The 164,544-nt window shown below is 42.1% G+C and carries 147 protein-coding genes, 1 tRNA gene and 7 pseudogenes; 69 read left to right on the top strand and 86 right to left on the bottom strand.

What is annotated here, in order from left to right; genetic code table 11:
* The first annotated feature begins 130 nt into the window (after positions 1–130).
* Positions 131–316, top strand: a complete 186-nt coding sequence (locus V7K48_RS00770; protein WP_335068668.1) for a hypothetical protein — start codon at positions 131–133, stop codon at positions 314–316.
* A 493-nt stretch (positions 317–809) separates the two neighbouring features.
* On the opposite strand, the gene V7K48_RS00765 is transcribed toward V7K48_RS00770, so the two are convergent.
* The 3 genes from V7K48_RS00765 to V7K48_RS00755 all read right to left on the bottom strand — a co-directional run bounded on the left by V7K48_RS00765 (position 810) and on the right by V7K48_RS00755 (position 4,005).
* Positions 810–2,306: an HlyD family efflux transporter periplasmic adaptor subunit gene (locus V7K48_RS00765; RefSeq protein ID WP_335068666.1), complete on the bottom strand. Its 1,497-nt coding sequence runs from the start codon at positions 2,304–2,306 to the stop codon at positions 810–812.
* A 212-nt stretch (positions 2,307–2,518) separates the two neighbouring features.
* Positions 2,519–3,394 (bottom strand): SDR family oxidoreductase, encoded by an 876-nt coding sequence (locus tag V7K48_RS00760; protein ID WP_335068664.1) that lies wholly within the window; start codon positions 3,392–3,394, stop codon positions 2,519–2,521.
* 236 nt (positions 3,395–3,630) lie between these two features.
* Positions 3,631–4,005: a hypothetical protein gene (locus V7K48_RS00755; RefSeq protein ID WP_335068662.1), complete on the bottom strand. Its 375-nt coding sequence runs from the start codon at positions 4,003–4,005 to the stop codon at positions 3,631–3,633.
* Positions 4,006–4,132: 127 nt separating this feature from the next.
* Here V7K48_RS00755 and V7K48_RS00750 point away from each other — a divergent pair, with 127 nt between their 5' ends.
* Together V7K48_RS00750 and V7K48_RS00745 are read left to right on the top strand one after the other, a co-directional pair.
* Entirely contained in the window at positions 4,133–4,321 is a 189-nt protein-coding gene (locus V7K48_RS00750) for a hypothetical protein (RefSeq protein WP_298911527.1), read from the top strand.
* Positions 4,322–5,126: 805 nt separating this feature from the next.
* The gene (locus V7K48_RS00745; RefSeq protein WP_335068659.1) at positions 5,127–6,062 is read left to right on the top strand and encodes a GUN4 domain-containing protein; all 936 of its coding nucleotides are present in this window, start codon (positions 5,127–5,129) and stop codon (positions 6,060–6,062) included.
* 563 nt (positions 6,063–6,625) lie between these two features.
* Here the strand turns inward: V7K48_RS00745 and V7K48_RS00740 are convergent.
* Both V7K48_RS00740 and V7K48_RS00735 read right to left on the bottom strand, forming a co-directional pair.
* Positions 6,626–7,528 (bottom strand): S1 RNA-binding domain-containing protein, encoded by a 903-nt coding sequence (locus tag V7K48_RS00740; RefSeq protein WP_335040728.1) that lies wholly within the window; start codon positions 7,526–7,528, stop codon positions 6,626–6,628.
* A 365-nt stretch (positions 7,529–7,893) separates the two neighbouring features.
* Complete coding sequence (locus tag V7K48_RS00735) at positions 7,894–8,634, bottom strand: dienelactone hydrolase family protein (protein ID WP_335068657.1); 741 nt, start codon at positions 8,632–8,634, stop codon at positions 7,894–7,896.
* A gap of 300 nt (positions 8,635–8,934) precedes the next feature.
* On the opposite strand from V7K48_RS00735, the gene V7K48_RS00730 reads away from it, so the two are divergent.
* Entirely contained in the window at positions 8,935–9,918 is a 984-nt protein-coding gene (locus tag V7K48_RS00730; RefSeq protein ID WP_335068655.1) for a GntR family transcriptional regulator, read from the top strand.
* Positions 9,919–9,975: 57 nt separating this feature from the next.
* Positions 9,976–10,883: pseudogene (locus V7K48_RS00720) on the top strand (FAD-dependent monooxygenase); the annotation flags it as partial.
* 302 nt (positions 10,884–11,185) lie between these two features.
* On the opposite strand, the gene V7K48_RS00715 reads toward V7K48_RS00720, so the two are convergent.
* The 4 genes from V7K48_RS00715 to tig all read right to left on the bottom strand — a co-directional run bounded on the left by V7K48_RS00715 (position 11,186) and on the right by tig (position 16,111).
* Entirely contained in the window at positions 11,186–12,106 is a 921-nt protein-coding gene (locus tag V7K48_RS00715; RefSeq protein WP_335068649.1) for an alpha/beta fold hydrolase, read from the bottom strand.
* A gap of 138 nt (positions 12,107–12,244) precedes the next feature.
* Positions 12,245–13,585 carry an ATP-dependent protease ATP-binding subunit ClpX gene (gene clpX, locus V7K48_RS00710; protein WP_334973358.1) on the bottom strand — a complete coding sequence of 447 codons (1,341 nt, stop codon included), beginning with the start codon at positions 13,583–13,585 and terminating at the stop codon, positions 12,245–12,247.
* A gap of 9 nt (positions 13,586–13,594) precedes the next feature.
* Positions 13,595–14,293 (bottom strand): ATP-dependent Clp endopeptidase proteolytic subunit ClpP, encoded by a 699-nt coding sequence (gene clpP, locus V7K48_RS00705; protein WP_335068647.1) that lies wholly within the window; start codon positions 14,291–14,293, stop codon positions 13,595–13,597.
* A gap of 372 nt (positions 14,294–14,665) precedes the next feature.
* Positions 14,666–16,111: a trigger factor gene (tig, locus tag V7K48_RS00700; RefSeq protein WP_335068645.1), complete on the bottom strand. Its 1,446-nt coding sequence runs from the start codon at positions 16,109–16,111 to the stop codon at positions 14,666–14,668.
* A gap of 860 nt (positions 16,112–16,971) precedes the next feature.
* Here tig and V7K48_RS00695 point away from each other — a divergent pair.
* From V7K48_RS00695 to V7K48_RS00680, 4 genes are all read left to right on the top strand, one after another.
* Complete coding sequence (locus tag V7K48_RS00695; protein WP_335068642.1) at positions 16,972–18,015, top strand: aspartate-semialdehyde dehydrogenase; 1,044 nt, start codon at positions 16,972–16,974, stop codon at positions 18,013–18,015.
* 174 nt (positions 18,016–18,189) lie between these two features.
* Positions 18,190–19,074 carry a 4-hydroxy-tetrahydrodipicolinate synthase gene (gene dapA / locus V7K48_RS00690; protein ID WP_334973366.1) on the top strand — a complete coding sequence of 295 codons (885 nt, stop codon included), beginning with the start codon at positions 18,190–18,192 and terminating at the stop codon, positions 19,072–19,074.
* Positions 19,075–19,354: 280 nt separating this feature from the next.
* The gene (locus tag V7K48_RS00685) at positions 19,355–21,127 is read left to right on the top strand and encodes a ribonuclease J (RefSeq protein WP_335068640.1); all 1,773 of its coding nucleotides are present in this window, start codon (positions 19,355–19,357) and stop codon (positions 21,125–21,127) included.
* 153 nt (positions 21,128–21,280) lie between these two features.
* Complete coding sequence (locus tag V7K48_RS00680) at positions 21,281–21,841, top strand: Uma2 family endonuclease (protein WP_335068638.1); 561 nt, start codon at positions 21,281–21,283, stop codon at positions 21,839–21,841.
* A gap of 95 nt (positions 21,842–21,936) precedes the next feature.
* Here the strand turns inward: V7K48_RS00680 and V7K48_RS00675 are convergent, their stop codons facing one another.
* Positions 21,937–22,551, bottom strand: a complete 615-nt coding sequence (locus tag V7K48_RS00675; protein WP_335068637.1) for a hypothetical protein — start codon at positions 22,549–22,551, stop codon at positions 21,937–21,939.
* Between the two features lie 520 nt (positions 22,552–23,071).
* Here V7K48_RS00675 and V7K48_RS00670 point away from each other — a divergent pair.
* Positions 23,072–23,449, top strand: coding sequence for a Mo-dependent nitrogenase C-terminal domain-containing protein (locus V7K48_RS00670; protein WP_334973375.1), 378 nt, complete (start codon positions 23,072–23,074; stop codon positions 23,447–23,449).
* Between the two features lie 133 nt (positions 23,450–23,582).
* On the opposite strand, the gene V7K48_RS00665 is transcribed toward V7K48_RS00670, so the two are convergent.
* Positions 23,583–25,460 (bottom strand): caspase family protein, encoded by a 1,878-nt coding sequence (locus V7K48_RS00665; RefSeq protein WP_335068635.1) that lies wholly within the window; start codon positions 25,458–25,460, stop codon positions 23,583–23,585.
* A 199-nt stretch (positions 25,461–25,659) separates the two neighbouring features.
* Here V7K48_RS00665 and V7K48_RS00660 point away from each other — a divergent pair, with 199 nt between their 5' ends.
* The 3 genes from V7K48_RS00660 (at position 25,660) to V7K48_RS00650 (ending at position 27,504) form a co-directional block, all read left to right on the top strand.
* A complete protein-coding gene (locus V7K48_RS00660) occupies positions 25,660–26,160 on the top strand; it encodes a hypothetical protein (protein ID WP_335068633.1) in 501 nt (166 codons plus the stop codon).
* A 183-nt stretch (positions 26,161–26,343) separates the two neighbouring features.
* Positions 26,344–26,517 carry a 50S ribosomal protein L32 gene (gene rpmF / locus V7K48_RS00655; protein WP_094328804.1) on the top strand — a complete coding sequence of 58 codons (174 nt, stop codon included), beginning with the start codon at positions 26,344–26,346 and terminating at the stop codon, positions 26,515–26,517.
* Between the two features lie 381 nt (positions 26,518–26,898).
* Entirely contained in the window at positions 26,899–27,504 is a 606-nt protein-coding gene (locus V7K48_RS00650; RefSeq protein ID WP_335068631.1) for a sulfite oxidase-like oxidoreductase, read from the top strand.
* A 171-nt stretch (positions 27,505–27,675) separates the two neighbouring features.
* Here the strand turns inward: V7K48_RS00650 and V7K48_RS00645 are convergent, their stop codons facing one another.
* Both V7K48_RS00645 and V7K48_RS00640 read right to left on the bottom strand, forming a co-directional pair.
* Positions 27,676–29,064, bottom strand: coding sequence for an aldehyde dehydrogenase (locus tag V7K48_RS00645; protein ID WP_335068628.1), 1,389 nt, complete (start codon positions 29,062–29,064; stop codon positions 27,676–27,678).
* 195 nt (positions 29,065–29,259) lie between these two features.
* Complete coding sequence (locus V7K48_RS00640; protein WP_335068626.1) at positions 29,260–30,405, bottom strand: hybrid sensor histidine kinase/response regulator; 1,146 nt, start codon at positions 30,403–30,405, stop codon at positions 29,260–29,262.
* Positions 30,406–30,773: 368 nt separating this feature from the next.
* On the opposite strand from V7K48_RS00640, the gene V7K48_RS00635 reads away from it, so the two are divergent.
* Together V7K48_RS00635 and V7K48_RS00630 are read left to right on the top strand one after the other, a co-directional pair.
* A complete protein-coding gene (locus V7K48_RS00635; protein ID WP_335068624.1) occupies positions 30,774–32,354 on the top strand; it encodes an AAA-like domain-containing protein in 1,581 nt (526 codons plus the stop codon).
* Complete coding sequence (locus V7K48_RS00630) at positions 32,354–35,203, top strand: AAA-like domain-containing protein (protein WP_335068622.1); 2,850 nt, start codon at positions 32,354–32,356, stop codon at positions 35,201–35,203. Before V7K48_RS00635 ends, V7K48_RS00630 begins: the two co-directional genes overlap by 1 nt.
* A 196-nt stretch (positions 35,204–35,399) precedes the next feature.
* On the opposite strand, the gene V7K48_RS00625 is transcribed toward V7K48_RS00630, so the two are convergent.
* The 11 genes and pseudogenes from V7K48_RS00625 to V7K48_RS00575 all read right to left on the bottom strand — a co-directional run.
* Positions 35,400–35,741: a type II toxin-antitoxin system VapC family toxin gene (locus V7K48_RS00625; protein WP_335068620.1), complete on the bottom strand. Its 342-nt coding sequence runs from the start codon at positions 35,739–35,741 to the stop codon at positions 35,400–35,402.
* Positions 35,741–35,950 carry a hypothetical protein gene (locus V7K48_RS00620; RefSeq protein ID WP_335068618.1) on the bottom strand — a complete coding sequence of 70 codons (210 nt, stop codon included), beginning with the start codon at positions 35,948–35,950 and terminating at the stop codon, positions 35,741–35,743. The genes V7K48_RS00625 and V7K48_RS00620 overlap by 1 nt, the downstream gene beginning before the upstream one ends.
* 98 nt (positions 35,951–36,048) lie before the next feature.
* A complete protein-coding gene (locus V7K48_RS00615; RefSeq protein ID WP_335068616.1) occupies positions 36,049–36,519 on the bottom strand; it encodes a hypothetical protein in 471 nt (156 codons plus the stop codon).
* 3 nt (positions 36,520–36,522) lie between these two features.
* Positions 36,523–38,238 (bottom strand): urease subunit alpha, encoded by a 1,716-nt coding sequence (gene ureC / locus V7K48_RS00610; protein WP_335068614.1) that lies wholly within the window; start codon positions 38,236–38,238, stop codon positions 36,523–36,525.
* A 333-nt stretch (positions 38,239–38,571) separates the two neighbouring features.
* Complete coding sequence (locus V7K48_RS00605; RefSeq protein ID WP_335068612.1) at positions 38,572–38,877, bottom strand: urease subunit beta; 306 nt, start codon at positions 38,875–38,877, stop codon at positions 38,572–38,574.
* Between the two features lie 21 nt (positions 38,878–38,898).
* Complete coding sequence (gene ureA, locus V7K48_RS00600) at positions 38,899–39,201, bottom strand: urease subunit gamma (protein WP_094348604.1); 303 nt, start codon at positions 39,199–39,201, stop codon at positions 38,899–38,901.
* A gap of 68 nt (positions 39,202–39,269) precedes the next feature.
* A complete protein-coding gene (locus V7K48_RS00595; protein WP_335068609.1) occupies positions 39,270–40,109 on the bottom strand; it encodes an urease accessory protein UreD in 840 nt (279 codons plus the stop codon).
* Between the two features lie 71 nt (positions 40,110–40,180).
* Entirely contained in the window at positions 40,181–40,480 is a 300-nt protein-coding gene (locus V7K48_RS00590) for a hypothetical protein (RefSeq protein WP_335068607.1), read from the bottom strand.
* A 107-nt stretch (positions 40,481–40,587) separates the two neighbouring features.
* Positions 40,588–41,469: a hypothetical protein gene (locus V7K48_RS00585; protein WP_335068605.1), complete on the bottom strand. Its 882-nt coding sequence runs from the start codon at positions 41,467–41,469 to the stop codon at positions 40,588–40,590.
* Positions 41,462–42,400, bottom strand: a complete 939-nt coding sequence (locus V7K48_RS00580; RefSeq protein ID WP_335068603.1) for an SPL family radical SAM protein — start codon at positions 42,398–42,400, stop codon at positions 41,462–41,464. Before V7K48_RS00580 ends, V7K48_RS00585 begins: the two co-directional genes overlap by 8 nt.
* 81 nt (positions 42,401–42,481) lie before the next feature.
* Positions 42,482–42,619 (bottom strand): annotated as a pseudogene (locus tag V7K48_RS00575) (class I SAM-dependent methyltransferase); the annotation flags it as partial.
* A gap of 99 nt (positions 42,620–42,718) precedes the next feature.
* On the opposite strand from V7K48_RS00575, the gene V7K48_RS00570 reads away from it, so the two are divergent.
* The gene (locus V7K48_RS00570; protein WP_335068601.1) at positions 42,719–43,576 is read left to right on the top strand and encodes a ParA family protein; all 858 of its coding nucleotides are present in this window, start codon (positions 42,719–42,721) and stop codon (positions 43,574–43,576) included.
* A 91-nt stretch (positions 43,577–43,667) separates the two neighbouring features.
* On the opposite strand, the gene V7K48_RS00565 is transcribed toward V7K48_RS00570, so the two are convergent.
* From V7K48_RS00565 to groES, 3 genes are all read right to left on the bottom strand, one after another.
* The gene (locus tag V7K48_RS00565) at positions 43,668–44,471 is read right to left on the bottom strand and encodes a DUF4351 domain-containing protein (RefSeq protein WP_335068599.1); all 804 of its coding nucleotides are present in this window, start codon (positions 44,469–44,471) and stop codon (positions 43,668–43,670) included.
* 137 nt (positions 44,472–44,608) lie between these two features.
* A complete protein-coding gene (gene groL / locus V7K48_RS00560; protein ID WP_335068597.1) occupies positions 44,609–46,243 on the bottom strand; it encodes a chaperonin GroEL in 1,635 nt (544 codons plus the stop codon).
* A 98-nt stretch (positions 46,244–46,341) separates the two neighbouring features.
* Positions 46,342–46,653 (bottom strand): co-chaperone GroES, encoded by a 312-nt coding sequence (gene groES, locus V7K48_RS00555; protein ID WP_292766180.1) that lies wholly within the window; start codon positions 46,651–46,653, stop codon positions 46,342–46,344.
* A 355-nt stretch (positions 46,654–47,008) separates the two neighbouring features.
* On the opposite strand from groES, the gene V7K48_RS00550 reads away from it, so the two are divergent.
* Entirely contained in the window at positions 47,009–47,467 is a 459-nt protein-coding gene (locus V7K48_RS00550) for a (2Fe-2S) ferredoxin domain-containing protein (RefSeq protein ID WP_335068595.1), read from the top strand.
* 329 nt (positions 47,468–47,796) lie between these two features.
* Entirely contained in the window at positions 47,797–48,474 is a 678-nt protein-coding gene (locus V7K48_RS00545; protein ID WP_012407592.1) for a response regulator transcription factor, read from the top strand.
* A gap of 64 nt (positions 48,475–48,538) precedes the next feature.
* On the opposite strand, the gene V7K48_RS00540 is transcribed toward V7K48_RS00545, so the two are convergent.
* Positions 48,539–48,778 (bottom strand): NIL domain-containing protein, encoded by a 240-nt coding sequence (locus tag V7K48_RS00540; RefSeq protein WP_335068674.1) that lies wholly within the window; start codon positions 48,776–48,778, stop codon positions 48,539–48,541.
* A 323-nt stretch (positions 48,779–49,101) separates the two neighbouring features.
* On the opposite strand from V7K48_RS00540, the pseudogene V7K48_RS34810 reads away from it, so the two are divergent.
* Positions 49,102–49,218: pseudogene (locus tag V7K48_RS34810) on the top strand (Rpn family recombination-promoting nuclease/putative transposase); the annotation flags it as partial.
* Here V7K48_RS34810 and V7K48_RS00535 read toward each other — a convergent pair.
* The 4 genes from V7K48_RS00535 to V7K48_RS00520 form a co-directional block, all read right to left on the bottom strand.
* Positions 49,202–49,438 (bottom strand): type II toxin-antitoxin system PemK/MazF family toxin, encoded by a 237-nt coding sequence (locus V7K48_RS00535; protein ID WP_442949391.1) that lies wholly within the window; start codon positions 49,436–49,438, stop codon positions 49,202–49,204. The pseudogene V7K48_RS34810 and the gene V7K48_RS00535 overlap by 17 nt on opposite strands.
* Positions 49,439–49,455: 17 nt before the next feature.
* Positions 49,456–49,686 (bottom strand): DUF2281 domain-containing protein, encoded by a 231-nt coding sequence (locus tag V7K48_RS00530; RefSeq protein ID WP_335068590.1) that lies wholly within the window; start codon positions 49,684–49,686, stop codon positions 49,456–49,458.
* Positions 49,687–49,768: 82 nt separating this feature from the next.
* Positions 49,769–51,160 (bottom strand): asparagine--tRNA ligase, encoded by a 1,392-nt coding sequence (gene asnS, locus V7K48_RS00525; protein WP_335068588.1) that lies wholly within the window; start codon positions 51,158–51,160, stop codon positions 49,769–49,771.
* A 102-nt stretch (positions 51,161–51,262) separates the two neighbouring features.
* Positions 51,263–51,625 carry a hypothetical protein gene (locus tag V7K48_RS00520; protein ID WP_335068586.1) on the bottom strand — a complete coding sequence of 121 codons (363 nt, stop codon included), beginning with the start codon at positions 51,623–51,625 and terminating at the stop codon, positions 51,263–51,265.
* Between the two features lie 144 nt (positions 51,626–51,769).
* Between V7K48_RS00520 and V7K48_RS00515 the strand changes: the two genes are divergently transcribed.
* Entirely contained in the window at positions 51,770–52,048 is a 279-nt protein-coding gene (locus tag V7K48_RS00515; protein WP_335068584.1) for a DUF6439 family protein, read from the top strand.
* Positions 52,049–52,151: 103 nt separating this feature from the next.
* Here V7K48_RS00515 and V7K48_RS00510 read toward each other — a convergent pair whose 3' ends face one another.
* Positions 52,152–52,601, bottom strand: coding sequence for an ATP-binding protein (locus V7K48_RS00510; RefSeq protein WP_334863434.1), 450 nt, complete (start codon positions 52,599–52,601; stop codon positions 52,152–52,154).
* A gap of 394 nt (positions 52,602–52,995) precedes the next feature.
* On the bottom strand, positions 52,996–54,402 hold the full coding sequence (rlmD, locus tag V7K48_RS00505; protein ID WP_335068581.1) for a 23S rRNA (uracil(1939)-C(5))-methyltransferase RlmD: 1,407 nt from the start codon (positions 54,400–54,402) through the stop codon (positions 52,996–52,998).
* A 303-nt stretch (positions 54,403–54,705) separates the two neighbouring features.
* Here rlmD and V7K48_RS00500 point away from each other — a divergent pair, with 303 nt between their 5' ends.
* Positions 54,706–55,191, top strand: a complete 486-nt coding sequence (locus tag V7K48_RS00500) for an allophycocyanin subunit alpha-B (protein WP_335068579.1) — start codon at positions 54,706–54,708, stop codon at positions 55,189–55,191.
* A gap of 656 nt (positions 55,192–55,847) precedes the next feature.
* Here the strand turns inward: V7K48_RS00500 and V7K48_RS00495 are convergent.
* Both V7K48_RS00495 and V7K48_RS00490 read right to left on the bottom strand, forming a co-directional pair.
* On the bottom strand, positions 55,848–57,563 hold the full coding sequence (locus tag V7K48_RS00495; protein WP_335068577.1) for a hypothetical protein: 1,716 nt from the start codon (positions 57,561–57,563) through the stop codon (positions 55,848–55,850).
* Positions 57,448–57,798, bottom strand: coding sequence for a hypothetical protein (locus tag V7K48_RS00490; protein ID WP_335068575.1), 351 nt, complete (start codon positions 57,796–57,798; stop codon positions 57,448–57,450). Before V7K48_RS00490 ends, V7K48_RS00495 begins: the two co-directional genes overlap by 116 nt.
* Positions 57,799–58,423: 625 nt before the next feature.
* Here V7K48_RS00490 and purL point away from each other — a divergent pair.
* From purL to V7K48_RS00475, 3 genes are all read left to right on the top strand, one after another.
* Positions 58,424–60,814, top strand: coding sequence for a phosphoribosylformylglycinamidine synthase subunit PurL (purL, locus tag V7K48_RS00485; protein WP_335068573.1), 2,391 nt, complete (start codon positions 58,424–58,426; stop codon positions 60,812–60,814).
* A 349-nt stretch (positions 60,815–61,163) separates the two neighbouring features.
* Entirely contained in the window at positions 61,164–62,663 is a 1,500-nt protein-coding gene (gene purF / locus V7K48_RS00480; protein WP_335068571.1) for an amidophosphoribosyltransferase, read from the top strand.
* Between the two features lie 112 nt (positions 62,664–62,775).
* Entirely contained in the window at positions 62,776–63,342 is a 567-nt protein-coding gene (locus V7K48_RS00475; protein ID WP_335068569.1) for a Uma2 family endonuclease, read from the top strand.
* Between the two features lie 90 nt (positions 63,343–63,432).
* Here V7K48_RS00475 and V7K48_RS00470 read toward each other — a convergent pair whose 3' ends face one another.
* The 3 genes from V7K48_RS00470 to V7K48_RS00460 are packed head-to-tail and all read right to left on the bottom strand — an operon-like array spanning position 63,433 to position 65,342.
* The gene (locus V7K48_RS00470) at positions 63,433–63,714 is read right to left on the bottom strand and encodes a hypothetical protein (RefSeq protein WP_335068567.1); all 282 of its coding nucleotides are present in this window, start codon (positions 63,712–63,714) and stop codon (positions 63,433–63,435) included.
* A gap of 30 nt (positions 63,715–63,744) precedes the next feature.
* Positions 63,745–64,791, bottom strand: a complete 1,047-nt coding sequence (locus V7K48_RS00465; protein WP_335068565.1) for an ABC transporter permease — start codon at positions 64,789–64,791, stop codon at positions 63,745–63,747.
* Positions 64,792–64,823: 32 nt separating this feature from the next.
* Positions 64,824–65,342, bottom strand: coding sequence for an adenine phosphoribosyltransferase (locus V7K48_RS00460; RefSeq protein WP_335068563.1), 519 nt, complete (start codon positions 65,340–65,342; stop codon positions 64,824–64,826).
* A gap of 404 nt (positions 65,343–65,746) precedes the next feature.
* On the opposite strand from V7K48_RS00460, the gene V7K48_RS00455 reads away from it, so the two are divergent.
* Together V7K48_RS00455 and V7K48_RS00450 are read left to right on the top strand one after the other, a co-directional pair.
* Positions 65,747–66,373 (top strand): DUF3038 domain-containing protein, encoded by a 627-nt coding sequence (locus V7K48_RS00455; protein WP_335068561.1) that lies wholly within the window; start codon positions 65,747–65,749, stop codon positions 66,371–66,373.
* On the top strand, positions 66,370–67,803 hold the full coding sequence (locus V7K48_RS00450) for a DUF4335 domain-containing protein (protein WP_335068559.1): 1,434 nt from the start codon (positions 66,370–66,372) through the stop codon (positions 67,801–67,803). The genes V7K48_RS00455 and V7K48_RS00450 overlap by 4 nt, the downstream gene beginning before the upstream one ends.
* Positions 67,804–68,408: 605 nt before the next feature.
* Here the strand turns inward: V7K48_RS00450 and V7K48_RS00445 are convergent.
* Positions 68,409–68,621 carry a DUF2839 domain-containing protein gene (locus tag V7K48_RS00445; RefSeq protein ID WP_335068557.1) on the bottom strand — a complete coding sequence of 71 codons (213 nt, stop codon included), beginning with the start codon at positions 68,619–68,621 and terminating at the stop codon, positions 68,409–68,411.
* A 165-nt stretch (positions 68,622–68,786) separates the two neighbouring features.
* Entirely contained in the window at positions 68,787–70,355 is a 1,569-nt protein-coding gene (locus V7K48_RS00440; RefSeq protein WP_335068555.1) for an ATP-dependent DNA helicase, read from the bottom strand.
* 139 nt (positions 70,356–70,494) lie between these two features.
* Here V7K48_RS00440 and V7K48_RS00435 point away from each other — a divergent pair, with 139 nt between their 5' ends.
* Both V7K48_RS00435 and V7K48_RS00430 read left to right on the top strand, forming a co-directional pair.
* Positions 70,495–71,466: a M48 family metallopeptidase gene (locus tag V7K48_RS00435; RefSeq protein WP_335068553.1), complete on the top strand. Its 972-nt coding sequence runs from the start codon at positions 70,495–70,497 to the stop codon at positions 71,464–71,466.
* 217 nt (positions 71,467–71,683) lie between these two features.
* On the top strand, positions 71,684–72,109 hold the full coding sequence (locus V7K48_RS00430) for a hypothetical protein (protein WP_335068551.1): 426 nt from the start codon (positions 71,684–71,686) through the stop codon (positions 72,107–72,109).
* A gap of 180 nt (positions 72,110–72,289) precedes the next feature.
* Here the strand turns inward: V7K48_RS00430 and V7K48_RS00425 are convergent.
* Positions 72,290–72,772, bottom strand: a pseudogene (locus V7K48_RS00425) (Uma2 family endonuclease); the annotation flags it as partial.
* Positions 72,773–72,963: 191 nt separating this feature from the next.
* On the opposite strand from V7K48_RS00425, the gene lysS reads away from it, so the two are divergent.
* The 4 genes from lysS (at position 72,964) to V7K48_RS00405 (ending at position 78,507) form a co-directional block, all read left to right on the top strand.
* A complete protein-coding gene (gene lysS, locus V7K48_RS00420; protein ID WP_335068549.1) occupies positions 72,964–74,649 on the top strand; it encodes a lysine--tRNA ligase in 1,686 nt (561 codons plus the stop codon).
* A gap of 172 nt (positions 74,650–74,821) precedes the next feature.
* Positions 74,822–75,226, top strand: a complete 405-nt coding sequence (locus V7K48_RS00415; RefSeq protein ID WP_335068547.1) for a type II toxin-antitoxin system RelE/ParE family toxin — start codon at positions 74,822–74,824, stop codon at positions 75,224–75,226.
* Positions 75,226–75,939: a helix-turn-helix domain-containing protein gene (locus V7K48_RS00410; protein ID WP_335068545.1), complete on the top strand. Its 714-nt coding sequence runs from the start codon at positions 75,226–75,228 to the stop codon at positions 75,937–75,939. The genes V7K48_RS00415 and V7K48_RS00410 overlap by 1 nt, the downstream gene beginning before the upstream one ends.
* 156 nt (positions 75,940–76,095) lie before the next feature.
* Positions 76,096–78,507 carry a CHAT domain-containing protein gene (locus tag V7K48_RS00405; protein ID WP_335068543.1) on the top strand — a complete coding sequence of 804 codons (2,412 nt, stop codon included), beginning with the start codon at positions 76,096–76,098 and terminating at the stop codon, positions 78,505–78,507.
* On the opposite strand, the gene V7K48_RS00400 is transcribed toward V7K48_RS00405, so the two are convergent.
* Positions 78,478–78,933: a DUF29 domain-containing protein gene (locus V7K48_RS00400; protein ID WP_335068672.1), complete on the bottom strand. Its 456-nt coding sequence runs from the start codon at positions 78,931–78,933 to the stop codon at positions 78,478–78,480. The genes V7K48_RS00405 and V7K48_RS00400 overlap by 30 nt on opposite strands.
* A 183-nt stretch (positions 78,934–79,116) precedes the next feature.
* Positions 79,117–79,713: a glyoxalase-like domain protein gene (locus V7K48_RS00395; RefSeq protein ID WP_335068541.1), complete on the bottom strand. Its 597-nt coding sequence runs from the start codon at positions 79,711–79,713 to the stop codon at positions 79,117–79,119.
* Positions 79,714–79,909: 196 nt separating this feature from the next.
* Between V7K48_RS00395 and V7K48_RS00390 the strand changes: the two genes are divergently transcribed.
* Together V7K48_RS00390 and V7K48_RS00385 are read left to right on the top strand one after the other, a co-directional pair.
* Positions 79,910–80,539 (top strand): sigma-70 family RNA polymerase sigma factor, encoded by a 630-nt coding sequence (locus tag V7K48_RS00390; protein WP_335068539.1) that lies wholly within the window; start codon positions 79,910–79,912, stop codon positions 80,537–80,539.
* Positions 80,540–80,636: 97 nt separating this feature from the next.
* Positions 80,637–81,764, top strand: a complete 1,128-nt coding sequence (locus V7K48_RS00385) for a tetratricopeptide repeat protein (protein WP_335068537.1) — start codon at positions 80,637–80,639, stop codon at positions 81,762–81,764.
* A gap of 320 nt (positions 81,765–82,084) precedes the next feature.
* Here the strand turns inward: V7K48_RS00385 and V7K48_RS00380 are convergent, their stop codons facing one another.
* Together V7K48_RS00380 and V7K48_RS00375 are read right to left on the bottom strand one after the other, a co-directional pair.
* A complete protein-coding gene (locus V7K48_RS00380) occupies positions 82,085–82,804 on the bottom strand; it encodes a hypothetical protein (RefSeq protein WP_335068534.1) in 720 nt (239 codons plus the stop codon).
* 369 nt (positions 82,805–83,173) lie between these two features.
* Entirely contained in the window at positions 83,174–84,649 is a 1,476-nt protein-coding gene (locus tag V7K48_RS00375) for a sensor histidine kinase (protein ID WP_335068532.1), read from the bottom strand.
* A 207-nt stretch (positions 84,650–84,856) separates the two neighbouring features.
* On the opposite strand from V7K48_RS00375, the gene ppk1 reads away from it, so the two are divergent.
* Complete coding sequence (gene ppk1, locus V7K48_RS00370; RefSeq protein ID WP_335068530.1) at positions 84,857–87,037, top strand: polyphosphate kinase 1; 2,181 nt, start codon at positions 84,857–84,859, stop codon at positions 87,035–87,037.
* Positions 87,038–87,229: 192 nt separating this feature from the next.
* Positions 87,230–87,646 (top strand): response regulator, encoded by a 417-nt coding sequence (locus V7K48_RS00365; protein WP_335068528.1) that lies wholly within the window; start codon positions 87,230–87,232, stop codon positions 87,644–87,646.
* A 129-nt stretch (positions 87,647–87,775) separates the two neighbouring features.
* Here V7K48_RS00365 and V7K48_RS00360 read toward each other — a convergent pair whose 3' ends face one another.
* Positions 87,776–87,949 (bottom strand): hypothetical protein, encoded by a 174-nt coding sequence (locus V7K48_RS00360; protein WP_335068526.1) that lies wholly within the window; start codon positions 87,947–87,949, stop codon positions 87,776–87,778.
* 651 nt (positions 87,950–88,600) lie between these two features.
* Here V7K48_RS00360 and V7K48_RS00355 point away from each other — a divergent pair.
* A complete protein-coding gene (locus tag V7K48_RS00355; protein ID WP_335068524.1) occupies positions 88,601–89,170 on the top strand; it encodes a DUF2854 domain-containing protein in 570 nt (189 codons plus the stop codon).
* Positions 89,171–89,767: 597 nt separating this feature from the next.
* The gene (locus tag V7K48_RS00350) at positions 89,768–90,388 is read left to right on the top strand and encodes a hypothetical protein (protein ID WP_335068522.1); all 621 of its coding nucleotides are present in this window, start codon (positions 89,768–89,770) and stop codon (positions 90,386–90,388) included.
* A gap of 105 nt (positions 90,389–90,493) precedes the next feature.
* Here the strand turns inward: V7K48_RS00350 and V7K48_RS00345 are convergent, their stop codons facing one another.
* Positions 90,494–90,754, bottom strand: a complete 261-nt coding sequence (locus V7K48_RS00345; protein ID WP_335068520.1) for a chlororespiratory reduction protein 7 — start codon at positions 90,752–90,754, stop codon at positions 90,494–90,496.
* Between the two features lie 612 nt (positions 90,755–91,366).
* Here V7K48_RS00345 and V7K48_RS00340 point away from each other — a divergent pair.
* Together V7K48_RS00340 and V7K48_RS00335 are read left to right on the top strand one after the other, a co-directional pair.
* The gene (locus V7K48_RS00340; protein WP_335068518.1) at positions 91,367–91,567 is read left to right on the top strand and encodes a hypothetical protein; all 201 of its coding nucleotides are present in this window, start codon (positions 91,367–91,369) and stop codon (positions 91,565–91,567) included.
* Complete coding sequence (locus V7K48_RS00335; RefSeq protein ID WP_335068516.1) at positions 91,555–92,577, top strand: PleD family two-component system response regulator; 1,023 nt, start codon at positions 91,555–91,557, stop codon at positions 92,575–92,577. Before V7K48_RS00340 ends, V7K48_RS00335 begins: the two co-directional genes overlap by 13 nt.
* A gap of 45 nt (positions 92,578–92,622) precedes the next feature.
* Here the strand turns inward: V7K48_RS00335 and V7K48_RS00330 are convergent, their stop codons facing one another.
* Positions 92,623–93,828: a histidine kinase gene (locus V7K48_RS00330; RefSeq protein ID WP_335068514.1), complete on the bottom strand. Its 1,206-nt coding sequence runs from the start codon at positions 93,826–93,828 to the stop codon at positions 92,623–92,625.
* A gap of 619 nt (positions 93,829–94,447) precedes the next feature.
* Here V7K48_RS00330 and V7K48_RS00325 point away from each other — a divergent pair.
* From V7K48_RS00325 to V7K48_RS00310, 4 genes are all read left to right on the top strand, one after another.
* A complete protein-coding gene (locus tag V7K48_RS00325) occupies positions 94,448–94,624 on the top strand; it encodes a hypothetical protein (protein ID WP_335068512.1) in 177 nt (58 codons plus the stop codon).
* Between the two features lie 791 nt (positions 94,625–95,415).
* Complete coding sequence (locus tag V7K48_RS00320; RefSeq protein ID WP_335068509.1) at positions 95,416–96,810, top strand: S-layer homology domain-containing protein; 1,395 nt, start codon at positions 95,416–95,418, stop codon at positions 96,808–96,810.
* A 320-nt stretch (positions 96,811–97,130) separates the two neighbouring features.
* Positions 97,131–98,174, top strand: a complete 1,044-nt coding sequence (locus V7K48_RS00315; protein ID WP_335068507.1) for an SGNH/GDSL hydrolase family protein — start codon at positions 97,131–97,133, stop codon at positions 98,172–98,174.
* 14 nt (positions 98,175–98,188) lie between these two features.
* Positions 98,189–99,232, top strand: a complete 1,044-nt coding sequence (locus tag V7K48_RS00310; protein WP_335068670.1) for a M42 family metallopeptidase — start codon at positions 98,189–98,191, stop codon at positions 99,230–99,232.
* A 36-nt stretch (positions 99,233–99,268) separates the two neighbouring features.
* On the opposite strand, the gene V7K48_RS00305 is transcribed toward V7K48_RS00310, so the two are convergent.
* The 3 genes from V7K48_RS00305 to V7K48_RS00295 are packed head-to-tail and all read right to left on the bottom strand — an operon-like array spanning position 99,269 to position 100,280.
* Complete coding sequence (locus tag V7K48_RS00305; protein WP_335068506.1) at positions 99,269–99,607, bottom strand: type II toxin-antitoxin system PemK/MazF family toxin; 339 nt, start codon at positions 99,605–99,607, stop codon at positions 99,269–99,271.
* Positions 99,594–99,803 (bottom strand): toxin-antitoxin system, antitoxin component, Xre family protein, encoded by a 210-nt coding sequence (locus V7K48_RS00300; protein ID WP_335068504.1) that lies wholly within the window; start codon positions 99,801–99,803, stop codon positions 99,594–99,596. The genes V7K48_RS00305 and V7K48_RS00300 overlap by 14 nt, the downstream gene beginning before the upstream one ends.
* Before the next feature lie 48 nt (positions 99,804–99,851).
* A complete protein-coding gene (locus V7K48_RS00295) occupies positions 99,852–100,280 on the bottom strand; it encodes a hypothetical protein (protein WP_335068502.1) in 429 nt (142 codons plus the stop codon).
* A 162-nt stretch (positions 100,281–100,442) separates the two neighbouring features.
* On the opposite strand from V7K48_RS00295, the gene V7K48_RS00290 reads away from it, so the two are divergent.
* Positions 100,443–100,880 (top strand): hypothetical protein, encoded by a 438-nt coding sequence (locus V7K48_RS00290; RefSeq protein ID WP_335068500.1) that lies wholly within the window; start codon positions 100,443–100,445, stop codon positions 100,878–100,880.
* A 260-nt stretch (positions 100,881–101,140) separates the two neighbouring features.
* Here the strand turns inward: V7K48_RS00290 and V7K48_RS00285 are convergent.
* A tRNA-Thr gene (locus V7K48_RS00285) sits at positions 101,141–101,212 on the bottom strand.
* A gap of 33 nt (positions 101,213–101,245) precedes the next feature.
* Here V7K48_RS00285 and V7K48_RS00280 point away from each other — a divergent pair.
* Positions 101,246–101,539, top strand: coding sequence for a DUF3493 domain-containing protein (locus tag V7K48_RS00280; protein WP_335068498.1), 294 nt, complete (start codon positions 101,246–101,248; stop codon positions 101,537–101,539).
* 212 nt (positions 101,540–101,751) lie between these two features.
* Here V7K48_RS00280 and V7K48_RS00275 read toward each other — a convergent pair whose 3' ends face one another.
* Positions 101,752–103,446, bottom strand: a complete 1,695-nt coding sequence (locus tag V7K48_RS00275; protein ID WP_335068496.1) for a DUF1565 domain-containing protein — start codon at positions 103,444–103,446, stop codon at positions 101,752–101,754.
* 488 nt (positions 103,447–103,934) lie between these two features.
* On the opposite strand from V7K48_RS00275, the pseudogene V7K48_RS00270 reads away from it, so the two are divergent.
* Positions 103,935–104,096, top strand: a pseudogene (locus tag V7K48_RS00270) (alpha/beta hydrolase); the annotation flags it as partial.
* Positions 104,097–104,122: 26 nt separating this feature from the next.
* On the opposite strand, the gene V7K48_RS00265 reads toward V7K48_RS00270, so the two are convergent.
* The 7 genes from V7K48_RS00265 to V7K48_RS00235 all read right to left on the bottom strand — a co-directional run bounded on the left by V7K48_RS00265 (position 104,123) and on the right by V7K48_RS00235 (position 113,014).
* Positions 104,123–104,320: a hypothetical protein gene (locus tag V7K48_RS00265; protein ID WP_335068494.1), complete on the bottom strand. Its 198-nt coding sequence runs from the start codon at positions 104,318–104,320 to the stop codon at positions 104,123–104,125.
* A 226-nt stretch (positions 104,321–104,546) separates the two neighbouring features.
* Positions 104,547–105,167, bottom strand: coding sequence for a low-complexity tail membrane protein (locus V7K48_RS00260; protein ID WP_335068492.1), 621 nt, complete (start codon positions 105,165–105,167; stop codon positions 104,547–104,549).
* Between the two features lie 103 nt (positions 105,168–105,270).
* Complete coding sequence (infB, locus tag V7K48_RS00255; RefSeq protein WP_335068490.1) at positions 105,271–108,423, bottom strand: translation initiation factor IF-2; 3,153 nt, start codon at positions 108,421–108,423, stop codon at positions 105,271–105,273.
* A gap of 480 nt (positions 108,424–108,903) precedes the next feature.
* Entirely contained in the window at positions 108,904–109,173 is a 270-nt protein-coding gene (locus tag V7K48_RS00250) for a YlxR family protein (protein ID WP_104905836.1), read from the bottom strand.
* A 148-nt stretch (positions 109,174–109,321) separates the two neighbouring features.
* A complete protein-coding gene (gene nusA, locus V7K48_RS00245) occupies positions 109,322–110,599 on the bottom strand; it encodes a transcription termination factor NusA (RefSeq protein ID WP_335068488.1) in 1,278 nt (425 codons plus the stop codon).
* Positions 110,600–110,858: 259 nt separating this feature from the next.
* Complete coding sequence (gene rimP, locus V7K48_RS00240; RefSeq protein ID WP_335068486.1) at positions 110,859–111,320, bottom strand: ribosome maturation factor RimP; 462 nt, start codon at positions 111,318–111,320, stop codon at positions 110,859–110,861.
* Between the two features lie 245 nt (positions 111,321–111,565).
* Complete coding sequence (locus tag V7K48_RS00235) at positions 111,566–113,014, bottom strand: hypothetical protein (RefSeq protein WP_335068484.1); 1,449 nt, start codon at positions 113,012–113,014, stop codon at positions 111,566–111,568.
* 883 nt (positions 113,015–113,897) lie between these two features.
* Between V7K48_RS00235 and V7K48_RS00230 the strand changes: the two genes are divergently transcribed.
* The gene (locus V7K48_RS00230; protein ID WP_335068482.1) at positions 113,898–114,635 is read left to right on the top strand and encodes a peptidoglycan-binding domain-containing protein; all 738 of its coding nucleotides are present in this window, start codon (positions 113,898–113,900) and stop codon (positions 114,633–114,635) included.
* Between the two features lie 31 nt (positions 114,636–114,666).
* On the opposite strand, the gene V7K48_RS00225 is transcribed toward V7K48_RS00230, so the two are convergent.
* The gene (locus tag V7K48_RS00225) at positions 114,667–115,560 is read right to left on the bottom strand and encodes an SDH family Clp fold serine proteinase (protein ID WP_335068480.1); all 894 of its coding nucleotides are present in this window, start codon (positions 115,558–115,560) and stop codon (positions 114,667–114,669) included.
* Positions 115,561–115,711: 151 nt separating this feature from the next.
* A complete protein-coding gene (locus V7K48_RS00220; protein WP_335068478.1) occupies positions 115,712–117,601 on the bottom strand; it encodes a serine/threonine-protein kinase in 1,890 nt (629 codons plus the stop codon).
* 446 nt (positions 117,602–118,047) lie between these two features.
* Here V7K48_RS00220 and V7K48_RS00215 point away from each other — a divergent pair, with 446 nt between their 5' ends.
* Positions 118,048–118,956: a c-type heme family protein gene (locus V7K48_RS00215; RefSeq protein ID WP_335068476.1), complete on the top strand. Its 909-nt coding sequence runs from the start codon at positions 118,048–118,050 to the stop codon at positions 118,954–118,956.
* Positions 118,957–119,461: 505 nt separating this feature from the next.
* Here the strand turns inward: V7K48_RS00215 and V7K48_RS00210 are convergent.
* The 3 genes from V7K48_RS00210 to radA all read right to left on the bottom strand — a co-directional run bounded on the left by V7K48_RS00210 (position 119,462) and on the right by radA (position 123,909).
* Positions 119,462–120,712: a serine/threonine-protein kinase gene (locus V7K48_RS00210; RefSeq protein ID WP_335068474.1), complete on the bottom strand. Its 1,251-nt coding sequence runs from the start codon at positions 120,710–120,712 to the stop codon at positions 119,462–119,464.
* Positions 120,713–121,523: 811 nt separating this feature from the next.
* The gene (locus tag V7K48_RS00205) at positions 121,524–121,850 is read right to left on the bottom strand and encodes a DUF433 domain-containing protein (protein ID WP_335068472.1); all 327 of its coding nucleotides are present in this window, start codon (positions 121,848–121,850) and stop codon (positions 121,524–121,526) included.
* Positions 121,851–122,382: 532 nt separating this feature from the next.
* Positions 122,383–123,909: a DNA repair protein RadA gene (gene radA, locus V7K48_RS00200; RefSeq protein ID WP_335068470.1), complete on the bottom strand. Its 1,527-nt coding sequence runs from the start codon at positions 123,907–123,909 to the stop codon at positions 122,383–122,385.
* Positions 123,910–124,079: 170 nt separating this feature from the next.
* Between radA and rpaB the strand changes: the two genes are divergently transcribed.
* Together rpaB and V7K48_RS00190 are read left to right on the top strand one after the other, a co-directional pair.
* Positions 124,080–124,808, top strand: coding sequence for a response regulator transcription factor RpaB (rpaB, locus tag V7K48_RS00195; RefSeq protein WP_334693474.1), 729 nt, complete (start codon positions 124,080–124,082; stop codon positions 124,806–124,808).
* A gap of 101 nt (positions 124,809–124,909) precedes the next feature.
* Positions 124,910–125,548: a cofactor assembly of complex C subunit B gene (locus tag V7K48_RS00190; RefSeq protein WP_335068468.1), complete on the top strand. Its 639-nt coding sequence runs from the start codon at positions 124,910–124,912 to the stop codon at positions 125,546–125,548.
* A gap of 170 nt (positions 125,549–125,718) precedes the next feature.
* On the opposite strand, the gene V7K48_RS00185 is transcribed toward V7K48_RS00190, so the two are convergent.
* Entirely contained in the window at positions 125,719–126,633 is a 915-nt protein-coding gene (locus V7K48_RS00185; RefSeq protein ID WP_335068466.1) for a M48 family metallopeptidase, read from the bottom strand.
* Positions 126,634–126,638: 5 nt separating this feature from the next.
* Here V7K48_RS00185 and V7K48_RS00180 point away from each other — a divergent pair, with 5 nt between their 5' ends.
* The 3 genes from V7K48_RS00180 to V7K48_RS00170 all read left to right on the top strand — a co-directional run bounded on the left by V7K48_RS00180 (position 126,639) and on the right by V7K48_RS00170 (position 128,943).
* Positions 126,639–126,851, top strand: a complete 213-nt coding sequence (locus tag V7K48_RS00180; protein ID WP_335068464.1) for a hypothetical protein — start codon at positions 126,639–126,641, stop codon at positions 126,849–126,851.
* Positions 126,852–127,219: 368 nt separating this feature from the next.
* Entirely contained in the window at positions 127,220–127,738 is a 519-nt protein-coding gene (locus tag V7K48_RS00175; protein WP_335068462.1) for a DUF456 domain-containing protein, read from the top strand.
* 551 nt (positions 127,739–128,289) lie between these two features.
* Positions 128,290–128,943 carry a PEP-CTERM sorting domain-containing protein gene (locus V7K48_RS00170; protein ID WP_335068460.1) on the top strand — a complete coding sequence of 218 codons (654 nt, stop codon included), beginning with the start codon at positions 128,290–128,292 and terminating at the stop codon, positions 128,941–128,943.
* Positions 128,944–129,104: 161 nt separating this feature from the next.
* Here V7K48_RS00170 and nblB read toward each other — a convergent pair whose 3' ends face one another.
* From nblB to V7K48_RS00135, 7 genes are all read right to left on the bottom strand, one after another.
* Positions 129,105–129,773 (bottom strand): phycobilisome degradation protein NblB, encoded by a 669-nt coding sequence (nblB, locus tag V7K48_RS00165; RefSeq protein WP_335068458.1) that lies wholly within the window; start codon positions 129,771–129,773, stop codon positions 129,105–129,107.
* Positions 129,774–129,867: 94 nt separating this feature from the next.
* The gene (locus tag V7K48_RS00160; protein WP_335068456.1) at positions 129,868–130,332 is read right to left on the bottom strand and encodes a CBS domain-containing protein; all 465 of its coding nucleotides are present in this window, start codon (positions 130,330–130,332) and stop codon (positions 129,868–129,870) included.
* Positions 130,333–130,543: 211 nt separating this feature from the next.
* Positions 130,544–130,960, bottom strand: a complete 417-nt coding sequence (gene mutT, locus V7K48_RS00155) for an 8-oxo-dGTP diphosphatase MutT (RefSeq protein ID WP_335068455.1) — start codon at positions 130,958–130,960, stop codon at positions 130,544–130,546.
* A gap of 403 nt (positions 130,961–131,363) precedes the next feature.
* Positions 131,364–131,708 (bottom strand): DUF760 domain-containing protein, encoded by a 345-nt coding sequence (locus V7K48_RS00150; RefSeq protein ID WP_334978004.1) that lies wholly within the window; start codon positions 131,706–131,708, stop codon positions 131,364–131,366.
* A gap of 259 nt (positions 131,709–131,967) precedes the next feature.
* Positions 131,968–132,924: an RNA polymerase sigma factor, RpoD/SigA family gene (locus V7K48_RS00145; protein ID WP_334978006.1), complete on the bottom strand. Its 957-nt coding sequence runs from the start codon at positions 132,922–132,924 to the stop codon at positions 131,968–131,970.
* Positions 132,925–133,538: 614 nt separating this feature from the next.
* On the bottom strand, positions 133,539–136,805 hold the full coding sequence (carB, locus tag V7K48_RS00140) for a carbamoyl-phosphate synthase large subunit (protein WP_335068453.1): 3,267 nt from the start codon (positions 136,803–136,805) through the stop codon (positions 133,539–133,541).
* A 684-nt stretch (positions 136,806–137,489) separates the two neighbouring features.
* Complete coding sequence (locus tag V7K48_RS00135; RefSeq protein ID WP_335068451.1) at positions 137,490–138,044, bottom strand: Dps family protein; 555 nt, start codon at positions 138,042–138,044, stop codon at positions 137,490–137,492.
* 471 nt (positions 138,045–138,515) lie between these two features.
* On the opposite strand from V7K48_RS00135, the gene V7K48_RS00130 reads away from it, so the two are divergent.
* The 6 genes from V7K48_RS00130 to V7K48_RS00105 all read left to right on the top strand — a co-directional run bounded on the left by V7K48_RS00130 (position 138,516) and on the right by V7K48_RS00105 (position 141,213).
* Positions 138,516–138,773 (top strand): Asr1405/Asl0597 family protein, encoded by a 258-nt coding sequence (locus V7K48_RS00130; RefSeq protein ID WP_335068449.1) that lies wholly within the window; start codon positions 138,516–138,518, stop codon positions 138,771–138,773.
* Positions 138,774–138,837: 64 nt separating this feature from the next.
* Positions 138,838–139,494, top strand: coding sequence for a (2Fe-2S) ferredoxin domain-containing protein (locus V7K48_RS00125; RefSeq protein WP_335068447.1), 657 nt, complete (start codon positions 138,838–138,840; stop codon positions 139,492–139,494).
* A 359-nt stretch (positions 139,495–139,853) separates the two neighbouring features.
* On the top strand, positions 139,854–140,204 hold the full coding sequence (locus tag V7K48_RS00120; RefSeq protein WP_335068445.1) for a hypothetical protein: 351 nt from the start codon (positions 139,854–139,856) through the stop codon (positions 140,202–140,204).
* Positions 140,205–140,306: 102 nt separating this feature from the next.
* The gene (locus V7K48_RS00115) at positions 140,307–140,492 is read left to right on the top strand and encodes a hypothetical protein (protein WP_335068443.1); all 186 of its coding nucleotides are present in this window, start codon (positions 140,307–140,309) and stop codon (positions 140,490–140,492) included.
* 50 nt (positions 140,493–140,542) lie between these two features.
* Complete coding sequence (locus V7K48_RS00110) at positions 140,543–140,971, top strand: putative toxin-antitoxin system toxin component, PIN family (protein WP_335068441.1); 429 nt, start codon at positions 140,543–140,545, stop codon at positions 140,969–140,971.
* Complete coding sequence (locus V7K48_RS00105) at positions 140,968–141,213, top strand: toxin-antitoxin system HicB family antitoxin (RefSeq protein WP_334952454.1); 246 nt, start codon at positions 140,968–140,970, stop codon at positions 141,211–141,213. Before V7K48_RS00110 ends, V7K48_RS00105 begins: the two co-directional genes overlap by 4 nt.
* Before the next feature lie 238 nt (positions 141,214–141,451).
* Here the strand turns inward: V7K48_RS00105 and V7K48_RS00100 are convergent, their stop codons facing one another.
* The 3 genes and pseudogenes from V7K48_RS00100 to V7K48_RS00090 all read right to left on the bottom strand — a co-directional run bounded on the left by V7K48_RS00100 (position 141,452) and on the right by V7K48_RS00090 (position 145,176).
* The gene (locus tag V7K48_RS00100; RefSeq protein ID WP_335068438.1) at positions 141,452–144,283 is read right to left on the bottom strand and encodes a pentapeptide repeat-containing protein; all 2,832 of its coding nucleotides are present in this window, start codon (positions 144,281–144,283) and stop codon (positions 141,452–141,454) included.
* Positions 144,284–144,794: 511 nt separating this feature from the next.
* Positions 144,795–145,001: pseudogene (locus V7K48_RS00095) on the bottom strand (hypothetical protein); the annotation flags it as partial.
* On the bottom strand, positions 144,961–145,176 hold the full coding sequence (locus V7K48_RS00090) for a hypothetical protein (RefSeq protein WP_335068436.1): 216 nt from the start codon (positions 145,174–145,176) through the stop codon (positions 144,961–144,963). The pseudogene V7K48_RS00095 and the gene V7K48_RS00090, both read right to left, overlap by 41 nt.
* Before the next feature lie 171 nt (positions 145,177–145,347).
* Here V7K48_RS00090 and V7K48_RS00085 point away from each other — a divergent pair, with 171 nt between their 5' ends.
* Positions 145,348–146,712 (top strand): lipid-A-disaccharide synthase-related protein, encoded by a 1,365-nt coding sequence (locus tag V7K48_RS00085; protein ID WP_335068434.1) that lies wholly within the window; start codon positions 145,348–145,350, stop codon positions 146,710–146,712.
* Positions 146,713–146,833: 121 nt separating this feature from the next.
* Here the strand turns inward: V7K48_RS00085 and V7K48_RS00080 are convergent, their stop codons facing one another.
* Positions 146,834–147,556 carry a response regulator transcription factor gene (locus V7K48_RS00080; RefSeq protein ID WP_334816627.1) on the bottom strand — a complete coding sequence of 241 codons (723 nt, stop codon included), beginning with the start codon at positions 147,554–147,556 and terminating at the stop codon, positions 146,834–146,836.
* Between the two features lie 607 nt (positions 147,557–148,163).
* Here V7K48_RS00080 and V7K48_RS00075 point away from each other — a divergent pair.
* From V7K48_RS00075 to V7K48_RS00060, 4 genes and pseudogenes are all read left to right on the top strand, one after another.
* Entirely contained in the window at positions 148,164–148,370 is a 207-nt protein-coding gene (locus tag V7K48_RS00075) for a hypothetical protein (protein ID WP_335068431.1), read from the top strand.
* Positions 148,371–148,691: 321 nt separating this feature from the next.
* Positions 148,692–148,787, top strand: a pseudogene (locus V7K48_RS00070) (response regulator); the annotation flags it as partial.
* Between the two features lie 167 nt (positions 148,788–148,954).
* The gene (locus V7K48_RS00065) at positions 148,955–150,244 is read left to right on the top strand and encodes an ATP-binding protein (protein WP_335068427.1); all 1,290 of its coding nucleotides are present in this window, start codon (positions 148,955–148,957) and stop codon (positions 150,242–150,244) included.
* A gap of 69 nt (positions 150,245–150,313) precedes the next feature.
* Positions 150,314–151,438, top strand: coding sequence for a hybrid sensor histidine kinase/response regulator (locus V7K48_RS00060; protein WP_335068425.1), 1,125 nt, complete (start codon positions 150,314–150,316; stop codon positions 151,436–151,438).
* A gap of 751 nt (positions 151,439–152,189) precedes the next feature.
* Here the strand turns inward: V7K48_RS00060 and V7K48_RS00055 are convergent.
* On the bottom strand, positions 152,190–152,984 hold the full coding sequence (locus V7K48_RS00055) for a class I SAM-dependent methyltransferase (RefSeq protein WP_335068423.1): 795 nt from the start codon (positions 152,982–152,984) through the stop codon (positions 152,190–152,192).
* 297 nt (positions 152,985–153,281) lie between these two features.
* Between V7K48_RS00055 and V7K48_RS00050 the strand changes: the two genes are divergently transcribed.
* Genes V7K48_RS00050 through V7K48_RS00040 form a run of 3 tightly spaced genes read left to right on the top strand, consistent with a single transcriptional unit; the run spans position 153,282 to position 156,181 of the window.
* Entirely contained in the window at positions 153,282–153,476 is a 195-nt protein-coding gene (locus V7K48_RS00050; RefSeq protein WP_300412388.1) for a heavy-metal-associated domain-containing protein, read from the top strand.
* A 43-nt stretch (positions 153,477–153,519) separates the two neighbouring features.
* Positions 153,520–155,931, top strand: a complete 2,412-nt coding sequence (locus V7K48_RS00045; RefSeq protein ID WP_335068421.1) for a heavy metal translocating P-type ATPase — start codon at positions 153,520–153,522, stop codon at positions 155,929–155,931.
* Between the two features lie 22 nt (positions 155,932–155,953).
* Positions 155,954–156,181, top strand: coding sequence for a hypothetical protein (locus V7K48_RS00040; RefSeq protein WP_335068419.1), 228 nt, complete (start codon positions 155,954–155,956; stop codon positions 156,179–156,181).
* A gap of 62 nt (positions 156,182–156,243) precedes the next feature.
* Here V7K48_RS00040 and V7K48_RS00035 read toward each other — a convergent pair whose 3' ends face one another.
* Positions 156,244–156,669: a heavy metal-responsive transcriptional regulator gene (locus tag V7K48_RS00035; RefSeq protein ID WP_335068417.1), complete on the bottom strand. Its 426-nt coding sequence runs from the start codon at positions 156,667–156,669 to the stop codon at positions 156,244–156,246.
* 544 nt (positions 156,670–157,213) lie between these two features.
* Between V7K48_RS00035 and V7K48_RS00030 the strand changes: the two genes are divergently transcribed.
* Positions 157,214–158,302, top strand: coding sequence for an aromatic ring-hydroxylating dioxygenase subunit alpha (locus V7K48_RS00030; RefSeq protein ID WP_335068415.1), 1,089 nt, complete (start codon positions 157,214–157,216; stop codon positions 158,300–158,302).
* Positions 158,303–158,665: 363 nt separating this feature from the next.
* On the opposite strand, the gene V7K48_RS00025 is transcribed toward V7K48_RS00030, so the two are convergent.
* From V7K48_RS00025 to V7K48_RS00005, 6 genes are all read right to left on the bottom strand, one after another.
* Entirely contained in the window at positions 158,666–159,049 is a 384-nt protein-coding gene (locus V7K48_RS00025) for a hypothetical protein (protein WP_335068413.1), read from the bottom strand.
* A gap of 99 nt (positions 159,050–159,148) precedes the next feature.
* Positions 159,149–161,047: a transketolase gene (locus tag V7K48_RS00020; RefSeq protein WP_335068411.1), complete on the bottom strand. Its 1,899-nt coding sequence runs from the start codon at positions 161,045–161,047 to the stop codon at positions 159,149–159,151.
* Positions 161,048–161,223: 176 nt separating this feature from the next.
* The gene (locus V7K48_RS00015; protein ID WP_335068409.1) at positions 161,224–162,228 is read right to left on the bottom strand and encodes a zinc-dependent alcohol dehydrogenase family protein; all 1,005 of its coding nucleotides are present in this window, start codon (positions 162,226–162,228) and stop codon (positions 161,224–161,226) included.
* Positions 162,229–162,461: 233 nt separating this feature from the next.
* Positions 162,462–162,659 carry a hypothetical protein gene (locus V7K48_RS00010; protein WP_335068407.1) on the bottom strand — a complete coding sequence of 66 codons (198 nt, stop codon included), beginning with the start codon at positions 162,657–162,659 and terminating at the stop codon, positions 162,462–162,464.
* A gap of 82 nt (positions 162,660–162,741) precedes the next feature.
* A complete protein-coding gene (locus tag V7K48_RS34805; RefSeq protein WP_442949390.1) occupies positions 162,742–162,852 on the bottom strand; it encodes a HEAT repeat domain-containing protein in 111 nt (36 codons plus the stop codon).
* Between the two features lie 144 nt (positions 162,853–162,996).
* Entirely contained in the window at positions 162,997–164,187 is a 1,191-nt protein-coding gene (locus tag V7K48_RS00005) for a sensor histidine kinase (RefSeq protein ID WP_335068405.1), read from the bottom strand.
* Between the last annotated feature and the right edge of the window lie 357 nt (positions 164,188–164,544).

Below are 164,544 nucleotides of genomic sequence, written 5' to 3'. Positions count from 1 at the left end.
GCTCGTGCCAATGCCAAGCTCAAGCTTTGTTTTATCAGACTGATGCTTAAAAGACTAGCTGCCAGCTAAAAAAGATATCAAATGGGTTCTATAGACCAATGACTTCTTTGCCTTAAAGATCCCTCAAACAGTGTTGTTCTGCAAAGATGATCGCTCACTTCCACCGGGAACCTATCTCAAGATGGTACAAAGCCTTGGCACGTATGAGCTAATTGAATGCCCAGGAGGTCATGAAACGCTGTTCATTGATCCCAAAATTATTGCAGATGCACTGACAAAAATTACCACTAACCATACATTTCATGCGATCGCATAGTGTGCTAGCAAAGAGAGCATTCGAGAAATATCGTGAATGAATGTAGGGGTTTAACATTGCTCATTGGTGTCAACTTAAGCTAAAATGCATGTCCCACAGGCGTTTTACCCCCTTAATTCCCCCTTTGCGTCTAGATGAATTGCCCCTACGGTAAATCAAGGCTTTCACCGCCTTTTTGCGTAAGTCCTGTAAGAAAATCAAGTAACCTAAAAACCTTGTAGAGACATTTTTGTCGATTCTCAGGGAATTGAACGACAAGGTTATTGGACTTAGTATGTCAGCAATCTTTTTTGTATAACTGAATTTAGAAGCGATCGCCTTTATGATTACCTACTAGCCGATGGTGGTTTAAACCTCCGTCTCACAGCGCAAGTCTTCTGAAGATGCGATCGCCTTTTTATTACCTGGAATGGTAGAGGGCGATCGCTCTTTTGGATAAGTTGTGGTTGCGATCGCCTTTAAAACGGTATAAAAATAGCAAAGACTTACAAACCTACCTAACCGAAAATGCCTCGTTAAACCGCCGCGTCACAGGCTCAGTAATAAATGTCAAAATTGACTTTTTACGAGTGACAATTTCACCTGTAGCAGCCATCCCTGGTGTAAATTCTACTTCTTGACCCCGCACATTCACTGCGTGTTTATTTAGCTTAATTCTTGTAGGAAAAACTAAGCCTAATTCTTTATCAAGAATTGCATTCGGACTGACTTGCATGACTTCGCCTTCCACAGTGCCAAATTCCTGGAAGGGGAAAGTTGCCATTTTTACTTTTGCCCTCATTCCTTGACGAATAAACCCAATATCACGGTTGAGAACTTTCACCTCTAGGAGCATTTCTTCCCCTTCCGGCAAAATTGACAGCAATTCTTCACCTGATTGCACTGGACCCTTGGTGGCTTTAACTTTGTAAATCGTACCAGCAACGGGAGCCTCAACCGTTTCTAAAGCTTGCTGCTTCCTCGCCTGCTCTAATTGACCTTGAACGGTTGTCAGTTCTTCTTTACGCTTGTTGAACTGGGTCAAAATTTCACTTTGGCGTTCTGATGCTACACGCTGGGCCTGGCTGCGTGCAGTGTTATAAGCTTGTTCTCCTTGGTGAATTTCCTGGACTTGGGCAGCAATATCTTTTTCTAATGATGTGACTTTATCTTGAGCCTCTGTGATTTTATTCTGGGCGTTGGTCACTTCATCTTGCGCTCTGGTGATGTCTGTCTTTGCACGAGTTAATCTTTCTTGGGCATCTAGGTAATCGACACGAGGTACAGCACCATGAGTAATTAGAGTGCGTAGGCTTTTTTCCCTTTGTTGTGCAAGTGCCAAATTACTTTCAATTTTGATCCGAATGCTATCTGCGTTGACAAGGTTGGTTTTGGCATTGGTAGCGCTGCTTTTGGCATTAACTAAGTTGTCTTGCAACCGGCTCAAGCGGACTTTGGCTTGATCAATGATTGCTATTTGGCGATTTGCTTCTGCTTCTGCCCCTGTTTGACGCGCTTGGAAGTCTTGCAGGCGGGAGTTTAAAAGTTCATCTTGCAGTTTCGTCCCAGTGGTTTTGCCTCCGGTACGTTCTGCATCCAAACGTTGTAAATCGTCTTGAATCAATCTACTAGATTTGGCTAGGCGGGAAACATCGGTTATTTGCAAGTCTGGATCTTTTTGAATCAGAACTTCACCTTTAGTAACGTGATCGCCTTCTTGCACTTTAACAGCGACAATTGACCCTCCACCCAAAGATGTCACCGGTCTTACCTGTGTGGAAGCAATTAATTCCCCTGGTGCTGTTGCTACTTCATCTATTTGCGAGAAATACGCCCAGGCGATCGCCCCAAATACGATAACGCTCATCGTTCCGGCTAATAATCTAGTGTAGAGGGGTGGCAATTCCTGTACTGCCTTCCCCAATTCATAGGTGAGTTGTTCCTCTGGTTGGGCGAATCGCTCTTTTGTCTGACGAGCTTGAGCAGCATTTGCAGCTAGGGAAGATTTCATAGAATTTTGGATTTTAGATTTTGGATTTTAGATTATCGCTAATTTGGGGATTGGGTGTTGGATTTTAGGAAAACTCTTCCTAGTACAGCGGGCGCGTAAATAAACCTACCATTCAAAATCAACGAAACGCCTACGCTGTATTCATTTTGACTTTTGACTTTTGACTTTTGACTTCCGCCTTGCGGTACTAGTCCCCAAATCCCAATCTCCATTCAAACTGCTAAATAGCGCCGCAAAAAATTTTCTAATGTCTCCAATTTGAAGTTAAAAATCGCCTCTAAATTGGCAATTTCATCTTTTGTACAGAAAAATTCATTTGCTAGCAATGTGCGAAAAGTTCCCAAAGCTTTTTGGGTTTGGGGATTAAATAAACCCAATGCATTCTGTAACCCATCAATGATAAATAGTGGTGAGTTAATGATTACTGGCTCTTTGGTGAAGATCCGACCAAAAATCCGGGGAATATCTTCTCGTAATAAAATCTCTGGCCCTCCCACTGGTAAAATCTGGTTGCGAGCGCCTTTAACTGTCACAGAATCTACCACTATTCTTGCCAAATCATCGGTACTTACAATTGAGGTACGATTTTTGCGATCGCCAATCAGCAAATACAATCCCGTTTCCCGAAATCGTTCTACTAGTGGCAGCAAGTTAGATGCTAATCCAGCTGGGCGTAAAATTGTGTAATTTAAGCCACTAGCTGCCAAATATCGCTCTACTGCTCTTTTAGCTTTGAACACAGGAGCGTCTTCATATCCGCGATCGGCTCCCAATACAGAAATGAAGACAAAATGCTCTACACCATTGGCTTTTGCTTGGTCAATCAGTTCAATATTGGCGCGGTAATCTAAAGATAGGGCATCGCTATCAGAACCGTGGGCGCTGATAACATACTGGATATCCCGACTAGCTTTCTGGATATCTTTTTCCTCTAGCAAGTCACCGATGAAGATTTCTGCACCCCGGTGTTCTAACTCGCTGTAGCGCGAGTTAAGGCGGACAAATGCCCGCACAGACTGCTCTCGTTGCCGTAGGAGTCGCACAACTCTGCGACCAATTCCTCCCGTTGCTCCAGTTACCAGAAACATATAAATACCTAAATTGAATACTTTCAGCCTTTCTAGTTCTTGAAATGTTCGATATATGCTTAAAATCCATTAAGCAATACTTAAACAGTGTGAGCATATTTTTATACTTTTTACTATGCTCAAGATATCCTCACGCCAACTAAACCAATAGATCACACCTTATTTATCTTAATACTCTAAAAATGATCCCCCACATCCTTGTAGATGCAGGGGATAGGATAATGGGATTAGTTTTACTAGCTCAACAAGTCAATAGCTTGTTCAAGCGACATCTTAGCCTTGTGCAAGTTCAGCAGATTCTCTTGGTCGTATCGGTCAGGATAGCTCATTTTTCTGCCCTCTAAAGTTATCCGAATTAGTGCTGCTTGCTCATCTGTGGATGAATTCATCTCTTCTATAGCAGAACTGATTACCTGGATAGCGTTAAAGTTAGGGAATTTTAACCTTTTACCTTGCTTCATTTGTTGCAGCGCTAAAAGTGGAAATGCCATCAGAGTTACGATGTACGAGGTTTTGTATCCTGCATTAAGAGTTGGTTTGATGCCGTATCTATGACACAAGTCGCGTAATTCTTTAATAGTCTTGATTTCAAGTTCAGAACGCGTGAACATAAAATAGTAGTGTCCATTTTTGAAATTGGATATTGGTGGTTGTACTTCCGGCAAGTTGTAGCAACCACCAAAAACAATTTATTGTTTTGGCACCAAGTAAATCAAGCCTTGTTTATATTTCTAAATAATGCCTAATCCTAAAGGGAATCCACAAAATTTACAACCAATTAAATCAAATAGAGAAGAATCATTAACAGAAAGGATTAATCTACGCATTACCAAGACTATGAAGGAAGAACTATCCAGCAAGGATGATCCTCCAGAATTTTGCCGTCGTGCGATCGAGGAAGCATTAGATAAAGATAAAGAGAAGTAATCTCAAAGGGATAGTTGTCACGAGTGTGTGAATTACTGGAATGAATCAGCAATCAAGCATATTGAGATAGCACTATGCTTGATTGCTTGCGGAATACACCAAAAAAAGAAAGCAAACTGGGGTTTGAGAAAGTAAAAGCTTATTTTGCTTGCGGAATACACCAAAATGAGAAAGCAAACTGGGGTTTGAATAAGTAAAAGCTCATTTTGCTTGCGGAATACACTGAAATGAGAAAGCAAACTGGGGTTTGAATAAGTAAAAGCTCTTTTTGCTTGCGGAAAACACCAAAATGAGAAAGCAAACACAGCTTTTGAGTAAGTCAAATGTTATTTTGCTTATTAAATTCGACTCTAGGGACTCCCAAATAAAAAAACATTCAGTTACTTTTTATGGGGTGGGCGTCTCGCCCGCCCATAGCCAAAAGCTGTTAAGAGGATGTTTGAAAAGTCATAATTGGTGTATCAACGTTTTTTTACCCCACCCTAACCCTCCCCTTGTAAAGGGGAGGGAACTAGATTTTCCAGTTTCCCCCCTTGTAAAGGGGGGATTAAGGGGGGTAACAATACAATTAACATCATAGCCAATCACTTTTCAAACAACCTCTAAGATGACCACTCTACAAGATTGAATAATTTATTTGTTGGAAATTCCTTATTTATTTTTCCGATGTATTAACTAATAACTTAAGTAAGTAGGCAAGAATAAATCAAACTATATTACGTAATATAAAATTAATTAAAGCAGTAAGTATAATGCGTTGGCAATTATTGCTGGTATAGAAAAGTGGATGTGAGGAGACTTATAGATGAGTGACGAAAATCAGTATGATGTCTTCCTTTGCCACAATAGCAAAGACAAGCCTGAAGTTATAGAAATTGCTCATGAATTAATAAGACGAGAAATTAAACCTTGGCTAGATAGATGGGCACTTCGTCCTGGTTTAGCATGGCAGTCTTTACTAGAGGAACAAATAGAAAATATTAAATCAGCAGCAGTTTTTGTAGGTAGTAGTGGACTTGGCCCCTGGCAAAGTACAGAGATGAGAGCTTTTTTAAACGAATTTGTAGAGAGAGGCTGTCCCGTGATTCCCGTTTTGCTTAGAAATACACCACAGCAGCCTAAACTCCCAATTTTTCTTAGGGGTCATACGTGGGTTGACTTTCGGACAGATACTGAGGCTATGGAGAACTTAATTTGGGGTATTACTGGAAAACCGCCAGAGCGAAAACTAAAGCTACAGCCGGTAATTCAAGCCGATGACCTTAGTTCTGAGAAGGCAGTAAACTACACGCAATTGCGAGATTTGCTAGTAGCAGGCAAGTGGAAAGAAGCGGATGAGGAAACTTTAGCTGTTATGCTTAAGGCATCTAGCAGGGAAAAGGAAGGCTGGTTAAATGCCGAATCCATCAATAATTTTCCCTGTACTGACTTACGCACCATTGACCAACTTTGGGTAAAATATAGCAATGGGCGCTTTGGCTTTAGCGTTCAGAAGAAAATTTATCTCGAATGTGGTGGGAAGGCTGGCGGTGAATATTATGAAGAAGCCTGGGAAAAATTTGGCGATCGCGTAAGATGGAAAGTGAAAGGAAACTGGATAGAGAATGTAGCTTTTAACACTTCAGCACCAGAGGCACACCTTCCGTCTTACCTGGAGTCACCCAGAGGTCACTTTTTGGGACGTCACAGTAGTACTAAGTTATTACTACTCTTTTCTCGCGTCGAGACTTGTGAAGTGTAACATATAAGCACTTCAGATTTTTATAAATATTTGTAATAGGGTTGTTTTCTACGAGTTAATCAACATTTTAGAGATCCGGTGATAGCAATTAGCTTGAATAAACTTTTCTGCTACCTCCTGCACTTCAGTACTTTCTGACACCCTCTGCTTGTCCCAAGTAAACTCAACTGTCCTGGTGACTTTTTCGACTTAACTTTAATCTTCATTCCCGCTAACAGGCGACTCCCCCAGTGGTTTCTTTTCTCTGGCTTTGCCTGTGGTCGATATTTCTTGCAAAAGCCTCGGTATCTAGCAGCGGATTCATCCAAAGTTCTTCCCAATTGCAAAAAAGCCGGATGCCACGCCCTAGCGGGAAGTCAAAAATCAAAAGTCAAAAGTCAAAAGTTTATTTTCCTAGTTTTGCTTAAGTTGTTACGATTGGCCAGAGGCTAAAAAGGAGCCTGGTAAAAGTTTTCCCAATTTAAAATCCCCCCACATCTTTGTAGATGCAGAGGGAGTATTAACAATTCAAAATTGTTTCAGACGGGGATTTAAACGCTTTATGCAAACAGCCCACTTCAAAACTATTCAGAAGCTTTGTTATTAGCTCTATTAGCACGCGCCTCAGCCGAAGCCATCACCTCATCCATATTCTCTAGCACTTCGCCAGGAAAGTTTTCCAAAACTCTGGTAGAAAGAGCAACCCGCCCTTTACCCTCATCCAAGTCAATAATTACAGCTTTAATTGGCTGACCAACTTGAAATACCTTTTCTAAAGAATCAATGAATTTTTGGCTTACCTGCTTGATATGAAGCAAAGCCCCCATACCATTTAAATCGACAAACACACCAAAAGGTTTGATGCCAGTAACTTTGCCTTCCACCAATTGACCTAGTTCTAATAAGCTGAAGTTGCTAGAACGAGTTGCTAATCGCTGGGAAAGGATGAGTTTGTTGGTGTTTTTATTAATTTCCAAAAAGCCCACAGTCAGATTTTGACCTTTGAGGGCTTCTAAATTATCACGCTCGGCCAGGTGCGATCGCGGAATAAATCCGCGCAAAGAAAGAATATCGACGGTGACACCACCTTTATTCACACCCATAACCCGTACTTGCACAGTCTGGGCATTTTCCTGCATTTCGGCCAATCGTTCCCAGATGTGCTGAATTTCCAACTGCTTTCGAGAAAGGGTGACTTGACCTTCTGCATCCTGATCTCGGATAATCAAAAACTGCATATCCTCTTGCAATGGCAGCACCTCCGATAAATCGGTAACTGCTCTCAAAGAAGCCTCATCGCGCGGCAGAAAAGCTGACGACTTGCCACCAATATCGACATAGGCTCCATCATGGTCAAGTTGGAACACTTTGCCATGTACAACCTGTCCCTTTTGAAACTGGTAGTCGTGTTTTTCTAGTGCTTTGGCAAAATCGTCCATCGTAAATGACGAATTGGCTGTTTGAGAAAGTTTCGATTCGGAATTCATGACTTTTGAAGATTAATTGTTATTTGAGATGGTGCCACTGAAGTTTAGATTGTCATTTGTCATTTGTCCTTTGTTTGTGATTAGGCGATGTGGAACTTAATATTCTGACTTCTCTCCTAAAAGGAAAGAGGCTTTGAAATTTCCTCATTCCCTGCCTTCTCTTCTCTACGAGAGGCTGCGCCCTAAGCGTAGCTATGCCGCAGGCTTTACGAGACGTTTCACATAGCTTGCTTCTCCGTAGGAGTACAGCACGCTGCGCGAATATAGGGAAGGGAGCTGGGGGTTAGGTTTGAGTAAAAGTTGCACACAGCGTTGCGGTTATTACTAATGACAAATGACAAAAAACGAACTTGGCTGCGTATGCTTCAGTTTAGTTGACTAAACAGTTGTTTCACTTGCTCCCAAGCATCAGCCGCAGCTTTAGGATTATAACTGGCACGATGGTCACAGAAAAATCCGTGATCAGCTCCATCGTAGCGAAACAGATGATGAGGAATTTTATATTTTTCTAACTCTGCTTCAATTTCATCTACTTGTTCGGCTGGGATGCTAGCATCTTCTGCACCAAAGAAGGCATAAACAGTACCTGTTATTTCTCTGGTGCGAGTGACAGTGGGAGCGCCACCTCCTGGTGTGCGGGTGGTAATTCCAGCACCGTAGAAAGAAGCCGTAGCTTTAATATCTGGCAAGCTGGCTGCAAGATATGCAACGTGACCCCCAAAGCAGAAGCCAATACAGCCAAAACCATCTTTTTTCACTTCAGGCAGATTTTTAAGGTAGTCAATTGCTAGTTGAATATCGCTCAATAACTCTGATGCTTGAGTTTGCATGGCGTAGCCTCTGCCTGTTGCAATATCTTCGGGTGTGTATCCGGTTTCAAAGCCAGGGGCAATCCGTTGAAAAAGTGCCGGTGCGATCGCTACATACCCAAGTTTGGCAATCCGTTCTGTAACTTCCCGAATGTGAACGTTGACACCAAAAATTTCCTGTAATACCACGACTCCTGGGTAAGATCCAGATTCTTTTGGCTCTGCCAAATAAGCAGACACTTGAATATTATCTTGCAAAAGATTAACTGTTGTGGTAATTATTGCTTGCTCTGTCATAATAATTTTTACCAGTGCTATGTGATTAACCGTGTGTTTATTTGATATAACTATGCCAGTATGCCCAGGTTTTTTCTAATTAATTAAAGTATCAATTACCAATAATGAGCGCATTAGAAATTTCTCCTAGAAAAACTTCATGTATAAATAAAATATTTGACATGTAGCAAATGCAGATGGACAGCAAAAGCGTGCTGAGTTGGAAAGCAACACTTAATACTCAAAACTCAAAACTTAGATTTAGCACGGGCTAAACCATAGCTATCCGCTAACAGCACTTAGTATTCAGGAGGTTTGGTGATGATTCAATTCCGTATTCAGCCAGACAGCGAAATTCCCGCATCAACCCAGCTGTTTAATCAAATCCGATTTGCGATCGCTTCCCGGCAATATCCCCCTGCTTATAAATTGCCAAGTACACGGGCGCTGGCAATGCAAACGGGGTTACACCGTAATACCATTAGCAAAGTTTACCGTCAACTGGAGGAAGACGGATTTGTTGAAAGTATAGCTGGTTCGGGAATTTATGTTCGTCCCCAAGGTCATGAGGGCGGTAGTAGGCTGCAATCACCAATTCTCAAACAAAATCCTGATGCATATCAAGTTGTCCAGCAAGCACTTGACGAGCTGCTCTCTCAAGGATGTTCACTCAATCAAGCCAGGGAGCTATTTTTAGCGGAAATTGACTGGCGCTTGCGTTGTAGTGCGCGGGTACTAGTTGCAGTTCCATCTTATGACATGGGTGCTGGTGAGTTGATGGTGTATGAATTAGAGCGAGCTTTGAAAATACCAGTACAGTTAGTAGCAATGGAAGAATTAACAGCTGTGCTAGATAAAACTACCTCTGCAACAGTAGTCACAAGTCGGTATTTTATCAGTAATGTGGAAGCGATCGCAGCTCCAAAAGCTGCACGGGTGATTCCTCTAGATATTTACGACTACACCAAAGAACTCAACCTATTGAAAACTCTACCAAAAGAAAACTGTGTAGGCATCGTTAGCCTTAGTTCCGGGATTGCCCGTGCCGCAGAAGTCATCCTCCACGGTCTGCGGGGGGATGAACTACTAGTGATGACTTCACAACCAAAAGATGCCTATAAGCTTCAGGCTATGGTTAAACGGGCTGAGGTAATCATAAGTGATCAAGCCAGTTTTGCGGCAGTGCAAGCAGCCGTGCAAGCATGTGATGAAGATATTATTCGTCCACCGAAGCTGATTAAGGTTGAGAATTATATCGGCACTAACTCGATTAACTTGCTAAAACGAGAACTGGGTTTGGGTTAATTTCAAGATAATTCAACTTATATCTTTGAGAGCAACAGATACAGGAGGGATGGGACGGTGCAGATTGTGATTGTGGGCGCAGGTCCAACAGGTGTAACACTTGCCCTGCTCCTTGTAAAACGTGGTATTGCTGTAACGTTAATTGAAGCAGCAAAAGACTTCATCGGGTTTTTCGCGGCGAAGGATTAATGCCCAGTGGGTTAGATGCATTAGAGCAAATGGGTCTATCAGCGTTGTTGGAGCATATTCCCCATCGACAACTCGATGCGTGGGAATTTATTCTAGGGGAAAAGCAGTTGTTTCGAGTTGATGAACCAATGGGGGCAACCCGACCCTGTACACTAGTTTCACAACCACCGCTACTCAAAGCACTGATTTCGGAAGCTCAAACTAATGATGGGTTTGAATTTATCCAGGGTGTTCTTGTCAAGGATTTACTGTGGAGTAATCAACGTGTCGCAGGTGTAGTACTAAGCGATGGGAGAGAATTTGCTGCTGACCTAGTAATTGGGGCAGATGGTCGAAATTCTCTTGTGCGGCAACGTATAGGATTAGAATTAGTACGCCAGCCCAAAAATATTGATATTCTCTGGTTTAAGCTTGCCGCCAGCCCTGAGTTTGCAGCCGAAAATGTGTTTCGTACTATTTTAAATGGCGATCGCGTATTTAGCATCTTTCACGGAGCAGAGTCAGGAAAACTGCATCTGGCTTGGGTGATGTCCGCAACCGAAAACACTGACTCCAAACAAGCCAACTGGGCAGAGATTTTTGCCTCACTATCACCCTCATGGCTAGCAGAGCATTTTCGTAATCATGCAGATACCATCGAATCCCCCATTCGGCTTTCTGTTATGGTTGGTTATTGTCCGCAATGGCACGCACCAGGGGTATTGCTTCTGGGCGACGCTGCACACCCAATGTCTCCTGTCCGTGCTCAAGGAATTAATCTCGCATTGCGTGATGTGATTGTCGCTGCTAATCATCTTGTGCCACTGTTGCACAAAGAAACGGGACACCAGGATATTGACATGGCATTATCGCATATCCAAGCAGAACGTGAGCCAGAAATTATCCGCGCCCAGCAACTCCAGTTAGAGGAAGCTAAACAAGGCGAACTACTGCGAAAAAATGCACTGCTGCGTTCGCTGTTGATTCAACTTCTTCCCTTACTCCGTAAAACAATTCAAAAGTCTTGGTTAAAGCGACAATATAAAATGCGTCAAGGTATCACACAGGTACACTTAACTGTTTAAACAACCGCTATCAGTTATCCCACTTGTGATTTTGGTGTGTTAATTTGCAAAAACTCTTGTACTCGTTGCAAATAAGTTGGGGCATCTTCCAACATTGGGAAATGCGCTGTGTTGGGAATCATCACAAATTCCACTTTGTCATTCAGTGCCGCTGCTTTACGCCCCATCTCGGCCGGAATAATTTTGTCATACTCTCCTGCCACGAGCAGAGTCGGTACTTTCAGTTTGGCAAACTCAAGCGGCATCACTTCAGATTGAGCCTTACTAACGGAAGTAAAAATTGTCCCTAAAGCTGCATCATAATCTGCTTCGAGAAAATCTTGTAAAAAAGCTTGACGCTCAGAATGTGGTATCGAACTATACAAAAATCTCGCCATAAACATCCGGTCAACAAATGGAATTTTGCTTAACCACTTGGGACGGAATTTTACCACATAGCCACCGAATTTATGAAAGGCACTAAAAGATTTTTCGTCGTACTCAAAAATGCCGCTACAGGTTAAAATTCCTCGTTCCACTCTTTGGGGATAGCGATTAAAAAATAAAGTAGCAACAGAAGCGCCCATTGAATGAGCATTGATATAGACACGCTGAAGATGCAGGCCATCTAACAAAGCTGCCAAATCATCAGCGTATTCCTCTAATTCATAGGTTAATTCTTTAATAGCCTCTAATTCTTCCTGCGGGGACTCAGACTCAGCAACAGCTTCACTTGCTTTAGCTATGGTTGGTTTACCACGAGAACGGCCAAATCCCCGCAAATCATAGAGTAAACAATCAAAATGCTCCGATAAAGCATCAGCGGTATTTTGCCAATACCTAGCCGAACCAGCCCAACCGTGCATAAAAACCATCACTGGTTTTACCAAAGAACCAGATGTTTTTTTTACCCACTCGTAGTAATGCTCAACGCCACGAACATTAATATAAGGCATTTTTGAGAGTTAGAAGTTAAGAATTAGGAATTAGGAGTTAGGAGTTAAAAGTTAGAAGTTAGAAGTTAATTACTCATTCTCCACTCTTGACTCCTAACTTTACGAGCTAAACCATAGCTATCCACTAACAGCACTGATTTACGCTGATTCTGGTTTCGGTAGTGAAGATGGATGTATTATCAGTTCGGCAGTTGATCGCTTCTCGACCATTTCCCGTGTTACTGTACAGCGTGTCACATCCTTACGGGAAGGTAACTCGTACATTACATCCAGCATCAGTTCTTCGACAATGCCCCGCAGCGCTCTAGCACCAGTTTTACGGCGGTAAGCTTCTTGAGCGATCGCTCGCAAAGCATCCGATTTAAAATCTAACTGGACATTATCCATCTTCAGCAGCTTTTGGTACTGCTTCACTAAAGCGCTGCGTGGTTGAGTAAGAATCGCCATCAGCGCTTCTTCATCTAGCGGATCTACTACTGCTACCATTGGCACGCGCCCAATAAATTCTGGAATCATGCCAAATTTTACTAAATCATCCGGTTCTAGATTGCGGAGAGTATCTGCTGCTCGTTTTTCCTTAGATTGGCCTTCTCCCGGTTGCACAAAGCCTATTGCTTTTTTGCCAACTCTCTGATCCACAACCTTTTCTAAGCCCACGAAGGCACCACCACAGACGAACAAAATATTACTTGTATCAATCTGGATACAATCTTGATAGGGATGCTTACGCCCTCCTTGGGGTGGTACATTGGCGATCGTTCCCTCTAACATTTTCAACAAAGCTTGCTGCACGCCTTCGCCAGAAACATCGCGGGTAATTGACGGGTTCTCGCTCTTACGAGCAATTTTGTCAATTTCGTCAATGTAAATAATTCCTCGTTGCGCCTCCTCTATATCCAAATCTGCCACCTGTAACAGTCGCAGCAAGATATTTTCTACATCTTCTCCCACATACCCCGCTTCCGTCAGCGTCGTAGCATCGGCGACAGCAAAGGGTACATCCAGGATTTTTGCTAGGGTTTGCGCTAAGAGAGTTTTGCCGCAACCAGTCGGCCCAATTAACAAAATATTGGACTTTTGCAGTTCTATTGCATCATCCGCCCCAGCTTTGCCACTGGCTTTAGACTGAATAACCGCCAGCCGCTTGTAGTGATTGTAAACAGCTACTGACAGCACTTTCTTCGCTTCGTCTTGACCAATGACGTGTTCGTCTAGATACTTTTTAATCTCTCTTGGCTTGGGTATTTGATTAAACGAAATACTAGAAGAATGGGTACGCCGTTTTTGAGGTGGCTCTGCTCTTGGTGCTGGTTGTGCTGCCGCACCATTGGTATCGAGTAGCTCCTCGTCTAGTATTTCATTACACAAGTCAACGCATTCATCGCAGATGTAGACTCCCGGCCCCGCGATTAATTTACGCACCTGCTCTTGAGACTTGCCACAAAATGAACATTTTAAATGGGAGTCGTACTTAGACATACCAGCCTCTTATTTCAGAATGGTGACGTTTTCCCCTGCTATGGGAAGATTTTGCCTGGAAATGACCTGATCAATCAAACCGTAGTTTTTTGCTTCTTCTGCCGACATAAAAAAGTCGCGCTCAGTATCTGCTTCAATTCTTTCTAAGGGTTGACCAGTATGGTGAGCCATTAGCTGATTCAACTTAGCCTTAACGTAAAGAATTTCTCTGGCTTGAATTTCAATGTCAATGGCTTGACCTTGAGCACCACCAAGTGGTTGGTGAATCATAATTCGGGAGTCGGGCAGAGACATTCGCTTACCGGCAGCTCCTGCTGTCAACAAAAATGCCCCCATGCTCGCGGCTAATCCAAAACAGATGGTAACAACATCAGGGCGAATTTGCTGTATTGTATCATAGATTGCCATCCCTGCGTAGACGGAGCCGCCAGGAGAATTAACATACAGTTGGATGTCTTTTTCTGAGTCTTCGGCGTCTAGGAATAACAACTGAGCCACAATTGAGTTGGCTACGGCATCGTCTATTGGTGTTCCTAAAAAGATAATCCGCTCTCGCAGCAGGCGGGAGTAGATGTCGAAAGCCCTTTCTCCCATACCAGATTGTTCTATCACCATCGGCACGATGTTGCTAGGGCTGCTCAACTGGGAGTTAATGTTTATTCGACTTAAGTTGCTGATGGGGGAATTTCCCGACTGCGATTCAAGCATACAAGAAAATTTGACGATAATTTAGGACAAATGTTTCAGCAGCAGATGCTGCCTTTTCGACGAATGGAATTTTTATAAGCTACGTGTTAACCATTATGCCTCATATAATTTCCTCTCGTGTAACACAGTATCAAGCCCAGGCGAGAACAGGTGTCACTATTTGCCGAAAATTCATTAATTCTTTAATTATTTTGCTTTCATCCCTGATTTGTGAGGAGTTTAGAGTCAAGAGGCATTGGGCATTGGTTATTTCTCCCCCTGCTCCCTGCTCCCTGTGCTCCCTGCTCGCTCGCTTCCTCATCTCCTTTACCTTACCCATTTCACCAGTACTTTAACTCAGAACTGGTGAACTCATGGCTGTGGGGTTTTTAATTATCCTTCTGTGACTTCTGTTGAAGGTTCGCTGCTTTCTTCCTCTGTCTGAGGTGTATCAGCATCTGCATCTGCATCTGATTCTGCGGCTTCCGTTTCTTCTATGGGACTCAAAGAGCCTTCGGGTACAAGTTCAACTGAGGAATGTTCTAAGAGCCAATCGATGGTTTTTTCGGTTAACAGTTCGTTTTCCACGATTGAGCGCAGTTTATCTTCATCAACGTCCTGCTCCTCCGGGTACTGCTCCAAAAGTTCTGTGACTCTGGCTGCGATTTCTTCTGATGTTACCTCGATAGATTCGCGTTTACCGACTTCCCGCAAGGACAAAGAGCGTTTGATGCGTTCAATGGCCTCAGTGCGCGATCGCTCTCGCAATTGAGGAATAATATCTTGAGTAAACAACTTTTTCACATCCAATCCCTGCTGAGACAAGCGCATTGCTGTTTGCGTTAGCATTGCATCCACTTCTTGCTCAATCAAGGTTGCTGGTAAGTCAACTTCTACGTGCTTGAGCAGTTCCGTTAACAAGGCTTCCTGCTTATTTGTTTTTGTTTTGTCGTCCGCCTCTTTTTGATATCGCTCTACCAAAGAAGCGCGTAACTCCTCTAAGGTTTCAAAATCGCTGATTTCTTGGGCGAAATCGTCATTTACTTCTGGTAGCTCCTTTTCCTTCACTTCTTTGAGCGTCACGGTGAAAGTTGCCGCTTTTCCAGCTAAATCTTCATTAGCATACGGATCTGGGAACTGCGCCGCAATTTCTTTGGTTTCTTCCGGATTCATCCCCACTATTCCCGAAATAAAACCTGGAATAAACTTATCTTCCTGCAACTCAACTTGAAAATCAGTTGCTTCGGCTCCGGGAATAGGTTCTGGTTCGGCTGTTTCGTCTTCGCCCTCGACTTTGGAGAATACACCTTTAAAATCGACTACGGCGATATCACCGATTTGGGCCGCACGTCCTTCCACAGGAATCAGTGTCGCTAATTCTTGACGTTCCTTATCCAGCGTGTTTTCCACTTGTTCTGGCTCGTACTTGACTTCTTCAGCTTGGAAAAGCAAATCCGTGTACTGCACTAGATTCACTTCTGGTTCTACATCCACAGTAGCTGAAATCGTCAGAGGTTTTCCAGGTTCATAATTCTTAATCAAATCCTCAAAGGAGGAGCGCAATTGCGGCTGACCTATTGCCGGGATAGCTTCTTGTTTGACTGCTTGCTCAATGCCATCTTGAATTAGTTCTTCCAGCGCTGCTGCTTTGATACGAGTTGTACCCAGCCTTTGTAGTAATATCGGCCGAGGTACCTTGCCTTTACGAAACCCAGGAATATTGGCAGTACTCGCTAAGTTTTTAATGACCTGTTCGTAAGTTTGCTTGGTAATTTCCGGCGTAATCTCTATTTCCAGGCCAATTTGGCTGGCGGGAAGTTTTTCCTGGGTGACTTTCATGCTTCGTCTCTAGTTTTCTGGTATTTTATACTCCGAGTACACACAAGACGCAATAATAATTGTTCGCGTTTATGGCTTGATGTCTCTTAAGAGCAATGGGAGGTTGCCACAAGGCTTTATCACATCCAAGGATAGATGTTTGTCCTGGGGCAAAGATCCAGTTTACTGCCAATGACCAAGGACTTGACATTTTACCTTTATAACAACTAGTTAATGGGGCATTGGGCATTGGGAAGAGATAAGGGAGAGACTTCTTCAATGATTCTTTTTTGTCTCCTTGTCCTACTCCCCACTCCCTTTAAACTTAGAAATTAATTATTCAGCGGGCTAATGCCGTGATATCCTGGTTCTCAGCGAGTGGTTAGTACCCCCAAGTTAAAGTTATAGTATTGAGTCTAGCTATTATTAAGTTGTGGTATGAGAGCGCATCTGTTGCCTAGCCGCATAGCTCATTTTTATACTGTGCTGGTTTTATGCATTTCCAGCTTAGTATATTCATCATCTTGGTAAGCAACTTTGCAGCCAAGACGTTTGTTACCCTTACAGGTGGGATGCCTGTTAAACGTCTAAGTGCAGATATGTCCATTTTTCTGCTAAATGGCGGTTTGTTGTATAATAATATATAGTTTAAATCGATGGAAAAATTGGATAGCCATTGTTGTAAAATGCAACATCACTTAACTTAATTAAACAGCGAAGAAAATAAATGTATTTAGATATATAGAGCAACTAAGTTAGTAAGTGAAAAATTTAAACTTATTCAAAATGTATTTCAAGATTGCGATCGCTATTTAACATAGAAGTAAATTGTCAATTGTTCCAATAAATTGCAGATAAATCTCTTAAAGGAGGAAGCAAGTTTGTCTAAATCCTATCGTTTAGCTATTTTGGGAGCAACTGGTGCAGTTGGCACAGAATTGCTGGAATTATTAGAAAGTCGTAATTTTCCTCTTGCTAACCTGAAGTTATTGGCATCAGAACGCAGTGTCGGGCGATCGCTACGGTTTAAAGGGGAAAATTTACCAGTAGAGCCAGTGAGCGATCGCGCCTTTGAAAATGTCGATATAGTATTGGCTAGTGCAGGTGGTTCCACATCCAAAAATTGGGCAGCAGTTGCTGTCGAAAAAGGCGCAGTGGTAATTGATAACTCCAGTGCCTTTCGGATGAACCCGGAAGTTCCCTTAGTCGTACCAGAGGTGAATCCACTAGCCGCAGCTAATCACCAAGGCATAATTGCCAATCCTAACTGCACAACAATTTTAATGACTTTGGTAGTATGGCCATTGCATAAAATTAAACCAGTGCAACGCATCGTCGCCTCAACCTATCAATCTGCTAGTGGTGCTGGTGCTCGAGCAATGGCAGAAGTCAAAACCCAAACAAGCGCTATACTACAAGGACAAACACCAGTTGCTGAAATATTGCCTTACCCATTGGCATTCAATTTATTCCCGCATAACTCACCATTAAACGATTTGGGTTATTGTGAGGAAGAAATGAAAATGGTCAACGAAACCCGAAAAATATTTGGCACGCAGCAAATCAGAATTACTGCGACTTGTATACGGGTTCCCGTACTCCGCGCTCACTCAGAAGCCATTAATTTAGAATTTGAGACTCCCTTTAGTGCAAAGGAAGCCAGAGAAATTTTAAATTGCTCCCCCGGAGTGAAATTGGTAGAAGATTGGGGAACTAATCATTTTCCGATGCCAATTGAAGCAACGGGTCGAGATGAAGTTTTAGTGGGAAGAATTCGTCAGGATATTTCTCATCCTTGTGGCTTGGAATTATGGTTATGTGGCGACCAAATCCGCAAAGGCGCAGCATTGAATGCAGTACAAATCGCCGAGTTGCTGGTAGAAAAGAATCTACTCAAATTCTCAAAGGCATATGTTTCCAGCTAGTCAAGGGCGGAGCATCTCCGCCTCCAGTCAAGGATAAAAATTAATTATTTTAAACTTTGGACTTTAGAAAAAGAGCAAATGCGCGAATCACTATTGAAAGGAATTTGCAAATAGGTTATTACAAGAGAAAACCACCGAGATAGAAAAACATGGGTAATCAGGAGTGAAAAAAGGGTGGGAGATTTTGGCAATGTTTTAACCGCTATGATTACGCCGTTTAAAGCAGACGGTAGTGTGAACTATGATGTAGCGGCAGAACTGGCAGCGCATCTAGCTAACAACGGTACAGATACATTGGTGATGTGCGGCACAACAGGAGAATCCCCGACGCTAAGTTGGGATGAGGAATACCAGTTGTTTGTCGAGGTGTTGCAGTCCGTGGCCGGAAAAGCCAAGGTGATTGCAGGTTGTGGTTCAAATTCCACCAAAGAAGCGATCGCAGCCACCCAAAAAGCGTCTAAAATAGGAGTACATGGTTCCTTACAAGTTGTTCCTTATTACAACAAACCGCCACAAGCGGGATTGGAAGCACACTTTCAGGCGATAGCACAAGCTTGTCCCGACCTACCATTGTTGTTATACAATGTCCCCAGTCGTACCGGACAAAACCTTCAGCCAGAAACAGTTGCCCGGTTAGCTGAGGTTAGCAATATTGTCGGGATTAAAGAATCCACTGGTAATATAGATCAGGCAAGCGAAATTCGTCGCTTGACACCAAAAGAATTCCATATCTATTCTGGTGATGATTACATGACTTTGCCCTTGTTAGCGATCGGGGCAAAGGGTGTGGTGAGTGTGGCTTCTCATCTGGTAGGAAACCAACTACAGCAGATGATCCAAGCTTTTAGTGCAGGGAAAATTGAAGTAGCCAGCGAGATTCATCTCCAACTGTTCCCGTTGTTTAAAGCTCTATTTCTCACTTCAAATCCCATTCCAGTGAAAAAAGCACTGAAACTTCAAGGTTGGGAGGTTGGTTCAACTCGTCCGCCGCTATGTGAAGCTGATTTAGAAGTCAGTCAAAAGTTAGAAGCGGTTCTGAAAGAACTTAGTTTAATCTAGCCACCACCTGGTTAAGCGCTGGTAATCTGCTCCTTACCAAAGATACATATAAACAATGACCAGAATTGTTCATAAGTTGCAATTTAAAAACCTGTGCTAGGACTGATAGATATACTATAAATCCTTCAGCGTAGTATCCATTTTATTGAATAAAAAATTGAAGATATCAATTAAAACTTGATTGCTTTGAAACTAACTTAAGAGACAAATGATGTTGTCTTAAATACAAGGAAAGTTAACTATCAACTTAATTAACCACAAGTAACAATCTAAGGAGAAAATGGCTAAAAACGAAGCTAATAATTCCGCCTTGAAAATTATTCCTTTGGGCGGTTTGCATGAAATTGGGAAAAATACCTGTCTTTTCGAGTACGACGATGAAATTATCCTGTTAGATGCAGGATTGGCTTTTCCCACAGAGGCGATGCATGGAGTAAATATTGTTTTGCCAGATACGACCTATCTGCGGGAAAATCGCCACAAAATTAAAGGAATGATCGTTACTCATGGTCATGAAGACCATATCGGCGGGATTGCTTTTCATCTCAAACAATTTGATATCCCCGTGATTTATGGGCCTAGACTAGCAATGGCAATGCTAGAGGGAAAATTGGAAGAAGCGGGAGTGCGCGATCACACAGAAATCAGAACTGTTCTACCCCGTGATGTTGTGCGGATTGGCAAAAACTTTTTAGTGGAATATATCCGCAACACCCACTCCATTGCTGATAGTTTTACTGTTGCCATTCATACTCCCCTTGGTGTAGTCATTCACACAGGGGATTTTAAAATTGACCACACCCCAGTGGATGGTGAAAAGTTTGACTTGCAACGCCTAGCAGAACATGGTGAAAAAGGCGTTCTTTGCTTACTGAGTGATTCCACTAACTCCGAAGTACCAGGATTTACACCTTCAGAACGTTCAGTTTATCCCAATCTGGAGAGAGTATTTAGTCAAGCTACTGGGCGATTATTTGTCACTACCTTTGCTTCCAGCGTGCATCGGATCAACATGATTTTGGATATCGCCAAGAAGCAGAACCGTGTAGTGACTGTTGTGGGGCGTTCCATGCTGAATTTGATTGCTCATGCCCGCAATTTAGGTTACATCAAGTGTGAAGATAATCTGCTGCAACCATTGCACGCAGTCCGCAATCTCCCTGACGAAAAAGTTTTAGTCTTAACTACAGGTTCTCAGGGTGAATTGATGGCAGCAATGACCCGCATTGCCAATAAAGAACATCCTCACATTAAAATCCGCGAAGGAGATACGGTAGTATTCTCTGCTAACCCAATTCCCGGAAATACGATCGCTGTAGTCAACACCATCGATAAATTGATGATTCAGGGGGCGAAAGTGGTCTATGGTCGGGATAAAGGAATTCACGTCTCCGGTCATGGCTGTCAGGAAGAGCAAAAGCTGATGATTGCCTTAACTCGACCTAAGTTCTTTGTACCATTTCACGGCGAACATCGGATGCTGGTGAAGCACGCAGAAACAGCTCAGAGTATGGGTATTCCCGCCGAAAACATGATCATTATCCAGAATGGTGATGTTGTCGAACTGACTGAAGATGCCATTCGCGTCGCTGGTAAAGTGCCATCTGGTATCGAATTGGTGGATACTACTAGTTCGGGTATGGTAAGTGCCAAAGTGCTGCAAGAACGGCAACGCATGGCTTCAGAAGGCATTATTACGATCGCAGCTGCCATTGATTGGAATGGTAAACTGTTGGCAAAACCAGAAGTTCACCTCCGGGGTGTAGTGACAAGTGTAGAGCGATCGCTGCTACAAACCTGGGTAAAACAAAGGATTGAAGAAATCCTGACTGTGCGCTGGTCAGAATTTGCTGCTGGGGAAGGTGAAGCAGCAGATATAGACTGGGGTGGATTGCAAGGTACTTTAGAACGAGAATTGCAACGTTCCATCCGTCGGGAATTGCAATGTCAGCCATCTGTGACTTTATTGATGCAAATTCCAGATGAGCCACCTGTGAAAGTTGCTGACGGGAGAAGACGGCGGACTAGGACTGCTGCTCAAGTAGCATCGTAGGGAATTAAGGTAAAAATCTCACGGCAAAGCGCAGAGACGTAGAGTTTTTCTAACGTCTTTGCGCTTTGGCTTGAAATACAGTTTCTGATCATGGGTATAGAAGCCGCAGTGGTTTGTATTTGCTTATAGTTATAGTTATTAGAGGCGATCGCTATGACTAAAACACCAGTAAAAATCAGTACTCTTGAAGAATACATCAATTTTGATGATGGCACAGACAAGCGCTATGAACTTGAGGATGGGGTGCTGCTAGAAATGCCTCCTGGTACTGGCAAGCATGAGGCGATTATCACTTTACTGTTAGTTCGCTTCTTTTTAGAAATTCAAAAAATGGGACTGCCTTTACAACCGCGTCCTAACGGTACAGAAGTGCTGACCAATAGACAACCCAGGCGACCTGATATTTGTGTGATTACTAACCAACAGGCACAAAGTATTGAGAGTACTTCGGCTATCCTTAAAACTGCTCCACCCCTATTAGTTGAGGTGGTAAGTCCTGAATCTGTTGACCGGGACTATAACCAAAAAACCTCTGAGTATGCAGCTATTGGTGTGGTCGAGTATTGGATTGTTGACCCCTTAAAAAATAAGGTGACGGTGTGTTTGCTAGACCACGGTAGTTACAAACAAACTGTGTTTATTGGAAACCAGCGGATTATTTCTCAAACATTCGCAGAACTAACCCTGACAGCCCAGCAAGTGCTTTCAGCTTAAGGATGTTTGTGAAACAAAAAATACTAATTGCATTCGCTTAAATCTTGCAATGTTTAACTCGGTAGAGCGATCTAACTTGTTAGGTTGTTATCGCCTCAAGCAACTCCAACCAATATCTCCTCATTTTTCTCGGCTGCTAAAAGATATAAATCTCTCCACCGCTCGAAGTCGTCAAGATACGATTCATCCCTTGCAAACAGTGTTTCAGGAGCAATCTGTCGAAAAATGCTGGCTCCTTCACTGACTAGCTGACGGGATATAAGTCCCAATGACTCCTCTGTTGACAACAGAGTTGGAGCAAGAGTTTGATCTCCGAACATGAGCTTTTCAACAATCTCATCGGCATTCGCAACCTTTCTTCTCGATAGCTCCTGCGACAAACGTTTCTCGATCTCAGCAGATGATTTTTCTAGTAATGCTGTTCTATCTTCAATCCCTGGATAGGCTTGACGAGTAAGCCTTAACTCAGACCGCAATTCAGCGATTACCCAATCTGCTTCTAGCTCAGATCCAAAAGTCTCTTGGTGTGTTTCGATAACATCTTCAAGGATTTCATTAATCTCTTCAGGCTCAATCTCAAAAAAGCGGAAAATACCGCAACCATAGGGAAAAAGAGAAACTACAAGGATGCTGAGTGCCTTTTCACGTTGAAGGCGTGCGTACAGCGTACTGCCAGGAGGAATTGCGCTGTAGAGTACAGAAACACCCATAAGCAAGCTCATCTGATTTTAACGCTTCAGACTATATCATTCTAAAATCCCCACTGCCAACCTAAGTTTTGTGAAATGCAATCGATTCTACTCGATCAAAAATCACCACTTCTACGGCATTCAACTAGCAATGAACAGGACGCTCTAACCTGGAGAAGCGAGAATACGGAGAGGAAAAACGCCTACTAGGGTATAACTGATATTTATACTTAGCAAAAATACTTCCAGGAAGACCTTGTATTAAGGTTTGTAAATGTTACACTAAAACCTATCTAATGACAGATGTCTTTACTAAAATTTAAAATACATCAAGTTATGAACAAGATCGTAATATTACACTACCGATCCCCAGAAATATGCGATTAACTTGACGTAGTAATAAATTAAGTTCTGACTTAAGTGCCTAATTAGGTATTACATTATATCGCAGTCAGGACGCGATTCTTCCGGGAAAGTTTGTTGCGACGTTGTATATATTCATCAAAAAGATGAATAGCCTCAAGAACACAGAGGATTAACCATGAAGGTATTCGACAATACCACAAAAAAGATTTTTCTGGCAAGCTGGGTATCAATCAATCAAGCAGAGACTAGTGACCATAAAGTAACCCCGCTAAACCGTTCTGTTTCCAAACCTTACTGGAATATTCTCCAACCCCTACGGCAGCGGGTAGATAGCATCCAAGTTCGCGATCGCCAACTAGCTCACCGCTTGTGTAAACTGATTCCATCTCAGTGTCCCTTTGAACGAGATGTCAAATTATTTGGGAAAACGCTGTTTCACATTCCGCCCATGTGCAAGCTCAACCCCTTATATGACGAAGTGGTTGGTTTACGTTTCCGAGCACTGTGCTATCTAGCCGACGATTGTGGCGAAGATGTGTCGCAGTACTGCTAATACAGAGTGCTGAGTGCTGTTAGCGGATAGCTATGGTTTAGCCCGTGCTGAGGAAAAAGTTACGAGTGAGGAGTGAGGAATTAAAAATAAAACTCCTAACTCCTAACTCCTAACTCCTAACTATTTTTTTTAACTATTTTTTTTGCCATTTTTGGATAGCATCCTGAGCATCTTCGTAAGCGCCTGTCTCCTCTGGCACTAAAGCAGCGGTCGCAATTGCGGTATTGCGTTCTCCTTCGGCGGCGCGACGCTTGGCCAAATCTAAAATTTTTTCACTCCATTTATTGATCGATTTTTCGGCAGTATCGAAGCCTGGTTGACCTGCTGGTACTTTCTTGGCAACTTCGATCGCACGATTGTAGGTAGATGCCTGTCCGGACTTAATTAAGGCATTAGCTGCATCTAAAAGAGTTTTGTTACTCACATACTGCTTCCCCTCTAGCCGCCACAGGTTCATTGCTGCTTGTGCTTTGGCATAAAGCGGCTCCTGTTTAGTGATTAATCGGGCGGCAGCAATGGCGCTAGCATACTGTCTTTGTTTAGCACGACCCTCTGCTAAATCTAAAATCATCCGGCTCCAAATCTTAATATTCTCCTGAGCTTGTTCGTACAGTGGTTCACCGGGTTTAATTTTCCAGGCTGTAGTGATCGCCAAGCTCAAATCGCTAGCCTGAGTTTGTCTAAGCGACATTTTCGCCAAGTCTAATACTGCTTGATTCTGGTTTTTCGACTCGGAATTAGAGGCTATTTGAGCGCTAGATTGGTTTTTAAGTCTAACTGGTGGAGTGGGATCGTTTGGTAAATTCTGCACAACCTTGGGGTTGCTAGCTGTAGCATTAGGTGATGTGCTTGATATTTGCTTTATTCTAAAAGTTTCTTGATTACGAAGAAAAACTACGGCGATTAAACCTGCTACCAGCAGGCTGCCTCCGCCCCACAAGATAAATTGTTTCCAAAAAGGGATGCTTGGCTGATTCGATGGCAATCGAGAGACGTAGCCTTGGGAGGAATTGGGGATAAATCTTCCTCTGGTGTTCACTCCCAAGGAAGTTTCTGGCATTGGCTGGGAAACTAAACCAGTAGCCGACTCCTGAACTTTTTGACCCTTAGACTTCTCGACCTTGTGAGTCTTCACCTGTTGGGAGGAGTTTACAGTAGCTTCTCCCCATCTACCCCGATCTGCTGAAGTTCTAGGGAAATCGTCGAGGGGTGGGGCCGCAAGGGCAACAGCAAAGGATTCTTCCGGATAAATCACCGGATTTGCTTGAAAGTCGCTTTCCATTGCCAATTTGGGCAAGATTACTTGCTGCCTTGATGGGATGATAATGGCAGGGTTTTGGACAGGACGCCAGTGGTGTTGACATAATTTTGGCATGAGCAGACTCAGGTAGCTTTCTAAATCTGCTAAGTTGCTGCCATTACCAGAACGCAAAGCTTCTAACAAAGCTGCTGTAAAGAATCCGTGACCTAGTTCGCTACTTTCGTGGGAGAACTGCTCTGGTTGACAAGAAAGAATTGTAGCGAGTTGTAGTTCTTGAGCTAGTTCTATTGTTTCTTCGCCAACGGGAGCATCTGCTTGGGTGCCAAAAGCGCGGTTTATATCGAGTATTAGCAATACATTAACCTCAGCAAATTGCAGACTTTGCATTAGCGATCGCAATTCGATGCCAGTCTCTTGCACGAGTTCGGGGTTGCCCTCTGCTGGCATTAAGTAATCTTTGCCTTTGTAATTAACTCCATAACCGCTAAAGAAGAACCACAAATAGTCTTCCGGTTGCCAACTTGCTGCTAAATCCTCAAGCAGCAGCAGAATATTCTCTTTAATCGGATAGGTGGATCTATTCCCAATCGGTGGCGAAGTATCTGTCATGACTAGACAGTGTTTGGGGACAAAACCTGCCTCTGTCGCCAAAAATTCCTCTAGTGCCTCAGCATCTGCTTGGGCACAACTTAAAGGTTGAAATAACTGATATTGATTGATGCCAATCGCGATCGCCCAGTAATTTGCCATCCCGCTCTTTGTCAGTTATTGTTTGCTGGTCTTAAAATTGCAGTTGGCTTTGCCCAAAAAACAAAGCTAACCTATGTCTTATAGTCTAGGTGATTCTCATCGAATCTTCAGTTAGAATGTAATTTTTATTACGTTAGTTGACCGGAAAATACTTTCACCTAATTTTAATAACAGATCATCACTAAGGAGATAAAAGGTCATGAGCAAGATTTCTGCTCACCTACCATCATCAATCACTCCCTTTTCAGTTATTAGCCAAATTGCCAGAAGAATCCGGATAGTTCCTTTAGTAATTTTGCTCTTATCTACTGTTCCTGCGTGGTTTGTAACGGAAACGATCGCACAACCTGAGGTGCGAGCTTACACCGCTAGAGTTGACCTGGCAATTGATCGTCTGCCAGATGAAAACTACGAAACCGTTCTCACCAGAGCGGAAGCAGCCGCTAGGGCAGCTGCTCAAAGGAGCTTCGACCAAGATATCTTAGTGACAGATGTTTCAATCATTGTGTCCGTACAAAATTATGGAGCGATCGCACCAGTTCTGACATTAGGAGTCAGTCGTCCACAATGGCGAGCACGCCCCGATGCTCAAAATTGGGCTACTTACTTCAAAACTGCGCGATCGCTACTTTTCTTTGAAAAAGAGCCGACAACCTCTAATCCAGTTCCAGCAGCTAGCAGTCTGCCAACCCCAAAATAGCGGGTTTAGTATTGCTCGACATCCAAAGAAGTCCATAGCTTGCTTCCTGCCGGGTGCGCCGGTATCCCCACTTCAGTCTCAACCGATCAATTCAACTTACTTATTCCTAACTCAACTGTTGTCCTTGGGGTCAGTGGATGGCCTAGAATAAGAAGGTTGTCAAGAATCGCGATACCTGCTGACATGGCTGTTCCTAAGAAGAAAACTTCCAAATCAAAACGAGATAAACGTCGAGCTACCTGGAGGCATAAAGCCGTCGTCGAAGCTCAGAAAGCCCTCTCTCTGGGTAAGTCGATTTTGACTGGACGTTCTACATTTGTATATCCAGCTGCTGAAGAAGAGGAAGAAGAATCATAATTTCCCAGTCAGGAAAAGCATGAACAGCACCGATAGATTTGATTGCCAAAGTCACCAATCAAACTTCTTACTAGTGGATAAACGCTTTTTCTTAGCTTTCCTGATTGCATATCAGAAAAATGCTGAAATCCCCTGAGAAACAGCAACGCAGTTGCGCTTTTCGTACTTCAGGTAAGAGAGTGTCAAGAATCATAGATACTCTATATAAGCTGATTAGAGCGAGAAAAATTGGTAGTGAGTAATTGGGAACATCCATTACCCATTACCGATCATTCATGAGTAATGATCAAGTAATTATATAAAGAGTAAAAAATCTGGTGCTGTTGGCAACTCAGCAAAAAAGCTTATAAATATCTTGAGAAAACTTATTTTTCTCCAACTATGCTAGGAAAATTTTTTCAGAAACCAGGGAAGGAAGAGGGAGAACGTGTCCCTCCAGGTCAACACTTAGCTAAAGGTTTCCCCGTATTAACTTATGGTGCAACTCCCCAAGTTAGCACTGAAGAATGGGAGTTTCGAGTTGGGGGTTTGGCAAAACCTGCTACCTTTAGTTGGTCAGACTTTATGGCGTTGCCTCAACACGAATTCACAGCGGACTTCCACTGTGTGACGCGCTGGTCTAAATTGGATGTCAAATGGACTGGCATTAAAGTGACAGATTTCATGGGTCTGATTGAGCTAGATCCGAAAGTAGCCCACATTATGGAACACTGCTACGGCGGCTACACTACCAATATTTCTATAGAAGATTTTATGCGGGAAGAAAATTTCTTTGCCTTTAAAGTCTTTGGTGAAGACCTTCCATCTGAACACGGTGGCCCGATGCGGCTAGTTGTGCCCCATCTTTACGCTTGGAAAAGTGCTAAGTGGATTAATAGTTTAGAATTTTTAGCGAGTGAAGAACTTGGTTTTTGGGAGCGCAATGGCTATCACCGCCGTGGTGAACCCTGGGCTGAGGAGCGTTACAGCAACGCTTTTGGGTTTTAATAGTTAGGAGTACAGACGCGATTAATCGCGTCTGTACAGGAGTTAGGAGTTATTCAATTTTGGATTTTAAATTTTAAATTTTAGGTTTTTCCTTCAATTCAAAATCTAAAATTGGCAGAGTTAGAAGTTATAAGTTTTTATTTCTCACTCATAATTCCTTACTCATAACTTTTACTTTGAACCCAGAAGTTTCTTGATTAGTGGCAATTTGCTCTCATAAGGAGCGTATCGCCATTTTAAATCCAGCCAGAAAGAGTTTTGCAATACACTTTTATCATGGGAAAAAGTGTCAAAACTAGCTTTGCCGTGATAGTTGCCAATACCGCTATCTCCCACCCCACCAAATGGTAAAGACGAGACACCAACCTGCATCACTGTATCGTTGATACAGACTCCACCAGATGAAGTTTCCTGCAAAACTCGCTTTTGTAGATTTTTGTTTTGAGAAAATAAGTATAACGCCAAGGGTTTAGGTCTAGAGTTAATCAAGGCGATCGCTTCTGAAATGTCAGTATATTCAATGATGGGTAAAATAGGGCCAAAAATTTCTTCCTGCATTACAGAATCTTCTAAGGAGACATTATCAATCACTGTGGGGGCAATATAACGTTCTGAAGGTTGATTTCCTCCACCAATGATAACTTCACCATCTTTGAGAAAGTTAACCAACCTATCAAAGTGTTTTTGACTGATAATCCTGGCATAATCAGGACTATTTGCTGGATTATCCCCATAAAATTCTTTTAGGCATTTTTTCAGCCCATCTATTAAATCTTTTTTGATTTTTTTCTCAACTAAAAGATAGTCAGGGGCTATACAAGTTTGTCCAGCATTAATAAATTTTCCCCAAGTAATACGTCTGACAGTGTGTTCAAGATTAATGTCAGTATCTACAATACAAGGACTTTTACCACCCAATTCTAAAGTAACTGGTGTGAGATATTTGGCCGCTGCTGTCATGATTATTTTGCCGACGGCTGTGCCACCAGTAAAAAAGATATGGTCAAACTTTTCTGCCAATAGTTTTTGACTTGCTTCAACGCCTCCTTCAACTACTGCAATATAAGCTGGGTCAAAATGTTTGGCAATAATTTCAGCGATGATACCGGAGGTATGAGAAGCAATTTCTGAAGGTTTGATAATTGCACAATTCCCGGCTGCGATCGCACCTATTAAAGGTGAGATAATTAAGTTAAATGGATAGTTCCAAGGGCCGATAATTAAAACAACCCCTAACGGTTCTGGATAAATTTTGGCTGAATAGGAAAAAAAATCAAAGGAAACGGCTGCTTTTTTGGGCTTAGTCCAGTTTTTTAGATATTTTATAGCATAATCAATTTCCTTAATTACGCCGATTTCTGTAAGGTAACTCTCCAATTCTGGTTTATGTAAATCTGCTTGTAATGCTTCGACTATTGACTGTTCATGTTCAATAATTGCTTGCTTGAGATTTTTGAGTTGTTCAATGCGAAAAGTGACATCTTTAGTTTTGCCAGTTTGAAAAAACTCTCGTTGATCCTGGATCATATGGCCAACGTTAGATAATTCAGTCGTAATCATACTTTTATCCCTTAAAAAACTATTTATTTAATGTTACCGCTGCTATATCAGCATATTTAATTCACCAAATTTTAGGGTTTGACTTTACAATTGGAATATTTGCTTTAGATTATTGATAGATAGTAGTAAAGTTATAAATTATGAATTATTAGGGTAAAAAATTCGACAATTCATAATTTATAATTGCTAATTTTCTCATGTTTTGGTGGGTAGAAGGACAATAAATACACTACCTTGGCCCAACTCAGAATTAAGCAGAATAATGCCTTGATGTGCCTCGACAATTCGGCGAGCAAGGTACAGTCCTAAGCCACTACCAGAACTCTTGTGGCTGCCTTGGCGAAATCGTTCAAATATGGTGGCTTGTTCTTCAGGGGGAATACCTGGGCCTGTATCCGCTATTTCAATTCTAATGTAGTCAACGGAATTGGATTTTCCAGAGAACTGAGATTGACTACTTTTATCAAACTGGGGTTGAGAAGTAAAACGAATAATAACAGACCCAGAGTCGGTAAATTTGATCGCATTCCCTATAAGATTAGTGAATAGACGATGCAATTCTAAGCGATCGCCCATCATTGTGTTTGTGCTTGACTCCTCAATAACCTCCAAATTTAGGGACAGTGTTTTATCTTGAGCTAGAGGTGCTAATTCTCCAGTCACTTCCTCTAGCAATCTGTCCAAATTAACTGGTTGAAATGCCAAAGTTTTGCGACCTGCTTCAAAGCGATAAACTTCCAATAAGGTATTGACCATAGAAAGCAGGTTGATATTGCTACGGGCCATGATGGCGATTACTTCCTGCATTTGTGCTGATAATGTTCCCAACGCTCCTTGCTGAAATAGCATTAACATGCGATCGGCCGCCACTAAGGGAGTGCGTAAGTCGTGAGTAAGGCGAGAGACAAAATCTTCTCGCTGACGGGCAATTTCATCACGTTCATCCATACTATGCTTCAAACGCAGGAGCGATCGCACTCGTGCCAGCAATTCATCTACTGTTACAGGTTTGCGGATAAAATCATCAGCACCCAAGTCTAAACCGTGGGCGACGTTGGGCGCATCGTGGGCAGTGATCAGCAATATGGGGATGTATTGTGGCAATTTCATCTCTCCACGAATGTGCTTAGTAACTTCGTAGCCGTCCATACCTGGCATCATCAGATCCAGCAGAACCAAGTCACAAGGAGAAGCTTTTAATTCTGCCAAGGCCGAAATCCCGTTTTCTGCGGTGCTAATCGTGTAACCTTCTTCCTCCAAAATAGTTTTGATCAAAAATACGTTATCAGGAGAGTCATCAACAACCAGAATTTTGTCAGAGCGAGAAGATTGTGAAGTCATATAGATACAAGGTATGGGGTAAAAGTAAATTTTTAGGTAAACTGGTTTACTGGTATAGTTTTTTAAATAGTATTTTTAGGTAAACTTCCTCCGAAAAAAAACTGTTTACCAATAAATTTATATAAACGTATTTTCAAAACTACTTTACTTACCTTTTTAACAGATAGCCACAAGCTAATTGAATTATGGCTCGTAAACTTCTAGAACTGAATACAGATAATATCAGTACTATTTTGTTATAAAATATATCAGTATATTGTGTATCAGCTACTAGCAAGTTGTTTAGAGAAAAGTAGAAAATAGTTTTGATTTCGTAAATTGCAAGAATATAGTCAAGTTTGTCAAAATTTCTGCATATTTATCCGACTATGCCAACTTTGCCAGCAGCCAGCAAAAGCGCTAGATTTTTCATCAGCTATCGCAGTCAAGATCCAGACTTGAGCCTTGCCCAGAATTTTTATGAAGCTATTAAAGCTGCTGGACACGAAGCATTCATGGCAGGCGAGAGTATTCGCTTGGGGGAAAAATGGCCCCAGCGTATTGATGAAGAATTAAAACTGTGTGATTACTTTTTGTTGCTGTTGTCTGAGCGATCGGCAACTAGCGAGATGGTGACAGAAGAGGTGAGACAGGCCAAGCAGTTACGGGATGGCAGTGATCAATATAAGCCAATGATTTTGCCTATTCGCATCAATCTTCCTTGGAGTACGCCACTAAATTATGATTTGCGGGGTTATTTACAACAGATTCAGCAGCGAGAGTGGAATTCACCTGCCGATACTCCCAAAATTTTAAAGGAAATTTTTAGTTTAGTGGCAGACGGAGATGTAGAAAGATTGGCAGATAGAGAGATGAGTAATGATTTTTTCCCTTCATTACCCCCTCACCCTCTTAACCTCTCACCACCTCTGCCAGTGGCAGAACCAGAATTACCTGATGGACAAGTGGATTTGGCTTCGGCGTTTTATATTGAACGTCCCCCCATCGAATCTCGCTGCTACGAGACAATTTTGAAGCCAGAATCAGCATCTTTGATTCGGATCAAAGCGCCCCGGCAGATGGGTAAAACCTCACTCATGGCGCGGATTCTTCATCAAGCATCACAACAAGATTATCTAACCGTGCCTTTGAGCTTTCAATTGGCAGATGGAAAGGTTTTTGCAGATTTAGATAAGTTCCTTCAGTGGTTTTGTGCCAGTGTTGGACGGAGGTTGAGGCTACCCAACAAGCTAGCAGATTACTGGGACGATGATATTTATGGCAGTAAGGGTAATTGCACCGCTTATTTCGACGAGTATCTTTTGCCAGAAATCAACCAACCCCTAGCATTGGGATTGGATGAAGTTGATCGTATATTTCAATATCCCGAAATTGCTGCAGACTTTTTTGGGCTGTTACGCGCTTGGCATGAAGATGCTAACAACCGGGATATTTGGAAAAAACTGCAGTTAGTAGTAGTGCATTCCACAGAAGTTTACATTCCAATGGATATGAATCAATCGCCGTTTAATCTAGGCTTAGGGATTGAGTTATCAGAATTTAACGCCCAACAGGTTCTTGATTTGGCACGAAGGCATGGACTCAATTGGAGTTTTACCCAAGTTGAACAACTAATGGCAATGGTGGGAGGACATCCCTATCTTGTACGAGTGGCACTTTATCACATTGCCAGACAGGATATTACGCTCAATCTGCTTTTGCAAACAGCCCCCACAGAAGCTGGCCCTTATAGCGACCATTTACGTCGGCATTTGTGGAATTTAGAACAGCATCCAGAATTAGCTGCTGCGATCAAAAAGGTAGTTGCCAATACTAGCCCAGTTCGGTTGGATTCGATACAATGCTTTAAATTACTCAGCATGGGCTTATTACAACAGCAAGGAAATGATGTAACGCCACGTTGTGATTTATATCGTCAATATTTCCGCGATCGCCTAAGAGTTAGCTGATGAACATAGAACAAAACCCAGCTTATAAATATCAAGTTGGTGGCAGTTTACCAGTTGATGCCCCCAGTTATGTAGTGCGACAAGCAGATATAGATTTGTATGAGACATTGAAGGCTAGAGAATTTTGTTATGTTCTAAATTCACGGCAGATGGGTAAGTCTAGTTTGCGAGTGCAAATTATGCAACGCTTGAAAGCAGAGGGCATTGCTTGTGCTGCGATTGACTTGACTGGAATTGGTAGCCAGAATATTACACCAGATAAATGGTATATAAGTGTATTACGTAGTTTAGTGAGTAGTTTTGAGCTTTCAGAAAAGTTTGATTTACGGAGTTGGTGGCGCGATCAGGATAAGCTTTCTTCGTTACAGCGATTAAGTGAATTTATTGAGCAAATTCTGTTACTTGAAATTTCTCAATCTATTGTTATTTTTATTGATGAAATTGATAGTGTTCTCAGCCTGAATTTTTCGACTGACGACTTCTTTGCTTGGCTCAGGTTCTGCTATAACCAGCGTGTTGATAAACCAGCATACAAACGCCTTACATTTTGTCTGTTGGGAGTAGCTACTCCCTCGGATTTGATTAAAGATAAAAAGCGTACACCGTTTAATATAGGTCAAGCAATTGAATTAAAAGGTTTTGAATTGCATGAAGTCCAGCCTTTAGCTAAGGGATTAGTGGGAAAAGTCAATAATCCACAGGCAGTACTGCAAGAGGTCTTAGATTGGACATCTGGACAACCGTTTCTCACTCAAAAGCTTTGTAAATTTATCCAAACAGGTGATAAGAGTTTGAGGGTACAGGATGTGGTTCAATCACAAACGATTAAAAATTGGGAATCACAAGACGAACCGGAGCATTTGAGGACAATACGCGATCGCATTCTCAGGAATGAGCAACGTGCTGGGCAAATGTTAATACTGTATCAGCAGATTTTACAGCAGGGAGAAATTGTTGGAGATAACAGTCCAGAGCAAATGCAATTACGACTATCGGGATTGGTAGTTGAGCGGCATCGGAAATTAATAGTTTATAATAGGATTTATCAGTTAGTTTTTAGTCAGAGTTGGGTTGATAAAGAATTAGGCAACTTACGCCCCTATGCCGAAGGAATAACAGCCTGGTTAGCCTCTGATTGCAAGGATGAGTCGCGTTTATTGCGAGGTAAGGCTTTGCAAGATGCACTGGAATGGTCAATAGGCAAAAACTTGAGTAATGAGGATCATAAGTTCTTCCGTGCAAGCCAAGCCTCAGCTTGGAAATCAAACAGCTTCATGTTTAAAAATGGAGTAGCTTCTGATATTACGGAACTAATGATATTGTGTGATAACTTTCCTGAAGAAGCAGAATCATATCTATTCAATAGGTATTTAGAACAATGGCTAGTAGCACATTTAGGTAGAACAGATTTAGCAAATATATCAAGTGAAATTATCCATTTTTACCAAGAAGAAAAACGTAAAGGCTTGGAAATGTTTGTCCGAGAGCTTTATAAAAGTGTAGGATATGAACCATATCCAGAAATTTTTGTACAACCAGATAGGGTAGATTTGGGTAAAATACCAGTCGGATATCAAACAATAGTTGAATTACAAGTTGGAAATAATAGACGTGGGTTTGCATGGGGCTACGTAGATATTCAACCTCTACTTCCTGGCATAGTTTGTCTTAAAAATTTTAATTCTTTAAATGATAAAACTATTCAAATAAAGATGGATATGCTTGAGGTAAAACCTGGAAATTACCAATGCTGTATAGTTATTGAACTAGAAGGTATTAGAGAAAATTGCCGTATATATCTACAGTATAGAGTTATAAATAATCAAGTTAGTATTGAACCAAAAAACCTAGATTTTGGAGTGATATCAGACAACATAGTTAATGCAGCATTAAAAATTAATTGTAAAACTCCTAATGGAAAAATTAAGGGAACTGCTTTATCTGAGCAAAATCTAGTCAAAATAGCTCCCTCTCGTTTTGAAGGTACATTTTTAGAATTTTCCTTATCCGTAGATACAAGTTTACTGGCGGACGGTTTATATAATGATAATATTTATTTAAGAACTAATAATGGCGAATATCAAGTACCAGTTGAATTTAGAATACCGATCAGATGGGAGAATATTGCTGGCTTGATTGGGATTTATAGCTTCGTTATAGCACTAGTAATGGGGGCTATACGATTAATATTTGAAATATTAGTAGGAATAAACCAACTATGGATTTTTTCTTATCCAGTTTCCCAAGAAAAAGTTAATTTTTTTTCTTTAACTTGCTCTAGTTTATTTACAGATGAACCCATAAATAATAATATTACTAATTATATAAGTAATATTAACATCTATCTGGCTGTATTTAACTGGTTATCTTTATTTATTATTGTACAATTAATTTTCTCCAAAAATCCGTTACAAATTCTCATAAATCTAATCTTAATTGTGGTGGATGCATTTAATAGATTATTGAATTCTTTTATATTATCTTTGGGTTTGATAAGTTTAATTTTGTTTTTCTTATACAATTTTTATACAATAATTTTTAACCTTTTAAACGACTTTATTTTTTTCAAAATTATTAATTCAATCTTTTTTTTCATGATTGAGGTGTCTGCTTATTCATTCACATGGTTCGGAATCAAGCAACCATCAGTAGGCTGGTTATTATTAGGTTTGTTAATAGGTGGAAGTTTAGGTTTTATTCAAGGAGTGAAAACTATCAAACAGTATTCTATATTTAAAGTAATTAGTTTTGTGCGATTTAGCACTATTGCTATAATTTTAATTGTATTTTTAAGTGGATATTTAGCAACTTTTATTAAAATTGAAAAATTATGCTTTTTTAAAACATGAATTCCAGCATATATTATCTGTGGTTGTTCATGTCCAAATATTACAACTGCTTCTAGGGAAACTTAAATCGACTGAGTGCGCCTGAGTGATCGCATTTATTTCCCAGAGATGAGGTTATCTAAAACTTGCTGGAATTAGACTGGAGAAGGAATTGCGCTCGCACTTATTACACAATTTGCACTGACTGAGTGTTAATTTATGTTAAATTAACCAATCTTACATCATTTGTAAACAATGTTGCATTTAGAGATTTTGCAGTTGCTGCAATTATTGCATCAGGAAGCCTGAGTTTGTATTGTTTGCGAAATGCAATTGTTAAATTTTTAATATTACTATCAATACCAATGATTGTAATTTTATTTAAAAAATCAATAATTTGTGTTTCTTCTTCTAAATTGAGACTCGGATAAGAGAGCAATTCAATCTCAGTAATTACTGAAATCAAATATTGTCCTGATGGTAGTGGATTTACCAAGCGACCACCCAAAAAATACAAGACTACATTTATATCTAAAAAAACCAAAGCTTGTGTCAACACTACTCATCTCTAATTTGCTGCTGATATTCCAAAGGGTCTTGAGTTAGTTGAATTACACCCGCATACTGGTTTAAATTAAACTCTTGTTTTTGTTGTAATTGATGAGCTTCTAATATCTTCTCAATTTGCTGCCAATCTTGATAATCGATCAACACTGCTACCAGACGCATGGCTTCATCAGTCACAATTTTTTTCTTAAAAGGTAGCATTACTTTCAGCTTTAGATACAATGTTCAACTATTTGCTCGTAACTTCAAAACAAAAAATTGATGAGGGCGACTTTACCCTCATCTCAAACCAGCATTGCTCATTCTCCAGAGGCGAGACTATCCAAAAGTTGCTGAAATTCTGCTGTGGAAAAAATAGCGATCGCACTTTTGAGAAGTATTTTGAGTACAGATGGTTCTTCTATCCCATTGATCACTTCGACAATAGAGTTTGGCACTTCTCCAAATCGTGTTTCTAAAACTGTAATGATGCTTTCTCTAGCAGTTTCGACAATACCTTCTTCTTTTTCTAGCCTTTCAATACTAGTTACGTACCGCATTCTATCTGCCTCCTCGTAACTTCTTACTTTTGTTTTAAAACTAAGCGCCAACTCTTTTGGCAAAACCATTATCCAGTCGATAAACCGAAATAATTCCCGAATATCTTCCCGGCTATATCCCCGTTCATACAACCGTCTGACTAGGCTTAGTTTCCACTGTAGCCGATTTTCTGGGTATAGCTCAATGACTTCTTTCCAAAGACTATCGTAATCAGTAAGTTGCTCGGTCATGAATTAAAACAAAAAGTACCTCTGCGCCATTGGTAAAACTGTCGCAGGTTCACAAGTCAGCAACTCACCATCTGCCCTGACTTTATAGGTTTCTGGATCAACTTCAATATGGGGTAGTGCATCATTCAGCTTCATATCCCGCTTACTCAATTGGCGTGTCCCAGAAACTGCAACTGCTGCCTTTTGTAAACCTAGCTGGCTGGGAATTTCTTTCTCTAAAGCTGCTTGCGAAACAAAAGTCAATGATGTGGCATGACGCGCACCTGCAAAACTACCAAACATCGGTCGCATATGCACTGGTTGCGGTGTAGGAATACTGGCGTTGGCATCACCCATTTGCGACCATGCAATCATTCCGCCTTTAATCACTATCTCTGGTTTCACGCCAAAAAATGCCGATCGCCACAAACATAAATCTGCTAATTTTCCCTCTTCCACTGAACCCACATATTGAGCAATTCCATGAGCGATCGCTGGGTTAATAGTATACTTAGCAACATACCTTTTTGCCCTAAAGTTGTCTGCTTTTTGCTCTGTCCCCTGTAAGTAAAGAGTTCCCCGTTGTAGCTTCATTTTGTGAGATGTCTGCCAGGTGCGAATTATCACTTCGCCTACCCTTCCCATTGCCTGGGAGTCGGAAGAAATCATGCTAAATGCACCTAAGTCGTGCAAAATGTCTTCGGCGGCAATGGTTTCTCGGCGGATGCGGGACTCGGCAAAGGCAACATCTTCGGCGATCGCTGGATCAAGATGATGACATACCATCAACATATCCAGGTGTTCGTCTAAGGTGTTGAGGGTGTAAGGACGTGTGGGATTGGTGGAAGATGGTAGAACATTGGCTTGGCTGCAAACTTTGATGATATCTGGTGCGTGTCCTCCGCCTGCGCCTTCAGTGTGGTAAGTGTGGATGGTACGATTCTTGAAAGCAGCGATCGTATCTTCGACAAATCCGGCTTCGTTCAGGGTATCAGTATGAATCGCTACTTGCACATCATATTCATCAGCAACGCTAAGGCAAGTATCAATTGCTGCGGGTGTAGTTCCCCAGTCTTCATGAAGTTTTAACCCCATTGCACCTGCGGCTACTTGTTCTACAAGTCCTTGGGGTTGACTAGTATTTCCTTTGCCCAAAAATCCTAAGTTGACGGGAAAAGCATCAGCGGCTTGCAACATCCGATAAATGTTCCAAGGGCCGGGGGTGCAGGTAGTGGCATTTGTACCTGTGGCGGGGCCAGTGCCGCCGCCAATCATGGTGGTAATCCCAGAAGCGATCGCAACTTCAATCTGTTGGGGACAAATAAAATGAATATGGGCATCAATACCGCCAGCAGTGAGAATCATTCCTTCCCCTGCTAAGGCTTCAGTTCCGGGGCCGATAATAATATCTACATTGTTTTGAACATAAGGATTTCCGGCTTTACCAATTTTGAAAATCTTGCCATCTTTAATCCCGATATCTGCTTTGACAATACCCCACCAATCGAGAATTAAGGCATTAGTAATTACTAAATCAACAGCACCATCGGCGTTAGAAATGGGGGATTGTCCCATCCCGTCTCGGATGACTTTACCACCGCCGAATTTTACTTCGTCACCGTAGGTAGTGAAATCTTGTTCAACTTCAATAAATAATTCTGTATCTGCAAGTCGGATGCGATCGCCTACTGTCGGCCCATAAGTTTCGGCGTAGGCGCGGCGATCCATTCTGTAAGACATAATGCTACTCCTGACGATGGTGTTGATTTGAATATTTTTGAGCAACCTTAGGAAACTAAGATGAAAATTTTGTATAACTTGATATTTTTACGAGCATAGTAAATTTAGGGAAATAAATATTAATGAAATAAAACTGAAGTTAGCAGGAATGAAAAATAGCAAATTGTTAAGTTAAAATCACCTGCTCAATTGGCCGCCTACTTGAAACGGAGAGAGGGGCGTGGAATTCTTTAGAATGTAATTCAAATAATTAATCAATTAAGCTAAATATTGGGTTTGTGAAATTATGCAATTTTCAAACGCAGAGGGAAGCGCAGAGGTACGCGGAGGTTTTTAGAGGTTTCCGTTAATTTTGGCGTTGAAGCCGTAGACTTGGCGAGTACCAACGAGGGGAACTAGAGTTATTTCTTTTTCGTCGCCGGGTTCAAAACGAACTGCGGTTCCAGCAGGGATATCCAGCCGCATTCCTCGCGCTTGTTCTCTGTCAAAATTTAAGGCGGTGTTGACTTCATAAAAGTGATAGTGGGAACCGACTTGTATGGGGCGATCGCCTGTATTTGACACTTGCAATTTTACAGTTGGACGACCAACATTTAGTTCAATTTCACCTGTTGGTGTGATAATTTCCCCAGGAATCATAATAAATGTAAAATTCCAAAATTAACGAATTGGATTATGTACTGTTACTAACTTTGTGCCATCAGGAAAAGTAGCTTCAACCTGCACTTCATGCACCATTTCAGGTATCCCTTCCATGACATCATCCCGCGTTAAGAGAGTTGTACCATAACTCATCAATTCAGCTACAGTTTGCCCATCTCTTGCACCTTCTAAAATGGCAGCAGAAATATAAGCGATCGCTTCGGGATAATTCAGTTTTAAACCTCTTTCTTTACGTCTTTCTGCTAATAAAGCAGCAGTAAAAATTAATAGCTTATCTTTTTCCTGCGGCGTAAGTTGCATTAGTACCTCCTCCTCTGAGTTCTCTGCGCCTCTGTGGTAGCCTGCGGCAAGCCGCTACGCGTCTATGTTCAAACCTGCCACACTCTTGGTATACAATTACCACGATTCAAAAAAGAAACTCGCAGCAGCTGCCAAACATTAATAAACCAGTTTCTCACCTCAGATGTAGAAAAACCGCGATATCGACACAATAATCCATATTGTAAGCTGGTAACACCCGCTTCTCCTTCCCCATTCCATAAATTTCGCGTTTTTTGGACAATTTCTGCTGAAACTGCACCACCAACCCAAACTAGACTACCTACTATTGGTTTTCCAGCCAAGCCGTGGGGACTGTGGAAAATGTCTTCGCTACCCAGTAACCATTGCCGATCAATCCATAAAGGAACGCCTTTTTGCCAAATTTCCGTGTGCGATCGCCATTCCCCTTGCAAGAATTTCTCTCCTCTAGCACTGCGACCAAATCGGGTAATTTCCCAGCTTAACCAACTGGCCCCGGTTGCTAATTCTATCCGTAAATCTTGCCGATAAATCGCACCGTTAAATAAAATTGTCTCTTGCGGCAACCATTCTAAACAAGCACCAGCGTCAACTTGCATTTGGATGGTTTGTCTAGCTTGTAAGCCATTGCTGCGATATATCTTGCTTGCAGCAGCTGTAGTGATTAAGGCTTGGGCTTGGGGTTGGAGGTGGATGTTAGAGGATAAGCGATCGCCTCCCACCATTCCCCCAGCTGTGTGTAAAATGACGCTATGGCAAAGTTTTTCCCCTTCTGGGTAAAATGGGCGTTGTACCTTCAGGGGCGCTTGTTGGTGATTGTAAATTAATTGGGTTTTACCCTGGCGATCGGCATAGACTAAATTAAGTTTGCCATGCCAACCTTCTGCTATTTCTGAGTTGCAAGTCATTTATAAATTTAAGATTAAAGTTCAGATAGCTTATATTTATTTAATGTATTATTTGCGGCTTCCCTTGTAATTTATGATGATTTTTTCGCCAATATTACATAATCATCTAATGCATAGCATGACTGATACTTTTGACCAAAATACTGTTGGACTATTGGATTCATATATAGTTGTTTTGGTAATTTTTCTTTAGCTATCTTAGCAAAATCAGCACCAGAAGAAGGTTTTCTTGAACCTGTTGAAGTGAGATATTTATACCAGATTAATTCTAATCCCAATTCTGCCATAAATTTATCTACTACATTTTTTTCCGACGCTTGATTTTCAATTTGTTGAGCATCATAAATTTTGAATAACTTTTTATCTTGCACAATTAGCAGAACATAACCTGATTCTTTTAAGCTACTGACAAATATTTGCTTGTAAGTATTATTAGCTTCAACCCTCTTGGCTGGATCTGCAAAGAAGCAGTGGGAAATTACGATAAAGTCGAAAAAGTCTTTGGTAGATTATTTGATTGAGTTTCCCAAGTAAAAATATCAGTAGTAACAAAGCGGAAGTAAGCATTCACTGTGGTTAGACGCGACTCTATATATCGTCGCCAAAACTGAAGTCCACGAAACTGGAAAGCATCTTGTTTTTCTAAAGAGTAGTAAGATATGTGCATTTGCGGGATATGAAAAAAACCGCTACTACTTTGGAGAAATAAAGCTAAACCATAAGCAACTGTTCCTGGGCCTGCTGCAATATCAAGGATATTAACCTTACTTGGTAGTAAAGCATCCTGGTAAATGAGAAACCAAGCTAAATATATGCAATATACATTTTCTAAAAAATACTTCATAAAGTAGACATGAGGAGTTAGACTAAAACGGTAGTCTGGGTCTTGTCCAATTTTTAAGTTATTAATATCCTCAAGAGCATCTTCTAGTTTAATAAATAATTGTTTATCAGGAATCTTGCTAAATTCTTCTTTAAGATATTCAACTAGCCTTGATTCAAAATCATCAAATATCCGTTCATCAATACCAGTAGATTGCAGTTTATATTCATCGTGTTGTATTAAATTAAAAATTTTATAGATATATTTAACAAATTCCTCATCTGGCATTAATATGTGATTAGCTTTTTGCTGAGATGCTTCTGTTAGTTGTTTACTTAAAGTTTCTGTTTGTCGTTTGTATTCTTGGGAATAACGTTCAAGTTGGAGTTTATCCCTAAATAGTTTTTCTAACCATGAGAATGTTGCACCTGATTTTTGAATCTCCTGCAATAGTTGGACTGCACGTCGGATATCCCCACGTTTTAAAGATAATTTTAACTGCTGACTTCGCCACCAATTTACGATAGGATTATTCATAACCAAATCCCTCTTTGCCTTCCATAATTTCTACACCTGGAAGCCGAGAAACTAACTTTTCCTTAAATTTCATATAGCTTAATTTCTCATCCTCATACCACCAAGCGTATTTTTGCTTAATTTCTTCAGCTTCTTGGCGAGTTGATGCCATAAGAGAACGACTCTGGCTTGGATGAAAAGCTTGAATTACAACTCTATCAGCGATGGCTAGTTTGTCAATAAAAGCAGCTTCATCAGTTGGTAAAGTAGGAAGTAGAGGGGTAATAGTGATAGAAATTTTGGGAAGAAAACCTTTGAAATAATCAATACTTTGTTTAATTTTAGTGAGAGCATTTAGTCTGGCTTTAATACTGGGCGATCGCGGTTCAAAATCTTTTCTCACTAATTCGCTACCAGTGGGAATGCTCATATTAATTCGCAATCGCTTAAATCGTTGTAAATAATCAATATCTCTAGTAATAATTGGGCTACGAGTTTGAATCACCAAAGTTGGAGTTGGATAACTGTCAATACTCACATCAAGCATTACATCCAATAACCGACGAGTCAGTTGATGTTTCGATTCAAGTGGTTGATAAGGATCAGTAACACTACTCATGTATATACTAGGAGGAATCTGGGGATTCTTTTCATACCATTTTTTTAATTCTTTCGCTAAAATCTCAGCAGCATTTTCCTTAAAAATTACCCATTTACCCCAGTCTTCACGCATTTGAGCATTAGGGGTAAATGCAGCAGCATAGCAATAACTACAACCGTATTGACATCCCCTGTAAGGATTTAGAGTAAAATCATAATCACCAATAAAACCAGTAGCTTTTGTTAAGAGTGATTTAGCATTTTGTGTAAAAACATTGACATCTCCAAACTTTTCTCGGACTAATTTGGTAGGAGTGCATTCGCAATAACCTTCATATTTTGGTTGTGCCATGTGAATCCTAATATTTATTGAAAGTGAATTAACGCACCCTAGTTCTTATAATTCCCATTTTTATTTTTAAATTACTTCACCTAATCCTTTTAAGATAATATCAATTCTATCTGTGGGGTAGCTTGGTCGATATTTTACATAATCCTCCGCTTTGTCAGAAAATCGGTTGAGTGGATTTAAGGTATGTAAGGGGGTTGTTTCAGGATTAATTTGGCTCATGGGTTTTGATGTAAAAGTGGAAATGAACCTGTTAGTTGGGCATATTTTCAGGGAAACATAGAACTGTAGCCCATGAAATGCGTCAATCTACCAGAAATTATGACAGCTAAAGTGATAAGCATTTGCAACCTCAAGGGTGGAGTTGGCAAAACTACCATCGTTATGGCATTAGCGGAATATTTAGCAGGCGATACCATGTGTGGTAAGCGAGTGCTAGTTATTGACCTTGATCCTCAAACTAATTTGACTAGTGCTTTAATGTCTGAAGATGTTTGGGAAAGACAATTTGAAAGTAAAAGATTGACATTACCTTATTTATTTAAAGATCCTGAATATTTTTTAGAAAATATTAAAAGCGAAAATTTTATAGTTAAACAAAACATTTCAAATGTTAGAAATAGAAATTCCTTTGCCCAATTACATCTAATACCTAGTAGCCCAAGGTTATTTGAAATTCAAGGGGAATTGCCATCGGGCTATTATTCTTGTAACTTAAAACCTGTTGAGCTTATTCGTACAATACTCAAACCTTTATTAAATAATTATGACTATATTTTAATAGACTGTGCCCCAAATATCAACACAGTAATTAAAAGTGCCTTCTTAGCTAGTGATGGTTTAATAATACCCTGTGTACTAAACAGAATGTCAATTCATGGATTAGATTTGTTACTTGAACAGATTGAAAAGTTTAATAAATATTATATACATAAATTAAAAACAGTAGGAACTTTGATTTCGCGTTACAACGGAACTAAAGCTCAAACTGAACATTTAAACTCTATTAGTGTGAATCCGTTCTATCCACCAGTTTTTGAAAGCAAAATTTTAGAAAGAGCAAAAATTGCAGAAGGTTTAGAATTGAGTAATTATTTGACATATAAACAAAAATATGATGATTCTCATGATTCTATGGTGAAATTAACTAAAGAATTTATTCAACGAGTAGGTAGATAATGGAAGGATCATAAATTGCAAACTTATTAAGAGCGATCGTAGAAGTTATAGAAGATGCAGCTTTAAAAATAAATCATTTTTATTAGTTCCTTTATTGCTGCTCTAACCAAGCTACCAAATCAGCAATTTTAGAAAAATCAAGCAGTTCTTCTCCCAACTCCTCTAACTGTTCAGCAGATAAACTCTGAACCTGCTCAACTAATGATGCATCAATATCACTAAAGCGCCGTCTAAGCTGACGACTAATCAATTTAAACGCTTCCTTTTGAACGATATCTTGATAAATTACAGACTCTTTCATAATATCCTCCCGTAAAAATTGACGAACCAAATCTTTGTCAAACCGTAAACCTGCTAAAATTTCTACACAACCCGCAATATTTTGTCGCTCCTCCCTATCTGGAATTGTAGCGACTTGTTCAGCCACTTGTGCCAGTAAAGTTTGCGGCGAGTCAGTTCGCGTCAAACTTGCTAAAGGTAACAGCGCCGGATTAACTAAAAATATTGTTGAATCTTGCTCCCAAAGACGAACAACCTGATATTGGTGAATCGTCGTATTGTCCCGATATTCTTCAGTAAAAGCCATTTCGTTAGTAGTTTCCTGCAAAAAGATTAGCACTTGCACTACAGGACAACGGTATTGACGCTTCAACCTCACAGAATAATCGAGCATTCGGAGATTAAGCGCCGGATTAGATTTCGCCAAAGTTTGAAATTCAATGTGCAAAATTTGGTTAGCTGCTTGCAAAAATGTCACAGAATCCGCACGAATTGGTTCAAGGGTGAGTTCCGTTTTTAAGACTTCAATTTGTTGCACCTCTACCCCAAGCAACCAACGCACAAAATCAGCAGGGTACTTTTCAGCTAAATATTTACAAGCGTTGTCGTAACTCACCCTCTTTTTCCTCTCTACGCGATGCCAGCTGCTACAGGGGAACCCGCGCAACGCACTGGCTCTTCTGCGTAACATAAAAAAACAGCCGCCTCCAAAAGGGAAGCAGCTGTTTTCACAAATTATGTAACTACAAAGTATTAGTAATCGAAGTCTCCGCCACCAGCGCCAGCGCCAGCCGGAGCGCCATCCTTAGGCTCAGGCTTGTCAACTATGATACATTCGGTTGTCAACACCATACCAGCGATAGAAGCAGCGTTTTGCAGAGCAGAACGAGTCACTTTAGCAGGGTCAACAATACCAGCAGCTAACAAATCGACGAATTCGTTTGTTGCAGCGTTGTAGCCAACACTAAATTCTTTCTCTTTCACGCGTTCAGCGATTACAGCACCATTCTGACCGGCGTTTTCAGCAATCCGCTTCAGAGGTGCGGGTAAGGCACGAACGACAATTAACGCACCAATCAACTCTTCATCCTTAAGATTTTCCTTCGCCCAAGTTTCCAAATCAGGAGCGAGGTGAGCCAGAGTTGTACCACCGCCAGGAACGATACCTTCTTCCACAGCAGCTTTAGTAGCGTTGATAGCGTCTTCTAGGCGCAGTTTCTTGTCTTTCATTTCGGTTTCGGTGGCTGCACCCACTTTCACCACAGCGACACCACCAGAGAGTTTAGCAAGACGCTCTTGCAGTTTCTCTTTGTCGTAGGAAGATTCGGTTTCGTCGATTTGACGACGAATCTGCTCGACACGAGCCTTAACAGCAGCTTCGTTACCTTCGGCAACAATTGTGGTGCTGTCCTTGGTGATGGTGACGCGGCGAGCTTTACCCAGGCTATCCAGCTTGGTGTTGTCTAGTTTCAGACCAGCATCTTCAGTAACTAGTTGACCACCAGTCAAAACAGCGATGTCTTCTAGCAGTGCTTTGCGGCGATCGCCAAAGCCAGGAGCCTTAACAGCAGCAACGTTGAGTACACCGCGTAAACGGTTTACCACTAAGGTTGCCAAAGCTTCTTTTTCGATATCTTCGGCAATAATCACCAAAGGACGACCAGCACGAGCAACTTGCTCTAAGACTGGTACGAGGTCTTGTACTAGGGCGATTTTCTTATCGGTCAGCAGTAGGAAAGGCTCATCAAAAACCGCTTCCATCCGTTCAGCGTCGGTGGCGAAATAGGGAGAGATGTAGCCTTTGTCAAAGCGCATCCCTTCAGTAATTTCCAACTCGGTGAACATAGATTTCCCTTCTTCTAGGGAAATTACACCTTCCTTGCCCACTTTGTCCATTGCTTGAGCAATCATCTGACCGACTTCTTCGTCATTACCAGCCGAGATCGCACCAACTTGGGCAATGGCTTTGGAATCTTCCACTGGACGGGCGTGTTCAGCAATTTTTTCTACGAGGAAGGCAGTAGCTTTGTCTATACCACGCTTGAGCGAAATCGCGTTAGCACCAGCTGCAACGTTCCGCAAGCCTTCTTTGACGATCGCATGAGCTAAAACGGTGGCAGTTGTGGTGCCATCGCCCGCAGCATCGTTGGTTTTAGAAGCAGCTTGACGAATCAAAGCTACGCCAGTGTTTTCAATGTGGTCTTCTAATTCAATTTCTTTGGCGATCGTTACACCGTCATTGACAATTTGCGGTGCGCCAAATTTCTTTTCTAGAACTACGTTACGACCTTTGGGGCCAAGGGTAACAGCTACAGCCTCAGCCAGGATGTCAATGCCTCGTTCTAGGGCGCGACGGGCGTTTTCGTTGTAGATAATGCGCTTTGCCATAGGTGTCTAAATTCCGGGAATAAGTCAATTTTTTCTTGAATTGGGGATCGGGCATCGGGCATTGCTAATGATTTCTATGCCCCATTCCCTATACCCCACTAGATAACGACTGCTAAAATGTCTTTTTCAGAAAGCAGTACATATTCTTCGGTGCCGAGTTTGATGTCAGTGCCAGCGTACTTAGAGTACAGCACCTTATCGCCGACTTTAATTTCCAATTCCTGACGGCTACCGTCATCGTTACGCTTGCCAGGGCCAAGGGCGACTACTTCCCCTACCTGGGGCTTTTCCTTGGCGGTGTCGGGCAAATACAGACCACCTGCGGTCTTTTCCTCAGAGGCGCTCACTTTTACGAAAACGCGATCGCTCAAAGGTTTAACTGTAGAAACGCTTAAAGATAAAGCTGCCATATTATTTTCTCCAGAGTTTAGCACTCTCAACTCCTGAGTGCTAATCTACCGAAAAGTGGCGTCCAATGGCAAGAATTCCTTGAGTACGGGTTCCCGAACTAGAAGATCATCGTGTACTTAGGTATGCTTAAGTATAAATGGTTGAGTATTTCTACTTTTAAAGTTCTGTTCTGTAAGTTACGAATATTTTTTATATGGTCAAAGGGAGTTGGGAGTTAGGAGTTATAAGAATTCTTCCCCATTCCCCAGTCCCCAGTCCCCATTCCCCAGTCCCTTTCTCAGTCAACTTTATTTGCAAAGCTTAGAAATTGTTATAGAACTGTAATCAGGGAGCCACTCGATAAGTAACAATACAGTGATCCAGTCCAGCCATCAAATCCCTAAAACTACTAAATCTCCAGAACATAAAGCCCTGAGTAATTGTGTAGAAACTTTAGGACTTGCAAAAATTCAGCGACACATTTTTATTTGCGCTGACCAGACAATTGCTAACTGCTGCTCAAAACGAGCTAGTCTGGAATCCTGGGAATACTTAAAAAAGCGACTTAAAGAGTTAAAACTTGATCAGCCGCCACAGAGTCATCCCATTTGCGTCTTTAGAACTAAAGCCAACTGCTTGCGCGTTTGTTGTTCTAGACCCATAATGGTGGTTTACCCTGATGGGGTCTGGTATCGCCAAGCAAACCCAAAAGTTATTGAGCGGATCATCCAAGAACACTTAATAGGCAATAAGGTGGTAGAAGAATATGCATTTTTAAGCCATCCTTTGCCAGAAACTTCCCTAGTTTCTTGTGAACACCTCATAGAGGCTTAACAACCGAAGGATATGGTATAGCAGTAAGCTTTAAGAAAGTGCGGGTTGGTTTTGAGGTAGGGTCATCTTTAAGCCAATACTTACTTGGGAGTCAGAAAGATTATTATTTAATCAGTGTTTTTTCGCCCGCCACTTTCAATGCGATATATAATAGCGCATTATAGATACTACTGCTATACGTATCCTTGCTGGACTTTTGCTATCGAGCTACTAGTCTCTTGAAAGTGCTCGGCATTTTTGAGATTTCGAGACAGCAAAGGCAAGTTAAGTAGGAAAAAGGACAACATCTCGAAATAACCCACCATAGAGGATAAATATTCAAGACCTTGATGGACCGAAGCGCGACAAGTGCCACTGCTATGAAAGAGCCCAGCATGAAAGATCACAAACGACTTCTATTGATTGATGATGACCCTAACCTCATCTTGCTGGTGAAGGATTACTTAGAATTCCGGGGATATGAAGTCATCACCGCCGAAAATGGACGTGAAGCTCTGGAAATTTTAGAGCAAGATGTTCCAGACATGATCATCTGCGACGTGATGATGCCGGAAATGGACGGATATACTTTTGTGGAACAAGTCCGGCAAAACGAACGCACCAGCTGGATTCCGGTTCTTTTCCTTTCAGCTAAGGGACAAAGTGCAGACCGAGTTAAGGGTCTGAATAAAGGTGCTGATGTTTATATGGTCAAGCCCTTTGAACCAGAAGAACTTGTAGCCCAAGTTGAATCCTCGCTGAAACAAACTATCCGTTGGAAAGAACACCAAGCAAAAGGAGGCGAAAACGGTTCCCGTATCCAGGTTCCCTTCGATGTGCAATTAACCCCAACCGAACTGAAAGTAGTCCAGTTTGTCGCTAGGGGTTTAGCTAACCGGGAAATTGCTGAAGAACTAAATGTTAGTCAGCGCACGGTTGAAAGCCATGTGTCCAATATGTTGGGCAAAACTAATCTCCACAACCGCACTGAACTAGCGCGGTGGGCGATTGAAAATCAAATGGCATAGCCGATTTTAGATTTTGGATTTTGGATTATTAATCTAAAATCCAAAGTCCGAAATCGAAAATTGATTACCACCCATCTTCTTCAGGGCTGGATTCGTGCAAAACTTGTAAATCCAGTTCATCCAGGTAAGTTAGGGCACTTTCAATCTGAGAAACAGTACCTCGCAGTTCCAGATCGAAGCAGCTATATTGTGGCACGTTTGCGCTTACCTGAGTATCAGCAATAATGACTGTTACCCCATAGTGAGGAAGCAGTCGTGAAATGACTGGTTCCTCATGCAAGTCTTTAGTAATGCGAACTTGGATACGAGTTTGGGTGCGTCTACTATCTAAAATATCAATATTAAATTTTACCTATTTATTTGGAATTACCATTGTAGCTTCCTACTCGACTTCTTGGATAAAGGTTTTGCTTTGCACGATTTCTTTTAACATTAGCGTCACTTATCCCACGCAGGCAAGCAAGAAAGTATTTGCCTTTGCAAACCATTAATTTAGATGTAGTAAATGTAAAGAATTGCTCATAATTCGGCAGTTATGAGGTTGATTGTCATTTTATAGTGGTTTTCGAGCAGATTTAATATAGCCAATCTGTAGGGTTACAACAATTGTTGTAACCTCGCCAGCTACAAAGAAATATAGCTGCTGTCAGTGGAATTTAAGCAGGACTGGTGCTAAATAAAAATGTAATTAGCAAGATATTAAGGAGTGAGATTATGCGCGAATCAGTCATTTATCAACAACTTTAAGTTGCTCATAAAGCACTACAGAATCTTGGTTTAAACCACCGATACCAGCAGGTACAAACACATCAGAGGCTAAAATAGCCCGTCTAATTTTTGAGGTTAATGGTGCAATAATGGTATGAGGACTAACAGCATTTGCCCGATCAATTTGCACCACTACAACAGGTCTAATTCCTGCTTGTTTTGTACCAACAACGGGATTGAGATCACACAAAAGCACATCTCCCCGTGTGATATCTACCACTGAATTTTCCCACGCACCAAGCGTTCTTCATAATCTTCCAAATTAGATAAATAGTCAGAAAAATCTGATTCCACTATTTCCACCGACTCATTAAATTGAAGCCATAATTCCCAGTTATTACTGCGATGCTTAATTAATAGGAAGTCTATAAAATCACTCACTTCCTGAACTAAAGATTCTGGTATTTGCCGGATTTTACCAATGGTTTGGTCTTGTAGACTCATGATAAATATGTTCAGTTGGATTTCTCTTTATCCACAATAGTCAAAGACCTGGCTATTTCCAATTGCCAGGTGTAAATCTAAATTAAAACTCAGCACTTTGCGGTGTACGGGGAAAGGGAATCACATCACGAATATTTCCCATCCCCGTCATAAATTGCACGAGTCGTTCAAAACCTAGTCCAAAACCAGCATGGGGAACAGTACCATAACGACGCAAATCAAGATACCACCACAATTCTTCTGGGTTTAATCCTTGTGCTAACACGCGGCGTTCTAGAACTTCCAAACGTTCTTCACGCTGGGAACCGCCAACAATCTCGCCAATTTTGGGTGCAAGAATATCCATTGCGCGGACAGTTTTTTCATCGTCATTCAAGCGCATATAAAAAGCTTTGATTTGCGCTGGATAATCTGTAACGATCGCAGGCTTTTTAAATAATTGTTCAGCCAAGTAACGTTCGTGTTCTGATTGTAAGTCTAAACCCCAACTCACAGGATATTCAAACTTAACATCAGCTTTTTCTAAAAGTGCGATCGCTTCTGTGTAAGTTAAGCGCTCAAATTGATTATTAATAATATTTTCGGCTGTCGCCAACACAGACTTATCAATGCGTTCATTGAAAAATTCCATGTCTTCTGGGCAAGTTTCCAACACATATTTAAAAATGTGTTTGAGAAACGCCTCAGCTAAATCCATATCGCCTTCTAGGTCACAAAAAGCCATTTCTGGCTCAACCATCCAAAATTCTGCTAGGTGGCGGGAGGTGTTGGAATTTTCTGCACGGAAGGTAGGCCCAAAGGTGTAGACGTTAGAAAACGCCATCGCCATAACTTCTGCTTCCAACTGGCCGCTAACTGTTAAATATGTCGGTTTAGCAAAAAAGTCTTGGCTGTAATCTACTGCTTGGTTTTGTGTACGAGGAATATTCTTTAAATCTAAACTGGTAACACTAAAAAGTTCACCCGCGCCTTCACAGTCGCTAGCAGTGATGATCGGGGTATGTACCCACAGAAAGCCTCTTTCGTGAAAAAATTGGTGAATTGCTGTCGAACAAGCATTTCTGACGCGGAAAACAGCACCAAAAGAATTGGTACGCGATCGCAAATGTCCAATGGTTCGCAGAAACTCAAAGGAATGGCGTTTCTTTTGCAGGGGATATGTATCGGGATCAGCTTCACCGTAGACTTTCACTGTCTCGGCTTTCAACTCAATCCTCTGTCCTTTACCAAGAGAAGCCACTAGTACCCCTGTCACCTCAACAGCAGCACCTGTATTCAATTTTTTCAATATAGCTTCATAATCTGGCAAATCCTGATTAATGACGACTTGCAAATTAGTTAGTGATGAGCCGTCATTGACTTCAATAAAAGCAAACCCTTTGGACTCGCGCTTTGTCCGTACCCAGCCTTGAACTTGGAGGGACTCATCAGGTTGACCACTTCGCAATATTTCTGCAATCCGTCGATTTACCATATTATGTAACTTATATTTCGTCAACGTCAGGAGTACGGCTATTAAAGAATGTTAACGATTTAACCCAATCCAAAATCCAAAATCTAAAATCCAAAATTGGGATTACCCAGCATAAGACTTTAATATCCAGCCTATAATAACGCCCATTCCACCAAAGCGGACGACTTGCCAGAAAGGTTTCTTTAGGCTACGCCAAGAAAATAACTGGCTTTCTAAGTTTAGTTCTAGCATTTCCAACTGCTGTTGAATTTGCCGTAACTCTGCTTTGATTTGTGGTGTCTGAGATTTATTGTGCTTCAGTTGATCGCGGCGCTGTTGCCATTGTGCCTGTTGTTGGTGATCACGTTGCACTTGATCATAACGCTCTTTTAAAGACAGGAACGATCGCTCTACTTCCTCCAATTCTTGTTCAAAATCTGGTTGTGGATTTTCCCCTGACGGCTGTGATTGTTTAGACGGCTTCATGTACAAGTAGTAAACTAAGATTAAATGCAAGTCTGCCAGTAGTCAAAATTAAAACTATGAGTTTTGACTCAGCACGGGCTAAACCATAGCTATCCACTAACAGCACAGGCTAAACGCCCGCTATCGCTAACAGCACTCATAATTATGTCCCAATCTACCCAGCTGTCTCAAACCAGCCAACTGAATGAACTGACTACACTGGAACTAGCTCAAGCCTTGATGGAAAGACTGAGCATTTCCCCTAACGATTGGCATCGCCTCAAGTCTAACCGCAATTCCCGCGCTAATGAACAAGTGGCAGCAGCTATTGTGTATCTTTTAAAGAATCAACCACAAGAAGCTCAAGCTAGATTAGAACAAGCAGTTGGTTGGTTAGATCGCTCTATTTCTGCGCCTCCCTGTCCAACTCATGGAAAAAGTTAGGAGTTAAGAGTGATGAGTTAAAAGTTTTAAACTCCTAACTCCTGTAGAGACGCGATTAATCGCGTCTCTACTCCTAACTCCTAACTCCTAACTTTTAAATAAGCTACCGTCGCAGAGATAGTCCTCGGCGATTTTCCATTTGTTTACAAAGCCTCAATTCTGTGCCTTTGCGGTTCCACTCCACCTGATCAAAAATTTGATGGAGAAGACATAAACCACGGCCACTTTCTGATTCATCTGGTGGGAGATAGTCTGTTGGCTCTTCATCACTAGTAGATGAAGGAGTAAAGCCACTACCCTGGTCTGATATTATCCACCAATATTGATTATCTATTAAGGAAAAACGAACTACAACTGTCTTACTTGGATCAAGATTATTGCCATGTTTAGCGGCGTTTACTAGGGCTTCTTGAAGTCCTAGCCGCAATTCTGCTTGTAACTTTGCTGGGATTTCTGCCAACAGTAAATCTAATATTGGACAAAGATAGAGGGTTGAGGCAAAACTAATAGTGCCCCAATAACGTCCAACTGGACGGAGTGAAATTGTAATCACAAGAGAAACCCCATAGCTTTCAGTTAGCTAGACATCAGTTTGCTATTACAGGCACCCTGATAAAACTTGAGGTGGTCATGCTGCCTTCAAACTTGCGTCTTTAAAACTAAATTTTGAAAATGCTAGGGAGCATTGGCTGTATCTATGAGTTGGGATTGTTTAGATATATAACGGCTGGGATAAGTTTGATAATCAAGCTAGCAACTTAAAAAGCTGCTGGTAATTTAAGAGAGTATTGGCATACTCTAGTTAATTGCCGATTTTTAATTTACACAATCCAATTCATATTTTTAAGAGCCTATGCAGCTTGAATTTATTTAAACCAAAATGATTTTCTATCTATTTTTAGCTTAATTCAATTTTAGCATCTTTGGTATGCAGTAGACTACAAATCTCAAATTTCAGTTTTTTTAAAAGATTTAGTTCCCTTGTCAAAATGTGATAGCACAAGAAAGGCGGCAGCTTCAACATGAGCAGTTTGAGGAAAAAAATCAGCAGGTTGTACTCGTGTGATAGTATATTGCCCATCTTGACAAATCAATTTCAGGTCGCGGGCAAGGGTGGCTACTTTACAGCTGACGTAAACGATCTGAGATGGTTTCAATTGCCGCAAAGTGTCGATCACAGCGCGATCGCACCCCTTACGTGGCGGATCAAGTATTACTACTTCTGGTATTGTGCCCATTTTTGTCAGCAATTTCTCTACTGCTCCGACTTGGAATGTCACATTATCAATTCTGTTACGCTGGGCATTCAAAATAGCTTGGCCTACAGCTGCTGGTTGTACTTCTAATCCTGTAGCTTGGCGTACTTTTTTCGCGAGGGGTAAAGTTAAAGTCCCAATACCACAGTAGGCATCAACTAGCAACTCATGCCCTTGAAGATTGAGTTCTGATTGAATTATCTGCAATAGTGCCTCTGCTGTTTCTGTATACACTTGGAAAAATGTATCTGGGCGCACTTGAAATTCCAGTCCAGCAAAATTTTCACGCAGGTGTGGGACTCCAGCAATGCAACGGGTTTCTAAGCCAAAGATAGCATTTGTGCGATCAGAGTTGCGATTGAGCGACACTCCCACTAACTGGGGATAGCGCTTTAACCATTCCTGGGCTTGGGTTTCAATTCCTGATAAATTCCAGTCCTTCACTACCAAAGTCAGCAACATTTCTCCTGTGTGTCGGCCAATGCGTAAACTCAGATGGCGAATTTTTCCCTGGTGACGCTGTTCGTCATAAATTTGCCAACCCTGCTGTTGGATATCCTGCTTAACTTCGGCAAGTAAGGGATTTAATCGCGCGTCTTGGACTGGACATTGATTTAAATTAATTAATTGGTGGCTACCTTTTTGGTAGTAACCAGCTTGTACCTGTCCTGTTGCCGATGTACCCAGAGGATATGTAGATTTGTTACGGTAGCCGAATGCAGAAAGAGCAGCAAGTACCGGATCTACTGGTGGTTGGACAAAACCGCCAATGCGCTCCAAAGCTTGGATAACTTGATTTTGCTTGGCTGCTAGCTGGTAATCATAATTAATCTGCTGCCACTGGCAACCACCGCACTTGTCAGCCACAATACAACTAGGTCGTATCCGGTGGGGGGATGGTGACAATAGTTGCTGGAGCTTCCCGTGGGCGTATTTGGGTTTAACATGTACTAAGCGGACAATGGCGCGATCGCCTGGTACAGTATCTGGGACAAACACAACACGCTCATCAGCGCGTCCCACACCATCGCCTGTATCACCCAGGTTAGCGATCGTCATTTCAATTAATTCACCCTGTTGCCAAATTATTTTAGTCATTAGTTATTAGTTATTGGACATTGGACATGGGGGAGCCACTGCGTTAGACGGGTTCCCCAGCTTAAAGCAAGTGGCGTCATCAGGCATTGGGAAGAAGCAGAGGGACAGGGTGCTGCTCTTCCAAGCGGGAAAATGAAAAACTACCTCTTTCCTCCCTGCTCCCTGCTCCCTGCTCTCCTGCTTCCTCACCTCCCTGATCTTCCCAAACAGATAAATTCAATACATAAGTAGCTCCTATCCCTTCACTTGTGTACCTCAGACTCGCTAAACTAACAGATAATATTTCAGGTGATTTCAATAATCATGACTGTAATTAGCCAAGTTATTCTCAAAGCCGACGACGAACTGCGTTATCCCAGCAGTGGCGAACTTAAAAATATCAAAGACTTTTTGCAAACCGGCGTACAACGGACGCGGATTGCTGCTACCTTAGCCGAAAACGAAAAAAAGATAGTTCAGGAAGCAACCAAACAACTTTGGCAGAAGCGTCCTGACTTTATCTCCCCCGGAGGTAATGCTTACGGAGAACGCCAACGCTCTCTATGTATCCGTGATTTTGGCTGGTACTTACGTCTAATCACTTATGGTGTACTTGCCGGCGACAAAGAGCCAATTGAAAAGATTGGTTTGATTGGTGTGCGAGAAATGTACAATTCATTGGGCGTTCCCGTGCCTGGAATGGTAGAAGCGATCAATTCCCTCAAAACAGCCGCCCTTAGCTTACTGAGTGCGGAAGACGCAGCCGAAGCAGCACCTTACTTTGATTACATCATTCAAGCGATGTCTTAATACAAAGTGTGTGCTAGTTCTAGGAGTATACTTCCGGTCTACTAGAGTGAGCGCAAGATGTTAGCGCTCAATAGGCATAAAATCCCCAATTTGATCATACCCTCCCCACATTTGGTAGTGGCTGTGGCAAAATCTTTGTCAAGTTACCAACCAGTTGTGGGGAAATTTTATTGGGTATAGTTATGGGGCATAGGGAAGCCACTGCGTTGAGCGGACAATGCCCGACTTGTTCGCCTTGGCGCTAGCTTCTCCCATTTGTGAGAGGCTAGCCAAGGAGAAGCAAATGGCGTCATGAGGCATTTCTCAAAGGATAAAGGATATACGGACATAAAAAACCGACAGTCCTTGATTAAGGCTGTCGGCAATTAAGTGTGTTCCCTATTAATGACTCGGCTAGAGTTCAGTTGTCATTAATTATGCCTAGTTAGCCATCGCAGGGAGACGATCCTAATCATACATAAGTGTGATTGTCGTCACTTGATTGTTACAGCTAAACTGCATATACCCGAATAATCTCTGAGTTACAGTAAATCTATGCAAGTTTGGAGTTAAGAGTATATACGCTGGTAGATGCTTTTTTAGCTTAAGAGCAAACAACACCAAGGAGTAGGTTAGACACTCAGGGGTTAAAACACCAGATAGAGGAATTAACAAACCTATGCCCCATTTGCCAAAGTGCTGTAGCAGAAAGAGCTATCTGCAAAGATAAATTTCTCAAAGCCAGTGGTAGACAAGCTAATGGAGTTTCCATTGTTGTTGAAAGTGATGTTGGCACTTTTAAGGGTATTGCCAGAAATAACACCAGATACGATGAGTTGAGAGCGATTAAAAGCTTTCAAATCGAGAGTATCAAAACCGTCCCCGCCATCAACAGTTGCAGCGCCGAATCCTTTGAAATAGTCATTTCCAGTGCCCAGATTAATCTTGATTCCGCCACCGATAGAGACTTTCTGTTGAACTCCATCTAGGATGCTGGTGGCAATAATTTTGTCATTGCTATCGCCAGTCCTAATGATTCCTTTTCCATAAATGCCATAGGCAGTATCACCAATTGTTGTTGTAGCCTGTCCGATAATGATGTCAGAACCATTGCCGGTATCAATGACTCCGTCGTTGAAGATGCCATAGGTGGTGGCGTTTTTTCCTGAACTGTTGCCATAACCAGTAATTGTGTCGTTGTCCGACCCTGTAGTAATGGTGCCGTCTTTAGTGTTCTGGATGCCAGTCCCAGCACCGCTGTCGCCGATACCGCCATTCCCACCAGTACCGATGCCAAAGATGGTGTCTTCTCCGTTTCCGGTATCTAGTTTGTTACTGTTGCTGATGCCGATTCCAGTACCGCCGTTGCCACCAGGGGAAGCAAAGCTAGAGCTGCTAGCCCCGCCCTTGCCACCAGTACCGGTGCCAGCGATCGCGTCTTTTCCATCCCCTGCATTCAGACTGCCACTGTTAACGATGCCAGTCCCATTCCCGCCGTTGCCGCTTAAGTCGTAGCCCTTGCCACCGATGCCACCAGTACCGGTGCCAGCGATCGCGTCTTTTCCATCCCCTGCATTCAGACTGCCACTGTTAACGATGCCAGTCCCATTCCCAGCGTTGCGGCTGAGGTCACCCTCACCGCTGATGCCACCAATACCGGTGCCAGTGATCGTGTCTTCCCCATCTTTGGTATTCAGTTTGCCACTGTTGCTGATGCCAGTCCTAGTACCACCGCTACCGCTGTAGAGACCTTCGCCAAAACCGCCGATGCCGCCACTACCAGTGCCAGTGATCGTGTCTTTTCCGTCCCCTGCATTCAAACTGCCACTGTTGCTGATGCCAGTCCCATTCCCGCCGTTGCCGCCAGCTTGGCTGTCAGTACCGATGCCGCCAGTACCAATGCCAGTAATCGTGTTTTCTCCGTCTTCTGTATTCAAACTGCCACTGTTAGTGATGCCAGTCCCATTCCCACCATATCCGCTGTTGTTGATAATGCCGCCGTTGCCACCAGTACCAGTGCCGATGATAGTATCTTTTCCGTCCCCTGAATTCAGATTGCCACTGTTAGCGATTCCTATCCCACTACCACCGTCAGTGCCGCCAGTACCGATGCCGATAATAGTATCATTTCCATCCCCTGCATTCAGCTTGTCACTGTTGCTGATGCCTGTTCCAGTACCGCCGTCACCGCTCTTATTTTGGTCTATCTCACCGTCGCCGCCAGTACCGATGCCAGTAATCGTGTCTTCTCCATCCCCTGCATTTAGACTGCCATTATTAACGATGCCTGTCCCAGTACCACCATCGCCGCCGTTGCTGCCGACGATGCCGTAACTTCCCGCCGATGCTGCCAGTACCGATGCCAGTAATCGTGTCTTCTCCGTCCCCTGCATTCAGACTGCCATTATTAATGATGCCTGTCCCAGTACCACCATCGCCGCTGTTGTCACCCAAGACGCCAGAACCTTTACCCTTGCCTATAATAGTGTCATTCCCTGAGCGTGTACGAATAAAACCTCCAGTTAAAATATCAATACCAATTGCCGATAATGTATTTAACTCTTTCCCAACTAAAATGTCAGTACCGGGGGTGCCGATGAAATTGGGTGGAACGGTAAGTCTAGCCATGATCAAAATCCTCGCTATTAGATTAGTACGGTCAGTTTGCTCATTTGGATGAGTAGTCTCTCAAAAAGATTCCCACAATCCTTTCTGCAAGAGCTATTCAATGATTAAGTCCGCTGTTGTAGGAGTTAGTCAATGAAGTTCCAAGGAATTAATTAGATTCCAGGGCATTAAACCCATATTCATCAGGTGCGATCCCATCCTCTGATTTTTTCTGCCTTCCAATGGGTCATTTGACAGACTGATAGCCATTTCCAGATTATGGAAATCACCTATGCACGTTATAAGGAAATAAAATTTTATTACTTTGTAATTGCCAGTATACTTACCAGTATTTAAGGATTTAATACAATCTATCTTTAGACGTATTACAATATTTATCTTTAGGGAGTTCTAATTAAAAAAATACCCAAATTGTCAGGGTAGGGCATGCACAGACTTTTGGTGAAACAGATATTTGATCGGTGCTGTATTCCTACTTGTTCGATAAATTATTCTTTGGAAGTCCCTAAGTAGATTTGTTTATTCAGCCACTCTGTAGCATATAGCGATGAACAATCCTATATCTGCATTTAGAGGGCAAGTAAATCGATAGAATAATGCTCTGTACAATTGGTGCATTATTTCCATGACCACCACATCTCCTGCTCCCTTTTCCCCCCAACAAATCGCTACTGAAGGTCTCAAACCAGAAGAATACGCAGAAATTGTCCGTCGGTTAGGGCGTCATCCCAACAAAGCTGAACTGGGAATGTTTGGAGTAATGTGGTCAGAGCATTGCTGCTACAAAAATTCTCGACCTCTACTCAAACAATTTCCTACTGAGGGACCCCGCATCCTCGTAGGACCTGGTGAAAATGCTGGTGTTGTAGACTTGGGTGACGGACTCCAACTAGCCTTTAAGATTGAATCCCACAACCATCCCTCAGCGGTCGAACCCTTCCAGGGAGCCGCAACAGGAGTAGGAGGTATTCTCAGAGATATTTTTACAATGGGTGCGCGTCCCATTGCCATATTAAACTCACTGCGCTTTGGTTCTTTAGAAGATGCCAAAACCCAACGGCTGTTTAGCGGTGTGGTAGCAGGAATTGCCCATTATGGTAATTGTGTGGGAGTACCCACCGTTGGCGGCGAAGTTTACTTTGACTCTGCTTACTCTGGTAATCCTCTGGTGAACGTTATGGCACTGGGGTTGATGGAAACATCAGAAATCGTTAAATCTGGAGCATCTGGCTTAGGCAACCCCGTGCTTTATGTTGGTTCCACCACTGGCCGCGATGGTATGGGAGGCGCAAGTTTTGCTAGTGCAGAATTGAGTGATCAGTCAATAGATGATCGCCCTGCTGTGCAAGTGGGCGACCCCTTTTTAGAAAAGTCATTAATTGAAGCTTGTCTGGAGGCGTTTAAGACAGGTGCAGTTGTCGCCGCCCAGGATATGGGAGCAGCGGGGATCACCTGTTCTACTTCAGAGATGGCGGCAAAAGGCGGTGTGGGAATTGAACTAGATTTAGATAAGATTCCCGTAAGAGAAACGGGGATGGTTCCCTATGAATATCTGCTTTCAGAATCTCAAGAACGAATGTTGTTCGTTGCCCACAAGGGGCGTGAGCAGGAATTAATCGACATTTTTCACCGTTGGGGACTTCAAGCCGTTGTCGCCGGTACAGTCATCGCTGAACCGCTCGTGCGAATTCTCTTTCAAGGTGAAGTAGCAGCAGAAATTCCCGCTGAGGCTTTGGCGGAAAATACCCCACTATATCACCGCGACTTGTTGACAGAACCACCAGAATATGCACATCAAGCTTGGGAATGGACTACTGATTCCTTACCTGCTTGCACAACTGCTGGAATAGAACTCCAAGGACATCTGCAAAGTTGGAATGATATTCTCTTAATTTTGCTCGATACACCCACGATCGCTTCTAAAAGCTGGGTATATCGTCAGTATGACCATCAAGTACAAAATAATACAGTAATCCTGCCAGGTGGCGCAGATGCCGCTGTTATCCGTTTGCGCCCCTTAGAAAAAATCCCCAATCTAAAATCTCAAATCCCAAATCTAAAATTAGGGGTGGCAGCAACGGTAGATTGCAATCCTCGTTATGTTTATCTTGATCCTTATGAGGGAGCTAAGGCGGTGGTAGCAGAAGCTGCACGCAATCTTAGCTGTGTGGGTGCAGAACCTCTGGCGGTGACAGATAACCTAAATTTTGGCTCTCCAGAAAAACCGATTGGTTACTGGCAATTGGCAGAAGCTTGTCGCGGTTTGGCAGAAGGTTGTCGAGAATTGGCAACACCCGTCACAGGCGGAAATGTCTCTTTGTACAACGAAACTCTTAATTCTCAAGGCATTCCACAACCCATTTATCCCACTCCTGTAGTGGGTATGGTAGGCTTGATTCCCGATATAACCAAAATTTGTGGTCAAGGTTGGCAAGCATCCGGCGATGTGATTTACCTTCTCGGATTGCCTCTGGCATCCAAAATCAGTTTGGGAGCATCCGAGTATTTAGCCACTATCCACAGTACTGTTGCCGGAAAACCGCCACGGGTAGATTTTGACTTGGAACGCCGCGTCCAGAAAGTTTGTCGTGAAGCAATTCGTAATGGTTGGGTACGTTCAGCCCATGATTGTGCTGAGGGGGGGGTGGCGATCGCTCTAGCCGAATGTTGTATTGCTGGCAACCTTGGTGCCGAAATCGATTTAGAAATAGCATCAACTCAGGTACTACTTCGCCTTGATGAGGTGCTGTTTGCCGAAGGCGGTGCCAGGATTTTAGTTTCTGTAGCATCAGAACAACAAGGAATTTGGGAATCCTATTTACAGGAACATCTGGGTCAAGAGTGGCAAAAACTGGGTATAGTTGGCAATTTTGAGACGGGTTTGAGGGTTTTCACTACTAATAACCAAGCCTTAATCAAAGTTAGGATCGAAGATATGAACGATCGCTATTCCCATGCGATCGCCAGACGTCTCGCCATCCACACTACTACCACAGTTAAAGAAGTTAGGAGTTGAAAGTGAGGAGTTAGGAATAAAAAGCATAACTCCTCACTCCTAACTCTTTTATTAACATCCGTGAGCACAATTACGGTACTGTTTTAATGGATGGTTAAAGATTTGTTAAGAACTTCGCTACCATCTATATAATCCCAGTGACTTGACTACCGATTTTAGATTTTGAATTTTAGATTTTGGATTGGGGGTGTTTCTTCTGGTTCATGTCTTGCTCCTAGTGAGCGAAACAAATTTAAAAATAGCCACTCTCAAATCCCAAGCCGCATTTCTACTAGGGTGCGGTCAATCCAAAATTGTAAATCTCAAATCCAAAATTGATTGACCCCCCCCCACCAGGAGTAAAGCTAGCATGATTTCTATTCATTCTGTCACTTCGGATGAATGCCCCGATCAGACCAACAACCCAATCAATAGTAATGAAAATCAGCCTGACAAGCCAGAAGAAGCTTGTGGTGTTTTTGGCATCTACGCACCAGCAGAAGACGTTGCTAAACTAACCTACTTTGGATTGTATGCCCTCCAGCATCGGGGTCAAGAATCAGCCGGTATTGCCACCTTTGAGGGTACACAAGTCCATCTTTACAAAGATATGGGCTTGGTGTCTCAAGTTTTCAATGAATCCATCTTAGATCAATTGCCTGGTAGCCTTGCTATTGGTCATACTCGTTATTCCACCACAGGTTCTAGCCGCAAAGTTAATGCCCAACCCGCAGTCCTGGAAACCCGTTTAGGGTCATTAGCTTTAGCACATAATGGCAATTTAGTCAATACAGTGCAATTACGTCAAGAGTTACTTGAGAATAAATGTAACTTAGTCACCACAACAGACTCAGAAATGATCGCTTTTGCGATCGCAGAAGCGATTAATGCTGGTGCAGATTGGCTAGAAGGTGCAATTCAGGCATTTCACCGTTGCAAAGGAGCCTTTAGTTTAGTCATTGGCACTTCCAGTGGGATTATGGGTGTCCGTGACCCCAATGGCATTCGCCCCCTAGTAATTGGGACTTTGCCTGGTAATCCAGTCCGTTACGTTTTGGCTTCGGAGACTTGTGGTTTAGATATTATTGGAGCCGAATACCTGCGAGACGTAGAACCAGGTGAATTAGTTTGGATTACTGAAGAAGGTTTGGCTTCCTATCATTGGAGTCAACAGCCCCAGCGGAAATTGTGTATTTTTGAGATGATTTACTTTGCCCGCCCTGATAGCGTCATGCATAACGAGAGCTTGTACAGCTATCGAATGCGGTTAGGGCGGCAATTAGCAGCAGAGTCTTTTGTAGATGCCGATATTGTCTTTGGTGTTCCTGATTCTGGTATACCTGCTGCGATTGGATTTTCCCAAGCGTCTGGTGTCTCTTACGCCGAAGGACTAATTAAAAATCGCTACGTTGGGCGAACTTTTATTCAACCAACCCAAACCATGCGTGAGTTGGGTATCCGGATGAAACTTAACCCCCTCAAAGATGTGCTGGCAGGTAAACGAGTGATCATTGTAGACGACTCGATTGTCCGGGGTACTACCAGCCGTAAACTAGTCAAAACCTTGCGTGACGCAGGTGCAGTAGAAGTACATATGCGAATCTCCTCCCCGCCAGTAACTCATCCCTGCTTTTATGGCATCGATACCGATTCTCAGGATCAGCTGATTGCTGCTACTAAGTCAGTAGCAGAAATTGCCAAGCAACTGGAAGTAGACAGCCTCGCCTATCTCAGTTGGAAGGGAATGCTAGAGGCGACACGAGAAGACACCAATAGTTTTTGCTCTGCCTGCTTCACCGGAGATTATCCCGTAGCGATTCCTGAGCAAGTGAAGCGTTCTAAGTTGAGTTTAGAAAAGGTAGTGGTGTAGGGGCTTCACAGACTGAAGTCTGCGGCTACACAAACCAAGCCCGCCTGCGCGGGCTAAATAAATGCTGTCAATCTCAGGTTAAAATTGGTAAATCCTTCAATAGTCATGGTTTATGAACCAGCCGATATCTGAGAAAGTGCGCTGGACTACCGCCGATTTAGAGTTGTTTCCAGATAACGGGAACCGCTATGAAATTATTGACGGAGAATTGTTTGTGACCAGAGCGCCTCACTGGAATCATCAAAAAACTTGTGTCAGAATTATTGCTCCATTAGATACCTGGTCACAAGCTACTTCTTTGGGAGAGGTCGTACCTGCTCCAGGTATAATTTTTGGCGATAATGATAATGTGATTCCTGATGTTGTCTGGGCTAGCAATGAGAGATTGCCCCTACTTTTAGACGAGGCTGGACATTTGACTGGTGCGCCAGAACTGGTAATAGAGGTGCTGTCTTTCGGTATTGAAAATGAAAAGCGAGATAGGGAACTTAAACTTAAGCTCTACTCATTACGAGGTGTCAGAGAATATTGGATTGTGGATTGGCGCAAGCAACAGGTGGAAGTATATCGACGCGAACAAGCGAGTTTAAAGTTAGTTGCTACGTTGTTCAATGGTGATCAATTGAATTCACCCATATTGCCTGATTTTACTTGTGCGATCGCATCCCTCTTTGCTTAACACAATAGCAAGCGATCGCTCCCCTCACTAGTTGAGGAACGAAACCCAACATTCATGACTGATATCTAATTAACAAATAGAAAGTACAGCTTAACTGTGCTGCAAAAACTCAACCTTGGGCAATAACGGATCAGTCACAATACCCACACCACTAAAACCCCAGCGTTTGAGCAAGTTTCCCAACTGTGTACGCGCAATAGATTCCACTGCAAAGCGATTTGCCACTTCTGCCGCATGGGTGTTGAGATAGCTTAAGGCATCAAAGTTTTCCTGAAACAGCAATAAATAACCTGATGTTTCACTGTCAGGACGAGCTATGAGATAATTACCGTCAGTTTTTGAGCGCACCAAGTAATAGACTTCGGACAGCATGGAGATGGGGATGGGGGAAATGGGGGATGACTAATTAAGATTTTCTAGGCGAATGCGTGGATCGGCTGCTTTTAACATTAAATCGGCGATTAAATTACCAGCAATCAGCAACACTGCGCCCATTACCAAACTTGCCATTAACAAATATAAATCTTGAGCTTGTAATGCCTGTAAAGTCAGCCTCCCTAAACCGGGCCAGTTGAAGAAAAATTCGGCAATGAAGGCACCGTTTAATAAACCAGCTAATTCAAAACCCAACAAGGTAATCAAGGGATTTATTGCATTGCGGAGTGCATGAACGTAGATGACGCGGTTTTCTGGTAGTCCTTTAGCGCGAGCCGTTTGGATATAATCTTGACGCAGCACATCCAATAATTCGCCGCGAGTGATCCGTTGTAAACCAGCAAAACTAGTAATTGAGAGGGCGATCGTGGGTAAAATCATGTGCCAGCCGATATCTAAGATTCTGCCAAACCACGTCAGTTCTGAGTGATTAATGCTAGTCATACTACCCACTGGGAATAAGGGCGAGGTGATTTGGGCTAAAACCAGCAGCGCTAAGGCAGTGATAAAACTGGGAAAGCCTTGTCCGGCATAACTAATCACCTGTAAAACCCGGTCTGCTAGCTTATTTTGGTTAACAGCAGCAAAGATCCCTAGAGGGATGGCGATCGCCCATGTGACAATTAAAGATGCGATCGCTAATAGTAAAGTCGCTGGTACCCTTTCCCACAATAGCGATGCCACTGAACGTTGATAAATAAAACTTGTGCCAAAATCCCCTTTTGTCAAGATTCGCCATATCCACAGCCAAAATTGCTCTGGCCAAGACTTATCCAGACCAAACTGCCGCTTGATTTCCTCAATTCTTTCTGGGGATATCTTTGGGTTTTGCCGCAGTGTATCTACATAATCACCAGGAGCGAGTTGAATAATAAAAAACGACAACGCTGACGCCAAAAACAAAGTCAGTAGTGCCTGCAATATCCGCTTTGCCACATAAACAAAAGTTTCGCTCGTGACTAGCCTGATTAGCCAATCCCGACCTGTCTCCAAGGAAATTCTCGTAGATGTCATTTGTCCTTTGTCCTTTGTCTAATGACCAATGACTAATATTCAATTAGAGAAATAATTGGCACGTCCGGCAAATATTTACGCCCTTCTAAATCCCGTAGCTCGATAATAAACCCAAACCCTACTAGTTCGCAGCCAATCTTCTGGACTAACTTTGCTGTTGCACTCGCAGTTCCACCTGTGGCAATCAAATCGTCCACAATCAAAACTCGGCTACTTTGCTGTAAAGCATCTTGATGCACTTCCAGGCAGTCGATACCATACTCTAGGTCATATTCAATTGAGTGAACCGCCGCTGGTAACTTCCCTTTTTTGCGGACGGGAATAAAACCAGCCCCTAATTTATAAGCCAGAGGTGAAGCAAAAATGAACCCCCTGGACTCCATACCAATGACATAATCCGGCTTTATCCCAGCTTCATTGCATTTTTGTGTTAAAAAGTCAATAGTATAGCGTAGTCCCTCTGGATCACGCAGTAGCGTAGTAATATCCCGAAATAAAATTCCGGGTTTGGGGAAATCTGGGATGTCACGAACGAGAGACTTCAAATCCATAAAATGGGGAATAGGAGTAGGGAAAGTTAGGGGTGAAGAGTGAGAAGTTATTAATTTAAATTAAATTCATAGCTATCCGAGTCCCCAATCCCCAATTTTCAGATACCTGAAAAATCGTACACTATAATGTCATACGCTGGGGGTCGAGGCTGAAGCTTCGCCCTTTATTGACGATAATTAGAATCTAAACCAAGCTAGAAAAGGTATTGCATTAAGAAATGAGGTGAATTAACTGATGTTTTAAAACTTTAATTTCAATATAGGGAAACCTTTGAGTAGAAAGAGTTAAGTAATGTATATATCAGGTAGTCATACTCCTGCCACAAGTCTAATGTTCAAGTCTTGGCTACCGATCTTAAATTTGTTTTAACTAGTCTGTTGGAACCGCACAAGGTATTTATAGAATGAATGTCTCAGCAAGTTTAACGCCGTTCAACAGTCCAATCCAAGAGTCACTGCCGATGGTTCTGGACACTTTACCAGATCCTGCGATCGCTTCCAAGACGTGTCCTCGGAGAACGCGGTTGCAAATTGACCTGATTTTATTGGCAATTGAAGCTTTAGAGCTTGGTGGTTCGGAAGCAATCCTGGCTTTTGCTCAAGAGTTGGATCTAAAAGGAATTGTTAAAGATCGGGTGAATTTATGGCGGATGCGTAGCTCTAACCCGCTACGAAGAGCGCACATGCGCCGTCCCTTAACGATTATGGAAGCAAAAGCTCTGGTGGTCATTGCTTGCTACATAGCGCGGCGTTTAACTGTTGTCATCCGCCAGTTACTAATGATATGTCAACAAATGGAAGAAAAGCAGATTCCATTAGAACAGAATTTGCGGCTATCTAATTATTTAGAGCGGTTTAGAGCGCATTTTAAGAGCCGGATGAATGCTCGACGTTCTGGTCTACTGGCATTAACTTCTGATGAAAAATTAGATGAGCTAGCGATAAATTTGTTAGGACAATTACTATTTTGTACCGGTACAGCTGGAATGCAGCGGTTCTGGATTAGTCTTTTTGACGGTGAAGTGGAATGAATATTCAACGTAAATACAGTCTACCTAATTGTACACTGCTTCTAGAAGGGTTAAGTGATGTCACTAGGGCTGCACACTTCCAGGAAATGCGCCCGGAATTATCAATATTGGTAAATGTAGAATGCTATTTATCTGGTTACAATCAACCTCTAACGGGAGGGCGGGAATTTTTTGAAAGTTTGGTAAGGGCTGTTAGTGGCTATGCCCAAGAATTTTTAAGTAGTGTACCCAATCCGCAAGCCCACAACCAGGAATCGGAGCTAGTAGAGTTTCAGAAAGTTGATAGCAACCGACACAGGCTAATTGTACATTCAGAAGGTGCTCCAGAGGGTTTTGAGTCTCACTCTAACAATTCCAAACGTCCGCCGATTGAAATAGATTTGAATACAGTACAGTTGTTTGATTTAGTGGAAGCAGTGGATCAGTTTTTTGCTGATAGCCAAACTTTACCAGAACTTTCCTTAGAACTACAACCAGTTACCAGACGCTATGGTGGTGCTAGTCAGGCTTTTATCAGGCAGGCAGTTCCTGCTGCTGTGGGAGTATCAACTTTAGCAGTAGCAGCGATCGCTTTTAACTTGATTCCACCTCCCCAAATGCATCCACCACAGCCTAAGCCAGATGAGCAAACTAGCTCTACAACAAAAAGCCTCACTCCTCCAGCATCAGCGGCTGCAACTCCTATAGTCGCTGCAACGTCCACACCAACGCCCACAGCTAGCACAAAACCAGCAGTTAAAGATTTAGAAGCACTTTTAAATACAGTTTCGGAAATTACTGATCCATCCCAGCTACGTGCATTGAATCGCCAAGTGTATAATCAAATTCATCCAGCTTGGACTAATCGCTCAGGATTGCAACAGGATTTGATCTATCGTCTGGGTGTAGCTGCGGATGGGGCGATTGTCGGTTATAAAGCGGTAAATAAAGAGGCGAATCTAGGAGTGGGGCAAACTCCTCTGCCTAACCTACTTTATAATCCTGCCAACCGCGCTCCCATTTCTAATGAACCAGTCGCCCAATTTCGAGTAGTATTTAATACAAAAGGTGTACTAGAAGTTAGCCCTTGGCGGGGATATGCTAGTACACCAGAGGTAGTCGGTGCAAAAATTACTGACTCTAATATAGTTAAAGGTTTAAACCAAAAGCTTTATAATGCAGTTCGCCAAACTTGGAGTGGCACTCCCACATTTACGCGAGATTTGAAATATCGGGTAGCGGTCAACAAAGATGGTGTAATTGCTGACTATGAACCACTCAACCAAGTCGCTTTTGACTATTTCCGGGAAACACCCCTTCCGAAGATGTTCAACGCTATCTACGGTTCCAATGTAGCAGCCCCCAATGACAAAGAACCTCTCGCCCACTTCCAAGTGATATTCAAGCCTAGCGGCAAACTTGAAGTCACTCCTTGGCAGGGATATCAGTAATTGGGCATTGGGCACTTGTACTGAGCCAATGTAAGAGCGTCTCTACAAGAAGCCGTAAAGCCTGCGGCATAGCTACGCTTAAAGCGCAGCCTCTCCTTGGCGCAGCCTCTCGTAGAGAAGAGTTGTATTGGGCATAAAGAAGTTTTAGCCTATTCCCGATCCCCAATACTGGCTCTTCTATTTCCGATGGATTTAAGATCAGCATTAATCTTGGGTAAAAGTTCATTAATCGCTCTTTGAAGAAACCGCATTTGCTCTACCGTGTATACACAAGTCTCAAGTAGTTGATAAATCTCAGTTTTACCCCACCCTAACCCTCCCCTTATAAAGGGGAGCCACTGCGTTGGGCGGCTTTGCCGACTTAAAGCAAGTGGCGTGAGGGAACAAGATTTCTTATTTCCCCCCAATATATCGGGGGGATTAAGGGGGGTAATTCGACTTGTGTATAGACGGTAGCCTGAGTAAGGAGAGGGATGTCCTTTCTTGACAGGGTGAGGTTTTGGAGGACTTTTGGGTAATTAGATAACTTGTGTGTACACCCTAGACAAGCGAAGAGAGTAAGATTCAACGTTTCTCTAAGTAGAAAAGACTAACAGCAGGATTTATCAGACTACTTGCCACCAACCGAAGGCTGGGCCGATAAAACGGATAGTTACCCATCCTATAACCATAAGGCCAATGCCTATCCAGGCACCACGAGTAGTCCAAGCGACAAATAGTTCGGCTTGAGTTTTTGTGATGGGAAGCCAAGTCAAGATCCGAGCCTCTTGACCATATGTTTCCCCTAATGTGGTTTTACGACGCTTTGCTTCACCCATAATCAACAACTCAAATTCTATTTAGGTTCTAAATTTATCTTGCCAGGAATGATGGCTACTCCAGAGGCGATGAATCGCATCACCTTCATAAGCTGATAATAGTGCTTGCTTTTAGACGATCGCGCTTTGGTTGACAAAATTTAAATTGGGCATTGACAAATGACCTTAAGCTGAATTTTCTTCACCAGTGTTAGAAAACAGACTGGGATCGAGATAGTTAATGCGTGCCAGAGGACTTAAAGCTGCAAGAATTTGAGCGCCGTAGCTGCGGTTAATTACACGACTATCAAGTAAAGCCACTATCCCTTGACTTTCTCTGACTGGAGCGATCGCCCGTTGTAATTCATTCAAGGCAGCTGGCAACAAATATAAACGAAACCAATCTTGATGCGATCGCTTATAACGAGCTACCCTACCAGCTACCAGGGGATTTTCCAAAGATGGTAAAGGCAAAGTAGCAATAATTAACAGATGAGGTGCAGGCAAAACTCGTTGATGTTCTCGCCAAAATTCCCAACCGCTAATCAAAATACCATTTTCATCCAAACAAGTTTTTTCTACTTGCACCCGCGAACCAAACTCTGAGGCCAAAATTGTCGCAACTTGAGACTTGAGTGGTACATCCCCCACTAAGACAACCGTCAATCCTGGTGCTGTAGCACTTAGACAAACCAGTGTGCGGACTTTATGAATAAATGCCGCTTGAAATTCTGGCGTGTTAGGTAGGGGCAACTTATAGGGTACATACAGTTGAATTGCTTCTGCTTGACTCTCTGAAGAGAAATTCAGGCAAGTTAAATCGTCCAAACCCAAGCGCTGTCGGAAAAGAGGAGCCTCAGTTTCCGGTTCTATAGCGCTGCCAATTAAAACTACTGGTTGTCGCTGCCAAATGGGTGAGAGGATTTCGCTTAATTCCATTGGAGCGTAGTGCAAAGAAAATAAACCTTGTCGATGAGCAATAGTCGCCCAGAAGAGAGGAGGGGGGGCAGGGGGAGCAGGGGGGGAAAGATTTTCATTAAGGGTTTGAAATTGTTGCCAGAATTGTTTCCAAGGTTCTGGCAGTGCTTGTACTGACTCTAAAGCAGAATAGAGACAACTTAAAATTTCTATTTCTGGCTGGGAAATTAGATAGCACTCATAGGGATTAGCAGGATGCTGAAAAAGTTCGTGTGTCAGTTGTATCCGTGCTTCGCGAATTGCCTCAGCTTGGTTTGGGCAAGCCAGCATGAGTTGATCCCAATCATCGGGTTGAATATCTTGGGTAAGTTGATGACGTACCCAATCTTCTAGATCATCTACCCCATCAATAATTGTGGGGATGCCTTGGGGAAATCGATCGCCACCAGCAAATTGCCCTCTTAACCAAGCTTCTGGGGAGGTTAACAGTAGCCCTTGAAACTCAGTACCAGGCCAAGCGTCACCTGTCCTAATCGGTTTGTTGGCTGGTAGCCACTGCTGTAGACGGGGAATTTCTACCCGTAGCAGAAGTTGCTGCACCGCTTCTTGAGCAACAATAATGACAGGGCCATGCCACATCAGGGCTGATGCTACGAAACTGGTACGATACCGCCCTTGATAGCCACAAACCGCCCCTACTTGAATTAGGGCGCTACGTCCCAGGCGCAAGGCGCGTGCTACCAACCGTGCCATCGTCAAATGATGGGGCCAGGAAGGGAACCCCGCTTGCGATCGCAAAAAGTTATGTAGTGACAAATGAACTTCTGCCTCAATCACACGCTTTTAATTCCATACAAAGTGACTTTTACTTCCAATTGCCCCATTTCTATTATGTTGTCCTTTGTCATTTGTCATTTGTCCTTTGTTTTTGACTAATGACCAATGATTAATGACCAATCACCCAATACCCTAAATTATGCCAACTTACACAGGAATTTCCAGCGAAGCCTTCAGGCATCCACTAGATCGCCAAGCCGAGCAAGCTTTACGAAATTTACCGGGATTTGATTTAATCGCTCGTAAATTTGTGGAATTTATTTACGAACGCCCTCAATTAGTCTATCTAATGGGTAACGCCATTCAAGTCGGGCCGCGTCAATATTCCACTATTTACCAGATGTTTCGGGAATGTGTCCGAGATTTGGACATTTACCCAGAACCTACACTGTTTGTCTCACAAAATCCCCAAGCAAATAGCTATGCGCTGGGGCAAGAGAATCCTTATATAGTCATAAATACAGGGATACTAGACTTACTAGACGAAGCCGAGATTCGGGCGGTGCTAGCCCATGAACTGGGGCATATTAAATGTGGTCATACTATTTTAATTCAAATGGCGATGTGGGCGATGAATGCTGCTTCTGCCTTGGGAGAATTGACCTTTGGTATCGGTAATCTTGTAACACAAGGCTTGATTTACGCCTTTTTTGAGTGGCGGCGGAAAGCCGAGTTATCGTCAGATCGCGCTGCACTACTAGTGATGGATGACTTGAATCCCGTGATGTCAACGATGATGAAACTCTCTGGCGGTAGTAACAAATATGCCAATGAATGTAGTTTACAAGAGTTTATCAAACAGTCAGAAAATTATCAGGCACTGGATGAAGATGGACTGAATCAGGTGTATAAATTCTTAATGTACAATGGCGCTCAGGGTACGATGTTAACCCATCCTTTCCCAGTTGAACGCTTGCATTACTTACGGGCGTGGGCAGTATCCGAAGAATACCGGCAAATTCGCCGAGGAAATTATCAGCGATCGCCTGCTTCCGGATCAGTAAATGTTGCAGCCGAATCTTCCGCAAATGAAACAGAAACTTTACGCCGTCAAATTGAAGAATTACAACGAGAAATTGACAGAATGAGAAGACCTGATATTAATTCGTAATTAAGGAGCAATCACGTAGGGCGGGCGCTGGCGCAAGTATCAAAATGGATATTTCAGCATTAGTAAATAGTGCTTACCCTACTTGATATTAATGCAAGATGTGTATAATACCACGTCAATGCACACTTGGGGGTGGGATGAATCAAGATTCAAAATTAAGACTTGAAAATTGCTTAACTATATCTGAGCATTTAATTAGATGTAGGCATTTCTCAATATGGCAATTCACTTGACAAAACGGCTTTCTGTGTTCGCTGCTATTCTAGCTCTTGTCCTTTTCATGCCGGGAATTGCCTTAGCTGCACCCGTTCAACTTCATACTACTTCTGGTGTCATTTTCGCCCCAATTACCAAAACTGCAAGCTACTCCACCTCGTCGGAGATTAACCTGACTCCCCTACAAAGCCAGCAACTCCAGGCTGTGCGTCAGAGAAGAAACAGGGAAATTGAGGCAGTTTTGAACACATCGCAACGTGCCCAACTTACTCACAATCTCCGGGCTGGTAATAATATCAATCAAGCCCTAGTAAAACTGAATTTGCAACCAGAACAGCAAGAATTGGTAAAGGCGATCGTGCAATTTACTAACTTGAAAATGAAAGCTGTTTCATCTAGGCATACGCTAAAAATAGTACACAAATAAAGTTTGACTTACAGAGTAAAATTTTGAGCCTTTGTTATAAAAGATATCAATAATATTTTCTCTGACAGCCTTTTGGATAAAATGCGAGCAAGCGATCGCACTTTTTCTTGTAGGTATCTTACCTACTCAGGACTTACGCAAGAACTCTCTGAAACTCTTATTCCTTTGTGACGGCAGTCGCTACAACGGGAGGAACCCCGCAACGCGCTGCCTCTTTTTTGCGTCCTTCTCTAACGAGACGCTGCGCGAATGCGGTAGCCTGCGGCAAGCCGATTCTCTACGTTCGCGCAGCGTGTCGCAGACAGACGCTCCGCGAATGCGTCTACGTTTTTTCATGGTTTTGCGTAAGTCTACTATTGCCCAATACGCTTGAGTTACAACGTATTTCAGGTAAATGAAGTACACGGGTAGGGGCACAACCTGAACAACAGCGATATCTGGTTCAGGTTCTGAGTATTGGCTCAACTGAATGGGATCTTGCATCCGAACTAAGACAACTTCTGCTAGCGATGCCTGCGGCAGGCTGCGCCAACGCTTGAGATAATCAGATGCACACAGTGTTGTCGCTGCGTGTGGGGGATTTTTGGCACTCATGGGGATAACTTGCCCATCAATCAGTTCTACCCGTTCATCGGCTGTGATAATATCCGTTTCAAACATCCGGTGATATTCGTTTACAGTTCACAGGCGGACTCTAGTTTGTGTCATTGTGTATTTCCTTTCGCGATGCCTGCGGCGGACTACGCCTACGCACATCACTTTTAGGCGATATGATCATCTGCAAAGTGCAAATATCTCTTACTCTCAACTTTTGCAACATCTATAATTAATCTTGCCCTCTTTAGTTCGTTACCATGTCGGAAGAAGATATCCGAGCCGCAAGGCTGGAGAAAGTAGAACAACTCAAGCAGCTAGGGACTAATCCCTATGCCTATCGTTGGGAATCTACCCATCATGCAGCCCAATTGCAAGAACAATTTGCTGATTTAGCCAGCGGTGAAGAAGTTGATTTAGAAGTTGCGATCGCCGGACGCATTATGGCGCGTCGCGTTTTCGGTAAATTGGCTTTCTTCACTTTGCAAGATGAAACCGGCACAATTCAGCTTTATCTGGATAAAAATCGCATCCAAGAAGGGATGGCAGATATTGATGCTGATGCCTTTAATCACTTGAAACAACTTACAGATGCAGGCGACATCCTGGGAGCCAAAGGTACTATTAAACGGACTGAAAAGGGCGAGTTATCTGTCTACGTTAAACAATATACTATCCTGACTAAATCCCTGTTGCCCCTACCTGACAAGTGGCATGGATTAACGGATGTTGCCAAGCGCTACCGTCAGCGCTACGTTGACTTGATTGTTAACCCGGAAGTGCGGCAAACTTTCCGCCGTCGCGCTCAAATTACTGCTGGTATCCGTCGCTATTTAGAAGAACGGGATTTTCTGGAAATTGAAACACCAGTTTTGCAAAGTGAGACTGGGGGTGCAGATGCGCGTCCATTTATCACCTACCACAACACTTTAGAAATGGAATTGTATCTGCGAATTGCCACAGAACTTCATCTCAAGCGGTTGATTGTGGGTGGTTTTGAAAAGGTGTTTGAATTGGGGCGCGTTTTCCGCAATGAGGGAATTTCGACTCGACACAATCCCGAATTTACGACAATTGAACTTTACCAAGCCTACGCCGACTACAACGATATGATGGCGCTGACTGAGGGGATTATTACCACTGTCGCCCAAGAGGTACTCGGCAAGCTGGAAATTACCTACCAAGGGGAACCTATAGATTTAACACCACCTTGGCGGCGGGTGACAATGCACGATTTAGTTAAAGAAGTTACGGGTTTGGATTTTAATTCTTTCCAAACTTTGGAAGAAGCAAAAACAGCAAGTAAAAATGTTGGCATTCCTGGTGTAGATGAAGCCCAATCAATTGGTAAGTTACTAAATTTAGCCTTTGAAGAGAAAGTAGAGGCCAATTTAATTCAACCTACCTTTGTAATTGATTACCCTGTAGAAATTTCGCCGTTAGCAAAACCCCACCGTTCTCAACCTGGTTTGGTGGAAAGATTTGAGTTATTTATAGTAGGGCGAGAAACTGCCAATAGCTTCTCAGAACTTACCGATCCTATCGAGCAAAGAGAACGCTTAGAAGCACAAGCTGAAAGAAAAGCTGCTGGAGATTTGGAAGCGCAAGGTGTAGATGAAGACTTTTTGATAGCCCTTGAATATGGAATGCCGCCTACAGGTGGTTTAGGGATTGGAATTGATCGGTTGGTAATGTTATTAACTGATTGTGCCAGTATTCGGGATGCGATCGCCTTCCCTCTCCTCAAGCCAGAAGGCAGCGTTATTAAGCAATTTAGCTACGAGCCAAAAACTCAAACACTGACTATTGAATTTGATAGTGGAAGTGTTTACGAGTATTTCAAAGTACCTCCTAGTGTCAAAGAAGACTTAGACAATGCACCATCTAAAGGTCAATATTTTAACAAGTTCATTAAAGGGAAATTTAAGTATGAACAATTGAGTTGAGATAGTAACTGCTATTCAACAGTAGGGTGCGTTAGGCAAAGCCATAACGCACCATTTTTATAACTCAATCTTTTATTGCCTAAGTTGCACTCCCGTAATCTATATGATATTCCTTGTAAAGAATAACAGGATTGACATTCCCCATAAGGAATACTAGACTGTGAGGTAGGAAGTGACTTGGACTTGGGAACTTTATCAAGATGCAAATGGGGAAATCCCCAAAGATTTACTTGCTTTTTTCATCAGAATGATTCCTGAAGAGGAGAAACCAGAAAATCCACTAAAGCCGTTACTGAGTGCTTCCGAAACCAAGCGTCTGCAAGTTAATCTTAGTTACCTGTGCGATAAAGGACTCGCATCACTTACCAGTGGCATCTTTGAGAAACTGGAAGATGATTTGTATGAATTACGTATGACTAAGAGCGAACATAATCCACGGTTTATCTTAACGGCTGCTACTCCTCAAAGGTTTGTGGTGCTACACGCCTTTATGAAGAAATACGACAACGCTATCAAAGATAGAGATAAAGAACCTGCAAGAGTGAGATTGCATGAATTGCAGCAGAGGGAACAGTGATGAAAAAGCCTAATTTTCAAGCTTGGTTACAGCAGAAAGTCAGCGACGATTCAGAGGTGATTCTGGCAGGGAAGTTAGAGTATTTGCGTCTTTATCTCACCGATGCCATGCGGGAAATACGTAATAAAGCAGGATTAACTCAGACGCAGCTAGCGAAAAAACTGGGAGTACAGCAAGCGGCGGTGTCCAAATTGGAGTCGGCATTAAAAGAACATGAGTTGGAATCAGTGTTGCACTATTTACACGCATTGGGTGCAGATTTGCTCGTAGCTGTCAAACAAGGGGATGAATTATATCAAGCCAGCGATAACGAAGGTTCATTGCTGGTAGATGTACCAGATGTAGTTGCACAAAAAGCATTGGCGGCAAACATGAGCGTGCGGGAATATGTGCGTGTAGCGATCGAGAAGTTTTCCAGCGAGGATGATGGACTAAGAACAGCTTTGGTAAAACTGCTGGAAAGTGACGATTCGGTAGCGGTGAAAGTAAGAGCGCGTTTGGGTACAAGGACAATCCAAGAAGTTGCTGTAGAGTTGGAAAAATGTTTGAGTCTATTTGAAGAAGAAGATAGGCTTTTTTCTGTCAAAAATGTTTTGGCTGCTAATGTGGCAGTTGGAGAAAGTAATCGCGGAACTAGTGATGAAATTGATGAAATTGAGTTGTTAGATTTAGCTGAAGAATTACTGAGGAAGTTGACAGAAGTTTTAGGGTAATACCATTTCTTTGTGAGGCTGCACCAAATTTTCTTGGCTTCTTATTTCTTTCTTTATTTGTGTCCTTTGCGTCCTTTGCGGTTCGTTCCTCATGTAGTTTGGCGCATCTTCAGACAGAATTGGTATAAGCATCACTAGTAGCTTGACTGAATAAATATGGTAAAAGGATTTGGTACAGGACAAAAAAATCTTAAAAAAAGACGCAAAGACTATATAGATTTTTTGCGAAAGATATTATGGGTAATTAGAGAGAGTAAAACTGATATAAAAGCGGTTGATCGATTGCTTAAAGAGAATTTAGATAAACTGGATAATAATTTACCCTCTTTACTACGAGATTGGGCAACTGTAAGCCTACAAAAACTGGAGATAGATCAAGCTTATGAAAGAGCTTTAGCTATTGGTAATTTCAGCAAAATAATACAAGAACTCCCGGAAATTGAACCAGTCAGGAGAGCTACATATATTGAAATTGCTATTGTTGGTTATGAATTAGCACTTTTAGTTTTTACTCAGGAGTCATTTCCTGAAAGAAGGGCTAGGATACAATATGATCTAGGTAATGCCTACTGTGACCGTGGTCGCGGTGATTTTGAACAGAATCTAAAGCAAGCAATTACAGCATTTCAAGATGCTTTATCAGTCTACACTTACGAGAATTTTCCAGAAGATTGGGCTAGCATCCAAAATAATTTAGCAACTGCTTACTCTGATTGGATGGGTGGTAATAAAGAGGAAAATTTGGAGCTGGCAATTTTATGCTGTAACAATGCTTTACAGGTTTATTTACGAGATAGTTACCTAGAAGACTGGGCAATGGTTCTAACTAATTTAGGTGCTGCCTATCGCAAAAGGATACAAGGAAATCCAACAGAAAATTTAAATAAGGCAATATGTTGCTACAAAGCTGCTTTAGAAAAACATACCTATGAACGCTTTCCAGAAGATTGGGCCGGACTGCAAAATAATCTTGGTAATGCCTACCGTGAGCTTTTTGAAGGGAATCGGACAGAAAATTTAGAGCAATCGCTTTTTTATTTTAAGGCTGCTCTGAAAGTTTATAAACGTGAAACTTTGCCACAAGACTGGGCAATGGTTCAAAATAATTTGGCTCTTACTTACTACGAACTAAGGCAGATTGATCAAGCAATTATCTGTTTCAGATTATCTCTAGAAATTTATACACCTAGTACCTTACCAACAGATAGTCTTGGATATGCACACAACTTCGGAGAAAAATGTCTTGCGGTTGGGTGTTGGACAGAAGCAATTGAGGGATACCACTTTGCTATTGAAGCGGTGGAGCAAATTCGTGCTTGGAGCCTTTCAGAATCGCGTCGCCAAGGAATTATAGAAGAATTCATCGGTGTTTACCACAATATTGTTCAAGCTTGTATCAACGCTGGAGAAATAGAAAAAGCTTTTGAATATTCAGAGCGATCGCGTTCCAAACTCCTGGTAGACTTAATGGCAGGTAACGACCTCTACAAAGGTGACGAAATCCCCCCAAAAATCCAAGAGTTATTGCAGCAGTATGAAGAACTGCAACAACAAATCGACCAAGAACGCCAAAGCCATAAATCCGACAATAACCGTAGTGAAACACGCGCTGCATTCCAAGCTTATAATGAAGCGATCGCATTTTTAGAAACCCAAAAACAACAAATTTGGGAAAATATCAGACGCGAAGATCCTGTATTAGCTGGGGAAATTCAAGTTAATCCCCTTAGCTTGTCAGAAATTCAAAAGCTAATTGACCAGCCCAATACAGCTATTCTTAGTTTCTACACTACCAATAGCGACACTCATATTTTTATTGTGCAGAAAAACCAAATTACACTCCACACCTGCACAGGACAAGGGTTAGATATGTTACAAGGCTGGATTAACCAGATTTGGTTATTACCTTATATGAATGATCCCAAAAAATGGGAAACTCAAATTAACAATATTCTCCGCGAACTAGCTGAACGCTTGCAAATACCTGAACTTATATCCCAACATCTTGAAGTAATAAAAGAATTAATTTTAGTCCCTCACTTGTTACTGCATCAGATTCCCTTCGCTGCTTTGCCTACAGGTGAATATCATGAATATTTAGGAGATAAATTCCTAATTCGTTATACCCCAAGCTGCCAAATTTTAGAATTTTGTCAACAACGCGATCCTGTAGGGACATTTAATGAAATATCTCTACAATATGGAACTGTGCAAGATGCCGAAGATAACCTTCCCTGCGCCAGATTTGAAGGCGAAAAACTCGCTCAAATGTATAACATTCCACCAGAAAACAGATTAATTGGCAGCAGTCAAGCCACCTCTAACAACTATCGACAGTTAGCACAACAAGTTCAAGTACTTCATTCTTGCCACCACGCCCAATCTCGCCTCGATAATCCTTTAGAATCACAGTTAAAATTAGCTGATGGTAGCATCACCTTGGGGCAATTGATGACACCAACCTGGCGTTTACCTCAACTTGTAGAAGTGTTTCTCTCTTGCTGCGAAACTAATTATAGTATTGGGACGATTACTATCTTACTCATCAACCTGATTTGGATTTGGTAAAAATTCAGGATTTAAAGTTTTGCCTAAAGTATAAGGGCATATTTCTGGAAAAACCTGTTCATCTAACTCAGTTTCTCGAATCGCCAAAGCCAAGCCTAGTTCATAAATAATCAAGAAAACTTCATCTAAATAAGGTTTCGAGCTAGGGCTATCTTGCAGAAGCAGCTTAATTTGAACACGTTGCTCTCGAATTGTACCCAACCAGCTATTGCTACGTTTTTCTAGTTGAAATTGCCATTTCAGTAAGTGTCCTAGCAATACTCCCAAACGATTTCTCAATTCTTGGCGTTCTCTTCTGCCCAAAGTTTCAATTTCTTCAATCAGGTTAACGGTATCTAATTGATCCCACTGTTGAGTTTTGAGCAAGCTAACCTGTTCTTGAGTCCAACTATAGAAATCTGTTTCATATAGATGAGATGTGTACATCTTTTCAACAGTCATAAGCTTTTATTTAGCAAAACCCCATAATGACTTTAAATAATCAATGGTAGCGCGATGCCTACGGCAGCAAGCTACGCCTCTCTGCTATATAAAAAAATATTGGGTGGAGCGATGCCTACGGCGGCAAGCTACGCACCACCCAACCTAAAATAATCTAAAATCTAACGACTAATTCGCTACTTCAGCCAGTTCAATAACGCGCCCTTCATAGTCCTTAACCAAAAAATTCAGGGGCTTCTGATTACGAATCTTGAATTTCAACCCACGCGTTTCGACTCGCATTAAAATCATTTCCAGGCAGTCGTGGTCAAAGCAAACGTGGCGTTGCTGATTTTTGCTACCTAAACTCGCGCCAGTAATGACGTGTAGCTGGGTATTTTTCTTCAATTGATACCACAGCCCATCGTTGGCATTATTCATCATTTTGCTAGACAAGCTCGGCCCAGTAGACATATATAGTGGATCAATGCCAGTTGCGCCTATTGTTTGTTCGTAGTTGTAGTAGTAGTGCAAGGGCACCTCAGCTGCTGGCAAATCTAGCAGCCCTTCATACAACTGTCGGGCAATCTCCAAATCTGACACCATTACAGTGTGTACTTTTGGGGCACTGGTGAGAAACATCCACATGGCACCAGCATAAGCTGCTAGCAGCATCACCATAATGCCTTGGGTGGAGAACAGGCTATCTAAGGGCAGGGAAGGCAGAAAGGAGCCTAAGGTAAGGGGACTGAGCAGGAACGATATCACACTAACTGCTATAACCATGAACAAATAAGGATTCTATAAGGGAGTCAATTTTATGATTGTCGATTCAGACTAAAATTAAGTCTTTGTTTCTAGTTTATCAATACTCAAGTAGTCTGAGTCTCATCTACAAACTGAGCAACACCAAGATATTATGCGATTAACTACGGGAGTGCAATTCCCTAAACTATTTTAACAACTATCAACTCAAAGGCTTGTGCAAATTCCTCATTTTCCTGAAGCTAATCACCCCCTGGTGAAGTCGCTGTTTCATCACAGTGACCATGAATTACTGACTTTGTTTAAGCGCTATCCAGATGCCGGAAAGTACTTTACGGTGATTTTTTGCCGCTATAGTCCGATAGTGTATACCTTAATTCGTCATTCGGCGCGATCGCCTGTGCAGGCAGATTATCTGTTTGCCCTCACCTGGCGGCATATCTACTACGAACTCAGTGGACTAAATTTAACTGACTCGGAATCAGATGAGGAAGCCTTAACCATGCAAAATTGGTTAATTAATATGACGGCTTTCTGTATTAATGAAATTAAGTTACCACCTACAGAAGCAATTCATTATTCTCTCCAAGCGACTTCGCCACCGCTATGGTGCTATGTAGAACAGGCGTTAGACCAACTACCAGCAGTTTTGCGATTAATCGTGTTAATGGCTCAAACTTTCCACTGGAGCGAAACCAGAATCGCTGCTTATCTGCAAGCCGAAGGAGAAGCGATCGCTCCAAGTGAAGTAGCCAATTTTATCCAGGAAGGCTATCGTATGCTAGAGGACAAATTACCCCTAGATATCCGTGCCATCTACTTTGGGGAAGATTTACCTAAATCCTGAATCAAGTATAAACGCGTATATTGATTGTCTTCAATTAAAAACTTAAAACTTCTTCTAAGACCTTGTACTTAAACCCGCAACTTTACGGGTAATTTTTATGAAACAACGGCTTGTATTTCCCAGGCAAAAGCTAGACTTAATTTGTGTAAGTAAGCCAGTTCGTTGCTCTGGTCAAGAGAGTTGTAGCAACTGGCGTGCGATTTCTCATTCTCAGGTACTTTTGCCCTGCTTTTTATTGTTTACTTTTTTGCTGAGTCCGATAGCGGCGAGTGCGGCTGATATTACCCAACAACTTCACCGCCCTTTAAATAGTTCCGTTGGGCGACAATTAAGAGATGAAGCAGACAGCTTGCTGAGTATCGGTGAACAACAATACGCCTCAGGATATGCCGATAAAACAATTGCGTCTTGCTTGCGAGCATTGGAATTATATCACTTAATTGGCGACCTGAAAGCACAAGGTCTAACTTACAATTTGCTTGCTAAGGCTTATGTCCAGCTAGGTAGTTTAAAAGAGGTGGAAGATTCTTTACGACGAGGATTAGCGATCGCTCGTGATACTCAAGATTTCCAAGCTCAGATTTTTGTGCTGAATAATATTGGTACATTACTGCTGCAACAAGGAGAATCTGCTGCTGCTGGTAAAACTGTTGTAGATGCACTCACAATTGCTCAGGGTGTGAAAAACATTGAAGGAGAAGGACTATCTTTGAGTAATTTGGGACTAGTAGCAGCTAGGTTGGGAGATTATAACAAGGCGATTAAATTGGATGAAAATGCTTTAATTTTCCGCCGTCAGACTGGTGATGCCATCGGTGAAGCAAATACTTTGAATAATTTAGGAGATGCTTACCTAGCATCTGGAAATTATCAAGATACCATTGGCACTTATGGTGCAGCAATGCAGATAGCTAAAACTAACCGCGATCGCACTAATGAATTACGGGCAATTGACGGTTTAGTGAAAGCTCACAGTGCTATAGGACGCTACGAACGGGCCTTTGACTTGCTAGAGCAACGTTTAACACTCTCTAAAGAATTGCAAAATTTGCCAGAAGAATTAAAATCTTTTGAGTCCTATGCTCAATTATACGAGCAGCAAGGTAATTACCTAACTGCCCGCAATTTTTACGAAAGGGCGATTATACTGGCACGGACATTGGAAGACAGCAAGCAAGAAGGGCAATTGCAGGATCATCTAACTAAAATGCTTCAGCGGAGGTAGGAGTCATTCAATTTTGGATTTTGAATTTTAGATTTTGGATTGGGGACTGACAAATAAAAAAATACTCAACTACTTCTTGTGGGGTGGGCGACACGAGCGCCTATAGCCAAGGGCTGACTTTTTGGTTCACCTCATAAGATTGGATAATTTATTTGTTGTCAGTCCTTTGAAGGAGAAATTTAAAATTGGCAGAATTAGAACTAAAGAGTTGTTTAATTGTTAACGTTTTACTACACAAAACCGTCCCTCTCCGACGGGCGAGAGGGACAGATTTGAACTAAAGTTCAAGTCAGGGAGAGGTTCATCGAACTCACGTTTGATTAATTCAAGAACACTGAACCGTTTCGTTCAATTCTCATAGCACTTCTACCCTGTGTTGCATCAGTGGCTTCCTTAAATGTAACTTCCAAATTTCCTGGTTCTGAAGAAGGTTGTGGAGTCACTATCAACTGTCCGTGATCTTGTCGTTCAAATGTCACCGTTACTGGTGCTTTTAGACCTTGCAGTGTTACATCTGACTTACCTTGTAGCGATCGCGCTGCCGTATCGCCAATCACTTGGAAAGTTACATTAGCCGCAGTGTCATTTACCAACTTGATATTAACTTTACCATCTGCTAGTGCGATCGTCGCACTTGGGGTTTGCGATGGTTGTAGTAGTTGTGGTTGGTCAGTAGAAGCCGCCCCTGGTGACGGCTGTTGAGCTTGATCACCAGGAACTGGGCGTGGTGGTATGACACCTGGTTGTGGAGTTTCACCGCCGACACCCAATTTTGTTTGCTCTTGTGATGTGGTAGCAGGGACGGGAAGAAGCCCTTGAGCAGCTAGTCTTTGTGTTAGCGCATTCGGAGGACATCCCTGCGGTACCACAACCTGATTATTATGTGGTTCTTCGTAGAAAATCCTCGGACAAGGGTTAATCTTGGGAGTAGACTGTTGTGCTACTGCTTGAGAAATTACTGGCAGACTAATCAGTAATCCCCCAAAAATAGCACCAAATAACCCAGTAGATTTGCGGAACTTTTGAGACTTTATATTCATTATTCACTCCTAGAAAAACTTCAATTTTTCTTTCTTTAATGATTTCTCAAGCAGTAAATTAAATTAGTGGTGATCAGCCGTTGAGTACATCTATTTCTAATATTTAACAAACAACTCCATTTTTCGGATCTAGCTAAGGACGCTAAAATCATCTAAAAAAATAAATATACTTCATTCTCAAGACTGAAAACCTTAATCCTTAAATTAGACCACAGACTTGAATCATTGTGATTAAGCAGATTTTTGTAACAGTCAAATTGTCTTATTTTATATACTGCTAGAAAATAAATTTTCTGGCTAATAGTTAAACTTAGCTTGAATGGACAGAAATCTTACATCTATCACAGGAAAGAAATATTTCTTGCCGAATTAAGACTCAAGAGTTATTGGTAAAGTGACAGTAAACGTGGTACCAATGCCTTGGGTACTTTCAACTTGAATATGACCCTGATGATGTTCCACAATAGCTTGAGCGATCGCTAATCCCAATCCTGAACCTGTAGCGCTGGCTGTAGCTGTACTCCCAATCCTATGAGTACGTGCCGGATCTACCCGATAAAAGCGGTCAAACAAGCGTGGTAATGCTTCTGCTGGAATTCCAACTCCGGTATCACTGACTTTAATTTGCAACTGGGCACTGGTGTAACGTAGTCCAGAAACGTGATTTATTCCCTCTATCCGTGTTAACTCCACTTTCACCCGTCCACCTACTGGACTATACTGTAAACCGTTAGCAATTAAATTTGTGAACAGCCGCACCAGTTGATCCCAATTACCCACAAGGGTAAACCAATTTTCCAGTAATTCCGGGCTAGTTTCGCAGGCAGGAGGATCAACTAAATCTAGAGAAAGGGCGATTTCTTTTTCAGAGACTAACAATTGTTGTTCTTCAACAACCTCCATCAGCAAAGCGTCCAGTGGACAAGGTGAAAAAGTCTCTTTGCTAATCCCACTATCTTGCCGTGCTAGGAACAGTAAGTCATTGACTAACTTACCCAAACGCTGCGTTAACCGTTCCACCACCTTTAACTGTTGCCGATACTGCATAGAAGTAGTCGTTTCTACCTCTGCTAAATCCAAGTCAGCAAGGGCGACTTGCACATTGGTTTGAATCAAAGTAATGGGACTTCTAAGTTCATGGGAAGCATCAGCAGTAAATTGTTTGAGGCGTTGGTAAGACTCTCTTACAGGTTCCATCGCTTTGCCCGAAAGAAACCAGCCACTTGCACCAACAGAAAGCACCATTAATCCAATACCTAGCGCCAAATCAAAAATTAACTGGCGACTGGGTTTAGTGACTTCAAACCAGGGATGGCTTACACGCAAATATCCTAAAACCTGGCGTCCCATTTGCACCCGTTGTGTGACTTGTCGCAATAACAGTACTGAGTCAGGAGTAAGGAGGACTGAATCAGGAATTTTGAATTTTGAATTTTCCCTCTCTCCCTTGACTACGCGCACAGTTTCACCAGTACGGTTGGCATGAATAGGAATATTTAGGGGTTCGGATAGCGTTGACCAAAGTAATTCACCATTCGGACTAAACCATTCTAGGTCGATGTGGTCATCTTCTACGGTATCGGTATTGTCACGAAAACTGGCTTCTACATTAATGCGAAATTTATCTACATCAGCATTAATTGGCTCAAATATGAGCGTAGATGCACAGCGGCTAGTTGTAAGACAACGCTCCACTATTTCTACTACATGGTTAAGGGTATCATCAATCCGCTCAATCAGTGTACTGCGAACGTATAAATAAACGCCGCTGGCAAACAGTAGTAGTAATACAGCAGTGACGGCAGTGTACCAAATTGCAAGACGGCGGCGAGTAGCCTGAAACATAGTTATGAGTTATAAATCTTCGTGCTTTTTAACTGAATATGCCAGCTGTGCACACTTACGAAAACTTGTATTCCAGATGATTGAAATTGACTGTAAAACGTAGATATGGCTATTCGTTGCCTTAGTGTTATGCTCAAGCACCATTTAACTTACTATGTTTATTGTCCCCCTGTTAAATGGCCCACATCTGCCTGCCCTTAGGTGATTATGGCAAAATCTAAGAAAAGCGCTACCCCAATCAATCTCAATGATCCACAATATTATCTTAACCGAGAGTTAAGCTGGTTAGAATTTAATGCCAGGGTGTTACATGAAGCCTGTGACGATCGCACGCCCCTTCTCGAACGCCTCAAGTTTTTGGGAATCTTTAACTCTAATTTGGATGAGTTTTTCATGGTGCGCGTTGCTGGTTTAAAGCAACAAGTAGAGGCGAAAGTCACTCTGTTAACTCCTGATGGTCGAACACCACAACAACAGCTAGATGATATTAGGTCTACCCTCACTCCTCATGTAAAGAAACAGCATCAACATTTTGAGCAAGTACTTCGTCCCCTACTAGCAAATCATGGCATCCATATCCTGGATTACATAGATTTGAATCAAAAACAGCGGACTCATCTCAACAGCTATTTTGAGGAACAAGTTTTTCCAGTTTTGACTCCCCTGGCTGTTGATCCCAGTCATCCCTTTCCTTTTATTTCCAATCTCAGTCTGAATCTGGCTGTTGTGGTCAAAAACCCAGACACCGAAGAAGAATTCTTTGCCAGAGTTAAAGTCCCCAGTGTTCTGCCACGATTTTTACCGATACCGCCGGAATTGGGAGATCAGAACAACGAAAAACCTGCCCACTGGACTGGAGTACCTTTAGAACAAGCGATCGCTCATAACTTGGAATCTCTATTTCCTGGGATGAATATTCAAGAATATCATCCGTTTCGTATTACCCGTGACGCTGATTTAGTCTTAGAAGAAGATGAAGCAGATGATTTGTTGTTAGCGATCGAACAGGAATTGCGAAAACGGCGGCTAGGTGGGAGTCCAGTCCGGCTAGAAATTCAGTCCCAGACTCCTGAAATAGTGCGATCGCGATTATTGCATGATTTGGAATTAACAGAAGGTGATCTTTACGAAGTAGACGGTCTTTTAGGACTGCGGGATTTGATGTATTTTATGGCCTTGCCATTGCCGGAACTAAAAGATCCACCACGCCAATCTGTTGTACCAGTACGCCTGCAAAGGCTGAGAGAACCGACTTTAGACCCAGATTCATTGGAGACAGACGAAGGAAAAGACTTTTTTGCTGTGATTCGGGAAAAGGATTTGCTAGTACATCATCCCTATCAATCCTTTTCGGCTACAGTGGTGCGCTTTATTACCCATGCTGCCTACGATCCGAATGTGTTAGCCATCAAGATGACTCTTTACCGGACTTCTGGCGACTCGCCCATAGTCAACGCTTTAATTGCCGCTGCTGAAAATGGCAAGCAGGTATCTGTACTGGTGGAATTAAAGGCGCGATTTGATGAGGAGAATAATATTTACTGGGCAAAACGACTAGAAAGAGTTGGAGTTCATGTTGTCTATGGTTTAGTGGGGCTGAAAACTCATAGCAAAACCGTCATGGTGGTACGGCGCGAAAAAGACCGGATACGTCGCTACGTGCATATTGGCACAGGTAACTATAACCACAAAACGGCACGGTTGTATACAGATTTGGGATTGTTCAGTTGCCGTGAAGAATTGGCTGCTGACATCACAGATTTATTTAATTTCTTGACAGGCTACTCACGACAAAAGTCTTATCGAGAGTTGCTGGTTGCGCCTGTGAATATGCGCGATCGCTTTTTAGCACTAATTCACCGCGAAATCGAAAATGTTCAAAATGGATTTTCTGGACGCATTGTTGCCAAAATGAATGCCCTAGTCGATCCAGAAATTATCGCCACTTTATATGAAGCTTCCCGCGCCGGAGTGCAAATCGACTTAATTATCAGGGGCGTTTGTTGTTTGCGCCCAGGACTCAAAGACATTAGTGAAAACATTCGCATAATCAGCATTGTTGGTCGCTTTTTAGAACACTCTCGGATTTATTATTTTCATAACAATACACAGGAGGAAATCTATATCGGCAGTGCCGACTGGATGCGCCGCAACCTAGATCGCCGAGTGGAAGTAATTACCCCAGTGAAAGACCCTGATATTGCCAAAGATTTGCAAGAAATTATGGGAATTATGCTTGCAGATAATCGCCAAGCTTGGGAATTACAAGCCGATGGCACTTACATTCAACGGCGTCCTTATGATGATTCTCCAGAAGCTAATTCACAAAAAATTCTGATGAATATGGCATTACGCTCAAGTGGTGTAGCCTCAAACCGGATTGATTAAAAAAGAAAATTACTTATACCTTGACAACTAGCTCAACTTAGTTTTTTTTAGAAAACTTGAATTTCTTGAGAAGTTATCTAAGTTGTTTGTCATGGGTTCACACAAGTTATTCAACCATAGGATAGAGTCAGTGCTGGCACTTGTTCTCATAGACTGGAAAGGTTATTCTGAATAATTTTTTCTTTCCCCTCAATGTTAATGTTATCCTGTGAGCTTTCTACCTTGCGTGTTCTAGTAGTTGATGACCATGAACTGACTCGTTTAACCTTACAATTGGTTTTTTCTTGCCAGGAAAATATTCAAGTAGTAGGTTTAGCAAGTAATGGTGAAGAAGCTATAGAAATGGTTAAACGTTGCCATCCTGACGTGATTGTTCTAGATTTACAGATGCCAGTCATGGATGGCTGGAGTGCGTCTAGTCACATTAAAGCTATATCTCCGAACACCCAGATCCTTGCTTACTCCTCAGTGGAAGACGTAAATTTTCCAGGGACAAAGGCAATGTCTAGCTTTGATGACGTTTGCAAAAAAGATGTACCTACAAGCGAACTTATTGCCTTAGTTAGACAGTTAGGTCAGCGTACAGGAGATGGTTCAGTTGCAGGATAAATGATACAGCTATATTTCTTGCATAATTCAGGTTTAGTTCAATTCTGGGGATTTGAGGACATGATACTACTAAGGAGCGTCGGTATAGCCTGAACTTGACAGTTAGACCGACGCAGTTTTTGATAATTTCTACTCTACCGGAATGGTTCGTCTAAATTCATCAATCAACTCATCTAGTTCTTCCAAAGCCTGATTTACGTCAACTCTCAAAGTTCCCAGGTTTGGTTGCTCCAGTAGGCTTAATAGGTACTCGCGTTTACTTTGAACTGCGACAATTCGTTCTTTTATAGTCAGTAGATCCATTATTTTTTTCCTATCTTTAACTACCTTTAAATTTAAAGTTAACTCAAAATCAAACATTCTGGGGCACTATACGCCCTTAGTAGTCCGCTACACTAACTTTCCTCACTGAAAAAAAACTCTCCGTGTCTCCCATACCCCTACTCTTAAAGCAAGTTTACGCGCAGTCTCTCTGAATCAGAGAAATTCTAAACTAAGTAAGTCAGAAGTTTCTGACTTCTCTTTGTGTCAGTGTTAACCCGGCAATCTTGAGTTGGTTGAATACTACTGCTTAGTGACCACTCGCTTCTCTACGAGACGCTGCACGAACGCTCGAAGTCAAAAGTCAAAAAAAAAACGGATACAAGCCCACTTCGGCTACGCTCAGTGCATCGCCTAAATTTATTTATGAAAAAAATAAAAATATTTGAACCGAGATGTGTAGCACTTCTTTTCAACGCGTCCTTATTACAAGCCTACTTCGACTACGCTCAGTGCATCGCCTAAATTTATTTATGGGGTTCAAAATGTTTGACTTTTGAATGAGTGACTTTTGACTTCCCTGTTCGCGTAGCATTTCCTAAAGTTGGGGTTGACGATGTTCTTCTCTAATTTGTTACTCATACCCGACGATAATAAAACTGAGGTATTCAGACTTTATACTAATTTAAGCTCATGTTACGCCAAATCTCTTTGGGAACACTCGGTTTAACTATCGGCAGCATATTAACCATCATTGGCTTCGTCGCCTATGCTGCTAATAATGCCACACTCAATCTTGTCGGATTTTTTTACGGGATTCCTCTATTGTTGGGAGGGCTGGCGCTGAAAGCTAATGAACTTAAGCCAGTACCATTTAGCCAAACTACGTCACCGTCAGCATTAATACTACGGCAGCAGCAAGCAACTGTTACTCAAAATAAAATTCGCAAAGACATCACCCGATATTGCTACGGTCAAGATGCTCATCTAGATACAACGCTTTCTTTTCTGGGTTTGAGTCCCACAGACCAGGAACGGCCAACAGTCACAGGGTTGCGAGAAACAGAAGTTAATGGCAGCTATGCCCTAATTTTAGAATTTGATTCACCGCTAATACCAATTGATGTGTGGCAAAAAAAGCAGGAAAAAATGACCAACTATTTTGGCCCTGGATTGGAGATTCAAATAACGCAGCCATCTGAAAATACAATTGAGCTAGCACTGATCAATACTCAAAAAGAGTCCCTAGTGAGTAGTCAATAGTCAATCAAAAAATTATCGCTACCAAAACTCCATTGCTTTATAACTTGTTGTTACCCACATTAAAGCTTTTTCTGATATCAGTCTAATCCAATAATGCCGTGGGAGTTTCGGTAGCGCATTGCTCAATGATATCCCGGTCTTAACAATTCAAAATTCAAAATTCACACATTAAATATATTTTCAGACGGGGCGAAAAATGTGGTCTTCTCCCAACGCGAAAGAGCGTCTCCTTGGCGCAGCCTCTCGTAGAGAAGCGTTGGGGAGACGATGCCGCGCAGGGCGGCCTCAATTCTTGGAGAGGCTGCGCCAACGAGTCTGCGTCCCTTGGGCGCCTTGTAGAGAGCGTCTGGTGAGCCAGGCGCTAACAGCAGGTTTCCCGATTTGTTCGCGCCGGGTCTCCCTTAGGAAAAGCACCTGGCATAGTTTACCCCATGAACACCTTTTCAAGAGAGAGAAGTGCTTTGCACAGGTTAAGAGCTTGTGTAACTTCGGGGGATTTAAACCCCGACTGAAACTGATGTTACATGTATAGTTGGGGTCTTAAACCCTTTAATTTACGATAATATCTCCAGTGTGGTTCGGAGATGAGAAAAAATTATGAGCAAATATAGAATTTTAAAACCTGAGCAGAGTTACACTTTTAGTCAATACTTTTTGTTACCCAACCCAACAATAGACATACTGGCTGAGTTTGAGTACAGCTATGATCGCACAGGGCTAGAATTAGCAAGATACTTTGCTGAACTGAGCTATTTAGAATTTTTACAAAATTATTTACAGCGCAATATAAAGCTTTTTAACCCAATTGCTAAGATATCAATACGAGAATTTTTAATTGCACCTATCCTTGCTGAAATTTGCACTCAGACAAAGGCTCAACTATATAGTGAGTATCCAATTAATGTCAATGAACAACTCAAAGGTACTTTGAATTATTACTTACATAAATCTAACTCCCTATTAGTGATTGAAGCAAAACAATCAGATATCAGAAGAGGATTTACACAGTTAGCAGTAGAATTAATCGCTCTTGAGCAGTCCCTAGATTATGAAAAAGCTATTTTATATGGAGCAGTTACCAATGGAGATAACTGGAAATTTGGTACTCTTCATAGAGAAGATAAGCGAGTTGCAGAAGATATTAAACTTTATCGTGTTCCTGAAGGTTTAGAAGATTTGGTACGAGTGCTTGTAGGCATCCTTTCATCTGAGAGTTAGAGGCGATGCCTACAGTGGTAAACTACGCATTACTTTGAGTTGTGTAACAGACTTTTAACAAATCACCAAATTAACATATTTTCCTCTTAAGCACTGACTAAAAAGTTACTTTTCTAAACGAACTGCATACCACTGCAAATATTGCCCAGGTCCAATATCTAATTCGCAGCTAGTGTCGAGCAAATATTGTGCTTGAGCTTCTACAGTATCAAACTTTTGCAAGTCAGGCGGTAAATCTTGAATAATCAGTTGTTGGAGAGTTGTTTTGAGCTTTTCTAATAACTCGGATGGGGTCAGAAATTGTTCTGGTTGATTTGTTTCTAAAACAACAAAATTATCCTGTTGATACATTAATGAGTCTGGCATTTTCAAGATTTACTGAGTCTAAATAGGTGTTAATTTTTTTTGTAATAACTTTTGGTTGTTTGTATAGCAAAAAAAATAGCGATTTTATCTGCTGTCTGGAAATTAATTATAGCATTTAGTTGTTCAAAAAAAATATTAATCTTAATTTAGTATATTTATATTCAGTTAACCTTAGCTAAGAAATTGCTTTTTTCAGAAGTAACAACCTGTTTTTTTTAAATATACTGAATTTAATTAAATAATAAGTTTTACTTAATTTTTTAACCCACAGTCACTGGAAAATAAAGCTTTGGATCAACTTTAATCTCAATCTTATGTAATTATACTAAACCTCCGCAATTCCTATCGAATAAACTAAAGAAATTTAAGTCAAATGATATTAGTATTCAGTATTAGCTATCTTCTCAGCGCATTTTGGTAATTACTTTGCACTGTCTCACTAGATTTCTAAACTAACTACAAAACTAAATAATTAAGGTGTGTATTTGCAATTCTCAACAAAATTGCAATTTGACTTTAACAATGGGGAAATATAAAAGTAACATTTCCTCCCATAACCGTAGCCGAACAAAAAGGTAACAATTGCCTTCGTGTTCCAATTATAGATTGTCTATGCAACTTAGTTATCTACCGCTTGCTTGGCTCATTAACATTGAGCAGTCTATTGTCAAAAAACAGTTGATTGTGAAGCCAGACACACCTTTGCCGCAAATCCTGGCATTGATGAAAAGAGCGATCGCCCCCATGCGATTGAGTTGCACAGCCTTTTTCAAGATAGTCCCGCAAGTGGAAGGCAACTTATGTCAGGCATAAGCCCATTTTCTGTTTCTAAGCAACCACCGCTGATTCTAGTGGCTGATGACGAGAAAACCACCCGAGTATTGTTGCGTAAAGCTATGGAACAAGAAGGTTATCAAGTCGTCGAGGTCAATGATGGCAAACAATGTTTAGATGCTTACGAGACTATCAAACCAGATATAGTTTTACTAGATGCTGTAATGCCTGTGATGGATGGCTTTACCTGCTGTAAGCGCTTGCTCCAGATTGCCAGGAATAATAGAAGATCAGCCGTTGCAACCTTTGATACTGACTCGAACCTTAACAATACTGTTATTCCCATGTGGGATCGCACTCCCATATTGATGATCACATGCTTGGACGACGAGGAATCCGTAAACCTTGCTTTTGCAGCCGGAGCGACTGATTACGTCACTAAGCCAATTAACTTCGCTGTATTGCGCCATCGGTTGCGCGGACTGCTAAAGGAAGCGCAACTTTACAAACAATTAGAGGCAACAAACCAAGCTTTGCATCATCTTGCCAATGTAGATGGCTTAACTGAGTTGGCAAATCGTCGCCGCTTTGACGATTATCTGCATACTCAGTGGATTAATCTCATCCAAGACGAATCTCCCTTGTCAATGATTTTGTGTGATATCGACTTTTTTAAATTTTATAACGATAAATATGGCCATCCTGCTGGGGATGTCTGTTTACAAAAGGTGGGTGCTGTCTTAAGCCTTAAGGCACAAAAACATCAGGATTTAGTAGCGCGTTATGGTGGCGAAGAATTTGCTGTGATTATGCCACACACTCCTGCATCTGGTGCAGTTCACGTTGCCGAAGTGATCCAAGCGGGAATCAAAGATTTGCAAATTGTTCATGACGGGTCTGTGGTGAGTCAGTATGTCACCCTCAGTATGGGCGTGGCGACTGTTGTCCCCACTTGGGAATCCTCACCCTCAGATTTGATTGTGCTGGCAGATAAGGCCCTCTACCAAGCAAAGGCCGGGGGGCGCGATCGCCTGATCTCAAGTTCTTAATTGTCATTAGTTATGAGTCATTTGTCATTTGTGAATGCCCAATCCTTAAGAAGGATAAACTGGCAGTGTGAAATGGAACCATGCTCCGTTATTGGGGGCACAGTCCACCCAAATTTGGCCATAATGTGCCAGGATAATGCGTTGGCATAAACAAAGACCAATGCCATAACCTTCTGTACCTTCATCCCGTTGCAGGCGGAAGTGGTTTTCAAAGATGCGATCGCGATTCTCTACAGGAATACCAGGCCCAGTATCGCCAATACTAAACTGAACTTTTTGGGTAGTGCGGTGCAATCCGGCAACGCTAATCTTGCCACCTTCTGGGGTGTATTTGATGGCATTATCCAACAGATTCACTAGCACTTGGCGGATGCGTTCTGGGTCAGCATATACATATGGTAAGTCATTGGGAATATCCGTTTCTACCTCTTGGGATTTGGCGGTGTAGCGATCGCCCAATTCTTCGAGTACATCTAAGCACAGTTTACCTAGCTGCATTTTTTGCGGTATAATTGGAAACTCTGTATCTTTACCACGACCTACCTGCAAAAGGTCGGCAATCATCCGATCAATGATCTTAGTTTGATTGCGGGCTTGTTTTAATAGATGCATCGTCAGCGATGGTTTGAGGCGCTGGAATTGGCCTGTCTCTAAATTGTAATTAGATTGGAGAGTTTCTATGGCGATCGCAGCAGCAGTTAGCGGATTGCGGAGATCGTGCGCCAGCATAGCAATCACTCGGTCTTTAAACTGTAGCTGCTCTTGGAGGTTATCTTTTTCTTGTTTCAAGCGAAAAATTTCGTCTGAGAGTCGGATTAGTTCAGCAGAAACAGCAACTGAACGGATAGTGGATTTAGGTGATGTCACCCTACCATTGTCGTCTATACGTTCTTGTAAGTCTTCCTGTAATTTTGAGTAGGCGTCTACAGCGGCTTGCCAGCGAGGCCACCAGTTTTTCAATTGCGCTATGATATTACTCCCAGCTAAAATCTGTCGTGGTTCCGGATGGATTTTAATTAAAGCTGGCGTTGCGATCAATTTAAAGTGTTCTGCTAAGTAAGGTTGTTGTCCAATGTCAATAGTTTGAACTTCAAAACTATACTCAGCCTGCAATTCTTTTAAGTAAGCACGTATTCGCTGCACTTGTTGTCGAGACTTTGGGCGTCCATCGACAAACAGTAACAGCTGGAGTGGAGCCTCAGAATAAATAGGCTGATCCTGGGAAACTTGCATGTAATCGTATTTCAGCACTGGTAACAACCCGGTGACGTTTTACAGAAAGTAAAATGGACTGACGGTTGTCGATGGCCGTTGTTTTTTCTTCAATTTAATATCTATTTTAGATTTTCATCCTCTTATCCAATCTGCGTTTTTGACATCTGACATATCTTTTTCAGCCTTTTGCCCCTTTTTGGCTAACTTCATCTCCAGAAACACCCAAGCCCCTTGAATATAAGTCTTAAATTTGCCCTGAATCACAATTTTCGCCAGAGCCAGCAGGTGAAAGATTTAATCTATGTCAAATCGGTTAGTGCAGCACCATGTCAATTCGAGTCCTCGCTTTGAATAAGTGATCACCTAAGCAAACGCAGATGCTAATTGGATCTAATCTATCAGGAAGCTGTTAATTGTTCAGACCAAATTTGCAGAGGTTTTTCTCAACTGCCAGTGCATCTGATAAAGTGTCTTTTTTGCCTCTAGCCAATCTATTAGTAAGATTGGGAATAAATAGCCATAGTTAACTATATACTGCCTCTATTACTTGCCAAGCGCACCCTGGGCCCAGCTTTGTCCTTTAAGAACCGCTGCCCTATCCCAGAAGAACAGGGGATGGGTTGCCTGAGAGAAAGCTTTGGATAACATAGAGGCGATGCCTACGGCAGTAAACTACGCACTTTTAGAGTCAGTACTCACTGCTTTCGAGGCTGCCAAGAAACTTTTGACTACAGCACAAGTAGCACTTTTCCCAGAAAATCAATTTAGAGATTTTAGGGAAACTGCTGCGACACTTGATTGCTTTGCCTATGACCTCAGTCGCCAAGAATAACGAACTTACGCTAAGTTCCTGGAATTGCTTAACACTGGCATTTTCCAGCTATTGCCTTAATCAGCTTACCATCCTCAGATGAATAATTTCCAGAATCGATTATAAGCCAGTGTTAGCGAACTTTATCCATTCCCCTCCTTGGGTGAGGCTAAGGGGGGCTTTAGTCCTAGTCTATCACTTCAGTTGCTTCGCGTAGGCATCGCATTACAACTAGTGCATTTGGAAGGGGATTAAAGCTTTTGGTAGCGAAACTGTTCTTTGGCTTTTTGGCGAGTTCTCAATCAGTTATCCGCTTTGCTAATTGAATATTTACAGAACTATCTAAAAAATTGATTCACAATCTAGTAGTCTGCCACATTAATTTTGATTAGTTCGTAGTGGGTGGCTCTAACCCTCATCTAAGAACTAGAGAGGGCAATCAGAAAAATCTGTTTTACCAATCGTTGTCAGCAGAATCAATAATAATCCCTGTGGTAGAGTACTAGCTTAGAGCACCTAAATCTCAAAACTCTTATCTAGCAAGCGTTCCAGATTTATTTGTGTTTTTTTCCAAAAATGTTAGTTTGCCAAAATTTTAGGGAACTCTATAAATAAGCATGGGAATAAAACCTAATGGCTGTAAAACAAAGACAACACGGTAGCAAAAGCTACCGTTTACTAATTTTTTGAGATATATCATCACCGATACCAAGAGGAGCAGGGGAGTGGAAGAGAACAATGCTCAATCCCCAATCCCATTTAATGAACAGTCTGCGCTAGGGTAAGAATTGAAACTCAATTTGTGATTTCCTGTGCTTCCCTGTAAACGTCCAGCTGTATTTCTAATTTGGGCTGTTCTACTCACTTCGTTAACAGCCTGTGCTAACAGTCCAGTCGCCAAAAACCTTGAGCAATCTTTGGCGGCAGATCCTAAGCTGCAAAACAATCCAGCTGTCTTTGGAGAATCTCAGGGTAACCAACCGCAAGCACAGCAAAACGAATCGACAGTTCTGTTACCAGCTGATTTTCCTAAAGAGATCCCACTATATTCAAATGCCAAACTACAGGAAGTTTCACCTGCTAGCAGCTCAAAAAACAGAGTCTCAACTCGTTGGTTGAGTTCTGACCCCAGCAACTTTATTGCTAGCTTTTATAGTAGCCAGTTTAAAACAAATAACTGGCAGATTTTGCAACAGCCAACAGATGATGCCAGAGGTGCTTTTGAGGCACGTCGTAACGATTTGCTGTTGAAGGTCTCCATTCAGCCTAAATCAGTTACTAACGCCACACCTAATCAACCCCAAACAGCGACTGAATTACTGATTGAGTACGTACCAAATAGTATTGCAACAGCACAACCTACCTCAACTACAAGTTCTAACGAAACTACTAACCCCGTTCCTCAACCAGGCAATCCACAGTTCATTGGCCCGGTATCACCTGCAAACTTGGCAGCACAGCCACCAAGCCCGGCTAATAACCAAACAACTCCTACAGCCAAAGCTGAATCTCAGGAATTCAACGATCTCAACAAAGTACCGCAAGAATGGCGGCAGCATATCCAAGACTTAGCTGTATTAGGTGTTTTGTCTCTAGAACCAAAGCCAACTAAGAGTAACTCTACTACCACAACTAACCAGTTTGAACCTAGTAAAATCGTTACACATCGGGAATATGCCCGTTGGCTAATTGCTGCTAACAATGCTATGTATGCCAGCAATCCAGCTAAACAAATTCGCTTGGCATCAGAAAGTACTCAACCAGTTTTTAGTGATGTGTCGGCAAAAGACCCTGATTTTCCAGCAATTCAGGGATTAGCCGAAGCTGGCTTAATTCCCAGTCCTTTATCTGGAGATTCTACAGTAGTTTTGTTTCGTCCTGATGCACCCCTAACGCGGGAGGCGTTGCTGCTGTGGAAATTACCTCTAGATACTCGCCAAGCTTTACCCTCTGCTAACTTAGATGCGGTGAAACAAACCTGGGGTTTCCAAGACGCAGCACGAATTGACCCCAAGGCTTTAAGAGCAGTGTTGGCTGATTACCAGAATGGCGAACAATCAAATATTCGGCGGGTATTTGGTTATACGACTCTGTTTCAACCCAAAAAACCAGTAACTCGTGCTGAAGCTGCTACAGTTTTGTGGTATTTCGGCACTCAGAGTGAGGGTGTATCGGCTGCTGAGGTTTTGAAGTTAAAGCGAAGTTAAACCGATGTCTATGAAGGGTTACGCCATTCTGTTGCAGTTAGTCCATCATTAGCATAAAAGTGGGCAATTCCATCTCTAGTATGGAAACTTTGCAATTTCTTTGTAATATACCTATTTTTTATCAAGAAAATGTAAATCTAAGTATTTACAGAGTTTTTACCTGTGTTTGATGAATTTTTAAGGCATAGTTAAGTAAAATAACGTAGATTAACTTAATAGACGTACTTAATTTTGAAGTTTTAACTCAAAAGACAAGTTGTTAGACTATCGCCCTTTGATTACTTTTAAACAAACTCAAAAATACTACGGATAAAACAAGTATGAAAAAACAAGCTGTAGCGGCAGGATTTGTTCTATTTTCTTTCATGTTGCCGACCAAAGCCTCGGCTGCGAGTTTTGATCAGCTTTATGTATTTGGCGATAGTCTTTCCGATACAGGTAATATCTACAATCTTACTGGGAAAGAATACCCTCAAAGTCCACCTTACTTTCAGGGACGTTTTTCCGATGGGCCGATTTGGATAGATTATTTCGGAGATCAGCTAGGGTTAAAGCCTACTTTATTCACTACTATTCCTTCCACACCAATTGCTACCCAAGGAATAAACTTCGCTATCGGTGGTGCTAGTTCTGGTTCAGGTAATGCTGTTGTTCCCGATCCAAATTTACCGGGAGTGCTCAAACAAGTCCAAAGTTATGCTGGAACTTTAAAAGCAAATAATCAAACTGCTGATCCAGATGCACTTTATACGTTGTGGGGAGGTGCGAATGATTTCTTTTTTCTCAACCCCGAAGACTCGGCCACGCCAATCAATAATATATCCCTAGCGTTGAATACTCTGGTAAAAGTCGGCGCGAAAAATATTTTGGTGTTTAACTTGCCCGATTTGGGAAAGCTACCAGCAGCTAAAATTGATAATCGCAACCCAACAACCCTTAGCAAATCGACTACTGAGTTTAACTTGGGTTTAGCAAAAACTGTGAGCGCTTTGAGCCAAAACCCGAATCTCAACATCATCTCGGTTGATACTTATTCTTTATTTAATCAGGCAAGTGCATTGGGTTTTACGAATGTAACCGAATCTTGTCTATCTAGGTTGGATATATGTGACCCAGGTAACAACAAGTTTCTCATCTGGGACGGTTTCCACCCAACGACCGCTGTTCATAAGGTGATAGCAGATGCTGCACTGGCGGCGATTGAGGCTAAGTCTGTTCCTGAACCTTCAATAAACTTGGGGATTTTAGCCCTTGGTGCTTTTGGTGCGATAGGAGTGCTAAAGCGTCAACAAAAAAGGTCAGCACTTCTGTCAGCAGGTCGGGTTGTTGATCCACAATTATCTTATACAACAGTTGAAAACTAAACTGATTTGATTTGATGTCGGATTACGATCGCTTATTTGAAACTATTGAAGAACTGGTCATGCACCATTCTCCTAGTGGTGCAGAAGCTGAGATTAACCAGTTGTTGACCCAACGATTTGCGGCGCTCGGTGTAGAAGTATGGTGCGATCGCGCCGATAATATTATTGCGAAAATTCCAGGGAAAAATCCAGACCGAGCGATCGCCATCACAGCACACAAAGACGAAATTGGCGCAATTGTCAAGAGTCTTGGTGATCAAGGTCGTGTGGAAGTCCGCAAACTTGGCGGCTCTTTTCCGTGGGTTTATGGCGAAGGTGTTGTAGATTTACTAGGAGATAACGAAACTATCAACGGTATTCTCAGCTTTGGTTCCCGCCATGTTTCCCATGAATCGCCCCAAAAAGTCCAGCAGGAAGATACTACTCTGAAGTGGGAAAATGCCTGGATTGAAACAAAGCTGACATCTGCTGAATTAGAAGTAGCTGGCATTCGACCTGGAACTAGAATGGTAATCGGCAAACATCGCAAGCGTCCAATTCGGTTAAAGGATCATATTGCTGGTTACACTTTGGATAACAAAGCCTCTGTTGCCATTTTGCTAGCTTTGGCTCAAAACTTGAAACAGCCAGTTGTTGATGTTTATCTAGTAGCGTCAGCTAAAGAAGAAGTGGGGGCGATTGGGGCGCTATTTTTCACCCAAAATCAGCGTTTGGATGCCTTGATTGCTTTAGAAATTTGTCCATTATCTGAGGAATATCCTGTTAAAGATGGAGAAAGTCCTGTACTTTTATCTCAAGATGCCTATGGAATATATGATGAGGGGCTAAATGGCCAACTGCGCCATAGTGCCAAGCAGTTGGATATGCCAGTGCAGTTAACAACTCTGAGCGGATTTGGTAGTGATGCCTCAATTGCCATGAAATTTGGGCATGTTGGGCGTGCTGCATGTTTGGCGTTTCCCACACAAAATACACATGGCTATGAAATTGCTCATTTAGGAGCGATCGCTAACTGTATTGATTTGTTAAAAGCTTTCTGCGAAACTGAGTTTGAGTGATAATTCTAGGCTTTCACTGGAATGAGCGATCGCATATCAACCCAAAATAGTGATAAAAAGGTTTTGCAAAGCCTGAAGGTCTGACTCGTCAAGTCGCCCTAACTTTTTAATCACTAGCGCTTTATCTATGGTAGTCAAAACTGGTTTGATAATTGAAGGTTTGAGAAGACCAGCTACTCGCCATCCAGTAATTGTGATTTCACCAAAGGAAGTGGCTGGATTCGCTTGACTGGTAATGGCTATCAATATTAAATCCGAACGTTCACGTTGATAGCTATTAGAACTCACAACTACTGCTGGACGTTTTTTAATAGTAGTCTGGTTAGTAAAGGGAAACGGCACTAAAATAACATCACCAAATTCATAGTTTGTCATATTCTGCATCATCAGGGTTATCCCAGATTTTGAGCAGAAGTGGTTCAGAAAGTTTTGCTGCTGCAAAGGTAAGGCTATGGTCTGTATTTTGCTGATCAAGAGAATCAATAAAATCTTCAACTAGCAAAACTTGTTCGGGAGGTAGCTTTTGAATTTTTTCAAGTAGCCTTTGCTCTGAAATGCTATCAGACTGCATTGTTTAGATTCTCCTAACCTTGCCTTTATTGGTTGCGTTATGCATTAATTATAGTTTTTGGTTGTCTCTACCGACGAAGGCGATCGCCAACTGTATTGATTTGTTAAAAGCTTTCAGCAAAACTGAGTTTGAGTGATAGTTCCAGGCTTTCACTGGAAGAAGCGATCGCCCACTGCCAGTTTCAGGTAGAAAGAGGATGGATGGGATCTCGTTTATAGATTTAGCGATCGCATTTATCGATTTGGCGACTGCAATTGTTATTTTAGCGATCGCATTTATTATTTTTGCGTATGCATTTATAGATTTGGCGATCGCATTTTTTATTTTTGCGTATGCATTTATAGATTTGGCGATCGCATTTTTTATTTTAGCGTTCGCATTTATAGCTTTTGCGTTCGCATTTGTTATTTCGGCGATCGCATTTATTATTTCGGGGTACGCATTTGTTGATTTTGTGATTACTGTTGCTGATTTCACTTATTCTCAAACAACAAATCGATATGAAAAATGAGTAAAAACACAGGCAAAGTCGTAATTATTTCGTTGAACTTTTAATGAAATAAATCCACAAAACTACCCATCTCATGCAAAAGGATACTCCACTATGTTGAAAAAGGAATTCTTAAAAAAGGATGTGTTATGTCTTTAAAAACTCGTGGTTCTGCTGCTATTGACAAAGCCCAACTTCGTCTCGCCTTGCTTAAATCTATTGATGAAAGTCTGGATTTAGGACATGGGTTAACCATTGAAGCTTACAGTCACTTAATTAACATTACCCGTGCTGTGTTAGAAGCTAATAATACGCTGGTTTCCAATCTAGAAGAATCGCGTAAAACAGTAACCCAGATGGATAAAGCTCTCTCCGAAATGTCTGAACGAATGCTAAGTGGAGTTGCAACTGTCTACGGCAGAAGCAGTGTAGAGTATTCCAAGGCTGGCGGCTCTAATCGAAAACGAAGTAAACAATCTAGTTCAAAAGTTACTCCAGTTATAGCGGTTCTTACTACTCAACCTACTCAAGCTGCAATTGCGAATGCGTCAACTAACGGTAATGGCAAAACTCCTTTGCTGCAATAATCCACCTAGCTTGAAAATGGGAGTAGGGTGTTAAATCACAGAATTCAATTCTGTTAGCAGATAGCTAAGGTTTAGCCCATTCTGGCTCCTGACTCCTAAATTCTGTTTTGATAATTTGTCACCAATACATACGGAAGCAAATTACTAGGTTTGATGACAATAATTTGTCAAAACGACATCAATGTGTCACCAACGACAGATAATTAGTCACTGTACAACAATTTATGTCAAACTTGACTATTGAGCAATACTTTGATCAAAGCCGATGATGGGATTTGAACCCACGGCCTGCTGATTACGAATCAGCTGCTCTACCACTGAGCCACATCGGCGTACACAATCTAAGAGTATAACATGATTTAATCATGGTAGATAAAAATCCCAAAAATCGCCTTAACCCTGAACAATATGCCAGCCTGAAAGCAGAAGTAGCTGCTCCTTATCGTGGCTTACGACAATTTATCTACATCGCTTTCGGTGCTTCTGGCTCAATTGGCGCATTTGTCTTCTTTTTCCAAGTGCTTGCCGGACGGGATGTTGAGAGTGCTTTGCCTAGTTTAGCTCTCCAAGTAGGAATAGTTACCCTAATGGTCTTCCTCTGGCGCTGGGAACAGCGTCGGCAACAACGCCCCCAATCGGATAAAAATCCTAATTCTTGAAAGAGGAAATTTTAGCTGTTATTTTTTTGCTGCTTTCCTTTTATATATCTTTATATTCTTTAAGTTTTCAGCCAACATTACTTATAAACCCAATCACATTCCAATGGGGTCAGCTATATTTAAAGATCCCTAAAATTAATAAAACTCACAATATTGGAAGCGCCAGACTGATAATTTGTTAATCTAGCGCTTCCAATTTGCTAACTAGGCATTTACTGAACTGTTACCAAATAGGATGAGGGAATTGGTTGAGCACGTCCAGCATTTACGAGTGCCTGGTAAACAAAGGCAGCAACTTCGGCTCTAGTCGCCTGACGATTAGGATTGAGTTGCTTGGCTGTGGGATAGTTTATCACTAGTTGCCGGGCAGTTGCAGCAGCAACAGGAGCGATCGCATAATTAGGAATCTGGGCAGCATCGCTATAAAAGGAAAGGACACTTTGATTATTCGCAGTTAGGCCCAAACCATTAGCCAAAGCTACTAACGCCTGCACTCTTGGAATTTGCTCCTGTGGTTTAAAGCTACCATCGGGATAACCAGAAACAAATTGACTCTGGTAAGCAGATTGAATTGCAGCGTAAGCCCAGAAATTGCTTGCTACATCCTTAAATTTAATGCTTGGGCGTTTGGCTGGTGGTGTTAAAGCTTTAGTGACAATAGTGGCAAATTGAGCGCGAGTTACAGGTTCATTGGGTTTAAAGCTGCCATCAGGAAAACCAGCAATAATATTTTGGGAGGCTAAAGCTTCGATGTAAGTTTTTGCCCAGAAATTTGCTGGCACATCTTTAAAGGCAACAGGCCCTCCAGGGGGTACGTTAACAGTTGCGGCAACAAAATCTACTGAGCCAAAAATCTTTTTTTGATCAATATCGTTGCCAACAGCGACAATTTTACCGGTTTTGGTGGCGTTGTTCAGGTCATAACGAGTGTTATTGCGGATAAGATTGCCACCAGGATTTTCGTTGGTGCCAAGGTCGGGTAAGGCATTGACAGTTGCTACTACTCCATCCCGCTTATTGTTCTGAATGACATTTTTACGCAATACAGGCTTCGCTAACTCTGAGATAAAAAGACCATCTTGGTTTTGGACGATTTGGTTTTCCACAATTAGGGGTGTGGAAGTGCCACCGATCGCTAGACCAAAACCAGTATCCTGAAATAAGTTATTCCGGATTTCGCCTTGGGCAGCTTTAGCAACTGAAATTCCATTGCCTTTGTTTTGCACAAAGAGGTTACCTTCAATTTTGGGATTGCCTGTACCCGTGACAAAAACACCCTCTCTGACACTGTTAGTAAAAGTACTGTTTTTGATAATGGGATTAGTTGACTCCACCCACACAGCCGTACCCCGGCTATTTGGGTTGGTGACGGTGACACCGGCGATCGTGGTATCTTGCTCGGCAAGGATGGTAATGTCCTGTCTGGCAAAGGTGCGACTAGTGTAAGAACCTCCACCTGTAATTAATATCCCCTGACCTTTATTAGCTTCATCACCCCGTAATGTCACCCCTGGTTTAACCGAGAGTGGGAAGGTTTCGCCACTTTCCTGGTTATAGTTCCCAGATGCTAATTGAATAACTGCACCTGGTTGGGCTTGACTGAGAGCGAAACTGATGCTTTTGTAGGGTGCAGCTGAAGTTGTACCAGCACCAGCACTATCTGCACCAGTTGCGGGATTAACGTAAATCACTGTGGCAGTTGCAGGAGCTTGCGCTGTGAGAGTTGGGGCGATATCTTCTGGGTGAGTAGCACCAGCATTAACCTCACGCGGTAGTAGTATTGACCCACTAGAAACAACTAACAAAGCCGTTAGTCCGGCTCCCACGCGTAAAGTATATCTGAGATAACTGCTAGAAAAAAGGCGAAAATTTTTCGCTAGAGAAATGTGAAAACCCCGATATTTCATTTTTTCCGTCTGTGATGTGCTGAATTACGGTATGTCGAACAAGGTTGAAGTAGCGGCCTTGTAGCTGCTCTAAAACCCATGCAAAACTATACTGGATGATTAGCACTGATTCAGCTAAATTTCCTAGATAGATCACAGAACTTATACATTAGTTATATTATTTTATTCAGAAAATTCTACTAGTATCGGACTTACGCACTGTACAAAACAATCATATTGTGTATCAAGGTAAATACGTCGTTTCAGGTTTTTATTAATCATTCTTTGATGGTAAATAGACCCGCGCTGTAGGGCACAGCATTGCTGATACGTGTCAAATTAACTGAAAGCCTGTCTAGATAAGTCCTTCAGAGATTGCCTTGAGAAGGAGTCTCTGACGGGGCAATCAATTTTAGATTTTAGACTTCGACTGAGCGTAGCCGAAGTCTAAAATCTAAAATTGGCACGGTAAAGTTATCTCTACACCGTCTTGAAGAGCAGACCGGCAGGCTTTGCAAGCCGCTTTGGTACTTTCTGCTCTTCAAGACAGGCAGGTGTCGCTAATCGAAATTATTAAGAATTATCCCACTAATAAAGTGGAAGTTGATGGCGTAGTTTACCGTCGTAGGCATCGCTTGGAGGGTGCATACCGTCAACTCCATCGCTTGTAAACAAGCTGACAAGATTTATTTGGTGTTTAGTAAGCTAAAGTTTCTAAAGTTTCCCTTAAATACCGTTGTACCTGCTGTTCCAAGCGAATTCCCTGTAATTGAGCATCGCGTTCTAGTTGCCAGCGTTGAAAACCGGAACTAGTGGAGATCGCATATTTGAGGCTATACCAAATTTTACTATCAGCAGAAAATTGGCGATCGCTAGAAGCTGGAATTTGAGCCATAGTTCCTCATTCCTTTATTTTAACTTCAACGGTAACTGGGCATTGAGCACTTGTACTGAGCGTTGCTGTTGGTGCAGCCTCTCCTTGGCGCAGCCTCTCGTAGAGAAGAGTTGTATTGGGCATTGGTTATTAATTATTCTCCTCTGCCTCTTCTGCTTCCCCTGCCTCCCCTGCTGCTTATTTGTAGCCCTTTAAAGTGAAATAATATACTTAACTTTAGGGGCTGCTATAAATCTGTATTAATCCTAAACAAGGATTGCAACAATCGGGGCACCATTTGATTAACCCGTACCCCTAAAATTGTGAAATCCTGCTTAATCTTTTCTAAAGATAATGGCTCTATGCCAGCGAATTCTGTGTCATTAGTCACCAAAACTCGCATTACACTCACAGGTATTTGTAAAAATAGATTACTGCCCAAAAAGGCTAATCCGGCAAGCAATAGTGCGAGGCTGCGCCATTGTGGCAGAAATTTCGCTGAATTTGCGACTAATGGGGCAATTTTGAAGAGATGCCACAGCACCCAAACTGACAATACTGCTGCCACTAATGCCAGGATACGATTTAACTTTGTATTAATTAAACAGAGAATTTTTCGCTGCCGCTCAGTCAGATTTTCTGGCTTTAAGGCTATTCCTAAAAGAGCAAATATATAAAAAGGGCGACGTAACTGCATCCATAGCAGCGGGAGAATACCAATGGCGGCAACTAAGAATAGCTCCATCCAGACTGGTAAAAACGGCTCGCCTATAGACAAAAACAATAAGCAGAGTACTAAAAAAACAGGCAATGTCGCCAATCCAGCGACGTGAATCCACAAAATCGGTTCAGAGCGAAATGAATGCATAATAAAAAGTTATGAGTTAAGAGTTAGGAGTTAGGAATTAGCAGCCTTTAACTCCTAACTCCTAATTTATCATTCCTAACTTCTAACCATTTTACCCTTAACACTATCTCGTTAAGGTGAGAGTGCGGCGCTTGGTAACCATTTGATAGGCTTCGATGATGTCACCTTCAACCCAATCATTGAATTTATCCATGCCGACACCGCATTCATAACCGGCGTTGACCTCACGGGTATCTTCTTTCATCCGTTTTAGGGAGTCAAGGACGCCTTCAAAGATCACCTTACCGCCGCGTCGCACCCTGACTTTGCAGTTGCGAACTAACTTGCCAGATTGAACGTAGCAACCGGCAACCGCACCACGACCGACTGGGAAGACGGCACGGACTTCGGTTTGACCCAAGGGTTCTTCCACCAACTCTGGTTCCAAAAGACCTTCCAAGGCATCTTGGATATCTTCTAGGAGTTTGTAAATCACGTTGTATTCCCGAACATCCACACCCGCTTCATCAGCGGCTTGTCTGGCGCCACTGGCGAAGGTGGTGTTGAAGCCAATAATTACAGCGTTACTGGCAGCTGCTAAGTCGATATCTGTCTCAGTAATTTCCCCAGCAGTAGCCAAAAGCATCCGAATTTGGACTTCGTTTTGGGGGATTTGCTTCAGCGCTCCGACAATGGCTTCTACAGAACCTTGTACGTCTCCCTTCAAGATCAAGTTGAGTTCTTTCAACTCACCTTCTTGTGCTTGAGCCGACAGGGTTGTGAGGGTAACACGACCTTGCAACAGGCGGGATAAGCGTTGTCTGTCTGCGCGATCGCTAGCGAGTGCTCTGGCTTCTTTTTCGTTCTGGAAGACCTCGAACTCGTCGCCTGCTGCTGGCACATCACTTAAACCCAACACCTCCACAGCAAAGGAAGGAGAAGCAATGTCTACTCTCTTGCCTCTGTCATCCACCATCGCCCGGACTTTACCGAAAGCCGAGCCAGCTACTAAGATATCTCCCACACGCAGGGTGCCATTCTGAATTAGTAGGGTAGCAACTGCTCCCTTGGCTTTATCCAGATGTGCCTCAATCACAGTTCCTTTGGCAAAACGATCTGGGTTGGCAGACAGTTCTCCAACCTCTGCTACCAGCAGAATCATCTCTAAGAGCGTATCTAGGTTTTCACCCCTGATAGCGCTCACCGGAACCATGATTGTCTCCCCGCCCCAGTCTTCTGCGGTTAGACCATACTGGGTGAGTTCTTGTTTCACCCGCTCTGGCTGTGCCCCTTCTTTGTCAATTTTGTTGATTGCAACAACAATTGGCACTCCCGCTGCTTGGGCGTGGCTAATCGCTTCAATGGTTTGGGGACGGACACCATCATCAGCAGCCACTACTAACACGGCAATGTCTGTTACCCGCGCTCCTCGGGCCCGCATAGCTGTAAAGGCTTCGTGACCGGGGGTATCTAGGAAGACTATCTGCTGCGGTTTGCCCTCATGTTCCACATCCACATGGTATGCACCGATGTGTTGAGTAATACCACCAGCTTCGCCAGCCGCCACTTTTGTTTTGCGGATTGAGTCGAGCAGGGTTGTTTTACCGTGGTCTACATGACCCATAATTGTCACAACTGGCGGACGGCGGTGGAGATATTCTAGGTCTTCTGCGCCGACCATTTCCGTAACTTTCCGAGCTTCTGCTTCTGGCTCGGCAGTTTCGACTTCTATTTCTAGTTCTTTTCCTACCAGGGTAATTGTGGGAATATCCAGATTTTGGGTGATACTCACCGCCATGCCTTTGAGGAACAGGATTTTTACAATCTCTGTATCGGCAACGGCTAAAACGTCAGACAGTTCTTGCACAGTCAACGGCCCTGTTACCACCACTTTTTCCGGACGGTCACGCTTAGTCTCAGCTTCTTGGCGACGGTTTTGGTGATGGTCACGGCTGGAACCAGACTTGGAACCAGACTTTCTCGCTCTTGCAGTTGGGGCGCTAGCAAGGGTTGCGCCTGGCATCTGTACAGGTCGAGTTGCTTTGGGTTTGGGAGGACGGGCGATGGAAAGGCTAACTTGGACGGTGGCTGGTGCGTCGAGATCGTCATCATCTAGCAAATCTTCTTCAAACTCATCATCAAGTATCGGCTTGATCCGCTTGCCTTTGACGCCAGCCTTAGCCTTCTCTTTAACTTCGTCAATGATTTCCTCTTCTACCCACTTTTTGCCGCCTTTGGTCGGGCGAGGCGGACTTGGGCGTTTCAAATCAAGGAGATCAGGTGCGACTGGATCATCACCCAATCCTTCAGATTTGCCCGCTATTCCTGACATCTGTCTGGGTGGAGTAGCGATCGGCATTGCAGCTGCTACAGCTTCACCTGGACGGGCTGGCCTGGGTCGTTGCCCCTCTCCTAGTTGTGATGGTGCAGATGGTCTATTGCCCCTCTGCTCTGGTCTGCTGGGTGAAGGGGTGGGACGACTTGTTCTTTGTGGTGCAGCTTGTGGGGACTGGTCAGTTGGCAGCTTCGCAACTTTTGGCTTAATTTGCTCGCGATCGCCTTCTACGGAACGTAGCCGTTGATCGCGTTTGAGAATCGGTTTGTCTGCCTGAGATACTTGCTCATCTGGCACTTCGGCTTCTTCCGCCGCAGGTCTTGCCGGTGGAGCTACTAGTTGCGGTTTTTGAGGTTTTTCCGATTTCGGTCTAGGTGGAACTATTTTTTCCGGTTTTTGGGATGCTATTTTTTCCGGCGCCTGATTTGGATTAGGCGTTTGTTCCAAGTCTATGATCGTAGGTTGCTCTTGAGTCTCAGATTGATTTCGGGGTACAGGTCGAGTTGGTACCGTCGGCTTCATGGGTGAGACTGGTGTAGCGAAAGGCCGTGGAGGAGAGGGAGGATTAGCTTCAGACAAGGCAGCTTGGGTATTGGTAGCAAGTGACGCCTCTGGGGCGTTGGAAGTAGTATTTCTCAATATTTTGGGTTTGCGTATTTCCAAAATTTGCTGTTTGTGGGGTGCAGCAGGTCGGTTATGTCCGCCGTTCAGTGGTGAATTTGGCTTATGGCTGGTGGTTGTACCTAGTTCCTTTTTGGCCGACACATTCGTAGCTGCTAGCTTTTCTGCTGCCGCCCGGATGTTTTCTGCCTCGGATTCTGAAATTGTGCTGCTATGGCTTTTGACCGAGATGTTGAGCTGCTCGCAAATTGCTAATAGCTCTTTGTTATCCAAATTCAATTCCTTTGATAATTCATAGATTCTAACTTTGCCGTTGTTCATCCACTCTTCCCCTTTAATTTACAGTTTTAGCGGATGGTTGCCTGGTTTGCGACATCTCCACCCTTGGATTACTGTTTTTAGACTGCCGTTCAGTTTTTGCCGGTGCCTCCAATCAGGAAAGAGAGATGTTTCGGTTTAACAATGGCATCCCCACCAGGAATGATGGTTAAGGGGCACCCATAAAAATTTCTTAAATAAAAGATTTTTATAGGAACCCTTGACGCCGAAATGCGCCTGAGCACTACCAGGTTGCCATTTTGTAGTTTCTTGTTTTGTTGATTCTGAGTCTTCCACAACACAATCGATTACATCTTGTTCTGGGAATCTTGCCTCGCTCTTCATTAATTGGAGAGCCGAATGCCTTTTACACCCATTTACTATTTTGGCACTAACCTTAAAAATCAACAGAGGGTGTGACAAAAGCGCGACTTCGGCCTTCGACATAATTCCTCTAGAGATTAAGTCACAAAGTTGTTCCAATTAAATTTGGTTTTGGGTATTACTGCGGGCTAGACGTTGCGACAAGCTTTGGTACAGTGTTTCTGGCACTGATGCATGTAGCGATCGCCCTAGTCTATTTTTTTTTTGAGCCGCTTGTAGGCAACTCGTTTCCGGACAAATATAGGCAGAACGCCCCATGCCCTGATCTAATTGTACCTTTCCCGATGGAAAGACGCGGACAATCCGCCAAAACTCATCTTTTGAGCCTACTTTACGGCAACTAATACAGCGCCGATAATTTGGTTTCATCGGTTCTATGTGATCTCAGTCCAGGATTTTGGGTGTAAAAAGAAGTTTATTACTACTATTTTTTACTTATACCAAGTAGCCTTTGACAAAATAATCTTTGAGACTGAGACTACAATCAACAGTATCAAAACTTTACAAAATTAATCGATTACTCGTCCTCGTTACTGTCAAAACTATCCTCCTCTTCTAATTCGTCCTGATTTTCATCCTCTAATTCTTCCTCAAAGTCAAGATCATCTTCCTCTGATTGATATTTTGTTCTGACAGCTGTAAATTTAGCATCCTCTCCTGCATAGTCATACTTAGCTTTGTCTTTGATGTCAATTTTCCAACCAGTCAGGCGGGCTGCCAAACGGACGTTTTGTCCTTCTTTTCCGATAGCCAAACTCAGTTGATCTTCAGCCACAAGTACGTGAGTTTGCCGGGTTTCTGGGTCCATTAGGCGGACTTCATCCACCCGTGCTGGACTTAAGGCATTAGCGATGTATGTTGCTGGGTCTGGTGACCAGCGAATTACATCTATTTTTTCACCGCGTAATTCGTTGACTACCACTTGAATTCGCGATCCCCTAGCTCCAATACAAGCGCCAACTGGGTCTACATCGCGATCAAGAGTATCTACTGCTATTTTAGTCCGAGGGCCGACATAACGGGAGGGGGGGTTTGCCTCCCTAGCTACGGCAACAATCCGTACCACTTCATCTTCGATTTCTGGGACTTCGTTGGCGAAAAGATAAACCACCAAACCAGCATCAGCACGAGACACAAGCAACTGTGGCCCTCGTTGCTGACCTTGGGAGACTTTTTTGAGATATACCTTGAAGGTGGCATTTGCCCGATAATTATCGTTGGGCAGCTGTTCGCGCTTCGGTAATTCGGCTTCTACTTCTGGCTGACCAAAGCCACTACTAACTGCCAGAACCACTGATTGCCGCTCAAATCGCAGGACTCTTGATTGCAGGACAGTTCCTTCTAAATCTTGGAACTCTTCTTGCACCATCTGGCGCTGTTGATCCCGTAATTTTTGTGCAAGTACCTGCTTGGTTTGCATCGCCGCCATCCGACCAAATTCTCCTTGATCGGGGGTCACATCCAGCACCACAGAGTCCCCTAACTGAGCTTCGGTAGCTACTTGTTGAACTTCGTCTAGGGAAATCTGGTGGTCTGTGTTATTGACTTCTTCGACAATGGTTTTGGTGGAAAGAACGCGAAATCCTTCTCCTTCAATATCGAGTTCTACTTCAAAATTCTCAAAATAATCTTCGTCAAACTGTTTGCGCTCTAAATTTTGGGCACGACGATAACGTTCGTAGCCTTTGAGTAGTGCTTCTCTAATAGCTGATTGAACTGCAAGCCGAGGTAAGTTCCGCTCGCGACTTATACTTTCAATTAATTCTTTTAATCCAGGTAAAGTAACCATTGACATAAGCAATCTCCTTTAAAAATCAGGGAGTGGGGAACTTGGTACCCCCTCTAGGGATAAGGGGTAATGGGGAAGGTGGGGCCCCCTCTGGGGATAAGGGGTAATGGGGAGTAAAAACTATGCATTAGATAGAGCTAGGAATTAGAGAATAGCTTTACACTAGCCCCTAATCTCTAGCCCTTAGTTCATAACCTCTAGCCCTTAACTTCTAGCCTTGAGCCAAGCAGCTCTAGCCTCTAACTCCTAATCCCTAGCCCTTTGTTTATCGGCGCTCGTCTAGCTGCACCTTAGTAATTAGGGAGCGGGGAATTTCAACTACACGACCTTTTTGGTTTAAATAAAGTGCTGTCTCATCCCGGCGAATCAACTGACCAGTCCACTCTTGTTGTCCGTCGTAGGGGGGCGTTGTGGAGATAATGACAGGAAATCCTTTAAAGGAAATAAACTCCCTGTCAGTGACCAGTTGCCGCGAAATACCAGGACTGGACACTTCCAAGACATAGGCATCTGGAACGATTTGGGCAGCATCTAAGGAGGCTTCTAAAGCACGGCTCATCCTCTCACAATCATTTAACCCAGTGTCTTGCTGAGGATTACGAATGTCTACCCGCAACACTGGTGGACTTTGGTTAGTGTGAAAAATTACACCAACCACTTCCAATCCCAATTCATCTGCTACTGGTGTCGCCAAATCAATAATTTGTGGAACTAAAGGATGAGCCATGAGAGAATTCAATAAAAAAAGTGGGCATCGACCCACTTCCTGCGATAGGTATATCTTCCAAGAAGTCTTGTGACGAATCAATGATGATTCGCCTAATCCGAGTTTAGCGCATTTCTTTTATAGTCGTGCGTTGGGCATTGGGCACAAGAGGTAGAGGGGCAGTTCTTGCTGGGGGCAAGGGGGAAAATTAAAATTATACTTGTTTCCCCCTACTCCCTGCTCCCTGCTCCCTGCCTCCCCTCTGTCTACCCTTCCCGTATTTTTGGGAGAGTAGTGCCTTTATCCACTACTGCTGGAACTGATACTTGTGTTCGTAGCTGTCTGGTTTGCTCGATAATTTGGTCTATATCTTCTTGGGACAAACGCTGGACGTAATTAAGTTTGATTTCTTCTAAGAAGTCAAAAAGTAAACTCTGAATTTCTGAGAGTACATGTTTTTCCTTTATTTCCGCTCCCAAGGCGTCGCTGAAGCTTTGTACCAATTGACTGGTAAGTTTTGCGCCAACAGGGTCTTCAACAGCGCTAACTAAAGTTTTGTAAAGATTAGTTGTGATTTGGGTCGCTAATTGTTCACTTAACTGGGTTTGGGCATGTCCTACGCCAGGGAGGTTCTGGAGGTTGCGGTAGACGGGAACTTGATGCAAGACGGTTTCAATATTGTGCCGCAAAATAGCAACGATCGCAGGTTGGATATTGGGTAGCACTTGGTAGACAATTGTTTTTACCAAAAGACCTGCGATCGCTTCCACTTCATTCACATTATTAATATCTATGTAGGGACGTAAATTTTCTTGTTGCGAGAGCCAGCGCGTTAACTCACCCTGCTGAATTGAACCCTGAAGCTGGTTAATTACCCTCACCACTACAATTTCTGTGAGTTCTTCGGCAAAATTGGCGACAATCCCTTGATTAATTTGCTTTCGCACTGGATGCAGATTCAATAACCGAGCTTGATCAAGGCGAATTAATACAGGTATGATTCGCAACTCCCGCCAAAATGGGAGTAGTAAAAATAAATCGTACCAACGCCACAATACTGCTTCCAACCAACTAAAACCAGGATGTTGGCGTCTGAGCAAGAAGGTACGCCCCAGCAATTCTACACCAAATAAAATCACAAAAGGTAAGTCAATAGTCCAGAAATTATCAATAAATTCGCCATTTTCCCCGATTTGGCGGTAGTAGTTAGAGGCAATTAAAGGGCGGATTCTCTGGTTGAAAAAATTAATTTCTTGAACCCAACCTTTTTGGGTTAAGTACGGTTGACTCCAAAAAGTGCCAAAGGACTGTTTTGCAGATTCCTTACCGATGCGATCGCGCATCCGATTTTTGATTTTTTCCAGACTACCACTCTTATTCACTCCCGCAAACGGGTTAGTGTCAATCATCTCGTTGCTCAGACGCCTTATTTCTTCTAGCCTGCTATTTACCTGAGGCGACTGTAACCCGGTTTGGCTGACTTGTTCTTCTAATGCCTTTACTGTTTTTAGATATTTTTCCGTGTCTCGATAGGGTTCAATACCTTTTATTGGATCATAAATTTGAATAATTTGGGGAACTTTTCGCAAGTAGAAATCCCGCCAAGGTACGTAACTTAAATCAAACAAAACTAATCCTAAATTTACGGTGGCAGTAATTGCCATAAATTTTTCAAACCAAAAATTCTGCTGCTTAGAAGATTTTATATTTTTCATGTTTGGTCATATATTATACATTTTAGGTAAATTTGGAATATAAGCTCTTTGATTTATTAATTTTCAGCTCTTTCCAAGCAATTACAGCAATTTGCAGTTCAGTAGACCCCAGTTAGGGATTTCCAAGAAATAAATTATCCAAATAAACGTAGACACGCAGTGGCTTGCCGCAGGCTACCACTCCAGACACAGAGAAGCCAGTGCGTTGGGCGGGTTAAGAGACTTGTTCGCTCTTAGCGTTCCCGCAGGGTAGCAACTGGCGCAACACAGAGAGGAGAAATAGAGGGTTTTTGCGTCAGTTTTGGGATATTTTTTTATCTGGAAGTCCCTTAAAAGGGTGGTTAAAAACCGCGTTTACACAGTCAAAACCCACCTCCGTGGGTTTAAAACCCTCAATTTTTCCTTAGTTCGCGCAGGCGAACTACCCTTCTCACCAGAGGCTACGCCAACAGGAACGCCAAGGGCGAACGTTTATATAGCCAAGCCAGTATGTTGGGGAGCCAGCGCGGTCTTCTCTACGAGAGGCTACGCGTTGGTGTAGCCTCTCGTAGAGAAGGGAGTTTCCCCTATGAGCAACTGGCGTACGAATTCCATTCGCCCTGGCTCTAAGTTGACACAAATGACATCTGTGCGCCCCTACTGTAATTTAGTCTTCAAGGAGTGTATTCGATTCAAATGATAACCGCTATATTTCTGCTAATACAAGATACTTCTTTTGATAGATGACATAAATTAGTTTTTATAATTTTGGTTAATTTGACAAAAAAAATTACAAAATATTCAAAAATCATTAAATAATCGTGAAAAAAGTTATTAAACAAACTTAAAATGCATCTGTTAACATTTATAATCCTGCTGATTTAACCCAAAGGAGTTTTTAAGTATGTGGTGTGGGTTTGGAAAATCAAGCGCAACCTTTGCTGTTACTTGCCTGGTAACTGCTAGTTTAGTAATTGCAGACACAGGTTTCGCAGCTTCTCAAAAAAGTTATACACCCCAGCAATTCCGTGCTGTATTGCGGGGGTTAGGCTATAACGTCAAGGTAACAAATAGTGCTTTGAGGGATGAGGAAACTAAAAAGGCAATTCGTGAATTTCAGACGGGCTATAAGTTAAAACCAGTTGATGGGATAGCAGGGCCAAAAACCCAAGATTTTGCTGCTAATATCGTTCAAATCCTGCACAGAAATTTGAATGCAGTGCTGAAGCCAAATCCTCCCCTCCCGCGCGATCATTTTTATGGTTCCCGCACGGAAGAAGTGGTGAAGGAGTATCAGAAGAAATATCAGTTGCAAGAAACTGGAATTGCTAATTTAGCACTCCGCCAAAAGCTGAATGAAGAAGCAAAGACAGTCTTCAGTCAGCCGGCGGCTACACCGACGACTACACCGACAACTAAACCAACAGCTAAACCGACAACTAAACCAACAGCTAAACCGACATCTACACCAACTACACCGACATCTACACCAACTACACCGACATCTACACCAACTACACCGACATCTACACCAACTACACCGACATCTACACCAAATACACCGACATCTACACCAACTACACCGACATCTACACCAACTACACCGACATCTACACCAACTACACCGACATCTACACCCTAGTCGTCACAAAAAATTCCTACCTTAAAGCCCCTCAAGTCAACTGATTTGGTTCTTCTAAGGGTCTACCCTTGGGTGTAGGTAGAATTGGACGGCGGTCATTGTAAGGCATAGGAATATACTGCACACTAGGTCGCCCTCCTTGTGGCTGTGGGTACAGATCCATGAGATCGTAAATAGAATGGGGCAGTCCGACGGTTACGGGCAGCCCCATTTCTGTTGCTTCTTCAATAGTAATGGGATAGTCATGGGTGACGCGCCCAGTTGTTAAAGCTTCGATAATCGACTCGATATTTTCTGGCAGAACTTTTTGTTTGGGTATACTGTCTTTAAGCAGAGTTCGTACAAACCGCTGTACCTGCTGAATTGCTTTGCGTGAGAGGTCGGCCATAATTAAGGTTTGGTCATCAATCTCACTGATAGGTTTATCTTCAACTACTTTCAGGATACTTGCTGCGGGGTAATTACCCAATTGAGGATCAACTGGCCCTAAGACAGCGTTAGCATCCATAATAATTTCATCAGAGGCGAGGGCAAGCATAGTACCGCCACTCATGGCGTAGTGGGGTACAAAGACTGTAACCTTTGCTTGGTGGCGAATTAACGCTCTGGCGATTTGTTCTGTAGCCAAAACCAAACCACCAGGAGTATGCAAAACTAAGTCAATCGGCACATCTGGGGGTGTGAGGCGAATTGCTCGCAATATTTGTTCTGAGTCTTCAATAGTAATGTAGCGAGATATAGGAATTCCCAGGAAGCTAATGGACTCTTGGCGATGAATCAGCAAAATCACCCGACTTTTGCGTTCCTGTTGGAATTCTTGTAAAGCACGCAAGCGCCGATATTCTATTTGACGTTTTTGCCAAAGGGGTTGCAAAGAAGTCAGAAGGAGGAAAATCCAGAATAAATCACCAATACCAAAGGCCATATAATTTATGGTTAAAAAATCACGGTTGCCGTCATTATTGTCACAAATTTGGGGCGATCGCAGTTCTATCTCTAGGTTTAAAAATATCGAACCACACTCAGCAAAAATATTATGAATTATGAATTATGAATTATGAATTATGAATTATTTATTATCCCCGTCGCCAAATCTTGATAGTATCGTCATCACCACCGCTAACTAGGGTTTGGCCGTTGGGACTGAAGGCAACGCATCTAACATAGTTGGAATGCCCTGTAAGTGTGCTGATTTCTCTGCCATTGTGTACTTGCCACAGTTTGATAGTGTTATCCCAACTGCCACTAGCGAGAAGTTGCCCATCCTGGCTAAAGGCGACTGACCAAACTGAATCAGAATGACCAATGAGAGAACGAATTTCTCTGCCTGTATTTACATGCCACAGTTTAATCGTGTTGTCAGCACTGCCACTGGCGATAATTTCCCCATCTTGACTGAAGACGATACAGTTAACAAAGAAGGAATGACCTTTAAGTGTGCAAATGTTTCTGCCTGTGTCTACTTGCCATAGTTTGATAGCGTAATCATTACTGCCACTAGCCAAAAGTTGTCTATCCTTGCTATTCGTTGTTGGCGTTCTCGGAGAGTAGGTGACTGAGGAAACTGAGTCAGAATGACCTCTGAAAGTTTGGATTTCTATGCCTGTGTGTACCTGCCACAGTTTAATTGTGCAGTCAGCACTGCCACTAGCCAGAAACTTGCCATTTGGACTAAAGGCAACGGAATTCACCCAATTAGCATGACCAATGAGAGTACGAATTTCTTTGCCTGTGTTTACATCCCACAATTTGATTGTGTTATCCCAACTACCGCTAGCCAAAATCCCCCAGTTCTGGTCTGCGATTCCCGCAGATTTGCCTGACTCCCCTTGATAAAAAAGCTTTGAGGAGATTGGGCTAAAGACGACAGAATGAACCATACTGGAATGACCAGAAGACCAACGACCCAGTTGACGCACTAGCTTGCCAGTACCCAGTTGCCAAAGTTTGATAGTCATGTCATTACTGCCACTAGCAATAAATTGCCCGTCTGAGCTAATGGCGATCGCATGAACCATACTAGAATGACCTTTGAGGGTCTGTATGCATTGCCAGTTTTGTTGATTTAATCCAGCAGGTAGAGGTGGTTTAAATCTAGGCGTTATCACTAAGGTAGATGATACTGCCATTACATCCTCCCCAGTATCAGGCCCCAATAAATCCAACCACTCCTGCACAGACTGGGGACGATAGGTTGACTCCAGATCCATGCCACACATAATAGCCTGATTGACCCTATTGCTAATATTAGGATTAAAATATTGTGGTGGTTCTAAATTAATATTGTGACGCCTATCATCTGCACTAGTCGGTATAACGGCGGTAAGCAAATTATACAAGGTAGCAGCTAGGGCATAAATATCAATGTACTCTCCTCGTGGCGCTTCTGATTCATACTGCTCAGGTGGGGCAAAACCAGGAGTGCGATACACAGTATGCTTTTGAATCATATTGGGAATAAATTCTCTAGCAATGCCAAAATCTATCAGCACTGCTTCTGATTTATCAATGCGGATCATAATATTACGTGGTTTGAGATCCCTATGCAGCAGTCCTTTAGAGTGAATTAGCGTCAAAGCTTGGCCAATTTGCCGGATGTACAGCAGCGCTTCTGCTTCTGATAGCACTCCCATCCGTCTCAAGCGCTGTGCTAAGTCTTCGCCTTCGATGTACTCCATCACCATGCAGGGCAAATTTCCCTCATCAAAGATGGTTTCTATCTGTACTATATGAGGATGGTGGCACACAGCCAGCCGAACTGCTTCATCACGGAAGTCTTGCCGTAACTTGTTTCGGTGAAGTATCCAAGCAGGGTGATTCAGGATTTCTTCTTTGAGAGTTTTAATCACTCGCAGTTGATTCTGTTGATTTCTGGCAAGATAAGTAATACCAATTCCACCTTCGCCTAGTTGGTTTTCGATAATGTAGCGTCCACCGAATAAAGACTTTCCTGCATTCCACACCATTAGTAATATTTGACAATTGCTGGTATTTATTTTGGCACGGGATCAGAACAGGCAACATGAATTTTTGGAAATTCAATTTTGTTTTGCTGTTATAGCTTTTTGGAACTTAGTTAGTTAGAGGATGTCTGAAAAGTTTTTTTGTATACACCTAACCCTTGGAGATCCCCCTAAATCCCCCTTTTTAAGGGGGACTTTGAGACTCTTATTCCCCCTTTTTTAAGGGGGGTTAGGGGGGATCAACAAATATTTGATACTTCTCAGACATCCTCTTAGAGAACATTTTCATTAATCTCAATAATTACTAATATAAAGTTGGGTATACCCTAATACTTTTAGCTAAACTATACCTTTATACTAAAATGTTTAATTGATTGCTCATGCTAGAGTAAACGATGACTTTAGCCATATTTTGTCATAATAATTTGACTTGTAGGTAATCTAAAATTATGCTAAAGAATCTGAATCTGAAACAAAAATTTACAATTCTGCTACTGGTAATTCTGACATTCGGTTTGAGCTTGAGTGGATTAGCTCTTTCTTCTCTGCTCAGGGAAAATGCTAAACAAGATATTAGCTCAACTGCTCTCATGCTCATGGAAACAATGAGTTCTGTTCGTAAATACACCAATACTCAAGTGAATCCAGAGCTAGCTGATAAATTGGCAACTGAGTTTTTGCCGCAAAGTGTGCCTGCATATTCAGCACGGGAGGTATTTGAGATTTTACGGAAAACAAGAGACTACCGTGATTTCTTTTATAAAGAAGCAACTCTCAATCCCACAAATCTTCGGGATAAGGCTGACGGTTTTGAGACGGAAATTGTAGAAAGGTTCAGAAATAAATCAGACCTTAAAGAAGTGAGTGGATTTCGCTCAATTCCTGGTGGGGATATCTTTTATATTGCTCGTCCGCTACCAATTTCTGAAGAAAGCTGTCTGAAGTGTCATACTACACCTGAAGTTGCACCTCAAAGTATGATTACTCTTTATGGTACAGCTAATGGATTTGGGTGGAAGCTTAATGATATTGTCGGCGCTCAAATTATAACATTACCTGCAAATAATGTTATCAACAAAGCTAATCAGTCTTCCTTACTAATTATTCTAATTGTATCAACTATATTTATAACGACTATCCTGTTAGTCAACTTTTTCTTGAATCGACAAGTTGTTATGCCTCTCAAGCGCATGACTCGCATAGCCGAAGAAGTTAGTACCGGACATATGGAAGTTGAATTTGAGCGGATGTCTAATGATGAAATTGGTAATTTAGCTAAAGCCTTTAAACGGATGCAGTTAAGTTTAGAAATGGCAATGAAAAGAATCAAACGCACTCAGGGAGGTACAGGGGATTAAAGTAATTCGTAATTTGTAATTCGTAATTAATTTTTTTAATGATTATTTAGACCTTACCAAAAAGCCTTACCTTTTTAATTAGCTCTCTTGACTACAACCCACAGAACTAGTTAAAAATTATCCCGAAATTCTTGGTGTCTAAATATTTAAGACTAGCCCTTTCAAGGTGACTCATAAAATAAGATTATTTTTCTCAGCGCTCTCTGTGCCTGGAGCGGTTTAAAAGCAATTTATTTCACCGCTCCAGGCACAGAGAAGCCAGTGCACCCTTCTCCCTTGGCGTTAGCCTCTCCCTTTGGGAGAAGGGGAGACGCCAAGGGCGATAGCGCAGCGGTAGCGAGCCTGCGAGCGTCTGCGGTTAAGAGACTTGTACCCCTCCGGAGAAGCAAGCTACGCTCTTAGCATTCCCGTAGGGTAGCAACTGGCGCGACACAGAGATCAGAGGTTAAAGAAGAATTATATGGACTAAAATTTCCACCCACCTTGAAAGGGCTAGTCCTAATATCTATGAAAATAAGCTTTTTTTGAATTCAAAAGCTGCTTGAAAGTCAGGAATTTCTCTGGCTATGAGTTCAATAAATTGGTCAGATGAAATGTAAGGATTTTGAGCTAATATTTCTTCCATAACCAGATTTGCCATTGGGCCAATGTGGTAGGCTAACTCTTGCTGACAACGTTTGATAAATGCAGGTTGAAGAGAAGGTTGTTGTTGTTTAATTTGCCTAATTTGCGGACTAGCAGGTGAACTAGGTGGACTAAAAATTGTTTCTCCAGGTTGGTTATAGGACTGGGATATGGCCGACATAGCCTGAAATTCCGGGTTAAATACTGTGGTAGGCAAATTATCAACCATGATTGCAGGAGACATAGCCACTTCTGGTTCTCCAATCTGCTCTAAATCTATAAGAACTTCCCTGGCTGTTTGGTATCGCTTGTTAGGCCTATCTGCCAACATATGATCCAGCAGTTGAGCGAAACTATCAGTAATATAGGTATAATAACGCCAGTTCCATTCTAATGAGTACTGGTCTATTAGTAAGGATGGATCTCTACCTGTTAGTAATACAATAGCTGTTACCCCCAAAGCATAAAGGTCACTAGAGGCGGAACATAAACCCAAGCTAATCTGTTCGCGGGGAGCATATCCCACTTTGCCCACAAGGGACATTTTGCCAACAAAGGTCACTTGGTGGTTGGAACTTCTCCCCTGGTTCATGTCAGCAATTTGCTTGCCTACACCGAAATCAATCAGCACTGGCAGATCCTTGTCATCAGGTAACATGATGTTATCAGGAGAAATATCTCGATGGATGATGTTGTGCTGATGAACATATTCCAAAACAGGCAGGAGATTCTTTAGCCACTGTATAACTTCCTCTTCAGAAAAATTTCTTCCTTGACGTTGAAGTTCTCCCAGCAGCCTAGAATATGTTTTACCGTCAACATACTCTTGTACTAGAAATAACCGACTATCCCCTTCAAAGCAAGCCAAAAACTTTGGAATTTGAGGATGTTGCAATTGATGAAGAATTTTTGCCTCTCTTTTAAATAAGTTGCGATATTGTTCCAGTCCACTATCTCCTGTGCCAATGGGCGCAAACTCCTTGAGAACACAAGCTTCATTAAACCGACGAGTGTCAAAGGCCAAGTAAGTTCGCCCCAATCCTCCCTGTCCTAGAAGTTTTTGGATAATATAGCGGTTATCGATTAGAGTTCCAGCAGCTATTTCTGGACTTGTCATAGGGGACTGTGACATCTCATCGCACTCCTAGCGATTTTATTGTTGATAAATTTTCTCGTTTGTTGAAAGTCAGAAACTCTAGCAGATAAAGGCTTATAACATCCCTAAAATTGAGGTTAGCACCGCTATCAAGACAAGGAAATACACTTTTCTACAATCTTTCGATGGTCTTGTTTGACTAAATAGACAATTTTTACCTGAGTAGTTTCAGATAGTACTTATATTTAAGTATTTTAGCAGCCGCAACATAACTAGTACGCCACAGCCTAAATAGAGCAACCATTTAAAATCCCTAAAAAGCCCATTCCATTATACTTTTGAATGAGTGAATGAGTGACTTCCGCCTTGCGGTACTAGTGTCTGCGGTAATATCTGCGAATACTCTGGGCATCGCCTTTTGGATTCGCTGTTGAACCTTATCTTACCTCTAGTAACCCAATTGGCACTGAGCTTTGGAAGAGTAAGGATATAGTGTGATCTCATAATTTTTCAGAAAAACTGACTTGCTATAGACTTCCTGAAGGAAATATTATATTTATTTCAAGTGCTGAATTTGCGATCGCTCTTAAAAGTTAATCTTTCCGGGAGCAAATATTGTTATTAAATAACTGCCTTGGTATCCGCTATTAAAGCTTTCGGTACAATTATTCCTCAAGAGTAGAAAATTATGCTGTGTACAATAAAAAACTCCTGAAGCTACAATAATTCATCTAGTTGATCAGGATTCACGCCTAACTGACGCAAACGTTCTGCTAATTGTTCCGCGTAGCTTAACTGGCGCAGTTGTCTAACTATATCCATTGGAAAGTTCTCATTAGAGTAGAGCTTAACCATCGTCGTCCTCAGTGAACGTGATGATTGCTTGGTCTAATTCTTCGCGGTGCTGTTCATAATAAGCCCATGCATCTGTGAGATCGTCATCAGTTAGGGTAGGGTAGTTTCGCGGTAACTCTTCTTCATCTGCGCCCTGTTGGCGAAAAGCAACCAGCGTCCACACAGGAATACGCGTGTTGCGAATGCGTGGCTGTCCACCGCATACACCAACTGTCACTTGAATTGGCTTGCTGCTCAGTTGTTCTTGTAAAAAAATGCGCTCTTCTGGGGTGAGGGATTCAATTATCTGCACCAGTGAATCGACCAATCGCGTGTTCATGGGCTATTATTTCCGCTTTCTAAAATTATCCTAAAGCGTGCTGCGATCGCCTTTATCATGTTTTTATGTCAATGTCTAAAATTATACCTTTCAACTATTATCTCAAAAATTTTTATTAATAATTTCCAAGTTGAAACGGAAATAAATTACGCTTTATTTCAGTAATATTAGCAACATTAAGTAACAGAATTGCCTTAATTATTTAATTATTATATCAGTTTAAAAAAACGCAACAAATACTATAGCAACACAAGTTTTTATGTTCCTAAGCATGATTTATATGTTGCAAATATTTTTTGAATTGGTATTATTTAAAATTTCATTCCTCTAAAAATTTGCTATATTTAGCAAATTTTTAGTTAATCTATTGGCAGTTTGTAATCATCGGGTAGTTTTTCCCAAATGATTTGGTAGTCTTGGGTGAGGGCTGTCATGGTGGGTTGTCCTTTGGGGTGGTGTTAAAGTCGCAGATTTTACTCTGGTGTTTGACTGTTTTAGATCCCCCAGCCCCCTTTAAAAAAGGGGCTATTGGTTACTCGTCTTCATCTGGTTCTAAATCGTCGGCTGTCAGTTCCTGATGGGGGATGGCGGCGATAATCGCATCTATTACTTTAGATACTTGTAATATTTCAATATTCAAATCAGGAAATTTTGTCCCTTTTGGCACGATCGCTCGTTTAAATCCCAACTTAGCAGCTTCTTTCAATCGCAGTTCCATCTGGGAAACCGATCGCACTTGTCCGCCTAGCCCAACCTCACCGATCAATACTGTACCTGGGTCAACTATGCGATCGCGGAAACTCGCAACGATCGCGATCGCTATTCCTAAATCTACCGCTGGTTCTTCCACATTCAACCCACCCGCTGAAGCAACGTAGGAATCTAACTTGGACATGGGAATTCCTACCCGTTTTTCTAAGACAGCGAGAATTTGTACCAAGCGGTTGTAATCTACGCCAGTACCTGCACGCCGGGGGGAGGGGTAGCTGGTAGGACTTACTAAAGCTTGTAATTCAACAACAATCGGGCGGGTGCCTTCGCAAGCAACTACAATTGCAGTACCAGGAGCGGGATCGTCACGGTTGCCTAAAAATAGCTCTGAGGGGTTGGAGACTTCTCGCAATCCATCTGCCACCATTTCAAAGATGCCGATTTCGTGAGTTGCGCCGAAGCGGTTTTTCACTGTCCGTAATAACCGATGGGAGGCAAAGCGATCGCCTTCAAAATACAACACCGTATCTACTAAATGTTCCAAAACTTTTGGCCCAGCGATCGCTCCTTCTTTGGTGACGTGTCCCACAATCAGCATGGTGACATCTTCATGCTTCGCCACCTTCATCAGTGCTGCGGTACATTCTCTTACCTGAGCCACCGAACCTGGTGCAGAAGTCAGCGCTGGAAAAAACACCGTTTGGATACTATCAATCACCGCCACGTTTGGCTTTAGAGAGTCTATTTCCCGTAAAATTTCTTCTAAATCCGTTTCTGGCAGTACATATAAATCTGCACCTATACTATCAGGGTCTATGGGGAGCGTATTATCTACTACTACTGTTACCTTCTCATTATTCACCACATTTAGGGTTTTTGATACTCCCAAACGAGAAGCTCGTAATTTTACTTGCTGTCCCGATTCTTCACCAGTTACGTAAAGGATGCGGTATTTCTGTGCTAATTGATTTGATACTTGCAGCAATAAAGTCGATTTACCGATACCCGGATCGCCACCAATCAGCACCATAGAACCTGGGACAACCCCACCTCCAAGCACCCGATCCAATTCTCCATAACCAGACTCCCAACGGGCAATTTGGCGATCAGTAATTTGGTCAAATGTTAAGGAGGCTCGCGCTTTAGCTGGTTTAGCGTGAGATTTGCCATTAGTTTGAGTTGATTGCCAACTACTCACTCCCCCCCGACTGGGTACATCTACTGAAGACTGGATAGAAATTTGTTCTTCTAGAGAGTTGTAAGTACCGCAAGCTGGACACTTCCCAAACCACTGGGGCGATTCTGCTCCACATTCGTTACAAGTGAAAAAGGTTTTTGGCTTTGCCATTCTTAAATCTTATTAATTAATCTTAATATTTACTTAATTCTTGAAAAAAACTAAAAACCAATAATAGTAGTATTTTGAGCTTTTTCCAAATCAATTGAGGGAATGATATCTTAATATTATGGTATTAAAAATTAATCATGTAAATTTTTAGTCAAGGAGTGTTGAGAAACTTGGAAAGCCATAAAGAAAAAATCTTGGTGGTAGACGACGAAGCCAGCATTCGCCGGATTTTGGAAACGCGCCTTTCCATGATTGGCTACGATGTAGTGACGGCTGGCGACGGGGAAGAAGCTTTGGAAACTTTTCGCAAAACTGATCCTGACCTGGTAGTTTTGGATGTAATGATGCCAAAGCTAGACGGCTATGGTGTATGTCAAGAATTACGAAAAGAATCCGATGTCCCCATTATTATGCTAACAGCCTTGGGTGATGTAGCTGATCGGATCACCGGGCTAGAATTGGGTGCTGATGACTATGTAGTTAAACCATTTTCCCCCAAGGAGCTAGAAGCTCGAATTCGCTCGGTGTTGCGGCGGGTAGACAAAAATAGTGGATCTGGTATTCCCAGTTCTGGGGTAATCTATGTCGCTAATATTAAAATCGATACGAATAAGCGACAAGTCTATAAAGGTGATGAGCGGATTCGATTGACAGGTATGGAGTTCAGCTTATTAGAGTTGGTAGTAAGTCGCTCTGGAGAAGCTTTTTCCCGTTCGGAAATTTTGCAGGAAGTTTGGGGTTACACACCAGAACGTCATGTGGATACCCGCGTAGTGGATGTGCATATATCCCGTTTGCGGGCAAAGTTAGAAGATGATCCTAGCAACCCAGAATTGATTCTGACAGCGCGGGGTACTGGTTATCTTTTCCAGCGGATTATTGAACCAGGGGAGGAGTGAAAATAGTTAGGAGTGAGGAGTTAGAAATAGAGACGCGATTAATCGCGTCTGTTAAAAACTTTCTTCAACTCATAACTCATAACTTATAACTTTAGCCAAGGATGACTAAACCTGATCCTAATCGAGTTTTGCGGCGTCTACCCATTGTCGTGGGTGGGCTAGGCGCTGTGCTTTTGCTGATTAACCGTTTATTGACACCGGAACTAACTCAGTCCCAATCACGTGGTGATGTGGTGGGCGTGATTTTGAGTGCGGTGTTAATTTTGACTGGTTTAATTTGGCAGCAAGTTCAGCCGCGATCGCCTGATACTGTAGAACTAATTGGAGAAGAAGGTTTTGTACTCGCAGCAGATTTACCGGAAGCCGTGAAAACAGAGCTAGCTTGGGCATCTCATTTATTGTTGACTAATACAGTAACGCGATCGCTGGTGGTTTTTTATCAAGGTAAAGTTTTATTGCGTCGAGGGATTCTAAGTACTAAATCTGAGGTTTTACCAGGAGTAATCTTAAAACAGGTACTCGAAAAACAAAAGCCGATTTATCTAGTTGCGTTAAAAGTATATCCAGGTAGGCTTGAATTTGATTATTTACCAGAAAATACTCAAGGTGTAATTTGTCAACCTATTGGCAATCAAGGCGCCCTAATTTTGGCAGCGAATGCTCCTCGCAGTTACACCAAACAAGATGAAAACTGGATTGCGGGAATTGCGGATAAACTTGCCGTTACTCTTAAAATTTAGGTTGTTTGCTAGTTTAAAAGTCAGCCAATTTTGCCCAGACAAGGGCTTAAACCCCAAGTTCTGGAGCAAACTTACAGATAATCGGTATTAGCAAGTCATTGAGCGGTCACGAGCTTATTTTGGATTGAAAAATTTAATCTAAAATCTAAAATCCAAAATCTAAAATTAAATCACCAAGAAGTCAAAAAATTCCACCCTTCCTTTTCTTCCGGTGTCTTTCCTTCTTTTTCTTCTGTTTCTTCCAGTGTTTTTAAATTTGTCTGTTGAATTAAATTATCATATTCTCCTGAATCAACCCATTTTAATAACTCACCAGCCCGCATAACTACCCAGGAAAGTCCAGATTCTGTATAGCTTAATATTTTGGTGACCCGATCAACAGTGTCAAAATTATTGGATGCAAACTCACGGGCTTGGATAAGGAAATCTTCGATTACAGCATTAGTCAAGTACTCATCTGGCAAACCTGCGAGTTTCATCAGTGTAGTCGTTGCTACGTCAATATCCTGGCAAGCAAGCATTGCAGCCCGATCAGCAGTGAACCTAGCCATCATCCGCCAATTATACAAACCCAGTTCCATTCCACTAGCTACCAAGCCACCTACCCCCAGTGTGGTACTGCTCAACAAATTTTTCAAAGTTGGCATCACAATTGCCATTTGGTGATAAACCATATGCTGACTCTTGATGCGAGCAACTTCGTGTCCGAAAACGTAAAGCAACTCATCTGCGCCAAGCCACTCCATTGCATCTAAATTGATACCGACAAGGGGTTTTTCCACCCCAACAATGTAGGTTTGAATGTGACCTGTGCCTTGAAACAGATACAGTTCAGGAAGTGGAGCAATATCAAGAATTTGGCAGGTTTCTACAAAAGCTTGATGTAATTGGGGAAAATTACGGGATGAAATTCTGATTTCACTACCAAGGCTTTGCAGTCTGAGTAAGCGATCGATGCCGTATTCATTAATTTTTTTGAGTAGCAAGGAGACACCAGGCATATTTTGCAAAGAAGCCAAGGCTTTGCGATCAAAAGGGTGTTCGTAGGCTGCTGAACTCAGTCCAGTTAAAATTTTTCTCGTCATTAGTTTTGAGTTTTGTCTTGGAGCGTTTGGGAAGTTCAGTTACTCAGTATGAACGGCTTGTGCTTTCACTACGCCTGTGGCTAGGAGTTTGGGTAGTAAACAAATCGCAAGAAAGGCGCTTGCTATTCAGTTTCTTGAACAGTGTAAATTGTATCCGTCCAGCAACTGAATTAGTCCCCATAACCGACAATTACCAAGACGAGCCAAGAGCGATCTAGAGACAGATTTTACCAGATTGAACTAGAAAAACATATTTGGTTGAGGTTAAAGTCTAGGCATTTGTCACCTTCTGGCCCAGATAGAATATACAGTAGGAGCGCACAGCTGTCCATTGGTGTCAACTTAACGTGAAAGTTAGTTTAGAACAAGCTTTTAGAGATTGTCTCGAAAAGAAGTCTCTGACTGCGAATGCCTCCCGTTAAGCTTTGCCTTCCTGACTCGCGGTAGCAGCCCAATCAGAAGCATTTCTAGCCTCTTGCTAGAAACGAGGTTTGAAAAAGGTTTTGGCTTAAGTTGACAGGTATGAACTGTGCGCCCCTCCTAATGGCTAACTGACTCGGAAATTTGGAAATTTACAATTTTATCTATGCAAATTACTTATTGGCTATTAATTGCCATAATGGTTGTGGGTATTATCGGTGCGGTAGTTCCAGCCATTCCTGGTAGCAGCTTAATTTTAATTGCAATTATCGTTTGGGGAATCGTTAGTAGTTCCTTTGCAGCTATCAAGATTCCACTAATTGTGACAGTTATAGTTTTACTGCTCAGTGTCGGAGTGGATTTTTTAGCTAGCTATGTGGGAGCAAGACAAGCTGGAGCTAGCAAGTGGGGGCAAATTGGCGCAATTGTCGGTTTGGTCGTGGGATTTTTGGGATTATTACCAACGTTGCCTTTTGGGGGCCCACTGTTAGGAATTTTACTAGGGCCGCTTTTGGGAGCAATCATTGGTGAGTACCTTTACCGACGTGAATTAGGGTTAGCGGTTAAGGCGGGTATAGGAATTATAGTCGGGTCTTTGGTTGGAAATTTGATTCAAGGTTTGTTAGCGATCGCAGCAGTCGTAGTTTTTGTTGTGACAACTTGGCCACAGGTATTCAGCTCTTAGCATTTGAAAAATCTGACAGATTTGAGAACAGCGGTAATAGCTAGCAGTTAGCTACTTGTTACAAACATTCATTTTGATCACAAAGACTATCCATAGTAAACAAATACAGTGGTTCCTCCCATTTATTCTCTGAGAGGAACCGTTTCAGTAAATATTAGTAGCTGGAGAGATTATAGATACACTGCATACTCCATTTATCTAAAATATGGCTAAGTAATTTAAGTATTAAAAGTTACCAAGTATTTAATTATACGTAAGTTAAATTTATTAAAATTAGAGCTATTGATAATAATTTAAACCCTGTGTGATGAGAGATATACGAAGCGCAGGTATATATGGAATTAAAACTTTATAAAGGATACTAGTGTGTTAAAGATGTAATGAAGACCACTAAGTAAATCTTGCAGACTCCAAATCTATGTGATTTCATGGAGATAAGAAAGACATCAAGCAAGTTTCGCTTTCACTGACAGTAGTTTCCATAAAATAGCGAAATTAAAAGTAAAGCGATCGCTCTGATTTAAAGTTATTACTAGGAGCCTCAAACGACAATGATTAGTTTTAAATCTACATTACTAAATGCAACTTTAGCTATTGCTGCTGCAATCCCCTTAGCTACTGCTGGATTGTCTACATCTGCTGGTTCAGCTCAAGCTCTAACCTTGAACGGGAGTATTGGTCTTAGTGGTAAATCTGTCGTTCCTAATGATGGAGTCAATCCACTTAATACTACTATTAAATTTAACACTGTTCGTGTTGATGATACTGAGGGAGATTTTGAAAACTTCTTACCAAACCTAAACTCAGGTATTAGCATTAAGACTCTAAATTTAACCAAGATACCTGATACAATCAATACATACTCTACAGGCATTTACACTCCATTCATTGATTTCGGATTCCGAACCTTGGGTAGTACTATGGCGCAACTTACCTTTGATCTAGATAATTCTGTAGTTACTAGAACTCGGTTAGCCGATAATTTCATTAGTGACATAACAGCCACGGGGATTACGGGAAAATTTAATTTCAATGGACAAACTATTGCGACAGGCTTTCTGAACGCTTCTCTTTCTGGGACTTCAAGCACTTACCAGTTAACTCTCGCCGCTAAAGCAGTTCCTGAGCCAACCACAATACTAGGCTTAGGTGCAGTAGGTGCAGTAATAGCTATGTCTCGCCGTCGCAAAAGTGTCATTCAATAGACCTATCCTCAAATATAAAAAAGTTACTTTTAGCAACTAAAAGTAACTTTAATTTATCTATTCGATCTGGCTGGAATACAACATTGTACCAACCATGTCGAATTTTTTATACTATCACACAAATCTATATTAAAGGTGAATTTTCCTAACCTTAGATAGACTTAAACTGACTGCAAAGATTGTTTCGCTTCAATTGCGATCGCTTCTACTTCATCATCAGCCAAAGTTTCTAATATAAATTTTACTTCTGCACTATTACCCAAACGAGCCAAGGCTTGTACCAGTCTGTAACGAATTTGCCAATCTGGATTGGTAGCATAGGGAGCCAAAAGGGAAACTGCTTGTAAATCTCCCAAGTCACCCAAAGAACTAATGGCAGCAGTTTGGACTAATTCGTTTTCTGATGAGAGTGCCTCTTTGAGTAGTTCAAAGGCTCGTGGATCGCCCAACTCTCCTAATGTAGCAATGATGCTAAATTGGATTAGCCATTCATCAGTTGTATGGTAAAGCTGTTGCAAGTCTTCAAAAGCTTCATGTAATTTTAGAGCACCCAAACAGTCTGCTGCTGCTGCTTGTACATCTACTTCGGAGTCATGAAGTAAGCGATCGCGTAAGATATCCAAGGATAACTGTAAATCCTGTGTTCCAAGTGTATCCATTTGACTCACAGCTGAGTAACGGACACGGGAATTGGTATCGCCAATGGCACTTTGAATTAATTCAAAGCCGATCCCAGGTTCCAGTTGGCGGATTTGATTTACTGCACGTAAGCGATCGCCTAAATCCTCAGAACTCAGCAATTGCTTAACAGATTCCGGACTAATACTCATTTAGTTATCCTTGATTTTCAAAGGTGTAAAAAAACAGTCATTAGTTAACAGTCAAGGCTGAAAAAACTCTTGACTAATAACTTTTGACGACTGACTAATCTTGACTTGCTGCCATCGCCCGAATGATATCACCACGAGTGAGGATACCAATTACTTCACCCGTGCCCTCAAGTACTGGCAAGCGGTGAACACTGCGATCGTGCATGATTGTAGCGGCTTCCCTTAAAGTTTTATCAGGGGAAATAGTGATCGGGTTTTTACTCATCACCTCCCCAACGGTTTGCCCTAGTGCTTTATGCAAATCACGTTCATATGTAGCAGGATTTTTTAAATAGATAACGCTATCAAGAAACATAATGTACGCAGGTGGAGTAACACCAGTTTCTTGCCACATCAAATCGGTTTCGGAGATAATGCCCACCAATTTACCGACATCATCCACAACAGGTAGTCCGCTAATGTGACGTTCTGCGAGAATTTGGATAGCTTCATTCAGTGGAGTTTCTGTGCGAACGACAATTGGATCACGGCTCATCACATCGGCAACGGTTTTAGGCATTTGTTTGCTGACACCTTTAATCAAAGTCCCTGCGCTTATTGTAGAAAATTGCGGCACTCAACCTGATGCAATTAATAGATTGTTACGGGATTGGGCATTGGGTATGGGGAAGTGACAAGGGAGACAAGGAAGAGAGGGAAGACAAGGGAGAGACTTATTCAATAATTCCCCCTTGTCCCCCTTATCTCCCCCTGCCTCCCCTGCTTCTTTCCTAGTCCCCAGTCCCTTTTAAAGCGGCAATAATTTGAATATTTGCTTTAGGAAAAGTAAACTGCTCCAGTTCTTCCAAGGTTACCCAGCAAATTTCATCAGATTCCAAAGGTTGAGGAACACCTATAACATGGCGGCAGTGATGTACTATGAGGGTTACGCGCAAGTTTGTATAGCTGTGGTCAATAGTAATCAGATGCTCTCCCACTTCAATTACTATTCCCAGTTCTTCGCAAATTTCCCGTTGAATACACTCTTGGATAGTTTCACCAGGCTCAATTTTACCACCAGGAAATTCCCACAAACCACCCATCACTCCTTCTGGACGACGGCGATCAATTAAAATTTGCTTTTGGCCGTTCCAAATTACAGCAACACCAATGATTTTATGGGGTAGAAAAGAACTGGTTTCACTCATAGTTGATTGACAAGAGGGGGAGATCAGGAAGATTAATCACTAATGATTAATAACAAAACTCGGCAGACTAGTTTTAACTCTGCCGAGTTTAGATTTATTGCCAAAGTCGTCTACCGCTATTAGTTTATCCACAAATGTGTATTAATCATTATCCAAAAACTCAACGGTGCTGTGTGCCAACCTCTTTGCTCCTATCCTGAAGGAAGGCGAAGTGTCTATGCATTTAAATTTCAACCTTAATTCTTCACTATTTTTGGATATTTAAAAAAATTTAGCTGATGCATGACTGGGAATTAGCGGCGAAGATTTCGCAGAGGCTTATTTTTAATTCGTATCGCCGTAACTGTGACTAGGCATCAGCCCAACAATATTGAATTGCCTAAATTTATATTTCTAGTCAACTTTAGTCAACTTCGCTGTTGTTGGTTTCAGATCCTTGTAGGGTGATTTCAAAATTCATTCTCTGTTCAGCGTTACGCAAGAAATAACCACTAATCATAGCAGAAGCGAGAAGCCGACCCAGACTTTCCCGACTGGTGGTTACGCTGATGCCAAAATGTTCTGAAGGCAGATTACCCAATAGTCCTGTAATATTCCGTTCCATCACCTGAAACACTTCGGCAGACGTGGGTTTGGATAGTTGAGTAACTGTTTCTGGATTCAAGGATTTAACGTACTGCCATAATAAATCGCTGGTTTCCGATTCACTATTGAAAAATTCTGAGACACGATTGGATGGGTTATTCATTTTTTAGCTCCTTAACTACCACTGCTAGCTGCGGTGCTTGTGATTTAAATACTAAATGCTTGTTTTGGATTTGACTTAGCTAGCTATTTTGTCTTCCTGTCAACTAATGTAACAGCCTAGCGTAAGAGTAGAAGTAGGTGTAACCGTACCAAAGTCAGCGTGTTTTCTCACCTCAATAAATAGAGTTAGGAGTGAGGAGTTTATTAAAAACTTATAACTCCTAACTCTTGTAGAGACGCGATTAATCGCGTCTCTACTCCTAACTTGCCAAATATTCATCCATGTTGGCCTTAGACTTGCGAAGTTTGGTTAAAGCTTCACGCTCAATTTGCCGGACTCGTTCCCGGCTGATGTTCAGTATTTCACCGATTCTAGCCAGCGTCAGGGCTTGCCCATCAGTTAAGCCAAAGCGCAGCGTGATCACTTCCCTCTGTTGTGCAGTCAGGTCACCCATCAGGCGATCTAAGTCATAAGATAGGGAAGCTTGCATGACAAACTCTTCCGGAGATGCTCCTGGATCTTCCAGCATTTCTCCGAGCTCGGTGTCGTAATTATCACCCAGCCGCAAATCCAAGGAAAGGGGCAAACGCGCCTTTTCTAGATACTCTCGCACTTGCTTGGGGGTCAATTCTAATTCTTGAGCTAGTTCACCAGCTGTAGGAGCGCGTCCTAATTTTTGAGACAATTGACGCTGTGCTTTTTTTATCTTATTTAACTTCTCGGTTATATGGATCGGCAGCCGAATGGTGCGGGCTTTTTCGGCTATAGCACGAGTGATCGCTTGCCGAATCCACCAATAGGCATAGGTAGAAAACCTATAGCCTTTGGTGGGGTCAAACTTTTCCACACCTCGTTGCATACCAATACTACCTTCTTGGATCAAGTCCAGTAAATCGACATTGCGCTTTATGTACTTTTTGGCAACGGACACTACCAGCCGCAAATTGGCTTCTACCATCTTGCGCTTGGCAATTTCACCATCAGCGATCGCTTCGTTCAACTGTGCTGGTTCTAGCTTTGTCGCTTTAGACCACTCTTCTAGAGTCGGTTGACGACCTAACTGGGTAGCAAGACATTCTCTTGATTCGTGCAAAGCACAGGAACGTTGCACCTGTTTACCATAGAAAATTTCTTCCTCGTGGGTTAAGAGTGGCACGCGGCCAATCTCACGCAGGTAAGTCCGCACGAGGTCTGTGGCTGTCTGAGCGGTCTTCATGGCGCTACTCTTTGGTAATGATGGGTTTGGCGGTAGGGTCATTAAAAGATAGATGCTTTATTAGGGTGCTACCCAGTCTGACTGGGAACCCATGTTATGGTTTGCAATTTACGCGCCCGATAAACTCGGCTGCTCATAATAATCAAATTTAGGCTTCTTAACTGCTAAAAGTTACAGTTATTTCCTACTTCTCACAAGTATCTACAGTTAGATAAAAGGTAGCTTCTTAAACATTTTTTTATTGGAGTCTTATTAACAATTGTAACATTTATGAGAATGCTTTGGCTATATATTAGGTACATTAAATTTCCTGGCTGTTCCAGTTCATGCAATGTCGCCCTTTATTCTCAAGGCTGACTAGAAGTCAATTTAAGAAATTATCTAGTTCAAATAATTTTCCTCATATTTGTTAAAGTATCTCAATGAGAAGTATAGTCATTCTCTTATAACAATTGCTTAATTTTTCTTGGATATGGGACATAAGGCGTGGGACACAAGAGGCAGAGGGGCAGTCCTTGCTGGGGGCAAGGGCGAGAATTAAAATTACTTCTTTCCCCTCTTTGCCTCACTCCCTGCTCCCTGCTCCCTGCTCCCCACTCCCCACTCCCTACTCCCTACTCCCTCACAATCGCGCAGTAATCTTGGATAGTTTTTACGTCCAAAGTCGTATTTTGTAACGAATAGATGGCGGCAACAGTAGCTTTTGCACCGGCAATGGTAGTGATGATGGGAATTTTGTAAGCTAAGGCTGTGCGACGGATTAACCTAGCATCAGTCTGGGCTTCTTCCCCTGAAGGTGTGTTGATAATAAGTTGGATTTTCTGATTTTTGATTGCATCTAGGACATGCGGACGACCTTCATGGAGTTTTAACACTAATTCAATATTTAATCCCTGTTCGAGAAGAACTTGGCGTGTACCAAGAGTAGCCATCACTCTAAAGCCCAAATCAATAAATTCCTTCACCACAGCACCGGCAGACGCTTTATCGCGATCGCTCATTGATACAAATACAGTTCCCGTCAGTGGTAAACGCTCCCCAGCACCCATTTCTGCTTTGGCAAAGGCCCGGCCAAAGTCGCTGTCAATCCCCATCACCTCACCAGTGGATCTCATTTCTGGGCCTAATATTGTATCAGTTCCTGGGAATTTATTAAAGGGTAATACAGCTTCTTTTACAGCAATATGTGTGGGAATAACTTCCTCAGTAAAATGTAGCTCCTCTAAGGTTTTACCCGACATAATTAAGGATGCTAGTTTCGCTAACTGTACGCCCGTTGCTTTAGAAACAAATGGGACTGTGCGGGAGGCGCGGGGGTTGGCTTCCAAAATGTAAACTTGGGGAGAATAGCTGCTTGCGCCGACAACGGCAAATTGAATATTCATCAACCCCACGACTGACAGCGCTTGTGCTAGCTGCACCGTCCAAGTGCGAATTTGATTGAGAACTGCTGGTGATAACGAAATGGAGGGTAAGGAACAAGCGGAATCTCCTGAGTGAATCCCCGCTTGTTCGATGTGTTCCATGATGCCACCAATCACTACCCGTCCTGTATGATCGGCGATCGCATCGACATCGACTTCAATCGCGTTTTCCAAAAACTTATCAATCAAAATCGGATGTTCTGGTTCCACTAGTACTGCAAAGGTCATGTAGCGTTCCAATTCAGCATCGGAATAAACGATTTCCATCGCCCGTCCCCCCAACACATAGCTGGGACGCACCACAACTGGATAGCCAATACGTTTGGCGACAATCAGCGCATCTTCGTAACTCCGCGCAATCCCATTAGGCGGTTGGGCAATATTCAACTGTTGGAGAATCTTTTCAAACCGCTCCCGGTTTTCTGCCATGTCGATGGAATCTGGTGATGTACCCCAAATTTTAGTGATCAGTCCTGAGGTGTCATTGCTGAGAAACTCTTGTAACGGCAGAGCCAACTTCAGCGGTGTTTGCCCACCAAACTGGATAATTACCCCAACTGGATTTTCAGTTTCGATGATGTTAAGAACATCTTCTTTTGTTAACGGCTCAAAGTAAAGGCGATCGCTGGTATCGTAGTCTGTCGAAACTGTCTCTGGGTTAGAGTTGACCATAATCGTCTCATACCCCGCTTTCTTCAAAGCATAGGCGGCGTGACAACAACAATAATCAAACTCAATTCCCTGCCCAATGCGGTTGGGGCCACCACCCAAAATCAACACTTTTGGCTTGGTTGCTGGCAAGACTTCTGTTTCTTCTTCGTAGGTAGAATAGTAATAGGGGGTAAACGCTTCAAACTCAGCGGCGCAGGTGTCCACAGTTTTGTAAACTGGGATAATTCCTAGTGACTTGCGGTAGGTGCGAACTTCATCTTCGGTGGTTTTGGTAGCATAGGCAATCTGGCGATCACTATATCCGTCCCGTTTCACCTCATAAAGTTGCTCTTTTGTCAATTGCTGCAAGGGTGTCCGCTTCAGGAATTTCTCGACATCTAACAGTTGCTGGAATTTATCCAGAAACCATCGGTCAATACCAGTGAGTTCGTAGATTTCCTCAATGGTCATCCCTTGCTGCAAGGCATGACGCACGGCGAAAATGCGATCAGGGTTAGGTGTCCGCAGTTGGGCGCGGATTTGTTCACCACTAGGTAATTTCTCGGCTTTGTCGCAACCCCAACCAGCGCGTCCTGTTTCTAGCGATCGCAGCGCCTTTTGAAAGGATTCGTTGAAAGTCCGTCCAATTGCCATTGCTTCCCCGACAGACTTCATTTGGGTTGTCAGCACTGGTTCGGAACCTGGGAACTTTTCAAAGGCGAAGCGGGGGATTTTTGTCACCACATAGTCAATTGTCGGCTCAAAGGATGCGGGAGTTTTCTTGGTGATGTCATTTTTAATTTCATCCAGGGTGTAGCCTACAGCCAGTTTTGCTGCCATTTTGGCGATCGGGAAACCCGTGGCTTTGGAAGACAAAGCCGAACTACGGGAAACGCGGGGGTTCATCTCAATTACAACCACATCCCCAGTAACCGGATTGACTGCAAACTGGATATTTGAACCGCCAGTTTCCACACCGATCTCGCGGATAATTTTAATTGCCATATCCCGCAGCCTTTGATATTCTTTATCAGTGAGGGTTTGCGCGGGAGCGACGGTAATCGAGTCCCCGGTGTGGATGCCCATAGGGTCAAGGTTTTCGATGGAGCAGATAATTACCACGTTATCTGCCAAATCACGCATCACTTCGAGTTCATATTCTTTCCAGCCGAGTAAAGACTGGTCAATGAGAATTTGCGAAACGGGGCTGGCATCTATACCTACCTGTGCCATTTCTTCAAATTCTTCTTGGTTGTAGGCAATGCCACCGCCACTTCCACCCATTGTGAAGGCAGGACGAATAATTAGGGGATAAGTACCAATTTGACGGGCAACAGCTTTGGCTTCTTCCAAAGATTCGGCTGTGCCGCTGGGACACACAGCTATCCCAATCCTTGCCATTGCCTCACCAAAAAGTTTTCGATCTTCGGCTTTTTCAATGGCTGGTAGTTTAGCGCCGATTAACTCAACGCTGTACTTTTCCAACACCCCATTTTTGGCTAAAGCAACGGCAAGGTTGAGGGCAGTTTGTCCTCCCATCGTCGGTAGTAAAGCATCAGGGCGTTCTTTCTCAATGACTTTTTCGACCAATTCCGGAGTCAGCGGCTCAATGTAAGTGCGATCGGCTGTTTCCGGGTCGGTCATAATCGTTGCAGGGTTGGAGTTGACCAAAACCACTTCATAGCCTTCTTCTCGCAGCGCTTTGCAGGCTTGAGTGCCAGAGTAGTCAAACTCACAGGCTTGTCCGATCACAATTGGACCAGAGCCTAACAGTAGAATCTTCCGGAGGTCGTCACGGCGGGGCATAGTCGTTGCCTTGGAATACGAGATACAAATCCTGATTATTTTAAGGGTCTTTACCCTCTATCGTCCTTTTTATTATTAAGTTTTCTAAGTTTGATGACACAGAGGGGAGTGGGGACTGGAGGAAATGAGGCAGAAGTTTATACCTCCTTAAGAGTCTCCGACTGGGAATGCCCTCTCATTGAGGCTCCGCCTCTCTTACTCGCGGTAGAGCTGGCAAGGAGGAGCATTTCCAGCCAGAGGCTGGAAACGAGGTTTTTACGAGACAATCTCTAAAAGCTTGTTTTAAACTGGTTTTTACCTTAAGTTGACACCAATAAATAACCAATGCTTTATGCTCAACGATTATTTTGTATTTCTAATTTTATTTAATTGTGATGCTTAAATTTATTAAGCTTTTGGGAATATTTATTATTTAATATGATGAATCTTGCAACAAATGATGATTTATTTTGGTATCTATCTGTCTGCTTATTCAGCACAGATAAATTACTTAGATAAAAATCTATCTTAACGAGCTAATTGCTAAAGATTTTCAACGTTAAATATTATGTGAATATATTTACTTAGATTAAAAATGGCAGAGGGATTAGGATACCATTCTCTGCCATTTTTTATAATATTTTAAGAGTTAGTGCTGCCAACTTTCCTTTCAGTCTAGGTAGACAAATCTAGATTATGAGAGTTTTAGCTTTGAGCGGCTTGGACAAATCCTAAAGTTAAGCTGTCTTTAGCAAGGAAGTGAGACAAATGATAAGCACGTTCTTCAGTTTTCAACAAAATCTTTTCGTACAGATAGCGTGTGCCCCGATCGCCTAAACTTTCTGCCTGAGCAGCTTGGCGGCGAATTACACCCAGAATGGCTTGTTCTGCTGCTAAGTCATTTTCCACCATTTTGCGAGAGGAATATACGCCTTCAGATTCTTGCTCAAAACAGGTTAATTCTGCTAATTTGCTGAAGGTCGCTACTGGCACACCACCTAGTCCATCCAAACGTTCTCCAATCTCATGGATGTGGTCTTGTACTTGGTTGTAGCTTTCATTAAAAAACTCATGCAGAGAGTAAAATTCTGAGCCTTCAACTACAAAATGATGCTTTTGGTACTGCAAGTATAGTGCCTGGAAACTAGCTAATACAACGTTGAATCCTTCTGTAACTGGAGCCGTTACGCTGTGATCCAGCAACACGGGGTTGTCATATACATGACCAAAATTTCGTAACAAAGTTTGCGTTTCAGACATTGTTCTCCTCGCTCTTTAGCAGTTACAGGTTTTAACTGCTTATTGTTTACATATTAACATTTTAACAATAAGAACAAGCCAATTTGCTATCACAAAATTTTGTATTTTTGCTTACTAAAAGTCTCAAGTTTATTGTTTACTGGATGATGCTCCACTCATCAAGTTGCATGTATTTATCATCATTGTTGACATAAAAGCTTAAGTGCGTACATTCACAAAGAGGAACAGAGAGAGAAAATTTTAGCCGTCCTCTTGAGCCTCATTGTCTCCCACCCTGCGGGAAGCTAAAGCTACATCTCCCTCTCAATATGGGATGACTGCAAAAATTTTATTTTTTTTGCAAAATTAATGAGAATTCTTTGCACTTAAGGTATGCTGGTCTGGAGAGGCTAAACTCCTAAGACTTTTAAAAAGCATGGAGTAAAGTCGCGGTAGTTACTGCAAGTTTGTTGCACTTTGAGGGCAATTCCCTTGAAATCGTTTAGTTCAGAAATAGAAATTAACCACCTTGTAGAGGTGAATTGGGCAGATCGCTGGCAAGTCTATCAACGTCTAAAGGAATTAGACATTCCCTGTAGTTGTGCGGCTAACCAGCCATTGAAAGTTGAAATTGGCAATCCGACTGCGGCTGTTCAACTTTGGAGTGTGATATGGCGATTTACAGCCTCCCGTCAAGACCAGATTTGGACTCTTGAGTGTTGCTGGCAAAGTCGCTACCAACAGTTATAATCTGTGACTGGTGCTGAAAATATCTCACTTGATAGCTTGTATTAGTTAAAAGGAGGCTAAAAAAATGGGTGGATCTCACAGTATCGAAGTATCAGAATTTTGCCTTGAAGGCAGGTTTATAGATTTTGTTATTAAAGATGGCTATAAGCTTAAAGGCTTACTGCTGGAGACTCATGAAGGTGAGTCTTACATTAAACTAGCTAAACATTTACGGGTTACTTTTGACTTGCGGTTACCACCAGGAACTTGGCTGCAAATTGTTGGTTATAAAAAACATGATTTGAAGAACGGCACAGTTACACTGAAAGCTGAACGTGTGATGGCAGCGCGTTCTGAGATGGTGAGAGTTGAAACGATTACCCCAATACAAGAACCCCCATCTATTGATGATGTCAAGGTAAAACCAGCTAAAACTAAAGCCACGATTTTGGTGTGTCAAAAGTCTGATTGCATGAAACGCGGTGGTCAAGCGGTTTGTCAGGCGTTGGAGGCGGCTTTAAGCGATCGCGGTTTAGAAGACCAAGTTACAATCAAGGGCACTGGTTGTATGAAGAACTGTAAAGCTGGGCCTAACCTAGTTATGCCAGACAAAACGCGCCATAGCCGAATTCAAGCCTCACAAGTTCCGGCGTTGATGAATCAGCATTTTGGTGACAAAAGTTTGTCAGCACAGCCTGAGAATTTAAAGGAAGTGGCGAAATATAATGGCAAGCTTTACTAAAATAAGTGGTGAAATATTGACATTTTAATGAGAAAGTTTAATAATATCTTTTCAAGTGTGTTCCATTAATACTCGGCTGTAAACTTTGCTAAAGTTTGCAATAAAATCAAAAAACTGGCTTTAATTAAAGCCAGTTTTTTGAGTTAATAGGGTCTTTATTGAGCAATTTTTAACCGGGATGCTCCCATAATTTGGAAAGATTCAAGGGAACGTGGTTGATTGGTGAGTATGTAGATGCAAAGAGACTTGTCGTTAGGCATCGCTTACAGTGGAAGCGTCAATCATCAATGACTTAAAAACAAGTGCCACATACCCCTCATGGGATATACATCGTTTTTTTTGTATTTTCCACGATAGTCATGATTTTTCTATTCCGTCATGACTGGAATCGCCTTGCTAAACTCTACCGCACCAAAGAAGCACCACCGCAAAACTTCTCCCGGATGCAAAGCGGTTCTGTGGGTTTGGTTCATTACAAAGGAACTTTAAATGTTGGTATAACTCGTCAAGGGATTTATTTGAGTCTTTTCCCCTTGTTTAGCTTGGGACTTACGCCGTTGTTGATTCCCTGGAGTGCCATTAAAAAAATTGAACCTGCTAACCAACTATTTATTATTAAGCGTTTTTGTTTGTATCTTAGTTCCCCAAAAGTCACCCTGATTTTAAGCAAAGATATTTTGGTGCCAGCTAAAGAATTTTTAGCCACATAGGGATTTGAGTGGATTTAGATAAATCCCGTTTTAAAAAGACTTATACCATTTTGAATTTTAGATTTTAAATTGTGTACTTCTACGGGTATTTTGTTATGTATTGTGTCTCATTTGGATGCAACACTAGAGACAGTAGAGGTACAGCGATCGCTTATATTGACGCAAGCTGCAAGCTCTATATTTATACATAATTACATTGAGCGATGCCTGCGGCGGGCTACGCCTACGCCTACGATTTGTCATGAAAAAGGTAACATCGTTCGCAATTATTTTTCTAATTGGTATTAAAACTACAAAACAGCATTGATTCCTAAACTGAGAGCCAGTATCATGCCTCTATGGCAGTTCCACAAGTTGTCCTTGATACAAATGTTATTGTTGCTGGTCTGCGTTCCAAACGAGGGAGTGCTTTTCGCCTGCTGACGCTCGTCGGCACAGGGGTTTTTGATATCCATCTTTCGGTTCCACTGGTTTTGGAGTATCAAGAAGTATTATCGTGGGAACTCCCAAATCTGTATGTCACTGCACTAGACGTTGAAGAATTTATCGAGTTTCATTGCTCGGTTGCAACGCAGCATCAGATTTTCTTTCTCTGGCGACCTTACTTGACTGATCCAAAAGACGATATGGTGCTGGAGCTAGCAGTCAAAGCGCGATGTGATAGCGTAATAACATATAATGCTCGTGACTTTAATGGCATTGAGCAGTTTGGGATAAAAATATTGACACCTGCGGAGTTTTTGCAATCAACTGGATCATTGTCATGAGCAACCTCAGCGTCCAGCTTCCTGACTCTTTGTATAAAAGTTTGCAGGAACTTGCCAAACAAGACGGCATTTCTATCGATCAGTTTGTGGCGACAGCAGTTGCAGAAAAAATCGCTGCACTAACAACAGAAATTTATCTAGGGGAATTAGCAAAGCGAGGCAGTCGAGAAAAATACGACGCAGTTTTAGCGAAAGTACCAGATATTGAACCGGAATCTTACGATCAATTACCCACAGCCTAACAACACAGTGTAGGATTTTTACTTTCAGGGATAATTATTTGCCTAGCATTTGCAAAAGTTGGGAATGAAGGGATCGCCTGCACATTGTTATGAGAAGGAGAAAGCGCTTAATGTTTATATGCAATTACTTTGAGCGCTGGTTTGGTAGGATGCGTTACGCTGCTGCTAACGCATCTAAAGTATCTAGAATGATGTATTAAGAATATAATGCATTCTACAAATTCTTAATGTTTGTAAGTCACTCCTCGGAGTCTGAACCTGAACCATCATTCAAGTTTGCTAAATTTTCATCCTCAAGAATCGCCCCTTGAAGATTCACCCCTTGAAGATTCACCCCTTGAAGATTCACCCCTTGAAGATTCACCCCTTGAAGATTCGCTCCTTGAAGATTCGCTTCTACAAGATTTGCCCCTTCAAGATACGCCTCTACAAGCTCCGCCCCTCCAAGATACGCCCGTACAAGAAACGCTCCTTCAAGAAACGCCCCTTCAAGATTTGCCCCTCCAAGATTTGCCCGTTCAAGATTCGCCTCTACAAGAGACGCCCGTACAAGATACGCCCGTACAAGATTCGCCCTTTGAAGATACGCCCGTACAAGATTCGCCCCTCGAAGATTCGCCCCTTGAAGATTCGCCCGTTCAAGATTCGCCCCTCGAAGATTCGCCCCTTGAAAATACGCCCGTTCAAAATTCGCCCCTTGAAAATTTGCCTGAGAAAAGTCTTTAAAAACTAAAACGCAACCTTGCAAATCCAAAAAACTCAGGCAATTCAAGCAAAACACGTCAGCATAAGTATTGATTCTTTGACCTTGCAAGCGGGAAATCCAGATACCAAAAGCTTTAGGAGTATGCCATTGAATCTTTGAAACTGTTTTTGTCACTTTAGCGCAAACATTTAAGACAGCCAACAACGCTTCTTCTGCATTTCGTGCCTGCCTATTTTCTTCTTGAAAATCAGGTCTAGGATTCAAGCGTTCCATCGGCATTCCATGATGTAACATAAAACCAATCAGATAGCATAATGTCTGCTGCCAATTGCCAACATCCGATGCATTCTGTAAACGCATTTCATCTGTAACAAAGTTAAAAAGGTATTCATCCATAGAGGATGCACCGCACAGAATTGCCCATCTTTTTAAAGCCTCACGTTGATCCCATCCTTCATCTGGATCATCTTGGTGATCCTTCAGCTTTTTATGAATGAGTCTAACTTCTCGCACGATGCGTTTTGCTGTCAAATATTCACCAAAACTTTTGTGAGTAAATTCAAAAGTTTTTTCCTGTTCTTTAACTCCACTCTCACGAAAATAAAAGGCAGTCAAAAGACGAGTTACGCCTAATTTCGCACTTTCCTGAAACTTGTCTAAAAGACTCTTTAAGCTGCTGTGTTCACAATGGGCTTCAATCTCTCTGACTGTTGTTGTTCGTCCATCTCCATGCCAGGAAGCTAAAGCAATTTCTTCGAGAATGCGAACAAAGTCTTTTTCCTCAATTCCCCGAATAGCCGGATGTTGATAACCAGCCCAACCGCGCTGATAAACTGCTGTGAGCAAATTTGCATAAATTGCATTCAGGTTGCCGTCTGTAGGAAATTTATTTTGCTGGTCAAAACTCAATGCTACCAGGTAATTCAGCAAGGGTTGGGCAGTAATTTCTGTGAGATTATTTCGGTTTAACTCTTCCGGTAAGCAATCATATCCCCGTCCGCTAGCATTGCCGTATTTCTGCCACCAAATCTGACGTTGATCTTGCTGCAACAAGTTTTGCTCATCAATGTAATTGGTTCTCTCAGATTCAGTAACAAAATAAGGCAAGATATGCAAGATTTGCTGTGGTTGGCGAAAGTCGCTACTATTTGCTTGCACTACCAGTTCTCGACCACTAATTAATACTTGTAAGCAAGTTTTACGGACATTAAATCGCTCTACTTTTCTTTGGACTTCACGCACAAATTGTTGAGCAATCTCAGTGGCAATTTTGCCCTGCATGGCAAGCTCATCTAAAGCATCGAAGATAATCAGTAAGCGGGACTCCGCCTTATCTTTATCTAGCGGATTATGTCTGAGAAAGCCATCGTCTCGCACAAACTTACCAACTGCATCAACTAAGTCATCCGAGGGTTCAAAATGGTGCAAAGGAATAAATAAAACCGGAATTTTTCCTTTTTCTGCTTGGTTAGCTGCAAAGATTTTGGCAAAGGAAGATTTACCACTTCCTAGACCACCACTAATTACTCTAATGGCATCATCGTAATCGCCTTTTTCTAACCAAGCTTCTAATTCAGTTTCTAAGTCAAGAACAACTCGCTGATATTTCTCATCTTCTCTCACCCGGCGTTCAAATTCTTCTGGCTTTTCACCCGCAACTTCCTGCTTATAGTAGGCGTGTAAAGGAACATAAACCTGTTTTAAACCAAAAGCTTCTAAAAGCATCGGTTCTTCAACCTGTTTTTGTAGCCAAGCGAAATAATACTGCCATCTTTGTTCCCGTTCATTGGCTTGAGTAAAGGGGGTATCGAGTTCTTCTTTTAAACAAGCATATTTTTCTGGATGTTTTAGCCACTCTTTATTTAAAGCAAACACAAAATAGGTAGGAAGACCATGACTAATTGTCTGTGCCTGGGCTTGATTGACGCTAAAGTATTTTAACCAGTCGGCAAAAGCAGTTTTAATCGCTTCCAGAATCGGCAAATCTTTGGGACAGCTAAAAAAATCTTGGTCAATACGCAATTCTATACTTTCTAGGGAATCGTTAAGGCGATCGCACAATAGCTCAAGATCACTCTGGTTTGGTTTTGCAAACAGTAACTCTTGATTTCCTTTTACCAAACTCACTATTGCTTCTACCAAAGAACGGTAAATTAGTAACCAAGCAACTTCCTCTGGCGCTGCTGCTAAACCTAGTGCTGCTGTAGCTTCCACAGCATCTTTGGCTACCTCTTCCCACTTACCCAAGACCCCATCTATCACACCTTTGCTTAGGGATTTGAATAGTTCCTTAAAGTCAGCTTTAATGGGTTTATTCCATAATGCAACAGGTTTGCTAACTGAAAATCCAGAGGTATTGCTCATAACTGTTGTATGACGCTGGTAGATGTACTGAGCCAATATATTTCAACAATGTTCTATCAGATTTTTACTGAAAATCAGCAGGAAATTTAATAATTTATCTAGATAAACTTGTAATTTCAGCCTCAAAGGCTCAGTTGTCAGCCTCAAAAGCTCAACATTGAGGTTTAAAGGCTCAATCGTCAGGCTCAAAGGCTCAAAAATGCCCTGGCGACTTAGCGCTTCTTAGTGGAGTCCAAGACAGACCTAACCCCCAGCCCCTTCCCTACTAGCGTTGGGGAGTAAGATTCAAAGCCTCTCTCCTCTTAGGAGAGAGGTTTGGAGAGAGGTCAGAGTGTATTGCATCCAAACGAGAAGCGCTATAGAAGTCACGGCTATACAGACGAAAGCTGCCTGCATGGGTTTGAAAAATCTTCAGATTTAAAATGCAAAAAGGGCATAACATTGTTATGCCCCTACAAAAAACGCTTATTGTACCTAAATTAATAACTGCTGTTCTCGCCTATTTTATGCTTCAGCTAACTGGAACTTCAGGTTTCTTTTTCTTAGAACGGTGGGTAAACCTGCGTCCCATCTCATCAATGACTGCATCTAAACCTGTAACATCACCGCTAGCTTTGGCATAGTTGTAAACTGTTAATGCTGCTGCATAAGCTTCACTACCAGCAGCTATACAAGTATCATCCACGAGTTCTTGCAGTTGGGTTAGAGACAACAGTAGAAGTTAGAGAGGACTGCAACAACTGTCGCATGGATGTAGCTTGCAGATGGTCAGGGAAGACAGTTAAAAAGTCATTTAGGTCTTGGATACCTTCACCAATAAATTCTGAGGAAGCACCTTTAGATAAGGCATAGCGATATAACTGCTCTGCTGGTTGAGTATAATTAGCAGCCAAGTAGTAAAGAGCTAAATCCAGAAATTTTAAACAATACTACCTATGCAAAATTGGTGTTAGTTGTAGGGAAGTAAAGAAATAGGGATAATACTAACTTCCAGCTTCTTCGCCGATTTCCCTATTTATACCTCTTACCCCAACAGACAGTTAATTTTGATGATTTTGTTTCTTATGAGTAATGTATCTCGGTTATCTCTAGCTTCTAACTCCCAAGCTGCAACTTCTCCTTTGCGGTTACTTGTATTAAGTAATGGACATGGGGAAGATGTCATTGCAGTCCAGATTTTGCAAGAACTCCAACGACAATCAAACCCACCAGAAGTATTTGCTTTGCCTCTGGTGGGTGAAGGACGTGCTTACGAACAATTGGATATCCCCTTTATCGGTTCAATCCACACTATGCCTTCTGGTGGCTTTATTTATATGGATGGACGCCAATTAGTGCGAGATGTACGCGGTGGTTTATTGCAACTTACCCTCAGCCAGATTAAAGCTGTGCGCCGTTGGGTGAGTTCTCAAAAAAAATTAGGTAATAAAAGAGCGATTTTAGCTGTGGGAGATATTGTCCCACTGTTGTTTGCAACTTTCAGTGGCGCTAATTATGCTTTTGTAGGTACGGCAAAATCTGAATATTATGTGCGCGATGAAGCTGGATTATTACCCCGGAAATCCAAAGGTGCGCGTTGGGAAAACTTTTCCGGTTCAGTTTACCATCCTTGGGAACGTTGGTTAATGAGTCGTCGCCGTTGTAAGGCGGTGTTCCCTAGAGATGCACTGACGACAGAAACATTAAAACAATGGCCAATTCCAGCTTTTAATTTGGGTAATCCCATGATGGATGGTCTGCAACCGACGTTTTCACGCCAACAATTTTATAGTAAGAATAGTCAACAGCAAGAGATAGTTCGACCTTTTATAGTGACTCTTCTTCCTGGTTCCCGTCCGCCAGAGGTATACACCAACTGGCAGACAATTATGATTGCCGTATCTGCGTTGATGGCAAGTTTTCAGGAGCGGGATTCGGTGTTTTACACTTCTGGCACAGTGGTGTTTTTAGGTGCGATCGCTCCTGGTTTAGACTCTAATATTTTATCCCAAAGTGTGCAATCCCAAGGCTGGCGCACTGAATCAGCATGTCCTATCCAAATTTCTGATCTAAATGTATTGACATTTAAACAAAGAAATGCATATCTCCTGTTGACACAACAAGCCTATAATGATTGCTTGCATTTGGGAGATTTAGCGATCGCAATGGCAGGTACAGCCACAGAACAGTTTATTGGTTTAGGGAAACCTGCGATCGCGATTTCCGGTAATGGTCCCCAATATAACCCTACCTTTGCTGAAGCTCAAAGTCGTCATTTAGGCTCATCTTTGATTTTAGTCGAGCAACCAACAGAAGTTGCCAAGATCGTCCAGTCCCTATTCAAAGATCCTGATATTTTGCAAATTATTTCCGAAAATGGTCTGCGACGCATGGGTAAACCAGGTGCAGCACTACGCATTGCTGAATGTTTACAGGAACGATTGGGATGAAGGGCATTGAGCATAGGGTATTGGGTATTGGGGATTAGGCATTGGGAATTACTTATTATTTAATCTTTCCCCCTGCTCCACCTGCTCCACCTGCTCCCCCTGCTCCCTGCTCCCTAATCCCTCACGCCACCAACCCAGAACGTAAGGCCCTCACAGCAGCTTGGGTACGGTCATCGGCACACAGTTTATTTAGAATATTACGAACATGGGTCTTTACAGTACCAACTGTAATGTAGAGTTTCTCGGCAATTTGCCCATTGCTACACCCAGCTACAATCAACTCTAGGATTTCCAGTTCCCGTTGAGTCAGGGGGTATGTTTCCAAAACTTGCTCGTATTCTGATGCCAGCGCCTCAATTTTTACAGTCTTCGGCTTGTCAGAATTTTGGCTCTCTCCAGGAATACCTTGCCGCATCTTCCGCAATACCACGTTGGCAATTGCCGGATCAATCCAAGAGTTACCGCCATAAGTTGCTTGTATTGCCTCCGTTAATTTACTGATGCTTGTTTCTTTCATATAATAAGAATCAGCGCCCGCCGCGAAGGCTGCAAGTACAGCATCCTCTGTATGATCCATTGTCAGGATAAGAATCTTCGTCGTGGTTTGCCCAGTTTCAGCTTGGTGGCGTTTAAATTTACGAGTGAGTTCAATGCCATCCATGTCAGGCAAACCGATATCTACAACAGCTACATCTGGCTTTGCTGTTTCTAAAAGTTTTAGTCCTTGGGTAGCATTTGACGCTTCGCCAATTACTTTCAATGCGCTGTGAGACTGTAATGCCGCTCGTAGCCCCATTCGCGTTAAGTCGTGATCTTCAATTAAAATAATGCTAATTTCATTCATCGTTACATTCACTCTGACGCTGTTTGTATCTTTGAAAGTATTATCTTTTGTAAGCGCTCTATTTTATTTTCCCAACCCAAAGATAAGCGCTCTATTTTATTTTCCCAACCCAAAGATAGATGATATTTCAACCAGTCTGCATCCACCGATAGAAATAATAAATACCCTTTTTTTTCTATTTAGATAGAGAACAAATCTAGCTGGAGATATATGGATACTTACACAAAAAGTATGAAATATTGAGACGACTGGCAAACTGCTTCCCCTTGCTTAGAATTCAGCTTTGAGTTGTTATGTTCCATGAGTTGATTACTATTATCTTGTATAAAGCTTTGAAAAAAGCTTACAAAAATGGACAAGTTACAAAAGGTCAAAGTTACCTTATGAGAAAGTAAGCTTCATCCTCCATTCTAAAGAAGAGGCTTTAAATTTTCCCCCAACCCTTGTAGGGAAGCATGTTTAGGGTTTAGGCCTTTTGTTGGTTTTTCTACATAACGTGAAAAGTCAGGCTCGATGGTGGACAATCTCAAAAAGAATTCAAGTACAACTACGAAGGGTAATCACACATCCGTCCACTATGTGGATACACGGCTGACAAGTTAAACCCTTGAAAAATCAAAGTGGACAAGTAATCTTTGTAATGCCAAAAAGCTTGGAAATACTTGGTATTCTTCCTAAAATTCATGATTTGGTCTTGGTAATTTTCCAAATAGTGGAAGTCCACGATCGCCAAAAAGATACTAACACAAGTTTGGCGATCATTAAGAAAATTGTCGAAGTTTCAGGAGGTAAATTACTTCAAATTCACAAATAGGTATAGGCAGTACTTTCTTATTTACCTACTTTAACCAATCTGATGAGTAAAACTGCTCAATAATCATATGCAACTCTCACCAAGGGCTGACGACGGTCGCTTGCTCACTCATTTACAATTGTTTTAAGTTAAGTAAAGTATTTTATTTTACTTTATATCATCTCTGTCTGCTGTATTCAGATCAATAGTTTTCTGTTTGTTAATTACTAATTCTTTGAGAGCCATTGGTCATTTGCTAGGAGTTTTATTCCAATACTCTGGTAAATTAACCAGATTGAGGATACAACAGACTAACTTTAACCGAAGGAAAAGCCTGAAAGAGTGATTAACATACTACTAGTGGAGGAAAACGAAGTTGATGTAATGAATGCCAAGCAGGCATTGAGCAAAGTTAATATTATTGACCTGCTTCAGCTTTTGGAGATGATGGCAACGCTCAACAAGTATTAGATATTGGGCGAAACGCCTTAGTGAATCAAGTTACAGATTTTAGATGTCCGAAAATCTTATATTCTGTTAGTTGGATAATCTGAAAAGAGAAATGTTATACATCAACCTATGTTTGGCGGCGAAAATAAAAACCGATGGAAGAGACGCTGAGAATTTTAGTTGTAGACGATGATCAAGTAGACTGGATGGCAGTTCATCGTGCCTTGACTAAAGCAGGTGTTCAGATGGAACTAGGCGATCGCAATGATGCGTTCTCTGCCTTAAGCACTATTCCTTATGATTGTGTTTTCCTCAACTATCGCTTACTAGACCAGGATGGACTAACCTTGATTCAACAGTTACGTTCTTCGGGAATTAAAGTTCCTTTAGTAATCCTAACTGGTCAAGGAGATGAACAAATTGCTGTTCAATTAATCAAAGCTGGTGCTACAGACTATCTCTCTAAATCTAGGATATCCCCAGAAACCTTGACACAGGTTTTACGGAGTGTGATTCGGATTTATCGGGCTGAAATGCAGGTAGCTTTGGTAAACCAGCAACTCCGAGAAAGTCATGAACAGCTGATTCGTAAGAACCAAGAATTGGAGAGACAACAACAACATATTCAAATGCAAAACTTCAAGCTATTGGAGGCATCACAGCTAAAATCACATTTTTTGGCAACTATGTCCCACGAACTCAGAACGCCGATGAATGCGATTATTGGTTTTTCGCAGATACTGTTGCGTCCTAAGTTCGCTCAACTAACGCATCAGCAAGCAGATATGATTGAGCGGATCTTGAATAATGGCAAGCATTTGCTGATGCTGGTGAATGAAGTTCTCGACTTTTCCAAGCTGGAGGCAGGACGATTAGACTTAAAAGCGGAACGATTTGATGTATCAAACGTGATAAATCTCGCTGTAGGTGAAATGCGTTCCCTAGCTGATGCCAAAAATTTACCATTGTTAGTGCAAACTGATTTGCAAAATACTTTGGTATTTAATGATCCAGTTCGGATCAAACAGATTTTAATTAACTTGCTCTCCAATGCGATTAAGTTCACCGAGTCTGGTGAGATTTGGGTTGAGGTTAAAGAACTACCTGCAAATCGAGTGGCAATTATTGTTCGGGATACAGGTATTGGCATAGCACCCAGAGATTTTAAACGTATTTTTGAAGCATTTCGGCAAGTTGATCAAACTATAACTCGCAAATATCCAGGCACAGGTCTGGGTTTGGCAATTATAGATTCGCTGGTACGAATGATGGGCGGTAAAATCTTTCTTGATAGCAGATTGGGGATCGGTTCAATGTTTAAAATTGAATTGCCGCGTCAAATTACATTATCGACTGGAGCAGCCGATACTCCACCTTCACAGTTAGATGGTGACAAGGTTTTTTCTGCTAAAAATCCACATCATTCATCTTATCAAGCTAGGTAAGCTCCAATAGGATATCCTAAATTTAAACTATAAATTACTTCCAAAAAAACTGATAAAAGTTGATAAATCATGTCTGTAGTTGAAAATAATAAAATTTATCGTATCCTCGCAGTTGACGATACTCCAGATAATCTTATTTTGGTTCAAGCAATTTTAGAAAGTGAGGGGTATGAAATTAATTTGGTTTCAGATGGAATAAAGGCTTTGCGGCAAGTTGAACAATCTCCACCCGATCTGATTCTGTTAGATGTAATGATGCCGGGGATAGATGGTTATGAAGTCACACGTCGGATTCGGAATAACCCTGCGATCTCTTATATTCCAATTTTGCTGATTACTGCCTTTCACGAATCCAGTGTTGTCGAAGGTTTAGATGCTGGTGCTGACGATTTTATCCGTAAACCATTTGATACTGATGAACTATTGGCAAGGGTGCGATCGCTGCTGCGTCTCAAACACAGTCTGGACGAACAACAAAAAATGGCCCGCCAACGGGAAGATTTTGTTTCCCGTCTGACTCATGATTTGCGAACTCCCCTAGTAGCCTCTGATCGCATGTTGAATTTGTTTGAGATGGAAACATTCTGCAAAATTTCGCCGGAAATGAAACAGGCGATCGCAGTCATGATTCGCAGTAACAAAAATTTGATGGAAATGGTGAATACCCTCCTAGAAGTCTATCGCTTCGAGGCAGGTAAAAAAACGTTGAATTGGGAAGAATGCGATTTACGTGAGATATCTCAAGAAGTAGTGAGCGAACTAAGTCCTCTAACTAGTGAAAAAGGCTTGACTTTGGAAATAGACATCCGTGAATTAGACCCACAGAATAAAAACGCTGCTATTATTATGGGCGATCGCTTGGAACTACGGCGGGTGCTAAATAACTTGATCGCAAATGCAATCAAATTTACAGATACAGGAGGCATAACAATCCGCATTTTTGAAAAATCATCTAATCCAGTCAATCCAGATTTGGTAACAATTGAGATCCAAGATACAGGATATGGGATTGCGCCAGAAGATCAGGCAACAATTTTCGAGCGATTTCGCCAAGGTAAACATAAACGTTCAGGTAGCGGCTTAGGACTACATCTATCCCACCGGATTGTAGAAGGGCACGCAGGAACTATCCAGGTTACCTCAGAACTAGGTAAAGGTAGTCTGTTCACTGTGCAATTACCTAAAAATACTTAAGTTCTTCTCCTTCACCACAGATATTCTTTAGCTAGACTGCTAATCTTGACAAAGCTCAAAAGCAGAGTGAATACCGAATCTTGTCCCAAGCCCACAACGGATTATAGCCTCTAATTCCTCTTAAATATAAAATACGAACTTTGATTCGTAATCAGTACTTTAGTACTCAGGGTAAGGATTTTCAGCGCTAACTACAAAGTGTTGTTTATTTATGCCTATCTACTTATTAGCGATCGCAAGATTATCTTTAGAATGTTATCCCATAAATTATATTCAATTTTAGTTATGTTTTTATGCCAAAAACGAGAGTTAAATTAGCTTAAATACATGGATTGATACAGCACTATTTGAAGTTTAATACAATTAAAATATTGCAAAATAACTTAGCTAACTTTTTACATTGAGATTACTATAACTAAATCATTCAGACCGAATTAAGGAGCGTAAACTATTGATACAACCTGAGATGTTTAATGTGCCAAGTTAGTAGAGCTGTGTTTATATCGAGCATCTGCATTAAAATTGCTGTTCCTTATTTGAAGAGATAGGGTTGTAAAAGCTGAAATTTCTTTTACTTCCCTAATTACACTTTATCGTTCAATCAGGTGGCAATAAACTAATAACACACAGTTTCATTGGATGACAAGTGTTTTGTAATACATTGTATTTTTAATAGATAACCATTTCCAAGCGATTTTATTAAGACAGAAATAAATTCTCTAGGGCAGTACCTTTTTGGCTGTATTACACTCTAGAATGCATCATTGTGCCAGTCCCAACTGCGGGTATCTTCTTTGGTCTTTTGCAGTGCCACTATTCGCGTTATCCTATCATCAAATATTCTTCGATAGAGGCTTGGTAACAGAGTCTGGAACCAAGTTATTTGATGAATCGGAGACATTAACCTCCTTGCAATCATCTTTTTCCATGATTTCGACACCTCACCATCCAGGGAATCATATTCCTCATAACAGGGATAGTTTTTCAAGAAATTAACTACACGTTTCACAGATGGTAAAGAAATATCGTCAACAACAAGATATCCTCCAACTCGAAGTAGACGGGAAGCATAGAAAGCATCTATGAGTGTATGGTCAAATGTGTGCCAACCATCTATGAAAATGAAGTCGAACTCGCCTTCCTTTTCTTCCAATAAGCGTGGCAGTGCAAATTCTGACTTGACTTGGATGAGATCGAAAAAGTCAATTCCAGCCTCGTCTAAATTTCTTATACCAACGCCATCCCAGTGAATATTCTGGAATGGATCTATGATAGTGTGCGAAGCCCCGACGCGTTCTCGGATGGCTAAACAAATGTTTAGGGATGAAAGCCCATAGGCACAGCCAACTTCGAGAGTTTTTATAATTTTAGGATCATTATGAATGATATTTGATATAAACTCACCCTCTTCACGATCAATTGCAGAGTGTAGTTTGTGAACTTTCCCATTCTGCCCCACAACTGTGCCCGTCCTGTAAATATTTTCAATAACCTGGTTTATGTGCAATGTTCTAGGCATCACACTTTCTTTAGGATTATCTAACAAAATCGCATTACTCCACTGATGTAGTTATGTAGCCTTCATAACACACACTTTTTCCGATGACAAGGGTTTTGTAGTACGTTGTATTTTTGATAGCAACTATTATTCAGCTAAACCAAAGTTATAAACAAATTTGAAGTTTAGCTAAAAACTTTTAAAATTCTCTAGACTCTCCAGCCGGCTAGAGAGTCTAGGATGAATTCAAGGCGACTTTCTTTCCAGTTATTTCTGACTGTTGACGGTTGTCCCTCAGTCATCCAGTTTGATCTGGCTAGGTTGTTCATTTTATCCCGTAAATCTATGACTCTCCAACTCACAGTTCCCAATATGGCTTGTTCTGCTTGTGCAAGCACAATCACCAAAGCACTTCAGGCAGTCGATGCCAACGCTAGCATTCAGGCTGATCCAACAACCAAGCTTGTCAGTGTCCAAACTCAAGCATCAGAAACAGCAATTAAGGAAGCATTGGCTGCTGCTGGCTATCCAGTTGCTTAATCTTTAAAATCCTGCCACACCAATCACGGCGGTTCATCTAATTATGGATACTCTCACACTCAAACTTCGAGGCATGAGTTGCGCCGCTTGCGCCAACAACATCGAAAAGGCAATTCGCTCTGTTTCTGGGGTGATTGACTGCAACATTAACTTTGGAGCAGAACAAGCCGCCATCAAGTACGATCGCTCTTTAGCCAATTTGGAGAAAATCCAAGCTGCTATAGATGCTGCGGGATACTCTTCCTATTCACTCCAGGAAGAAATGCTCTCTGAAGAAGATGATGCAGAGATTGCGAGTAGGCAAGCATTACAACGCGAACTTTCCCTTAAGGTAGTGGTGGGAGGTGTGATCAGCATTTTCCTACTTTTGGGGTCGTTGCCCATGATGACTGGGCTGAACTTGCCCTTAATTCCCGGATTTCTTCAAAATCCTTGGTTACAGTTGGTGCTGACAACACCCGTGGTGTTCTGGTGTGGTGGATCTTTTTACCGAAATGGCTGGAAAAGCCTCAAGCGCCATACAGCAACGATGGACACGCTGATTGCTTTGGGCACAAGTGCAGCGTATCTATATTCTTTGTTTGTGACTATTTTCCCGAAATTTTTTATTGCTCAGGGCTTGATACCTGATCTTTATTACGAAGTTGCTGCAATTGTCATTACCTTAATATTGCTGGGGCGGTTGTTGGAAAATCGCGCTAGGGGACAAACTTCTGAAGCTATTCGCAAACTCATTGGACTGCAAGCTAGAAATGCCAGAGTTATCCGTGATGGTAAAGAAATTGATGTTCCCATCGCCGAAGTCAGAATCAACGATGTAATTTTGGTGCGTCCTGGTGAAAAGATTCCGGTAGATGGGGAAGTGATTGCAGGCACTTCCACAGTAGATGAAGCGATGGTGACGGGTGAAAGTTTGCCAGTCAAAAAGCAGGTAGGAGATGAAGTAATTGGAGCGACGATTAACGGCGCAGGTGCGTTTCAATTTCGGGTGACACGAGTCGGAAATGATACGTTTTTGGCTCAAATCGTCAAACTAGTGCAACAAGCACAAGGTTCTAAAGCCCCAATTCAGCGCTTGGCAGATCAAGTGACAGGATGGTTTGTACCAGCTGTGATTGCGATCGCGATCGCCACTTTTGTCATTTGGTTTAATTTCACAGGCAACCTCACCCTAGCAACAATGACAACGGTGGGTGTACTGATTATCGCTTGTCCTTGTGCTTTGGGTTTAGCTACCCCCACTTCTGTAATGGTGGGGACGGGCAAAGGTGCAGAAAATGGCATCTTGATTAAGGGTGCGGACAGCTTAGAACTAGCACACAAAATTCAAACCATCGTCCTAGATAAAACTGGCACTTTGACACAGGGGAAACCTACAGTTACAGACTTTGTGACTGTCTACGGCACAGCTAATGGTAATGAAATCAAGCTTTTACAATTAGCAGCAACGGTAGAACACAATTCTGAGCATCCTTTAGCGTCAGCGGTGGTGAAATACGCCCAGTCTCAAGAAGTGAGTTTAATAGATACAAAGAACTTTCAGGCGATGCCAACAGCCACCCACTTCGTGGCTAACGCAGGTAGTGGTGTCCAAGCAGTTGTTTCAAATCAGCTTGTACAAATTGGTACACAACGCTGGTTAACAGAACTTGGAATTAACACTATCACTCTCCAGCAGTATAAAGATGCCTGGGAAGCTGCTGGTAAAACAGTCATTTTGATTGCTGTAGATGGCGAACTACAAGGAATAATGGGTATTGCCGATGCCCTCAAACCTTCATCAACAGCAGTGGTGAAAGCTTTACAAAAGTTAGGTTTAGAAGTAGTAATGCTCACCGGAGACAATCGTAAAACTGCCGAAGCGATCGCTCTGCAAGTTGGCATCCAGCGAATCTTTGCCGAAGTGCGTCCAGATCAGAAAGCAGCGATTATCCAATCCCTGCAAGGGGAGATAGAGAGATTTCCAAAATCCAAAATCCAAAATCGTTCGACTGAGCGACTTGTACCGAGCGTACCCCTGCTCTTAAGCAAGCTAGCAAGAGCGTCTCGTAGAGAAGTCGAGGTAAGCCGAAGTCTAAAATCTAAAATTGTCGCAATGGTAGGCGATGGTATAAATGATGCGCCAGCCTTAGCACAAGCTGATGTGGGAATTGCTATTGGTACGGGAACAGATGTGGCGATCGCAGCTAGCGATATCACCCTAATTTCTGGAGATTTACAAGGAATTGTCACAGCAATTCAACTTAGTCGCGCTACCATCAATAATATCAGGCAAAATCTCTTCTTTGCCTTTATTTACAACGTTATTGGTATTCCCATTGCGGCAGGAATTCTGTTCCCCATCTTTGGTTGGTTACTCAATCCAATTATCGCTGGAGCAGCGATGGCTGTTTCTTCGCTTTCTGTTGTTAGCAACGCTCTACGATTGCGTAACTTTCAACCAAAAACTACCTGATAATTGCAGGGTTATTTAGGAAATGTTCAGTCAAAAAATGCTTTGGGGAAGCCTGATAACTTTAGTGCTTCTCACTGGAATATCAGGTGTAACATTAGCAAAAATGCCAGCCCACTCGTCAGAGCAAACCAGCCAATTTCAACGCATTGAGCAACCTTTGGGATTGAAAGTCGGTGTTGCGATTACTGGTTTAGCTTTAATTGGATTAGAATTATGGTGGTTTCTTCTTTATAAAAGTCCTGACTCATAAGTTCTGAGTGAATAATGAAGAAATTACTTGAACTTCATTTCTGGATTTTTATTTCTCAGCATTCAACAGTGAGAAGTATTTTGAATGATCGGACAAATTGTATCCTCATGGTGGTCGCTGATATTCTTCCAGCCTGAAAGTAATCTCTTTATTTCAGAGCGTAAGGTTAACAACTGATCAATTTGGTGATCAATCTGCAAGACCTTCTCTTCAAGCTTTTCTTTGATTTCACCACAGGGAGCTTGTCCTTGGTCATAAACTTGAAGAATATTTCCAATCTCTTCTAGGCTAAGACTAAGATTTTGCGCCCTTTTAATGAACGCTAGACGAGTTAGCACATCCAATGAAAACTGGCGAAAGCCTCCCTCTGTTCGTTTTGATGAATTGATTAAGCCTAAACTCTCGTAATAACGAATTGTCCTGATGGGGATTCCGCTCAAATCTCTTACCTGACCAATTAAAAGCAGCTTTTTATCTTGAGTTAACACGGTAGATTTTTCCAACTATTGTAATTATTATTACATATTTTTCTAAATTAGGACTTACGCACTGTACAAAATAATTATGTTGTGTATCAACGTAAATACGTCGTTTCAGGTTTTTATTAATCATTCTTTGATGGGAAATAGACCCGCGCTGTAGGGGCAATTCATGAATTGCCCCTACGACAGATGTAGCTTTTTAAAGCATGCATATTTTGTTTGTACTGTCAATGCGTAAATTGCAGAATTCTTAAGTTAATTGAGAGTTTAGCAAAATATTCCCATCAGTATTTAGACTTTTTATCTAATTAGAAATTTTACGAAGTTATAATTTTTCAAATCTCTATTCTAAATGGATACTAGCTTAATTAAGCCGATATTTAATTGCCATATTTTTGACATAGCTTAATAATATTTTTCTCAAAATTATCCTTCTGAATTTTATCCATTTTTTGGGTAACTATTCCTCATGGTACTGAAAGTAACTGTTTTTTTTTAGTTTCCATGTTACTTCTAGATCAACTGCTTCACCTCAAGTGAAACTATAAAAATGAATTTCAACTCGCAGACTTTTAGCTCAACCCGTAAACCTAAAACTTTCAATAATCCAGAGCGTTTTATTGAGGGATGGTATTGGGTAATACCCTCTCGAAATCTGCGGGTGGGTGAAGTAAAACCTGTCACGATTTTGGGCAGAGAATTAGTGATTTATCGTGGTAAAGACAAAAGAGTAGTTACCTTTGATGCCTACTGTCCGCATATGGGCGCTCACCTTGCCGAAGGCAAAGTTGAGGGTAATGCACTACGTTGTTTTTTCCACCACTGGAAGTTTGATGCTGAAGGGATGTGTATTGATATCCCATGTTTAGATACACCATTTTCCTTGAAGTTACAAACTTGGCCCACTGCTGAGAAGTACGGGATGATTTGGGTTTGGACTGGAGAAATACCACAGCAACCTCTACCTTTTGTTCCAGAGTTAGAACAAAAAGAATGTGATGTTGCTATTACTTCCCATTTTGTGATCAACTGTCACCCGAATGTGGTAATGATTAATGCAATCGATGCTCAACACCTCAATACAGTTCACAAACTACCAGTAGAAATTATCTTTGAAAGACAGGAATTGAATGAGAATGCGATTATCTTCAGTAATATTACACCGATCAACGAAAATTTCTTTTTTATCAAGCTCATCCGTCCATTTTACAAAAAGGCCATAACTTACAGTGTTTGCTATTGGTACGGCAGTACTGGTATAGTGACAATTGGGCCAGATTTTTTCCATGTCCATAGTATGTTTACCTTGCGCCTCCTCGAAGGAGGAAAAGCTAAAGGTCAGATCCTGTTAATTACTAAGAAACGTAAGGGGATTTTTGGTTGGTTATACAATCAAGTTGGGCTATGGCTGACTAACATTGCAGGAAAGTACTTTCTCATGGGTGACATTAAGATTGTCCAAACAATTCAGTTTGATTTGAAAACTCCCATCAAAGCAGATCAGTCAATCATGCAGTTTATTAACTATGTTGAAAAACAGCAATCCCGAATGTGGGGAACTTGGCAAGAAGCGCGATCGCACGATGTAGAGAGCAAGCCCAAGCGTGAGAGATGGCAAGATACAATGAGTAATGACTAATATCATCTCTATATGACCATAATTCTGTCAAACTGACTGGATGGTACAAAGCTGTAGCTTAACAGGCAAATTATTTTATGGTCAATTAAACGGACATGATATAACAACTAATAAAAGTTAAAAGTTCAACAAATTACTTTTAACTTTTAATTTATTTTTTTACTAGGCTACCAGATTAATAAAAAGAAGTGGCAAAGCCACTTCCTAATTCCCAGGTAGAACCTAAGTCATGAGTATAACCACTACAAAAATTTGAAATAGTATAAACGAACACCAATTAACTGAATATCTCTATTTTCCTTGTTTTCTAAGTGGGGAAATCCTGATTTCCATCTGCCAAATAACTGTATATTTACATAAGTCTCATAATTGCAATGCAGACTCAATTTTATCCAGTTCATTGCCAAGATCGGGCAGTTTTGCCTCTTCATCAAGAAGCTGCTGTTCTAATTGAAACTTAACGGCGATACCAGCCTCAATTGCTACAGCTTTTTTCATCTGCTTAAACTTCTCGCTGCGGATGTCAAATTCTGCTGGAAGTGCGTCTAGTTTTTGTGGCGATCGCCGTCGCCCTCCAGCAGTTAAGCTAGTAGAAATTGGACTAGTTTCAATAGTTGCGGCTTCACCAGGCAAAAATTTACTTCCACCAGCGTAATAACAAAGGGGAAAATTATCGCCCAAATTCAGCGCTTTACAGCAGATTGCAACTTCTCTTCTTAAGCTACGCCAAGGTGAGGTACAGATCATCGTAGGGGCACAATATGTTATGCCCCCTACCCATATACTTCATTTACCTGCAATACGCTGTATCTGCTGGGAGCTGCTATCACTTCAAATTGAAGTTAGTTACTTCGTTGATACCCAAGCAGGTTGTCTAACAAGCGATCGCACAGCCTCGACAATAGAAGAAGCGTCAATTTTTGCTGTATGAAGTAGCTCTTCTGGAGTCCCAGATCCAGGCATATCCCGCACTGCCAGTTTGATTAGGTTTAGTGGTAATCCACCATAGGCAAGAGCAGCATCCATACCTACAAAAGCATCGAGGACAGCAGATCCCAGTCCACCTTCCTCCCAATGGTCTTCGACTACAATAAGTTTGCCCTGAGTATCACGGGCAGCCTGATGCAGGGTTGTAGCATCAATTGGTTTGACTGAGTAAGCATCGATAATGCGTACCGTAATCCCTTCGTGTTTGAGGCTGAGATATGCTTTAAGTGCTTCATGTACCGTAATACCTGCTGCAATCACTGCTGCTTGATCCTGCTCGGAACTATAGATGACTTTGCTGCCACCAATTGAAAAATCTTCCTCAGCTTCATAGAGAACAGGTGTGCTTTCACGGGTTGTGCGTAGGTAGACAATCCCATCACAATCGACCATTTGGGCGACAAGTTTAGCGGTTTGATTGGCATCGCTAGGGTAAAGCACAGTGCTGCCGCACACCGCTCTCAAAGAAGCTAAGTCTTCTAGTGCCATTTGTGAAGGCCCATCCTCACCAATTGAAATTCCCGCATGAGAACCAACAAGTTTAATATTGGCGCGAGAAATGGCAGCCATCCGAACAAAATCGTAAGCGCGACTTAAGAATGCCGCAAAACTGGAAGCAAAGGGCTTATACTGGCGCACTTGTAACCCCACTGCTGCGGCAACCATTTGCTGCTCGGCAATGTACATCTCAAAGTAGCGCTCAGGATAAGCTTTGGCAAATTCCTCAGCGTAGGTGGAGTTGCTCACCTCGCCGTCTAAGGCAACCACATCTGGTCGAGACGCTCCTAGAGCTTTTAAGGTATCCCCATAAGCTTTACGGGTCGCCATTGAATCTCCCTTTTGATAGCTAGGAAGTTGGAGAGTTTGAATTTGTCCAATTGAAGTTCTTTGGATTTGTAAATTAGGTTTTGAAACGGTAATAGTGATCTGACGTTCACCACCTAGTTCTTTGATCGCTGCCTTTGCTTGGTCAGGTTTCAAGGCTTTTCCATGCCAACCGCCAATATCTTCTAAATCTGCAACACCCCTGCCCTTCTTTGTCCGAGCCACAATTATTGTCGGACAGTTGAGGTTATCGATAGCTGCTGCGTATGCTTCATCAATTTCTTCTAAATTGTGACCATCGATTTCAATTGCCTTCCAGCCGAAAGCAAGAGCGCGATCGCAGTATGTTTGAGTGTTCCAGCCTAACATTGTTTCACCTCGCTGTCCCAAACGGTTGACATCGAGGATGGCAATCAGATTTGCCAGTTTGTAATGACTGGCGTGTTCAAAGGCTTCCCAAATAGAACCTTCCGCCATTTCACTATCCCCTAACAAAACCCAGGTGTGGTAAGGTAGCTTGTCTAAATATTCTCCAGCTAAAGCAATACCAACGGCGATCGGCAGTCCCTGTCCTAAAGAACCTGTTGCCACATCTACCCAAGGTAGGACTGGGGTTGGATGCCCTTCTAGACGACTACCAAACTTGCGGAGGGACATCAATTCGTCATCATCAATTACTCCCGCCGCTCGATATATTGAGTACAACAGCGGTGATGCGTGTCCTTTTGAAAAGATCAGGTGATCGTTGTAAGGGGAGTGCGGATTGCTGAAGTCATAACGCAGATGCTTGGCAAGCAACACTGCCATCAGGTCAGCAGCTGACATTGAGGAGGTGGGATGACCAGATCCGGCTGCGGTGGTGGCACGAATACTATCAATCCGCAGTTGTTGTGCCAATTCATGCCATGCTTGCGATTGTTCAAGGGTCGCCATGATCGCTCTCTTCCAGGTATAGGTACTAAGGACAGCATTTACATCCTAGTCAACAAGAACAATTGTTTGCTCTAACAAATGACAGAGTAAACAGGCAGAAATTTTTTAACTTTCAAGCTCTATTTTAGGTATTTGCAAAGAAAAATATCTTTTCCCTACTTGCTGCTGCCAATTTTTCAACTAGAGCCTTTGTGATCAATGACTAATACTATCGAACCTTCAAATAAACCATTGCGAAGTGCATTCAAAGCCTCATTAGCTTCAGCTAAAGGGAAGAGACTTACTTGTGTCTCGATCGGAACTTTGGGTGCTAAAGCGAGAAATTCTTCTCCATCTTTGCGAGTCAGATTAGCAACAGACCGTAATACCCTTTCTTGCCAAAGAATTTCATAAGGAAAAGCAGGAATTTCGCTCATGTGAATCCCTGCACAAACTACAGTGCCGCCTTTGACAACTGCACGCAAAGCCGCTGGAACAAGCTGACCCATCGGAGCGAAAATAATCGCTGCATCCAAGGGTTCTGGCGGTAACACATCTGAATCACCTGCCCAACTCGCACCCAATTGTCGAGCAAAGTTTTGACCTTCAATATCCCCAGAACGTGTAAAAGCAAAAACCTGCCGCCCCTGATAGCGTGCCAGTTGAATTAAAATGTGAGCAGAGGAACCGAAGCCATAAAAACCAAGTTTTTGGGCATCACGAGTCATTCTATAAGCCCGGTAGCCAATTAAACCAGCACACAACAAAGGGGCAACTTGTAAGTCAGAATAGCTAGGGTCTAAGGTCAAGCAAAAGCGATGGTCAGCGACAGTATACTCAGCATAACCGCCATCAAAATTGTAACCAGTAAACCCAGCATAATCACAAAGGTTTTCCTGATCAGAGAGACAGTAACGACAGTGAACGCTGCAAGTGTAGCCTAGCCAAGGAACACCAACACGTTGACCGATAGTAAATCCTTTAACACGTTCGCCAATGCCCTCAATAGTACCGACAATTTGATGTCCAAGTACCAAAGGTAGTTTTGGCTCTGTTAATTCTCCATCAACTATATGCAAATCTGTGCGACAAACAGCGCAAGCATGAACGCGAATTAGTACTTGCTCAGGATTTGGTTTTGGCAGTGGCAAGTCAATTAAACGTAAAGGCTGACGCGGTGCTGATAAAATCATTGCACGCATAATTTATATCAATATTTCAATATTTCAATATTAAGATTAGACTTTTTCTAAAAATCCTCTCTTTGTAATATTCAGAACTTTAGATATATACAATTAGATATAGAATCAAAATTCTCCACGAGGGCAGATATTCTGTGCCGCCTGTTGTTAATCCAGAAAAATGGTCAGATCCGGCGATCGCTGTTCGATATGATCACAGTTGCATCAAGATTTTGATTGACCTGGGTGATGATTTAGTCAAAAGCTGCGAGGATATTTTGCCGAGTTGCAGAGGTTTCGGTTAGCAGTGTGACTTGTTCTGGTGGATAAGCGGCGCGATCGCCATCAATCATTATATCTCGTATAGCTGTTGCATCGAGGACTGTGACTGGTAAATCAGCACCTACGCCAATGAGTAATGCATAACCGTTGGTAAAAGTTTGGTTTATCATGCGGTGGGTGAAGAATGCGATCACCTTTTATACTCCATAACTTGTGGAGAAGTGCGATCGCATCCCCTTTGACCGAGTTGGTCTATTTTGATAAATAAGTGATACGCTTTAAACCAGAGTCAGCATTTTGACGAACATCTGGATCTGAATCTTTCAGTCCTTCAATTAGGAAAGGGACAGCAGCCTCTCGCAAAGAGAAACAAGTTAGTGGTACTTGCTTCTAAAAACCTAATTTATAATTAAATTAAGCGGATATTGTTCAGATTATATATAATTGATTTTTTTGAATGATTTAGATTGCTAAATTTTAATTACGAATTACGAATTAGTATTATACCTAAGCGCTCAGTTCTGATGGTAAAATTACTGTAAATGTAGAACCTTTTCCTAGCTGTGAATTTACTTTAATCTCGCCATGCATTAACTGGACAAATTGAGAGACTATTGCTAAACCTAATCCTGTACCCTCAATACTTTGTACTTGGGGATGAGTTACGGCACGAAAATAGGGATTGAAGATTTGTGTTTGAGCCTCTAGGGAAATACCAATACCACTATCAGTAACAGAGATAGCCCACTGCTGTTGAGATTCCATCCAGCACTTTAAAAGAATTGAACCTGTTTGTGTATAGCGAATTGCATTACTCAGCAAATTGGTAACAATTTGCTGAAGCCGGAGTGGATCTGTAGTAACTTGCTTGGGAGCACGATCACAATCAACTACTAAAGATAATTCTTTGGCCTGCGCTAACGGTTGAATCATCTCTATAACTAAGTTGATTAAATCATGTACATCAGTAAGAGTTGGCTGCAATATCATTTGCCCGGTATCATAACGCGAAATTTCTAGAGTATCGTTGATTAAACGGACAAGAAGCCTACCATTCTTAAGGACTCGCTCGATACTTTCAAGATTTGTATAAGAATCCTTAAGTTCTGGTTGTTGACGCTGCTGACGTAAAAATAAGTCTGCGTAACCAATAATTGAAGTTAGGGGCGTTTTCAGTTCGTGAGCCAAGTGAGATAGACCTTCTTTACCAGCACGAACTAAACGAGTTAGTTCTTGATTAGTCAACCGCAACTGACTTTCCAGTTGTTTAAACTCTTGTATTCGCCCTTGAGTGTAACTGTGAAAACAACGGGCGATCGCTTCATCAATTATCATATCAATCAGGCGAACCGCCCGTAATACCTCTTGCGGAGACGCATTTAATAAATCTTCTTCTAAATAAGAAAAAATCACAAGTCTGAGTAAACGATACTCTCGTGCAATTTCTGCTGGCTCAAATCCTTGTTCAGCGCGAAGTGTGCCGTGTTCTAGGCTTGCATCCACTACCGTCTGTAAATCGCTAGTTGCTGATTCAGAAAGTACTGTTGCTAATGCTTTCAAAATGCGCGGCAAGCTATTTCGTACAGCTTTAAAAGTTAGCTCTTTAGTAGCTTCGATTTGTTCATCCTGGTAAACTGCTTTTACCCATTGTTCAACAATGGCATTACTTTTCTGACTTAGAGTTTGACTAAAATCCATCTTATGCTCAATCCAAGACACTAAGCGGGAAGTCCCTTTGGCTAAAGCTAGCTTAGTCCGTTTAAGGTAATGTTGGCAACTGAGGCAGGACTTACGCAACTGGCACAAAGGTTTCGGCAACTGTGCCGCAAAATAGATAACAGAAAACTGTAAAATCCTTTCGGGATCTAACTTTAAATCATATCTTGAATCACCAAAAACCTGATAAGCGATCCGTTTGCTCCAACACTCTGAAAATCTCCCAAAACATCGGAAATATCTGATACCAATTCAATGTGAAGCTGCATAGAATAGAGCTTCCAGGATAAAGTTATAAGAAGAGACAGAAATTACCTGCTCAAATGTAAGTTGGTCGAA

The sequence above is a fragment of the Nostoc sp. genome (assembly GCF_036919615.1).
Classification (GTDB): domain Bacteria; phylum Cyanobacteriota; class Cyanobacteriia; order Cyanobacteriales; family Nostocaceae; genus Nostoc.
This window is presented reverse-complemented; position numbering and strand designations above follow the sequence as displayed.

What these genes read in the sequence shown, in the direction of transcription:
- clpX (WP_334973358.1), bottom strand. Translation starts at nt 13,585, where the DNA reads ATGTCTAAGTACGACTCCCATTTAAAATGTTCATTTTGTGGCAAGTCT.
- V7K48_RS00760 (WP_335068664.1), bottom strand. Translation starts at nt 3,394, where the DNA reads ATGTTTCTGGTAACTGGAGCAACGGGAGGAATTGGTCGCAGAGTTGTG.
- ureC (WP_335068614.1), bottom strand. Translation starts at nt 38,238, where the DNA reads ATGTCTTACAGAATGGATCGCCGCGCCTACGCCGAAACTTATGGGCCG.
- V7K48_RS00135 (WP_335068451.1), bottom strand. Translation starts at nt 138,044, where the DNA reads ATGTCTGAAACGCAAACTTTGTTACGAAATTTTGGTCATGTATATGAC.
- V7K48_RS00305 (WP_335068506.1), bottom strand. Translation starts at nt 99,607, where the DNA reads ATGACAAACTATGAATTTGGTGATGTTATTTTAGTGCCGTTTCCCTTT.
- rlmD (WP_335068581.1), bottom strand. Translation starts at nt 54,402, where the DNA reads ATGACTAAAATAATTTGGCAACAGGGTGAATTAATTGAAATGACGATC.
- V7K48_RS00250 (WP_104905836.1), bottom strand. Translation starts at nt 109,173, where the DNA reads ATGAAACCAAATTATCGGCGCTGTATTAGTTGCCGTAAAGTAGGCTCA.
- radA (WP_335068470.1), bottom strand. Translation starts at nt 123,909, where the DNA reads ATGGCAAAGCCAAAAACCTTTTTCACTTGTAACGAATGTGGAGCAGAA.
- lysS (WP_335068549.1), top strand. Translation starts at nt 72,964, where the DNA reads ATGTCGGAAGAAGATATCCGAGCCGCAAGGCTGGAGAAAGTAGAACAA.
- V7K48_RS00260 (WP_335068492.1), bottom strand. Translation starts at nt 105,167, where the DNA reads ATGCATTCATTTCGCTCTGAACCGATTTTGTGGATTCACGTCGCTGGA.
- V7K48_RS00755 (WP_335068662.1), bottom strand. Translation starts at nt 4,005, where the DNA reads ATGTTCACGCGTTCTGAACTTGAAATCAAGACTATTAAAGAATTACGC.
- V7K48_RS00345 (WP_335068520.1), bottom strand. Translation starts at nt 90,754, where the DNA reads ATGCCAGACTCATTAATGTATCAACAGGATAATTTTGTTGTTTTAGAA.
- ureA (WP_094348604.1), bottom strand. Translation starts at nt 39,201, where the DNA reads ATGCAACTTACGCCGCAGGAAAAAGATAAGCTATTAATTTTTACTGCT.
- V7K48_RS00050 (WP_300412388.1), top strand. Translation starts at nt 153,282, where the DNA reads ATGACTCTCCAACTCACAGTTCCCAATATGGCTTGTTCTGCTTGTGCA.
- V7K48_RS00120 (WP_335068445.1), top strand. Translation starts at nt 139,854, where the DNA reads ATGATTTTTCTATTCCGTCATGACTGGAATCGCCTTGCTAAACTCTAC.
- V7K48_RS00275 (WP_335068496.1), bottom strand. Translation starts at nt 103,446, where the DNA reads ATGAAATATCGGGGTTTTCACATTTCTCTAGCGAAAAATTTTCGCCTT.
- V7K48_RS00660 (WP_335068633.1), top strand. Translation starts at nt 25,660, where the DNA reads ATGAGCAAGATTTCTGCTCACCTACCATCATCAATCACTCCCTTTTCA.
- V7K48_RS00145 (WP_334978006.1), bottom strand. Translation starts at nt 132,924, where the DNA reads ATGAAGACCGCTCAGACAGCCACAGACCTCGTGCGGACTTACCTGCGT.
- V7K48_RS00010 (WP_335068407.1), bottom strand. Translation starts at nt 162,659, where the DNA reads ATGATAAACCAAACTTTTACCAACGGTTATGCATTACTCATTGGCGTA.
- V7K48_RS00750 (WP_298911527.1), top strand. Translation starts at nt 4,133, where the DNA reads ATGCCTAATCCTAAAGGGAATCCACAAAATTTACAACCAATTAAATCA.
- V7K48_RS00100 (WP_335068438.1), bottom strand. Translation starts at nt 144,283, where the DNA reads ATGAGCAATACCTCTGGATTTTCAGTTAGCAAACCTGTTGCATTATGG.
- V7K48_RS00730 (WP_335068655.1), top strand. Translation starts at nt 8,935, where the DNA reads ATGATTCAATTCCGTATTCAGCCAGACAGCGAAATTCCCGCATCAACC.
- V7K48_RS00185 (WP_335068466.1), bottom strand. Translation starts at nt 126,633, where the DNA reads ATGACGAGAAAAATTTTAACTGGACTGAGTTCAGCAGCCTACGAACAC.
- V7K48_RS00500 (WP_335068579.1), top strand. Translation starts at nt 54,706, where the DNA reads ATGACTGTAATTAGCCAAGTTATTCTCAAAGCCGACGACGAACTGCGT.
- V7K48_RS00675 (WP_335068637.1), bottom strand. Translation starts at nt 22,551, where the DNA reads ATGGGTGTTTCTGTACTCTACAGCGCAATTCCTCCTGGCAGTACGCTG.
- V7K48_RS00380 (WP_335068534.1), bottom strand. Translation starts at nt 82,804, where the DNA reads ATGAATATAAAGTCTCAAAAGTTCCGCAAATCTACTGGGTTATTTGGT.
- V7K48_RS00595 (WP_335068609.1), bottom strand. Translation starts at nt 40,109, where the DNA reads ATGACTTGCAACTCAGAAATAGCAGAAGGTTGGCATGGCAAACTTAAT.
- V7K48_RS00340 (WP_335068518.1), top strand. Translation starts at nt 91,367, where the DNA reads ATGCAACTTAGTTATCTACCGCTTGCTTGGCTCATTAACATTGAGCAG.
- V7K48_RS00530 (WP_335068590.1), bottom strand. Translation starts at nt 49,686, where the DNA reads ATGAGTCTACAAGACCAAACCATTGGTAAAATCCGGCAAATACCAGAA.
- V7K48_RS00105 (WP_334952454.1), top strand. Translation starts at nt 140,968, where the DNA reads ATGAGCAACCTCAGCGTCCAGCTTCCTGACTCTTTGTATAAAAGTTTG.
- V7K48_RS00085 (WP_335068434.1), top strand. Translation starts at nt 145,348, where the DNA reads ATGAGTAATGTATCTCGGTTATCTCTAGCTTCTAACTCCCAAGCTGCA.
- V7K48_RS00220 (WP_335068478.1), bottom strand. Translation starts at nt 117,601, where the DNA reads ATGGTGTGGAATGCAGGAAAGTCTTTATTCGGTGGACGCTACATTATC.
- V7K48_RS00015 (WP_335068409.1), bottom strand. Translation starts at nt 162,228, where the DNA reads ATGCGTGCAATGATTTTATCAGCACCGCGTCAGCCTTTACGTTTAATT.
- V7K48_RS00375 (WP_335068532.1), bottom strand. Translation starts at nt 84,649, where the DNA reads ATGTTTCAGGCTACTCGCCGCCGTCTTGCAATTTGGTACACTGCCGTC.
- V7K48_RS00430 (WP_335068551.1), top strand. Translation starts at nt 71,684, where the DNA reads ATGGCAATTCACTTGACAAAACGGCTTTCTGTGTTCGCTGCTATTCTA.
- rpmF (WP_094328804.1), top strand. Translation starts at nt 26,344, where the DNA reads ATGGCTGTTCCTAAGAAGAAAACTTCCAAATCAAAACGAGATAAACGT.
- V7K48_RS00410 (WP_335068545.1), top strand. Translation starts at nt 75,226, where the DNA reads ATGAAAAAGCCTAATTTTCAAGCTTGGTTACAGCAGAAAGTCAGCGAC.
- asnS (WP_335068588.1), bottom strand. Translation starts at nt 51,160, where the DNA reads ATGGTAAATCGACGGATTGCAGAAATATTGCGAAGTGGTCAACCTGAT.
- V7K48_RS00735 (WP_335068657.1), bottom strand. Translation starts at nt 8,634, where the DNA reads ATGACAGAGCAAGCAATAATTACCACAACAGTTAATCTTTTGCAAGAT.
- V7K48_RS00570 (WP_335068601.1), top strand. Translation starts at nt 42,719, where the DNA reads ATGACAGCTAAAGTGATAAGCATTTGCAACCTCAAGGGTGGAGTTGGC.
- purF (WP_335068571.1), top strand. Translation starts at nt 61,164, where the DNA reads ATGATTTCTATTCATTCTGTCACTTCGGATGAATGCCCCGATCAGACC.
- V7K48_RS00110 (WP_335068441.1), top strand. Translation starts at nt 140,543, where the DNA reads ATGGCAGTTCCACAAGTTGTCCTTGATACAAATGTTATTGTTGCTGGT.
- V7K48_RS00210 (WP_335068474.1), bottom strand. Translation starts at nt 120,712, where the DNA reads ATGTCACAGTCCCCTATGACAAGTCCAGAAATAGCTGCTGGAACTCTA.
- nblB (WP_335068458.1), bottom strand. Translation starts at nt 129,773, where the DNA reads ATGAGTATTAGTCCGGAATCTGTTAAGCAATTGCTGAGTTCTGAGGAT.
- V7K48_RS00040 (WP_335068419.1), top strand. Translation starts at nt 155,954, where the DNA reads ATGTTCAGTCAAAAAATGCTTTGGGGAAGCCTGATAACTTTAGTGCTT.
- V7K48_RS00495 (WP_335068577.1), bottom strand. Translation starts at nt 57,563, where the DNA reads ATGCAGGGGACGGAGAAGACACGATTACTGGCATCGGTACTGGCAGCA.
- V7K48_RS00060 (WP_335068425.1), top strand. Translation starts at nt 150,314, where the DNA reads ATGTCTGTAGTTGAAAATAATAAAATTTATCGTATCCTCGCAGTTGAC.
- V7K48_RS00405 (WP_335068543.1), top strand. Translation starts at nt 76,096, where the DNA reads ATGGTAAAAGGATTTGGTACAGGACAAAAAAATCTTAAAAAAAGACGC.
- V7K48_RS00325 (WP_335068512.1), top strand. Translation starts at nt 94,448, where the DNA reads ATGCCTACGGCAGTAAACTACGCACTTTTAGAGTCAGTACTCACTGCT.
- V7K48_RS00170 (WP_335068460.1), top strand. Translation starts at nt 128,290, where the DNA reads ATGATTAGTTTTAAATCTACATTACTAAATGCAACTTTAGCTATTGCT.
- V7K48_RS00265 (WP_335068494.1), bottom strand. Translation starts at nt 104,320, where the DNA reads ATGGCTCAAATTCCAGCTTCTAGCGATCGCCAATTTTCTGCTGATAGT.
- V7K48_RS00215 (WP_335068476.1), top strand. Translation starts at nt 118,048, where the DNA reads ATGCTAAAGAATCTGAATCTGAAACAAAAATTTACAATTCTGCTACTG.
- V7K48_RS00460 (WP_335068563.1), bottom strand. Translation starts at nt 65,342, where the DNA reads ATGGATTTGAAGTCTCTCGTTCGTGACATCCCAGATTTCCCCAAACCC.
- V7K48_RS00065 (WP_335068427.1), top strand. Translation starts at nt 148,955, where the DNA reads ATGGAAGAGACGCTGAGAATTTTAGTTGTAGACGATGATCAAGTAGAC.
- V7K48_RS00650 (WP_335068631.1), top strand. Translation starts at nt 26,899, where the DNA reads ATGCTAGGAAAATTTTTTCAGAAACCAGGGAAGGAAGAGGGAGAACGT.
- V7K48_RS00045 (WP_335068421.1), top strand. Translation starts at nt 153,520, where the DNA reads ATGGATACTCTCACACTCAAACTTCGAGGCATGAGTTGCGCCGCTTGC.
- V7K48_RS00455 (WP_335068561.1), top strand. Translation starts at nt 65,747, where the DNA reads ATGAATGTCTCAGCAAGTTTAACGCCGTTCAACAGTCCAATCCAAGAG.
- V7K48_RS00150 (WP_334978004.1), bottom strand. Translation starts at nt 131,708, where the DNA reads ATGAATAACCCATCCAATCGTGTCTCAGAATTTTTCAATAGTGAATCG.
- V7K48_RS00385 (WP_335068537.1), top strand. Translation starts at nt 80,637, where the DNA reads ATGAAACAACGGCTTGTATTTCCCAGGCAAAAGCTAGACTTAATTTGT.
- rimP (WP_335068486.1), bottom strand. Translation starts at nt 111,320, where the DNA reads ATGGCTCATCCTTTAGTTCCACAAATTATTGATTTGGCGACACCAGTA.
- V7K48_RS00365 (WP_335068528.1), top strand. Translation starts at nt 87,230, where the DNA reads ATGTTAATGTTATCCTGTGAGCTTTCTACCTTGCGTGTTCTAGTAGTT.
- V7K48_RS00640 (WP_335068626.1), bottom strand. Translation starts at nt 30,405, where the DNA reads ATGACTTCACAATCTTCTCGCTCTGACAAAATTCTGGTTGTTGATGAC.
- nusA (WP_335068488.1), bottom strand. Translation starts at nt 110,599, where the DNA reads ATGTCAATGGTTACTTTACCTGGATTAAAAGAATTAATTGAAAGTATA.
- V7K48_RS00190 (WP_335068468.1), top strand. Translation starts at nt 124,910, where the DNA reads ATGACTAAACCTGATCCTAATCGAGTTTTGCGGCGTCTACCCATTGTC.
- V7K48_RS00280 (WP_335068498.1), top strand. Translation starts at nt 101,246, where the DNA reads ATGGTAGATAAAAATCCCAAAAATCGCCTTAACCCTGAACAATATGCC.
- V7K48_RS00465 (WP_335068565.1), bottom strand. Translation starts at nt 64,791, where the DNA reads ATGACATCTACGAGAATTTCCTTGGAGACAGGTCGGGATTGGCTAATC.
- V7K48_RS00490 (WP_335068575.1), bottom strand. Translation starts at nt 57,798, where the DNA reads ATGGCTAGACTTACCGTTCCACCCAATTTCATCGGCACCCCCGGTACT.
- V7K48_RS00670 (WP_334973375.1), top strand. Translation starts at nt 23,072, where the DNA reads ATGAAGGTATTCGACAATACCACAAAAAAGATTTTTCTGGCAAGCTGG.
- V7K48_RS00620 (WP_335068618.1), bottom strand. Translation starts at nt 35,950, where the DNA reads ATGCTACCTTTTAAGAAAAAAATTGTGACTGATGAAGCCATGCGTCTG.
- purL (WP_335068573.1), top strand. Translation starts at nt 58,424, where the DNA reads ATGACCACCACATCTCCTGCTCCCTTTTCCCCCCAACAAATCGCTACT.
- V7K48_RS00235 (WP_335068484.1), bottom strand. Translation starts at nt 113,014, where the DNA reads ATGAAAAATATAAAATCTTCTAAGCAGCAGAATTTTTGGTTTGAAAAA.
- tig (WP_335068645.1), bottom strand. Translation starts at nt 16,111, where the DNA reads ATGAAAGTCACCCAGGAAAAACTTCCCGCCAGCCAAATTGGCCTGGAA.
- V7K48_RS00400 (WP_335068672.1), bottom strand. Translation starts at nt 78,933, where the DNA reads ATGTACACATCTCATCTATATGAAACAGATTTCTATAGTTGGACTCAA.
- mutT (WP_335068455.1), bottom strand. Translation starts at nt 130,960, where the DNA reads ATGAGTGAAACCAGTTCTTTTCTACCCCATAAAATCATTGGTGTTGCT.
- V7K48_RS00515 (WP_335068584.1), top strand. Translation starts at nt 51,770, where the DNA reads ATGTCCCAATCTACCCAGCTGTCTCAAACCAGCCAACTGAATGAACTG.
- V7K48_RS00665 (WP_335068635.1), bottom strand. Translation starts at nt 25,460, where the DNA reads ATGGCAAATTACTGGGCGATCGCGATTGGCATCAATCAATATCAGTTA.
- V7K48_RS00300 (WP_335068504.1), bottom strand. Translation starts at nt 99,803, where the DNA reads ATGCAGTCTGATAGCATTTCAGAGCAAAGGCTACTTGAAAAAATTCAA.
- V7K48_RS00585 (WP_335068605.1), bottom strand. Translation starts at nt 41,469, where the DNA reads ATGAATAATCCTATCGTAAATTGGTGGCGAAGTCAGCAGTTAAAATTA.
- V7K48_RS00740 (WP_335040728.1), bottom strand. Translation starts at nt 7,528, where the DNA reads ATGAATTCCGAATCGAAACTTTCTCAAACAGCCAATTCGTCATTTACG.
- V7K48_RS00030 (WP_335068415.1), top strand. Translation starts at nt 157,214, where the DNA reads ATGAATTTCAACTCGCAGACTTTTAGCTCAACCCGTAAACCTAAAACT.
- V7K48_RS00175 (WP_335068462.1), top strand. Translation starts at nt 127,220, where the DNA reads ATGCAAATTACTTATTGGCTATTAATTGCCATAATGGTTGTGGGTATT.
- V7K48_RS00080 (WP_334816627.1), bottom strand. Translation starts at nt 147,556, where the DNA reads ATGAATGAAATTAGCATTATTTTAATTGAAGATCACGACTTAACGCGA.
- V7K48_RS00205 (WP_335068472.1), bottom strand. Translation starts at nt 121,850, where the DNA reads ATGAACACGCGATTGGTCGATTCACTGGTGCAGATAATTGAATCCCTC.
- V7K48_RS00680 (WP_335068638.1), top strand. Translation starts at nt 21,281, where the DNA reads ATGACTAAAACACCAGTAAAAATCAGTACTCTTGAAGAATACATCAAT.
- V7K48_RS00005 (WP_335068405.1), bottom strand. Translation starts at nt 164,187, where the DNA reads ATGGATTTTAGTCAAACTCTAAGTCAGAAAAGTAATGCCATTGTTGAA.
- V7K48_RS00745 (WP_335068659.1), top strand. Translation starts at nt 5,127, where the DNA reads ATGAGTGACGAAAATCAGTATGATGTCTTCCTTTGCCACAATAGCAAA.
- groL (WP_335068597.1), bottom strand. Translation starts at nt 46,243, where the DNA reads ATGGCAAAGCGCATTATCTACAACGAAAACGCCCGTCGCGCCCTAGAA.
- V7K48_RS00355 (WP_335068524.1), top strand. Translation starts at nt 88,601, where the DNA reads ATGTTACGCCAAATCTCTTTGGGAACACTCGGTTTAACTATCGGCAGC.
- V7K48_RS00615 (WP_335068616.1), bottom strand. Translation starts at nt 36,519, where the DNA reads ATGACCGAGCAACTTACTGATTACGATAGTCTTTGGAAAGAAGTCATT.
- V7K48_RS00335 (WP_335068516.1), top strand. Translation starts at nt 91,555, where the DNA reads ATGTCAGGCATAAGCCCATTTTCTGTTTCTAAGCAACCACCGCTGATT.
- V7K48_RS00475 (WP_335068569.1), top strand. Translation starts at nt 62,776, where the DNA reads ATGAACCAGCCGATATCTGAGAAAGTGCGCTGGACTACCGCCGATTTA.
- V7K48_RS00290 (WP_335068500.1), top strand. Translation starts at nt 100,443, where the DNA reads ATGTCTTTAAAAACTCGTGGTTCTGCTGCTATTGACAAAGCCCAACTT.
- V7K48_RS00225 (WP_335068480.1), bottom strand. Translation starts at nt 115,560, where the DNA reads ATGGCCTTTGGTATTGGTGATTTATTCTGGATTTTCCTCCTTCTGACT.
- V7K48_RS00645 (WP_335068628.1), bottom strand. Translation starts at nt 29,064, where the DNA reads ATGATTACGACTGAATTATCTAACGTTGGCCATATGATCCAGGATCAA.
- V7K48_RS00605 (WP_335068612.1), bottom strand. Translation starts at nt 38,877, where the DNA reads ATGATTCCTGGGGAAATTATCACACCAACAGGTGAAATTGAACTAAAT.
- carB (WP_335068453.1), bottom strand. Translation starts at nt 136,805, where the DNA reads ATGCCCCGCCGTGACGACCTCCGGAAGATTCTACTGTTAGGCTCTGGT.
- V7K48_RS00310 (WP_335068670.1), top strand. Translation starts at nt 98,189, where the DNA reads ATGTCGGATTACGATCGCTTATTTGAAACTATTGAAGAACTGGTCATG.
- V7K48_RS00160 (WP_335068456.1), bottom strand. Translation starts at nt 130,332, where the DNA reads ATGCCTAAAACCGTTGCCGATGTGATGAGCCGTGATCCAATTGTCGTT.
- V7K48_RS00520 (WP_335068586.1), bottom strand. Translation starts at nt 51,625, where the DNA reads ATGAAGCCGTCTAAACAATCACAGCCGTCAGGGGAAAATCCACAACCA.
- V7K48_RS00685 (WP_335068640.1), top strand. Translation starts at nt 19,355, where the DNA reads ATGGCTAAAAACGAAGCTAATAATTCCGCCTTGAAAATTATTCCTTTG.
- V7K48_RS00450 (WP_335068559.1), top strand. Translation starts at nt 66,370, where the DNA reads ATGAATATTCAACGTAAATACAGTCTACCTAATTGTACACTGCTTCTA.
- V7K48_RS00025 (WP_335068413.1), bottom strand. Translation starts at nt 159,049, where the DNA reads ATGATCTGTACCTCACCTTGGCGTAGCTTAAGAAGAGAAGTTGCAATC.
- groES (WP_292766180.1), bottom strand. Translation starts at nt 46,653, where the DNA reads ATGGCAGCTTTATCTTTAAGCGTTTCTACAGTTAAACCTTTGAGCGAT.
- V7K48_RS00470 (WP_335068567.1), bottom strand. Translation starts at nt 63,714, where the DNA reads ATGCTGTCCGAAGTCTATTACTTGGTGCGCTCAAAAACTGACGGTAAT.
- V7K48_RS00545 (WP_012407592.1), top strand. Translation starts at nt 47,797, where the DNA reads ATGGACCGAAGCGCGACAAGTGCCACTGCTATGAAAGAGCCCAGCATG.
- V7K48_RS00765 (WP_335068666.1), bottom strand. Translation starts at nt 2,306, where the DNA reads ATGAAATCTTCCCTAGCTGCAAATGCTGCTCAAGCTCGTCAGACAAAA.
- V7K48_RS00360 (WP_335068526.1), bottom strand. Translation starts at nt 87,949, where the DNA reads ATGGATCTACTGACTATAAAAGAACGAATTGTCGCAGTTCAAAGTAAA.
- V7K48_RS00715 (WP_335068649.1), bottom strand. Translation starts at nt 12,106, where the DNA reads ATGCCTTATATTAATGTTCGTGGCGTTGAGCATTACTACGAGTGGGTA.
- V7K48_RS00395 (WP_335068541.1), bottom strand. Translation starts at nt 79,713, where the DNA reads ATGGTTATAGCAGTTAGTGTGATATCGTTCCTGCTCAGTCCCCTTACC.
- V7K48_RS00125 (WP_335068447.1), top strand. Translation starts at nt 138,838, where the DNA reads ATGGGTGGATCTCACAGTATCGAAGTATCAGAATTTTGCCTTGAAGGC.
- infB (WP_335068490.1), bottom strand. Translation starts at nt 108,423, where the DNA reads ATGAACAACGGCAAAGTTAGAATCTATGAATTATCAAAGGAATTGAAT.
- V7K48_RS00445 (WP_335068557.1), bottom strand. Translation starts at nt 68,621, where the DNA reads ATGGGTGAAGCAAAGCGTCGTAAAACCACATTAGGGGAAACATATGGT.
- V7K48_RS00230 (WP_335068482.1), top strand. Translation starts at nt 113,898, where the DNA reads ATGTGGTGTGGGTTTGGAAAATCAAGCGCAACCTTTGCTGTTACTTGC.
- V7K48_RS00350 (WP_335068522.1), top strand. Translation starts at nt 89,768, where the DNA reads ATGAGCAAATATAGAATTTTAAAACCTGAGCAGAGTTACACTTTTAGT.
- V7K48_RS00020 (WP_335068411.1), bottom strand. Translation starts at nt 161,047, where the DNA reads ATGGCGACCCTTGAACAATCGCAAGCATGGCATGAATTGGCACAACAA.
- clpP (WP_335068647.1), bottom strand. Translation starts at nt 14,293, where the DNA reads ATGCTTGAATCGCAGTCGGGAAATTCCCCCATCAGCAACTTAAGTCGA.
- V7K48_RS00315 (WP_335068507.1), top strand. Translation starts at nt 97,131, where the DNA reads ATGAAAAAACAAGCTGTAGCGGCAGGATTTGTTCTATTTTCTTTCATG.
- V7K48_RS00580 (WP_335068603.1), bottom strand. Translation starts at nt 42,400, where the DNA reads ATGGCACAACCAAAATATGAAGGTTATTGCGAATGCACTCCTACCAAA.
- V7K48_RS00635 (WP_335068624.1), top strand. Translation starts at nt 30,774, where the DNA reads ATGCCAACTTTGCCAGCAGCCAGCAAAAGCGCTAGATTTTTCATCAGC.
- V7K48_RS00435 (WP_335068553.1), top strand. Translation starts at nt 70,495, where the DNA reads ATGCCAACTTACACAGGAATTTCCAGCGAAGCCTTCAGGCATCCACTA.
- ppk1 (WP_335068530.1), top strand. Translation starts at nt 84,857, where the DNA reads ATGGCAAAATCTAAGAAAAGCGCTACCCCAATCAATCTCAATGATCCA.
- V7K48_RS00630 (WP_335068622.1), top strand. Translation starts at nt 32,354, where the DNA reads ATGAACATAGAACAAAACCCAGCTTATAAATATCAAGTTGGTGGCAGT.